The organism is Shewanella sp. BC20 (assembly GCF_003129585.1).
Taxonomy (GTDB): Bacteria; Pseudomonadota; Gammaproteobacteria; order Enterobacterales; family Shewanellaceae; genus Shewanella; species Shewanella seohaensis.
In genome coordinates this window covers 57,672-288,357 of record NZ_NHRI01000004.1, presented here as the reverse complement: position 1 = coordinate 288,357, position 230,686 = coordinate 57,672, and the positions used below count along the sequence as shown (strand labels likewise).

Here is a 230,686-nt window from a genome sequence, read left to right as displayed (position 1 = left end):
CTTTGGCGATGTATACGCCAAAATCGCTGGTTTACCCGCCGATGTCCGTGCACAAATTGAAGCGGATATCGCCGCCGTTTATGCTGAGCGCCCAGCGCTGGCGATGGTGGATTCTGACAAAGGCATCACCAACTTACACGTACCAAGCGACATCATTATCGATGCTTCTATGCCAGCTGCCATTCGTTCATCAGGCCAAATGTGGGGCCCTGATGGCAAGTTGCACGACACTAAAGCGCTGATCCCAGACCGTTGCTACGCGGGTGTGTATCAAGAAACTATCGCTTTCTGTAAAGAACACGGTGCCTTCGATCCAAGCACTATGGGTAGCGTGCCAAACGTTGGTCTGATGGCGCAAAAAGCCGAAGAATACGGTAGCCATGATAAAACCTTCGAAATCCCAGCCGATGGCGTAGTTAACGTGATTGATGCCAGTGGCAAAGTGGTAATGAGCCACAACGTCGAAGCGGGCGATATTTGGAGAATGTGCCAAGTTAAAGATGCGCCAATTCGCGACTGGGTGAAATTAGCCGTACGCCGTGCACGCTTAAGCAATACTCCAGCAGTATTCTGGTTAGATGCGAATCGTGCCCACGATGCACAGCTGATCGCTAAAGTGAAGCAATATCTGCCTGAGCATGATACTGACGGTTTAGAAATCAGCATCATGTCACCAGAAGAAGCGACTCGTTTCTCATTAGTACGTATTAAAGAAGGTAAAGATACTATTTCTGTTACCGGTAACGTACTGCGTGACTACCTGACTGACCTGTTCCCAATCCTCGAACTGGGTACCAGTGCTAAGATGCTGTCTATCGTGCCATTAATGAATGGTGGCGGCCTGTTCGAAACGGGTGCGGGCGGTAGTGCGCCTAAACACGTACAACAGGTTGAAAAAGAAGGTCACTTACGTTGGGACTCTCTGGGCGAATTCCTAGCTTTAGCGGCTTCTTTAGAGCATTTGAGCCAAACAGTGGGTAACCCTAAGGCGCAAGTATTGGCGGATACTTTAGATCAAGCCATCGGTCAGTTCTTAGATAGCAACAAGTCGCCATCAAGACGCGTTGGTGAGTTGGATAACCGTGGTAGCCATTTCTATCTGGCGATGTACTGGGCACAAGCGTTAGCCGCTCAAACCAAAGACGAGCAGTTACAAGCTCACTTTATTCCATTAGCGCACGCTTTAAGCGCCAATGAGCAAGTGATTGTTGCTGAGCTAAACAACGCGCAAGGTGCACCAGTGGATTTAGGCGGTTACTATCGTTTAGACGCCGCAAAAGCTGAAAAAGCCATGCGCCCAAGCGAGACACTGAACAAGCTATTAATTGCTTAACGATTTATCGTTAACTTAGCATTCATACTGAAAAGGCCTGCATTGCAGGCCTTTTTTATCACACTCAATCTTCGAGAATGCTAACAATCGCCCAATAAAAAGGCAGGGATAAATCCCTGCCTTTTAGATCATTGGCCTCACCAAACGTTATTTTGTTGGTGAAATGGCTGAAGCGTGCATTCCTTTTGGACCCTGTTCTACTTCGAATTGAACTGGTTGGCCTGCTTTTAGAGTTCTATAGCCTTCCATTTCAATGGTAGAATAGTGTGCAAAAACGTCCTCGCCACCTTGATCAGGGCAAATAAACCCGAATCCTTTGGCGTTGTTGAACCATTTAACAGTTCCGCTTGCCATACTTCCACTTCCTTCTGTTGTCTACTTACCAGTAAGATAGTAAAACCTGTATAGACGGGATTATTTCACCGTCTGAGCTACAGAATGTAAGGAGTAAAAGCGGAAGTCAAGCTAAAATTAACAAAGAGGTAACAACTAATTAATTTGAAGATAGCAATTGGAAGAGGCCAACACGAGAGGCTAGTATTAAAAAATGGGTAAGACAGGAAACATAGAACACGTTGAAGAGCGTGTGGAATCTGAGTTAATGCCACCTTCGATGTATAAGGTGATCCTCAATAATGACGATTACACTCCAATGGATTTTGTGATTGAAGTGCTACAAATCTTCTTTCGCAAGAATGAGCAGGAAGCCACAGATATCATGTTGACTATACATCACCAGGGAAAGGGTATCTGCGGGATTTTCCCCTACGGCATTGCAGAAACTAAGGTGATACAAGTAAATCAATTTGCAAGACAAAACCAACATCCGTTACTGTGTTCGTTAGAGAAGGCTTAACAGCGCTTACTCTGTTGTCAGTTGTTAATTTTGGGGGTGCTTATGCTGAACAAAGATCTGGAAGTCACCTTAAATCTGGCGTTTCAGCAAGCCAGAGAGGCTCGTCACGAGTATATGACGGTTGAACATCTGTTATTGGCTCTGATAGACAACCCTGCGGCTCAAGAAGCGCTAATCGCCTGTGGAGCGAATTTAGATAAACTCAGAGATGAAGTAGCAAGCTTTATCCAACAAACCACCCCAATCATTGCGGATATGGACGATGATAAAGAAACCCAGCCGACGCTCGGGTTTCAGCGGGTGCTGCAACGCGCCGTTTTCCATGTGCAGTCCTCGGGCCGCAATGAAGTCACAGGTGCCAATGTGCTGGTGGCGATTTTTAGTGAGCAGGAATCCCAAGCCGTGTATCTGCTGCGTCGCAGCGACATTAGCCGTTTAGATGTGGTGAACTATATTTCCCATGGTTTTTCAAAAAATGAGGACAACGACGCCCATCAAGATCAAGAACGTATCGAAGATCAAACCGAAGCGGGTGAAGAGCGCAGCATGTTGTCGCAGTTTGCGAGCAATCTAAACCAGCTTGCAAAACAAGGGATTATTGATCCACTCATTGGCCGTGATCAAGAAATAGAACGGGCAATTCAAACCCTATGCCGTCGCCGTAAAAATAATCCGCTGTTAGTGGGTGAGGCGGGCGTGGGTAAAACCGCGATTGCCGAAGGCTTGGCCTATCGTATCGTTAATAATCAAGTGCCAGAGGTGATGTCGCAGGCGACGGTTTATTCCCTCGACTTAGGCTCCTTGCTTGCTGGCACTAAATACCGTGGCGATTTTGAAAAACGTTTCAAGAGTCTGCTTAAAGAACTTAGCGCCGATAAACACGCTATTTTATTTATCGATGAAATTCACACCATCATTGGTGCGGGCGCCGCATCGGGTGGGGTGATGGATGCGTCGAACCTGCTTAAGCCATTATTATCGAGCGGTAATTTGCGTTGCATGGGCTCGACCACCTTCCAAGAATATCAAAGCATTTTTGAGAAGGACCGCGCATTGGCGCGTCGTTTCCAAAAGGTTGATATCAATGAGCCTTCAGTAGCCGAAACCACGAAAATTCTGATGGGGCTCAAGGCCAAGTACGAAGAGTACCATGGCGTGCGTTATACCCAAGCGGCGATTAACAGCGCGGCTGAGCTATCGGCAAAACACATTAATGACCGGCATTTACCCGATAAAGCCATCGATGTGATCGATGAGGCGGGTGCGCGCATGGCCATGTTGCCACAGAGCAAACGTAAGAAAACCATCGGTCAGGCCGAGATTGAAACTATAGTGGCAAAAATTGCTCGGATCCCAGAAAAGTCTGTGTCTGCCACCGACAAAGACTTACTGCGTAATCTTGAGCGCAATCTCAAGATGGTGGTTTTTGGTCAAGACAAGGCGATTGAATCCTTAAGCTCGGCGATTCGTTTATCTCGCAGTGGGTTAGGCACGGATAAAAAGCCTGTGGGTAGCTTCTTATTTGCGGGCCCAACTGGGGTTGGTAAGACAGAAGTCACCAATCAGTTAGCCAGTTGCCTTGGCATGAAACTGGTGCGCTTTGATATGTCTGAGTACATGGAAAGCCATACGGTTTCTCGCTTAATTGGTGCGCCTCCAGGTTATGTGGGCTACGACCAAGGTGGTTTACTGACCGATGCTGTGATTAAGAACCCTCATTGCGTGGTGCTGCTCGATGAAATTGAGAAGGCTCACCCTGATGTGTATAACCTATTGCTGCAAGTCATGGATCACGGCACCTTGACCGATAACAACGGTCGCAAGGCGGACTTTAGGCATGTCACCTTAGTGATGACGACAAACGCAGGTGTTCAGGAAACGATCCGTAAGTCCATTGGTTTTACTCAGCAGGATCATACCCAAGATGCCCTGTCGGAAATCAACCGGGTCTTTTCACCAGAGTTTCGTAACCGCTTAGATTCCATCATTTGGTTCAACCATTTAGACATGACCATCATTGCCAAAGTGGTGGATAAATTCTTGGTGGAATTGCAGGCACAACTGGATGCGAAACATGTGGTGCTGGAAGTCAGCGATGAAGCCAGAACTTTGCTCGCCGAGAAAGGCTACGATAAGAGCATGGGCGCGCGGCCAATGGCCCGTGTGGTGACTGAGCTGATTAAACGTCCGTTAGCGGATGAGATCCTCTTTGGTGAGCTTGAGCATGGCGGTATTGCCCATGTCGATGCGAAGGAAGGGGAAATCGTCATTCATACCGAACGGCATGAGAAGAGTACCAGCAAAGCGTAAATGCTTTGAAACCCAATAAAAATGGCTGCAATTGCAGCCATTTTTCTGATCTTTCGCCAACAAAAAAACCCGGCCTCGCCGGGTTTTTCAACTAAGGGGGAATATTAGCGTGCGCGGAAGACAATACGACCTTTGGTCAGATCATAAGGAGTCAACTGAACGGTAACTTTGTCACCAGTCAGAATGCGGATGTAGTTTTTGCGCATTTTGCCAGAAATGTGGGCTATCACCACATGACCATTTTCAAGCTCTACGCGGAACATTGTGTTTGGCAAGGTTTCAAGGATAGTGCCTTGCATTTCAATGTTGTCTTCTTTCGCCATTAATTAGTTATCCCATTAGCCTTCGAATATAAAAAACGGGCGTATCATGCCGCAAATTCACCTTGCTGTAAAGGGGAAGTGCCTAGCAAACTTGGGAATACTCCCAGCCTTGGGGGGTTAAAATCTGATAAGGGCGGTATAAGCGCTTGTAGGACATTTTTCGATTTGCATCAATTTGATACCCGAGATAAAGAAATTCTTTATCCTGTAATTTTGCTAAGCGGCACTGGAGTAAAATGAGCAGTGAGCCAAGAGAGCGACGTTCTTCATCGGGGTCAAAATAACTGTAAATAGCCGACAAACTATTGGGGAGCGTATCTGTCACTGCTACGGCTAAAAGTCGATTACCATCATAGACTTCGATAAAGGTTGGCGGTAGCCAATGGCAAAATAAGAACTGCTCATACTGCGACTTACTCGGGGGAAACATGGGGCCATCGAAGTGGCGCTCACGAATGTATTTTTCATACAGGGCGTATTGAGCCTCGGTATGTTCAGAGGTAATACGCCAGGTTAAATCGCGGTTATGGGCTAAAGTGCGTTTTTGCCGTTTAGAAGGCATGAATTCATTAATCGGCAGACGAATCGGCTGACAGGCACTGCAACGAGGACAGCGTGGTTTATAAATGGCACTGCCACTGCGGCGAAAACCTATGGCTAATAGACGATCAAATAAAATGGGGTCGAGGGTTTCCTCTTGGATCACCAACAGTTGTTCCTGCTGTCCGTCAAGATAACTGCAGGGGAAGATTTGGCTGATCCCAATGGCGATGGGCGTGTTACTCGCGTTAGAGTTCAAGTATGACCTCACTCGGTATCCAAGCCGCTGGGTTGACGGGCTTATCCCTAAACTGAGTTAATAGTTGAATAAAATCAGCGCGTTTCACTGGTTTGGCGCCTAGGCTCTCAAGGTGGGGATTCATCACCTGTGCGTCAATCAATTTAAAATTTATTGTGATGAGATGCTGTTGTAGCACCGCCATGGCCGCCTTTGACGCGTTGGTTTCGCGGTGGAACATGGATTCCCCACAAAAGACTTGACCGATGGCAAGGCCATAAAGGCCGCCAATTAAACGCTCGCCGTGCCAGACTTCGACGGAATGGGCATGGCCATTATGGTGTAACTCGCGGTAAGCCATTTGAATTTCATGGGTTATCCAGGTGCCGGCTTGTTTACGCCGAGGTTGAGCACAGCCCGCCATCACATCGGTAAAGGCATGGTTGATGGTGAATCGCCAGGGCTGTTTTTTTAAATATTTGCGTAAACTGGTGCTGATATTCACTTGGCCAGGAATAAAAATGGCGCGGGGGTCAGGTGACCACCATAAGATGGGATCGTCGGCGTTAAACCAAGGAAAAATGCCGTGATAATAGGCGGTCAATAAACGTTCAGGGCGAAGATCGCCGCCTATCGCCAATAAGCCGTTTGGATCGGTTAGGGCGAGTTCGGGTGAAGGAAAAGCTTCAAATTCGTGATTCAGAAAAGACAGTGAGTTCACAATTGCGTATGATTCAGTAATAGACCCTTATATTAAGTTAGCGGAAATTCGGATATGTGGAAACCTACACTAGCGAGCTTTATGTTTATTTGTGCTTTAGTGATTTCTCCCGTGCAAGCAGGCTACGATCGTAATCAGGCTGTGCCGGTCGAAAAAGTCCTCTATGGCGATATCAACTCGGTACGCAATATCACCGAAACCCAATTGATTGAAGACCGAAACCAAGGTTGGAAAACCTTTGGCGGCGCTGTAGCGGGCGGGGTGATTGGCCATCAATTTGGTGGCGGCTCAGGCCAAGATATCGCAACGGTATTGGGGGCCTTGATTGGCGCTGGTGTAGGCAATCGTTATGGCAGTGGCACCACGGTGCAATCACTTAAGCTAGTGGAGCTGATGATCACTCAGGAAGATGGCACGCAAGTCATGGTGATCCAAGATTATGATCCCGGCATGGTGTTCAATGCGGGGGATAGGGTACGTGTGGTGTACCTGCAAGGTGGGGTTCGCGTTGATTTAGCCATGTGATACAGTACGAACTTAAGCGTAACTGCCTATAATCAATAAAAAAGTGTAAACGGTGATGGAATGACACGGACAGAACTAACCCAATATTTAGCCGATTTTTTGCGCGTATCGGCCTTTAAAGATTACGCCCCGAATGGGTTACAGGTTGAAGGTAAAGCAGATATCCGCACCATAGTGACAGGTGTGACGGCGTGCCAAGCGTTAATCGATGAAGCGATTCGTCTCAAAGCCGATGCGATTTTGGTTCACCATGGCTTTTTCTGGAAGAGTGAACCAGAGGTGATCACTGGCATGAAGCAGCGCCGGATCAAAGCTTTACTCGCCCATGATATCAACCTGTTTGGCTATCACTTGCCCTTAGATGCTCATCCTATGCTGGGCAACAATGCTACGCTCGGCCGCAAACTTGGGATCCTCGATGCTGAAGCGGTTGAGGATGTTGCGCAGGGGCTCGTATGGCGTGGCAAACTGGATTTACCCGTGAGTGCCAGTGAATTTGCCGCGACCTTAGGTGAGGTGCTCGGTAGAACGCCACTGCATATTGGTGAAAGTTCGGATGAAATCCAGCACTTAGCTTGGTGTACCGGTGGCGCTCAGGATTATATTGATATTGCCGCAAGCCTTGGGGTCGATGCGTTTATCAGTGGCGAAGTGTCCGAGCGGACGTTCCACAGTGCGGTGGAGCAGGGTATCCACTATTATGCTGCGGGTCACCATGCGACCGAGCGTTTTGGCATTGAGGCGCTTGGGCGTCATCTCGCCCGCGAATTTAATTTAGTGCACCATTTTGTGGATATCGCTAACCCAGTCTAATGGCGTTGCCTTATCGACATAGAGTAAATGAAAGGCGAGCTATGCTCGCCTTTGTTTTATGTAAATTACCCCTAATTTTAAATCAGCTTAAGTTTAAATAAGCCCTAGGGTCGATAGAATAAAAATGCCCAAGGTGCATGTGAGCAATGAGCAAACTGTGGTGAGGGCGATAATATTGGCGGCTAGGGTGGCATTTCCCCCCATAGCTCGCGCCATCACATAACTTGCCGCCGCCGTGGGCGCGGCGCTCATCAAAAACACTAAGGCCAGTTCCACACCGCGATAGCCAAGTATCAAGGCTCCTAGGGTGATGAAGAGTGGCGCAAAGATCAGTTTTAAGGCGGTCGAGAACCAAGTGGAATACTTTTCATGTCTAAGCGAGCCAATATCCAGTGAGCCGCCAGTGCACAGCAGTGCTAAGGGGAGCGTCATATTGGCAAAGTATTGTCCGGCATCGAGAACCATTTTAGGAACCGGGATCGCCAGCAGATAAAACAGCATGCCGAGCATAATGGCAATGATCAGCGGGTTTTTGGTGATGGTTTTAATGATCACCGCAAAGGCGCGGCGGCTCGATTCCTCTCCCCGTGGGCTTAAACAAATTACGGCTTGAATATTGTAGAGCAGCGTCATGGACGCCACATAAACGGCCGCTAAGGCAACGCCTGATTCGCCGTAGGCATTAGAGACATAGGCTAAGCCGATAATGGCGGTATTGGCTCTAAATCCCCCTTGAATGATGACGCCTTGATCCTTTGGCTCGGGGAAAAATCGTTTCGTCACGTAGGTCGAGAGAATAAAAAACAGTAAGTTGGCTAATAAGCCATAACCGATTAACGGCGCACTGTCGGCAAGATCGTGATGCGAGCTAATGATGCTGAGAAACAACAGCGCGGGCAGGGTGACATTAAAAACCAGCTTAGAGGCGATATCAATAAAGTGCTCATCAATCACTTGGGTGCGTTTAAGCATGACGCCTAAGGCTAACATTAAACAGATGGGACCGGTTATTGAAGCAGAAAACAACAACTGCTCAATGATATTGCCCATAACTTCTCCTCGAAAATTCCATAGTGTGTTGCCGCGACACAGTGCGGCTTAGCTATTACAACAGCTATTACAACAGCTATTACAACAGCGATTCCAACACCGATTACAGCTCAGCCATGACAGCTTAGTGATTGCGGCCTAGCAATTAACGCTTAGCCACAGGCGCGATAGTGTCCCACTGTAAGACGCTTGTCGAGAGCGCATTCGGCTACGCTCGCTGAAAAAGCGTAAAGGGATGTTTTTACCAACAAATAAGGCCGCATTTAATGCGGCCTTATGTCGGTTTAGAAGTAGCTTGACTCGTGTTTACTTCACACGCATGCCAGGCTGTGCGCCTTCATGGGGTTCTAGAATCCATAAATCGCTGCCACCAGGGCCTGCTGCCAGTACCATGCCTTCTGACATGCCAAAACGCATCTTACGTGGCGCAAGGTTGGCGACCATCACTGTCAGCTTACCTTCGAGATCCTCTGGTGAGTAGGCCGATTTAATGCCTGCAAATACCTGACGGGTTTCGCCGCCGATATCCAATTGCAGTTTTAACAGTTTGTCGGCTTCGGCCACATGCTCGGCTTTGACGATACGCGCAATACGCAGATCGATTTTAGCGAAATCTTCAAAGTTGATGGTGTCGCTAATTGGATCGGTCGCCAGTGTGCCCTTAGGTGCTTCTGGCTCGCTCGTGGCTTGCAGGTTTTCTTTAGAGTCTGCCACCATGGCGTTAACCTTGTCTAATTCAACACGTTGCATCATGGCTTTGAACGGTGCAATTTCGTGTCCCGCCATATCTTGGCCCAAGCTATCCCAAGTTAACGTCTGTTGGAAGAAGGCTTCAACATCCAACGCTAAACGTGGCAACACAGGTTTTAAGTAAGTGACCAGAATGCGGAACAGGTTCAGGGCGTTCGAGCACACTTGGTGCGCGGCTTCCTGTTGATCGTCTTGCTTCACTAACTGCCAAGGCGCTGCGTCGGCGACAAAACCGTTGGCGATATCGGCCAATGCCATGATTTCGCGCATCGCTTTACCGTATTCGCGGGTTTCATAGAACTCGGCGATTTGTTCTTGCTTAGCTAAAAACGCATCCGTTAGCGTAGTGTCGGCAATCCTGGCCAGCTTGCCATCGAAACGCTTAGTGATAAAGCCCGCGGTACGAGACGCAAGATTAACCAGCTTACCCACTAAGTCTGAGTTTACGCGTTGTACGAAGTCTTCTAAATTCAGGTCGAGATCGTCGATACGGCTGCTTAGCTTGGCGGCGTAGTAGTAGCGTAAGTACTCAGGATCTAAGTGGTCTAAATAGGTGCGCGCCTTAATAAAGGTGCCCTTAGATTTAGACATTTTAGCGCCGTTCACTGTCACATAACCGTGGGCGTAGACGCTGTTAGGTTGACGGTAGCCCGAGCCATGGAGCATGGCTGGCCAGAACAGGCTGTGGAAGTAAACGATGTCTTTACCGATAAAGTGGTAAACTTCTGCCTTTGAATCCTTGGCCCAAAATTCGTCAAAGCTCAGCTCTGGGCGTTTGTCACAGAGGTTTTTGAATGAGCCCATGTAGCCGATAGGCGCATCTAACCATACGTAGAAGTATTTGCCCGGAGCATCTGGGATCTCAAAACCAAAGTAAGGCGCATCGCGGGTGATGTCCCATTGCTGCAGACCCTGTTCGAACCATTCATCGAGTTTGTTGGCCATTTCGGTTTGCAGTGCACCCGAGCGAGTCCACTCTTTGAGCATGTCTTCGAAGGCGGGTAAATCGAAGAAGAAGTGTTCAGTGTCCTTCATCACTGGCGTCGCGCCAGAGACGGCCGACTTAGGATTAATCAGCTCAGTTGGGCTGTAAGTTGCGCCGCAGGCATCGCAGTTGTCGCCGTATTGATCCGGTGATTTACACTTAGGGCAGGTGCCTTTTACGAAGCGGTCTGGCAGGAACATCGACTTTTCAGGGTCAAATAATTGCGAAATGCTCTTGCTCTTGATATAGCCGTTGGCACGCAGTTTTAAGTAAATATCGCTCGCCAGCACGCGGTTTTCTTCACTGTGGGTGCTGTGATAATTATCGAAGGCGATATTAAAATCGGCGAAATCCTGCTGATGCTCTTTATTGACTTGCGCGATCATTTCTTCTGGCGCCATGCCTAATTGCTGCGCCTTGAGCATAATCGGTGTGCCGTGGGCGTCATCGGCACAAATATAGTGGCACTCATGTCCACGAAGCTTTTGATAACGCGACCAGATATCCGTCTGGATGTATTCCAGCATGTGACCTAAATGAATCGGTCCGTTCGCGTAGGGAAGTGCGCTGGTCACGAGAATTTTACGTTGTGAAGTTGCCATCTTGTCTCAAATATCGTGGTGGGCCAAAAATAATGGTAGAGATACTAACCGATTACAGGATGATTTTCATCAAAACCTGAGTCGATTGGGTTAAATCTGCGCTAATGTTTTTGTCATTATCTGGTACACTTGGGCAAATTTATTGGTGGGGGTAATTCTTTTGTCTTCAACTCAAACTGATTATCGTTTAAGTGACGATCTTCTCGGGCCCGTTCTGGCCATTCTCGATGCATATATCGACCCGTATTTAGCGAAGGGGTTAGTGAGCGCAGGATGCGTGAATAAATTGGCGATTGAAGGTAAGCGTTTGCAGCTTGGCTTAGTCTATCCATACCCTTGCATGACTCAATATCGTGATACTGTCATGGCCATCACCAACAAACTCGCGGTGCTGGATGCCATCGACGAAGTTGAGTGTGAAATCGATTTCCAACCAAAAGTGTATTCGGCGATAGCCTCTATTGCACCGATTGCCAATGTAAAGCAAGTGATTGCTGTCGCGTCCGGCAAAGGCGGTGTGGGTAAATCGACCACGGCGGTTAACCTTGCCTTAGCGCTGGCTGCAGAAGGTGCCCAGGTCGGTATTTTAGATGCCGATATTTATGGTCCTTCCGTCCCATTAATGCTCGGGATCCCCAACTTCAGACCCGTTTCCCTCGATGGTAAACACATGAGCGCCGCCAGTGCCCATGGCATTGCCGCCCAATCGATTGGTTTTATGTTAAGTGGCGATGAAGCCGCAGTATGGCGTGGTCCTATGGCGGCGGGCGCGCTTGCGCAGCTGCTCAATGAAACCCAGTGGCCTGAACTCGATTATCTGGTGGTCGACATGCCGCCGGGGACTGGCGACATTCAATTGACCCTGTCGCAAAAAGTGCCTGTCAGTGGCGCTGTGATCGTGACTACCCCGCAGGACATCGCACTGGCCGATGCCAAGAAAGGCATCACCATGTTCCAGAAGGTGAATATTCCTGTCCTTGGGATTGTTGAGAATATGAGTTTCCATTTATGCCCCGAGTGTGGTCATAAAGAACACCCATTTGGTACGCACGGTGGCAGTAAAATGGCCGAGCGTTATCAAGTTCCATTGTTAGGCGCCTTACCGCTGCACATCAATATCCGTGAAGCCATGGATGTGGGGGCGCCATCGGTTGTGGCCGAGCCTGACAGTGAAGTGGCGGCACTTTATCGGGAAATTGCCCGTAAAGTGGGCGCCGAATTGGCTCTCAAACAGAGCCAAAAAACAGTTTCTATTAGCGTATCAGATGACGAGTAAGGTTTAAGGGTATGAATTCTCAGCAGTGTGTCATTATTGCAATTGCTGGCGCGTCAGCATCGGGCAAGAGTTTAATTGCCAAGACGATTTTTGACGAACTTCGCCGCGATTTAGGCACAGATCAGATTGGGGTAATTAACGAAGACGCGTACTACCGCGATCAGAGTCATTTATCCATGGATGAGCGTGTGTTAACAAACTACGACCATCCCAAAGCGTTAGACCATCAGCTGCTATGCACGCACTTGCAGTTGCTAAAGTCTGGCGAAGCTGTTGATATTCCTTGCTATAGCTATACCGAACATACGCGTATGGCCGAAACCGTAAAAATGACGCCGAAAAAAGTGATCATTTTAGAAGGCATCCTGCTGTTAACAGACCCTAAATTGCGTGAATTGATGGATGCGAGCGTGTTTATGGATACGCCGCTGGATATTTGCTTCCTGCGCCGTTTAACCCGCGACGTGGCCGAGCGTGGCCGTACAATGGAATCGGTGATTTCACAGTACAAGAAGACAGTGCGTCCTATGTTCCTGCAATTTATTGAACCTTCAAAACAATACGCTGATATTATCGTGCCTCGCGGCGGTAAAAACCGTATCGCGACCGATATTTTGAAGACTCGTATTCAACATCTACTGGCAAAATAACGACTAAAACTCAGGGAGTACAAGGCAAGATGCGCTTAACCGATATCGAAATTGAACAGGCCCTTGATAACGGCTCGATTGTGATTGAACCTCGCCCAAGCAACGATGCGATTTCTGGTGTGAGTGTCGATGTGCGATTAGGGGGGCAATTTCGCGTCTTTAAAGATCATACCGCGCCTTTTATCGACCTGAGTGGTCCGAGTATTGAAGTGCAGGCGGCGCTTGATCGGGTGATGAGCGAAATCATCGAAATCCCTGACGGCGAAGCCTTCTTCCTGCATCCCGGTGAATTGGCGCTCGCCGTGACCTATGAGAGCGTGACGCTGCCCGCCGATATCGTCGGTTGGCTCGATGGCCGCTCTTCACTGGCGCGTTTAGGCCTGATGGTGCATGTCACTGCGCACCGGATTGATCCGGGTTGGCAGGGTAAAATCGTGCTCGAGTTTTATAACAGTGGTAAGTTGCCTTTAGCGCTGCGTCCACGGATGACCATTGGCGCGTTAAACTTTGAACGGTTAAGTGGCCCTGTGGCGCGTCCTTATAACAAGCGCAAAAACGCGAAATATAAAGATCAGCAAGATGCGGTCGCCAGCCGTATCAGTCAGGACTAATACCCTTGATTTGGGTTAATGGGGTATCACAGGCAAGCATTGATCCCATGGACAGAGGGCTTGCCTATGGTGATGGCCTATTTGCCACGATGCGAACTGACGCACATGGCATTTTGTTTTTTGAGCAGCACCAAGCCCGTCTAACGGCGGGCGCTGCGCGGCTAGGGTTCGATTGGCAAATGAGTCAAGCCCTAAGCCAACAGCTCGATACTCTCGCCAAGCAATACCCACAGCACTGTATTAAATTGATGCTCACACGGGGCGTGGGTGGCCGCGGCTATGCGCCGCCGGAGCAGGTTCACGTCACTGAAGTCGTCTCAGTTCATCCTATTCCTGCCCAATATGCCTTGTGGCAGCAACAGGGCATTCGCCTTGCGACGTCAGCGATCCAATTAGGTCATCAACCCTTATTGGCGGGCATAAAGCACCTTAATCGCCTCGAGCAAGTGTTGATCAAATCCCAGCCCTTACCACAGGGGTTTGATGATTGGTTGGTGCTGGATTGCATTGGGCAGGTGATAGAGTCTTCGATGGCGAATATCTTTTTTGTCAAAGGCAATCAAGTGATTACCCCGTCGTTGGAACGCTGCGGCGTCGCGGGTGTGATGCGCGAGCAAGTTATGTTAGCCTTACTTGCACAGCAGATGAATATCGATTGTTTGCCGTTTGGCGCCGAGCGTTTAGTGGAGTTTGACTCGGCATTTATCACTAACAGCGTCTTAGGCGTAGTGGATGTGCTGGCGATTGACTCGGACACTTTTACTCCTTCTCCTTTGACAGCAGATCTTAGACAAACACTTTCACTCTCACTATGAAAAAAATCATTCTGATCGCAAGTTCTACTTTGTTGACCTTGCTGACCTTAGCTTGTTTGGTTGGTTATTGGGGCTATCGAACGATTATTGATTACAGTCAAATCCCCTTAGTCCTAACCGAAGCCAAAGAATTAACCATTGCCCGTGGCACCAGTGTGCACCAGTTGGCCCAGCAGTTAGAAACCGATGGTGTTATCCAAGACAAATGGAAACTCAAATGGTTACTGAGATTGCGCCCAGAGCTGGCGAAGATCCGTACCGGTCTTTATGAGATGTCTCCTTCGCAGTCGATTGCCGACTTACTCAACGATTTAGTGAATGGCAAGGTGAAAACCTTCAGCCTGACCTTAGTCGAAGGCAAAACCATTGCCGAGTGGGAACAACAACTCGCGAGTGCGCCGTACTTACAGTTGTCTCCTGAAGTCTTTAGTGCGGTATTGATGGAGCAGGGCGACGATTCGGCGTTGCCCGAGGGTAAATTCTTCCCCGATACTTACCATTACACCGCCGATAGCGATGCTAAGACGCTGCTCACCCAAAGTTATAAGATGATGGAGCAGGAGCTTGCCAAAGCATGGGCGGAGCGTGTGCCCGGTTTACCACTCAAATCGCCCTACCAGATGCTGATCTTGGCCTCGATTGTTGAGAAAGAAACTGGCCAAGCCTTCGAGCGCGATCAAATCGCCGGCGTCTTTATCAATCGACTCAACTTGGGGATGAAGCTGCAAACCGATCCGACGGTCATTTATGGCATGGGTGACAGATTTAAAGGCAATATCACCCGTAAAGATCTCGTCGAAGAGACCCCTTTTAACACTTACCGGATTTTCGGTTTACCGCCAACGCCGATTGCAGCGCCGAGTAAGGCCTCATTGCAGGCGGTGTCTAAGCCTGCCAAGGTCAGTTATTTGTATTTTGTGTCGCGCAACGATGGCACCCATGTGTTTTCGACCACCTTGGAAGAGCATAACCGCGCCGTCGATATTTATCAGAGAAAGAAAAAATGACCCAAGCATCCGCCAAATTCATCGTTGTTGAAGGACTGGAAGGCGCAGGCAAATCGAGTGCGATTGCCCTTATTCGCGATTTTATTGAAAAGCATACTGGCCTCGCACCTGTTTGCACCCGTGAGCCAGGCGGTACGCCGCTGGCCGAGCGTATTCGTGACTTAGTGAAAATTGCCGACCCAAGCGATCCTCTGTGTGATGAGTCCGAATGTTTATTGATCTACGCCGCTAGAGCTCAGCTCGTCGCCAATGTGATCAAACCTGCGCTGGCAGAAGGCAAGTGGGTGTTAGGGGATAGGCATAATTTGTCGTCCTTAGCTTACCAAGGTGGTGGACGCGGCTTAATGCCCTTAGTCGAAGCCGTGAGTAACGCGACGCTCAAAGACTTTAAACCCGATTTAACCCTCTATCTTGACCTTGACCCTAAGCTTGGATTGCAGCGCGCAGCAAAGCGGGGCGAGCTTGATAGAATCGAGCAACAAGCCATCGACTTTTTTGAACGGGCGCGCGCAACTTACCTCAGGCTTGCCAGCGAAGATGAGCAGATTGTCGTCATCGATGCCAGCCAAACCATGGCTGAAGTGCATAAAGATATTCTGGCCGTGTTACAGGCGATGGCATGGTAACGCAAAGCGGATTTGATGTATTAACCCTGCCTTGGCTCGATGCGCCAATACAGGCGTTTTTAACCCAGTTACAAACTCAAAAAGTCCCCCACGCGCAACTCGTGGGTATCGATTCCGCCTATGGCGGTGAACTCTTGAGTGTGTTTATGGCGCGCGCCGCCATGTGTGCACAACCCACTCCCACTGGCGGATGCGGTTTTTGTAAGTCCTGCCAGTTATTTGATGCGGGTAATCACCCCGATTTTTATCAAATTGAGGCCGATGGTCACCAAATTAAAGTCGACCAAATCCGTGAGCTGTGTACTCGCCTGAGTGCAACTGCCCAGCAGAGCGGTCGGCGTGTCGCCATCATTCACCACAGCGAGCGCCTGAACTCAGCTTCCGCCAATGCCTTACTCAAGACGCTCGAAGAACCGGGCAAAGACACTTTACTGCTATTACATTCCGATACGCCCGCGCGTTTAATGGCAACGATCAGCAGTCGCTGCCAACGGCTTCCCTTTGTGGCGCCGTCTAAGATGTTGATCAAAAACTGGTTAATTCAGCACTGTCAGATCCAAGAGGATGTAACTTGGTGTTTAAGTGTGGTTGGCGGCCCATTAAAGTTGGCCGAAAGTTTGCTAACAGATGGGACACAACCGAGTCGCTATCAAACTTTGTTAGGTTTTCGCAAAGATTGGGCGCAAAGTTTGTCGTCAGGCCATCTGTGTGCTAGTTTGTTAACGATAAGTGAACAACAAATCATTGATGCTCTTAAGGTTTTATACTTACTCCTGAGACAAATTTTACTGAAGTACGGCGACCAAGATGCGTTTGTGCAAGCGCAAATAGGGAACTTGGCGGCGAAAATCATGGGAATGTGTCATAGCTTAAGTGCAATGCCGAGTGTCAATTATTTAGGCTTGTGTCAAAGTTATGTCTTAGAATATAGAGAAATAACAAATAAGTAACATGCCATGGTCGATCTTGTCGTAAATTTTGATACCTTACATCAGCTTTACCGCGCCTATATGCCGTTTATCAAACCGGCAGGGCTGTTTGTCGCCACCGGAGAAACCCATTACCTCGGTGAGACGTTAACCATTGCCTATCGCTTACCCGGCGCGACCACCTCTAACGAGTTCCGTGGCGTGGTTGTGTGGATTAATCCGCTGGGCGCATCGGGCGGTCGTCCCGTGGGGATTGGGATTAAAATCGTTTCTGATCCCGACAGCCATAAACATCATATCGAAAAACTGTTATCCCGAGAGCTCGCTTCGGGCGACTTAACTTGCACTATGTAATTTCTATTGTGCTTAGCTAGGGCCTACACCGAGTATTTAACCTGAACTCGGGGTAGCGAGTGTCGAAAATCTAAATTTAACAATCCATGCAAGCTGCGTAATCTTTTGTTTTTAAAGGTTTAAAATCTTTTTAACTGAGTGCACAGATTTTTGCGCATATCAAGGCGCTCTGTCGTACGCCATAGCGTGCTATGGTTAGACAGAGCAACGCAGAGAGGCCCGAAAAGATGCCTATTCAGCGACTCTACTTATCCCGAGCTCAGGTTATTTAGTGCTGAGTGAGCCTTAGCGGAATTTGACCTCGATCCCATCGCTGAGTATCCTTGTGCTCCTTTTTTGTTTCTCTGTGTGGAAATTGCTGTGCTTATCGATTCACATTGCCATCTCGATCGCCTGAAAGCGGCGCCCGATCAACAAACCTTAGAACTCATTCTCGCTAACGCTAAGGCGCGCGGTGTCGACTATATGCTCTGTGTCAATGTGCGCCAGCAGGGATTCGAGTCGATGCGTGACAAGGTTGCTGCTTTCGAGCAAGTGTTTTTGTCTTCGGGCGTGCATCCGCTGGATGTGAAAGACGGCCTCGATGTTGAGCAAATTCGCCGTTTTGCGATGGATCCGAAAGTGGTGGCTATTGGTGAAACCGGCTTAGATTATTTTTATGCCGATGAAACTAAAGCTCTGCAACAACAGTGTTTTGAGCAACAAATAGCCTTGGCGGTTGAAGTCAATAAGCCGCTGATTGTGCATACCCGTGATGCCCGTGAAGACACCATCAACATGCTCAAAGCGGGGCAGGCGGACAAAGTCGGTGGCGTGTTGCATTGCTTTACGGAAAACTGGGAAATGGCCAAGGCGGCGATTGACTTAGGTTTTTATATTTCCGTTTCAGGCATTGTGACCTTTAAAAATGCTGGTGAGTTAAGAACCGTGATCCGCAAAGTGCCTAAAGATCGTTTATTGGTGGAAACCGATTCGCCTTATCTTGCGCCTATTCCACACCGTGGACAGGAGAATCAACCTGCCTATGTGCGTGATGTGGCCGAGTTTGTGGCAGAACTGCGCGCAGAGCGTTACGAAGAGCTTGCCGAGTACACCAGTGAGAACTTCTTTAATTTGTTTAAGGATGCGGCCCGTTTAATCGGCCGATAAGACGTGTAGCATTTGCTTGAGTCCGCAAAGACTAAGCCTTTACTTACACTTTGTGAGTAAAGTGCTAGTCGGTGAAGTTTGCCCCATAAATAAAAGCTGAACTCGATTAGGCGTAAGCCCATAAAAAAAGGCCCAAAACGATTCCAACTGTTTGGGCCTAGGGGAATGGCTCGTTGAAGAGCCGTGCGCTACAGATGAAAGCGCCATGCAGTGCGCTTTACAATAGACTCAGTGTAGTTGAGTTTAGTGTGAGTGACACTTTCTCTATCCCCTTTTTTAGGTTATTTCTCGCTAAAAAATGATCGATTTATAACCATTATGCCTGTGGTGGCAGCAATAACACTTTATCTTTTACTAAGTCTCTGGGCAGGCTGTTTTTTAATTTATTGCCTAAATGTTTAGCCATGCCTAAGGGCGCGCCGCCATAACAGACAATCACTTCACCTTGAGCCTTGCCTGCCGTATCGAGGGGAATATCTCGTCCCATCAAATACTCTTTCGCCTGCTCATCGCTAACCTCGACCACTTTAGCGCCGTTTGCCGTCCCTGCGGTAAGTGCTTTTCCCGCAAGCGCAATAATGGCTTCATGACGGACTTTAAAGCCATGTTTGCTGTGGTCGGCAAGCTTAACCCCAATCCGCTGAAAGCGCATTTTGCCAATAAAGTCTCTAAATTCATGGGGAAAGAGCCAAAATTCATCGTCGCGCACCATAATGAGATCATCGGGCAGTTCGATACCCAGATCATCGGCAAAATAGGCTTGAATGGCTTTGGCTTGTTTGGCACTCGCCTCCGTAAAGGGGAAATTCTTTTGCAATTTAGGCTCAGGTTGTAAGCGTGGTACCGAGCGGGTTTTAGTCAACTTAGCGACAAAAAAGCCTTCACTGTCGTAAATTTGCGGCCAAACGTGCAAAAAGCCTTCTGGCGTAGTGGCTTTTTCGGCGCCATCAAACAGTTGGCTTAAGGATTCAAATTGCACTGCATCGCCATAGGTTTGCTGTAAATATTCGCACACGCCTTGGTTTTCGTGCCGATTAAGGGTGCAAGTGGAATACACCAAACTGCCACCCGGTTTTAACGCCAAAAAGGCGGATTCGATTAATGCTTTTTGGGTTTCGCTAATTTCGATCACCTCATCGAGGGACCAAGATTTTAACGCGTCCGCATCTTTACGGACTGTGCCTTCACCGCCGCAGGGGGCGTCAATCAACACCGCATCAAAACTTTCATACAGATACTCGCCAAATACCCGTCCATCGAAGTGGGTCAGGGCGCAGTGACTGGCGCCCATGCGCAGCACATTGGCATGGAGCACTTTGACGCGGCTAGCGGAATATTCATTGGCGACTAATAAGCCTTGATTATTCATTAACGCTGCCATTTGCGTGGTTTTAGAGCCGGGCGCCGAAGCTAAATCTAATACACATTGCCAATCCGCATTTGGGGTAAATAGCGCAGTGGGGGGCAACATGGAGCTGGCTTCTTGGATATAGAACAATCCCTGAATATGCTCTAGGGCGTTGCCGAGCTGCTCTTCTTCATCGTAGCTTATCCAGAAACCATCCTCACACCAGGGAATAGGCTCAAAGGTCCATCCCTTAGGCTGCATTAATTGCTTAAAGTCTTCACTGCTGATCTTTAAGGTGTTGACGCGAATCGAGCGGCGTAGTGGTCTTGAACAGGCCGCGATAAAGTCATCCATTGAGAGATGGGCGGGCAGTTCTTGGGCAATAGTATTGATAAAATTTTGATTTAATTGAACCATAACGGGATTAGGCTGTGTATCAACTGCGGCAAGTATATCATAATCCCTTACTGGGCTGGGATTTTCTCCCTTGGCTTTTGCCATCAAAAACCGGTTATCGCAGCAACATAAACATAAAGCATGGATAAAAATAAGGAAGCGGCAGAGTGCTAAATCGGGTGTGGTTAGTGTTTTTCCTCACATCGCTGCTGGCGATGTCGGTACAGCTTTTTAATGGGCATATCGAGGTGCTTGCCAACGCGGTAGAGGCCTTGTTTGCCAGCGCTAAACTCGCTGCTGAAATCGCCTTAGGCTTAGTGGGCGTTTTGTCCCTGTGGATGGGATTAATGCGAATTGGTGAAAAGGCAGGCGTTGTTGGGGCGATTGCCTTTGTGTTTGAACCGCTGCTGCGCCGCTTGATGCCCGAAGTGCCCAAGGGACACCCCGCATTTGGCAGTATGACGATGAACTTAACTGCCAACGTGTTTGGGCTAGATAATGCAGCAACGCCATTGGGGCTTAAGGCAATGCAGGATTTGCAGAGTCTTAATCCGGTCAAAAGCGTCGCGACCAATGCGCAAATTCTATTTTTAGTGCTCAATACCTCCTCGGTGACCTTAGTTCCTGTCACTGTGTTTTTGTACCGTGCCCAGCAGGGCGCCGCCGCACCTGCGGACATTTTTTTACCCATTCTGCTCGCCACATCAGCCTCAACCTTAGCGGGGCTTCTGATCGTCGCTGTTGTGCAGCGGCTTTCACTGCTCAATGCCGTGGTGCTCGGATATGGCGCAGTGCTGCTGTCGGCATTAGTCGCCAGTGGTTTTTATTTGATGACCTTAACCGCAGACTCCATTGGCACAGTGTCGACCGCCTTGGGCAACGGGGTATTGCTACTGTTAGTCTTCAGTTTTGTGCTGGTGGCGGGCGTGAGAAAAGTGGCGATTTATGATGAGTTTATCGAAGGCGCTAAGGCGGGGTTTAACCAATCGATTCAACTGATCCCGTATCTTCTAGCCATGCTGCTGGCGATTGGCCTACTCAGGGCATCGGGCGCCTTGGATTACCTGCTGCAACTAATTGCCAGTGGCGTGAGTCTTTTGGGGTTTGATACCCGTTTTGTCGATGCAATGCCAACCGCATTAATGAAGCCTTTTAGCGGCTCGGGCGCGCGGGCTATGATGCTCGAAACCATGGCGCACCATGGTGTGGACTCCTTTGCGGGGCGCTTGGCAGCGATTTTCCAAGGGAGCACTGAAACGACTTTTTATGTGCTGGCAGTTTACTTTGGCTCCGTTGGGATCCGTCACGGGCGCCATGCGCTTGCCTGTGGTTTAACGGCCGATTTTGCAGGGATCTGCGCCGCGATTGCGGTTTGTTATTGGTTTTATGGCTAAGGATGTGGTGGCGAAAGGCGCAATGATAGCGATGCAAACAGTCGCTTTAGCAGGTAAAAATCAGGCGCATTAGAGTTTATCAAATGCGCCTGATTTTTAAATGACACTAAGCTTGCGGGACTGATTATCACGCAAACACACGGATTATAACTTAATCAGTGCACCATTACTTGCAATCTTGAATTCTATATTTTCTTTGAAATCAACCACCTTTGCAGGAAGATTTCCCCCACTATCAATCACCAACTCCATTAATGTGGAAGAAATATAATAATTAAGATCTTCTTTCTTAAAAAAGGTTTTAGCGACTAACTTGGGCTCGCCTGAATCATGCCGGATTACCGCCAAATGAGAAGCTGAATGGCGCTTAAACCCGGGAGGAATATAGATACTTCCTTGCTCACAATACTCTTGGATTAATTTTGAGTACTTTCCTTTCATGACTCACCTAAAGTTAAAACAGTTCCTTCACTAATGTTCCGTAATACAGGCCCTGAATGAGGGCCTTAGCAAAATGGATTTGCTACTGGGCTGGAGCCCATTCCTGCCATTCGTTCTGGGCCTTGTGTTGCAACTTAATCACAGCGCCTTGGTTTAAGCGATTACCTGCTTGCGTCGTTTCCTTGGTGGCGACATTAATGCCGCCCGCCAATAGGGTTTCGAGCGAGCCGGCTTCAATTTGCGCACCAGAGAAAATCCCCACATCGACTTTGATACCTGAAGCGTCCCAGAACTGACTGCTCTGATTCACTAAGTGACTGTACTGCGGCTCAATATGTGCTTGCATTAGCACGCTGTTGCCTTGAGTCGACAGGCTGTAACCATCGATTTGGCCGACTTTTATGCCACGGAAGAAGATAGGCGTGCCGACTTTCATCGAGCCAAGGTTGCTATCTTCTAAGGTAAACTTAAGCGCATCTTCGGCCACGTTGGCATAGCTGCTTTCAACTAATTTGGCCTGGAATTGACTCGCCTTTTGGTTGCTCTTACCCGGTAACACACCAATATAAGGCCCAGTGATTAAGGTTTCTGGTGCTTTGATCCCCGCTAATGAGATTTGCGCATCAACCATATGGTACTCAGTATCACTGCGGCTGAAGTGTTCGGCATAGTCGCCATAGAGATAGGCGGTGGCCGTGAGGGTGGTTAAGTCGGCATTGAGCTTAACTTGTGTCACTTCACCCACCTGATGACCTTGATAACGAATTGCAGCCTTGGCAGCCAATTTCGCTGAGGCGGGTAAGGTGAGTTTGATGGCTTGAGCCTGCGCTAAGGCGAGCTGTTTGCTTTCGTACAGTTTAAGTGTTGAATTAGGCTCAGTCGTTGAACTATCTAACAAACCTAAGCTGATGCTGCCCTTTAACGCGCCCTGGAGTGGCGCGACGGCGACATCAATACCCGCAAGACTGGCATTGACATCCACGGCACTGTTGCGCCAAAACACTTTAGGTTTTTGCACTAAGGGTTGGAACTGCTTATCGATTGCGATTTTAATCGCAAAGTCTTCGGTTTTACTCTGCCAGTTGACCGACTCCACACTGCCGATTTGCATTTTTTTATAGTAAATCGGTGAGCCTTGGCTGACATCGGCGCCATCGACACTGGTGAGGGTAAAGTACAGACGTTGCTGTCGAGCAAAAAACTGTTTCGCTTCATCCATTGAGCTAAAGAGTGACAGGCGAGTATTCGCCGCAAGCGGTGTGTCGCTGGTTCCTGGGATAAGACTCACGGCCCCTTTGGTGAGGGTCGCCATATCGCGGGTTTTCACCGATACCCCATCGAGTGAGGCATCGATACTCAGCGCCGACTCGGGGATAAAATAGCTGTCACTGCGAACTAAGCTGGCAAACTCAGGCTGCAGCTCGAGTTGATATTCAACGGCCGACAGATCTTTGGTTAATTTCACCGCCAGCACCTGACCGATAGGCAGTTGCTTATAACGCACTTCAGCACCTGCGGTGAGGCCCATGTTTTCAGTTGAGGTGATAGTGAGCTGACGTTTTTTGGCCTTCAATAGATCGGGCGCCGTTTCTTGCAGGGCAAAACTGCTTGGCAGCGCCGTATTGGCATTGGTGCCGGGTAAGAAGTTAATCACGCTTCCCGTGAGTAAACGCTCGGGGTTTTTGATCCCAGAGAGCGAAATATCCGCGCCTTCAAGCCAAAACAGTCCGTCACTGGTTAACAGGTTGGCGTATTCAGGCTCAAATTTGGCTACCGCAGTCACGCCGGTTGCCGTGAGTTGTTTGCTCTGCAGAGTACCAATGGTGATACCGCGGTACACAATGCGAGTGCCTTTATCAATCGCGTTGCCATCGTTCATGGTCAGGCTCACTTCAATTCCACCAAGGGCGCTGGTTTCGGAATCGTAGAGGGCAAAACTGTCACCATTTTGTGCCGCTGGCGCTTTATCATCAGAGCTGAAACTCACGCCGCCCGCCAGAATGGAAGCCAAGCTCTCAGTGTTGACTTTAATACCCGCTAAACTGGCGTCGACTTTCACGCCCGAAACGTTCCAAAAGTGAGAGTTTTTCTTCACTAAACGCGCATATTGCTCTTGGATAAAGGCGCTGATAATGACTCTGGCGTTGCCGTCTAAACGATAGCTGACCACGCTGCCGACGGGGATCTGACGAAAGAACACTGGCGAACCCACGTCTAACGAGCCGAGTTTATCGGCTGTCAGTTCAATCATTACCCCTTCTGAGCCCACCTGCATCGGTGGTGGTTGACGCTCAGCTTCAAAGAAGGTGGCGGCATTGCCTTTACCGGGTTGAATCGCGATATAGTTACCCGAAAACAGCGCATCTAAGCCTTCAACACCCGTAATGCTGGCTTTTGGGGTGACTAACCAAAAGAGGGTTTCTTTATTTAAGAATGGCTTAGCGCGATAGTCCATCATGACTTTGACGTTTACGCCCTTAAGATCTTCATCGATACCAATGTCTTTTACTTTACCGACAGTAAGACCTTGGTATTTGACTAAGGTTTTGCCCACATCGATCCCCGTGGCACTGGGGAAGTGGATCTGAATTTCAATGCCCGATTCTTTGATGCTCTTAATGCCCAGCCATGCGCCGAGTGCGAGCGCCACTATCGGGAGCAGCCAAATCGGCGAAAAGAGTTTTTTCTTCACAACTTTTGGCGATTCAATTTGTGTCATCTTGAGGTTCCAATCGATCCCAGAGTAAACGAGTGTCTAAAACTTTTGCGGCAAGTTGAGTCAGTAAAATCACCAATGCAAACGCCGTGGCCGCAGGTGCAGGCTTTGCATCGAGTAATTGCCCCATATTGACGAGGGCAACCGTTAAGGAGATCACAAACAAATCGAGCATTGACCAGCGGCCAATCCACTCAATCACATGAAATCCCACCATGAGTTTCTTTTTCGAAATTGGCAGATTAAAACTGATGGCACAGAGGTAAGTAGCCAAACCGATAATTTTCACCCAAGGCACTAAAATACTGGCAATAAACACAATAATGGCGATGGGCAACATATCCGAATGCACTAAATGGATAATCCCCGAAAAAATCGTATCGTGGCGCACTTGCCCCTGATTGGTGAGCATTGTAATGGGGTAGAGGTTGGCGGGAACCAACAAAATGGCGGCGGTGATCAGCAGCGCCCAACTTTTTTGTAAGCTGCTGTGATCACGGACATGGAGCTCGGCCTCGCAGCGGCTGCAGTGGCTATTGTCACTGCTATTAAGCTGCCGGCACACCCTGCACAGGCACAGGCCTAAGTCTTTTCCCTGTTGCTGCATCTTAGTGTCGCTCCTGCATGAGAAGACTCCACATATGCTCAATATCGTATTCACGCTGCAAAAACAGGGTGACTAAAAAAAGCATGGTGAAGCAGAAGGTGCCCATACCGAAGTAAATATCCGAGAAATCAGATAACTGAAATGATGACACCAAAAAGCTAATCACATAAATCTCCAGCATGGTGAGCTGGGACAGCAGCCCTTGCAGCTTTAACAACTGTTTGAGGCTGCGACGCCAAAATGGACTGCCCAGTCCCCATTTGACGATCAAAATCTGGCTGAGGATCGACAGGATCAATAACCCCGGGCCAATCACGGCGGCGGCGAGCACGGCTAATCCCACGACCCAATAACCTTGGTCGAACACCGCAAAGGCGCCCTGAAACACTGTAGTCGTGCGAATGCTACCCAAAAAATGGATTTCGAGTACCGGGAAAAAATTGGCGGGAAAATAGAACACCAGCGCGGTAATACACAGCGCTAACATGCCGTTTACCGAGCAGTATGGTGTGTCATAAAGTGCGGTGCTGCAGCGCGGGCATAACGCCCTAACACCCGTAGGTAAGGCGCGCTTTCGAACGGCTAAGTCGCAGGAACGACAGAGGATTACAGAGTTTTCTGCTGTATTTTCATGCATATAAAAATATTAAATTAGCCCCAAAGCCATTGAGAGAGCAAATAATCCGCAATAAAACCATATTACAGGGTGAGATAGCACATTGCTTGACCCATCTCGACAACGAAAAGCGTACTCATAATACCAGAATAATCAGAACACTTGCATCACTAGTTCACTTTATGTCATCCTGATTACTGTATATAAAAACAGTGCGAGGGCAGTCATGGCAGTTATTACACAGTTTGTCGTGGTAAGAGAAGGGGTGGAGAAGATGACATTTACATCGAAAAAGGAGGCTGACGCCTACGATAAGATGCTCGACATCGCCGATAACCTCATTCCATTTATTCAAAAAGCGCAGCTCGGAATTGATGAAACCGTGAGCGAACAGCTCGCATTCTATTTTGCTAACAATAAAGATGAGCTGACAAACTTGCTTAAAGGCGTGGTTCAAGTTAATAGTACGCCATCAAAACAAAATGCAGCGAAAAAAGCGCCTAAGAAGGACGACGCTGCCGAATAATTTTTTAGGAAGTCTATGAAACCGCAATTTTATGAGTCACTGAATCGTCAAGCGCTGGCCTTACTCGAGGGCGAGGATGATTTAGTGGCTGCCATGGCTAACTTTTCTGCTTTGCTAAACGATAACCTAACCGAACTGAACTGGGTGGGTTTTTACGTGATGCGTGGCGAACAGCTGGTGTTGGGTCCTTTCCAAGGTAAAGTGGCCTGTACCCGTATTCCAATGGGTAAGGGCGTGTGCGGTACCGCCGCGCAAACCAATCAGACGCAGCGCGTCGCCGATGTACATCAATTTGATGGTCATATCGCCTGCGATTCAGCCAGTAATTCTGAAATTGTTATCCCAGTGCGCGCCGATGGTAAGGTTGTGGCCGTGCTGGATATCGATAGTCCTATTTTTGACCGCTTCGATGAAGAAGACCAAAAGGGCTTGGAATTATTGGTAAAAAGCTTCGAAAACTGCCTATTTGCTTAATTTGCGTACAATAACGCATAATTCATAGTCGCAATCGGTGGCGTGCGCCTTATAATAGCGGATGCACTGATAAGGCTTATTTTGAGCACTGCCGAAATAAGCCTGATAGGTTCAGCCGTGAAAAATTGTTAACTTATATTTTTTAACTTTAGTTAACTCGGCGAGAATGCTAATTTGTACTTTGGCTCATATGTGAGCTTAACCAAGATAAACGACTCGTAAGAAGCTGATTTTTATCACCTCGGATTCGATGTCCCTTTTTAACTGTGGAAGTAATGATGGAATCAACAGATAAGTTGACCGACACCAACGCAATTTTGGCGTATTTGTATGAAACATTTCCTTTGTGCTTTATTGCTGAAGGTGAAACTAAGCCATTAAAAATCGGATTGTTTCAAGATTTGGCTGAAAGGTTGGCTGATGATTCTAAAGTCAGTAAAACTCAACTGCGAGTTGCCTTAAGACGCTACACCAGCAGCTGGCGCTACCTGAAATCGGTAAAAGCCGGTGCACAGCGTGTGGATCTTGATGGTCAGCCATGTGGTGAGTTAGAGCAAGAGCATATCGATCATGCTCAAGCGATGTTGAAAGAAAGCCAAGATAAAGCAAAAGCTAAGCGTGCAGCTCAAGCGCCAAAAGCGGCGCCTGCGGGTAAAGCCCCTGCGAAGAAAGCCCCTAAGAAAGTTGCCGTGCCAGCACGTAAGACTGAGCGCCCAGCAAAAGTAGCACCTAAGGCAGAGCCTGCTGTTAACTTAGTTCAAGCGCAATTGACCGATTTAGCGAAGAAGCAACGTGTCAATGTTAAGTTAGGGATGACGCCAGTAGCCGGCGTGATCACCGACATTAACAAAGAGGACATTCATGTTCAGCTAGATAGCGGCTTAACGGTAAAAGTGAAAGCGGAACATATCCTGCTGTAATCATTTAATCAAACGGAGTAACTTGTTGATGCGAAAACTCACTTTGGCTACATCCATTGCCACTGTTTTTGTCGGATTCTCGGCTTGGGCTGTCCCCCCTACGATTCAAGTCAGCGAGTTACCCACTCTCAAGCAGGAAGCGCAGCATAAAGTGGCGAGTAAGCGAGTGACGGATTTATACACTCGTTCCCACTATCATAGATTTGCATTAGATGATGCGTTTTCTGCTCAGATTTTTGACCGCTACCTGCAGCAACTCGACTACCGTCGTAATGTGCTGACGCAAGCCGATGTCGATAGCTTCAAACCTTACGTTAATCAGTTTGACGATATGCTGAGCACGGGTGAACTCGAGCCTGCTTATAAGATGTTTGATTTGGTTCAGAAACGTCGCTACGAAGGTTTTGTATACGCACTCTCTCTGCTCGACAAAGAGATGGACTTTACCGTTCCGGGTGATGCCTACGAATACGATAGAGAAGATGTTGCTTGGCCAAAAGATCAAGCCGAGATCAACGAATTATGGCGTCAACGTGTTAAATACGATGCGCTGAATCTGAAACTCACAGGCAAGAAATGGCCTGAAATCGTTGATATTCTGCAAAAACGCTATAACAACGCCATCAAGCGTCTGACCCAGACCAATAGCGAAGATGTGTTCCAAGCGGTGATGAATGCGTTCTCCCGTAGCATCGAGCCACATACTAGCTATTTATCGCCCCGTAATGCTGAGCGTTTCCAAATGGAAATGAACTTAAGCCTCGAGGGGATTGGTGCGCAGTTACAGCTCGAAGACGATTACACTGTTATCAAGAGCTTGATTGCAGGCGGCCCTGCGGCCAGCAGTGAAAAACTGTCGCCTGAAGATAAGATCGTCGGCGTCGGCCAAGAAGGCGGTGAGATTGTTGATGTGATCGGCTGGCGATTAGACGATGTGGTCGATCTGATCAAAGGGCCTAAGGGCAGTAAAGTCGTATTACAGATTTTACCTAAGAAGGGCGGCTCTAACGCGAAGCCGTTTAATTTGACCTTAGTGCGCGACAAAATCCGTTTAGAAGACCGTGCCGCGACCTCAAAGATCATCGAGCCGAAAGACGGTGAATACGCCAACCGTAAAGTGGGTGTGATTCAAATTCCTGGTTTCTATATGAACCTATCCCAGGACGTCGAAAAAGAATTGGTGAAGTTAAACGAAGCCAAGGTTGAAGGCGTCGTCATCGACTTACGTGGTAATGGCGGCGGTGCGTTGACCGAAGCCGTGTTACTGACGGGACTCTTTATCGATATGGGCCCTGTGGTGCAAGTACGTGACGCCGATGGTCGAGTGTCTGCCCACCGAGATAACGATGGCAAGACGACCTATGCTGGTCCGTTAACCATTATGGTTGACCGTTACAGTGCATCAGCTTCGGAAATTTTTGCCGCTGCGTTGCAAGATTACGACCGTGCACTGATTGTTGGTGAGTCAAGCTTTGGTAAAGGCACGGTGCAGCAGCATAAGAGCCTTGGTCGAATCTACGATATGTACGAGAAGCCGATTGGTCACGTGCAGTACACGATTCAGAAGTTCTACCGTATCAACGGTGGCAGCACTCAGCTCAAAGGCGTAACCCCGAACATTGCTTACCCAAGTGCGTTAGAGCCGGGTGAATACGGTGAAGCGGAAGAGAAGAATGCTTTACCTTGGGATAAAGTGCCAATGGCGCAATACGGCACCCTAAACGACATCACCCCTGAGTTGGTGGCGAGTTTAGATAAAAAGCACCTTGCCCGTATTCAGAACAATGTTGAGTTTAACTATATCAATCAAGATATTGCCGACTTTAAAAAGCATCATAAAGAGAAAACTGTCTCCTTAGTTGAAAGTGAGCGCATTGCCTCGCGTGAAGCCGATGAGAAGAAAGTACTCGATAGAACCAACGAGCGTCGTGTTGCCCATGGTTTAGCCGCGGTTAAATCGATGGAAGACATTAAAGACAAAGACGACATTGAAGCACCGGATGCCTTCTTAGACGAAACGGCCTATATCACCTTCGATATGGCGGATGCAAAAAAGCTGGCTAACGCTGGCACTAAATAGGCGATTATTGCGCCTGTTTACCGTATCTTAAAACGCGCTTATGGCGCGTTTTTCTTATTTAGAACAGTGTTAAAGGGAACGACATGACACAAGCACAAGCAAAATACCTTAAAGATTATCAAGCTCCCCAGTTCACGATCGAAACCATTGATTTAGATTTTAATCTCGATGGTAAAAACACCTTGGTTAAAGCCGTTAGCAAAGTCAAACGCACTTCTTCCCACATCAATCCCTTAGTGCTCGATGGTGAAAGTTTGACCTTAGTGAGTGTGACCATTGATGGACAAGCGACGACGTATCACGCGAGTGAAGGGCAGTTGTCCATCGAGACATCGCTGAATGAATTTGAGTTGACCATCATCACCCAACTCGATCCCGAGGCTAACTCAAGCCTCGAAGGGCTCTATATGTCCGACGGCGCCTACTGTACTCAGTGCGAAGCCGAAGGCTTTAGACGCATCACGTATTTTCTCGACCGTCCCGATGTGTTAGCCAAATACACAGTGCGAATCGAAGCCGATAAACTGGCGTTTCCGTTCCTGCTCAGCAATGGTAACTTGATTGAGAAAGGCGAGCTCGATGGTGGCCGTCATTACGTGCGCTGGCAAGATCCTTTCCCAAAACCCGCCTATCTGTTTGCCTTAGTCGCTGGTGATTTCGATCTGCTGCAGGATGAGTTTATCACCCGCAGTCATCGCAAAGTGGTACTGCAGGTGTTTGTCGATAAAGGTAATTTACACAAAGCGCACCATGCGATGGCGTCCCTGAAAAAGTCTATGGCCTGGGATGAATCTCGTTTTGACTTAGAATACGACTTAGATATCTACATGATAGTCGCGGTTGACTTCTTCAATATGGGGGCGATGGAAAACAAAGGCTTAAACATCTTCAACACCAAGTATGTGTTGGCAGATACTTTGACCGCAACCGACGAGGATTACCACGGCATTGAATCTGTGGTCGGCCATGAGTACTTCCATAACTGGACTGGTAACCGCGTGACTTGCCGTGACTGGTTCCAATTAAGCCTCAAGGAAGGCTTGACAGTGTTTCGCGATCAGGAGTTTAGTTCGGATTTAGGCTCTCGTGCTGTTAACCGAATTCACGCGATTAAAGTCATCAAAAACCAGCAGTTTGCTGAAGACTCAGGCCCAATGGCGCATCCGATCCGCCCCGAGTCTGTGATTGAGATGAATAATTTTTATACTGTTACTGTGTATAACAAGGGCGCCGAAGTTATTCGCATGATGCACACCCTGTTGGGTGAAGCCCATTTCCAAGCGGGGATGAAGTTATACTTCAAACGCCACGATGGCCAAGCCGTGACTTGCGATGATTTTGTCGCGGCGATGGAAGATGCCAGTGGTATCGATTTAACGCAATTCCGTCTCTGGTATAGCCAAGCGGGCACGCCAATTGTCACCGCAAGCGACAGTTTTGATGCCGAGACTGGAACTTACCAGTTAACCCTCAAACAAACGTTAGCTGGTTGTGCTTCACCCTTGCATATTCCCTTTAGCTTAGAGCTGTTAGATGAGAAAGGGCAGTCACTGGTAAATCAAGTGCTTGATTTTACTCAAGCAGAGCAAGTATTTACATTTGAAGGTATGCGCCATAAACCCGTGGCATCCTTACTACAGGATTTCTCTGCACCGGTTAAATTGCATTATCCCTTTGAAATCGATCAGCTTGTGCATTTGATGCGCTTTGCCTCGAGTGAAGTGGCACGTTGGGAGGCGTCGGTGGCGCTCGTGAGCCAAGCGATTTGGCAAAATGTGGCGCATTTACAGCAACATCACACCATGACCTTAGATGAGAGAGTGAAGGACAGCTTTAAAGGCGCCTTACTCGATGAGCAGTTAGATCAGGCGCTGATGGCGGAAATGTTAGCCATCCCATCGGCCTCAGCGTTGATTGAGCAAACCGACACGGTCGATTTAGATGCCTTAGCCTTAGCCCGTGAATTTGTGCTCACAGAGCTTGCCGCCTATTGTGAAGATGAATTAACGGCGCTGTATCGCTCATTGGTAAACCGTGATTGCACAAAAGCGCGGGCGCTGAAAAACCAATGTCTTAACTGGTTGAGCCGAGTCAGTAGCGAGGCCGAAAGCTTTGTGGTTGAGCAGTTTGATAAGGCAGCCAATATGACTGACTCACTCGGCGCATTAAGTGCGGCGAATGTCGGCTCATTACCTTGCCGCGAACATTTGATGGCAATGTTTGAAGCCCGCTGGCGCGATACGCCGCTGGTGATGGACAAATGGTTCATGCTGCAGGCGACCCATGATGTGGAAGGGGTGATTGATAGTTTGCGTCAATTACAACAACACGCGAACTTTAGCATGAGCAATCCTAACCGCGTGCGTTCACTGATTGGCAGTTTCGCGGCAGGGAATATCTACCAATTCCACCGCGCCGATGGCAAAGGTTACGAGTTTTTAACTGAATGTCTTATCAGCTTAAATAAACTCAACCCGCAGGTTGCGGCGCGTATGGTGACGCCACTCATCCAATTTAGTAAGTTTGATGAGGCGCGCCAAGTCAAGATCAAGGCTTGTTTAACGCGATTGTTGGCGCTGCCTGAACTGTCGAAAGATTTATTCGAGAAAGTATCTAAGGCATTAGCACAGTAGCTATGAAGAGGGCAGCATTATGCTGCCCTCATTCTTCCAAGCAGTAATGAGCAGTTAGGGCTAAATTGAAGGCTAGGCGCCCTAGTTATACTATTTAACGAGTTAAGTTAAATCTAAGGTATGACGCTTTATACTATTGAATATGATGGCCTTTTGATGAGGGTATTAGCGTGTTACATTGCCCCTGTGAGGCCGATAATTCAAGGCAATAGCTCTGTTTCTACGACATGCTGTTTGTTGGTCCAACAGCTGTAATTGGCCCGTCGTAAATAGCCACTACCAGTTTTATGCCGATTATTTGAGTTTTAATATGGAATTGTATTTTAAGCTAAATCTAAGTTATCGAGAGTTTTTACCTTACTATCAAGGCATTGCCGATAAGGTTGAAGTGCGTGAGCGTCAGGGGCGGATCCTGTGGATTAATGGCCGACATTTTAGGCGTTTTTTAACCGATAACGGTATTCATGGACAGTTCAAACTGGTGCTCGATGATAAAGGGCAATTTGTGTCGCTAGAGCAGTTAGCCTAATAAATTGTTGATTTTTACTTAGAGTAATTACTTTAAACGGTCGACTAATTACAATCACGGAAATATGATATTTTCTTTGTGATTATGCTAATGAAATATAAAGTTTTTTGCATGGTTCTTCCCACGATTTTCAATCTTCTGCTTTTCTAATTTAAATCCCATCCCTGTAGTAGATGACATAAATGTGTCTACGTGCTTAATTCTTTAGAAAATTTTCTCTAACTGTGCCTTGCTCATGGGGATTAATTGCTGTAACAATGATGTTACCTGTGAGCTAACAAGATGTTGGTTGTAATTCCAAGAACAAAGAATCCAGCAGGGTACGGAGAGCTAAAATGAAAATTGTTAAAAAAAGTTTTAACAAGTCGGCGCTTGCTTTGGGGGTGGCGTCGGCATTGAGTTTATTGATGGTGTCGAATGTTAATGCGGTTGCGTTCGATTGGGGGGAGATACAAGGGACTTTTGACTCGACTTGGACTGCTGGTGCCAGTTGGCGTGTAGGGGAGCGCGATTGGGATGGACAAATTGGTAAGGTAAACCAGCCACAGTTTGATTGGTCAAACTACACAGCGTTTGACAGTACCAAAACTAAATATACTTCTGCTGAGATTTGGGCACAACCTGGTTCTTATTCTAGCAACAACGATTTGAGTAATTTACTTTATTCTCAAGGTGATACTACATCCGAAATCGTTAAAGGATTACACGAGTTATCCCTTAAATATGAGAACTATGGTCTATTCGTTCGTGGTATGTATTTTTACGATCGTAAGCTAAACGATGGTAACTACGACTTCAATGACCCGTTAACAGGGAAAGAATACGATCCTTGCCGCGACAGTAAAGCGTCTGAAGTGCAATGTAAGGACATCCGTCTGCTGGATGCCTTCGTCTACGCGAATTTTGATTTAAACGATGGTGCTAACCCGCTTTCTATCCGTGTGGGTAACCAAGTGGTTTCTTGGGGTGAAAGTACGCTGATCGCCCACGGTATTGGTGAAATCAACCCTGTCGATTTGAATATCTTGAACGCGCCAGGCGCGGAACTCAAAGAAGCCTTCCGTCCTCAGGGTATGGTGTGGGCCTCATTGGGGATCACCGAAAACCTATCGGTAGAAGGTTTCTATCAATATGATTGGGAACCCGTGTGGATCCCAACCCCAGGCTCGATTTTTGCGACTAACGATTTCGCCGGTTACGGTGGTTATAACCAGAACGCGCAATTAGGCTTTAACGCCAACCCAGACATCAATTTAGACTTCTTGATGCAGGAATATCAGAAACTGGCTGGGATGGTCGCCAGTGGCCAACCTACTACGGATCGGTTGGCTGCTATGGCCTTAGCTTATCCAACGAAAGTGACGTTAGTGCAAGATGAGCAAGCCCCAAGTAACGGTGGCCAATATGGTATCAAGCTGGGTTATTACGCCCCTGAGTTAGGCGATACCGAGTTTGGTTTCTACTTTATGAACTACCACAGCCGTCGTCCGCTGATCAGTGGTACCGCCGCAGATTTTAGCACTGGCGCACTGTTGTCAGATCTTGCAGTACTCGGTCAAAATGCGGGTGATATTAACCGCGAATTGCTGCTCAGCTTAAAGAGCTTCTCTAAGGCGCAAATTGTTTACCCTGAAGACATTAAACTTTATGGTTTCAGTTTTAACACCTCATTGGGCGATACCTCAGTCGGCGCTGAAATCGCTCACCGTCAAGATGAACCGCTGCAAATCGATGACGTTGAGCTGCTATTTGCGGGTATGCCACAACAGTTAGCCAATGCAGGTCGTGCTTCTCAATTCGACGGCATTTCTCAAATTGATGGCGTACAACCTGGCGAAACCGTTGACGGTTTTATTCGCCTAGATACCACTCAAGCGCAAGTCACCTTCACGCATTTATTCGGTCCGACCTTGGGATTGGATAACTTGACGATGTTGGCTGAAGTCGGTGGGGTATGGATCCACGATATGCCAGGTTTTGATGAACTACGTCTTAATGGCCCAGGTACCGCACGTTCTGGCGGTAATCCCGATATGCCAGGCATCATCCAAGCCGTGCACAATGGTCCAGAAACTAACCCATTCCCAACAGATTTCGCGTGGGGATACCGTCTGGTGGCGAAAGCAGAGTTTAACAACTTGTTTGCGGGCGTGAACATGTCACCACGGTTGATTTTCTCACACGATGTTGACGGTATTACGCCAGATCCAATGTTCCTCTTTACCGAAGGACGTAAGTCAGTGGCCTTAGGTCTGAATTTTGAATACCAAAACCGTTGGGGTGCGGACTTATCCTACAACAACTTCTTTGGCGGAGTGGGAACAACCAACGCGATGTCAGATCGTGATTATATTTCTTTCAATATCAAGTATTCGATCTAAAGGACTATAACAATGAAGAAACTGTCGATATTGGCAAGCGCTGTCGTAATGGCGCTTGTAGCACCAGCAGCGATGGCAAAAGTCTCCGAAGCAGAAGCAGCCAAGCTGGGTAACGAATTGACGCCATTAGGCGCAGAAAAGGCTGGCAATGCTGATGGCTCTATTCCGGCTTGGGATGGCGGTATTACTAAGCCTGTCGCAGGTTATACTAAGGGGATGCATCACCCTGATCCTTTCCCAGAGGATAAAATTGAATTTACCATTACCAATGCTAACAAAGCCCAATACAAGGATTTTTTGACTCCTGGTCAAATGAAATTGTTCGAGCTTTACCCAGATACTTACAAGATGAATGTGTATAAAACGCGCCGCAGCGCGTCAGTACCGCAATTTGTCTATGATGCGACCAAAGCCAACGCCACTCGCGCTGAACTGGTTGCACAGGGTAACGGTATTTCGGGCGCATCGATTGGTATTCCATTCCCGATCCCTGCCAATGGTTTAGAAGCGATTTGGAACCATATTCTGCGCTTCCGTGGTGTGGATGTGGAAACTTCACGTAGCCAAGCGGCACCAACGGCCGATGGCAGCTACACCTTAGTGGAAACCGCTGAGGAAATTCGCTTCGAATATTCCCGCCCTGAAATCACCCTTGATCAATTAAAGGCCAGCAACACGCTGTTCTACTTTAAGCAAGTGGTGACTCAGCCCGCTCGTTTAGCAGGTACGGCACTGTTAGTGAAAGAAACCATGGACCAAGAGGCGCTGCCGCGCCAAGCATGGACTTATAACACGGGTCAACGCCGCGTGCGTAAGGCACCCAACGTTGCGTTTGATACACCGGGTACCGTATCCGATGGTCTGCGCACAACAGATGATTTCGACATGTTTAACGGCTCTCCCGTGCGCTATAACTGGGAGCTTGTGGGCAAGAAAGAAATCTATATTCCTTACAACGACTACAAATTGCACTCAGACAAGTTGAAATATGATCAGATTTTAAAACCCGGTCATATTAATCCTGAGTATGTCCGCTGGGAAAAACACCGCGTATGGGAAGTAAAGGCGACACTGAAAGACGGTATGCGCCACATCTACAAAACCCGTGTGATGTATCTTGACGAAGATTCATGGCAAGTGTCGATTGCTGATCTGTATGACAACCGTGATGAACTCTACCGTGTGGCGGTTGCCCACGGCTTGAACTACTACGAAGTCCCAACACAGTGGGATACCTTAGAAGTGTTCCACGATCTGCAGTCCCGTCGTTATTTGGCCATGGGGTTAGACAACCAAAGTGGAATGTATAACTTCGATGCCAAACTGAGTGAAGCGAACTTCACGCCTGATGCACTGCGTCGTGAAGGTATTCGTTAATCAGCCACGGTATAAGGGGCGCTAAGCGCCCCTCATTAGTTTAAGGAAGTTTGTATGTCGTTTCGCATCCTTCAATGCGCCGCTGCAATCAGTGTTGGTTGTTTCTTTTCTTCCCCTTCATTTTCAGCCGTGTCTGAGACTTTCTCGCAAATTCAGCCCTTAGCGGCATCTTCTCTCGTGTTAGATATTGCCCATGCGGGACAGCGTTTAGTTGCCGTGGGTGAGCGTGGCCATGTGCTCGTGCTGAAAGACACTTGGCAACAAGTGCCGACACCGACCTCGGCGCAGCTGACAAAAGTGTTCTTTTTAAATGAAAAACTCGGCTGGGCTGTCGGGCACGATGCTACTATTTTGCACACTCAAGATGGCGGCCAGACATGGTCGTTGCAAATGCAGTCAACTGAAATTGAAAAACCCTTCCTCGATGTGCTGTTTCTCAATGAGCAGGACGGAATGGCCATTGGGGCTTATGGATTGTTTTATCGAACCCATGATGGTGGCAAGACTTGGGCAGAAGAATTCCACGAAGAGTTGCTGGCCGAAGAAGACGTGTCCTATTTGGCTGAGTTAAAGAATAGCGACCAAGCCGCTTATCTGACCGAACGCGCCTCGTTACTGCCACATTTTAACCGGATGATCGTGCTCAATGATGGTCGTTTGTTACTGGTAGGGGAATTGGGGCTTGTGGCTGTGTCGGCCGATAAGGGCCAAACCTTTACCCGTACTGGGTTTGATTACGACGGCTCTATGTTCAATGCCATTCAATTGCAGGATGCTGTCTACGTGATGGGATTGAGGGGACACGTATTTAAGGCAGATTTGAGCCTTGGCCAATGGGACGAGATTGAAATACCCGTGCAGTCATCCATCAATGGCGCCTTGGTGAACTCAGATACTAGCTTGTATCTTGTGGGGAATGCTGGCGTCGTTATTCAGCTAAATCAGGATGATAGTGCGAGTATTGTCACGCGTCGCCAGGGGGAAAACTTAGTTTCGATTGCCAAAGATAACCAAGGGAATGTGTGGTTATCGGGTAGCCAAGGGCTACTCACTCTAAAGCCATAAATGATAAAACAACAATAACAGGGCCGATAAGATGTTAGAAAAACTGGTCAACGGATTTGAGTCATTTTTATTCCGCAACCGTGCTTGGGTGGTGAGCATTTTTATTTTGCTGACGGTTTTTTTGGGATACCAAGCGAGCCAATTAAAAATGGATGCGGCATTCATTAAAAATATTCCGCTTAATCATAGCTATATGCAAACTTACCTCAAACACCAAAAAGATTTTGGTGGGGCGAATAGCATTATGGTGGCGGTGGAAGATACCAGCGGCAATATTTTTAACCCTAACTTTTTCGACACCCTTAAAAACGTTCACGATCAGTTGTTTTTTATTCCCGGTGTTGACCGCTCACAGGTGAAATCCTTATTTTCACCTTCGACCCGTTTTACCGAAGTCGTGGAAGATGGTTTTGCGGGCGGCCCTGTGATCCCCGCCGATTTCACGACCACCGAAGCGGGTTTGAATACGGTGCGCGATAACATTGAAAAAGCAGGCATTGTGGGGCGTTTGATTGCCAACGATTACAGTGCCGCTATGGTGTCGGCTCAGTTGATGGACTTTGATCCACAAACGGGTAAGCCCTTAGATACCATCGCCTTTGCCGCTCAGCTGGAGAAGGAACTTCGCGGTAAGTATGAAACCGATAAGGTGAAAATCCATATTATCGGTTTTGCTAAGATGGCGGGAGATGTGGCCGATGGCGCCAAAGGCGTATTACTGTTCTTCGTGATTGCCATTTTGATTACGGCAGTAATGGTTTATCTGTTTTCCAAGTCACTTATCCTGACCTTATTGCCTTTAGTCTGTAGCTTAACGGCGGTGATCTGGCAGCTGGGTTTACTGACGGTTATCGGTTTTGGCTTAGATCCTATGTCAATTCTGGTGCCATTCCTCGTCTTTGCTATCGGGGTGAGTCACGGAGTGCAGATGATCAACGCGGTCAGACGCCGCGTGATGGACGGACAAACCACTAAGGCGGCTTCGGCTTCTGCGTTTCGCAGTTTATTGGTGCCTGGTGGGGTGGCGCTGCTCTCTGATACGGTCGGTTTTATCACACTGTTATCCATTGATATCGGTATCATCCGTGAGCTGGCCATTTCGGCATCCCTCGGTGTGGGCGTGATTATTTTCACTAACCTTATCCTTCTGCCTTTAGTGATTTCTTTCACTGAACTCAAGGTTGCACCTCAGGGCGCGCCGACTTCGGATGAAGTGCGAGCCGAGGCGATTTGGCGCTACCTTGCCAAATTTGCCACGCCGAAATACGCGGTGGTAGTAATTGCGGCGACAATTGCCTTGTATTTTGCCGGTCTGCAACAGGCTAATCAGATGAAAATTGGCGATCTGCAAGGCGGCGCGCCGGCTTTACACCAAGATTCACGCTACAACTTGGACACCTTCTTTATTACGGATCACTTTTCTATCACCACCGACGTGATGACTGTGATTGTGGAAGCGAGCCCAGAAGCCTGTACTTACCACGATATGTTAACGCAAATTGATGAGTTTGAATGGTTAGTGCGTAATACCCCAGGTGTAGAATCGACAGTTAGCTTGGCCTCGGTGGCGAAAAAAGTGAATGCGGGCTTTAACGAAGGCAACCCAAGATGGGAAGTACTGCCCCGTACGACCGCCAGTTTAGTGCAGGCGATTGGTCAGATCCCAACGACATCGGGCTTGTTAAATGGTGATTGCTCAGTGATGCCTGTGTATCTATTTATGCAGGATCATAAGGCGGAAACCATTGAAACGGTTGTCGCTAAGGTGAAAGCGGTCGCGGCCAAAATGGACAATGACAAGCTGCAATTTAAGCTGGCGTCTGGTCCTGTTGGGGTGATGGCGGCGACCAACGAAGCGGTAGCTGAAGCCCAATTACCTATGATGATTTATGTGTATGGCGCGGTATTTGTGCTTTGTCTTATCAGCTTTAAGTCATTAAAAGCGACAGTCGCGGTGATTATCCCGCTCTATGTGGTCTCCACGTTGGCGCAGGCGCTGATGACTCAACTCAATATTGGCTTAGCAGTCAGTACCTTACCCGTTATTGCCCTCGGTGTAGGTATCGGTGTTGATTACGGTATTTATATCCTGTCGACCATGTCATCTAAGTTGTCGAATGGGATGCCAGTACAACAAGCATACTATGAAGCGTTAGTCGAGCGGGGCAGTGCGGTGATATTCACGGGCCTGACGTTGGCGATTGGGGTGAGCACTTGGTTTTTCTCGGCGCTTAAGTTCCAAATGGACATGGGGATCCTGCTCACCTTCATGTTTGTGGTAAATATGTTGGGCGCCATAATTATCCTGCCAGCACTGGCAGCGGTATTCTGGCGGCAGGCTAAGTAGTTACAAACAATGGGGAGTTTTTGACTCCCCATTGTCTTTGAATATAAACGCTGTTTTTTTGATTTTTTGCTCACCTGTTATCACATCTTTACGCTCTGGCTGGATTTACAGAGGATGTACCACTAAAATTTTCCTCGAAATACAGAGGATTTAGTAATAAACTTCGCGCGACGATCTGGATCACACTAATTTTCTGAGATCGTTAAGCCGAAGCATCCAAATAATGAAAAAAAGCGCTGCCATAGACGCTTAAGGAAACAGCAACATGGCCTTGAAAGATGCAATGCCTTCAGTACTACTTGAAAATGTAGTCAGTTTAATTCACGCTAAAGTCCCTAATTCACAAGCCAAGCAAGTTGAACAGTTCGCGACCTGCCTTTATGCCCACATGTCGAAAGACGACCTCAATGCGCGTAACGACAGCGACCTGTATGGTGCGGTTCTCAGTTTATGGAATGCACTAAACAAAACCCCGAAAGGGGAGACTCACCTCAGAGTATTCAATCCAAGTCAGTCAAAACACGGCTGGCAATCAACTCATTCGATCATTGAAGTTATCCAACCTGACATGCCATTCCTGGTAGATTCAGTTGGTATGGCATTGAATCGTATGGGTATTACGGCTCACATGATGTTACACACTCCGCTGGCGATTGAGCGTTCAGCCCAGGATGTAACTAAAGTCACTTACCTGAATCAAAGCCCTGACAGCACTGAACACGTTGCCGTTTTCCTGATTGAAATCGACCGTCAAAGCAGCAGTGTGGATATCAAAGCCCTTGAGCGCGAAATCCAATCTGTGCTGGGTGATGTGGCTGCATCAGTCAACGACTGGAGCGCGATGTCAGCTAAGCTGAGTGAGACCATTAAAGATTTACCTAAGCGTCCTTTCCCCGGTGAGAAGCAAGAGTTAGAAGAAGCGATTAACTTCCTAACTTATCTTAATAATCATCACTTTACCTTACTGGGTTACCGTCAATACGATTTAAAACGCGTTGAAGGCGACGTCGAGCTAGTGCCAAATATGGCCTCTAGTTTAGGTTTAATGAATAAGCACCATAAGACTCAGCCAGAGCAAGGTTTGTTATTATCAAGCTTCTCTGACAGTGCCCGTAAAGAAGCCTTAGACCACAGTTTACTGATCCTGACCAAGAGCAGCGCCAAGAGCCGCGTGCACCGTCCTGCCTATGTGGACTATATCGGTATCAAACGCTTCGACAAGAAAGGCAATGTGGTCGGTGAAGATAGATTCATCGGTTTGTACGCCTCAAATGTATATAACCGCAGCCCACGTGAGATCCCGCTGCTGAACGAAAAAGTCCAGCGCGTATTAGACCGTTCAGGTTTAACGCCACGTTCTCACGACTATAAAGCCCTGCTGAACATTCTCGAAAACCTGCCGCGCGATGAGCTAATCCAAGCCAATGTGGATGATTTAGCACACACGGCGCACGGTGTGCTCGAGATGCAAGACAGGGACAAACTGAAACTCTTTGTTCGCAAAGATGGTTTCGGTCGTTTCTTATCCTGTTTAGTGTACGTTTCAAAAGATCGTTACAACACTAAACTTCGCCAAGATACCCAACGTATTCTGGCTCAGCATTTTAACAGCAAAGAAGATGTAGAGTTTACGACGTATTTCTCCGAGTCAACCCTGGCCCGTACTCACTACATTGTCAAAGTTGATAACAATAATATGGATGTAGATGTGGCTGCCATTGAAAACAATTTAATTGAAGCGGCACGCTCGTGGGAAGATAAGTTAAATACCGCGCTAAACACTGCCTTAGGTGAAGAAGCCGGTACTCATCTGATGAAGCGTTACGCTAACGCCTTCGAACAGAGCTATAAAGAAGACGTATTACCAAGTTCAGCGGTTGTTGATATGCAACAGCTCGAAGCCTTGGATGACGATCACAAGTTAGGCATGTTGTTCTATCAACCGCAGGAAGCTGCGTTGAACGACAACAAAGTGCGTTTAAAACTGTTCCATAAAGATGAGCCAATCCATCTTTCTGACGTACTGCCGATGTTGGAAAACTTTGGTCTGCGCGTGATCAACGAGCGCCCCTATGAAGTGACGACCTCAGACGGTTCTACCTTCTGGATCCTAGACTTCTTAATGACGGTTAAAGTCACTAATACCGACAATATCGCCGACAGCCAAGACAGATTCCAAACTGCACTTTCTCAAGTGTGGCAAAAGAAATTAGAAGATGACGGGTTTAACCGCATCATTCTGGCGTCAGGTTTAACTGGCCGTGAAGTGTCAGTACTGCGTGCTTACGCTAAGTACATGCGTCAAATCGATGCGACATTCAGCCAAGCTTACATCGAAGAAACCTTCGGCCGTTACCCACAAATCGCTGATTTGTTGGTGAAAATGTTTATCCGTAAGTTCAATCCAAAACTGAAGACCCGTACTCTGGGCAAGTTTATGGAGCAGATCAACCTACGTTTAGACGAAGTATCGAGCCTAGATGATGACCGTATTATCCGTCGTTACCTCGATCTGATTAACGCCACGTTGCGTACTAACTTCTACCAACTGGATGCCAAAGGCGAATCTAAGAGTTATATCTCGTTTAAATTCATGCCTTCGTTAATTCCTGAAATGCCGCGTCCGCTGCCGAAATTCGAAATTTTCGTTTATTCGCCACGGGTTGAAGGTGTGCATTTACGTTACGGTAAAGTGGCTCGTGGTGGTCTGCGTTGGTCTGACCGTCGTGAAGACTTCCGTACCGAAGTGCTTGGCTTAGTAAAAGCACAACAAGTGAAGAACACCGTAATTGTACCTGTGGGTGCGAAAGGTGGTTTCGTTTGTAAACAACTGCCTACTGAAGGTGGCCGCGAAGCCTTCTTCACCGAAGGTCAAGAATGTTACCGCATCTTTATCCGTGCACTGCTCGATATCACAGATAACATCGTTAACGGTGAAATCGTTCACCCGGTAGATGTAGTCCGTCACGATGAAGATGATCCATATTTAGTGGTCGCGGCAGACAAAGGGACTGCCACCTTCTCTGACATCGCTAACGCGATTTCTCAAGAATACAACTTCTGGTTAGGCGATGCGTTCGCATCGGGTGGTAGTAACGGTTACGACCATAAGAAAATGGGTATCACGGCCAGAGGTGGTTGGGAATCGGTTAAACGTCACTTCCGCGAAGTGGGTATCGATTGTCAAACCACAGACTTTACCTGTTTAGGTATTGGTGACATGGCGGGTGACGTATTCGGTAACGGTATGTTGTTGTCTAAGCACACAAAACTTGTGGCTGCATTCAACCACATGCATATCTTTATCGACCCGAATCCAGATACAGCTGCCAGCTATGAAGAACGTGCCCGTTTATTCGCGCTGCCACGTTCAACCTGGGAAGACTACAACAGCAAGCTGATTTCTAAGGGCGGCGGTATCTTCCTGCGTTCATCTAAGTCCATTCCATTGTCTGCTGAAATGAAGCAAATGCTGGAAACGGAAAAGACGTCGATGACTCCGACTGAGCTGATGAAAGAACTGCTGAAAATGCCAGTGGATCTGATTTGGAACGGTGGTATCGGTACTTATGTTAAGTCATCACGCGAAACCCATGCAGAAGTGGGCGACCGCGCTAACGATGCACTGCGTGTCAATGGTCGCGAACTGCGCGCCAAGATCGTGGGCGAGGGTGGTAACTTAGGTTGTACTCAGTTAGGTCGTATCGAATACGCGGCTAACGGCGGTCGTATCAACACTGACTTCGTGGATAACGTGGGTGGTGTGGACTGTTCTGACAACGAAGTTAACATCAAAATTCTATTAAACGCGTTAGTGGCTGAGGGTGAACTGACACTCAAGCAACGTAACCGTTTACTGGAAGAGATGACTGAAGAAGTCGGCCAAATCGTACTGCAGGATTGTAAAGATCAAACCCGTACGATTTCGGTCACCCAAGTCCGTGGTGCTGAGCAGTTAAAAGAGCAAATTCGCTTTATCCAGTATCTGGAAAAAGAAGGCAAGTTAGACCGCGCCTTAGAATTCTTACCATCGGAAGAAGAGCTGGCAGAACGTTTAGCCAATGGCCGCGCTTTAACGCGTCCTGAACTATCGGTACTGGTGGCGTACGCTAAGATGGTACTGAAAGAGCAGTTACTGACTCAAGAAATCACCGAAGACACACTGCTGAGCCAACTGTTGATTGCTTACTTCCCGAAACAACTTCAGGAACTGTATAGCCACAGAATGGTGACGCACCCACTGCGCGGTGAAATCATTGCCACGTCACTGGCCAACGAATTGGTCAACGACATGGGTCTGAACTTTGTTCAACGTATGCAAGATGAGACTGGTGCCTCAGTTGCCGACGCGGCAATTTGTTACACTATGGCTCGCGAAGTGTTTGGTTTAGCTGAATTAACTAAAGCGATCACTGACTTAAACGGTATTGTTCCTGCTGTGGTTCAGGGCGAAATGCTGCATCAATTACGTCGCAACATGCGCCGTGCTTGCCGCTGGTTCCTGCGTCACCGCAACCGTACTTGGAGCATCGAGCAAACTGTAGCCTTCTTCAAACCTGTATTTGAACAAATCAAAGCGAATGTTCATTCTTACTTGGTAGAAGAAGAAGCGGCGGGTATCCAAGCTGAGATCAACGCTCTTATGAAAGAGAACGTGCCTCAGAATGTGGCGACCGTCGTGGCTAACATGAGTACACTGTTCTCGGCTCTGGATATTGCGCAAATTGCCCAAGCCGAAGAGAAAACAGTTGAGCTCGTTGCCGAGACATATTTCAAACTCGGTGCCCGCGTTGAGCTGCACTGGTTCCTAGAGCAGATCAGTGCACAGCCTGTGGCAAACCATTGGCAAGCACTGGCTCGTGCAGCCTTTAGGGAAGAGTTGGATTGGCAACAACGTGCGTTGACGTCAGTGGTCTTAAGAACATGCAGTGCAACCTGTGACGCTCAAAGCGTTATTTCTCAGTGGATTGATACCAATCAAGCCCTACTGGAAAGATGGTTCCATATGCTCGCTGACTTCAAAACGTCGCAAAGCCATGAGTTTGCTAAGTTCTCTGTCGCCCTGCGTGAACTGAACCTTCTGATCCTTCATTGCGAAGGCCATAAGTAAACTTTTATAACAATCAGAAGCCCTGGCGATCGCCGGGGCTTTTTTTAGGTCGAGGAAAATACATGTTTTATAAAATCGCACAGAAAGTCATGTTTCAGATGGATCCTGAGCGAGCGCATAATTTAGCCATTGGCAGCCTGAAAATGACAGGTAATAGTCCATTGAATGCGTTTTATGCCCAGAATATTGCGCCAGCGCCCGTCAGCTTTATGGGACTGACTTTTCCAAACCCTGTCGGCCTTGCCGCAGGTATGGATAAAGATGGCGAATCGATAGATGCCTTTCATGCGATGGGATTTGGTCATGTGGAAGTGGGTACAGTGACCCCAAGACCACAACCCGGTAATGATTTACCCCGTTTATTTAGATTAAAACCCGCAAAGGCAATCATCAATCGCATGGGTTTTAATAACAAAGGTGTCGATAATCTGGTCAAAAATTTGATCGCAAAGAAAACCGATATCATGGTTGGGGTCAATATTGGTAAAAATAAAGACACTCCAGTAGAGCAGGGTAAAGACGATTATTTGATCTGCATGGACAAAGTTTATCCCTATGCAGCCTATATTGCTGTGAATATTTCATCACCGAATACACCCGGATTACGATCGCTACAATATGGCGATCTATTAGACGAATTATTAAGCGCATTAAAAACTAAGCAACTTGAGTTGGCCGAGAAACATAAAAAATATGTGCCAATTGCCCTTAAAATTGCGCCTGATTTAACCACGGAAGAAATCGAAAATATTGCTCAATCCTTGATTAAAAACAAGTTTGATGGCGCGATTGCGACTAACACTACCTTAACCCGTGACGGTGTGAGTGGCCTTGCGAATGCCAATGAAAGCGGTGGGTTAAGTGGTAAACCATTGACTGAGCTTTCAACTAAAGTGATCAAACAATTAGCTACTTGTTTAAATGGTCAGATCCCGATTATTGGAGTAGGTGGTATTAATAGCGCCGAAGATGCCTTAGCAAAATTTGATGCGGGCGCGACTATGGTGCAAATTTACTCAGGTTTTATTTACCAAGGTCCAAAGTTAATTAAAGAAATTGTTGAAGCTTACCGTTTAAAATAATGATCTTTAGATCTCAATAGGGATCTAAACTACGATCATTTATCTTAACTGCGATCTAAAACGATCAATAGATCGCAGTTAAGATCTTTAAATAGATCCACTAAGTAATTGTTAACTAATTTGTATTTTATTATTTTTATTTTGATATTGAATAAAATATCTACTATGATGTGCGAGTGTTCAAATAGTAGGTAAACGTTATGTTATTATTGCCACAAAAGGATTGGCACTGGAAATATAACGATTCGTACGGTGTATTAGGCGTTTCGTTAGGTTCCGAGATAGAATTTCTGACGGCTTATAAAGCAAAATCATTAATTCCTGATGCCTTATCAAGCATGGAGTTTAATATTGCGCACGCCAAATTCTATATGAGCTTACTCGATAAGTTGCCGAAAACCTTATCCCTTACCGATGCCGCCATAGTGCAAATCGCCTTAAATGCGACAGCCGCGCATTTTATGCTGACACCGCAAATGCCTAAATCATGGTTTTTTGATTGCAGCGATGTATGCGTATTTAGCGATGTGGGTAAAGTCTTTGAGCTTAAATGCCAAAAACAACGGGCTTTAGTCTTAGTCATCGAAAACACCCTACAATCCGCGTTGGTGATGTTATTATCGCCAGAATGTGTGTTATCAGGCGCTAAAACTATGACGCAATTTGAAACTATTAAGGTGATGCACAATCGCTTGCACCCATTAAGGGTACAGCGCCATGTCGTCGCCGCCTAAATGACGGTCTAGCCAAATCTTGGCCGTCATTATTTATTTCGAGCTATTGCCAATATAGTCCGCTGGAATTTTCTTTTGTTTGCTTAATTGCATCAATAGTCGTTGCTTATTACAACCTACAACGCACGTTTCAATACTCATCAATTCAATTTCAATACTCATCAATTCAATTTCAATACTCATCAATTCAATTTCAATACTCATCAATTCAATTTCAATACTTTCAATGTGACGTATTTTTCACTCTAGTTTTATATGTCTCTCTACTTTATTTTTCGTATAAAACTGGCGTCGCTTAGGTCAATTATCCGCATTATATTTATCGTGTAGCTTCCATTGGGCTGTTAAAGAATAAAGAAGTGAGTGTGACGACAACCGTATCGGCGGCTCTGTTTGATGTGCGCACCGAATATTTGTATGGATTAGCGGAGTCGACGGCTAAGGAGAGTCGCAACGCGTCGGTATGGAGCACCTCTGATGCAGTCGATGATTTACGTAGGGTGACCGAAAAACAGGCGTTTGCGCAGCTTATTCCTGAAATTGAAAAAACATGGGCAGGAGTGATTGCCAAATATTCGAATTCATCAATGAAGGCGGCGAACTAAACTTTGACTGGTTTTTTGATAAACAAATGCCGCGCTTAATCGTTTAGGTTTGAACGTTAAGCGCGGCATGACAGTGTTAAATCGGTAAGTCGATTATCAGCATGAGTGGATTAACACTCAACAATGTTTACAGCAAGGCCACCTTTGGCGGTTTCTTTGTATTTACTGCGCATATCTTTACCTGTATCCATCATGGTTTTAATCACTTTATCCAGTGATACCTTGTGGTTACCGTCGCCGCGCAGCGCCATGCGTGATGCGTTAATCGCCTTGATTGCACCCATCGCATTACGTTCAATACAAGGAACTTGTACTAGGCCGCCTACTGGGTCGCAGGTCAAGCCTAGGTTATGTTCCATGCCAATTTCGGCCGCGTTTTCAACATGTTCGACTGTGCCGCCCATGATTTCGGTCAATGCGCCGGCCGCCATTGAGCAGGCTACGCCAACTTCGCCCTGACAGCCGACTTCTGCGCCCGAAATCGAGGCATTTTTCTTGTATAAAATACCAATCGCAGCAGCGGTTAACAGGTAACGGGCGCAAACATCGATATCGACTTCTTGCACGAAGGTATCGTAGTAACACAGCACGGCAGGGATAATACCCGCGGCGCCGTTTGTCGGTGCGGTGACAACGCGATCGCCGGCTGCATTTTGCTCGTTCACCGAGAGGGCGAATAAATCGACCCAATCCATTGCAGTTAACGGATCGACGTTGTTACGGCCTTCGGCTTTGAGACGGCGATAGAGTGCAGGTGCGCGGCGACGCAGCTTTAAACCGCCAGGCAGAATACCTTCCTTCTGATAACCCCGTTCAATACAGGTTTTCATGGTTTGCCAGATATTCCACAGTTTTGCTTTGACTTCTTCTTCGCTGGCGAGGCTAAGCTCGTTGGCCATCATTAGGGAAGATATGCTCAGGCCATGCTCAGTACATAAATCCAGTAATTGGGCGCTGCTATTAAAATCGTAAGGTGCAGATTCAATTTGTGATGCTGGTGAGGCATTGCGTTGATGGATTTCATCTTCGTCTAAGATAAATCCACCGCCGACAGAGTAGTAAGTGCGCTCAAAAATACATTCGCCTTTGCTGTAGGCATACAGTGTCATGGCGTTGGCATGGGCGGGGAGCGTTTTGCGTCTATGGTAGGTAATGCCGTCTTCACGGGTAAACTTGACTACTTTGCCGCAGCTGAGGGTGAGGGTCTCGTTTTTCGACACTTGCTCAAGAATGCCATCGATGCTGTCTGTGTCGACGGTTTCTGGATCTTCACCCATTAAACCTAAAATAACGGCTTTCCCCGTGCCGTGCCCTTTACCCGTTTGACCGAGGGAACCAAAGAGTTCGGCTCTTAATTCATCCACTTGGGCAATCTGACCAGAATCAGCAAGGTGCTGCATAAAAATTTTGCCCGCTTTCATTGGGCCAACAGTGTGTGAACTCGAAGGGCCAATGCCGATCTTGAACATATCGAATACGCTAATCATGGTTGAAGTCCTGTTGTGTCTCGATTTTTATTTTAGTCTGTGCGTGGAAGATCTTTGCAGTTACCGCGCCAATACGCTGGTTTTTATGTCGTAAACTCTGGCAAACTGCAGGCATCAACCACACAAAATGTGCTTGTGTGATACGTTTAAGGTCAGTATCCCACAGTTTAGTATCAAGATTCACATTAGTTTTTTTGATTAGAAAGACTTCGGATAAGCTGAGCTTAATTAGCTTATGGTGAATGTCGAATTTATCGGCAACATAATTGCTTTGTGGCAAAGTCTGACGGCGAATGGCTCGCTTTTCGGGGATTTTTGTGAACCCAGTGGTCAGTATCGCTATGGTTATTTTTTGAGTATGAATAAGAATTTTTAGGGAGAAATATGAGTTATCTAATGTTGGATCTGCTGTCTTTAGACGTTAGCGAAGCTGAAGCCGAGATGCTGCGCCATCCGCAGGTGGGTGGTTTGATCCTGTTTTCCCGCAATTTTTCCAGCCGTGAGCAGTTAATTGCCTTAGTGCAACAGATCCGCCAAATTCGTCCCGAGATTTTGATTGCCGTTGACCATGAGGGCGGGCGAGTACAGCGTTTCCGTGAAGGATTTACCCTGATCCCGGCCATGGGGGATATTTTACCCGCGGCTAAGGGCGATATGGTTCTCGCTAAACGTTGGGCCTGCGAATTAGGCTTTTTAATGGCCATCGAATTACTCGCCTGTGACATCGACTTAAGTTTTGCACCTGTGCTCGATCTTAACGGCATTAGCCAAGTGATCGGTAAACGTAGTTTTAGTGCAAAGCCCGAGGAAGTGATTGCATTAGCGCAGAGTTTTATTGAGGGTATGGCCGAGGCGGGCATGGGCGCTGTGGGTAAACATTTCCCCGGTCATGGTAGCGTGGCGGCGGACTCCCATATTGCGCAACCTATCGATGAGCGTGAAGCTGAGGCGATTTTTAATCAAGATATTTTGCCGTTTAAAGATTTGATTGCTATGGGTAAATTATCGGGCATTATGCCAGCCCATGTCATTTACCCTAAGGTTGACCCTAATCCTGCGGGCTTTTCAAGCTACTGGTTAAAACAGATCCTACGCAAAGAGCTGGGCTTTAACGGGGTAATTTTCTCCGACGATCTGGGGATGAAGGGCGCTTCCTTTGCAGGGGATTATTTAGGTCGCGCTCAAGCTGCCTTGGATGCGGGTTGCGATATGATTTTGGTCTGTAACGATAATCCGGGCGTTATGTCACTGTTAAATGGCTTTGTATGGCCCGCCTCGGCGCCACAACATCCGGCGAGTTTACTCAAACCCAATGCGGCGCAGACAGCTATCGCACTAGAAAATGCTAGCCGTTGGGAAAATGCCAAGCAGCTGGCTGAGCAAATCCAGCTCGCACAACAGGCAAAAGTTTGATGTAGCGCAAGGTTCTGCAATGAATATTTGCTAGGGTTAGTAGCATGCGCCGTGTTTGGCAGATTGTTAAAAGGTCTCAATATGATTTTTTATCTTCATGGATTCGATGCAACTAGCCCTGGTAATCACGAAAAAATGCGTCAGTTGCAGTTTATTGACCCAGATGTGCGGCTTATCAGCTACAGCACTTTGCATCCCAAGCATGATATGCAGCATTTATTGAAAGAAGTCGCCAAGCAAATGCAGTATTGCGACGATCCCGCACCGTTAATGGTCGGGGTCGGCTTAGGGGCATATTGGGCTGAGCGAATTGGTTTTTTAAACGGATTAAAGTCAGTGTTAATCAATCCCAATCTTCATCCCGAAGAGACGATGCAAGGGAAAATTGACCGCCCGGAAGAGTATGCCGATATCGCCAATAAGTGTGTCTCTGAATTCAGGTTGAAGAATACCCACAGAGCCATGTGTATTTTGTCTCGTGTGGATGAAGTGCTCGACAGTGAGGCTACTGCCGAGGCGCTTAAGCCTTATTACACCATCGAATGGGATGAGACGCAGGCCCATAAATTCCCGCAGTTAGCCGCCCATTTACCTAAGATAAAAGCCTTTAAGTTGAGTTAAATCGTTATTCGCTTATCTTTTCGTTAAAGAGGCTTATCGCGGAATATTCTGGCGATAAGCGCTTTGCCTCTGTTCATGTTTTCCCCTTCAAGAAGCATCCTATTTTCAAGCTGTTGGTGTTTGGTTACCTTGTATGAGTGAAGCCAGACTCAGATGAAGTTATGCTGTTATTTAGAATGCTCAACGGTATATGTGTCTGGTTTAGCTGGTTATTTCAGCAAAAAGCATTAAATACACTCTATTTGTATGGCTTTATCTATCATTTTGTTGAAATTAATCATGAATTGTGTAAAGTAGCCCCTCTTAATAGTTTGTTACAAAATGCTACAAACTTTTATGCCAATTTGTCCATTCATGGATAACCTTTTGCGTATGTCGCCCGACACAGCTAACAGCGGTCTCGTTAGCTGTTTTTTTATACTTGCTTTTTTACTCTTAAATCCATTACTTAGCAAAACTCTCCCTTATCGCAGCTGAAAACTCGGCTATGCTTAGGCTGGAATCGTTTTTACGTGAGCGACGCAAAGACGCATGATAATAGCCGCATGATAACAACCGCATGCTAATAACAAGGCTCACCTTACAGGGGAGGCGCAATGAAACGGGTGCTTATTCAATTAACGGGAAAAGTGCAGGGCGTGGGCTGCAGACATGCGACCCTAACAAAGGCTCGCACGCTTGGTGTCACAGGTTATGTGACTAACTGCGCCGATGGCAGTGTTGAAATTCTTGCCCAGGGCAATGATCCTGCGGTGGATAGTCTTATCGCCTGGTGTGAGGTTGGAGTACCTTGTACCGATGGACTGAGGGTGACGGTGAATGAAGACCAAGGTGATGATATTTATTTGGATTTCTCGATAGTACGCTAATTTTTTTTACGCTTTTCGGCGTCACCTGAATGGCTGTTCACCCCTTAGGCAATAAAAAAGCGGTATGCATTGCATGACCGCTTTTTATTCGATTAGGGCTAATAGGTTTTAAGCGTTAGGTTGCGCCATCTTACGGATTTGGATCACCATGCCCATTTCGGGATGATCGAGATAATGGATCTCATCACTTTTCACTCGACGATTTTGCTCCAACGGAATAGACATTAAATAAGGCGTCATCACTTTTGCGGGGGCTGCGGCAGTACTTGTTGCTGTGTTCATGCTCGCTTCATCGGCTGCCACAGGCATTAATTTGCGGCCTTCTTTACGCAAATTGAGCGCGGTTTCGATATACAGATAATGGCTAAGATAAATATTGAGCGTGCCATCGAGTTGCCACACGGGAGAGGGCAGTAGTGGCGCAGATGTTTCAGTCATCATTCCAGTCGTGCCGTTAGCACCTTGCATAGCGCTTGCCATAGCTTGCTGCACAATTTGACGACCATCGAAGTGATAACTGGCGGAATAATCTTTACCCGCAAACAGGCGAATGGGCACTGAGCCACTCTTCCCCATCATAGGTTGTTGCCATGTCATATGCAGTAAGCTGCGGTTACCACGTTCTCTCGATAGGCTGTTGATGATGCTTGCAAATTGGCCTTGGCTGCTGGCGAGTAATACTGGGCCACTGCCTTGAGACGCATAGGCTTGGCTACCACTGCCGATTTCCGATGGGATCACACTCGGGTAGCGATAGCTGGTCACCGCATTTGAGCTTGTAGTGCTTGGGCCTGAAATGGCTAAAGTACCGCCGTTACTCATCTCGGGAGTGGCGTCCGTATTCGTACCTGTGCTGGTGTTTTCAGCGCAATGGCTATTAGCATCGGCGTCATACACTAAGGTGCAGGGCGCGGATTCATTGCTCATGGAGAGCACAGCTTGACCCACAACCGGTGAGATCAGATCGATAGCGCGGTTGGTTTTAGTCTCAATTGGCGCCATCGGCCATTGTTCAGTCGACTGACTTTGGCGTTCAAAAATATAGACTTCGACCTCGAACCAAGCTTCAGCACGGGCAAGTGAACTGTGTGAAAGTGCAATAAGTGTAGCGATAGAGACCGCGAGTTGACGTAACACTATTTATCTCCAAGACGATGTTGCGATAGTTGTTCGAGCAAGAGTTTGACCAAAGCGAGCCTATCTTTTGCCGTTTCGGCATTGAGGATGAACTTTAACTTATTCGGCCCATCCATTCGATAGATTTGTGGCTGACTTTGCAGTAATCCGATGATAAAGCCGGGATCAATCACATGATCATCACTAAATTCGATGCTGCCGCCCTTGGCATGTACCTCAATTTTAGTCGCGCCCAGCCGAGTTGCCTGATGTTTATATAACGTCATTTCCATCAGGTTTTTGGTGGCCTCGGGCAGCAGACCGAAGCGGTCGATAAGCTCAACCTTGAGTTCATCTAAGGCTTCTTCACTGTCACAACTGGCGATGCGCTTATAGAGTGACAGACGAATATTCACATCACCGACATAGTCTTCCGGCAATAGCGCAGGAATTCTTAGCTCCATCTCGCATTGCTGATTGAGCATTTGCGCCAGCGATGGCTCTTTCCCCTGTTTGAGCGCCTTGACCGCCGACTCCAACATTTCCATGTAGAGACTAAAGCCGATTTTAGAAATATGACCGCTCTGCTCATCGCCCAATAGCTCACCCGCGCCGCGGATTTCTAAGTCTTGGGTAGCGAGCATAAAGCCAGCGCCTAAATCCTCGAGGGCGTCGATGGCTTCGAGGCGTTTGCGGGCATCACTGGTCATGCGTTTAGGATGCGGCGTCATCAAATACGCATAGGCTTGATGGTGAGAGCGTCCGACGCGGCCACGCAGTTGGTGCAACTGGGCTAAGCCGAAGGTGTCGGCACGTTCGATAATAATCGTATTCGCACTCGGGACGTCGATACCGGTTTCTATAATAGTGGTACAGACTAACACGTTGAATCTTTGGTGATAAAAGTCCGACATCACCCGCTCAAGATCCCGCTCACGCATTTGACCATGGGCCACCACCACCCGCGCTTCGGGTAGCAGGGTACTAATATCTTGGGCGCATTTCTCAATGGTTTCGACATTGTTGTGCAAATAATACACTTGGCCACCACGGAGAATTTCACGCAGTATGGCCTCACGCACGGTGGCGGGATCGGATTCGCGCACAAAGGTCTTCACCGCCAAGCGTTTAGCGGGAGGAGTCGCAATAATTGATAAGTCGCGCATCCCCGACATCGCCATGTTTAAGGTGCGGGGGATCGGAGTGGCTGTGAGGGTCAAAATATCCACGTTGGCGCGCAGCGCCTTGATTTTCTCTTTTTGTCTTACGCCGAATCTGTGTTCTTCATCGATGATAAGCAGGCCTAAGTTTTCAAACTTTGCCTCGGATTGCAGCAGCTTATGGGTGCCAATGACGATATCAACTTTGCCTTCTTCGAGCAGCTTCAGCACTTGGGTCTGCTCTTTGGCGGTTCTAAAGCGTGACATCACCTCAATCACCACGGGCCAGTCGGCAAATCTGTCTTTAAAGTTTTCGTAGTGCTGCTGGGCGAGTAGCGTGGTAGGCACCAGCACCACCACCTGTTTACCCGCATTCACCGCCACAAAGGCGGCGCGCATCGCGACTTCAGTCTTACCAAAGCCCACGTCACCGCAGACGAGGCGGTCCATGGCGACGGGGGATTGCATATCGGCAAGTACGGAATGAATCGCGCTTTCCTGATCGACGGTTTCTTCAAAGGGGAAACCTTGGGCAAATTGCGCATACTCTTCATCGTTGATGTCGCAGCTCTCACCTGGGCGTGCTTGACGGCGAGCGTAGACATCGAGCAGCTCGGCAGCCACATCGCGGATTTTCTCAATCGCTTTGTTCTTTGCCTTAGCCCAAGTGTCGTTACCGAGTTTATTGAGGTGAGCCTCACCATCGGCGCCGACGCTGTAGCGGCTGATCATGTGCAGGTTGGACACGGGCACATAGAGTTTATCGCCGCCCGAGTATTCCAGCTGTAGGTATTCGGCCACTAATCCGCCGGTATCTAAGGTGACTAAGCCTTGATACAGCGCCACCCCGTGCTCTAAGTGGACAATCGGCTGACCGACTTTGAGCTCGGCTAAGTTTTTGATCAGGGTATCGTTGCTGATCTGGCGTTGTTTTTCGCGGCGGCGCTGCTGGGAGATGCGATGACCAAAGAGTTCGGTTTCGCAGATGATGCTGACAGCGGTTTGCTTTCCTAGCCCGAGTAAACAACCACGGGAGAGGGGAGATACAATCAAGCCAAGTTTGGCATCACTTTGAATAAATTCATCGAAATGGCCGAATAACGCCGGTTTTAGCTGGATTTTACCTAAGAGTTCGAGCAAGGCTTCGCGGCGGCCTTCCGATTCGGCACTAAACAACATACGCGGCGCATGCTCGGCGTAATCTTGCAGCGCAATCAGTGGCTGCTTTAACTTGTGATTAGCGCTTACCTCGGGCAACACATTGGTATCAATCTGTACTGCGCCAGCGACTGCATCGGGTTGCGGCGCAATAAACTGATAACGAGGCAGCGGCTTAAAGGCGGCAAATAATTCTTCTATCAGTAAATACAGCTCTTTGGGTGCCAACAGTGGCCGCAATGGGTCGACCCGTCTGTCTTCATAACGGGTTTCCACCTCTTGCAAATGTGCGCGGGCGGACTTTTCGATATCGCCTAGGGTGACTAACTGAGTGTCCTTCGGCAGGTAATCGAACAGTGTCGCGACCTCATCGAAAAACAGGGGCAGATAGTTCTCAATGCCAGCGGGCATCAAATTGCGGCTCACCAGTTGATAAACTGATTCAGGCTCTTTGACTATGACCTCAAAGCGGCGGCGATAACGTTGCCTAAAACCTTCAATGGCGCTGCTGTCGGTAGGGAATTCCTTAGCAGGTAATAGGCGCACCGCATCGACTGGAGTGGATGAGCGCTGGGTTTCAGGATCGAAATGGCGAATGGTCTCGACTTCATCATCGAACAGTTCGATACGCAGCGGCATATTCACGCCGGTGGGGAAGATATCGAGAATCGAGCCACGAATAGCAAACTCACCATGTTCGTAAACCTGTTCGACCAAGTGATAACCCGTGTCGGTTAACTGTTGGCGCACATCATGGAGCTGATATTTATCGCCTTTTTTAAGCACAAACACATTGGAGCTTAAATAGGATTTTGGCGGTAAGCGCATCATCAGCGTTGTCACCGGCACAATCACTACGCTGTGCTCAGCATGGGTGATTTGCGACAGGGTCTCTAAACGTTGGGAAATCAAATCCTGATGGGGCGAAAAACTGTCGTAGGGCAGGGTTTCACGGTCAGGGAACAGTCGCACCTTAATAGCGCTTTTAGCCAACAAGTAGTTGAGCTCTAACTCGATACTCAATGCCGTCGGCGTATCACTGGTCACAATCAGTGTTGTGCCCTTGTGTTGGCGAACTAGGCTGGCGAGGGTAACAGCTTGACCAACCCCGGCGAGACACGACAGGGTTTGCATTTGAGTTCCATTTTTGACAACGGGCGGTGTTAGGGCTGAAATTTGTGTCATTGGCGTGGGATAAACTGATTCATTCACAATAAGTTGCGTTCATTGTAGTGACTTGGGCGCTAGGGTGCCAGCAAAAACGCTAGCCTTTATTGACGCTCGTCACGGGCAAGTTTACGCAGTTTAAGTTGTTTTTGTTGCACATTGAGGCTCGCTTTGACCAGTTGCTCGACATCTGCATCCAGTATTTGACTAAACTCGAGGTCAACGAGATAGGGCAATGCGGCGTTGGGGCTCTGTACTTGCGCATCGGATTGGCCTTCCTGCGAAACTAAGCAGGCCGTGACCTTGGCAAAACATAAAATGGCGACCAATTCTTCGTGGATAAATAAGGTCACCTTATATTGGCGGCCAAGGGGGAGGGCCTCATTGCTCATTAGGCGAATGCCGCTGCCACCGAACTGACAACCGCTAAATTTATCGCCCTCTTGCACTTCTTTTTCGAGCACATGCTGCAGGACTAAATCGACCTTGCGGGATTGGAGCTTGAGAAAGTCCACCACCACCTTGGCTTCGTTGTCTAAATGCCGCAGTTGCAGCAGGCAACTGGCCTCGAGTGCTTTGACTTCGCTCAGCAGCTGGATCCCTAGGGATTGCATTGATCTTAAAGCCATTTCACTGGGTAGTGGCTGGTTTTCGTCCCAGAGGCTTAAGTAAGCGGTGAAGGGATGAGGCACACTAAAATACGGATTGGTGTCAGTGAACAAGGCTTGCCTCTTTATTTATAGGACCTAAACCCCTATTATCGTGCCCATCTTTATGATTTAGCAAGTTCAGCACACAGGACGCAGCCCTCTTTCAATGGATCTTCGATTTCCTCTCTACGTTGGTTACCGTTATTGGCGGGCCAGAAAAGCAAACGCCTTTGCTTCTTTTATCACCTTATTTGCCGTTTCGGGCATTTTTTTAGGGGTAGCGGCCTTAATCGTGGTCAGTTCGGTGATGAATGGCCTCGAAGGGCAATTAAAGCAGCGCATTTTGGGCGCCGTACCGCAATTGACTGTGGTGACTGAGGCGCCCCTGAGCGATTGGACCATTCCAGCGGACAAACTCAAAACCTTACCGGGCGTGCAGGGCGTGACGCCTAGCGTGTCGACTCAAGCCATGGTGCAATCGGCGGCGAATATCCGCGCCGTGCAAGTCTTTGGGGTGTTTCCTGAGCTTGCCGAAAAATTCTCTATGGTGGCGCAGCATACTTATTCTGGCGCATTCAACGAGTTAACCAGTGGCCAATATAAGGTCATTTTAGGCAGCGAGCTTGCCCGCCAATTAAAGGTGAACCCGGGTGATACTGTGCGTCTGTTAAGTGGCGATGGTGTGGTGTATTCGCCGCTCGGCCCAGTCCCTAGCCAACGCAAGTTTTTAGTGTCCGCCGTGTTTGAGATGGGCTCACAGGTGGATGCGGGCGTTGCCTATATTCATTACCAAGATGCCAAACGTTTAATGCGTCAACCGAGCTATGAAATCAATCAGTTAAGACTGTATTTGAGCGATCCTTTTATGGCACCCGCATTGGCTAAGGACGTAAAGCGGGTTCTGACTCAGCAGGGTATTGAGGCGACGACCAGTGACTGGCGCGACACCTATGGTCATCTGTTTAGTGCCGTGAAGATGGAAAAAAACATGATGTCGCTAATGCTGAGCCTCATTGTGGCCGTAGCGGCGTTTAATATAGTGTCAGCGCTGGTGATGATGGTGGTGGATAAAACCACCGACGTGGCGGTACTCAAAACCCAAGGCTTACGTACCTCGGCGGTGATGGGCATTTTTGTGGTGCAAGGTTTATTGAATGCGGTATTAGGTTTAGTGCTGGGGCTGGTGGTCGGTATTCTGCTCACCCTTAATTTGAATGGCATTATGGCGACCCTAGGGATTTCCATTTTAGGCACAGGGCAAGTGTTGCCGGTTAAATTAGAACTGGGGCAATTGTCGATGATTATTGTCGGCACCTTAGTCGTGACCTTAGTGGCGACCCTTTACCCCGCATTGCGAGCGGCGCGGGTGCAACCTGCCACGGCGCTGCGTTACGAATAGCTGCGATGTAACAAATTACAACGTCGCTCCCATGATGAGAGACGTGTTTGGACATGGGGTTTATCCATGTCATTTAGAATCAATAGCGAGAATCTCAATGCAAGACGTGTTACTGCAAGTGCAGGCGGTGAGTAAGAGTTATCACGATGGCGATGTGACCACTCAGGTGTTGTCTGAGGTGGATTTACAGGTATTTAAGGGCGAGCAACTGGCAATTGTCGGTACCTCTGGCTCGGGCAAGAGTACGCTGCTGCATATTATGGGCACCTTAGATCAACCCTCTGCCGGCAAAGTATTGTTAGCGGGTGAGGATTTATATCAGGTGAGCAGTGCCCGTCAGGCGCAGATCCGCAACCAAGATTTAGGTTTTATCTATCAGTTTCATCACCTTTTGCCTGAATTTAGTGCGCTGGAAAACGTGGCTATGCCAGCGTTTATTCAAGGCAGAGACCGCGCTCAGGCTCAGGCCGATGCTAAAGTGTTGCTCGAGAGAGTTGGGCTTGGGCACAGAATGAGCCATATTCCCGCCGAGCTTTCGGGTGGCGAGCGTCAACGGGTGGCCATTGCCCGGGCGCTGATCAATAAACCCAAACTCGTACTAGCCGATGAACCGACGGGAAACCTCGATGCCAAGAGCGGCGAGGCGGTCTATGAGCTGATCCGCGAATTAGCCAATCAACTCGGAACGGCGTTTGTGGTGGTGACTCACGATCCTAAATTAGCAGCGCGGATGGACAGACAACTCACCATGAAGAATGGTTATCTGCAAGCAGTTGCGGAACATGCCCAATGAAAGGACCATTAGCCCTCTCCATTGGCTGGCGTTTTTATCGTGCGCGCCAATCCAATAGTTTTATTAGTTTTATCTCCTTTGCATCGACCGCGGGCATCGCGTTAGGGGTTGCAGTACTGATTGTGGTGCTCTCAGCCATGAATGGCTTTGAGCGTGAGTTAGAGCAGCGTCTGTTAGGTGTGATTTCCCAAGCCGATGTGGTTGGCGTGAATGAGCCGATTGCCGACTGGCGCGCGGTTGAGCAAACCGCCATGCAGATTGAAGGCATTACGGCGGCTGCACCTTTTATTAGGATGCAAGGATTAGTGCAAAAGCCCGGTGGTTTTCAGGGGCTTGCCGTTGTAGGAATCGACCCTGAGCAAGAGGCAAAAGTCTCGACCCTCTCGCAATTTATGTCGAAAGAGACTTGGCAAGGCTTGAGCGAGGATGACAATCACATCGTCCTTGGCGAGAGTCTGCTGAAAAAGTTAGGCCTCGAGGTCGGCGATACCCTCGCTTTGTATGTGCAAGATCTTGACCCTGAACATGTCGGCAGTTTACGGGCAGCCAAGAGCCATCGTTTTGTGGTGTCGGGTGTGTACCGTTTAGGCGGCGAGCTTGAGTTAACCACGGCGTATATTCCGATGCGCTATGCGGCGAATATCCTAAATTTACATCAAGGTGTCACTGGGGTGCGGATCAGTGTGGCGCAGGTGTTTGATGCGCCAGCGAAAATTCGTGAGTTGGGTTATGCCTTAAACCAGTCCGTTTATATCAGTGATTGGACGCGTACCCAAGGGCATTTATACCAAGATATTCAATTGGTTCGCACCATTATGTATCTCGTTTTGGTGTTAGTGATTGGTGTGGCCTGTTTCAATATTGTCTCAACGCTAGTGATGGCGGTACGGGATAAAGCCAGTGAAATCGCCATTCTGATGACCATGGGGTTAAGCCGTCTCTCAGTGATGGGGATTTTTATGGTGCAAGGCGCGTTAAATGGTCTTGTAGGTTGTGCCCTTGGCGGTGTGATAGGGATTGCGACCGCGGTGAATCTCAGTGGTATTGCCCGTGGTATTGAGCAACTGCTCGGAATTCAACTCCTGTCGGCCGATGTGTATTTTGTGGATTTCCTGCCGTCAGAGCTACATATGACGGATGCTGGTTTAGTGATTGCCACGGCGTTTGTGATGAGTCTTATCGCAACCCTGTATCCCGCGTGGAAGGCGAGCCAGATTGGCCCTGCGCAAGCATTGGCGGGTAGATAGAAAGTCTTTGAGCTGACATTAGCTAAAGCGGAATAGCGAAAACAGAATAACGAAAGCAGCAAACAAAAAGGCCAGTGAATTCACTGGCCTTTTTAATATGCGTTACGCTTGGAAGGGCGTGATTAACGCTTTAAACCTTCGTTCAGCAAAGGACGCATGGTTTTCACTAATTCTGTGGTCACTTTTGGCGAACCCGCAACGATGTTGCCAGAGATCAGGTAGTTATGACCGCCAGTGAAATCGGTGACTGTGCCACCCGCTTCGCGACAGATTAAGTCGCCAGCGGCGATATCCCATGGCTTTAAACCGATTTCGAAGAAACCGTCTAAACGGCCTGCAGCCACATAGGCTAAGTCTAATGCGGCAGAACCTGCGCGGCGTAAGTCAGAACACTGACCGAATACTTCGCCAAAGATTGCCATGTAGCTTTCGGTGTGTTGACGGGCTTTGAATGGGAAACCTGTACCGATAATGGTTGGAGCCAGTTCAGTCACGTTGGTTACGCGGATACGGAAATCGTTTAATTTGGCGCCTTTACCACGGATAGCGGTAAATAATTCTTCACGAACAGGATCGTACACAACGGCAACTTCAGTTTTGCCTTTGTGTTGCAGTGCGATAGAAACTGCGAAGTGGGGAATGCCTCTAACGAAGTTGTTAGTGCCATCCAGAGGATCGACTATCCATACATAGTCTTTGTTTTCGCCACGGTTTTCGCCTTTTTCTTCACCCACGATTGTGTGATCAGGGTAAGATTTGCGAATTTGATAGGTAATGGCGGCTTCTGCTTCCTTATCTACACTGGTAACAAAATCGTTGACACCTTTAGCACTGACTTCAACTCGGTCAAGTTCAGTGTAGGCGCGCATAATAGTTTGGCCGGCCGCGCGGGCAGCGCGAACAGCAATCGTCAGCATCGGATGCATTGCAATCCCCTGGATGTTAAAGAACGTTAAAAATAGCGGGCGGCATTATACTCGATTTGAATGTTATATCAAATACCGATTTTCATATAAGCATTCACGCACGCCTGTGATAGTATTCGCTCCCTGTGTTTTGTGAATTAAATTAAGTCGTTTCATGCTAAGTAATATTCGTGTGATTTTAGTGGGGACATCGCACCCCGGCAATATTGGCTCGACCGCCAGAGCGATGAAGACCATGGGGTTATCGACCCTGTATCTTGCCGAACCAAGATGTGAAGTGGATGGTCAATCCATCGCCTTGGCGGCTGGTGCATCTGACATCTTAAAGCATTTGGTGAAAGTGGATTCCTTAGAAGAGGCCATCGCCGATTGCAGTTTAGTGATTGCCACCAGTGCTCGCAGTCGTACCTTAGATTGGCCAATGCTCGAACCCCGTGAAGCGGGGCAAAAGCTGGTCACTGAGGGCTTATCAGGACCTGTCGCCATTGTCTTTGGCCGTGAAAACCATGGTTTGACCAATGAAGAATTACAGCAATGTACTTATCATGTGGCTATTCCTGCTAACCCTGAATACAGCTCATTGAATTTAGCGCAAGCAGTGCAGATCATTTGTTATGAGACGCGTGTGGCACACTTAGCGCAAACAGAGGCGCCTCAAGTGGAGGAAGAGTATCCGCTTTCTGCCGATCTCGAGCGTTTCTTTGTGCACTTAGAAAGCACCTTATCATCGACAGGTTTTATTATTAAAAACCACCCCGGCCAAGTGATGACTAAGTTACGTCGTCTGTTCAGCCGTGCACGTATCGAAAGCCAAGAGATGAATATTCTTCGAGGCATTCTAACCTCGATAGATAAAGTGGTGGGTAACAAACAAAAATAGCCAAAGCACATTTGGCATATAACGCTAATCGCGAAGGATTGAAGCATGGGTGTGATAGCTAGGCTAAAAGAAGACATTGAATCTATATATCACCGTGATCCCGCGGCGCGCAGCGCCTTTGAGATCTTGGTCAACTATCCTGGCATGCACGCCATTTGGCTGCATAGGATAAGCCATAAGTTATGGAAGCGTGATTGGCGCTTAATGGCCCGTTGTTTATCGACTTTTTCGCGCTGGCTGACGGGAGTGGAGATCCATCCGGGGGCCACCATTGGCGATCGTTTCTTTATCGACCATGGTATGGGCGTGGTGATCGGTGAAACCGCCGAGATTGGCGATGATTGTACTTTGTATCACGGCGTAACCCTCGGCGGCACCACTTGGCAGGCGGGTAAACGCCATCCAACGCTCGGCAATAACGTGGTTGTGGGCGCAGGGGCTAAGATTTTAGGTCCTATCACTATGCATGATGGGGCGCGTGTCGGCTCTAACTCTGTGGTGGTGAAAGATGTGCCTAAGGATACGACTGTGGTCGGGATCCCTGGGCGCGTAGTGGCCACACCTTCGCCACAATCGAAAGAGAAGTCTGAGCGTCGCAGCGCCATGGCCAAGAAATATGGCTTCGACGCGTATGCTGTGTCTCCCGATAATCCGGACCCTGTCGCGAACGCTATCGGTCAAATGCTGGACCATATGCATTTAATGGATTCAAAAGTGCAGGAATTGTGTCAAGCCATTCAGCGTTTAGGTGGCGATGTATGTACTGAAAGATTGCCAGAGCTGAATGTGGGTGAGTTTAACGACGCCGAAAAAGCCGCCGCAGATAAGCGCCAGAGTGCGCTCGATGAGTTTGACCCCAGCATTTAACTGAGGCGTGTGGCGCAGTGGCGTGTAGATATTAATTCACACGCTTTGCCACCGATGATTGCAGTTCAATTTCCACTGTGGTTGCGCGGTTTTTAAGCAGAGTGGGCCTAGGTGGCGAGCTTTCGTTCCAAGAGAGTGCGTTAGATCCCGATATGGGGGCGATTAGGACGATTAATTGCCCCTTTAGCATTGAATCTTAGGGCAGAAAAAGGTTAAATACCCCACCAAGATGAAAGGGTATTGGTTCACTGCACGCTTATATACTTGAGTGTTTTACTAGGTTTTATACTTGACTGAAATACTCGGGTATGTTGAAATAACCCCATACCTGTTTGGGAGCTATGGTAGTTATGAAACTTACATCTAAAGGTCGTTATGCAGTAACCGCAATGCTCGATGTGGCCATCCACTCGGCTTCGGGACCGGTTCCCTTAGCGGATATCTCTGAAAGGCAAGGGATTTCGCTTTCCTATCTGGAACAACTCTTCGCAAAGTTACGTAAACATGGCCTAGTGGCCAGTGTCCGTGGTCCTGGTGGTGGTTATCGCTTAGGCCTCGAAGCTAATGATATTTCTGTTGGCATGGTTGTCCATGCCGTGGACGAGTCTGTCGACGCGACTCGTTGTCAAGGATTAGGCAATTGCCAGAGTGGAACTCGCTGCTTAACGCACTCGCTCTGGGGCGATTTAAGCAAACAAATTTCAGATTTTTTAGATGGTATCAGTCTTGCTGGCTTAATGCAGAAACGAGATGTGCAGTTTATCTCGCTTAAGCAAGACACTATGCAAAAGGAGCAAAGAGTCAGCTTATAGGCTTTTTGTTATACGATAAAAATTATTTTTGTACGTTGTATGTAGCCTCGGCAGAGACTGCTAAGTACGGAGTGTGTTATGAAGCTTCCTATCTATTTAGATTATGCCGCCACCACGCCAGTTGATCCGCGAGTCGCGGAAAAAATGTTCCAATACATGACGATGGATGGCATCTTCGGTAACCCAGCATCACGTTCTCACCGTTATGGCTGGCAAGCGGAAGAAGCGGTGGATGTGGCTCGCAGCCAAGTGGCTGATCTGATCAATGCCGATCACCGTGAAATCGTGTTTACCTCAGGTGCAACCGAATCAAACAACCTGGCGATCAAAGGCGTAGCGCATTTCTACAATAAGAAAGGCAAGCACATCATCACCAGCAAGACTGAACATAAAGCAGTACTCGATACCTGCCGTCAGCTTGAACGTGAAGGCTTTGAAGTCACTTACTTAGAGCCAGATGCCAACGGCATCATTCCGATGGAACGTTTAGAAGCGGCGATGCGCGACGACACCATTCTTGTCAGCATCATGCATGTGAATAACGAAATAGGTGTGATCCATGATGTGGATGCCATCGGCGAGTTATGCCGCTCAAAAGGCATTATCTTCCATATGGATGCTGCACAAAGCGCGGGCAAATTACCTATCGATGTACAAACGACTAAGGTCGATCTGATCTCTATCTCTGGCCACAAAATGTATGGTCCAAAAGGGATTGGTGCTCTGTACGTTCGCCGTAAGCCGCGTATTCGCTTAGAAGCGCAAATGCACGGCGGTGGTCATGAGCGTGGTATGCGCAGTGGTACTCTGGCGACTCACCAAATCGTCGGTTTAGGTGAAGCGGCGGCGATTGCAAAAGCCGAAATGGCAACGGACAACGCCCGTATCGCTAAGCTGCGTGACAAGTTATGGAATGGCATCAAGCACATCGAAGAGACGTATGTAAACGGCGACATGACTCACCGTGTGAGTGGTAGCTTGAACGTCAGCTTCAACTATGTTGAAGGTGAGTCGCTGATGATGGCATTAAAAGATTTAGCGGTTTCATCGGGTTCTGCCTGTACGTCAGCCAGTCTCGAGCCAAGCTACGTGTTACGTGCGCTCGGTTTAAATGATGAAATGGCGCATAGCTCAATTCGTTTCTCAATCGGTCGTTTTACCACCGAAGAAGAAATCGACCACGCTATCGAAACTATTACACAATCTATTGATAAATTAAGAGAAATGTCTCCATTGTGGGAGATGTTCAAAGATGGCATCGACCTGAATCAGGTGCAGTGGGCACATCATTAATTCGACCATTTACAATAGATAATTTTGGAGCAGTACCATGGCTTACAGTGAAAAAGTGATAGATCATTATGAGAACCCACGTAACGTTGGTTCTTTCGACAAGAACGATCCTTCGGTCGTGACCGGTATGGTGGGAGCACCTGCCTGTGGTGACGTGATGAAGTTACAGCTGAAAATCGGCGCAGACGGCATCATCGAAGACGCTAAGTTCAAAACCTACGGTTGTGGCAGCGCGATTGCGTCTAGCTCACTGGTAACCGAGTGGGTAAAAGGCAAGACTATCGAGCAAGCGGCGGCCATCAAAAACACCGATATCGCTGAAGAATTAGCCTTGCCACCAGTGAAAATCCACTGTTCCATTTTGGCAGAAGATGCCATTAAAGCGGCGATCGACGAGTACAAATCGAAACAAGCTAAGTAACATCTGGAGTTAAGATGGCGATTACAATGACCCCAGCGGCAACTGAGCGTGTCAGATCTTTCTTAGCAAATCGAGGCAAGGGCATCGGCCTGCGCCTCGGCTTAAAGACCTCTGGCTGTTCCGGTATGGCTTATGTGCTTGAGTTTGTTGATGCGCTGAATGATGACGATGAAGTGTATGATATTGATGGTGTAAAAATCATTATCGATGCGAAAAGCTTCATCTATCTACAGGGCATTGAGTTGGATTTTGTTAAAGAAGGCCTGAACGAAGGTTTCCAATTTAACAATCCTAACGCAAAAGGTGAGTGCGGTTGCGGTGAGAGTTTCACTGTTTAATTGCTGAATTGACGCATGAATTATTTCGAGCTGTTTAAGTTTTCCCCTGCCTTCGATATTGACACCGCTGTGCTTGCAGAACGCTACCGCGAACTGCAACGGGCGGTGCATCCCGATAAGTTTGCCAACGATACCGAGCAACAACGCTTATTGTCGGTGCAACGCACTGCGCAAGTGAATGACGGATATCAAACCCTAAAAGATCCTATCCGCCGTGCCGAGCATATGCTGTCGCTACGTGGTATCGATTTAAGCCACGAAACCACTACAGTGAAAGACACTGCATTTTTGATGCAGCAGATGGAATGGCGCGAGGCGTTAGAAGACATACGCGATAGCGCCGATCCTCAAGAAAGCATTAATGAGTTATACGATTCTTTCGCGGCCTACCGGACAAAGCTGACGAAATTGCTTACCGCACAGCTAAGCAGTGACAGCGAAGAAGATGCCTTGTTGGCGGCAGATCAAGTACGCAAGCTTAAATTTATGGCAAAATTACACGACGAGCTGACGCGTATCGAAGACGCGCTGCTCGATTAATTTTCCCTATTGCAGTTATTTAGCCGATTCAGACGGGTCTGAGTCGGCGCTACTAAGTTGGATACATATGGCCCTTTTGCAGATTGCAGAGCCCGGACAAAGCGCCGCGCCGCACCAACATAGACTTGCCGTTGGCATCGATTTAGGTACCACTAATTCCCTCGTGGCCGCGGTTCGCAGCGGCGTAACGGCGACCTTACCCGATGAAAATGGCCAGCATTCTTTACCTTCTATCGTCCGTTATACCCAAGATGGCATTGAAGTGGGTCAAGTCGCGGCGTTAAGTTCTGCGCAGGATCCTAAAAACACTATCGTATCGGTCAAACGCTTTATGGGCCGCAGCCTCACGGATATTCAATCTGGTGAGCAAGCTTTCCCATACCAGTTTGAAGCCAGTGAAAACGGTTTACCGCTGTTTGTTACGCCTCAAGGGCAAGTGAATCCGGTGCAAGTGTCAGCGGAGATTTTACGTCCTCTGGTTGAACGCGCCGAGAAAACCCTTGGTGGTGAGTTACAGGGTGTTGTGATCACAGTGCCGGCGTATTTCGATGATGCGCAGCGTCAAGGGACTAAAGATGCCGCGTCTTTGCTCGGTGTTAAAGTATTGCGCCTGCTAAACGAGCCTACCGCAGCGGCAATCGCCTACGGGTTAGATTCTAAGCAAGAAGGTGTGATCGCGATTTACGATCTCGGCGGCGGTACCTTTGATATCTCTATTCTGCGTTTAAATCGCGGCGTTTTTGAAGTGCTGGCCACGGGCGGCGATTCGGCGCTGGGCGGCGATGACTTTGACCATTTGTTGCAGGCGCATATGCAGCAAGTGTGGCAATTGACGAACCTTGATCCGCAGCTAAGCCGTCAGTTATTGATTGAAGCGCGCCGTGTGAAAGAAGCCTTAACCGATGCGAGTGACGTCGAAGCGAGCCTGAGACTTGCCGATGGCACTGTGCTCAAGCAAGTCGTGACCAAAGCTGAGTTTGATAACTTAATCAGCGTATTAGTGAAGAAAACCATCGCCAGCTGTCGTCGCACCCTACGTGATGCGGGCGTAACGGCTGATGAAGTGTTAGAAACCGTGATGGTGGGTGGTTCAACCCGCGTGCCATTAGTGCGTGAACAGGTTGAAGCCTTTTTCGGTAAGGCGCCATTAACCTCTATCGACCCAGATCGTGTCGTTGCGATTGGCGCGGCGATTCAGGCCGATATTCTGGTCGGTAACAAACCCGAGTCTGAATTATTACTGCTCGATGTGATCCCTTTGTCATTAGGGATTGAGACCATGGGCGGTTTAGTGGAGAAAGTGGTTTCTCGTAACACCACGATTCCAGTGGCCCGCGCCCAAGAGTTTACCACCTTTAAGGATGGTCAAACGGCGATGGCCTTCCATGTGGTGCAGGGCGAGCGTGAGTTAGTCGATGATTGTCGCTCACTCGCACGCTTTACGCTTAAAGGTATTCCCCCGTTAGCGGCGGGCGCTGCCCATATTCGTGTGACCTTCCAAGTCGATGCCGATGGGTTGCTTAGCGTTACCGCGATGGAGAAATCCACTGGCGTGCAATCGAGCATTCAGGTCAAGCCTTCGTTTGGTTTATCGGATACCGAAATCGCGACTATGCTCAAGGACTCGATGAAGCATGCGAAGGAAGACATTAGTCGTCGTATGCTGGCCGAGCAGCAAGTGGAGGCTGCAAGGGTACTTGAGTCGTTAAATGCGGCGCTTGCAAAAGATGGCGACCTGCTGACAAGCGATGAGCGTCAGCAGATTGATTCGGTCATGGCGCAGCTTGCCGAAATTGCCCGTGGTGATGATGCCGATGCGATTAAGCAAGCGATTGAAGTCCTCGATGAACATACTCAGGATTTCGCCGCGAAGCGTATGGACAATTCTATTCGAGTGGCCTTTAAGGGTCAGTCAATTGACAACATATAGGTGATGTGATGCCCCAGTTAGTCTTTCTTCCCCATGCTGAGTTATGTCCCGATGGCGCAGTGTTGGAAGCCAAAGTAGGTGAAACGATTCTCGATGTGGCGCTGCGTAACGGCATCAATATTGAGCATGCCTGTGAAAAATCCTGTGCCTGCACCACATGCCATTGCATCGTGCGTGAAGGTTTTGATGAGTTAGAGCCAAGCGATGAGCTTGAAGATGATATGCTCGATAAGGCATGGGGACTTGAGCCTGAGAGCCGCTTGTCTTGCCAAGCCAAAGTTGTCGATAGCGATCTGGTGATTGAAATTCCGAAGTACACTGTGAATATGGTGAGCGAAGGTTAATCAACCCGATGCGATGATATCGTCAAAAACCAGTCCATGTGACTGGTTTTTGGCTTCTGGCGCCCAGCATTTGCGCAAGCAATAATTGCCATGATTGATTTATCCTAATCCGAGCGTATGATGCGCTCAAAATGAAATGGTTGTCGGAGACCAAAATGAGAATCGCGATCCTATCGCAAGGGCCTGAGCTATATTCCACAAAGCGACTCGTTGAGGCTGCGACATTACGTGGTCACGAAGTCAAAGTGATCAATCCGCTCGAATGCTATATGAACATCAATATGCGTCAGTCGAGCATCCATATTGGTGGGGAAGAATTGCCGCCTTTTGATGCGGTGATCCCGCGTATTGGTGCATCTATTACTTTTTATGGCTCAGCTGTGCTGCGCCAGTTTGAGATGATGGGCGTGTATGCGCTCAATGATTCCGTCGGCATTTCGCGCTCCCGCGATAAGTTACGTTCGATGCAGTTGATGTCACGCCGTGGTATCGGCTTGCCGATCACCGGCTTTGCCAATAAGCCGAGCGATATTCCAGATCTTATCGACATGGTGGGCGGCGCGCCGTTAGTGATCAAGTTGCTTGAGGGCACGCAGGGCATTGGGGTGGTATTAGCCGAAACTCGCAAAGCGGCTGAGAGCGTGATTGAAGCTTTTATGGGATTGAAAGCCAACATCATGGTGCAGGAATACATTAAAGAAGCCAATGGCGCCGACATTCGCTGCTTTGTACTGGGCGATAAAGTGATTGCGGCGATGAAACGCCAAGCCATGCCTGGGGAATTTCGTTCAAACCTACACCGTGGCGGCACCGCAAGTTTAGTTAAACTGACCCCCGAAGAGCGTTCAGTCGCAATTCGTGCAGCCAAAACCATGGGCCTCAATGTGGCGGGTGTCGATTTACTGCGTTCAAATCATGGCCCTGTGGTGATGGAAGTGAACTCCTCGCCAGGTCTTGAAGGGATTGAAGGCGCCACCGCAAAAGATGTTGCTGGTGCCATTATCGAGTTTGTTGAAAAGAACGCCCTCAAGGCAAAAAAGCCCACTCAAGCGTAGAGTTAACGCGTTCTTAAGCTACACTCAGGAGAGCAAGGTTTAGCTGCAGATGGCACAAGGGGGAGCGGATGTCGTTAAAGTGGATTGACTCATTAGATATCGCCTTAGAATTGCTGGAGAAGCATTCTGAGGTTGACCCCCACAAGCTGCATTTTACTCAGTTATATGAGTGGGTATTAGCCCTCGATGATTTTGATGACGATCCTAAGCATTGTAATGAGCGGATATTAGAAGCCATTCAGCAATGCTGGATTGAAGAGAAATAACCATCGCCCTGATGGGGCATCTTGTCCCGCAAAAAGCGCACTTACGTGACAATTGTCACGTTTAGTGATCTCTTAAAGGGGATTTTTGTAGGAGTTTGATCGGCATCAAATTCATTTTAAGTGAATGACGTACCTTGTTATGTATCAGTTAAGTGGTTAAGCGCTTAATGTTATTCTGGCTACGCAAGGATGTTCACATGAAACTTTTGTTTGCTTTGTTATTCACACTGTTACCCGCCTTGGCATGGGCTCATCCTGGTCATGGTGGTGTTGGTATCTTCCATCATTTGCTCGATTTAGCCCCTGCCATTATTTTGGTCGCCTTGATTGCGTGGGCGAGCATTTGGGCAAAAAATAAAAAATAACCCCTGAGTCTTTGGTAAATATGCCAATTTAGTTGTGTTGTTATCCTTTCGCCAGTCCAGTCGAATGACAGGTCTGGCGTTTTTGTGTGATCAATCTGGTTACAAATCCAGCCAATGTGCGCAATATCTCAGACTTATTTGCTTTAAAGATAGGATTTGTTTTTTAAATTTCGTATAATCCGCGCGAATTTTTCAAACTTGCTGACAAAGGAAGCTTGTTATGGCGATCGAACGCACATTTTCTATCATTAAGCCTGATGCAGTTGCTAAAAACCACATCGGTGCAATCTACAACCGTTTTGAAACTGCTGGTCTGAAGATCGTTGCAGCTAAAATGTTACACCTGACTAAAGAACAAGCTGAAGGTTTCTATGCTGAGCATAGCGAGCGTGGCTTCTTCGGTGCTCTGGTTGCTTTCATGACTTCTGGCCCAATCATGGTTCAAGTATTAGAAGGCGAAAACGCTGTTTTAGCTCACCGCGAAATTTTAGGTGCAACTAACCCAGCTCAAGCGGCTCCAGGTACTATTCGTGCTGATTTCGCTCAAAGCATCGACGAAAACGCAGCTCACGGTTCTGATTCTTTAGAATCAGCAGCACGTGAAATTGCTTACTTCTTCAGTGCTGAAGAACTGTGTCCACGTACTCGTTAATCTGAGTGCGAGACCGAAGAAGGGAGCCTAAGGGCTCCTTTTTTATTGCCGGCATTTTGCTAACTACGGCAAAGACAAAGAGTTTAATGCTAGTAGCCCTAGTAACAGGTTATTTTTATTCAGTTTTTAAAAAATTTTAAAAACCTTACTTGAAATCCGCTTTCCTATCCTTATATCTATTGCAGGATCGCTCGATGAGGATCCCAATCGATTCTGTGCCGCTAGGACAGAAGTTAATTTAGGCGAGATAAATGCGTTTTCAATTGAAAAACGTTCGCCACTTTCCCATATTGCTTAAGACAAGGATATGAATATGCGTACTTATGATTTAACTCCTCTTTACCGTAGTGCTATTGGTTTTGATCGTTTAGCCCAGATGGCAGAACATGCTGCCGCGAATAATGGCAACTCAGGTTATCCTCCATATAACATTGAACTCCTTGGCGAAAATCGTTATCGCATTACTATGGCCGTGGCCGGGTTCTCGATGGAAGAGCTTGAGATCAGTAGTGAAGGTGAGAAATTACTGGTTAAAGGCAATAAAGCCGAGAGCCAAACCGAGCGTAAATACCTATACCAAGGTATTGCCGAGCGCGGGTTTGAACGTACCTTCCAACTGGCGGATTATGTGACCGTATTGGGTGCCAGTTTAGAGAATGGTTTATTGAACATTGATTTAGTGCGTGAAATCCCTGAAGCATTAAAACCACGCAAGATCGAAATCACCACTTCGCGCCTATTAGATGGTCAATCCTAATCCTGAATCGCACGGATAAAGAAGGGGAGCTTAATGCTCCCCTTCTTGTTATTGCACCAATTAAAATCCCATGTGGTCTATGTCAAAGCCTTGCGATGGCAAGCTCACATAGGGTTAATGGGGATATCAGCACTATGCTCTCATCGCTTTCTCGCCGCGGGCCAGACCCACAACGCCCGAGCGTGACACTTCAACTACCTTGGTCACTTCACCCATGGAGTGAATAAAGGCATCGAGTTTCTCGGTCGTGCCCACCAATTGAATGGTGTAGAGATTGGCGGTGACATCGACAATTTGCCCACGGAAGATATCGGCGGTGCGCTTAATTTCTTCCCGTAATTCTCCTTGGGCGCGGACTTTAACCAGTGCCAACTCCCGCTCGATATAAGCCGATTCGGTGACATTCGACACCTTAAGCACATCGACTAACTTATGCAGCTGTTTCTCGATTTGCTCTAGTACTTTCTCGTCGGCCACCACGGTAATGTTTAGGCGCGATAAGGTGTTATCATCAGTTGGTGCCACAGTTAAACTTTCGATGTTGTAACCGCGCTGGGAAAACAGGCCGACAACACGGGATAGGGCGCCGGATTGGTTTTCGAGTAATACAGATATAATTCGACGCATTAGCATTTCTCCGTTTTGCTTAACCACATTTCATTCATCGCGCCGCCGCGGATAAGCATGGGATACACGTGCTCAGTCTCATCCACCATAATGTCGATAAATACCAGTCTGTCTTTCATGGTAAGGGCTTCGGCCATCTTAGACTCAAGCTCAGCAGGATCGCTAATCGTCATGCCAACATGGCCATAGGCTTCGGCAATTTTGGCAAAGTTGGGGACCGAATCCATATAGGAATGGGAATGGCGACCCGAGTAGATCATATCCTGCCACTGTTTCACCATGCCAAGGAAACGGTTGTTTAAGTTGATAATTTTAACCGGCGTATCGTATTGCAGGGCGGTTGAAAGCTCTTGAATATTCATCTGAATCGAACCATCGCCCGTGACGCACACAACGGTTTCGTCCGGCATTGCCATTTTGACTCCCATAGCAGCGGGTAAGCCAAAGCCCATGGTGCCAAGGCCACCGGAGTTAATCCAATGACGAGGTTTATCAAAGGGATAATAGAGCGCGGCAAACATTTGATGCTGGCCTACATCCGAGGCGACATAGGCCTCACCATTAGTGAGTTTGTAAAGGGTTTCAATTACTTGCTGTGGTTTTATCCGGTTGCTTTCCTTATCGTATGCCAAGCAGTTGCGGTTACGCCACACAGTGATTTCTTGCCACCATTGATTAATTGCCTCGCTATCGTTGCTCTCCTTCGACTCCTCGAGCAGGGCTAGCATGCTGTCTAATACGATATCGGCAGAGCCAACGATGGGGATATCCACTCGTACGGTTTTTGAAATCGATGAAGGGTCGATATCAATATGTAAGATGGTGGCATTAGGGCAGTATTTTTCGATGTTGTTGGTGGTTCTATCATCGAAACGCACACCAATCCCGAAGATAAGATCGCAGTTATGCATGGTCATGTTGGCTTCATAACGACCGTGCATCCCCAGCATTCCTAAGCTGTTTTTATGGGTGCCAGGGAAGGCGCCAAGCCCCATCAAGGTGCTGACAACGGGGATATTTAACTTTTCCGCTAGGGCTAAGATCTGCTTTTCACTGCTTGAGATAATGGCGCCGCCACCCACATAAAGCACAGGTTTTTTCGCGGCGAGCAATGCCTGCAATCCACGGCGAATTTGACCCTTATGGCCCGATGTCGTTGGATTATAGGAGCGCATTTTAATGCTCTCGGGGTAAATATAGTCGTGCAGTAATGCTGGATTGAGGCAATTCTTTGGCAAGTCGACAACCACGGGGCCGGGGCGACCTGTGGAAGCAATATAAAATGCTTTTTTAATGATCTCAGGAATTTGAGTGGGATCTTGTACTAAAAAGCTGTGTTTGACGACTGGGCGTGAAATCCCAATCATGTCGCATTCTTGGAACGCATCGTTACCGATTAAATTGCTCGGCACTTGGCCAGATAACACCACTAATGGAATTGAATCCATATAGGCGGTGGCGATGCCGGTAATGGCATTGGTGGCACCTGGGCCTGAGGTCACGAGTACCACGCCCACTTTACCCGTGGCGCGGGCATAACCATCGGCCATATGCACGGCGGCTTGTTCGTGACGAACCAGAATATGTTCAATACCGGGGATAAGGTGCAGGGCGTCGTAGATATCTAACACTGAGCCGCCAGGATAACCAAATATGTGCTTTACACCTTCATCGATAAGGGATCGCACAATCATGCTGGCGCCGGATAACTTCTCCATGTGAAACTCCTATTGCATAGTACCGTTACGGTAAACAGTATCTTGTTACAGCGACGGTAATCGCTCTAAAAATAAGCCTGAAGGGTAATTCAGACTCCGATTGCTGAGCTTGAAATCATCGATTTCAAGCGCTCATCCCTTTGGATGCAGCAGCTGTTGCAATGAACAGAATTTCATCATATTCAAAAAAGAACACATTTCAAGGCTTTTATGTAAAAAATAACCAACTTGAAACAATTTCATGTTTAGGCGCGATAAACCCTCATGAAACGGGAGTTTTTGTGTGGGGTCATTTTATTTAATTACTTTAATTAGAATGGGTTAGCTGATTTGCAATGAAAAACGGCACCCAAGGTACTATATATTACCTAAGTGCCGTTTATTTAGAGAACGCTTAATTTGTTACAAATCAACTACAAAAGTGATGTAAACCATAATTGCTTGGTTTAGGTGGCATGAAGATGCCATCACTCCTTCGGCTTAGCTTGATGAGTCGAACGGTTAAATTGACAGAATCCTACCAACAATACCGCCGTCAGCATTAATGCCGAGAAGGGCACTGCGGTGCCATTATAAAACAGCGCGAGTAATGGCCCGGCTAAGGCGCCGCAGCCAAATCGTAAGGTGCCAATCACCGCGGTGGCCGTGCCCGTTTCCTGCTTAAATTTCATCAGAACAATGGCATCGGCGTTGACCGACATGATACCAAGACTGCCCATAAGTGGGATAAGCATCAACACGGTGAAGTGATAACTGAGCCCCAGTAAATTCACCCCCAGTAAACCGACCGCCGCCAACGCACCGAAAAAGGTCGATACGTGCAGCATTCTTAACGAGCCATAGCGGCCCACAATTCGGGTATTGATAATATTTGCCAGCATCAGCGCGCCCACATTGGTACTAAAGAGTAGGGCAAATAAGGATTTATCTAAGGAAAAAACCTCCATATAGACAAAGGGCGATGCGGTTAAATAACAGAAAAACGCAAAGGAGGTGAGTACACCGCTGGCAATATTTAATTTAACGCCGGGACGTGAAAACACCGTCGCATAAGCCCCTAAAAAGGATTTTTGACTCCGGCTACTCTGATCTTTATCGCTGGGCATTCTCAGCAGCGTAATGACCAACAACAGCAACAACATGGCATAGGCCGATTGGATAAAGAAGATCAAATGCCATTCACCAAGCTCAAGGATAAGGCTACCGATGCTTGGGGCTAATAATGGCGCTAACATCATGATTAAACTGACATAAGACATGCCTTTAGCCGTGTTTTCACCATAGACTTCTTTGATATACCCAGGGACAACCACAGTGGCCGCGGCGCCGATAAAGGCTTGTAAAAAGCGCAGGCCCAAAAACACTTCAATCTGTTCGGCTAAGCCGAGCAATAGGCTGACTAACATAAAGCCTGAGAGGCCCATTATTACCAAAGGGCGACGGCCAATACGGTCGGCAAGGGGGCCAAAACACAGCATGCCGAGGGCATAGCCTCCTAGGTAAACACTCAAGGATTGTTGGACTAGGGTGATCTCGGTATGAAAACTCTGGGCAAGTGTTGCCATAGCGGGCAAATACATGTCGATCGCGAGCGGCGTGATCGCGACAATGGCGGCGAGCATAGGGATCAGCAGAGCCAAGTGGGGAATGCTGCTCGGTTTAGTCGGATAGCTTGACGGTTGTGGGTCCACAGTTACCTCGGGTGGCGAAAGAAGGCGATATTAAGTGTTATGTCACTCGAAAACCGAAATTGTAGGGTTACAATTTTGCCTAATGGCGACTCATTTTGCCTCAATTACCATAGCGTAATTTCGCCATGAACATTGGAGGAGTATAGGGAAGAAATGAGTGGCCGGCGAAGAGTCTCTCAACCGTCATAGGCACAGTTGATTTAAGTCCTCGGCTTTGTATCGAGTCTAAGGATATTAAGGCATAACATAGTAAAACGCTCAGGCAAATAAGCCAATCTCGATGACGATATCTTTACACTTAAATTGTAACCAAAATGGATTTTATGTCCTTGTATTGCATTGATGTACTCATACACGCCTTAGCGTCATTCATTCGACTGAGATTGTCACTCCAGTGTCATCTGTATGTCATCTAACCGTCTTGAATGCGGATTAGTTTAATGGGCTTTAGCTTAACCCTACGACTAATAACAACACATTCAGGAATGATGCAATGAACACAAAACGACTGCCGCTGGCCGGTGCGATATTGGCAAGTTTACTCCTTGGTGCCTGTAATGGTGATGACGGTACCAATGGTGAGCAGGGGGAGAACGGCTTAAATTCATTAGTTAACGTGACTGCACTCGCTATTGGTGATGCAAACTGTCCCGCTGGTGGTCAGCGCATCGATACAGGGCTTGATACAAATCGTAATGGCCAGTTGGAAGAGACTGAAATCGATGCGGCGCAAACCCAATTTATTTGCCAACCCCAATCTACGGGAGTGTCGGCGGAGCTGATCGGCCGTCATCAAACGGGCACTTATGGCCTGAGCGCTGCTGAAATTGTTGAATACCACAGTGCTTCTCAGCGAATTTTTGTGGTTAATGCGAAAAGCGGTAAGGTCGACATTATCGACGCTAACTTGCTCAGCAACGCGGCTAAGGCAACTGCGCCATTAGCCTTGAATAATCTTGATAAGCTAGCAGAGCTGGATGTCGCCAAAGATGTAGGCTTAAGTTTTATGGGCAGCGTTAACAGTATCAGTATTTCTGGTAACTTGTTAGCGGCGGCCATTGAGCGCGGCGATGCAGCCGGCAATAAGACTCAAGCCAATGGCTATGTGGCTTTCTACCAACTCAATGGCAATGAGACACCGCAGTATCTTAGCGCGGTTGAAGTCGGTGCATTACCGGATAACGTCGTCTTTAGTCATGATGGCAAAACGGTACTCGTTGCGAATGAAGGTGAACCAAATCAAGATTATAGTATCGACCCTGAAGGCAGTGTGGCCATTATCGCCATTACGGATGGTAAACCCGCAGCAACGGCGACGCTAGTGACATTCACCGAGTTTAATCAGGGCAATGCTCGCTATAATGAAATCACCAAGGACATTAAAATTAATGGCCCTATGGCCACTGTCGCGCAGGACTTAGAGCCTGAGTATATCAGTGTCAGCCCCGATAACAGCCGTGCCTTTGTGAGCCTGCAGGAGAACAATGCCATCGCGGTGATTGATATCGCCAATGCGAAAGTAGCGAAGATTTTACCCTTAGGGCTGAAGGATTATGGTCTTGATGTGAATAAAATTGATGCAAGTGACAAGGACGATATGGTCAACCTTCAGACCTATGCGGGTGTGTATGGCATGTATCAACCCGATACTGTAGCGAGTTACCGTTGGAATAATACTGACTTTATTGTCACCGCTAACGAAGGGGATTCCCGCGATTATGCTGGGTTTTCGGAGGAAGCCCGCGCCGGTGACTTAACCTTAGATCCTAATCATCCACAATTTGCCGCCGCAAAAGATAAGACCCAATTAGCCCGTTTGAAAGTGACTAAGAGTATGGGTGATGACGATAACGACGGCGATTACGACAAAATCGTGAGCTTCGGCGCGCGCTCCTTCTCAATCTGGACGGCCGATGGTCAACAGGTGTTTGACAGTGGTAGCGATTTTGAGCGGATCACCGCAGCCTTGTTAGGCAATAACTTCAACAATAACAATGAAGAAAACAAAGGCGATAGTCGCAGTGACGATAAAGGCCCTGAGCCAGAAGCCTTAGCTTTAGGCAAAATTGGTCAAAAACTCTATGCCTTTATCGGGCTTGAACGTACCTCTGGCTTTATGATTTACGACGTGACGAATCCCTTCGACGTGGATTTTGTGGATTATGTGGTAAACCGTGATTTTGAGGCAGATTTCAGCATAGATACGGACACAGGCGAAGTGAAAGGCGATGCCAGTTTAGCGGGAGATTTAGGGCCAGAAGGCATGAAGTTTGTGAGTGCCGAGAAGAGTCCTAATGGTCAGCCTCTGTTGATCATTGGTAATGAAGTCAGTGGCACAACCAGCGTGTACCAAATCAAGGTGCGATAGCCATAGCTTGTGTTCAAGGTGCCATAACGTTAAATTTCAACACCAGAAATGCTTGTGATTAAGCAAGCTTAAAACGCCAGAGCATCACTCTGGCGTTTCTTTTTGGCCGCTTTCTAACGCGAAAATGAACTGCTATACGACCGAATAGGCGTGTTGCTTGAGTGCGTTAAAGGTGGATTCGATGCAGTCGAGCGCAAGCTGGAATTGGGTATCGTTTTCGGCGCCACCTAAACTTAATCGGATAAAGTTGTCATGGCAGTTAAAGTCATCCCCATTACGGATCAGCACGCCTTTTGCCGCTAAAGCGGTCACCAGATGATGGGCTTTAATGTCTTCGGGTAACTGGATCCAGCCATTTAAACCCCGCCAGCGTTGAGTTAACTCCAGCTTGTCACCCAATGCCATGCATTGCTGCTGACGCTCGCGAATAATCGCATCGCGATTGGCCGTGATGTGCCCACGTTTGATTAGCTGACAGGCCAGCTCCACATTGAGCGGCGAAACCATCCAACATTGGCTATGAATGGCGAGGCGCAATGGCGCGATAAGCGGCTCGGGCACTAAAATAAAACCTTGCCTTAAGCCCCCTGAAAACTGCTTAGACAGGCTTGAAATGTAAATGACCCTCGGCACATTCAGCGTCTGAGCTAACTGCCACAGCGGAGGATGCCACTCTTCAGGGAGACAATAATTCACATCATCTTCAATGATATAAAACTGGTACTGCTCCGCGAGTGCTAACAGTTTTTCTCTCTGTTGCTCACTGTATTGAATGCAGGTGGGGTTTTGATTGTTGAGGGTTAAATATACCAGTTTAGGTTGATGGATTTGTACTAAGGCCTCGAATCTTGCGAGATCGACTCCGTCAGAGGTTAATGGCACGCCAATGCTATTGATACCCAATTGTTTAGCGCAAATACGCACTCCGGGATAGCTGTACTGCTCGTGCAGGAGTACCTCGCCCTTGGCCAGGAAGGCATTAAGGCAGGCAAAAATGGCCTGTTGCCCACCATGGGTAAAGATCAATTGCTCTGGGCGCTGCTCAATGCCGCGTTGCGCAAGCCAGTGGTGAAATATCTGTTGATGCTGATCTAAGGGGCTGGCGCGATAGCCAAGGAGTTGACTCAGTTTCGCCGGATCCTTAGCCAGTTGGCTTAGGCAATCACTCAGCGTACTTATTTGATCCGTCAGCGGCTGCTGACAAGTCGCCATATTGAGCTGCAAATGATTAAGCTCTGGCACGGGAGAGGCGTTGACATAAGTACCATCACCGATACGCGCTTCCACATAACCGCGTTGCTCCGCTAGAGCATAGGCCCGAGTGACTGTGCCTATGGTCACCCCAAGTGCATCGGCTAAACGCCGCTGTGGCGGGAGTTTTGTGCCATGGGGAAGGGCTTTTAGCAAAATGCCTTGCTCGATCGCACTGACCAGACGTTGATATTTAGGACCTGTAAATGCCGCTAGATCTGGCGTCCAAATTGTACCCATGACAATAAATCCATTGATCTCCATTATGCTATCTATATTATTAATTGTCTTGTTTGTTGTCAAATATTGTATGCGTACAATTTAAGGTTTTTATGGATATTCAACTTGTCAATGATCCACAACTCTGGACATTAATGGCCTCAGCAGCACTCTTTTGTGCAACCATGACCATGACTCCCGGGCCGAATAATATTTTACTCGCCAGCTCAGGTGCCCATTTCGGGGTGATGCGCACCATTCCACATATCGCGGGGATCCGCCTTGGCTCGACTTCTTTGCATCTGTCGGTATTACTCGGTCTGGGTGCTTTGTTCGAGACGTTTCCGATGTTGCACCAAGCGTTGAAATACGCGGCATTGCTGTATTTACTGCATCTTGCCTATCGATTAGTGACCTCTCCCGTAAAGGCGGCGCATTTGGATGAAGGGCGTCAACCGATGAGTTTGATGGAGGCGGCGCTGTTTCAGTGGATCAATCCCAAATCCTGGATGTCGACCATTACCCTTTGCAGCGCATTTACCTTAGGGGGCGATGGCTTTTGGCTCAGTGCGGTATTGGGCGTGCTGGTGTTTAACTTGGTGGGATTTCCCGCATCCTTTACTTGGGTGTTTGTCGGCGCGGCTATCAGTAAAAAGCTCAATACGGATAAACGTCGACGCCATTTTAACTGGTTTATGGGCAGTTTATTGTTGGTGTCCTTACCTATGATCCTGCGATAAAGTGACCTAATTGCGCTAAAACCTTAAATATTCTGGGATACTGACTCGCGTAAGGATTGGCTTTATGTCATAACCAACATAATATTGGTGGCTTTTTTAGGTAACGGCCTTTTGGGGATCCCAATGAGGCTTAGTTATACTTAGCCACCGCAAGTTAGTTCTTAACTTGGGAGTGAGTATATGGAGGTTACTGCGTGAAGTTTCCCAGTTTAGTATCGTTAATGCCCGGTTTGGCGCAGATGCTGCAGTATGAGAAGCAATGGCTCAGGGATGATGTGAGGGCGGGATTATCCGTGGCGGCGGTTGCTTTACCTGTCGCTATTGCTTACGCCCAATTGACCGGGGTCAATGCCGCTGTCGGTTTATACTCCTGTGTGCTGCCCATGTTGGTGTATGCACTGTTTGGCACTTCTAGACAATTAATTGTTGGCCCCGATGCCGCCACCTGCGCTGTTATTGCCGCCGTGGTGACGCCGCTTGCCGCTGGCGACAGCATGAAACACTGGCAACTGGTGATGACCATGACGGCGATGACCGGCTTTTGGTGTTTAATCGCCAGCCGTTTTCGCCTTGGGGTATTAGCCGACTTTCTCTCCAAACCTATTCTGATGGGGCTGCTCAATGGTGTGGCTATCACCATTATTGTCGGTCAATTCTCGAAAATTTTTGGTTTCACCTTCGATGAACGTTATCTGATTGAGCGCTTATCGGGCGCACCTTCCTATTTAACTAAAACCCACTGGCCCACCTTGCTGATGGGTGTGGTGACCTTAGCGACCTATGCGTTGGTAAAACGTTATCGTCCACAGTGGCCAGCTTCAATGTGTGCGATGGCGATGGCGGCATTTTTAGTCTGGGCCTTTAACTTAACCAGCTTAGACATCAATGTGGTGGGTGAGGTGAGCGCGGGCTTGCCATCATTCCAAGCACCAGCGTTCGATATCGGTATTGCCCGTGAACTGGTGGTGCCCGCACTCAACTTAGCCATGGTGAGCTTTGTGAGCATGATGCTGACGGCGCGCAGTTTTGCGGCGAAAAATGGCTACGATATCGATGCGGATAAAGAGTTTCGCGCCCTAGGGATCGCGAACATCGCCTCTGCGTTATCCCAAGGCTTTGCGGTCAGCGGCGCCGATTCACGCACCGCGGTGAACGATGCAAACGGCGGCAAGAGCCAGTTGGTGTCCATCATCGCGGCGGTTTTGATTGCATTAGTCGCGCTATTTTTTACCGCACCGCTCAAATACATCCCCAGTTCAGCACTCGGCGTGGTATTGGTGATTGCTTCGATTTCATTGATTGATTTAAAGGCGCTGTGGAACCTGCGCGTAAGAGACCGCTCCGCCTTTTTACTCGCCTGTACGACCTTGTTTTCGGTGCTCTTTATTGGGGTTATTCCTGGTATTACTTTGGCGGTATTACTGGGTCTATTCCAGTTTTTAGCGACCGTTATGCGTCCAACCGACCAAGTGCTCGGGCTTGACCAAAAAGGGGTGATCCGCAGTGTGGATGATTCGGGTAAGGCCAAATCTGTGCCCGGCGTGTTTATTTATCGTTTCAACTCGCCGTTAACCTACTTCAACGCCACTTACTTTAAGCGCCGCTTACTGGAGAAGTTTATCCGTGAGCCTGAGCCCGTTGATTGCATCATCATCGATGCTGTCCCGTGTTTTACTCACTTAGATTTGAGTGTGATGGCCATGCTTGCGGATTTACACCAATTATTGAAGAAGCGCGGCATACGCTTAGTGTTAGCAGGGCGTAAGCGGCAGATGCTCGGCTGGTTTGAACAGGCGGGAATGCAGTCTGGCGAGGGTGGCATTTTGATCCGACCCGATTTATATCTGGCGCTAAAAATGAACCAAAGCTACAAACAAGCGTTAGCCGAAGGCCAGGCGCCGGTGATCAAAAAAGCGCCCGAGGATGATGTGTTACTGCATAGCCATTTGTAGTGAATCATGTGTAATGGCTGATATTGAACGCTCGGTTATATTCTGAAAATATCGATAACGAAAAAGCGCGGCGTAGTCCGCGCTTTTTTATCTCAACTTAGCGTTGGCACTTCAAAGCTAAGCGTTATAAGGATAATGCTTAGTCTTTTTGCAATTTATCGAGGGGAATAAAACCGTAGTAGGCGTAGTAGCCGACGGGGCCTAACAATAGGCTGAGTAAACACCAGAACCATTTCGCATTGGTGCTTAGCTTGGCTTGACTCTTAAAGACTCTACGCGCAAACAGGCAATGGAGTAGAAACAAGCCTAAGAGCATTGCAATGATGTTAATATCCGTATTTTCCAAGTAGCTGATCCCTGTCATTCATCCTGATGATTTAGCATAAAATGTTAAAAACGATTAAGTTAGTTTACCTAAGCGCTACGTACTTTACGCGAACATTTTACCGATTGCTATTGGGTATATCAAAAATAAACGTTAATTCTTATTTACTTATAGACGTCCCTAACAAGTAAACTGGCGGATTGTCAGCTTGCCAGATCACATATTTTTCCATTGCTTGCAGAAATATTTCACTGCTGGTGAGCGTAGTTAACCAGTTCATCAGGCGTGGAAACGCCACACTCAGATCCCGTTTAGCATCCACCGCCGTAAATTGGCGAATAAAAGGCACAATCGCAAAATCTGCAAGGCTTAACGCTGGGCCGATTAGATAGGGATGTTGCTCAAGCTGTGCTTCGAGTCGTTCGAGAAAAGTGCTGGCCTTGGCGAAATAATCCGTCTGAGTGAATTTAGGATAACGGTCAGCATATTTGTACTTATCCAGCCAAGGTTTAAATTCAACATCATTCTGTGTAATAAGCTCAGCAATTAAGCTTTGCGCTGACGCCGTCTGTCCGAGTAATTGCCGCGCCGCTGGCGAGTCGGTCTTGGTCAATGCCCAGCGCATAATCTCCAAGCTCTCGGCAATCACCTCACCAGTGGGCAGCTGCAATACTGGCACTGTTCCCTTGGGAGATATGGCTAACATCGGTGCAGGTTTTGCTTTAAGGGTGATTTCCCGAACTTCGACCTTGCATTGGCCGAGCAATAGGCCAAGGCGAGCGCGCATGGCATAAGGACAACGGCGAAAACTGTAGAGTATGGGTAAAGGCATCGTCTTGTTCCTTAAAACAATCATAAAAGCGATTTCGCCACAGCATGGGTAAAAGTTGGCAATACTAGTGACTTTAAAACAGAAATACTGCGTTTATTACCGATTTTTCCACCGTTTGCCTTGTAAATAAACAATGACCTTGGTTTTTGTCAGTGTTTATCTGACTGTGACTCAGGTAGAATTTCGGCCGATTTTTGCGACCCAGCCTGGGCTTAGGCTGGTTATTAGTTAATGCACTGGAAATTAAGTTCCAGCCAGCAGTTGAGGGTGTTATGTCTAACGTTGTTGTTTGTGCTTTATATAAGTTTGTTTCATTACCGCATTTTGAGTCGCTGCGTGAGCCACTCCTGTCCATGATGGAACAGGCCGAGATTAAAGGCACATTACTGCTGGCAAATGAAGGGATTAATGGCACTGTGGCCGGCTCTCAAGCCGCTATCGATGCACTGCTGGCTTGGCTGAATAACCAAAATGGCCTTGAAAATATCGTTTACAAGTTATCCTTTGACGATGAAATGCCTTTCTACCGCACTAAAGTGAAGCTGAAAAAAGAAATCGTTACCATGGGCGTTGAAGGTATCGATCCGCTTAAAGTGGTCGGCACCTATGTAAAACCGCAGGACTGGAACGCGCTGATTTCCGATCCAGAAGTCATCGTAGTCGATACTCGTAACGACTACGAAGTGCAGATTGGCACCTTTAAAAATGCCATTAATCCAGTGACCGAAACCTTCAGAGAGTTCCCTGAGTATGTAAAGCAGAATCTCGATCCTGCCAAGCATAAGAAAGTCGCGATGTTCTGTACTGGCGGTATTCGCTGCGAAAAATCGACCGCTTATCTAAAAGAGCAAGGCTTTGAAGAGGTCTATCACCTCGAAGGTGGCATCCTTAAGTACCTCGAAGAAGTGAAACAGGAAGAAAGTCTTTGGGAAGGCGAATGTTTCGTCTTCGATAACCGCGTGGCCGTTGACCATGACTTGAAGAAAGGCCAATACGATCAATGTAATGCTTGTCGTATGCCGATCACTGAAGCCGAAAAATTAAGTCCAGCCTATGTGCAAGGCGTTAGCTGCCCACATTGTATCGATAAGATTTCAGACGAGCAGCGTAAGCGTTTCGTTGAACGTGAGCGCCAAGTAAACTTAGCGAAATCACGTAACGAAGCACACATTGGTAGTGATGTGAATCAAGTGATTGAAGCTCGTCGTCAAAAGAAAGAAGCTCTGCGCCAGCAATCGGCTGAAAAGAACAAGGCTAAGCAATAAAGTGTTAGCTGAGCTCTTGAGCGCGTTCGTGCTCAACGAATGACCATTATGGCCCGACATGTTCGGGCCATTTTTTTACTAAATGTCTTAGTAACAGTGTTAGCATTTTTAACCCTATGATAAATTTGCCTAAATAAAATCGTGTCTCGGCAAAGAACCGCAATGCCAGACATCTTGCTGCAGGGACAGGGCATGAGTATTTGGAAAGAGTTATACGACATTTTTGATAAAGAGCGCAGCCGCTGGCAGCAATCGTCGGCGGGCAAGCAGGCCATCAGCTTCGAGTTAAAGGCTAATTTGGGTTTCCTCGCCGATGCTTTGAGCAGCGGTTTGCCACAACAGTCTATAATTCAGGGGCTTGAGTGCACACTCTTTGAGGCCAAAATCAAAGAGGGCCTAGCGCTCACCAGCCTGAATCGCCGTAAAGTGACACTGAAATTTATCGGTGAATTTGCCGAGTTTGCTAAGTATGTGGGCAAAGAGAATGCCGAGCTGGTGGAAAATGCCTACTCAAAGATCAAATCGTTACAAAAGCTCGCGTCGGCAAAACCCGATAACAATTACGATCTTAAAATTAAATCACTGTTTCGGTTTCTAGTGTTTATTGTGGCGCACCTTGAGGAGCGGCCGCTGACTCGCCAATCAGCCAAAGGCTAATGCTTTTCACGCAGGATTGAGTAGAGTGTTGAGCACAACAAAAGATATTGCCAATCCAAAGTGCGATAGCTAGCAGGAGCGTTTCAAGGATGAATATGAATAATACGAAGTGGCGAGAATGTTTGAGTATCTTGGCGGCGCATCGGGTATATCTGCAACTACGCCTCGTGGGTGATGCTGATTTCCCTATGGATTATGAAGCCGCCCATCGAGTGATCAGCCAAATTGATACTCGAGATTTTGTGTTTGTCCGTAAGACCATCTCTTATAAAGATATTGCGGCGCTGCGGGTTGTGAAGGATGCATTTCCCGCCGCCGAGACGCAAAGCTCAAACCAAGCAAGCGGGTCTTTATTTATTGCAGAACTTGATGAGCTAAGACGTAAGCTGATGCAACTGGGGCAAGTGCCGCTGACAGAGGATGACGAGTCTATACTGATCACTGCTTATTAATGGCGCGAATCGGCGCAGGCTAAAACAGTTGAGTTAGCAGTGATGTCAATTCGTGAGGAGCTGTGCGTTATCTGGGAGAGCGACTGGCAGGCAAGGGGCACTGCCAGTGATCGTACCTAAGCGGGCGGTAAAGCGGTTATCAGTTAAAGCTGAACGGTAAAAATCGCGTCTTTACCTGCGGTGACGCTACCTTGGGCCTTATCTAAGTATTTCACATCTTCCATATTAGCCAGCACAACGGGAGTGAGTAGGCTATCTACTTGATCTTTTAGGTAATCAATATCGAAAGACAGAATAGGATCGCCCACTTTGACCTCTTGGCCTTCCTCCGCCAAACGGCTAAAACCTCGCCCCCTTAGCTCAACGGTTCCTACGCCAAAGTGCACGAAAAGCTCTAATCCCTGTGGCGATTCGATACTAAAAGCATGATTCGTCTCAAAAATCTTACCTATGGTGCCGTCGATTGGGGCGACAATCGTGTCTCCCTTTGGCGCAATGGCGATACCATCACCGACAATTTTCTCTGCAAACACCACATCGGGGACCTTTTCAATGGCCACAATTTCCCCGTTCACTGGGGCGTAAACCATAATGCCGCCAGCCAGTTGTGGTTGTCCCGATACCAATCGCCTTATTCGGCTTAAAAATCCCATTATCCTGTGCCCCTTCGCTTGTTTTTGTTGTTATCTTTTTAGTCTGTAAAGCAGCATAACCAATAAAATGTATTATTTATAGTTTGTTATACACTGCTGTAGTTCTGAAATTCTATTCTGTTGCATGGCGGTGTGCGCTAACGCAGAAAATTTCGCCAATTGACCTTGGCAAACGGCGGCTTTCACCTCCAATAATGCACTTAAGTTCACGCTGAGTTCATCGAGTCCCATGCCGATAAGGAGGGGGACCATCTGTGGCGAGCTGGCAAGTTCGCCACAGAGTGACACTTTGACCCCGGCGGCTTTGGCTTGCTCGACGGTCATCTTGATGAGCCCTAAAATTGCCGGTGACAGGGAAGGATAATCTCGTGTCAATTGCGGATTCGTGCGATCCGCCGCCATGGCATATTGGGTTAAGTCATTGGTGCCTATGCTCACAAAATCTAACCTTGGCAGCATGGAGGCAAGATTCATCACTGCGGCGGGGGTTTCGACCACTATGCCGTAACTGAGTTCACCGAAGCCTTTTTCTTCCTCTTCGAGGGCATCTTGGCATTCGGCGATGAGGGCAAAAATCTGATCGAGCTCCTCGACCTGATTCACCATAGGAAACATGAGTCGAATGGGACCACGGTTGGCCGCCCGTAAAATCGCCCTAAGCTGTGTCTTAAACAGCTCTGGATGCGCCAAGGTATATCTAACCCCGCGTAGGCCCAGGGCGGGATTGTCTTCAACCTCCTGACAGAGGCAGGGCAGCTCCTTATCGGCACCAATATCTAAGGTTCTGATCGTAAAGGTCTTACCGCCTAACGCATGCAAGGCTTCGCAGTACAGATTGTATTGAGCCTTTTCATCCGGCAGTGTGCTGGTGTGCATCAGCATAAACTCGGTGCGAAATAGACCAATACCATCGGCACCCACATCGCCAACATGGGTGATATCGTTCAAGTTGCCGACGTTGGCCATCAGACCCACGAGATGACCATCTTGGGTCTTGGCGGGGACATCACGGTATGCTTGCAGGGCGGCGCGTCTAGCTTGCTCATGGTGCAATGTAACGGTTAAGCGTGCCTGCTGCTCGGGCGCAGGATTAACAAAAAGCTCGCCACTTAGGGCATCAAGCACCAATGGCGTGCCATTGGGAATAAACTCGGCATCGAACTGGCAGCTCAGAATAGCGGGGATCCCCGCCGCGCGGGCCAAAATCGCCGTATGACTGGTTAAACCGCCGGTTTTAAGCACTATGCCGCTGATCTGCTCTTTGGGTAACAATGCAAATTCGGCGGGAGTGAGATCTTGCGCTAAAAGGATCGTCGGCTCCGTTAGCTGCGCTAAGCCTTGATCTAAGCGGCCGTTGATGGCGGTAACTAATCGCTGGCCAAGACAGCGCACATCTTGGGCACGATTAGCAAGATAAGGATCCTCTAAGGATTCAAGCTCGTTGGCCTGATGGGCGAAAACCCGCTCAACCGCAACACTGGCAGATAACTGCAGGGTGCGGATTGCTTCCTTCACTTGGTCGATAAGCTCTTCGTCCTCTAGCAGTAACAAATCGGCTTCAATTAACTGATAGTTTTCGCTTTGTGGGTCGAGCTTAGTTTGACTATGGCTGAGTTGTTGCTGCAGCGCCTGTAGGGCTTTGGCAAATTTACTCTGTTGCTGCGGGATCCGAGAAAGGGGAACGGGACGATAATCGAGGTGGTGTTCGGCGTGGGTAAGGTGGAGTGCCTGTCCGAAGGCAATCCCCGATGACACTATGATCCCCGTAATCGACATATTCGTTCCTATTAAGCTGGCTAAGTTGCCGTTTAACTTAAGGTGATGAGCAGTTCCGAGACTTTCTCGACCGCTTCCTGCGCCTGCTCACCCTCGGCAAACACCCGCACGGTTACCCCATGATACAGGCCTAATGTTTGCAATTTGAATAAGCTTTTGGCGCTGGCTTGCTTGCCATTGCATTCAACTAACACATCACAGTTGAAGGTTTTCGCTTCTTTCACTAACAAGGCGGCAGGGCGGGTATGAATACCATGTTTTGCGGTGATAGTGACAGATTTTTCGTACATAGTGGGTTAACTCTTTATCAATATTATGGCGCTTCGTTCGACTCAATAATCTTGTATCCCGCCTTTTTTAAGGCGGCAACAGCGCTTTGGAGACAATTTTTCTTTACCAAAATATAGTCGGTATCGAAGGTGGAAAGGGCAAAAATACTGATCTGCACATCGGCTAAGGTGCCGGATATTTTCGATAAAATACCTGTCATCGAAAATCCCAGCGGGCCTAATACTTCAAGACAGCACCAATGGGTTTCTTGCTCCAAACTGTCGAGCTCAAGTTCGCTGGACACCACCACAGTTAGCCCTTCCTCGGTTCGGCCAATAAAGTAGACTTCTTCGGCAAACACTTCGCTAGGTAATTGAGCATTAGGGCTAAAGCTATGAATCGTATACTGCCGTGGGTGAACGGCTAAGGTCATGCGCATGGGCGTTCCTCAATCGGCAATAAAGGTTTAGGGTAAGGTCACATCCTAGGTTATAGCATGAATATCCCGTTAGATAGCAGGCATTCACCCCTTGAATTGGCGTATTTTAAACTAAAAGAGGACGTTCTAATACGTCCTCTTTGGTGTCAGAGTGGCTTTATCTCAATGGGGTTAAATTTTGAATTGACCTAAGGTGTGCGACATATCTTGGCTGATATCCTGCAGTGACTGTGCCGCGCGGCTATTGCCTTCGTTAGCCTTGACTGAGACTTCGGTTAATTCTGAGATATTACAGATATTACGATTGATTTCCTCTGTTACCAGCGATTGCTCCTCGGTCGCGCTGGCGAGTTGAGTGTTCATGTCGCTGATATGGGCGATAAGCTGCAAAATCGCCGCCATGGCATTACCCGCTTCACGGGCTTTGGCTTGCAATTCATCGGATTGAGTCTGCGTTTGACTATTGCTCTTCATCACAGAGTTCACGCCCATTTGAATATCCGAGATGATTTTTTGGATTTCATTAGTGGAGTCTTGGGTGCGATTAGCCAGTGCGCGCACTTCATCGGCGACCACGGCAAAACCGCGGCCATGGCTACCCGCACGGGCGGCTTCGATAGCGGCATTGAGGGCTAACAGGTTCGTTTGCTCGGCAATAGAGCGAATGACATCGAGGATACTGCCAATTTGCGCCGAAGACTGCCCAAGTTTTTGGGTGATGACTTCTGATGCTCTTAACTCTTGCACCAGTTTTTCGGTATCACGCACGGTATCATCAATCACCGCTTGGCTTTGCTGGGCCTGATTTTTCACGCTGTTAGCGGCATCGGCGGCTTGCTGAGTGTTGCTTGCCATCTCATGGGTGGTCGAGAGCATCTGATTCACGGCTGTTGCTACGCTACCGGTTTCACGGTGGATATGCTCGGCGCTTTGGTTCGATTCTTCTACGGCCAACATTAACTGCTTAGCATCATTGTCGAGTGACTGTCCCAATGGTTGCAGATGGCCCACCATGTCGCCAATCTTCTGGGCAAACAGGTTAAAGGCGTGGGCAAGGTGCGCCACTTCATCTTTACCTTGGGTACTCAAACGTTGGCTTAAATCACCTTCACCTTGGGCTATGTCTTCAAGGGCGTGAATAGCATCATTTAAAGGGGAGGTAATGGAGTGATTTAATACTAAGAAGAAAGCAAAAATAGGCACAGAAATTAAAAACATGATAATCAAATAATCGATAATCACGCTATCGAGGCTGTCTTTCACATCACTCAGATAGGCACCTGTTATGACTGTCCAGCCCCATTCTGGGTAATAGCGGGCTTCGGCGAGTTTGTCTTCGATGACTTTAGAAGCTGGGTTGGCAATCGGGTATTCCAGCATGGCTTTACCCTGTTGCCGTGCTTGAGACAGCATAGTGATCAGCGGATTGGTGCCATTGGGCAGCTTAAAGTTTTGCGCCGACGTGCCAATGAGGCTTGGATTTTCGCCGTGGGCCAAGATTTGGTTGTTATCGTCGATCACAATAAAGTAGCCGACACCAGCATAGCGGGTCTGGTCAATGAGTTTTGCCGCTGCTTGTTGCGCTTGTGACTCTGTTAATTTTCCGCCGACGGCATCTTGGCGGTATACGTCAATCACACTCAGGATACTGCCAAGCTGGCCATCGATTTGCAGCCATTTTTGCTCAATAAGATTGCTGTATTGCTCTTTAATGGAAAAACTCGCAAAACAAACAGTACCAATGGCCGCCATTACTAGCATCATCATGAGTCGTTGCAAAATGGTGAATCGGCGCAAGAATGTGATCATTTCGGTTCCTTAAGGCGCAAAAGAATGGTGTCCAATATACCTTCGAATCGGTATCAAATGAATCAAACTTGAGTTTATTTCGTGTAAAGCCGTTAAGAATGTTGGAATTCTTTGATCTCGAGCAGAATATTGTTGTGCATCGTGTTCAATTGATGATTTTATCGCTAATCTGTGATTTTTAAAGCGTCAGCAAGGCGAAAATCATACTAAGTATTGAACAAATTCAATTGGTTATGTGGTTAACGAGCACCGCTGCGTGCGCAGTGTTTCTAATTAGTTGTTTTAGTTTTGATTTTTTACTCTTTTACGCGCAAGATTAATCAACTGTTAAGTTTGAGAATCGATTATGACGACAAATACTATTGTGACTTCTGATGACATTCTGTTGAAGTTATGCCACTCAGTTGCCCACGTGTTATCCAGCACCAGTGCCAGCCATGTAAGCCACGCCGGCATGGTGCAGAGCATTGCCCGTACCCGCTTAAAGCCCGATTTAGGCTGTTTTTCGATTTTTGATGGTGGCTTTTCGGGCCTCGTCGTGATCAACTTTTCTGCCCCTGCGGCCATCGAAATTTACCGCCGTTATATGCTCAATATGGGGATGCCGGAGGAAGAGCTTGCCTTTTCCCACACTTCCGATGAAGTGGGTAACGTGATGGGCGAGTTGATGAACCAAATATTGGGTGACTTTATCAATAAGATTTCTAAGGAACTGCAAACCTCCATTAGTCAAAGTCAGCCAAAAATGTTAACGATAAACAAAGAGTTGACCATTTCAATCGATGCAAACTTAGACGATGCAGTCGCCAGACGTGTGTCGTTTAAAACTGAAAATAATCATATTTTCTACCTCGAGTTTGCCATGGATAAGACCGAGTTTATCAAGCTGGATGAGTTTGAATTCGACGAAGAGTTCGATCCTGACAGCTTGCTCGAACAGCACGGTTTAGGCACGAACGGCGCTCAAGGCGCGGATACACCATCGCCTTGGAGTCGTATGGCGGACAAACCTGCGATCAGTCAGCAGCACGCCAGCATGGATGCCGATGACTTGCTCGATGAGCTAGGCATTTAGTTCGGGATTTAGCTCGGGATTTAATTCTTCCTGGCTCATAAGCACGGCATCGCATTTTCTTAGGTATGTAAAGGTTAAGTGTTTGCAGAATGTCGATACAAGTATGCTTGTATCGACATCACAAAACCTTAGTATTTCCGCCAAGATATTGATCTCTGCTAACTTGTTAGTCAGTTGTAAACCCTTCGGCTATACAAGTCATTCGAACTGTTTTAGTATCGCCACAAAATAATAATTATGGTGACCTTGCTATGGCATCGAAAGCGACCTCAATCGATATTGCTTATCGTGCTGGTGTATCCCAGTCTACGGTTTCCCGAGCCTTGAGAAATAGTCCGTTAGTCAATTTAGAAACCCGTCAGCGGATCCAAGCGATTGCCAAGGAACTCAATTACAAAGTCGATAAAAACGCCAGTAACCTGCGCACTCAAAACAGCCATACCTTAGCCCTGTTGTTGTGTGAAGATCCCACCAATGATGATTCACTCATCAACCCATTCTTTCTGTCGATGTTAGGTTCAATCACGCGGGCGACAGCGCAACAAGGTTATGATTTACTGGTGTCATTTCAGCAACTTTCCAGCGATTGGCATGCCGATTACGAAGACAGTAATAAAGCCGATGGCATTATCTTACTGGGTTACGGCGACTATATGGATTACGAGCAAAAGCTCGAAAAATTGCTGGCACAGAACACCCACTTTGTGATTTGGGGCGCGGAGCATAACAATAAATCCGTATTATCCATCGGCTGCGATAACCATCAGGGCGGTTTGATCGCCACTGAGCATTTAATTTCCCTCGGACGCAAGGATTTTGCGTTTCTCGGTGGCGCATCGAGTCATTGCCCTGAGTTTAGGGACAGATATTTAGGTCATGTCAAAGCACTGCAGTGCGCAGGGTTGACTGTGGACCCTCGCCGACAGATTTCGGCTATCAGCACCGAGGGCGCAGGTTACGATGCAGCCCTGGAGTTGCTAGATAAAGGATTGAATTTCGATGCGATTTTTGCCGCCAGTGATTTAATCGCCATCGGTGCGATTCGCGCCTTAAAAGAGAAGGGGATCTTGGTACCCGAGCAAGTCGCCGTGGTGGGATACGATGATATTCCCGTGGCAAGCTTTGCCAATCCGCCGCTAACGACGATTAAGCAAAATACCCAGTTAGCGGGTGAGATTTTAGTGGAAAGCTTACTCAAGCTTATTCGTGGTCAAGCGGTGACCCCGCAATTAATCCCAACGACCTTAGTGGTACGCAGCTCCTGCGGGATTGATCATACGCCGCTCGCTTGAGTCGCATCCAGTTTGCTTTAATCACTAAGCCGAGTGTTAACAAACACTCGGCTTTTTATTAGACACTTTTCTAAGCGTGTCAGATAGGAGCGTAAACCTTAATCGATGACAGGCTAACCTCTGGCGTACTGGCGCAAAAACTTAGGCACCTCGGCCTTAGTCTTGGCCATGATTTTCTGCATCAGGCTAAAGGGCGGTTCAGTAATCGCATACCCTTGTTTAAGATCGGCCAGCATGCGCAGCCATAAATGCCCTGTCATTTCCGCGTCCGCCAAGGCGCGGTGAAAGGTGCCATCGCTTGGTAGCTGCTTATGGCGCACTAGGGTTGCCAACTGATGATTGATAGCCTCAGGGTATAACCGCCTTGCCAGTAGTAGAGAACAGCCAAATTGTCCGGGATATTGGTGGCCTATCTGGGCAAATTCGGCATCCAGAAAACGTTGATCGAAAGCCGCATTATGGGCCACCAGATGATGTTTACCGATAAACGCGGCAAAACGTGCCATCACCTCGGCGCAGGGCGCTGCATGGGCGAGCATTTGATTGCTGATCCCGGTGTAATCTTCGATAAAACTGTTTATCCGAAAACCTGGATTCATTAATTCTGAAAAGCGCGCGGTTATTTGCCCTTGTTCAATCAACACTGCACCAATCTCAATGGCGCGCGCCCCTTGATTGGGTGAGAGCCCCGAAGTTTCAAAATCGAGTACCACAAGGGTATTCGCGGGCGAATAAGTTGGTGTTTTAGACATAGGCTCCACACTGTTCAATGTTAGTGTCTGAGAACATTCAGACGACGGCATTGTAACAAAGGGATAGTGCGATTTCGCATAGTTTTACCCATTAATCGCAAATGATTGCCCATATTGTGGCTGCTAACCTATTGTAAATTAAATGTACTCTACAAGTCATTGCCCTTTATTAGGCAACCATGGCCACAAACTGGCTGACACCATTTACGACATCGGCAAGGCCGGCTGAAACTTCAAAATGGCCCGAGGGGACATTTTGTTTCGCGAGTGCAATCATTTGCGGAGCGAGGTCGATACCAAAGACCGTTAATCTAGGTTCCTTCGCGACTAAAAAGCGACTGATATTGCCTGGCCCACAACTGATATCGAGTAGGCGACTATGTTCGGTGAGATAGTACAGGAGGCTTTCATAGGTTTGAGTGTGTGGGGCAAATTCTAGATATTTGTCCTGATACTGTTTGGCATATTTATCAAAGGTCGCCACTGTGACTTGATAGTGATCCTGTGCTTGCACCTTCAAACCTTACTTCCTTTATCAGCGACCAAAGACTTTGGTGATAATCTGTCTAGTACAATTCATTTCAGGCGAACACCGTGAGACTAGATTGGATAATCCAAATCGAAATTTATCCTTAGCCCTAACTGATAGGCGTGGTCTTGCATCAACTTAGTCATTAACGCGGTATCCGTCAGTTGCGACAAAGTGATAGGGCGAGCCTCCCATCGCGGTGCGTGACCAGCATAATTGCAATGGGTAAGGTATAAGCGGTGCTGACTTTGATGCAGGGTAAAAAAACGCATATCACAGGTGGCGGCAATGGTTAAATATGGTTCAAAATCAAGCTCGTATACTTGCATTGCATCAAATTCAGACCAAGAAATATAGCGTGTGGTTTCGTAACATATCGCTGGTAACTTGGCCTCTAGTTTAATGCTATCAAATAAATTGATGACATCTTGCATCTGGTGCAGTTTGATCATGGCTTGTTCCGTCAATCTAAATCTCCTTTATCTTTAATTTTATTACTGTTAGTCAATGAGTTAACTATTCATTGGTTATGGATTTATCGCGCCAGAGTCTATCGGCTAAACCTGAGGCTCGCTGGGTAGCTTGCTGGCTTGCGCGCTCAAAGACTTGTTGTGTGCCTAAACAGCTAAAGTGTTGTTTTGCACGGGTAATAGCGGTGTAGACCAGCTCCTTGGTGAGCAATTGCCACTGTACTAGGCTCGGATTGGGCGGAAGTACGAGGGCGACTCGATTAAATTCACTGCCCTGACTTTTATGTACCGTCATGGCGTAGCAGGTTTCATGGCTAGGCAGCCTTGCGGGGAGCACTTTAAGCAGTTTGCCATCGGCTTTGATAAAGTGGGCCATCAGGCGCTCTGGTCTGTATTCATCCTGCAAAATCAAACCAATATCACCGTTAAACAGGCCCAAGTTATAGTCGTTGCTTTGGATAATAATTGGCCGGCCAAGGTAAAACTCCTGCTGAGGATGGATAAGCTTGGCCTGAGACAGCGCTTTAGTCACGGCTTGATTGATACCTTCGACACCATAATCGCCACTGCGCATGGCGCATAGGATGCGATATTGGTTAAAGCGGGCAATGGCTTCGATGGCGCTTGGTACACTGCTTGGATCAGAAACTTGCAGCGGACGTAAATACTCGGCGTATTGCTCACAGGCTTGTGTTAGCAGGGCGTGAAGGCCGCTGTTGTTTGCAGGTTCGCTGATTTTGGCTTGGGTCTGGCTCAGATCCATACTGTGTTCTAGCCAACTAAGCTCGGCCAATCCCCGCTGCCATACGGCCAAAATCCCCGCGAGATCGGAGCGATTTACCGCACTGGCTAATAGGCCAATGCCTGCATCGCCTTTAAATCTGTGGCTGTGGGTCAACATACACAAACTGTCACCAATTTTTGGCTCGCGATGAATATAGGCACGCAGATCAAAACCTGTGAGCTTGCTCAATTGCTCGGCCTGGACTTGGCTATAACGCATTCTCCATTCAGAGTGTTGGTCTGACTCGTATTTTAGCCCCGCACAAATATCTGCGAGCACGGCGCCTGCTTCAACTGAGGCGAGTTGGTCCTGATCCCCAAGCAGTATCAAACCCGCCTGTTCGGGAAGGGCCGTGAGCAGTTTATACATCATAGGCAAATCGACCATTGAGGCTTCATCGACAATCAAGAGATCTAGCCGCAGGGGATTGCCCGGATGGTGACGAAACTGCGCCGAATTGGGGATAACACCTAGCAGACGATGTAAGGTTGATGCCTCTTCCGGCACTTGCTTAAGCGCGGCTAACAGTGCTTGGGTTTCGTGACTGTGTACTTGTTCGTTTGTCGCTTGAGCCTGTTTGAGCTCCTGCTCGAGTCTTGCTTTGGAGGCCTTTATCGATTCACTTAAACGGGCGGCGGCCTTACCCGTCGGGGCAACGAGTCTTATCTGTTTTGGTGAGTCTAATTGCTGTAACAACAGTAATTTAGTTACTGTGGTGGTTTTGCCCGTACCCGGGCCGCCAGTGATCACCGCCAGCTTTTTGCCGAGCGCCGTTGCCGTCGCCACCTTTTGCCAGTCGATATGAGGCTCAAGGGGCGGTGTTGCATGGGAAGATGCGGCGTTTGGAAATAAGTAATCTAACTGCCTGCGTAGCGGCGCATCTGAATCTTTATCGGTGTTGTTGGCGTGCTGACTCGAAGAGAGCCTCGTCAGGGCACTGGCCACCTCGGTTTCGAAATGATGATAACGCTCAAGATAGAGTCGGCCGCCATCAAAAATCAGTGGCTTATTACTGTGAGGTTCACCAACCGCTTCAAAATTTTCTAACCTTGCAATCAGCTCTGGCAGGCTCAAACGGATCTGGCAGTGATTAACCGGCTCTGCCAGCGGATTGGCTGGCACTATATGTTCGAGCACTAGGCAAGTATGTTGGGCCGAGAGCTGTTGACTTAACAGGGCGCAAAGCAGCATAAACAGCGGCTCTTGGGCATCATTGGGATGAAGCCTTGCCATCTCGAGGGCAAAATGGCGGTCGAGCGGGGTGATCAGCCGCTCCTTTTCCCAGTATTTGAGTAGCTCTGTGAGCGGCGCCTTGAGTCTGAGTGCGCCAGCTTCGACCCATGGGGTTGATGGGGCTTTAGGGTGATTGAGTTCGCTGCTGATCATGCCATTGCTCCCGTATCCAGTTGAGCATCGAACTTTTTATTTGAGTCAGTCGTTGCCTCTAGGCTGCGCTGAAACAGCGCATCTAAGGCCAAAATCAGCGCCTTGGGCGGTTTATCGTAATAAATACCAAAGCCTGGATATTGCACCGACATTCCCCGTAAAAACAAATAATAACAGCCGCCAATATGGGTATCGTAATCATAATTGGGCAAGCGCATCGCTAAATAGCGGTGCAGGGCGAGGGAGTAGAGAATATATTGTAAATCATACCTATGGTCGCTAATCGCCTGCTTCAGCGCGCTATGATGATAGGCCTGAATATTATCCCCCAGATGGTTCGACTTATAGTCGGCTATATAAAACTTTCCTTGATATTCAAAGGTTAAGTCGATAAAACCCTTAAGCATGCCCTGTAACTCGTCAAACTGCAGCTCGGTATCGTAGCCAAATTGCCCAAGGAGTTGGTTAAGCTCTGTATCCTTTAAGCGATTCAGTGGCAGGTAAAACTCCATCTCGACTAAGGTGTGCTGCGGCGCGAGCGCGGCTAAACACAGTTCGGGATTGATAAGCTGATTATCCTGCGTCATTAACGCCAGCGGAGCTTGTAATACCTCAAGGTACCAATCTTCTAATACGGGTTGCCACTCGGGGGCAATGCCGTATTGCAACATGGCCTTAGGTAGCTCTCGGGGGAGGTCGATTGGAGCTTGTGTAAAATCAATTAACTCAAGCACTAAGTGCATAAAGCTACCCGCGTTGGCGCCGCGCTCAAAGCTAAAGCGATTAAGCAGAGGTTGCGCTTGCGGATCGGCCGCCTCTTGCAACAAAGCTTCTTGCCACAAGGGGGCTGGCCATAAGGGATCGGCTGCGCTGTTTGCGGTATCTGTACCCAATACGGCGTTGACTTCATCATCGGCGCCGGTGATGGCTTTAGCGTGGGGCGCATTTTTAACTAAGCCGGAATAACTGCCGACGCGCCATGGAGTGCGATACTGACGGCTGACCTTGCGGGCACTCAAGCTGTGAGCATTAGCTTCCCCCGTTTGCAGCTTGTTAGCCTCAATGTCATCGGCCACGACCTCAATGTTGATCGCAGGCGGACTCGACTCGAGACCCGCGACCAGCGCCTTGGCGGCATTTTGCAAACGCGAAAAATCACAATCAGTGTCAGTGATCCCAAGCAGATAACCGATGGCGGTTTCATGCAGCTGGCTTTTAAGCCCTGCCTTTAACATGCGGCTATGGTTGGCGATGTACAAATAACACAGGTACACGGGGCGGGTGAGCGCCACATAGAGCAGACGCAGATCTTCGGCTAAGGTTTCCTGTTTTGCCTGTTCCCAACCCTCATCCGAGCCTTCTAAATCCCACACCAATTCCTGCGCGCCATCGGCATTGGTTCTGTGGTAGAGCATAGGCGTCGGGCGACGGCGATTATCCCGCGCGAGGCTGACAAAGGGCACGAAGCACACTGGGTATTCCAGCCCCTTACTCTTATGGATGGTGACGATTTGCACTAAGTTTTGCTCGCTTTCAAGGCGTAGCTGCTGCTCATCAGTTCCTGTGTTATCAATCAGTTGTTGCTCATACCAGTTGAGCAGGGCACTGATCCCATCAATTTCGGTCGCCTTTTGCTGCAACAGCTCGGCTAAGTGGCGAAAATCTGTGAGTCGACGTTCGCCATTGTTCGACTCAAGATGAACTTCTGCATCTTGCTCCGCTTGGTCAGTGGTTGTCGAAGCGGGAGAATGCAGCAGCCGCGCAACCATCTGGGTGGCATTGGCTAGGCTGAGCAGCGCTGGCATAATGCCGCGTTTTTGCCAGATCTGGTGTAGCTCAAAAAACTGCTCTAGCAGTCTTTGGCGCTGCTCTTCATCTTGGTTAAAGGCATGGATTTGCTCGGCGCGATAACCAAGTAGGGCGGTCGCAAGGGCGCTACGCAGGGCGCGCTCGTCCTTGGGGCTGGCCAAGGCGCGCAGAATGAGCGCCATTTCCCGCGCTTCGACGGTTTCAAATACGCTGTCGCGACTTAAAAAGACGGCGCCAATCTGGCGCTTGCTCAGCGCGGTTTTCATCACGGCCGCTTCGTTTCTATCGCGCACTAAGATGGCGATATCTTTGGCAATTAATGGCCCTTTGGGCGTGCTGCATTGACCATTGGCGGCCTGCGTCAGTAAACGGGTGATTTCGGCGGCGGTGTCTTCGGCCAAGGTTTGCCGCGCACTGGCCTTATTGAGCCCAGTTTCGCCTTCACTCAAGAGTTTTAACCGCAGCGCGGCGCTATTGGGCGCATGCTCAACGAGTTGTTTAGCCGCCGCACTGGCAGGCGTTTTAACCGGATCGAAGGGAATCGATTGGCTGATAAAAGGATCCGAATGCTGGGCAAATAAATGATTCACCCCCATAACCAGATTGCGGCTCGAGCGATAGTTAGTGTCGAGGAAATAGTGCGCCTGAGTTTGTCTGCGCGCCTCGATATAAGTGTAAATATCGGCGCCGCGGAAAGCATAAATCGCCTGTTTAGGGTCGCCAATCATCAGCAGGCTTAATTTGCTATCCGTGCGAGGCTTAGGTTCGACAGCCGGATCTTGAGTATCAATCCCCAAACGGGTTTGATAAATCCCTGAGAAAATAGCAAATTGCAGTGGATCCGTATCTTGGAATTCATCGATAAGCGCCACGGGGAAGCGGCTCGCCACTGCCTTAGGTAAAGTATCGGGATTGGCCTGCATTGCTGCGGCCAAAGTGGTGAGCAGATCATCGGGTGTCAGTACATTTTTCTGCTGCTTTTGCTTGGCAAAACGCTCGCTGATCCCTTGTTTGGCGCTATAGAGAAATGCGGGTTTTATCGCGTTAATCAATGCGGCTAACTGCTCCATATGATCAAGCAGTGGCGCCTCGCTCGCACTTGGGAGCACGCCGCCTTTATTCAGCTTAAGCTCGGATAACGACAGCGCTTCGAGCACTTTAAGTGGCGGTAAGCCGTCACTAAAGGCTAAGAAGTTGTCCAGTTGGTCGAACATTTCCGCCAATTTGGGGTAATTGTCGCTCGCCTTACCAAAACGTTGACCGTTAAGCGGCAGGCTATGAAGTAATTCTAACAGTGCGTCGCGGCCACGGGGCCAGGCGAGCTTAAAGCGCTGCACACTCTGGCTTAAGGACTCAGCCAAACGAGCAAAGGGCTGCACGGGTTGAAGCGGTTTGGCCTCACTGGCACCGAGCAAGGCTCTCAGCTGCTTGACTAATCCGTCGGGATCGCCAAATTCGCTGGCAATAATTTGGGCTAAATACTCCGGCAGCGGATAACAGGCCTCACGCCAAAAATCCCGTACCGCATGGTGCAAAAACTCACTGTCGTCCAAGGTGAAATCCGACTCGAACAACAATGATGATTCGAAGGCGAGATCGGCCAAGATCCGTTGGCAAAATCCGTGAATGGTAAAAATCGCCGCTTCGTCGAGGGATTTGAGCGCCAAATCGAAGCGTCTTAGGGCGATAGCGCGCTCGGCTTCAGGGGTCTTATCGTACAGCGCCTGCACAAAAGGATCGTTAATCTCAAGCCCTAAGAAACACTTAAAGGCCACCTGAATGCGGCGGCGAATCCTGTCCCGCAGCTCCTCGGTGGCGGCATTGGTAAAGGTCACGACCAGAATTTGTTCACAATTGAGCGGTTCGCCTAAGCCATCCCCAAGCAGTAATCTGAGATACAGGCCTGAAATGGTATAGGTTTTACCCGTGCCCGCACTGGCCTCGATTAAGCGGCTGCCGCCAAATGGTAGGGTGAGCGGATCTAACGGCAAAGCGGGTGATACCTTAGTCATCAGTCTGCTCCCTCTGTCGTGGCGGTTGGGGCTTCATTCAGGGCAAATTCCTCGAGTTGGGCGAGGGTATCCTTGTGATACAGGCTAAGCATTGGCCGATAGATGTCATCGGCGAGTTTGCCAAAATGTGCCTCGGTAAAGTCATCTGGAAAATGAAACAGCCGTTGATAATGGGGCTCTGTGCCTTCGCCAAGTTCACCTTGCTCGTCCAGCCATTCGCTTTGCGCAGCTTCGAGCCGGGCTTTGTGCGGATCTGTGCTTGTGTGTGGGTCTTCCTCTTCATCCGCCTCAGCGCTGGCATAGGCGAGGGAGGTTCTTGGCATAAAACACAGGGGATGAATTTGGCCCTGATAAAAAAGCTGTAATAAGTTGGCGAGCTGTGCATGGGCAAGCGCTGGCGTAATGGGCGCGAGGGCATGAAAATGCCCCATATCCAGCAGATAGCTAGGTTGCTGGTAGCTAGGTTGAGCCACTCCTGCGGCCATCAAACATAAATGACGTAAATACAAGGCTAAAATGTCCCGCCCATGGGCACTGCCGGGGCGGCAAGTGACCAATCCTTTAGGGCTGATATCATCGATTCGACCTTCGAGGATCACCCGCTTGGCTTTTAACTGAGTTCCAGAGTTCTGATGGGGTAACTCAAAGCTTAGCCGAATATCGGCATGGCGGGGAGCGACATCGCCGCGCATAAACAGGGTTCTACCGATCAGCGGCGCGATATCATGGCTGTATTGGCGCAGTAGCAGATCATCAAAGGGCTGCATAGGCAAGTTACCGCTGGCTTTAAGGCGTTGTAACAGTTCAGTGCTGGGCTCGTTTTGTCCTTGCTCAAGCGCATCGCCAAGGAGCTGAGCCTGTAATAAATAACGCTCTAACGCATTAAGACTAAAGGGCTCATCGTTATCATCTGCTTGAATATTAAGGTTTAAATCGACTTTCAGGGTACGATTAAAGAAATACTGCGCGGGATTGCGAAAGAAGCGAATAAAGGCCGAGATATCCACATGCTCTGCTTCGCCAAGCGGCTCAATATCTTGAACACTCTCACCAATTGCGTCATCTTCGAGCACTATCTGGGTATGGGCTTCGATAAATCGGCCATGCTGCAACTGGCTATTGCTATCGGGCGGACACCACTGCTGGCTATAACTCTGTTTTATCCCGTGGAAGGTGGGGGCTTGCGGCAGTGCTGCTTGATACAGTTTAGGGTCAAATGGTTGTAGCGGCTGATGGCTCACAATAGCTTCAAATAATGCCTGCTGAGCAGCTTCGTTACTGACATTAGCTGCTTCTGCTGCAAGGGATTCAGGCAGATAACATAACTGGCAATATTCTATTAGCTCGGAAACCAGCATAGATGGAATACGCTCTGAGTTATCCCGCTCGCTACGGCCAATATAACTGATGTAAAGCTGCTCCCGAGCCGAGAGTAACGCCTCTAAAAACAGGTATCTATCATCTAATCTGCGGGAACGATCGCCTTTGCGCGCACCAAAATGCGCCATTAAATCAAAGCCCACTGGATGTTGCACTCTAGGATAGACACCATCATTCATCCCCAGTAGGCAAACGACCTTGAAGGGAATCGAGCGCATCGGCATTAAGGTACAAAAATTCACGCTGCCCGCGAGGTATCGTTGGCCGACACGTGACTCGGTTAAGCGTTGATTAAACCAGAGCGCCAGCACTTCGATGCTTAAATCTAAGTCGTTGGCTTGTGCCCCCATATCGGCTGGGCTGGCGGCAAGCAGCTCTTGCTCTAAGGCGGCAATCGCATCGCGAATTTCCTGCAGCTGCTCTCGTTCGTCCTCATCGGGGGCGTAAAAGGCGTTTAACAGCTCGGTGAGTTCGAGTAACCGCAGTGAGGGCGCTTGCGCCTTGGCTAATACTTGGGTGGTCTCATCGAGGACTTCAATAAAATTCAACAGTTTGCCAAGGGCCTGTGCCGATTGGCCCTCTACCCCAGCCACGGTTAAATAGTGCATTCCCTGCGGGGATGATTGATAGAGCGGCGCATCGTCCCTTAAGGCGTAACCTAAGATTAAGCGTTTTATGCCAAAGGCCCAGGAGTTTTGCTCGAAGGCGGGCACGCCCTGTTTAAGGCGGCTCTGTTCATCGCGGCCCCAACGCACGCCGGCTTCATCTAACCAGCGGCGAATGAGTGGCAGCTCGTCTTCTTCGAGCTGAAAACGTCGCAAAATGGCTGGGACTTCGAGAATGCTTAAAATATCCGTCAGTCCGAAACGACTCTGATTAATATTGAGTAAATTCAAAAAGCTATTTATGAGTGGCGATTCCTGCGCCGCGCCGCGGTCGGCAATGGCGTAGGGGATATATTCTAGTCCCTGTTTGGCCGCAAACACCGCATCGATATAGGGGGCGTAGGCGGCGACATCCGGCATCATTACCACTATGTCTTTGGGGGTGAGTTGGTTGTCGCTATCCAGCAGGTCGAGTAAATGATCGTGCAGGGTTTCGACTTCCCTAAGCGGGCTGTGGCAACTCTTGATTAGAATCGAATCATCGTCGGCTGTTAATACCCGGCGATTCGCGACCTCTTGATATAGCTCAGCATCCGGCCCGAGTACGCGATCGAGTGTCTGCATTTCTAAAATATCGTACTGCACCCCGGCCAGCATGCTGGCGCGAGCGTGGGGATCGTTAGGATCGCCGCAGGGCTCGCAGTACACATCGTCGCCAAAGTCACAGTGCTCTGGAGGCAGTTCGAGCAGCATATCGAGTAATTCGCGGCCCATCTTGCCATTGTTGGCTAGTAGGGGATTGCCGACTTCGAGTTTATCTTCCCATTGCTCAGCTAATTGGCGTTTTCCGGCATATTGCAATGCCATACGCGCCCGATGGCGTGGGTCGATAATGTCGCCCCAATAATGCTGACAGGGGCTCAGGCTTAAGATAATCACGTCGATGCGGCTCGCGAGCTGGTGGAGCACATCGATGGTTTGAGGCGCCATAGAGGAGATCCCAAACACAAATAAACGCTGCGGCAATTTTGCGAGGGAATTGGCGCTATCCCCCAATGCAGCAATCAAATCCTGATGCAGATTGGCCCTGTGGTAGTGGCTTTGACGCAGCTCATCGCGATTATAGGCAATCAGCGCGCGCCAGAGGATGGGTTGCCAACTTTGCTCCTCATTCAATTTGAGCGATTCGAGCGGTTCATTGGCTTCCCACGCGGCAATCCAGTCGGGGCGGTAAACCAAATATTGGTCGAAGATATCGGCGATACGACCGCAAAGCTGGTAAAGCTTAATATCATCGGCGCTTACGGCACCATGTTGATGGTTGCTATGGATGTCAGCCGCGCTCGATTCCAGATTATCTATGGTATGACCCAAATAATGGCGCAGTGGCCCAAAAGAAGGTTCATCCAGTAGCCGTGGCAGTAGTTGCATTAGCTTCCAGGTCATAGCCGCCTTAGTGAAGGCGTTTTCCTTGGGGACATTGGGGAGTAAATCGTGGCACAGTTGCCAAATAAAGCTGGAAGGTAGCGGGAACTCCAGCGCGGCGGCAATACCATTTTGTTTTGCAATTTCAAGGCGTAACCAAGTCGACATCCCAGGGCTTTGTACCAAAATATGCTCACTTTGCAATAACCCCGCGCCGGGTAGCGGCTGGCGCAAATACGCGGCAAGATGGGCACAGAGCACTTCCATTTGATTGGATTGGATTAACTTCAGCATATTCGACTCACGATTTGGGATTGCTGTTATGCATAACAAAGTGGCTTGGCAATTCTATGTGACTGATTTATAAGATTCAACAATCTTGTCCGCCTGCGGTTTATCCCGCCTATTTTAACTGTTTACTCGGGCCAAATAGTCGCCAGTTAAGGGCTTTTGCGGCGGCATTAAAGCGCTTTAACGCCACTTGATAGTCACCGTCCGCAAGCTGTTGGTATTTCAGCGCGACATAGCTTTGGGTCAGAGTGTCAAACTCGCTGCAAAACTCTGGGGATTGCTGCTGGTGCGTGTCAATAAGCTGCTCGGCAAAGGCATTCGGGCCTAAGTGAGCGGGGCGATTGATGCCAAATTTGCTGAGGCGCTGGCAGATGCGTTGGTACTTGGCGCTGATGGGATCCTGCTCCCGTTTAAAGCGAAACAGCCCCACGCTGTAGGCGATATAGAGGCCGATAAGGCTAATACAGACACTCATAAACACCGCCACCTTGGTTTTAGTGACATCCCCTAAAATACCACTTAACACTTTGTTTTGCCGTTCCTGATTAAAACCGAGCACCCAGAGACTCCAGTAATAATCGAGGCTGGCAAAGCGCTGCCTTAACTCGTTGAGCCAAGGCATAGATTTAAAGCGCAAGCTGCTAAAGGGGCTTTCTTGCAGGTAGCTTTGCTCGGGGGAGAACTCGGCATCGAAGCCTTGTTCGATACGGTTAGGAGCGACCATGGCTGTTGGATCGAATCGTACCCAACCTTCATTTTCGAGCCAGACTTCGGCCCAAGCGTGGGCCATGTATTGATACACGCTCAGGTAATCGGCCTGTGGGTTGTATTCGCCCCCTTGATAGCCCGTGACCATACGCGCGGGTAAGCCAGTGGCGCGCGCCATAAAGATAAAGGCGGAGGCGTAATGGGCGCAAAATCCGGCTTTATTTTCAAACAGAAAATCATCGACTTGCTGCGGGCCAATGGGCGGCGGGGTGAGGGTGTAGAAAAACGGTTCGCGATTAAAATAACCCATCATGGCGAGCAGACGCTGCTTGGGCTCGGGATAGTTGGCCTTAAACTCGGCGGCGAGCGCCAGAGTTTTGGGGTTAGTGCCCTCGGGCAGTTTCAGATTTATTTGCCGCTGTTTGGCAGTTAACTTGAGATCCATTTGGGCCTTAGGCCAAGAACGGGCACTGTAGCCCATGCGCTGATCGACATTACGTAGGGAATAGAGTCGATAATCGGGTAGGTTAATGACCTTTTCATCTTGGCTATAGGCCACATCGAGCCCAAATAACCAAGGCTGGTGGCTAGGTTCCACAATCACTTGATAGTCGTATCGCTGCGGCACATGACTGCCTGTATCATCCGTCATCGCAGTCGGGAGTTGCCGCGCGGGATCGGGTCTTGAGGGCGGAAAAAACAGCGCATCCTTCTGAATTTGTTTGATACCGACATCTTGGCGCCAGGTTTGGCCGTCGTAATCTTCCAGCACCAGCGCGCGCCAATAGAGTTCGGCTTGGATGGGCCTCGCCTCGGTAAAGCTCACCCTAAAGGCCAGTGCGGAGGAGCGGGTGAGTTTGCTAATGTCGCTCACGGAAAGGGTATCCGAGAGTCCAGTTTGGGCTTCCTTCATATTCGGGACCAGCCAGAGCGGGGCAAAGCGCGGCAAGACTAAAAACAGCAGTAACGCCAGTGGCACACTCTGCAGCAATAATTTAGCGCCAATCCAAGCTGTGTGTTGCCAATTATGTTTGCTTTGATACAGGGTCACCAGTACGCAGGTATTAATGATAGTGACCCCAATTAAATGCACGGTATTGAGCATGGATTGGTGATCGATAAAGGTCAGCGCAATTAAAAAGTAGCCCACAATCACCACGGCCCGCACATCTCGGACACTGCGCATCTCAATGTATTTTAAGGCATAACCTAAAATCAGCAGGTTGACTAAAGCATTTAATAGCCCAATCTCACCCGATACCAACGCAAGGGTAATCGCGGCGCCAATAGCAAGGCTTGTGACTAAGTAGCGCGGTGGCTTTGCCACTTTACCGACATAGATGCCGACTCGCCACACGAGGCAAATGGCGCAAATCCCAAGGGTCCAAGGCGTCGTTTTATCAAATAGGGGGCTGAGTACCGCAATATTGGTGAGCAGCAGCCAAAACAGCGTTTGGCGGCTGATATTGTCACCCGTCTGCGGCCCATTGGCATGATAGCTCGTTAGCTTAGGAGGATTAGCCTTGTGATGTGTCGTAGCTTGAGTCGTCATCGCCGCGGCTCCATTGTTGCAGAACGCACACCTTGCCCATGGGGTGGAAGCGGATGCTGATGCTTAACACCTTGGTTATTCATCAATTTATTGGTTTTATCCAGCGTGCTGATATCTTGTCCGTAGAGTGCGAGCGCCCTTTGGCAGGCGATACGATGAGCATTGCCCGTATCGGGTGTAAGGATCAGATCTTCCGCCCCAACACGCTGCAACCACAGACCAAAAAATTGCTCCTGCTGACTCAAATGGTTGACTTGCCAACTGAGCTGACCTAATTGCTGTTCAAGCTGCGCGGGATCGGGGACTAAGGTTAACCATACGGGATCGCCTTGAGGCTGCTCGAACTCCTTGGTTAGCATGCCACGCCCTTGAGCCCATTGTTTCCATGCCACTTGTTTAAGGGATTCACCGAGCACATGGGGCTTAAGCCCTTTGTATTCATCGATGCCGGCGATGTATTTTCCTGCTCGTTCTAACCGTTCGTCTTCACCGGATTCGGTGGCCGCTTTTAGCTGCAAAGGGCTTTCAATCGGATGGGCGTAGACGATGTGCGCATTATCGAGATCAATATGGGACCAAGCGCGGCAAAGCCCTAAGGGATAAAAGGATTCAATCTTAAGTCGGCCAGGCGATACCAGACCACGGCTGTCATGGGCAAACGAGACCAGAGCTTGCACCTCATCCGCGCCGACCTGTTTGAGTAAGTACGCTAAATTATTGGGGTAATTTAAGCTGATATTGTGGCTGCTGTGATTTGAGGTGAGCAGGACTGGAAAGGTGATGGTTTCGCCCGCATACACCTCGGGCGCCGTGAGCGCACGAAGACGCAAACCCGCGAGATTTTTATAACTGTAAAGGATGCAGGTATTAAATAGACTGAGTAGCAAAATGCTCAGGCCAATTACAAGATTGTTTTGATAGTTAGTGCCAAACAGATACAGCAGCAGTACCAGTCCAAGCCAGACTAAACCAAAGCCACTGGGCAGAATAAAGATGCTGCGATGGCTGAGGACAAACTCTGAACTGGGCGGCATGCGCCTTGCCAACCAGCGTTGCCAGAAAGCCGTCAATACTCGTTTCATCCTGTCCTCATCATAGTGTGAGCATCCTTATCGATATGATTAGCAAGGCATTACATGATGGGATTGACGCTGGCTAGGATCCGCTCCGATAGCGCTTCTCCCTGCAATTGGCTGCTGGTGCGCAGTCGATGTTCGGCCACACTGCAAAACACCGCTTGTACATCTTCGGGGACTAAATAGTGTCTGCCCTCTAAAAATGCCCATGCTTTAGCGGCTTGCAATAGGGCTTTGGTTGCGCGGGGCGATAGGCCGACGGCATCGGTTTGATTGCGCGAGTCATGCACTAAGGCCAAGACATAATTGAGCAGTGCATCGGACGCCGCGACTTTGTCGCATTGCTCCTGCAACTGGGTTAACGCCAGCGGGGTTAAACATTGGGGTAAATTATCGAGGGTTTGCGGCGTTTGATCGCTTTTCAGCATCGCCAGCTCCGCATCATGGCTGGGATAACCGATAGAAATCCGCATCATAAAGCGGTCGAGTTGGGATTCGGGCAGCGGAAAGGTGCCCGATTGTTCCGTGGGGTTTTGTGTGGCAATCACAAAAAACGGATTGGGTAATCTGTGGGTGACGCCATCGACAGAAATTTGCTGCTCGGCCATTGCCTCGAGCAGGGCGCTCTGAGTCTTAGGGCTGGCGCGGTTAATCTCATCGGCCAGCACCATCTGTTTAAAAATAGGGCCGGGATGAAACACAAATTGCGCTTGGTGTTTATCAAAAATCGATACCCCGAGAATATCGGCGGGCAGCATATCACTGGTAAATTGAATACGTTGATAGCTAAGGCCGAGGCTTTGGGCGAGGGCATGGGACAGGCTGGTTTTGCCCATGCCGGGCAAATCTTCAATTAATAGGTGCCCACGGGCGAGAATACAGGCGAGGGCTAAGCGAATTTGCCGTGGCTTGCCTAATAATACTTGTTCAAGTTGTTGTAATAGTTGGCTTAAACCAGAATGTGCCACGGGAGACTCCTTGTGCATGGATGAGGTCATTCGCTCTACCACTATGGCGGAATATGACGCGCTTAGCCAGTCGATTTTACTGTGAAATCAATCGGCTTAGTGAGTCGTTGCTAAGTAACCTTATGTAGGTCTTACTACTTGGAGCTTTGAAGCATAGATATATAGGTGAGCAATGGCATTTGCTCAACGACGCGCAGCGAGTCCATCCGTGGATGCTCGACCGCCCCGTCCGTGGGGCGGACGGTCGTCTCGCTAATCGCCATGGCTCACTTGTTTAGCATTAGCTTAACATTTAGATTTAAAAGCTTTACACAGCATGCTTTGGGACATAAACGATTTAGGGATATTTTTACAAGCAGCTTTATAGCATTAGAAAAAGTATCTTAAATCCACATTCAGGCGAAAGATATTTTGTTCATTATTTTGTGTGTTTAAGTGCGTCTAAGATAACCTTAAAAGCAGCCGAGGATTGGAGTCGACTGGTATAGTAAAGATAATAGCCTAGGTGCGTGATACAATATGAAGGCAACACTGATATGAGTTGACCCGAGTCGATATACTTCGCAACTAAGGCTTCGGGTACATATGCATAACCATAGCCATCAACCGCCGCTTGCACGACTTGATTTATACCATTCACGACGACTTGTCCTTTTACGCGGATCCTATATTCTTGCTCATCGACGCTAAATACCCAAGGAAAGTTATCGCCATGAGTCGGGAGTTTTAGATTAATACAAGACAACGAAACTAAATCACTTGGGATCTCAGGCAGAGTATCTTGCTGTGAACATTCAGGAGAAACAACAACAGACATTTTATGCTCGTTGCTAATTGGCATTGCAATCATATCTTTTGCAATTAGCCCGCCTCGACGGACTCCTGCATCAAAGCCTCCTTTCGCAATATCCACTAAACCATAATCCGTGATTAACTCGAGGTTTATTTCTGGAAACTGTCTAAGGACGGGGGCAAGCTTAGGCCAAAGGACTTGCTGAATCGCGTATTCATCGGCTGAAATACGCACTGTTCCAGAAGGCGTATCACGTAACTCCCCTAACTGTTCTAGACCAAGGTTAATGTCTTCAATTGCTGGTGCCACTAGTGTAACTAGCCTCTCACCAGCTTCTGTCAACGTTAGGCTACGTGTGGTTCGATTAAGTAACTTGAGTTGTAGACGTTGCTCTAAATTACTCACTGTTTGACTTACTGCTGACTGCGAGGTTCCTGCAAGAGCAGCAGCACGGGTAAAACTTCCCTCTTTGACTACGTTCAAGAAAGTAACAAGGTCACTCAAATTCTCTTTCATAGATTCATAAGCTTTTCTTATAAGAATGTTCACATTATTGGCTCTAATCAAAGAGTATGTCTAGGGCTAATATATTTCTGAACAAAACAGACAACACGCGAGAGTGATTCATTATGAAACCAGTAAACTTTATGAATGCAAACATCAAAATGGCTGCAAACCTGTTTTTCCCAGAAAATTTTGATGAAAGAAACCAATACCCAGCGATTGTATTTGTCCACCCAAGTGGCGGCGTCAAAGAACAAACTGCAGGGCTTTATGCTGAAAAACTGGCACAACATGGGTTTATCACATTAGCCTATGATGCATCTTGTCAGGGAGCGAGTGAGGGTTTGCCTCGACACTTAGAGAACCCTTACCAGCGTGTTGACGATATCAGTGCTGCCATTGATTATTTGATCACTTTGGAATACGTAAACTCTGACCGTATCGGCCTTATGGGCGTATGTGCAGGTGGTGGTTATGCTACTCATGCAACGATGGTTGATCGTCGAGTAAAAGCGTTAGGGACTGTGAGTTCCGTCAACTATGGTGATATGTATCGCTTTGGTTGGGATGGCACCCAAACTCCAGATGAAGCAATGCCTTTGTTAGAGATGGCCGCAGAGCAAATGAGTGCAGAAGCCAAAGGGGCGGAGATTGGCTATTTACCAACAACACCGACCTCTATTGAAGAAGCGCCTAACAAAGACTTTGCTGAAGCGTATGAGTACTACCGCACGGAAAGAGCCATGCACTGTAATGCGCCGAGTAAAATGACGACCCGCAGTTTAGCGCAACTTGTTACTTACGATGCATTTAATAATGCTGAAATTTTACTTACGCAGCCATTATGCATTATTGCTGGTAGTGAAGCTGGCACACGCTGGTTAAGTGAACGAATAGTTGAACGAGCAGCAAGTGAGGAAAAATCTCTTCATATCGTTGATGGTGCAACGCACATCAGTATGTACGACAAGCCAAACAATGTTGCTGAAGCGATCAGCAAACTTGCGCCATTTTTCCTCGCGAATTTGTAACCCATATAAGCGCGCAGCAAGTTACTGTATGTTTGCTAAAACATTTAGCAGGTCAAAACATGAAATATCCACTCATTACAGGCGCTAGCTCAGGAATTGGGAAAGCCTTGAGCTTTCAGCATGCAGCGAAAGGCCATCATTTAATTCCCCATTAACTCCACAAGCCACTTTGAAAAGTGGCTTTTTTCGTTTAAAGAAAACACGTTCAATTCATAAGAAATTCTTATAACTGCGTTCTGATTATGGCATCTAATAAAACAAACAGTTCAAACCTATACTCATTTCACTGTCTTAGGACACGTATTCTAGTTATCAAACAAGGGCTAATAAGATGAAGAACGTAACTTTTAAAAACCGAGATTGGGATATCGCCGCAACGATTCGATTCCCTGCTAATTTTGATTCACAAAAAAGTTATCCAGCTATTATTTGTGCACACCCAATTAGTAGCTGCAAAGAACAAACGGCTGGGAATGTCTATGGTGAAGCACTAGCAAAAGCAGGCTTTATTACTCTAGCATTCGACGCTTCGACCCAAGGGCAGAGTGGCGGTCAACCTCAATACAGTGAAGATCCTGGCACACGTACTGACGACTTCCGTTGTGCAGTCGATTACCTCGTAACACTCGATTATGTTGATGCAGACCGTATCGGTGTGCTTGGTGTATGTGGTGGTGGTGCTTACGCGGCTAATGTTGCGATGACAGAAAAACGTATTAAAGCGGTTGGTACAGTTGTCGCAACTAATTACGGTCGCATGATGCGTGACGGAGACATGTCGCCTGATGCTGCTCTAAACTTGCTAGAAACGATTGGTCAATTACGTACAGCTGAAGCTCGAGGAGCAGACCCTCTTATCGTTGGCTATATTCCGTTCAACAACCAGGCAGAGCGAGCAGCGGCAGGTATTACAGACGTTGATATGGTCAATGCTATTGATTACTACCTGACACCACGTGGCCAACAGGCTGGTTCTCCAAACAAGCTGCGCTTATCGAGTACAGGGCCAGCGGTCGGTTGGGATGCTTTTCACCTTGCAGATAAACTTCTAACACAACCCCTACATGTTGTCTTGGGAAGTGTTGCTGGTGCCTTTGGCTCATACCGAGATGGCTTTGAGTTGTATACAAAAGCACGCTCAAGTGAAAAATCAATTCAAGTTGTTGATGGCGCTAGCCACTATGACCTCTATGATCAGCCAGAGGCAACCTCAAAAGCACTTGAACAACTAGTACCGTTTTATCAAAAGCACTTGATGAACTAGAGTGAATATAGAGTGAATATGAACAAAGAAGACGTCACAATTGACGTCTTCCTTGTTTTTGGAATGACTTAATTTATTCTGTAACTTCCCTCATAAACAAACTAAATTTAGCCACCCAATTTAGATCAACAACATAATGCACTTTCCGTTTACCTACAACTTGTGAAAGTTAATATTGTTTACACAAGAACCATCAAAGTCGCAGGGACAGCATCTGAGGCAATAAATTGCGCTAATTCCTTAAAAAATGGAGTATTTCAGACGAGGTAAGTCATCCCTTAGTGCTTGGGATATGTTCTGGGTGGGACTTTTGAAGTGACATAAGCAGTAATCAGTTACTGTTAAAGTGCTGGCAGCTTGCCGCAAAGTGCCGTCGTCGCTTTTCGAGATGTTCGCAATAATCGGTTAGTGCTTGCAATGTACCTACTGGGCCATGAAATAGCTTGCCAAAATCTGTAGTCAGCTTGAGCCAATTTTCATGGGGGATATTTAATTTTGTCAGTATCTTGGCGCTATTTTCACTTATGAATCCACGTTTATCGTTGCGAATAATGTGGCCTGTATCATCTACCAATTGAAGATAATCAATTAATGAAAACGCAATGCCATTGGCTTGGTTGTCGCACTCGTTACCAATAAAAGGCAGGAGATTGCTGGGTTGCTCACCTTTTAATGCGGCCCGAATACGTAGTTGAATACTGGTATGGTCGGATTGTTCTGGTGTATCAGCGAGTTGGGCTCTAATGGGACTTTCTTTTAATAAAGAGTAATCAACGTAAGCCATATAGGCTAATACTGCGGCTTCATCGAGTAGGGCTTGGGATTTAAACCGACCTTCCCAGAACCTGCCAGTGCAGTTATCTTCTTGATTTGCTTGCCTTGCTATTGGTTCGTTGAGGCAGCGCATAAACCATGAAATATCACACAAATGACTGCGATAAAGAGCGATGGAATGCTTTAATCTGTTGACCTCATAGGCTTCAACTAACTCACCTTTAGCGAATTTGTGCGTTAACTCATCGCCTTTAAACAACTTATGCCATTGCTCAGCCACTTCGCGGTCAGTCCAACGATTGGCAGTCTCGATATCGACTCGCAGCACCACATGCAGATGATTCGACATCACAGCAAAGGCTGCCACATCAATAGCAAAAACCGCTTCAAGTTCAAACAGTAGCGATTCTACCCAAGCGCGGCGATGGTCATAGTTTTTACCCGAATAGGCATCATCGCCACATAAAAATGCACGTCGTACCACGCGGCTACAGCAATGGTAATAGGAAGTATCTTCAAGACTTATCTGAGTTCTGCGAGGGCGCGGCATACAAACCTCCTTGTTCAATGCTTAACCAAAGCATAGTCGAAGGTTAACTACCGCACGATTAAAGCTGGGTGTCTAGTTTTGCTTTGGCATTGCGGATATCGGCGGTTTAGGGCATTTGGCAATCAAGATTGCAGTATCAAAGGGTGCAGAAGTGTATGCCTTTACAACCTCTCCCGATAAAGTGAAGGATATTCTCGCGTTTGGTGCAAAAGAGGCCATTGTGGTGAATGATCTGAGTAAGCTGGCAGATTACCGCGGTCAAATGGACTATTTGCTCAGCACTATTCCCTATGAATACGATGTGGCCGCTTATGCATCGGTAGTTAAACCTTATGGAACGTTCACGCAAGTGGGTATGCCCAATGGTTTCGAAGTTAACATCAACGCCCTGAGTCTTGCTTTCTCACGCGTCAATTTCAATGCTTCCCTTATTGGTGGCATTAAAGAAACTCAGGAAATGGTGGATTATTGCGCCACGCACAAAGTGTTGCCAAAAATCCAAAAGATTAAAGCAATGCAGATTAACGATGCTTGGGAGCGAGTCGTCAACAAAGAAGCCAGATATCGCTATGTGATCGATGCTTCGACCTTCTAAGTTGTACCATCGATAAGATATCGTTTAAAAAGGGCGCTCTCTATAGCGCCCTTATTGTTGGAATGGCTTCGGTGCTGTAAACGGCTATGGTGATATCAACCAATTGTTTTTAGGTAAGTAAATGTATTTTTCCCGCAGATATAAGAACCAAAATCTGAGTTTAGTTTACCGTCGTTTGGGGATACGTTTTTAGCCAGATAAACGGGCCGATGATATCAATGCCGTCATCGGCATCCGCAACCATTTTATTTCTACCTAACAAATTAACTTTTCGCTTTGCTCTGGGCGGATAAACCAAGGTTTGAATAGGAATCCTTGAACCCAATCGACATTCAGCTCGCGAGCCTGCTGGAGCTGGGCCTCGGTTTCTATGCCTTCGAGAATGCACTGTTTACCCGTGCGTTTGCCAAATTCAATCAGGGCGCTGAGCAGGGCGATACCATGGGGCGCGTCGATTAATTTAAGCCAGTAGCGGTCAAATTTGAGGTAATCCACATTCATCATCAAATCGATGGAGAGCATGGAGTGGGGCGCACCGATATCATCGAGTGCCACTTGAATATTGGCCGCTTTAAATTGATGGAACAAGCGATTCGCGAGCTCGGCATCACTCACGCAAGTGTTTTCAATGATTTCCACCGTCAATTGTGGATGCTGCGATAGCAGTTCGAGTAACTTTGGGGTATGCGCTCCATCAACTGCGTGGGGATCTACATTCACAAATAAACGCAGGTCCCGTGGGGCGTGTTTGAGCTGAAAGGCTTTTGCCTGAAACTCAACTGCCGCCAGTTGTTCGCTGGCTTCGTGTAATTGCTCAAAGATGAGATTCGGGGCGATGGCTTGACCCTGCTCGAGGTAAAAACGAGCGAGTGCTTCATAGCCATGAATGCGTTGAGTGTGGGGACAGACAAAGGGCTGGTATTCGCAACTTAAGGATAAACCGCTGAGATTGAGCATCGAAACTGGGGGTAAATGGCTAATCGCTAATTATTCGCATTTAGTGGCCAAGAGTGCAAACAAGTTTACCTCGCTTGAGTGCGTTTGCCGATTTAATACTCATACGGTTAAGCGTGAGTGTAAACGGCATTTTGATACCTCCAAAAATAATCAAGGTGGCCAACGCCACCTTGATTACTATTCGATTGCTGCTCGATTAGTATCCCATTTCCGCCATGCGGCTTAGTAATGGAACTTAAGCTCAGCCTCGTTGAATAAAGGCTGCGGCTTTTGTTTTTGCGCTTCGTAAATCAACCGATAACTTAACACGGCTTGCACATATTCACGGGTTTCGGTGAAGGGAATGGACTCGATAAAACTCATGGCATCGAGTTGACCATTCGACTCCGCTAACCAGCGACGAACCCGCGAGGGGCCAGCGTTATAGGCGGCGGTGGCTAACACGCGGTTTTGATTGAAATCATTCAACAATTGCGCGTAATAGGCACTGCCTAAGTTTAAGTTAAGCTCGGCGCTGTAGAGATCCTTTGGATCGTTGTACTTAGCCCCGTGTTTCTTCGCAGTCGCCTTAGCGGTGGCGGGCATGATCTGCATTAAACCGCGGGCACCGACACCAGAGGTTGCATAGAGGAAAAACGCACTTTCGCGGCGGCTAATAGCACGGATTTCATCAATATTGACCTTGTGCTTTTTACTGGCATGTTCGAAGCCTGATTGATGCGCCATCGGGAAGCGCAGGGGAATATCATCCCAAAGCTTGCCTTGGATACTGGCCTCCACGCCAAAGTCATACCAGCCTTGATCGTGGGCATAACGACCATAGCGGGCGCGCATCTCATTATTGCTGCGTTTTAACAGGGCAACCCATTCATAGCGGGCATCGAAGTAACGGTCGAGCGCCATCAGTTCCAATACGCGCACAAAGCCTAAGTCGTCTTCGAGTTTTTGGCTGGTCCCGTCCACCACAGGCTCTGGGCTTTGATTTAAGGACACGGGCTTATTCAATAACTGTGACGCGGCAAAACCGTAAAAGTTACGCTCATTACTGACCGCCGCTAATGCCTTAGTGGCGCTTTCGGGGGCGTGTTTCGCGTTGGTACGATACAGCCAATATTGCCAGCGCTCCTTGGCTAAGGTCTCGGGCGATAATAAATCTAAGTAGCGCGCGATATGGGTGTTGTCCTGCTCGCGGATCGCCCAACGTAAGCGGCGCTCGAACATATCATCGCTTTTCATCTCGGGCAGCAGGTTATCGGCCCAGTCTTTAAAGTTATCATCCTGCTCAATCAACACGCGGCGTACCAAGTACTTTTGCAGCTGTTGATCCTGCGCTGGGGTAAAGCGTTTTGCTTTTTGATACCGAGTATACAAATTGATGGCTTGGTCGAGATCCTTACGGGCAAGGCGTTTTAAACCAGCAGCGACGATATCGCCAACAATAGGATTTTTATCCTTAAATTTTTCGGTATGGCGCAGGCTGTTGGGATCTTTAAATACCGCCACTAAGCGTTTTGCCTCGGCGCTATGCACGGTGATTTTTTGCGACAAGTAACTCAGCAGGCTGGTTTGGCCCTCATCGAAACTCAGTAACATCCGCGCCCAAATCACATCTTGGGTGCGCTTACCGGCCTTGGTCCAGGCATTGAAGAGGGGATCGCATTCCTTGGGACGGGAATCGCCATAGACCCAAAGTGACTGCGCCGCCGTGTAGGCGGTTTGGGTTTCGCCCTTGGCGAGTTTGGCCTCATAAAAATAGCACTGTAGCCTGACATCGGTCGGCGCGTCTTGAGCGAGGCTCAAAAAGTCGTTCCAACGCTTTTGGCCGCCGGCATTTAATAAATATTTTGAACGCAGGCGCTGATACATTGGCGTGGTTTGATATTTATCTATCATGGCCTTAGCGTCGTTGCCGCGTAAATCGTTAAGCTTGCCAATGTCGATATCATGGTCGAGATAAATCGCCAGCGGATACTCGCCTAACTTAGCACGCAGGGGCTTGTAGGTGGCATAGTCTTGTTTCTTTAAGGCTTTTTCAGCCTCAAGAAAGGTCTTCTGGGTAGAAGTTAATGCGAAAGCCGCAGAGGCATTAAATGCCCCTGCGATGATAATTGCGCTGGATAACACCATCTTTGTCAATGGGTTGCACATGCAGAACTTGCCTCCGGGCATCAAGGTTACAATCGACTTTTCCCTATCGATTCAGGATTATGAGTTATTGGCTTTTAAACTGCGTGTTTATCGTTATTGTTCGAGTGCGGTGGCATCCTCAGTATGGGTCAAAAGCGTATCGCGATTTGTGTCATCATCACTGCTGTCCTGGGCATCACCCTCGTCTAAGGCTTCATTGAGCGCCTTCTCAAGTAACATCTTATCGAGTTGTTTGCTGGTATCAACACCTAGTTGCTGCATTAAATGCGCTTGACGCACTAAATTGCCTTTGCCCGATGACAATTTGTTCATGGCACTGTGATAGGTTTTTTCGGCGTTATCCAGAGCACGGCCGAGTTTTTCCATATCGTCGAGATAACCACAGAGTTTGTCGTAGATGCGACCCGCCTGTTTGGCAATGGTTTGGGCATGCTGGTTTTGATACTCGTAACGCCAGATATTATTGATTGTTCGCAGGGCAACCAAGAGGTTGGTTGGACTGACCAGCATAATATTTTGCTCAAGGGCAAAGTTCACTAGGCTTGGGTCATGCTCTAGGGCCAGCAAGAACGCGGGTTCAATCGGGATAAACATCAGCACGTAATCTAAGCTTTTTAGCCCGTGTAAACGCTGATAATCCTTTTGACTCAAGCCCTTAATATGATTGCGGATCGATAAAACATGTTCATTGATGGCCTGTTCACGCACCAGCGGATCTTCGCTATTAAAATAGCGCTCGTAACTGATGAGCGACATTTTGGCATCGATAACCACGTCTTTATTTTCAGGCAAATGCACGATCACATCCGGCTTAAAGCGTTTGCCGCTGTCGTCCTTAAGATCCTGCTGGGTGTGGTATTCGTGGCCTTCGCGCAGACCGCTTTCTTGCAGCACACGGTCTAAAATCACTTCGCCCCAGTTACCTTGCTGCTTGTTATCGCCCTTTAAGGCTTTGGTCAGGTTAATGGCATCCTGGCTCATTTTTAAGTTGAGCTCGCGCAGGTGTTCTAATTGATGTTTAAGGGCGCTGCGTTCCGACTGTTCATGGTTGTAGGATTCGCGAATTTGCTGTCTAAACCCTTCTAACTGTTGCTTTAATGGCCCGAGCACGCCTTCTAACTGATTGGCATTTTGATGCTTAAAGCTTTCGCTGCGCTCTTCGAAAATTCGATTGGCTAGGTTCTCAAACTGAGTTTGCAGGCGCACTTCGGCCATTTCTAAGGTGGCGATTTTTTCCTGCATCGCAGATTGCTGGGCATCAGCCTTGGCCTGGATGGTTTGTTGCATCGCATTGGATTTGGATAAGGCCAGTTGTAGCTCAAGTTGGCGGCGATGGCTGTCGGCAAGTTGTTGCTCTAAACTCGGCAGGCGCTCGGCCATGGCTTCGGCTTTGCCCAGTTGTTCTATCTTTTGCTCTAAACGCTGTTGGCACTGGCGCAGTTGGCTATCTTTATCGTCGACTAAAATTTGCTGCTGGGCGAGGGAGAGTTCGGCGTCTTCGTTTACCTGCCGCATTTCTTGCTCTAATTCGTCTTTAAACTGTTGCCAGCGTGAACGGGTGAGACGTTGATTGAGCAGGGCACCGATTAACAGTCCTAAAAAGGCCACGGCGAGTAGGCCGATGATCTGGGCGAGGGAAAAAGATTGAGAAAATGGCATCTTACTAGCACTCCTTTAGCTGTGGCGCCTAGGGTCGCATGCCCCTAAAAAGGCTTCAAGTGCTTTAATAAACAATCTGTTTAGGCGATGGCTCAAATGAGCAAGACTTAGTCGCCTAAGTTGAGATACTGTGAGGGATGAAATTTTTTGGCTGTTATCTGTGTCTATATCCCTACAGCTTATCAACACAGGTAAATGTACCTGAGGTTTTTGGGCAAGCGCTGAGGGTGAGTTAAGCGTCGGTAGATAACATTTATTTTTGCAGAGGTGTCCATTGGCTAATCAATCACGTTTTACACCGGGTATTTTGAAAAAAGCGCGCTGGCATATTCAAGATAATCAAGTGACACCCGAATCGGTGTTTAAGGCTCGCCGCCATATAGTCAAAGCCATGGGTCTTGGCGCGATTGGGGCTAGCATTCCGGGTTATGTGCAGGCGGGATTATTCGATCTGTTTGGCGAACAACCCAAAACCAGCTTTATCACCACGCCATTAACCTTCGAGGCCAATGCGCGCTTTGGCAAGGACGAAGTGCTAACGCCCGTCGATAAGGTCACCACCCACAATAACTTTTATGAGTTTGGTACCAGCAAACAGGATCCGTCTGATAACGCCCAGCAGTTTAAGGTCGATCCTTGGCAATTACGTATCGAAGGCGAAGTGGAGCGCCCGATGACGCTCGATTATCAAGATCTCACTAAGCTATTTCCGCTAGAAGAACGCATTTATCGGCTGCGCTGCGTCGAAGCTTGGTCCATGGTGATCCCTTGGGTGGGCTTTCCACTCGCCGCTTTATTGAAAAAAGTCGGGGTGACCAGTAAAGGTAAGTATGTTGCCTTTGAAACGGCCTTCGATCCCGAGCAAATGCCGGGACAAAAGAGCCGTTTAATGGGCGGCGGTATTCATTATCCCTATGTGGAAGGTCTAACCATTGCCGAGGCGATGAATGAGCTGACGCTGATGTCGGTCGGACTCTACGGTAAAACTTTACCGCCGCAAAACGGCGCGCCGATCCGTTTAGTGGTGCCTTGGAAATACGGTTTTAAGAGCATTAAATCCATTGTCCGCATTCGGGTGATGGACAAGCAGCCGCCCACCAGTTGGAATCAACTTGCGCCCCATGAGTATGGCTTTTATGCCAATGTGAATCCTGCAGTGGATCATCCCCGTTGGTCGCAGGCGAGCGAGCGGCGCATCGGCGAGGGTGGGTTGTTCTCGGCAAAACGCATCGATACCTTGCCCTTTAATGGCTATGGCGAATTTGTCGCTTCTTTATATGAAGGCATGGATTTAAGGCAATTTTATTAACCCATGGCGGGCGTATTCTTAGGCGCAGTCGATTGCGCCTAGCGAACAAGTGGCAATATCTGTCTAGTGAGAGAGTTGTTAGCGCCTTTAAAGGGCAAAAAGAGTAGGAGTCCTATGTTTAACATCACGGCGTTAAGAGTCACGCCAAAACAGCTGCTCTGGGTAAAGTTAGTCTTTCATTTGATTGGGCTTATACCGATTGCTTGGTTGGTTTTTACTGTGCTGTCGGGCCGTGCGGGCGGCGATCCCGTGCAGCATATTATCCACTTTACTGGCATTGGCGCGTTGAATGCGTTAGCGGCGACGCTGTTGATTTCGCCCCTTGCTAAGGGATTAAAGTTAGGCTGGTTAATGCAGACGCGCCGCTTGGTTGGCTTGTATGTGTTTGCCTATGCGACTTTGCATATTGTGGCGTTTTTTAGTTTAGATCTGCTGTTTGCCTGGGAGTTATTCTTCAGCGAGGTGGCGAAACGGCCTTATATTTTAGTCGGCGCTCTGGCCTATGTGATAGTCACCGCGCTCGCGCTGACGTCCTTTAAATCCTTGATGCGTAAAATGGGCCGCCGTTGGCAAACGCTGCACAATGGAGTCTATGTCGTGGCGATTCTGGCGCCCATTCATTTTTATTGGTCGGTAAAATCCGAAATTATCGAACCGAGTCTGTATATCCTCGGCTTTGGTTTGTTGCTCGCGTGGCGTTTACCCATTTGGCAGAAGAAGCGCAGCAGCCGTATCGCGATGGCCGCCGAGGGCAAGCGATAATCTGTAGTGTTGGCATTTATCAATGAGCAAAGAAAACGGCGTTTGCAGGGCATGCAAACGCCGTTTTTATATCAGGCGGGAAGATTAAAGGCTTAACCTAAACCTTGGGTCGCCGACTTCATTTGAATAAATTCAATCTTATAACCGTCGGGATCTTCCACAAACGCGATTTCAGTGGTGCCGCCAGCAACAGGGCCGGGCGCGCGGGTGACTTTACCACCCGCAGCGGCAATGGCTTCGCAGCGGGCATAAATGTCTTCATCACCTATGGCAATATGACCAAAGGCTGTGCCGAGATCGTATTTTTCCTTACCCCAGTTGTAGGTTAACTCGATGACGGCCTGACCCGTTGATTCTTCTCCGTAACCTACGAAGGCGAGGGAATATTTGTACTCTGGATTTTCGGAGGTGCGTAGCAGCTTCATGCCCAGCACTTGAGTGTAAAAAGCGATACTGCGTTCTAAGTTACCGACGCGAAGCATGGTGTGTAACAGTTGTGACATAGGATTATCTCGGTCAATGAATTACGTCGGCAGTATATCAAAATTTGCCAAAAATCATGCCGGAATGTTAATCGAATAAATGGATTCCCCAATCTTGATTTCGATAATTACGTGCGCTAGGGAGGAGGGGCAATGTGAGCTGTATCACTTTGTCAGCCCGAGCGGTGTGAAAAGTGCACTATTATTTAGCTCTTGCTCACAAAATAACTATCTCAATATAGGCATTTATCTCAGCCTTGATAATAATGGGGTTATACCAACTAGGAGAGTGAATATGAACACCGAACTAAAAATGGCGCTAGGTACGACAGTTGTAATTGCTTTATTTTTCAGTGCATTCTTTGTATCCATGTTCTGATATTGCCTTCAAATCCCTTCCCATGCAGAGGCGCTTAAGTCGATTGATTTAAGTGCCTTTGTGTTATTTGTCCTATAGCGTTTATCCCGTTCTTTATTTCAATCTCCTGAGCTGTCGTGCTTAGTCTTGCCTAAGCGATGGCGTAATTGCTAAACACCCGCGGTGCTGGTTTTGCCTGCGTTAAATCCTGTGATATTTAGCAACAGTTGTGCAAATAGTTTGAAAAATGATTATTTTGATATTTATATATTTTGATTTTCAAACTAAACTGACGGCAGAAGTCATCAATCACCACAGCGTGTTTGCTCTTGCTGCATGAATTTACGCTCACTCATTTATGCAAGTTAGGGAAATCGCTTAGGAAAAAATAATGAAAACAACATCTTCAACCGAGAAGCCGATGCAGCGTACCGGGCTTGGGCATTCTGTCGCGCAGTGGCAGCATTCCCATGGATTTTCTAACCAAAATACGGTGGGCGAAAAAAACACTCGCTATGTGTTGTATCTGACCGTGATTACCATGGTGGCCGAGATTGTGGCCGGAACCATTTATGGCTCTATGGCATTGCTGGCCGATGGTTGGCATATGGGCACCCACGCCGCCGCCTTTATGATCACCCTGTTTGCCTATTCCTATGCCCGTAAGCATGCCAATGATCCGGCCTTTGCCTTTGGTACAGGAAAGGTGAGTGTGCTTGGCGGTTACACCAGCGCCATCGCCTTGGGCTTAGTGGCCTTAGTGATGTTAGTTGAATCGGGTATGCGCTTGATTAACCCTGAGGATATTCACTTTAATGAAGCGATTTTTGTCGCCCTGATTGGCTTAAGCGTGAACGTATTGAGTGTGTTCCTGTTGAAAGATCATCATTCCCACGACCATGGACATTCACACGGGCATTCACACGGCCACTCGCATAGACATTCACACAGTCATTCACACGACCATGATCACGACGATGATGATCATAAAGAGCATCAAGATAATCATTGCTGCCATGGGCACGATCATCATGCTGACCATGACCATGACCATGACCATGACCATGACCATGACCATGACCATGACCATGACCATTCACACAGCCACGCACAGGGTCATTCCCATGGGCATTCACACGGGCACTCGGGCCATGATCACAACCTGAGGGCAGCCTATTTCCACGTTTTAGCCGATGCGTTAACCTCAGTGCTGGCGATTGCGGCGCTGTTATTCGGTAAATATATGGGCTTAACTTGGCTCGATCCTATTATGGGGATTGTTGGCGCGATTATTATCAGCCGCTGGTCATGGGGTCTTATCCAACAGACCAGTCCAATTCTGTTGGACGGTGGGGTAAAGGCCTCGCTACAGCGCAAAGTGCGTGAGACCATAGAGGCGGTACCGGATCATCAAGTCGCCGATCTACATATTTGGCGCGTGAGTGCCGATCACCATGCTATTATGGTGTCCATTGTGTCTCACTCACCGAAAGAAGCCAGTTATTTTAATCAGTTACTGACTAAGTTCCCTGAGTTATCTCATATTACCATTGAGCTGCATACTTGCCGTCAACGTGAGTGTGTGGCTAAGGAAGCCTAATGACAGTTGCACACCCGCATGATGCTTTATCAGCCGCGTCCGCCCATTCTACGGATCAGGCCCTGAACCATGTGATTATTGAGTTTTATGAAAAATTATCATCATGGGAGCATGCTATTGTGCGCGATAAGGGATTTAGCTTATCGCAGGTCCACACAATAGAGTTGTTGGGTGTACACGGCGCGATGCGAATGAAGGAGCTGGCCGACAAAATTGGCGTGACCACAGGCACGCTCACAGTACAAATCGATAAAATGGTCGATTCCCAGTGGGTGATGCGTCGCCCCCATGAGAGTGATAGACGCTCGATTCTGGTCGAGCTTACCGAGAAAGGTCAGGCGCTGTTCCTCGAGCATGATGCGCTGCATTTGCAATTAACGACCGATCTCACGGCTAAGATGAGTGCAGAGGAGCGAAGCTTACTGTTGAGTCTGCTGACGCGGATGAACCAAGAGTTTTAATGGCAGCGTTTACTTACCATTCAGCATTGATTAAAGCGCCCCGATGGGCGCTTTTTTTTTGGCGGGCGTGTTGACGTTTCAGGGTTATTTTTGCAGCAATTAGGCTGGCTTTTATGCAAGGCAAAGTCCGTGCAGTGTAGTTATTCTACATAAACGGACGATAACGCAGCAGAAACGCCAGCCAAATGCTGCCCGAAGGGGTCGTCTGGCAAGCCTTTGCTCTTACTTTCTGTCATAAGAGCCGCTCGTCATTTGAGTAGACTACACATCATTCCTCGTTTCGCGAGCACGTACTTGCCAGAACGAACAAAATCTAATCTCGAAACGTCAACGCGCCCGCATAACATCTCGAATATTTTCGATTCATTCTCGATTAATCATCCGTGATTACAATATCTTACCTTTTGTTACATTCTTGTTGTATTAAAGGTTGAACTGGAGGTCAATTAAGGTAATGTAGGGCAGAAATCAAGATGGAGTCAATTTAAGGGCTCTGTTCAAGGACTATGTTTAAGGGCTCTGTTTAAAAAGGAATAACATGAATCGTAAATTACTGCCTTGGTGCATCGCAGGGGTATTCACTATGAGTGGTCAACTCCACGCCGAAGAAGACAAATACCTTTGGCTTGAAGAGGTTGAAGGCGCAAAGCCAATGGAGTGGGTTAAGGCCCAAAATGCCACTTCAGCCGCTGAAATTAAAGCCTTCAAAGGCTTCGATACCTTAGTTGCCAACAGCCTCGCTATCCTCAATGACAAAGAGCGTATTCCTTACGCTACCCATATTGGCGATAAGCTGTATAACTTTTGGAAGGATGATACCCATGTGCGGGGGATTTACCGTCGCACTACGATGGAAGAATACGCCAAGGCGGATCCAAAGTGGGAAACCGTGCTCGATGTCGATGCCTTAGGCAAAACCGAAGCGGTGAACTGGGTATTCAAAGGCATTGATTGCCAGTATCCACAGAATCAGCGCTGCTTTGTGTCCTTATCCCGTGGCGGCGCCGATGCGGTCGAAGTGCGTGAATTTGATTTAACCACCAAAGACTTTGTGCCTGCGAAAGACAAACCTTTCTTCTTAAAAGAAGCGAAATCTAGCCTTAGCTGGATTAATACCGATCAGGCCTTTGTCGGTACCGATTTTGGCGATGGCCAAAGCATGACGGACTCGGGTTATCCCCGCGTGGTGAAGTTATGGCAACGTGGTACGCCGCTTGAGCAAGCGAAAACCATTTTCAGTGGCGACAAAACTTCGGTCGCGGTATCGGGTTGGGTGATGTTTGACGACAAAACCCCGTTGAGCCTAGTTACTGAGGCGCATACCTTTTACACCGCCACTCAATATGTTTACCAAGACGGCAAACTCATAAAGCTGCCACTCCCACAGGATGCCGAGATTAAAGGCTATTTCCAGGGCAAGTTGTTTATTGAGCTTAAGAGTGAGTTAGCAACCCCTGCGGCGACATTCAGCCAAGGCGCAGTGGTGTACGCTAATGTGGCGGATTTGATTGCCCAAAAAGCCGCCTTTACTGAATTTGTCAGCCCAACGCCGACCGCATCAATCGCCCAGTTAACGTTCAGTAAGAGCGCGATTTTTGTTAATTGGCTCGATAACGTGAAGAGCAAACTGGTTCGCTATGAGCAAGACGCGAAAGGCGCATGGCAAAGCACGCCGGTACCCTTTGAGGCCAACGGCGCGCTTACCGTGATGGATATGGAGCGCGACAGTGATGATTTCTTTGTCAATTACACAAGCTTCCTTGAGCCATCGAGCCTGTATACAGTCAATGCTAAGGCGCTAAAACCGCAAAAAATGAAAGGTATGCCTCAGCAATTTGCGGCGGATAAATTTACCACCGAGCAGTATTTTGCGACCTCAAAGGATGGCACCAAAGTGCCGTATTTTGTGGTGATGGCAAAAGATCTTAAGCTCGATGGCAGCAATCCAACACTGCTGTATGGTTATGGTGGTTTTGAAGTGTCACTGCGCCCAGCCTATTCTGCAACCATTGGTAAAAACTGGTTAGAGCAGGGCGGTGTGTATGTGCTGGCGAATATCCGTGGCGGCGGCGAGTATGGGCCTGCGTGGCATCAAGCGGCGCTTAAGGAAAATCGTCATAAGGCTTACGAGGACTTTGAAGCCATTGCTGAGGATCTCATCGCCCGTAAGATTACCTCAAGCAAGCACTTAGGTATTCAAGGTGGCAGTAATGGTGGTTTGCTGATGGGCGCCGCTTTTACCCGTCGTCCCGATCTCTACAATGCCGTGGTCTGCCAAGTGCCGTTACTCGACATGTACCGCTTCAATAAGTTACTCGCCGGCGCAAGTTGGATGGGGGAATACGGTAATCCCGATGTGCCAGAGGAATGGGCTTACATTAAAACCTATTCGCCATACCATAATCTGCACAAGGATAAGCATTATCCTAAAGTGTTCTTCACCACCTCAACCCGTGACGACAGGGTTCACCCAGGACACGCGCGTAAGATGGTGGCCAAGATGAAGGACATGGGCATCGATGTACTTTACTATGAAAATATCGAAGGTGGGCATGCTGGGGCTGCAGATAATAATCAAGCTGCGGAACTAAATTCAATGGCGTTTGCCTACTTATTACAGCAGTTAAAATAATCGTGACCTTTTCACGCAAAAAGTGTCGCGATTAGCACCGAGCAAGTCCCTATAGGTTGGGGAGCAAAAAACGGTCGAATTCATTCAGGTTCGGCCGTTTTTTTAATCCGCATTTTAACTTGTTAATAATATTAATAATTTTATTGAGTGAGCCAAGGTCAGTTGCTAAGATGACATTCATTTTTAGGCATAAGATTACCTTAAGAAAACTAAGTTAGCTTCGGCCCACTATTTATTTGAGAGACCATTACCAGTGCTGACGAGATTTAAAACCCTAACTGTGAATCGCTTCACCTTCCTCACCGCATTATTTTACGTTTGCGTTTTTAATATCCCTCTCTTTGAAGTCATCAAAAAAGGCATTGAAAAACAACCTGATGTGGATCCGATCTTTATCGCCACTATGCCGCTGTTTTTAACCTTTGCACTGAGTTTTGTGTTTTCACTGTTTACTGTAAAGTACCTGGTAAAACCTTTTTTCATCATTCTTACGCTGCTTTCCTCGAGCGTGTTTTTTGCCGCACTCAAATACAATGTCGTCTTCGACTACGGCATGATTGAAAACACCTTTCAAACTAACAGTGCCGAAGCGCTGATGTATGTGAACTTTGCCTCCATTCTCAACATGTTGCTCACGGGGATGTTGCCCGCCTATTTGATTTACAAAGCCGATATCCAATACAAGCCATTTTTCAAGGAATTACTACATAAAGTCTTATTTATGCTGGCGATGTTGGCAGGCCTTGGGATTATCGCCTTCTTCTATTTCCAAGATTACGCCGCCTTTGGTCGCAATAATGATGAGATCAAGCGCTATATCGTGCCGACCTATTTTATTGGTGCAGCTTCTAAATACATTAACGTGCATTATTTGCAAACGCCGATGGAATATCAGCAACTGGGCTTAGATGCAAAAAATGGGACGACCAATGCCAACGGCAAACCTAACCTGTTAGTGCTGGTGGTGGGTGAGACCGCTCGTTCGATGAACTATCAATACTATGGATATGATAGACCGACCAATGCTCACACAGAGGGGCAAGGCTTAATCGCCTTTAAAGATACCCATTCCTGCGGCACGGCCACTGCGGTCTCGCTGCCTTGCATGTTCTCACGTATGGGACGTGAGGATTACGATTCTCGCCGCGCCTATGCCCAAGACACTGCCATGGATGTACTGAATCACGGCGGGATTAAAGTGCAGTGGTTTGATAATGACTCGGGTTGTAAAGGGGTGTGCGATCAGGTTGAAAACATCACCATCGACCTTAATAGCGATCCTGAACTCTGCTCGGGCCAATATTGTTTCGACCAAGTGCTGCTCAATAAACTCGATGAAGCCTTAGCCAATGCGGAGCAGAAAGACACTGTGATTGCCCTGCATGTGATTGGCAGCCATGGGCCAACGTACTTCCTGCGTTATCCGCCAGAGCACCGCAAATTTACGCCGGATTGCCCACGCAGTGACATTCAAAACTGCAGCGCCGAAGAGCTGATGAACACCTATGACAACACGATTTTGTATACCGATTACATCATCAGTGAAGTGGTGAATAAGCTTAAACAGCAACAAGCTAAGTTTGATACTGCCATGTTCTATGTGTCGGACCACGGCGAATCTCTGGGTGAGAAAGGTATGTATCTCCATGGTGCGCCGTACAGCATCGCGCCGATTGAACAAACCAGTATTCCCATGCTGGCCTGGGTGTCGGAGGATTTCAGCCAAGACAACCATTTAAATATGGCGTGTTTGGCCAAAGAGGCCGAGAAGGGCGGCTTCTCCCACGACAATCTGTTCGACAGTCTGTTGGGATTAATGAACGTACAGACCCAAGTGTATCAACCTAAGTTAGACATTTTTGCCCGCTGCCGCGGTTAAGTTCAGCGCGCTTGTGAATAGATGAAGGAGGATGGCGACATCCTCCTTTGTTTTTTGCGCGCCATCATAATAATCATTGTGCCCAGTATCCAAATTGAAGTAGTTGAGTTAACTTAAATGATACAAAAACATAACAACCATTGGGTACGCGATTCATGTCTTCTTCTGCAGCAAATAAAGAGCTCGATTCGGCGGCGCAAATCCTGCGATTAGCCGTGCCACAAATGTCTGCGCTTGATATTCCCGTGACCCCCGAAAACTACACGGTTTGGTATGAGTATTTTGCCCAGTCAAACCTCGACTTAAATCGCGCCATTGATGGCTTTCTGGCAAACAAAGTGGTGTTTACCAAGGAGGTGAATACCAGTCTGTACAAGAATTTTATTCAAGAAAAATCCCCAGAAGTGATTGAGAATGTCCAAATTGAAACTCAAATATTGATCAACTCACTGATCAGTAAAATTTCTCAGTTAACCCAAGGGACAGAGGCCTTTTCAAGTACCTTGGCGGACTTTGGATTGCAATTACAATCAACCCCCGATGTCTGCACCTTGAACCAATTAGTGGGTGGGGTGATAGATGAAATGCAAAATCTCTTAATTAACAACCAGAACATGGAGCAAAGCTTAACGGCCATGGGCCAAGAGGTGCAGAATCTAAAATCCGAGATGGAGAACTTAAGTTTAGCGGCCATGACGGATCAATTGACTTCTCTGCATAACCGCCGCGCCTACGAGATTGCCATTCAAGATCATATTCACCGCGCGGAGGAGCAGCAAACCCGTTGCAGCCTGTTACTCATCGATATTGACCGCTTTAAATTGTTTAACGACACCTATGGCCATCAAGTGGGGGATAAAGTGTTAGCCTATGTTGCGCTCGCCCTTAAACAATGTGTGCGGGGGGATGACTTTGTCGCCCGCTATGGCGGCGAGGAGTTTGTGGTGGTGTTGCCCAATACCCATTTCCACGATGCGCTCCAAGTGGCCGAAACCTTAAGGGAGCGTATCTCAGAGCGGCGTTTAGCCATAGGCAAAGATAAAAAACTCTCACTGGGCGCGATTACTGTGTCTATCGGCCTAGCCTCGTTGCAAAAAGGGGATGATGCCGAAACCTTATTTAGCCGAGCGGATAAAGCCTTATATGAAGCCAAATCCGATGGCCGTAACTGCGTGCGCGGCTAGCAAATTGGGCAAGATAGTTTAGTGAGATGGCTTGGCAAACAGTTTCGTGAGAAGGCTTACTTATCGAGATAGTTTGGCTAGGTTTTTCACCTGACAGGTCGCTCGAATGTAAACCTATAAGGTTGTTTATACGTGCGTGAGCTTAGGTGCAATATGAGGTGCAATAAACCTATGAGCCGAGGTGCAAGTCTGTGCCATGTTGACTATTCGGCTCAGGCACTTTCGCTCTAAGGCACTTTCGCTAATGACCCTGTATCAATCAATGAATAAAAATTAATCTCACCTCTTATCAATTAGTTATCAGGATCCTCCCGCAGCATTTGCATTTTGTTACCTATGTTGCCTAAATGGGCAATTGCTTTACATCGCATACCATCCATATAATAAGTAATGCTTACTATATGGATAGCTTATGAAATCATCATCAAATACCCTAGGCGCACTCTTAAGTGATATTACCCGCATGATGCGCCGCGTATTCCAAGAAACCTACAGGCCCACGGCAGACTGCTCACTGACACTGTCTCAAGCGAGAGCCTTATTGCATATCGCGCGTAATGAAGGTCTTAAACAGATTGAACTGGCGGATCGCCTCGAGATTAAACCTATCACGGCCGCGAGATTAATTGATGTGCTGTGTGATGCGGCGCTGGTTGAACGTAGACCCGATACCAAGGATAGACGCGCCTTTCAGTTATTTTTGACGGAGGCGGCTGCGCCCCATTTGGCCGAAATTGAACGCGCCGTGACCATAGTGTACGCCCAAGCCTTTAAAGGATTCGATGAAGCCGAGTCACAAACGGTGATCCGCTTGTTGTCGCAAATTCATAAAAATTTTTCAGCCTAATCAAAGCTGATCATCCATCCCTGTGATAGAACGTGAGTGAAGTTGGAGTTGTTGTAATGAGTGACGCAAACCCTCAAGCCCCTCAAGGTAATATGCGTAAAAAACGTAGCGTGTTACTGATTGTGGTTCCCCTGTTATCTGTTTTGGCCATAGGTGCGGTTTATCTGCATGGCGGCCGCTACATGGAAACCGATAACGCCTATGTGAAGGCGGATAAAGTCCCCGTGAGTGCTCAAGTGGCCGGGAATGTAGATAGCTTGTATGTGGTGGAAAACCAACGGGTTGAGAAGGGGCAAGTGTTGTTTCGCCTCGACGATGCCATGTTTAAGGTGATGGTCGATAAGGCAAGCGCCAAACTGGCGCAGGTCAAAACCGATTTAGCGGTACTCAAGGCGAGTTACCATGAGAAGCAAGCCGAAATTACCCTAGCTGAAACCAAGTTAACCTTTGCCGAGAAAGAGCAAAAGCGGCAGGAGAATTTAATCGGTAAACACTTTGTGTCCGAATCTCAGCTTGAGGATGCAAGACAAAATACTGATATTGCGCGGCAGAATATTCAGACCTTGCAAAAAGATTTACACCGCATTGCCGAAAGCTTAGGCGGCAGCCCCGATTTTCCGATTGAACAACATCCTAGCTATTTAGAAGCTTTAGCCCAATTAAATGAAGCCAAGCTTGATTTAAGTCGCGTGGAGATTAAAGCCCCAGTATCTGGCGTCGTTAGCCAACTGCCTAAGTTAGGACAATATGTGAATGTTGGCGCCATCGCCCTCGCGCTGGTGGCCGATCATGCCCTCTGGATTGAGGCAAACTTCACCGAAACCGATTTAACCCACGTCAAACCCGGACAAAAGGTCAATATCCATATCGATACCTTTCCCGACAATCGCTGGCAAGGTACGGTCGAGAGTTTAAGTCCGGCAACGGGCGCTGAGTTCTCGCTAATCCCCGCGCAAAATGCCACGGGCAACTGGGTGAAAATCGCCCAGCGCGTTCCGGTGCGAATTGCCATTGATACTGTGTTGCCCGAGGCGCCGCTGCGTGCCGGATTAAGCGCCGTGGTGGATATCGATACTGAATATCAACGCCAGTTGTTGGGTTTTAGTCTGTGAGTCAGCAAGTGATAGCAGGCCAAGACCATGCCCCAACAAAGGGCGTGAATTCGAGCGACGCTTTGCAGGCCGATACTAAACCTAAGTCTGAGCAACATCTTGGGTTTATCACGCTTTCGGTGATGCTGGCGACCATTATGCAGGCGCTGGATACTACGATTGCCAACGTGGCCTTGCCCCATATGCAGGGCAGCATGGGGGCGACTCAGGATCAGATCTCTTGGGTGTTGACCTCCTATATTGTGGCCGCGGCGATTTTTATGCCGCTGACGGGGTTTTTAACCGCAAGACTTGGGCGTAAACGGGTATTTATGTGGGCCGTGGTGGGCTTTACGATTGCCTCTATGCTCTGCGGCGCTGCGCAAAACCTCGAGCAAATTGTGTTATTTCGCTTATTGCAAGGGGTGTTTGGTGCCAGCTTAGTGCCTTTATCTCAATCGGTATTACTCGACAGTTACCCGCCAGAGCGCCATGGTTCGGCCATGGCCCTTTGGGGAGTGGGTGTGATGGTCGGGCCGATTTTGGGACCATCCCTCGGTGGTTGGTTAACTGAGTATTACAACTGGCGCTGGGTGTTCTATATCAACCTGCCTTTTGGACTATTGGCCTGGTTTGGTCTTGCCGCCTATGTGAAAGAAACGCCGCTGGACCATAGCCGTAAGTTCGATTTACTCGGTTTTGCCATGTTGAGTCTGGCCATTGGCGCCTTGCAAATGTTGCTCGATAGGGGAGAATCCCTCGATTGGTTTTCTAGTCGCGAAATTGTTATCGAAGCCATTATTGCTGGCATGGCGTTTTATCTGTTTGTGGCCCATATCTTTACCCATAAACATCCCTTTATTGAACCCGGGCTGTTTAAGGACAGAAACTTCAGTGTGGGGCTTATCTTCATCTTTATCATTGGGATTATTCTGCTGGCGACCATGGCCTTACTGCCGCCGTTTATGCAGAACCTGTTAGGTTATCCTGTGATTGATGTGGGTTACTTGCTGGCGCCAAGGGGCGTTGGCACTATGATCGCCATGATGACTGTTGGCAAACTCGCCGGCAAAGTGGATGTGCGCTACCAAATCTTCTTAGGTTTGATGCTCACTATTTTGTCTCTATGGGAGATGACGGGTTTTAACACCAATATTACTGGCTGGGACATAGTGCGCACTGGGATTATCCAGGGCCTTGGCTTAGGGTTCATCTTTGTACCGCTCTCGACCATTACCTTTGCAACCTTAGCGGCGAAATACCGTAATGAGGGGACTGCACTCTTTAGCCTGATGCGAAATATCGGCAGCAGCATAGGGATCTCCGTGGTGATCACCTATCTTGCCCAGCACACACAGATGAACCATGCGGTGTTTGCCGATTACATTCATCCCTTTAGTTTTGCGCTGCAACATGCTGTTGATGTTCATGCGGTAGATTTATCGACGACACAGGGCATGGCATTACTCAATGCCGAAGTGAATCGTCAGGCGGCCACCTTGGCCTATTTGCAGGACTTTAGGTTAATGATGTGGGTGACGTTATCCGCCGTGCCCTTAGTGTTTCTGCTTAAAGGCGTGCATAAAAAATCAAAACATTAAGATGAGCAGTAAATCGGGGTTTAGTGGCATCAGCTAAGCGCTAACTGCATGATAAATAAAAACGCTGCATCTTTTGAGTGCGGCGTTTTTTATTGTGTCCAGCGAACCGAAGCTTGCTTTGCGCTATTGACTGCTATTGGCGTTGGGCGCCTTAAGATCCATATGCATTTTGATCAAATGCTCCTCCATATCGAAGGTGACCTTAAAGCCTAAGCTCTTGGCAAGGCTTGCCATATTACGGTTTTCAAACATGGTAAAGCCTGTCAGCACTGGAGTGTCGTTGGCTTGATAGTATTTAATCAATTTTTCGAGCAGCAATTTACCTAGTCCAATACCTTGATGATCGCCTCGCACCGCCATGGCAAATTCGGCTTCGGTATTGTCGGGATCGATGGAGGCCCTGACTGCACCTAAGGTAATGTCATCACCGTCCGGCCCCTTGGCTGTGGCGATAAACGCCATTTCGCGGGCGTAGTCGATTTGGGTCAGTACCGCCATTTCCTCGTGGGTCATCTTAGATCGCACGCCAAAGTAGCGTTTGTATCTATCTTCATCGGAGAGGGAATTATCAAAGGCTAAATGCTTGGGCTCATCCTCGGGCAGGATGGGGCGCAGCATGACTTTAAGGCCATTTTTAAGCTCGGCAAATTCCTCTAACTCCTTGGGATAAGGCATGATGGCAAGGCGCGAGGTGTTATCGGTATTGGCATCGTGTAGACGGATATTCACATCGAGCAGGGTGATGTTTTCCCCCGCCGCCAACACAGGGTTAAGATCTAACGATGCTATTTCTGGGCAGTCGATGATGATGTGGGATATTTGCGTTAGCATCACGCATAGGGCGTTCATATCCAGCCCCAGCGGTAAATGCCTGTCCTTTAACTTATGGGTCTTTAAGGCTTGGATCACCATGTAGCGAGCCAGCGCCATATTGAGTGGCGGCAAGGCGACTGCAGCATCTTGAGTCGGATCCCACTCCGAGCCACCTTCACCTAAACAGATGGCAGGACCGAAGACGGGATCGCTTATCACGGCGACCCGAATTTCCTGCGCGCCCGCGGTCAATGCCATCTTCTGCACTATCATGCCCTCGATAATCGCGTCGGGATTGGCCTGATGCACCCGCTGGGTAATTGCATTGGCGGCATGGCGAATATCTTCTGCCGAGGTGAGGTTAAGCATGACGCCGTGGACATCGGATTTATGCAAAATATTCGGTGATTGCACCTTGAGCGCGAGGGGATAACCCGCCTCATTAGCTATAGCAACGGCTTCATCGGCATCTTTGACAAACCAAGTGTCGATAGTATTGAGGCCATAGGCGCGCAAAATCGGGCTGGCTTCGTGGGTTTCGAGCACCGCTTTGCCCTTGGCCTGCGCCGCTTGCAGCAGTTTTCGCGCCGTTTGGCTATCGGTTGGAATATTGTCGGGGATAGATTGCGGCACTTCCTGCAGCAGTTTTTGGTTACGGCGATATTCAACCATGTGCATAAAGGCACCGACCGCACCTTCGGGGGTGCGATAGGTAGAGATGCCGCCCTTGGTAAAGCGTTTGCGGGCCTGATAGGCCGAGTCTTCACCGCTCCAGTTAGTGAGGATATTTAAGCGGTTTTTCTTCGGATGCGCGTGGATCACTTTAATTAAGGCATCGGCAATCTCGACACTTTCGCCAAGGGCGGACGGCGAATGCAGCACTAAGATGGCGTCTAATTCTTCACAATCCATCAAGATATTCAGTGCGCTGGCGTAACGGCTGGCGTTGGCATCGCCGATAATATCGACGGGATTTTGTTTCGACCAAGTATTGGGCAGCACGGCATCGAGTTTGGCTATGGTGTCTTGGGATAATTCCGCCAGTTTACCACCGCGTAGGATCAGTTCATCGACGGCTAATACCGCAGGACCGCCACCATTACTGATAATGCCTAATCGTTCGCCCTGAAGTGGATTTGAGTGGGCGAGGCTTTCTACCGCGGCAAAAAGTTCAATCAAATCATTCACCCGCAGCATACCCGCGCGCCTAAAGGCAGCTTCGTACACGGCATCGTTGCCGCCAATTCCACCCGTATGTAATTTGGCGGCACGCATGCCTTCGGCGCTGCGGCCAGATTTAATCACTAAGATGGGCTTATTGCGGGAAGCGGCGCGGGCTGCGGAGAGGAAATGGCGTTTTTCATTGACCGAATCGATATACAACATGATGGCGCTGGTACGGCTATCGCGGCCGAGGAAATCGAGTAACTCATCGAAGTTAATATCGGTGGCATCCCCAAGGGAGATAAAGGATGAGAAACCAATGCCTTTGTTGTTCGCCCAATCCAGCACTGTGGTACAAATGGCGGCAGATTGCGATACAAAGGCAATTTTACCGGGCAGGGCGCTGGCATGGGCCAAACTGGCATTGAGCCCTAGCGGCGGCAACAACATCCCCAAACTATTGGGGCCAAGAATGCGCATGCCATAACGTTTAGCATGTTGCATGGCTAAGTCGAGTAGGCTGACACCTTCTTCATTGACTTCCTGTGCCATGCCGGAAGCCATAATAATCGCGACTTTACAGCCGAATTGGGCTAGGGTTTCGACGATGGCGGGCACGCGGCTGGCGCGGGTACAGATGACCGCTAAATCGGGCTTTATCGGCAAGGCTTCAATATTGGGATAGGCGAGCACCCCCATTACCGCGCGGTATTTTGGCGTCACGGGCATGATGGGGCCTGAAAATCCGCTCGAGAGCAGGTTTTTCATCAGCACATTACCGGCACGTTTCTCGCTATTGGAGGCGCCAATAATGGCTACGGATGTGGGTTTAAATAAGGAGTGTAATGTACGTTGACTCATAAATGATCCCATCCCAGTCGAAGACATCGCCAGTGTAACCTAGCCTGTGGTGGCTGCACAGCTAAGTTTATGTATCCACTAGACAAGTCTCGACATTAATCAGTCATTCGCCTGACTGCAGACCGAATGCCTGTATAGCGTATCCATTTTGCGCATGCCGTTCTGATTTTAGTGAAAAAAGTCGATTAGTTGTTTGAAAACCCCTGAATATGAAACTACTTTTTAATCACAGATCAATAATTGCGAAGTCTCTATGACATACAAGGATGGCATTGTTGCAGTGTTTGCTGCAGTAATAGGATATTTCATCGGCAGCCTAGTCAGTTTTATGCTGAGTACCTTAGTTGCCGTGACCATTATGCTCGCTTGGCAGTTTTATCGACAATCTTCAGTGTCTCAACCCATCTCCCATGCCTATGCCACATCTAGTACTCGCGCCGATTGGCAAGACCAACTGACGCTGTATCAAGAAGTGTCTGTGTCATTAAAAACCTGTGAGCAGAGTATCGACGATGTACTGTCGGTGCAGTCGGATGCGGTCGAGCTATTGGGCGGCGCCTTCGATGGGCTAGGTAAGTTAATGCACGAGCAAAGCGAGTTTATTTCAGCCTTGGTGCATAGCACTGATGATGAAGAGATTTTCCATTCAGAGCAGATGAAGCTATTTGCCAATAACACCTCGACCACGCTGGAGCGATTTATTCAATCGACGATAGAGATGTCAGCTTCTAATATCGATTTGCTCGAGAAAGTGAATGTGATTTATGAAGCCATGCCGCAGGCGATGAAGGCCTTGAAGGACATCGACCAAATCTCTTCGCAAACCAATTTACTGGCATTGAACGCGGCAATTGAGGCCGCCCGCGCGGGGGATGCGGGTAGGGGCTTTGCCGTGGTGGCCGATGAGGTGCGCGCCCTCTCTAATCGCAGCGCTGGTTTTAGTGAAAGTATTCAAAAACAGCTACATACAATTCAAGTACAAATTGAACAGTTAACCCATCAAGTGAGTAAAGTCGCCGCTCAGGATATGTCTTACATTATCGAGGCGAAAAAAGATCTCGATACGGCGCTAGAACAAATCATTGTAAAAGCTGAAAAAGACGCTGTGGTCATTGACCGCATCGACGCCTCCGCCCACGAATTAGAGAGTGCCATCGCCGATACGATTCGTGGCTTACAATTTAGCGATATCACCTCGCAAAGTTTGATTTATACCAATCAGAGTTTGCAGCACTTGCGTGAATCCTTAAATCGGGTCACGGCAATGTCGCCTGAAGAATTCGATGAGCAGTGTGATGGTCTAGTTTCGCAGATCAGTGGTCGGCGTACCAACACCCATAATCCAGTATCCGCAAGTCAAATCAGTTGTGGTGAGATTGAGCTTTTCTAAACAGGGAAGATTGTGATGGCTAATATTTTTTATATCTCTTTGCCAGAACGTTTTGATTTTTATCATCATAAAAAATTCACTAGCGATTATCAAAAGGCCTTTCTTGAAGAGGACATTAAGCACTTAGTGCTGGATTTTAGCCGCGTGCTTTACATTGATAGCTCGGCACTGGGGATGATGGTACTGCTGCATCGTAAGGCGCTTGAGCGTCAGATCAGCACGGCGATTCGGGGACTGCATGGGCAAGCGGAAGAAATTATAACGATTGCCAATATGGGACGTTTGTATCTTGTTGAACGGGATGTGTAAGTGCCTAAAAGCCAACGTTATATTCTGGTCATTGATGATGACTTAGTCACAAACCAAATTATTACGGCGTTTATTCATAGTAAAGGTTGGGGGGTGATTACTTGCTGCAATCTGGAAGAAGCAAACGAAGAAATTAATCAGCAAAATATCGAACTTATTTTATTAGACTATTATTTGCCCGATGGTACCGCCCTGACTTTATTAGAAAGACTGCGATACCGAGAATCGCCCGTGCCTGTAATCGTTATCAGCGCGGATAACGAATATCAAAAAATAATATCCTGCTTTCGTTTAGGGGCCTTAGATTTTATTATTAAACCGATTAACCTAGAACTGTTCTGGCATAAAGTTGAAGGGTTATTAGCACATTTTTCCTTAGAGAAACAAGTTAAGCAACAACGCTCAATATTAGAAAAAATGCTGTATCAAAAGGCCCGCGAAGAACAAATGGCAAGGCATTTATTTGAGCATCTTGTCAATATTCGCAATGTCAGTTTTGATTTCGTTAAATCTTTTACTCAAGCAAGTGCTAATTTTAGCGGCGATATTATTCTTAATACCGTTGGTCCCAACGGAAACTTCTTCTTAATTATTGCAGATTCTACCGGCCATGGATTAAGTGCGGCTATGCCGATTTTGCGGGTGGCCAATACCTTCAGGGCCATGGTGGCGAAAGGCTTTAATCTCGTCAGTTTGATTTATGAACTTAATGCCAACGTGTATGAAGACAGTCCCGGCGATCGTTTTGTGGCAGCCGTCGTTTTAGAGATAGATTTCTTTAAAAATCAAATCAATCTATGGAATGGCGGCATGCCGGACGCATTGCTTTATCAAGATGAATTTGACAGCGATTCGGCTTATGCCGAGCATGAGCATATACAGAAATACCGCTCTAAAAATATGGCTCTAGGCATTTTGTCGCCCAGTGCGTTTATCGCGAATATTGCCTCGTTTCCCATTCCGCGGACGGGGCGGATCTGTTTACTCAGTGACGGATTAATTGAGCAACAGAGTAAAGGCGGCACATTTTTTGGCATGGACAGCGTGATTTCGTTGCTGAGTTTTTATGGTCGCGATTTAACTGAATACCTAAGAACAAAGCTCAAAACCATTTTTGAACACGAGATCACCGATGATATTGCGGTGTGTGTACTCGATTTCGAGTTATTACATAACTGGTATCGAGAACGAGAACATAAATCGAGTCAAATTTGTATGAAAGGCGAGTTTACTTGGGCCATTAAAATGATGGGCGCCATGTTATTAAATGCCGACTATTTAAATTCACTGAATCAGTTTTTGAATATTTTTGGGTTTTCTACTACGTTTAGTCAGAGGGTATTTACTGTTGTTTCTGAGTTAGTTACTAACGCAGTTGACCATGGTGTACTCAAGTTAGACTCTCGTCTTAAAAATGATCCTGAACGTTTTGAGTTATACCACAGCATACGTGAAAGCAGCATCGACAAGCTTAAGGCTGAAGATTGGGTCAAGGTTGAGCTGGAATGGCATGCACAACTCAGTGAACTCAGGATCACTGTATCTGACAGTGGTGATGGGTATGTGCCGAAGCAGCAGGAGGAAATCGCAGATTGGTTTCAAATTTCGGGTCGTGGTCTTTTATTGGTTAAATCCCTCTCTAAGAGCTATGAGTTAGTGGCTCCAGGAAATAAAACTAAAGTCATAATGGAATGGTAAATGAGCAAAAAAATATTAATTGTTGATGACTCGGCCGCGATCAGACAGATGGTTGAGGCGACGTTAAAGTCGGCAAATTATCAAGTCGTGCTCGCAAAAGATGGTCGTGAAGCCCTAGATTTATGTGGCGGACAACGATTCGATTTTATTTTGACGGATCAAAATATGCCCCGTATGGACGGTTTGACGCTGATTAAATCCCTCAGAGCCATGTCGGCGTTTATGCGTACGCCCATCGTCATGCTGACCACCGAAGCCGGTGAAGACATGAAGGCGCAAGGTCGAGCCGCAGGCGCTACGGGATGGATGGTCAAGCCCTTTGACCCGCAGAAGCTATTAGCTATCACAGCCAAAGTGCTGGGCTAACCTAGGTCGGGGTGTGCTATGTCCATTAATATGGCAGAGTTCCATCAGGTTTTTTTTGAAGAAAGCCACGAACATCTTGAAAATATGGAGCAATTGCTCCTTGCATTAGATTTAGACGCCCCCGATCCCGAAGAATTAAATACCATTTTCCGTGCTGCCCATTCGATTAAAGGGGGCAGTGGCATCTTTGGTTTTACTGCGCTCACCAGCGTGACCCACGTAATGGAAAATTTGCTCGATAAAACCCGAAAGGGCACGTTTGAGCTTTCCTCTTCTGTCATTGATCTTTTGCTTCGTACCGTCGATACCCTTTCACATATTTTAAACCTCTATCGGGAAGAGGAACCCATAGATTGGCAGCAGGTGGAATTTGCCAAAAACCAGCTGGTGGCGGCCTTAAATGGTGAACCCTTTTCCACTCAAACAGCTAATGTGGTAAGTGCTGCTAATGCCAATCATCAGAGCGAAGATAAACCCTTACCAGCAGCGGTTACGGCAAGTGTAGCGACTCAATCCGTAGACGATAGCTTCGGTTTTTTTGAGGATGAAGTGGAGCTAGGGTTAGTCGATGAAACGGAACATTTCGGCTTTTTTGAGGAGGCCTATACCGCAAAGGAAATCCGCGCCGAGGATATTCATGCATCTACTGCAACTGAGCAGAGTTCGAGACCGCAGGAACTGACGGCTGCTGATCTGGCTGCCAATCACGTTGCTGCTGTTAGCGACGATGCGCTAGATGATGAATTAGGCTACGGCTTTTTTGAATCATTAACGCCCGAAACATTCGCCACTGAAATTGATGCCTTAACGTCAGCATCGGTAAAAGAGAAGTCCATCACCAATCAGGCGTCTGCGCCACGAGCAGAAGCGGACACTGCAAAGTCGCAGTCGACTCGAACCAAAAAGCCCGCACAAGAAGTCAGTAAACAGCCCGCTAAATCGGCAGCTAAAGCCGAGGCAATGCCGCAATCTTCTACTTCAACCATAGGCTCGGCATCTAGCAGCAGTAGTCAACCCGCAGCGAAAAAGGCCAGTGCCGCCAGCCAAGATGCCACGTTGAGGGTAGAAACCTCCAAGATAGATACTCTAGTTAATCTTGCGGGTGAATTGGTGATCACCCAATCCATGCTTACCCTTATCGGTAATGAGCTGGGCGGCGAATTAGGTGAGCGGCTAAAAACCGCGCTCAATGAGCTAGAACGCAATACCAGGGAGATGCAGGAAGCTGTCATGTCGGTGCGCATGTTACCCGTGTCGTTCGTGTTTAACCGTTTTCATCGACTGGTGCGGGATTTATCGGATCAGCTTGGCAAAAATGTCAGTCTGGTGATAGAGGGTGGCAACACTGAAATTGATAAGGGGATGATTGAAAAGTTAGTCGATCCGCTCACCCACCTCGTTCGTAACAGTCTTGACCATGGTATTGAAAAACCAGAAAAAAGACTTGCAGCAGGCAAAAGTGAAGCCGGTGTTTTGTCCCTTAAAGCCAGTCAGCGCGGCGGCAGTATAGTGATCGCCGTGCACGATGATGGCGGCGGTTTAAACCGCGAGCGCATTTTACAAAAGGCTCGGGAAAATGGCATGGCACTGCCCGAGAACATGACGGACAAACAAGTGTGGCAATTGATCTTTGCCGCAGGGTTCTCTACGGCGGCTGAGGTTACCGATGTCTCGGGGCGCGGCGTGGGTATGGATGTGGTACGCAAGAATATTGAGGCCTTAGGTGGTCGGATTGATATTGATTCCGTTGCGGGTCAGGGCGCGACCTTCGAAATCCAACTTCCCCTTACCTTAGCCATTGTCGATGGCATGAGTGTCAGCGTAGGCAATCAAATTTATATCTTACCTTTAGTACACATTATCGAATCGATACAACCGCAAACTGAGCAGCTTAAATTTTTGGCCAAAGAGCGGTTACTCAAGGTGCGGGAAGAATATTTACCCCTGCTAAACCTCTATCAATTAATGGAAATCGAACCCCAAGCTAAGACGCCTGAAGCCGGCATAGTGGTCTTGCTAGAAAGCAATAATAAACGCTTTGGTCTGTGTGTCGATGCTCTCGTCGGGCAGCAACAAGTGGTGATCAAGAGCCTTGAAAAGCACTATCGGCGGATCCCCGGTGTATCGGGAGCGACCATTATGGGCGATGGCAGCGTGGCCTTGATCCTCGATGTTGAATCACTTGCACTGCATATCAAAAATTAACTAAGGATGTCGCAATGGATAACCGCACGAACACGGTGAGTAAGCAGGAGTACAGCGTCCACGATGAGGTCGAGTTTTTAAGTTTTGTGCTGGGTGAAGAGCATTATGCGCTCGACATTATGTCGGTGAAGGAGATCCGTGGGTATGAACCCGTCACCAAAATCGCCAATGCGCCGAGTTTTATCAAAGGCGTACTGAATCTTAGGGGCGATATCGTACCGATTGTCGATTTAAGGATGAAGTTTGCCGTGGGCAGTGCGACCTACAACGAGTTCACCATCGTCATTATGTTGAATGTGTTTGACCGTATCGTCGGGATTGTCGTCGATGCGGTGTCGGATGTGATTAAACTCGCCGCCGAAGAAATTCTACCCGCCCCCGAATTTGGGGTGGCCTTCGATAGCCGTTACCTCAAGGGGTTGGCAACGGTAGAAGACAAGATGATCATTTTGGTAAATATACAGGCTCTGATCAGCAGTGATGAGCTGGGTCTAATTGATGCAAATAGTCTGTCTGATCAGGAGTAATCATAATGGGTATTTTCAATGTGTTTGGAAATGAAGAGGCGCGCCAGCAAAAGGAAGAAGAGCTGCAACGCTATTTCCAATTATTAGATAACAGCGGCAACAGCTTTATGATCGCCGACAGCAACCGCAATATTATCTACGCCAATAAAGCGGTATTGAATATGTTATCCGAGGCTGAGGCGGACATTCGCAAAGAGCTGCCGCAGTTCTCTGTAGCCAAGGTGGTGGGCAGTAATATCGATATTTTCCATAAAAATCCGGCCCATCAACGCAATATGCTCGAGCGTCTTACCCAATCCCATACGGCGCAAATCACCATTGGAAAGCGGACTTTTAAGTTGATCCTGACGCCCATTATCACCCGTGAAAATAAACACTTAGGTACGGGGGTTGAGTGGATTGATAGAACGGAGAGCATTGAGTCCGAGCGGGCGACGCAGCGCATTTTAGAGGCGCTGAATAATACCAGTACCAATGTGATGATCGCCGATGCCAACCGCACCATTATCTATATGAACCGCTCGGTGGAGTCGATGCTGCGCCAATCTGAGAGTGAGATCAGGCAAGCGCTGCCGCATTTCTCCGTCGATAAAATTCTTGGCAGCTCTATGGATATTTTCCATAAGAATCCAGCCCATCAAGCGAGTCTGTTAGATAAGCTCGATCGTAAATATGAATCGCAGATCAAAGTGGCCAGTTGTCACTTCCGCTTAACCGCCAGCCCGATTATTTCCAAAACGGGCGAGCGGTTAGGTTCAGTTGTCGAATGGCTCGACCGCACGGTCGAAGTGCAAATCGAGCAGGAAATCTCGCGCATCGTCAATGCGGCTGCGGCGGGAGATTTCTCCCAACGTGCTGAGACGCAAGGTAAGCAGGGCTTCTTCTTGATGCTGGCGAACAGCCTCAATGCCTTGATTGAGACCTCGGATCGCGGTCTACAGGATGTGGCGCGGGTGTTGATGGCGCTCGCCGAAGGCGATTTAACCACGCGTATCTATAACGATTACGAAGGCACCTTTAATGATTTGAAAAACTATTCAAATCAAACTGCTGAAAAGCTCTCTTACATGATAAGAGACATTCAAAAGGCTGCCGATACCATTAATACCGCCTCTTCCGAAATCGCTCAGGGCAATGCTGATTTGTCGAGCCGCACCGAGGAGCAAGCATCGAGTCTTGAACAAACCTCGGCGAGTATGGAAGAACTGACGGGCACAGTGAAGCTAAATGCCGACAACGCCAGCCAGGCCAATGCGCTTGCCTCTAAGGCCGCCGATGTTGCCGTCGATGGGGGCGAACTTATCCAGCAAGTGGTGCAAACCATGGCATCGATTAACGAATCGGCACGTAAGATTGCCGATATTATCGGTGTTATTGATGGCATAGCCTTCCAAACCAATATCTTAGCGCTAAATGCGGCGGTCGAGGCGGCCAGAGCCGGCGAGCAAGGTCGTGGATTTGCGGTGGTGGCCTCAGAGGTGAGAAGTTTGGCTCAACGTTCGGCCAACGCAGCTAAGGACATTAAAGCCTTGATCTCCGACTCTGTGACCAAAATCGAAAGCGGTAACAGCTTAGTCGGCAAATCCGGCGACACCATGAAAGAAATCGTCATCGCTATTAAGCGGGTGAACGACATCATGGCCGAAATTGCCTCAGCCTCGAATGAGCAAGCGATCGGTATCGATGAGATCAGTAAAGCCGTAGTGCAAATGGATGAAATGACGCAGCAAAACGCGGCCTTAGTGGAAGAAGCCGCCGCCGCAGCCGAAAGCATGCAATCACAGGCGCAGCAGTTAGCGGACAGTGTGGCCAACTTTACCGTGGACGAAGACACCACAGCTGCGCCAAAACCCGTGGCGAGCCATAAGAAGTTAGCGGTTAAACCGCCATCGACTGTGACTCGCATGCCCGTTAAACCTAAGGCGATGGCGCCAAAGGTCAATAAAGCCGACCAAGATGAATGGGAAGATTTTTGATTGAGCGAACATCAACCTCTAGGGAAAGAGTTTGTTTTTACGGCGGCGCACTTTAATACGGTGAAAACTCGGCTGTACCAATTTGCCGGCATTAAGTTAGCCGACAGTAAAGACGCCATGGTGTACAGCCGTTTAGTCCGGCGGATAAGGGCGCTCAAGTTAGCGGGATTTACTGCGTATTTTGAGTATTTGCAGGCACACGAGAGTGAACATCAGGAGTTTATTAATGCACTGACCACTAATCAGACGGCGTTCTTTCGCGAGCCCCATCATTTTGAGATCTTAAAACAATATTTACAGGCACATCCGCATACCAAAAGGATCTGGTGTGCGGCCAGTAGCACGGGGGAAGAGCCTTACTCCATTGCTATGGTGGTGGCCGAGCATTTTGGCCGCTTCAACACGCCCATCGAAATCATTGCTTCGGATATCGACAGCGGCGTACTGAAAAAGGCGCAGCTGGGTATTTATCCTATCGAGCGTATCGAGGCGGTAAGTGCCGAGCGCAAGAAGGCGTTTTTTCAGCGGGGGCGCGGAGCACAACAAGGCAATGTGCGCGTGGTGCCAGAGCTCAAACAGATGCTGCAGTTTACTCGGCTCAACTTAGTCGATGAGTTTTGGTCAATCAAGACGCCAATCGATGTGATTTTTTGTCGAAACGTGATGATTTATTTCGATAAAACTACGCAGGAAAGCATTCTTAAACACATGATGCTTTCCCTTGCCGATGATGGACTCTACATCGCAGGCCATTCGGAGAACTTTAATATGTTCCCCCAGATCATTAAGCCAGTAGGCCAGACAACCTACAAGGCGGTAAAGGGAGCTTGATGAGTGCCAAAGCCGAATATTGAATACCCCGTTATCGAGCCGAATCGCTATTATGACCATCATTTTGGCTGTGATGCGGTCAAAATTCTGCCGGGGGAGTTTTTTGCCACCCGCGACCAAACCATGATAGTTACAGTGCTAGGCTCATGTGTGTCCGTTTGCCTCTCCGATCCCGATTTAAAAATTGGTGGAATGAATCATTTTTTATTACCGAGTGATAATGGCAACAGTTCGGGGATCTTAACCGATTCAGCCCGTTATGGTGTGTACGCCATGGAGTTGCTGATCAACGAGTTGCTCAAACTCGGTGCGCGGCGCCGTGCCTTGGTCGCGAAAGTGTTCGGGGGCGGAAATATGCTCAATGGGATCACCGCCCATAATATCGGTGAGCGCAATGCGGAGTTTGTACTCGAATATTTGCAGATGGAACAAATCCCCATTTTGGCCGCAGATTTACTCGATTATTATCCTCGAAAAGTGTATTTTTTTCCGGCGACAGGTTTAGTAAAAGTTAGAAAAATCAGAACAATGCATAATAGCACCATTATGGACAGGGAAAGTGAGTATCGCCTAAGGATCAGGAATTTGCCGAGTGGCGGAGATGTGGAACTCTTTGGTGACTAAGACATGACGATAAAAGTACTTGTGGTTGATGATTCGGCATTGATCCGTAACTTATTGGGCAAGATGATCGAAGCCGATAGCGAACTTTCCCTAGTTGGCATGGCCGCCGATGCCTATATGGCCAAGGATATGGTGAATCAGCATCGCCCCGATGTGATCACTTTAGATATTGAAATGCCTAAAGTGGATGGCTTGACCTTTTTAGACCGCTTAATGAAGGCTAGACCCACGGCGGTGGTGATGATTTCATCGTTAACCGAAGAAGGCGCGGACGCTACATTTAACGCGCTCGCCCTCGGGGCGGTGGATTTTATCCCTAAGCCGAAATTAGATTCGCCCCAGGATTTTAATGAATACCAAGATGTAATTTTGGAGAAAATTAAATCGGCCGCCCACGCTAAACTGAAAACCCAACGAGCGGCACCTGCCGTCGTGGTGCAACCTAGCCATAAGCCCGCGCTGAGCAGCAGAGTAATCAACACGCAATTGGTGGCAATTGGCGCCTCCACTGGCGGTACCGAAGCCATTTTGTCGCTGTTACAGCAGTTTCCGGCGGTAATGCCACCGATTGTGATCACTCAACATATGCCACCGGGCTTTACTCGTACTTTTGCGGAGCGGCTAAATAAACTCACCCGTTTGAATGTCAAACAGGCCGAAGATGGCGAACGTTTGCTGCCCTGTTATGTGTATATTGCGCCGGGGGATCAGCACCTAGAAGTGATTAAGGTCGGCGGCAGTTTTAAGACCCGCTTGACCCAGGGCGACAAGGTGAGTGGTCATAGACCATCAGTCGATGTGCTATTTAACTCGGTTGCCGAGTGCGCGGGGGCCAATACCACTGCGGTGATCCTAACTGGCATGGGCAAAGATGGCGCCGATGGGATGGCGTTAATCGATGAACAGGGCGGTAAAACCTTTGCGCAGGGAGAGCAGAGCTGTGTGGTGTTCGGCATGCCAAGGGAAGCGATCAAACGCGGCGTTATCCATCATGTCGTCGAACTGCCGCAACTGGCGGATAAGATGCTCAATTATTTAGCCTCGCTTAAGCGAGACTAAAAGCACTGACAACGTATGTTGAGTGCAGGCTTAGCGCGTCGATGCACTTTGTTCCTATCAATCGCAAACAATGGCAAATCCAGCGCTACCTTGTCATTCCACACAACAATCTTATTTGTGCGCATTCGTGTAGTTACTCATGCAACGCAACGGTCACTCTTTAAAGCCCTAACATAACGAGATTATCGCCAGAACATATGATCAGAGCATATCGCGTGAGTCGGGCTTATTTTAAGGTGGTGATTAAACGGTTACGTCCCGTACGTTTTGCCTCATACAGATTTTTATCCGCCAGCAATAAACAGTCTTGAAACTCGCTGCATTCGGTCGAGAAGGCTAACCCTCCGCTTAAGGTGACTTTAAATTCGGCGCCTTCTTCGACAAACACAATATGGCTAAAGCTCTCGCGAATAGCATTAAGCTTGGCTATGGCTAAGGGCGCGGGTAGATCGGGCAAGACCAGCATAAATTCTTCGCCGCCGTAACGGCCCATAAAATCGACGGGGCGCAGGGATTGCTGCAACAGATGGGCAAAGGCCAACAGCACTTTGTCGCCGCCAGAATGCCCATAGGTATCATTCACTTGCTTAAAGTGATCTAAGTCCAGCATAGCAATGCACACCGAGGAGTTGATACGTTTGGCGAGGTTAAAACAGCGGCGGGCAGCAACGAGGATCTGGGTGTGATTAAGCAGTCCGGTTAAGCTATCGCGGCTGGCGGAGCTTCGAATATCATGGCCACGCTGGGCGCGGGAAATCACTTGCGTCACAAACAAACTTGGCGCGGTTTGTTTTGAGATTAAATCGTCGGAACCCGCCTGAATGATGCTGACTTTGTTTTGCATAGTGTCGTCGGAGCTGAGCACTAGGATAGGGCTTGAGCTGTATTTATCTAATTGGCGGATCATTTTCGCCAGCTCTAAACCATTCACATCGGGCATATACAAATCGAAAATAAACAGATCTGGCTCAAATTGTTCTAGGGTTGGCAGCACTTGCTCGGGTTTGGTCATGCCTTTCACCATCAGCCCATGACTGCGAAGCAGACTGGAAAAATAATCGACCATGGATTGCTGATCGTCCACCAGCAAAATTTTAAGCGGCTGTTTTTCTGACATTTTGAGCCACTGGTGGATCTTGCGTACCAGTAGGGTGGTTTCGGCGGGTTTAACAAAATACTCGCTGACATTGGCACGGATCGCCAGTAATCGCATCTCAAAATCACCGCGGGAAGAGAGAACAAATACACGGGTATTGTGCTTCTCAAACTCGGTCGCCGCGGTAAATAAGGCTTCTTCGGTATAATCGGGCAAGATGAGATCTAATAAAATCAAATCGAAGGGCGAGGTATTTTGAATTTCGAGGAAGTCGGTGAAATTTAAAAAGTGCTGCACATTAAAACCAAATTCATGCAGCTGCTTCGTTATCATCGCCCCGACATTATTGTCATCCTCAATAATTGCTATTCGATACTCGTGCCGTGCTTTAGTCGGTTTATAGGGACTGTGCTGCATTTGCGCTTCGACCACGGGGGCTGCTGGCTCACCACGGAGGTTATTTTGCAGCAGCTGGTGGAAGAGGGTATCTAAGCTTTTGATCACATTCAGCGCTGGTGCGGGCGAATCGAGTAAATTTTTTAACAGCAGTTCAAGCTTATCGACAATCTCTTTGGTGTCGGTCAAGCCAAAAGTTTCGCAGGAGCCTTTTAAGTTATGGACTTCACGGTAGACCGCCGACAGCATATGGCTCTGCCAGTTTTTCCGTAGCGAGATCCACAGGGTGATAATTTGTTTCTTCTTATCGGGTAGTGCATGTAAGTACTGACGTTTTAGTTGTTCTAAGGATTCTTCAAGACTCATAGGCTATCACCACCATCAGAATTTATAGGATAAGCTGGTGCACTGCTGGCGCGTATGCAATACCTCATAAGTATTAGTCGGCACAATTAGTGGGATTTTCTGCTTATTCGATACCCTAAGAGTGTAAACCAAGGTTGGGAAAATGCGGTGCTTGAGCTGTGATTTCACTCGATATTTATGTTGCGAGAGACCGATATGATACATTTCAGTCAAATGTAGCACTGGCTAAATCTTGCAAGATAAAAACACATGCCTACAAGTGTTCTATAACGGCCATGGGCATTAACAAAACCGTACAGGAGTACAGACAGAGTGAAGGGACGCGTAAAAGATAAGTGGGCTTATCCCGTGGTTTTTCGAACGTTAATCTTGTGGATGAGCGCTCTGAGTATCGGCTTATCTTGCTCAACGGCATGGGCGTTGGTGAAACAAGACTCTGAGGCTATCTGTATTCTTATCCAAAGTGAGATGCAAGATTGGCATCCCACTACGCCGCGCTACCAAGAGCTTAAAGCAAGATTTGACGAGCATTGCCAGCAGCCCGTCGCCAACGGTGTTAAATCCACGCTAAGGCCGCCTGCAACACCCACTACGGTTCGCCACGACGCGCCTAAACAGAAACCCAATAGAATACCTGCCGTGGTAACAGCGAAACCTACGTCTGCGCCAAGCACAATGTCTCCCATCTCTTCAATGTTCGAGTCGCTGTCGATTATTTTGGTCATTCCAATTCTTTTGCTGCTGTTTGCGATAGCGACCTTGTTATTTCGTCCGTCACTTAGGCAATACAGAGCTGAAAGATTAGGTCAACAGGGGGAAAAGCGAGTCGCTAAGTTACTGAAACAGGGACTCAAAGATGAGGACTTCCGACTTTACCGCAATTTAATTTTACCTATGGATGAGATAACTGAAGGTACGCCTGCTTTGACAGAGGTGGATTTAGTTTTACTGACCCATTTCGGCGTGTTCGTCCTTGAAGTTAAAAATTACTCCGGCTGGATATTTGGCGGCGAGAAGCAAGCCCAGTGGACGCAAAAAATCTTTACCAAACAAACCCGCTTTAAAAATCCTCTCCATCAGAACTATAAACATTGTTTGGCGGTTGCCCATTGCTTAGGGTTAGTCGAAGGGCTCCATTCGGTCGTAGTGTTTAGCGATGAGGCTAGCTTTAAAACGCCGTTGCCTAAAAATGTGGTGAATGAGTCGGGACTTTTGAGTTTAATCGCTCAATATAAAGGGCAAATAACGGAAACCTCTAACAGCACAAATCTGGCATTCACTCTCGCCGCAGAACGGCTGGATATCGCTCAGCAGCAGTCGGACTCTGATGCTAAATCCTTGCACTTAATGCAGTTTAAGCATCGCCGCGTTGAGCCAACCATTTCAAGCTGAGGGGACAGTTAATATTCTCGCGCAGGTGATAACGAATGGGATTCTTGCGCTATCTTTAAGAACATCATTGGCCTATAAGCAACTGGAAGGATAAGGATATGCCCAATAACACAGGTACAGTGAGGTTACATCGGGTGCTACGCGCGCCCGCGGCGTTAGTCTACAAGGCGTTTACCGATAAAGCGGCCCTAGAGCGTTGGTTACCACCTTACGGCTTTGTGGGAACGATTCATGAGTTTGAATTAGCTGTTGGGTCAGGGTATTCCATGAGCTTTACCCAATTTGCGACCGGACACAGTCACTCCTTTAAGGTGGTCTATACCGAGCTTATCCCCAACACACTTATCCGTCATACCGACCAGTTTGATGATGAACATTTGCCTGGGGTGATGCAGGTGACTATCAAGTTAACCGAGGTGTCCTGTGGTACTAATTTGCAGATCACTCAGGAGGGCATTCCAGCCGTGATACCAGAGGAGATGTGTTACTTAGGTTGGCAGGAATCATTAACGCAACTTGCGGCTTTGGTGGAAGCGAAGACGGAGTAAGGCCGTCAGTCACTGGGTGCTATAAAGGGTGATATGCGAGTGGGATATAAAAAGACGCTTATCTCGAGTAGAGTGAAGCGTCTTTTCTTTGAGGTCTTTTGAAGTCCTTTAGCAAAAGGGCGTTTATCAAAAGCGCTTTTACAAAAGCCGATGGCGATTAAGCACTGGCAAGGTTTGCCAGATACTCATCAAAGGTCCCTTGGAAGTTCACCAATTTTCTATCCCGAATATCGATAATGCGGGTCGCTAACGAGGACACAAATTCGCGGTCGTGGCTGACGAAAATCAATGTGCCTTCAAAATCTTTGAGGGCATTATTTAAGGATTCAATCGCTTCCATATCCATATGGTTAGTCGGTTCGTCCATAATGATGACGTTGATATCTTGCATCATTAACTTGCCGAAAATTAAACGGTTTTTTTCGCCGCCTGAGCAGTTTTTCGCTTTTTTGTTGGCATCGTCTTCGGTAAACAGCAAACGACCTAACATGGCTCGTACCATCAAATCGTTGTGTTTTGGCTGACGCCATTGGTCCATCCATTCAATAATAGTCAAATCATTATCGAAGTCGCTGGTGCTGTCCTGTGGGCAGTAACCAATGGAAGCGTTTTCGGACCACTTAATCACGCCTTGATTATGGATTAACTCATTGACTAAACAGCGTAATAAAGTTGTTTTACCTACGCCGTTCTCGCCGATAATCGCAAGCTTTGCACCGGCTTCGAGAATTAAATCGCCGCCTTCGAATAACAATTCGCCGTCAAAACCGTGGGCGAGGTTCTCAAGCACCAATGCCTGACGGTGCATCTTTTTGCCCGGCGCGAAGCGAATCGATGGCGCGATACGGCTGGAGGATTTGACCTCATCCAGCTTAATTTTGTCCATGCGCTTGGCGCGTGAGCTGGCCAGTTTTGCCTTAGAAGCGTTAGCCCCGAAGCGGTTAACGAAGTCCTGTAATTCTTCAATCTCGGCGCTCTTCTTGGCGTTGCTCGACAGCAGTTGTTCGCGCTGCAGAGCCGATTGTTCAAGGAAGTATTCGTAGTTGCCGGGATAAATCCGCAGTTCACCGTAATCGATATCCGCCATATGGGTACAGACAGCATTCAAGAAGTGTCTGTCGTGGGAAATGATGATCATGGTGCATTTGCGCTTATTCAGCTCAGTTTCGAGCCAACTGATGGTGTGAATATCCAAGTTGTTGGTGGGCTCGTCGAGCAGCAGAATATCGGGGTTCGCAAACAGGGCTTGGGCTAATAGTACGCGCAGTTTCCAACCGGGTGCGACTTGTGACATAGGGCCATAGTGGAAGGATTCTTCAATCCCGGCTTCAATCAGAATTTCGCCCGCGCGGCTCTCGGCGCTGTAGCCGTCCATTTCGGCGAATTCACTCTCGAGATCGCCCACACGCATGCCGTCTTCTTCGGTCATATCGGGTTTGGCATAAATCGCGTCACGCTCTTGCTTGATTTTCCACAGCTGGGTATCGCCCATGATCACCGCATCGATAACTGTGTATTGCTCGAAGGCGAATTGATCTTGGCTTAGGGTGCCGACCTTTAACCCCGGCGTGATAGACACGTTGCCTGAGGTTGGGGCAAGAGCGCCACTTAAGATCTTCATAAACGTCGATTTGCCGCAGCCGTTTGCGCCAATCAAACCATAACGGTTGCCGTTGCCAAATTTTGCCGAGATATTTTCAAATAATGGCTCTGGGCCGAATTGCATGGTGATATTTGCGGTAGAGATCAAGGGTATATCCTAGGAAAAAGTCGTTAATAACGGCTTAAAAAGCTGACAACCGCAAAGGATTGCAATATCGAGCTAGTTATTGGCCACATATTTGGGCGCGGAGTATAGCGATTTCAGGCTCAAGATGCGAGTTTCAAGCTAAAAGGTTGAAGGCAAAAACAAACCGAGCCACTCGGACTCGGTTATCATTCGTCTAACCAGAAGATGCCGATTTCAGTTGGCGAAATACTCAGTTAAGCGATAACTCCTCGACAATACTGCGCCAAGGAAGCCATTTAAAAGATTGATTATTATTGGGTAAATGATTGTGTCCATCCTGTACCACTAGCATTCCCTGTTGCCAAGCTCCCGTGCCGACGCTTAAGTGAGTCACGGCCAAGCCATCGGTCTCGCTACTCGCATCGATACTGGTTTCGCGGCCATTTTCCATGCCGTTAAGGTTGACTCCAATACGGAATTTGCCTAATTGGGCGTAGGGCGGCTGCGCCTGATACAGCAAGTAGCTGTTATCGCCTTGGCTGGACACCACCAGCAGATCCTGCTTTTTACCCTGTATAGTCGCCCCTTGATAGAGTGAAATCCCTTCGACATCGGGAACTAAATCGCCCTCGGCTTTAATGATAAGTTCGCCTTGAGTGCCGCCATTGGCCTTGGCATTAAAGCGCCAAATGCCTTGGTCTTCTTCACCGATAAACAGCGCGTGCTGAGCTTCATCGACCACACAGCCTTCGACTTGGCTTGGGGTATGGATATCACGCACTAGCTTGATGCTTGGGCCATTTACCTGCCAATCGACGCGGTATTGGGCGATGCGACCGGACTTTTCATTGGCGAACACATACAGGGTATCGGCATCTTGGTAAAGGCACATGCCATAAATATCCACCATATTGGTGGCTTGATTGGGATACTCGCTTAACTTGCCCTGAGCATCGATTTCATAGAAGGCGAGGCTGTCGTTATCCCTTAAGGTGGCCACGGCGATATCGCGATTTTTACCGCCCAGCAACACTTGCTGGCGCAGATCGACGTTATTGATGCGCCCCGACGGCAGGGCTTGAACCTGCTCGCCACGCATATTAAAGCTCAATAGCCCCCAACGTTTGTTGGTGCCAAGCACTAGGCTTTTTTCCGGTTCACTTGGATGCACCCAAATCGCTGGATCGTCCATGGTATCACCGGGTCTATCGGATGGGGCGCTTTCAACCCAAGCAGGGATTTCGATGATGTTATCGCTGGGCTTGCTACTCGCTTTAGTCAGGGCTGCAGGCAAGACTGCTTGGGTAAATAAATACTGATCGGTTTTATCATCATAGAGGGCAAACTGGATTTCCCTGTTGGTGCCAGTTCCGTTTAGATAACCACTGAACCCTTGTACCTTCCCTAAGTTGTAGTTTGCAATCGGCTGTTGCTCTAAGGTCAGGGTACCTTTTTTATCGCTTAACAATAACTTGCCATCGATGACTTGCATGCCCGCGATATCATTATTGAGGGCGGCGAGAACCAACTTCGCGCTATTGTCGGCAAAGGGGCTTGCATCAAATTGCCAAACACCGGCTTCGGGCTCACTCACCAACAGTTTGTCGCCATCGATGGCGCAGCTAGTGCTGTTGACGGGGATTGCCTGACTGCGCAGCTTTTTGGGCATAAAGTGCCCGGCATCACCTAACAGCCATTGCTCGCTATAACCGTCTTCGCCGCCAAACCACGCATAGATATTGCCGTCCTGCGACCTTGGCTGAATGCAGATCCAATTGATTTCAAACGATGCCATCTGCAGCAGTGGCAATACGTTGGTCGCGACTTTGCCTTCTATCTGTTTGATCATGATAGGGCGGATGCGATCGGCGCGGCGATCGAGCGTTAAGGCATAGGGATCGCTAAAGGCTAACAGTTCAAACTCGCCTTTGACTAAGGTTTTGGCGGCGGGTAGCGACGTTTTATCCGCGCTTGGCATGCTTTGCAGCATCAAACCAGTTTTTTCGCTGACCCAAAGCCAATCGACGGCAGGGATTATTGCATTGTTATCGTTGGTAAACAACAAGGCTTGGGCCTGGCTGCCCTTGTGGGCCGGGGCTGTGATCGGTTGAGCTAAGGCACTCAAGGGCGCACTGATAAGGCCTGCTAAGCTAATGGCTATGGCACTAATTTTAGTAAATGTTGTTGTCATATCTTTGTTCTTTTTAATAGGTGATTAATAGTTGGTGTACTGCACGCCTAACTGGAAAGTGCGGCCATAGGCTTCGTATTGGGCGTTGTAGCTGCTGTCACCCGTGTAGCTGTAGTAGGGCTCGTCGGTCAGATTCACCCCTTTGAAATACAAGGTTAAATTGCTGGTTAGATGGGCCTTAGCGACAAAATCCCACTGCAAGTGATTGTCTTGATAGAGATCGTAGCGCTCATCACTGAGCTCAGTGACTTCCTGTAAATATTCGGATTTATAGGCCGCCGATAACCAGACACTGGCGTAGCTATTTTCATACCCAAGGGACAAGTTTGCTGTGAGATCCGATTGGCTTGGCATCGGAATATCACGGCTCAGTAATTGGCCATCCTCCAGCCAACTGATCTTGGCGCTGGAATCCGTGTAGGTGAGGTTAGAGTTGAGCACCAGCGCATTAAAGGGCTCGGGTAAAAAGTTAAACTCTTGCACATAGCTCAGTTCCACGCCGTAGATGTCGGCACTGTCGCCATTAACAAAGGTGACGGCGCTATGGGCGTCGATATAATCGCCACGGCCAGCTAAATCTGCCTGATAGATAAAGTTGTCGATATCTTTATAAAACAGCCCCGCCGAAATTAAGCCGATATTGCCAAAATAGTGCTCGAGGCTTAAGTCAAAGTTCATCGATTCGAGCGACTTAAGTTGTGGATTGCCAAAGGTTAAATCGATATCGCCATCATCCTCTTCGAGCAAATATCCCGGCGCTAATTGGCCGAATGTTGGGCGGACTAAGGTGTTGGTCCAGGCGGCGCGCAGCACGGTATTGTCGCTATAGCGGTAAGTAAGGTGCAGTGCGGGCAGCCAATGATCCTCATCGCGGGAGTGGTTGATATCGATAAACTCGCCCTTGGCGCCATCGTAGCCGTAGCCGCTGGAATCCCATTGATTTTGCTCGAAACGCAGCCCCGTTAAGATACGTAGTTTATCGATATCGATGTGGCCCATTAGGTAGGCGGCGTTGATATCTTCGCTGATATCAAAATCGTTAATGGTGGACTCGATATCATCGCGATTGCTGTCGGCATCTAGGCTGTCGATAAGCTGCCACAGCGGCGCAGCATTGATCCCGCTGCCAAAGCGGCCGAGGTCATAGTCAAGCTCATTGCCCGCATATTGACTCAATAGCAAATCTTCATCGCTCACGCCTTGATCGCCTAAGTCGCTGTAGATCCAAATATCTTCGCGATTGGATTTATCGCGGCGGCTTAGCTTGACCCCAGTTTTTAGCTCGACACTGTAATCCGCAATAGTTAACTGGCGGGTAAGATCCAGTTGGCCACTGTTGATGGTGTCTTCGGCCTTGGAGGCGGCGATTTCTATCTCATCTAACTCAAAGTTCGCGTTTTGAAAGTAATCTTCGGGGGCGATAATCTGTGGCTGTTTGGTATTGTTAAAACCCGTGTTATCAATCTTGGCGACAAAGTCGGCGCCGGCAATATCCCGCGGTTTGTCGGCGCTGGCGGTGCTGTGGCTTGCTTGATAGTCAAAGGTCCAGCGTTCGAAGCGGGTTTGACCGCCCAGCACAAAGGAGGTGATGTTTTGATTCTCGGTGCGTGATTTTAGTGAGCGGGTGGTTTTGCCTTGGCTGAGGACATTTTCTTGCTGCGGCGATTTCCACTTGGTTTTAGCGCTGTTACGGGTTTCGGTATCATCAAACTCACTGTAAAGGGTGCGTAGATACAGATCGGTATCATCGCTCGGGCGATAATCGAAGTTCACCCCTATGCCTAAACGCTCACGATTGATTTCATAATCCCGCGCATCGATGGATTCGAGCGCCGCATCCTCAAAGCCGTTATCCCCGGCAAATTCCCATTTACCACCGGTTTCGACGTTATCTGAGCCAAAGTCACGGTTATACCAGCTGGCACCTATGGCTACCCCTAGCTTGTCGGCAAAGATATCGCTGTAGCTGGCGGCGAGTTTGGGATTGGTATTGTCGGTTAAGGTATCTTGGCTCGCCTCGGCGTTGAGGTTGAGATAAGTATCATCGCGATCGAAGGCCGACAGACTTTTAACCTCAATCGCGCCGCCCAGTGCATCGGCATCCATATCCGGTGTTAAGGTTTTACTCACTTCTACCGATTGCAATAGATCCGATGGCACTACATCGAGGGCAACCGCACGGCGATCGCTTTCGGGTGAGGGTAAGCGCGTGCCGTTCATCGACACTGAGTTATAGTCAGGCGCCATACCGCGCACGCGCACAAAGCGACCTTCGCCCTGGTCCCGCTCGATAGACAGCCCTGGCACCCGCTGCAGCGATTCACTGATATTGCTGTCGGGGAAATTCCCCAGCACATCGGCGCTGACTACGCTCAGCACGTTATCGGCGCCGCGTTGGCGGTTCATGGATTTACTTAATGCGCCTTGTTGGCCGACCACGCGGATATGCTCGACATCTTGGCTATTTAAGTTGATGTCTTGCAGTGTGGTTTGTTTATCGCGAATGCTGATCCTATGCTCGGTTGGCATCGCCCCTAGGTAGTTGACCACTAAGGTGTAATCGCCATCCTGCACACCGACAAAAAAGAAACGGCCATCACGGCCTGCCTGCTGGCTAAGGTTGAGCTCTTTTAAGGTGACGGTTGCACCTGCAAGGGGCTGTTGGCTGCTGTTATCGCGAATTTGCCCCTCAAGTTTGCCTATGGCGAGAGCATTGTGACTCAGGCCTGCGAGCACCAGGGCTAAGCTTAAGACTGAGAGACGCGACGTGAGACGTTTGTGCACCCTAGCGACAGGATGCGATTGTTGTGGCAGGAGAGAACCTAATTGTCGAGCGATTGGAGATTGCATCTTGAGTTCCGTTTCAGTTGTTTCAGTTGAGTGTTATTGCAAGCCTTGTGGGAAGGCCTCTTCGTCATGGCGGCCAAGTTAGGGGAGCAAAATGTCAGATTTGTGACGGCATCGTTGAGCAGTACGGTTTGGCCCGCTTTTACCCACTGAAATGGCGATTTTGAGCTAAGGCTGAGCCAAAATGACGCTTACAGAATCTGCGCCGTATAAGAAGAGGGTTGCTGTTATGAGGCGCTCGCATGATTGGATTATTCATCCCGTAAAAAGTGAAAATAACCCAGTTTTAGAATGGGTTAGAAAGTGTTTATTTAGATTTTGGCTCGTTATTTTAGGTTGGGACGCGATGCTTTTTGAGCTGCGAATACGGCGTAGATTGAGTTCACAGGGACTCAAATTAAGCGAAGATGGCACTTTTCTCGACTCAGCAGAAAACTGCCTGAGCTAATTTGCCGCAGTCGCAGTGCGTATTGTGAGCTGGGAAGGTTATTTTTAGCTTTAAATTTAATTGCTTAGATTTGAATCATGTATTTTCTATCGTAAAGTCGCGACAAGTGACGTCACCGAGTTGTCACAAAAGCCCGCTAACTTGCGTCCCCATAGTATCAAGGCTTAATTTTCCCTTTAGGGCTTTATTAAACAAGGTGTGTATTTTGGAAACTCCTGCAAAATCATTACGACTCGCCAGCGTCTATGGCGTGAGTCTGCTGATCATCTTTATGGTGCCTTTACTGCTTTGGCAGAGCACTACGGCCAAAACCGTAACGGCGGTGGATTGGTTTGATGTGGTTACCGAGGGCGCCTTATTTGTGCTCGGCATGTGCTGGCTGATGGTGATGGTCTCGGTGCGCCCCTCGGGTAGAGTGACAAATCTGTTGATTGCGGGCCTCTCAAGCTATTGTTTGGGTTGTTATTTGGATTTACTGGACGAGATTTTTATTGTCAAAACCATTCCTGTATATAACTGGTTTGAAAAGATGCCCACGCCTGTCGGGCTGCTGGTGTTGACCTACGGTTTATGGTTATGGCGCGATGAGCAAACCGTCGTGAATCGCCAGCTACAAACTCGGGAGCAGTTTCACCGCGAACATCAGTTAACCGACGGCTTGACCCTGCTCAATGATGCCAAGGCATTCGAACAGCATCTCATTAGACAAATATCGCAAAATCAATCATTTGGTCTGATTATGCTTGATGTCGATAATTTTCATCAATACAACGAATCAAACGGCGTTGAAGAGGGCGATAGGCTGTTGTCCCAGTTAGCATTGTGGTTAAGCGCGAACCTAAGAAGTCCGGATTTAGTCTGCCGTTATGCTGGCGATCGCTTTATCATTCTGATGTGCGGCGCCATTCCGCCATTAGTGAGTGTGATGGCAGAGCAGATACAGCAAGGGGTGAGGGAGTTGGGCTGCTCTGTTTCAGTGGTTTGGACGCTACCCTCTCCTAAAGCATTGGATAGGCAGGACAAGCAGAATAGTCCAAAGGCTGAGGCTGCAACGCTGTTGCAATTATTGAATCAAAAAATATCACAGCAAAAAGTGTATCGCGCCTCAGCGGCACCTTTCACTCAGCCGTTTCATTCGCGCAGCACCTCGACTGAAAGCGGGCTTAACTGATGCGCGCGCTCGCCACATGGCAGGATAAATGTATCGATAGCCAATTGCTGGTGGCAAGTTTAGTAATGTTGTTTAAGCAGCGTGAACTGGATACTGATAAGTTACTGCGCGGGACGGGGATTTTTATCGCGGATATTCGTAAACCCGATCACCTTATTAGCCCCAAGCAATTATCACGACTGCTGGATAATGCGCTCTCCCTGTGGCCAAGTGGCGATTTAAGTTTTTTATTGGGTCAACGTTGGTTGCCATCCCAAAGCGGCGCGCTGACGGCGGCCATGTTTTGCGCGCAGGATTTACAGGCATTAAGCCGCGTTTGGCATAAGTATCATTGGCTCACTCAGCCCTGGCTGCAAACTTGGTGCTGTCAAGGCGAGCATGAGTGGCATTATCTCGTGAGTCTTGACTTAGGTATGCAGCGCCATCGGCAATTTTTGATTGAGCTGAGTCTGTCGTCGCTCACCGCTGCCTGTAAGCAGCTGCTTGGGCAAGCTTGGCGTGGCAGTCTGTGTTTTCCCTACCGCGCGCCGGATAATTTGGCCCATTACTATAAATACTTTGGTACCGACTTAAGTTTCGATGCGCCCCTTTGCCGGATTTCAATGACTAAAGCCCAGTTGCGTCTACCCTCATTATTTGCGCGCCAGAGCGCGGCCTATGCCGTATCAACTGGGGAAGAGAGGGATGACAATCTCATTCATCTTAGCGCTAGTCATTCTGCGGGTGACTCACTAACCTTAGTATCTCAAGCCACAGCGTCGCAAACTATCGTAACTCAAGCCACAGCGTCGCAACCTATCGTGTCTCGTCAGAATAGGCTGGATCAGGCGCCAAACATAATGTCAGCGCCAGATATCGCTCCAGCGCCGAATATGACCCTCGCGGCTCGCCAAGCGTTGTTAGCGCACGAGTTTCGCCTTGGGTTGGCGGGTGGGATCCGCCTTAAACTGATGCGCAGCACTCTTTCCTTGCCAGAGATGGCACAATCGCTGGAGATGAGCCCCGCAACCTTGAAACGCCGCCTGACGGAGATGGGCTTAAGTTACGGGCAACTTGTCGACGAAACGCGTTTGATCCGGGCGCTGTATTTTTTAGCCGAACCCGAGCAAGATGCGCACACGATTGCCAATTCTCTATCCTTTAGTGATGCCAGTAATTTCAGGCGTTCCTTTAAACGTTGGACAGGTCAATTGCCTGCGTATTTCCGCTTTTGGTTAGCCTAGCTCCAATTAGCTTAGATCCCATTAGCCAAGGCCCCAATTAGCTTAAACAACAGCCCCCGCGATTTCCCTCCAGACTGATGATAAATAAACCACTCACATCCATTTCTGAATGACTATTCGTTGATTTGCATATTTGTTAGAAAATTTCCGAGGGTTATAGTTTTATTTATGCAAATTCGCGAATAAATACTCAAAATGAATTTTGTGTCTGTGTCATTGTTTATGTGAGTGTTTATGTGAGTATTAAAGCGCCTTGCCTCGTTGAGGGGCTGGACTGTAAATGCTGTTTTGTTTCACTTAGAATAACTGTCCTCGACCTTTCACTTGCCGTTTTAAGGGATCGCGTGCTAATCCATCAGCAATACCATCGTCATGGCCCCGATTATCGCTTTGGGGAGCAAATGACTTTTCTCGATGTGAAGCAAACATTTGGTTTTAGCCATGTACGTGTGGGACGTTGGGTCACGCGCGAGGAGTCATTAATTGCTGCGAATTTGGTATTTGATTCGCTGGCAGATCTTGCCTTTATCCTCAATTTACCGCCGTTGACCTTAGGGCTAAGGCAAACCTTAAGCCTTGCCTTTGGCCATGGTGGGCAAAAGGGTGTGCAGGCACACTATGCGCCAGGGGCGCGAGAATTGGCATTAGCGAAAAATGCGGGAGCAGGAGCGCTGGCCCATGAGTTTTGGCATGCGTTTGACCACTATGTTGCCCCTAAGGCGTTTTCGCGCGCCACGGGGCGTTTTAAGTGCGCCAGCGATCTCTGGCTTGCGGATCAGCCGCTCATTGAGCATCCGCTAAATCAGCGTTTAGCCGAAATTTTTCGAGTGACATTACTCTCCGAGGACAATTTAGAGCCGAGTGATTATGTCCGCCGCGCAATAGCTTTAGATAAGCGTTATGGCGCGCAGTATTTTGCTAAGCCGACGGAAATGATGGCGAGGGCCTTTGAGGCCTGTATCGAATCCTATCAAGGGATCCAAAATCCCTATTTAGTCTCTGGCACGCGCTATTCAGCGCTGGCAAAGGAAGGGGCCTACCCCGATGAGCCACATAGACAACGTATCTTCAATGCCTTGATTGCCTACTTTGAGCCATTAGGCATGGCGTTAGGGAAAACCGGATAAATCTGATGCGCTAGTCCGTGAGTTGCTGCTGGCAATAGGCGAGCTGGTAGCGAATGGCATCGAGGGTCTGCGAGGCGGCATAATCCATCAGATACCAAGGGCTGATTTGGCTTTCGGGCTGATGATTAAAAAACAGTGACTCGCATGCTTTAAGCTTCGATTTTTCAGCAAATTGTTGCCAAATCGCACTGGGTGTAAGGGCGAGTTTGGCAAACTGTTCACGTAGTTGTTGCTTTGTTTGCTCACTTACGTTTGGCGTAAGTGTGGATTGCCTGAGTAAATCCAGTTGGCTGAAGGGATCTTCAAATCGTTCGTTTCGGTCAGTGTGGTGAGTTGGTTTACTCTCTGCGCCATTAGTCTCACAGGCCTTAGGCATGCTCTCCCACGGTGTTAAGGTAAATTCCGGCCAATCGATACGCTCGCATAGCAGCGTTTGGGCGATTCTTCTCTCCCCGAGCCAGTTGTGTACCATACAAGGCAAATGAATGTTGTCTGGCAGGTCCATACTGCGCTGTAAGCTCGGCAACAGCGACATCCGCTGAACTTGTACCTTTTTGGCTAATGACATCATTAACACGACTGTGGTTAGGCCCGATGAAGGCCAGCAGCCGAGGGAAGGGGTGAGATCGGTTGCGACTTGGGTCAGAGCCTTTGCCAGTTGCACGCCTTGGGGATGACCTTGCACTTCGAAGGCATACTGAGATTCGGCAAAGCCACCATTGGCAATATTGACCACTTGGCCATGGGAAGATACATCTTCGGGGCATTGGGTGCCATTAAAGATAAAGGTGAGTCCTTTGTTTGCGGGTTGCCAGTCGCCCGAAGCGTTACCGATAATGGTGGCCTGCTCAAGCTTGAGCTGCTCGGCTAATGTGCTTAACGAAATCCTGGGTTGTGGCTCAGCCAATTGACGGTGCATATGCGTATGTGATTGAGGCGCATCGGCTAAGGGCTGTGGATAGGACATACTCGCAAGGACTCTGTAAAACAAAGAGGCTAATTGTACTGGAACTTCCCCGCTGACTAAAGGGCTATTCCCTATCGATGCTCGGTAGATTCATGAATAAAATTTCACAATAACAGTACGTTAGACTGTTTTATCAAGGTTTGATGGGGAGCTTAGCGTATAAATACACACTTGCAACCTGATGCCATCGAACGCCTTTTTGAACTCATTATTTAGCGTTTTTAGTGAGTTAACTAAATGGCTCACTGAATGATTTAGTTGCTATTGGCTGGTGTGCTAAGACGCGCTTTTTCAATCACGCTAATGGTTCTTTCGATAAATCTCCTTAAAGCCTTTGGCGGTAGAAAAGGGGATTTACCCTCCTGATTAAAGCGTGCAATAAGGGGCGCGACCTGTGGATGTTGAATGATGTCCTCCACACTTTTGCCCGCATCTAGCTGTGTCTCAATCAAGTGTACCCAATCGTTGGTGTTTTGCTGAAAGCTGCGAAGTGATGCTTTATTACTTGGCTTACCATGTCCCGGCACGATAAGGCTGTCTTCATCGCCGAGGCGTAAAATGTGGTTGATTGCCGCATTAAAGCCGCGTATGCCACCGGCATAAAATGTGGGGTGCTAGCTGTTATCGACAATATCGCCGACAAATAGGCTGTTGCTTTGCGGATGAAAATAGATCCTGTCGGCGGCAGAATGGGATGAAACTTGGATGGTCACTATCTCTGCCAAGAATGGCTGCGCTGAGGCTAGGCTTTGTGTTGGCGCTAAGCTGGCACCTTGTTGGATAAAATATTGATTACCGCCGGTATGATCGGCGTGTTCATGGGTATTCAAGATAAACTTAACGGGTTTGCCATAGAGGGATTGAACGGTACGACTTAAGGCATCTAAGTGTTCATCCCCTGGCATAGGGTCGATAAGCACTAAGCCCTCGCTCGTTGATAGCACACCGATATTGGTTCCGTAGTCCACACCCTTCAATAGCTGTAGTTGATCAGAGACTTTTTCAACACTGATGGTATCGGCGTTGGCTGCAAAACAGCATGTAACAAAGACGAGGGGAGCTAATGCTTTAAACATGTAGGCAAGCCTATGATTAAGTGTGAGTGTTGAAATCTATACGCATCAAATCTATTCGCATCAAATCGATACGCATTATTAGCGTCAGTCAGCTGTCTCGCCAACTCTCACATCTGCTTAATTTGTGACAAATCTTATAAACCTATCGTATTATCAATATGTCGTATTGATAACAATTCGTATTAACCTTACACTATCGGGATTCTAAAAGAGGTAGGAACAGTCCCCCATGGCGAAAATAAGTAATCGCTTCTGGTTTATGTTACACGGTTGGGTATCTTTGCCCATCTGGATTTTATTCAGTTTTATCTGCTTAACGGGCACGGTTGCCGTACTCAGTCATGAACTGACTTGGCTGACCAACCCCGCTGCCCGTGCGCTCAATCCAGAAGAGCTGCCCGCGAAACCCGTCGATGAATTAATGCTGGTGGTCGAAAAGGCCTATCCGAATGCGCAGGTGATGGGTGCTATGACCTTTGAGCCTTACTTAGTCAATGCGATTACCTTTACCGATGCTGATAAACCTTATGCTATCGCCTATGTGAATCAATATACGGGACAAATTCAGCAGATAAACGAAGGTCTAACCTTTATTGGCTTTATGCGTTCTTTGCATGGTTGGCTGTTGTTTCCTTGGCAAAGCGGTTACAGCGTCGGCTATTACCTTGTTTGTTCTATGGCACTCATGATGCTTGCTTCATTGATTACTGGGTTAATCGTTTATAAGCGTTTTTGGCGCAGCTTTTTTGCACCCAAACTTAGACTTACCCAAGGGAAGAAAACTTTACTCTCTGATTTGCATAAATTATCCGGCGTCTGGTCGATTTGGTTTATTGCAATTATGAGCCTGACAGGGCTGTGGTATTTAGTCCAAGCTATCTTCTGGCATGCGGATATTGATATCGAGCCCCATGCGCCTATGATTGCCGCCGAGCAAGTGCCGCTGATGCAAGCGGGTGATCCACAAGCGCCAAGCGCCAATGTTTCTTTTACTGAGGCCTTAAGTTTAGCGAAGCAGCGCTTTCCCGATTTTCAGCCAAGTTATGTGATGCTGCCTGAGCATCAACGGGATATGTATCATTTGAGTGGTAGTGGCGATCATATTTTCTACGATCAATATTCCTACAACCTCAGTATCAATCCGTGGACGGGTGAGATTGCTAGCGCGACCTCGCCAGACACCATGACAGGTATGCAAACCTTAATGCATATTGCCGATCCGCTGCATTACGGCACCTTAGGCGGGATTTGGACTAAATTGATTTGGTTCTTCTTTGGGCTAGTGCTTTCGGGCATGTCGATCACCGGTTTTATGATGTGGGGATTACGCCATGTCCGTGCCTTTAAACAGGCCGAAACCAAAGACTTAGCCGCAGATATGTTAGGGGAGGCACGCTAATGGCATCATCGGTATTTTGGTTAAAACATAAATACAAGCTCAGTGGTTTGATTTTGATCTTACCCTTAGTGTTTCTCTATCAGTCGCTTAACCCGAGTTTTCCCCCCGCGTGGCCGAGTCAGCAATTAGGTGAATTTAAAATCGCGCCAATGCCGTTAGATTTAAAGGCACCTTATAAGCACCACGATGAGTACGTAAAAGATTTTATGTTGATCTTTGAACAGGGCAATGTGGCCCATATTCGCCAAGGTTATGCCAATATCGGCCCAGAGGCTCTGCCTTTAGAAGCCCTACAAAAAGGCGAAAATGGAGTGTTGCATGGCAGCAAACATGGCCAGCATGTGCATGCGATTACTGGCGCTAAGTTAGCGGCAACGGACAGCTTGTGGGTGTCGATTCAAAATTGGCAGGGTGAATGGTTGGTTAGCCAATGGCCCGTACCCGAGGCGGTGTTAGTTCAGTAATACCGCTAGTAAATTGTTTGCAGTAAAAAGGCCCTCAGGTGCAAACTGTGCCTGAGGGTTATTTTTTATCGGATAGGCTGACTGCAAAGGATTGGATATGGAATTTACGAATGCAGAACTTGCGCTAATCACTGCCGCGAAACAAAAAGTGCAAATGGCGCAGCGGGTGCGAGTTGGGGTGATTATTTTACTTATCTTAGGCACGCTTACGCTGCTGGCAGGATTTTGGAGTCACCGGTACGCGATTTATATTGCCTTTGCGCTGGTGGTCTTTGCGGTCGCGCTACCTCAGTTTGGCCAAGGGCCCAAATATGAAGAATTGCTCGCCCTATTGCAGCAAAAAGCCGCTCAGCAAAACGATTAATCTGCGCCACAGTACTAATCAAACTACTAATCACAGTGCTTAGAACGGTGCTAAAACAGCGCTAATAACAAAAGGGCTTTCAGCAAGATTGAAAGCCCTTGTTACTACTTGTTCATTCCGTTAGTTAAAGTGCTTAACAACAGCCATATGGCGCCCTTATTCTTCGGGATAGACCTTTTCCTTAAACTCGCAAAGGTCCTCAATTATGCAACTCCCACAGCGCGGTTTGCGAGCCAGACAGGTATAGCGGCCATGCAGAATAAACCAGTGGTGTACATCGACTTTAAATTCGGCGGGAACAACCTTTAACATGCGCTCCTCGACTTCGACCACGTTTTTACCGGGGGCAAATTTAGTGCGGTTTGCCATGCGAAAGATATGGGTGTCGACGGCGATGGTCGGCCAGCCAAAGGCGGTATTAAGCACCACGTTGGCGGTTTTACGACCGACACCAGGAAGCGACTCTAGCGCCTCTCTGTCCTCCGGAACTTCGCCATTGTATTTTTCAATCAAGATCTCACAGGCTTTAATCACATTAATGGCCTTGTTGTTATACAAGCCAATCGTCTTGATATATTCCTTTAATCCATCCACGCCTAAGGCATAAATACTGTGGGCGGTATTGGCGACTGGAAACAGTTTATCGGTCGCCTTATTCACGCTCACATCGGTTGCCTGCGCCGATAAAGTCACCGCCACCAGTAATTCAAAGGGACTGGAGAAATTCAGCTCGGTTTCGGGTTTGGGATTGTTTTCGCGAAGGCGGGTGAGGATTTGGATGCGTTTTTCTTGATTCATAGTGATCCTTGTAAGTAGTGGGTTTAACGCTAAACCCACTACTTAAGCTGTTATCTCAATAAGGGCTTAACTCACTTTGGTGATCCGTGCCCGAGTTACACTTGGTTGTACAGCCGCTTTGGGTTGACGCTCTTTAAGCTTTTTATCGATAACGTTTTTCAGGGCGATAAGTAGGCCCATCACAATAAAGGCGCCGGGTGGTAACATCGCCAGCAGGAAGGGGGTATCGACTTGCCATACCTGAATCGTTAAGGCTTTAGCCCATGGGCCGAGCAGTTGGTCGGCGCCATCAAAAAGGGTGCCTTGGCCGAGAATTTCGCGCGTTGCGCCAAGAACCGCTAAGACTAAGGTAAAACCAAGCCCCATCATCAGTCCATCGAAGGCGGCGCTAAAGGCATTATTACGGGAGGCAAACGCTTCGGCGCGGCCAATGATAATGCAGTTGGTCACAATCAGCGGCAAGAAGATCCCTAAGGACAAATACAGGCCATAGGCGTAGGCGTTGATCAGTAGTTGCACCGCCGTCACCAGCGCGGCAATGATCATCACAAACACGGGGATACGGATTTCCTTAGGCACATAGTCACGTACCAACGAGACTAAAATGTTTGAGCCTATCAGCACCAACATAGTGGCGACCCCAAGCCCGAGGGCGTTGGTGAGGGTGGCCGTTACGGCTAACAGGGGACACAAACCCAGTAATTGCACTAAGCCTGGGTTGTTTTTCCACAGTCCTTGCCAGGCAATTTCGCGATAATTAGTCATGGTTGGCCTCACAATTCAGAGGTTGGCTGAAAATCTCTGCTTGATGCTGAGTAAAGTACCATACGGCGCGCTTAACCGCTTTCACATAGGCGCGTGGTGTGATTGTAGCGCCAGTAAATTGGTCGAAATCACCGCCGTCTTTTTGCACTTGCCATTGCTTATCATCTTCTGATTTAAGCACTTTACCGACGAATTGCGTCACCCAGTCGGATTTACGTAAATCGATTTTATCCCCAAGGCCTGGGGTTTCTTGGTGGGCGAGTGTGCGCACGCCTAACACTTCACCTTGGATATTGATGCCCACAATCAGCTTAATATTGCCGTTGTAACCATCGGGGGCGATGGCTTCTAGGGCGATAGCAACGGGTTTACCGGCAGCGGTAGCGATATAGGCGGGCATGGCATCTTCGGTGCCGAGCGCCTCTTTATCCTGCAACAGAGTGCATTGCGCGGTCAGCTCATTGTCATGGAGGTCATCAGGGATCAGTTGATGCAACACGCGCATCAATTCCTGCTGCTCTTGCTGCTTAATTTTGTCTAAGGTCTGTTGATTGACCACTGCGACTAAGCCCGTGCAGAGCAAGGCAAACAGGGCAAGTAACAGACCATTTTTAATCATTGGATTATTCACTTTTATTCCTCAAGAATCTTTGTTCAAGCATGCTTGATTCTTTTGCCACAGGCCTAGGGCGCTGAATGGCCATAGGTGCGCGGACGCACATAGTAGTCAATAAATGGCGCGCACAGGTTTGCGAGCAGCACGGCAAAGGCGAAGGCATCGGGGTAGCCACCTTGGGTACGAATGACATAGACCAAGACGCCAATTAATGCGCCGAAAATCAAACGGCCGCGCGGACTGGTCGCCGCGGTGACAGGATCGGTCGCAATAAAGAAGGCGGCGAGCATGGTCGCGCCCGAGAATAAATGGAACAGTGGACTTGCCTGGGTATCGGGCGAGAGTAAAAAGCCAATGCTCGATGCCACAAATAATCCCGCCAATACGCCGGTGCTGATATGCCAACGGATGGCTTTTAATTTAAGTAGCACTAAACCGCCAGCCAAATAGGCTAAATTGACCCAAAACCAACCTACGCCAGTGCCGCCATCGAATATGCTTTTAGCCATACTTTCGGTGGTAGTGAGCCCTAAGGACAGATCGGTTTTGAGGGTATCGAGCGGAGTCGCCATACTGATCCCATCGATACCAAGGCGGAATTGCTCCATGCCACCATGGGCGCCGACATTGAAGATCAATTGCAAACTATCGATCACACTTGGGGTATTGAGCGCAACCGTACTTGGCGCAATCCAACTGGTCATCTGTACAGGGAAGGATACCAGCAGTAACACATAGGCGGCCATCGCGGGGTTGAACAGGTTATGGCCTAGGCCACCGTAGAGGTGTTTGACGATAACAATCGCAAACACTGTGCCCATAACGATCATCCACCAAGGTGCCAGCGGCGGGATCGCAACCCCGATTAAGATCGCCGTCAGCATAGCGCTGTTATCGCTTAAGCTCGCTTTGATGCTGCGGTTACGCAGTTTCATTACCGAAGCTTCACAGCTTAGGGCGACAATAATCGCCAGTAACACTTGAATAAGTGTGCCCCAGCCGAAAAAGGCGCATTGCACCACAAGGCCGGGTAACAAGCATAAAATGACCCTTTGCATAACCGTTGAAGTATGCAAATTACGGGTAACATGGGGTGATGAGGCTATTTTAAACGCCATTGTGATCCCTTTTATCTAATCTTGAGTCACTGATTTTTAAGCTAATCATTTTTAAAGCACTGAGGTTAAAACCCGCAGTGCTATTCATTTGCGTCGCTGATCGCATTCGCTTCTCTGGCCGCTTTTTTGGCTTTCGCACGGGCAACGGCAGCAGCGACCTTGGCTTTCTTCTCATCTTCGGGACTGAGTGGCGCGCTTGGTTCTGCGACTGAGCTTGATTTATTGCCTGATTCAGAGTCTGGTTCAGAACCTGACTCAATGTCTGATTCCGGCTTAGCAACTGCGACTAACTCGGGCTGAACTTCGGTAACCTCAGTCGACTCAGCCTGCTGCGCGGCGGCTTTTTTGGCTTTCGCGCGGGCAACGGCCGCAGCGATCTTGGCTTTCTTCTCATCTTCGGGACTGACTGGCGCACTTGGAATAGAGCCTGACTCTGATTCTGGCTTAGCATCTGCGACTAACTCGAGCTGAACTTCGGTAACCTCAGTCAATTCAGCCTGCTGTGCGGCGGCTTTTTTGGCTTTTGCGCGAGCAACGGCGGCAGCGACCTTGGCTTTTTTCTCATCTTCGGGACTCAGTGGTGCGTTTGGTTCAGCGACTGAACTTGATTCATTGCCAAATTCAGAGCTTGAAGCTGGCTGAGCGTCTGCAGCTAGCTTGGGCTGCTCGTCAACAACATCAGTTGATTCAGTTTGCTGTGCGGCGGCTTTTTTGGCTTTTGCACGGGCAACGGCTGCAGCGACCTTGGCTTTTTTGTCATCCACTTCTGCGTTAGCAGTCGTTTCTGTTGCTGGCTTATCTGTGTTGTCTGTCGCAACGTCAGTGTCGTCAATAGCATCCGAGTCAGCCTTCAACGCCGCTTTTTTCGCTTTGGCGCGAGCGATGGCTGCGGCGACTTTATCTTTTTGCGATAACGTCTCAGCCTGCTCAGTTGGCTCGCTTTGCTCAGAAGATACCGTTTGTTCAGAAGAGACTGCTTGCTTAGAGGATTCTGCATCATCCGCACTTTGAGCTGCAGCGGCAGCTTTCTTGGCTTTAGCGCGGGCAATCGCGGCGGCTACGGCTGCTTTCCCCTTAGGCGCCTCAGTGCTGTTTGCATCAGCATTCACGACTTCGGCTGGCGCGTTATCGGCTGTGGTTTCTGCCGCAGCGGCCTTTTTGGCCGCGATCCGCGCCATGGCTTCGGCAACGGCATTTTTATCCGTTGAGCTCATGGTCGCTTGACGACGCGCAGCGGCTTCCTTAGCCTTGGCTTCGCGGGCGAGTTTTTCTTCTTCGAGGCGTTGAATACGCGCCTCGAAGCGCAGTTTGGCGCGCTCGGCTTGATGTTTCTCATCGGCGGCTTGTTTTAGTGCCGATTTAGCGATGCGGTAGTATTCCACCAGTGGAATATCACTGGGGCACACGTAACTGCAGCAACCGCATTCGATGCAATCTTTAAGGTTGTAGCTGGCCGCCTTGTCATATTCTTCGGCTTTTGCATGCCAAAACAGCTGTTGTGGTAGCAAGAGTGCTGGGCAGGCGTTGGCACATTCGCCGCAGCGGATACAGGCCTTTTCCTCTGGAGTAGTTCCAATCTCTTGACTGCTTGGCACCAAAATACAGTTTGTGCCCTTTAAAATTGGCACTTGGATGGTGGGTAACGCATGGCCCATCATAGGACCGCCAATAATCACTTTTTGATCGGCTTCGGCGTTAAATTCAGTATATTTGAGCACATGTTCAACGGGCGTGCCTATGGGTAACCAATAGTTGCCGGGCTTACCGACATTTTGGCCGGTAACGGTAACCACTCGTTCAATCAACGGTTTACCTTGGGTCACCGCTTGGTGAATCGCAAACGCGGTTCCCACGTTATGCACGACAATCCCAAGCTTAGCCGGGATGGAGCCTGAGGGCACTTCACGCCCCGTGATGATCTGAATAAGCTGCTTTTCACCGCCAGAAGGATACTTGGTTGGTATCGCCGTCACCCGCGTGCTGCCCGCAGGGAGCGTGGATCGACTCACCGCCTGTTGCATGGCTTTGATGGCTTCGGGCTTGTTGTCTTCGATAGCAATCACAATACGCTTGGGCGCGAGGAGACGATGGATAATCCCAATACCCGCTAGAATGTCTTGGCTGTATTCGCGCATTAAGCGATCGTCGGCGCTGATATAAGGCTCACATTCCACGCCGTTGATAATCACTAATTCGATTTCACTGACGGGATTCAGCTTGATATGGCTTGGGAAGGCGGCGCCGCCCATACCGGCAATGCCTGCACCATGGATTTTGGCAATCATCTCTTGATTGCTAAGCTCAATTGAGCCTGGCGTTAACTCGCACCAGCGGTCTTCACCATCGGCGGCAATCACGCAGGTATTCACCGGCAAGGCCGAGGCGTGGTTACTGGCTCTTGGCTCAATGGCGACGACAGTGCCAGAGGTTGGCGCATGTACTGGCAAATGCCAAATCGAGGTGCCTTGAGTTAATGGCGCGCCTTTTAATACTTTGTCACCCACTTTGACTGCAAGGGTGCAGTTTTCGCCCACCTGTGGCACAGGTACAAGGTATTCCTGCGCTAAGGGCAGTTGGCAAATCGGTGTGGTGTTGGAGAGGAATTTGACTTCAGGCGGATGAATGCCACCGGGTGAGCGCCAAAGGGTTCCTTTATCTAATTGATCTAATAAAGTCAGCACCGCTTATCCTCTCTTTTCTTCGTGCGGGGTCTCTTGGATAAGAGTCACTGGAATGGCATTTAAGCGCCAGTTCCAGTTTTTCAGATTTTGGCCCACAGGGATCATATCGATACAGTCAACGGGGCAGGGCTCGACACACAGATCGCAACCTGTGCAGTCTGCCGTGAGCACGGTATGCATGAGTTTGCCAGCGCCAATAATGGCGTCGACAGGACAGGCCTGAATACATTTAGTGCAGCCAATACATTCATCTTCGCGAATGTAGGCGACTTTTTTGACTTGGGATTGGGCCTCGGCATTGAGCGGCTCTGGTTCTACACCCATTAAGCTGGCGAGCTTTTCCATGGTCGCAGTGCCGCCAGGCGGGCACTTGTTGACTTTATCGCCATTGGCAATCGCTTCAGCATAGGGGCGGCAGCCGGGATAACCACATTGACCGCATTGGGTTTGTGGCAGAATCGCTTCGAGTTCATCGACGATGGGATTACCTTCAACCTTAAATTTTAAGGCGGCAAATCCGAGTAATACCCCAAAGAACAATGCCAATAGGGTTAATAAAATAACGGCAATTAACATGGTGGACATCTATTTAACCAATCCTGTGAATCCCATAAAGGCCAAGGACATCAGCCCTGCGGTGATCATGGCAATCGCGCCGCCTTTGAAAGGCATAGGCACGTCGGCCGCAGCTAAACGTTCACGCATCGCGGAAAACAGAATTAACACTAAGGAAAAACCCACCGCTGCACCAAAACCATAGATAGCAGATTGAATAAAATCGTGTTTTTCGTTCACGTTTAACAGGGCAACCCCGAGTACGGCGCAGTTAGTGGTGATGAGCGGCAGATAGATACCGAGTGCGCGGTGTAAAGCCGCACTGGTTTTTTGCACTACCATCTCAGTAAATTGCACCACCACGGCAATCACCAGAATAAAGCTCATGGTACGCAGGTAACCTAAGTCAAAGGGCAATAACAGATATTGGTTGACGAGGTAACTGAGAATCGACGCTAAGGTCAACACAAAGGTCGTGGCCATAGACATGCCGATAGCGGACTCCAACTTGCTGGAGACCCCCATAAATGGACATAAACCTAAGAATTTCACTAAAACGAAATTGTTAACCAGCACTGTGCTGATCAACAACAGGAGATATTCACTCATCTGAATACTTGTCTAAACGGATCTTGGCCGTATTATCGACTTTTCCGTTTGCATAAACAACATATAGAATGCAGGGTTAACTATCTTTACTGTAAATTTGCGCGCTCCGTTAACCCTGCGCTGGCTTAAATTTGGTCAGTTAAGGTAATGGCTTGCGGTTGGGCAATATAATAGCCCTGCAGCCCATCGACGAGGAGTTTTTCTAGGGTCAGTTTTTCCTCCTGACGTTCGACACTGGTGGCGATAACACGAATGCCGATGCGTCTTGCCACATCCACCATCATCCGCACGAAGAACTTATTATTGCTGTCTTCATCGATTGATGAGGTGTAGCTGCCATCGAGCTTAATGTAGTCTGGGCGCACTTCGCTGAAGAATTTGAAGGAAGTAAAGCTCATCCCAAATCGCTCGATTGAGACCCGCGAACCGACACTGTGAACCTCACGGACGAACTTATAGCTGGCACCTAAATTGGCTTGCATACCGGACTCGTTGATCTCAAACACTAGACGTGAGGCGATATATCTGTGCTTGCCGAGAACATCTCGCAACCAGCCAACAAACAGTTCTTGATGGGCCGAAAAAGCGCTGATATTGATGCCAAAGTTACCGCTAATGGTCGGATTTTCTTTAAGCATTCTTAATGTGCTGATCACCACGAGTTTATCTAACTCGGTGCTCATACCGTGGCGCTCGGCCATGGCGATAACTGTGGTGGTGGGTAAAAACTTGCCTTCGCTGTTGTAAAAGCGTGCCAGTAACTCGCGGTAAACCTCGACATCATTGCGGCAAGGTTGAATGGGTTGTTGAAAAAATTTTAGCGCTTGGCGGCTAATTAAGTCGTTGATTGCCACTTTCCAACGATCGTCGCCAAACTGCTCGTCACCATTGAGTTTCTCTTGAATATGGAAACTGTTGGGGCCTAAGGTTTGGGCTATGCTCACGGCAGTGTCCGCCAAGGAGAGCAGGTTAACGGGATCTGTACCCTGTTGGTAAGGCACTAAACCAATGTGCGCCACGGATTCGGCTCTCGTCATCTGCTGGTATTCATCGAGGAATACTTTAAGTTGTTCTAAAAATTTAGGGCCGTCTTTTAACACTAAATCGGGTAAAAAGATCGCAAAATCGGCGCTGGAGACGCGGTAGCTTTCAGAATCGGGATATTTTGAACAGGCCTTACGAATGCAATTGGCGACGCTGGCTAAATAATCGTCACCGGCGGAGCGACCTTGTAATTGGTTCACATGGGAAAGCTCAGTCGCTTTAACCATGGCCAGCAGCCCAAGTTGCGGCACGCTGCGGTTACTAATGTTCTCCAACTTAGTGGTAAAACGCGGACGACTGCCAAATCCCGTGATCGGATCCTGATAAGCCACCTTATGCAGTTTCTGGTTTTCTTGGGTGAGGGTATCCATTTGCGATTTGAGCTGCAGCCGGCAGTCTTCGAGTGCCAATCTGACTGGTGTCATTTCACCATTGAGTTTGGAGGACTCAATGGCGGAAAAATTCATATCTGGAATGTGGGAAATATACTCAGCCGCATAACGGATAGCCGATCTTAACTTGTTGTTAAGCAATACAAACACAACCAAGAGTATTAGGTAGGTGAGTATCAATACTAAGCCGAGTTGCTGAGTGCTGCCGATAGCTGTCTCAATCGCTTGGTCGGCACTGAGTTTTACCTGCAAACGACCCGCGGCCAGTTTTTGTGTATGAGCTAAATCTAAGGCAAATAATCCAGAGAGTGGATGAGAACCCTGGGAATTGAGCTCACCTTGGGTGTAATTGAGCTGTCCATCGGTATCATCAATATATTGAAAAAACTGCAGTGGGTAATGGGCTGAAATAGTTTGATAGAGCTCGGCACCATTGCCTTGCCACTGGGAAAAATTACCCAAGTATTGTTTGAAGTTACTGAGCTCTTGTTGTTGCTGGACCTGGAGCTGGTTATTTTCGTTTTGATAAATCCAACCAAACAGCCCTAAAAAAATCAGCAATAAAAAGATGGGATATGATTTAGACATCGCCATAAAAATCCGCTCTCAAAGTGTCTCAGTATTACGGACAGAATATTAAATGAATGCTCAGTCAATATCCCTATCTGCGTGATGATACTCAAAATTTTGGTTAACAAGCAGATCACAGTGTAACTGTATTTGAGGCAAAACAGAAATGAAAAGCGATTAGTTTAACGGATCCATAAAGGAGGGGGTTTTGTGTATTGCGATAAGAAAGTGGCTCCCCTGACTGGACTTGAACCAGTGACATACGGATTAACAGTCCGCCGTTCTACCGACTGAACTACAGGGGAGTAGAGGGTGCGATATTGCTATCGACTTGAGATATCATCTTTTAAAATGGCTCCCCTGACTGGACTTGAACCAGTGACATACGGATTAACAGTCCGCCGTTCTACCGACTGAACTACAGGGGAGTAGATGATGCGATATTGCTATCGACTTTTACTTGTCTTGCGTTAGTGGCTCCCCTGACTGGACTTGAACCAGTGACATACGGATTAACAGTCCGCCGTTCTACCGACTGAACTACAGGGGAATCGTTTAACGCAACAGCTTGGTAATTAAGTGGCTCCCCTGACTGGACTTGAACCAGTGACATACGGATTAACAGTCCGCCGTTCTACCGACTGAACTACAGGGGAATCGTTAGTTACCTAACTGCGCCTCACTTTTATCGAGATTGAAATTTGGCTCCCCTGACTGGACTTGAACCAGTGACATACGGATTAACAGTCCGCCGTTCTACCGACTGAACTACAGGGGAATCGTTTCTCTCGTCTCGATGACTCGTTGAGAACGGAGCGCATAGTAAAACGCTCTGTGGGATGAGTCAACTCGAGTTACTAAAAAAAGTGTAATTATGCTGTTAAGTGCTCATCTAATGTGCATCGTGGTGCCAAAATCAGCATTTTGATGAAGAAATAACTTATGTTTTCGTAAGATAGCGTGTATTCATCTTAAAAACACTTGGGATTTTTCAGGGAGACAAAAAGCGCAAATAGACCTAGCTGGTTAAATTCTCAGCATTATTCTGGCGGGAGACCCATTTGATATTTCAAAAACCTCAGGCTTAAATAGATAAAGTGTATTTGAGTGGCAACGAATCGATGCTTTTGTGGTCAAAACCTTTACGCAGTCATGCTGCCACTCGCTTGGTAAGTCTTAACCTGATGCTTTAATTACTGAGCTCACAATATAAGATACTAATAATGAGGTGCTGACTACTTATAAAGTGCACATTATGCGGTAGGTATATTAGGCAGCACTGTAGCTTCCACTGGTTATCCCTAAAGCGACAGCGGGAAGCCCATCTCAGCCGAGTGGCAAAACACTTATCGAGAGGTGAAAACAATGGCAATGAGTCGATTAGAACAAGCAGAAGCGTTACTCGAGCAGCCCTTAACCTTAGATGTACTGCGTCAGTACCGTGAGTTGTCCATGCATTTAGATGATCCTGATTTTCAAAAAATCCAAGATTTAGCCGAAATCCTCTTTGTGGTTGCCTCTACGGACGAAGCGCTTTTTGCGGCCGCGCTTGCGGAAGACTTAATTTAAGTGCTAATCAAGTTATCCCTCGGTCATGAATATTCACTTTCTACTATTTTCTGCGAACAGATAGCCCCAATTCTACTGACTGATACTGATAAAGCGGAAAACGCTGTCATTTTATGCTGTAAAACACCAATAGAGGCGTAACAGCAGGAGATCAATCAGATTTTGTGAATGTTGTCAGTTGTAACAAGTAGTAACATTTATCAAATGTAATAAAATTACCAAACCCGACGAGCGCGCGAGCTAAGGGGGGAATAGTCCTCAATCCCGCATGGTTTCTCACTAATTTCGACTTATCAACAAATTCTGTGGATAACCCTGTGAGTTGCGGCTTGAAACAGGCGGCAAAGCCTTGCTGCACGTGCGATGGACTTAAATTGCACTATTTTGGCGATAAAAATTTAATAATATATTTATCAAATAGATATGAATTGCAAGCCTTATCTTTTTTGGTCTTGTTTGAGGTTGCAATTTTGTAAGCAAGTGAAAGTCGACTCTTGTGTATTAATTTGGCATTTCCCCTGTATTTTTGGGCGTTTTATCGCCAATTTGAGCATTAAAAGCTCGTGGTCAAAAAGTTTCATTTTCTGTCCATCAAACTGTCATTCAGATGGTTTAGGGCTTAATGCTCCCTTTGACTTCTAAAGGAGAACTGCTGGAGCTTAAAGGATGAGTTGATTAGAATGGGGCGACTAACCACAAGGATATGTTCGCGTGTCAGAATCTGTTTTTCAGCTTGAATCTCAATTTGCCCCCGCAGGGGATCAGCCCACGGCCATTGCCAAGTTGGTCGATGGCTTAGAATCGGGCCTAGCTTGCCAAACCCTATTGGGGGTAACGGGCTCGGGCAAGACATTCACTATCGCCAATGTGATCGCCCAACTGGGGCGCCCAACCATTATTATGGCGCCAAACAAGACGCTGGCGGCGCAGCTTTATGGCGAGATGAAAGAGTTTTTCCCCAATAATGCGGTGGAATACTTTGTCTCCTATTACGATTATTACCAGCCAGAAGCCTATGTGCCCGCATCGAACACCTTTATTGAAAAGGATGCGTCGGTTAACGCCCATATCGAGCAAATGCGACTCTCGGCGACTAAAGCCTTGTTGGAGCGTAAGGATGTCGTCTTGATTGCCTCTGTATCGGCAATTTACGGTCTGGGCGATCCCGATTCCTACATGAAGATGCTTTTGCATCTACGCCAGGGCGATACCATGGGGCAGCGGGATATTCTTAAGCGCTTGAGTGAGTTGCAATATACTCGCAACGATCTCGAGTTGCAGCGCGGTACTTTCCGCGCCCGTGGTGAAGTTATCGATATTTTCCCCGCCGATTCTGACCGCTACGGGATTCGAGTCGAACTCTTTGACGATGAAATTGAACGCTTAAGCGAGTTTGACCCGTTAACGGGGCAAATTGTTAAACGTATCGCGCGCACCACTGTTTATCCGAAAACCCACTATGTGACGCCGCGGGAAAAAATTCTCGAAGCGACCGAGTCAATTAAACAAGAGCTGCGCGAGCGTAAGCAGTATCTGCTCGACAACAATAAGTTGATTGAAGCCCAGCGGATCCATGAGCGGGTGCAATACGATATTGAGATGATGGTCGAGCTGGGCTATTGCTCCGGTATTGAAAACTACTCCCGCTATTTGTCGGGTCGTGCACCGGGTGAAGGTCCGCCAACTTTGCTCGATTATTTACCCGCCGATGGTTTGTTGATTATCGACGAGTCCCACGTCACTGTGCCACAAATTGGCGCTATGTATAAGGGTGACCGCTCCCGTAAAACCACGCTTGTGGAATATGGCTTCCGTTTACCCTCGGCGCTGGATAACCGGCCGCTGAAGTTTGAAGAGTTTGAGCAATTGATGCCGCAGACCATTTATGTGTCGGCAACACCAAACCCTTACGAACTGGAAAAGAGTGGTGGTGAGATTGTTGAGCAAGTTGTTCGGCCAACGGGTTTGCTCGATCCCGAGTTAGAAGTGCGCCCGGTTAGCATTCAAGTGGATGATTTACTCTCCGAGGTCGCCAAACGCGTCGCCGTCAACGAGCGGGTGCTTGTCACCACTCTAACCAAGCGCATGTCGGAGGATTTAACCGAATACCTCGATGAGCACGGCGTCAAAGTCCGTTATTTGCATTCGGATATCGATACCGTAGAGCGGGTGGAGATCATTCGCGATCTGCGCCTCGGTAAGTTTGATGTGCTGGTCGGTATCAACTTGCTGCGTGAAGGTTTAGACATGCCCGAAGTTTCCTTAGTCTGTATTCTCGATGCGGATAAGGAAGGCTTTTTACGTTCGGAACGTTCGCTTATTCAGACCATAGGTCGCGCCGCGCGTAACGTCAATGGTAAGGTTATCCTCTATGCGGATAGGATCACCCAGTCGATGGCCAAGGCGATGGGTGAAACCGAGCGTCGCCGCGAGAAACAACACGCCTACAACCTTGAGCATGGCATAGTGCCAAAAGGCGTGGTCAAGCGCATTACCGATGTGATGGATATCGACGATGGCAGAGACACTGAAAAGGGCTATAGCCCATCGTCACTGGGTAAAGTGGCGGAGCCTAAAACCAAACGTTATCAAGCCGATGCGGCGCAGCTCAGCCATGATATCGACAAGTTAGAGAAGCAAATGCATGAACATGCGCGTAACTTGGAGTTTGAACAGGCTGCGGCCTTGCGCGATGAGGTGAAACGGCTACGGGAGTTGTTGATCACAGCCTAACAAAATCTAAGTATTAGCTGAGGTAGACTCAGGACTTTGATGCTAATTAAACTGATCCCAAGCTTCTCTACTTAATAAAAAAGCCGCCAACATAACAAGTTGAGGCGGCTTTTTTGTATGGATTAATCAAACTTTGGGGTATTAGCGCTGCGTTTCCTTGGCGAATCTGCTTCGTTGGTACACAAACACCATAAGCGCGCAGACTAAGCCGCAGATCAGGCCGACTAAATGCGCCTCGGTGGCCACGCGAGCACCAATCATTGCGGTCACATCATCACTGGCGCCATAGAACTGTTCATGGCCGACTTTAACTATCACCCCGATCAGCAACAAATAACCCGAGCGCATTTTACGGCGTATATCCTGCACAGCACCAAACGTAAAAAGGCCGTGTAACATGCCGCTCAGCCCGACATAGCCTAAGAGTTGCGGATAACCCAGATAAAGGCCAATGCCTTCAAACAGACAAAGTAGGATAAACAGCGCGGTTAATCCGTTAAGTCGATAATGAAAGTGGTGCAAAAACAACACTACCCATAATCCCGCTAGGTTCATCAGCAGGTGCCAATGATTGGTATGCAGCAGATTGCCTGTGATCAGACGCCACCACTGGCCGTCACCGATGGCGCTGCGGCGATAGGCGAGCAGGTTATCTATGCTCGGGGTAAAAAGCCCCGCAACATACAAGAGCGCGCAGAGCAGACTGACGATAAGCGCCAGCCAATAGGGGCCGAGTTTTTTTAACGTCACCAGTCTCACGCCTGCGGTTTACCGGTTTCAGTTGTCTTGTCGAGTGAGGCCATCACCTCTGCTTTATTTTGCAGGTAATCCTCTAAGCCTCGTTTGCGAAGATGGCAGGCTGGGCAAGCACCGCAACCATCGCCGACAATGCCGTTATAACAGGTTAGGGTATGGTGGCGAACTAAATCGAGCTGCTGGTATTTATCGGCCAGCGCCCAAGTTTGGGCTTTGTTGAGCCACATTAATGGGGTGATGATTTCAAACTTTTTATCCATGCCTTGCACCAGTGCCGATTCCATCGCGCGCACAAAGTCGTGGCGACAGTCGGGATAACCGGAAAAATCGGTTTCGCAGACACCGGTGATAATCGCCTCCGCCCCTAATTGGTAAGCGTAGATCCCCGCCAAAGTCAAAAACAGGATATTACGACCGGGCACAAAGGTATTGGGCAAGCCATTTTCCATTAATTCGTGGGACACGGGGATCGCATCTCGGGTAAGGGCAGAAATCGCTAACTCATTGAGTAAGCTCACATCCATCACTTTATGGCTAGTGATCTTTAAGCGCTTGGCGAGGGATTTAGCAACTTCAATTTCTTCACGGTGACGCTGACCATAATCGAAGGTGATCCCGTGGACTTCATCAAACTGAGTTAAGGCTTGAATAAGACAAGTCGTTGAGTCTTGTCCGCCACTGAAAACCACTACCACCTTTGAAACTGATGCTGCTGACATAGGATCCACTTAAATTGACACATAAAATAGGGCGTAAGTGTAACTCAGGCGCTAGGGCTTGCAAACTCTTTGCTGGCGCGTGGCGACGGGGATGCGGCACTTGGTATCACAATGGCTGAGGCGGTAAAAACTTGCAGCTGCAGCTAAAATCCTCTATAAATGCCGCCCCAGAAAAACGGAACGCTAGCATGAATTACCCAGTCAACGAAGTCTTTGAAACCATTCAAGGTGAAGGTGTCTTTACCGGAGTGCCCGCCATTTTTGTGCGTTTACAGGGTTGCCCTGTGGGATGTGCTTGGTGTGATACCAAACAGACTTGGGATCTGCTTGAGGAAAATAAGGTGTCACCCGAACAAGTGATCACCGTCGATGGCTCCGTGGGGCGCTGGGCTAATCATACGGCGCAGAGTCTTATTGAGGCGTTCAACGTTAAGGGTTACACGGCGCGCCATGTGGTGATCACAGGTGGTGAGCCTTGTACGTACGATCTGAATGAACTAACTCACGCGCTTCATGCTGCCGGTTTTGCTACTCAAATCGAGACCAGTGGCACCTTTGAGGTGAAGTGCGATGCTGATACTTGGGTAACTGTCTCGCCCAAGATCAATATGAAAGGTGGCTATAAGGTGTTAGCGCAGGCCTTGATCCGCGCCAACGAGATTAAGCACCCGATAGCGACCGAAAATCATATTGACGAACTCGATGAGTTACTCAAAGGGATTGATGTGTCAGCGAAAACAATTTGTCTGCAACCGATCAGCCAAAAACCAAGGGCGACGGAATTAGCCATGAAGGTGTGTATTGCCCGCAACTGGCGTTTATCGATTCAGACCCATAAGTACTTGAATATCGATTAATCGCCACTTAGCGCTATGCACTTTTCTTTAACGCTCCGAATGGGGCGTTTTTTATCAGCAAAATTTATGGATTAAAGACAATCGTTTTAACTAAGCGATAAAAATAACTTTGAATAAGCTGAAGTGCTAGAAAGAAAACTTGGGGAATAAAGCGGTATAAAGAGTGATATGAGAAAGAAGTGGTGGAGGGAGAAGGATTCGAACCTTCGAAGGCGGAGCCGTCAGATTTACAGTCTGATCCCTTTGGCCACTCGGGAACCCCTCCACATATTTTCTTCAACTTTTTGTCTGACTCATCGAGTCTGATTTAAAAGTTATCTTAAATCTTGGCCGGATTTAAGGGTAAAGCAAGTTTACAGCGAACTAACGATTTTCGAACCATACAAGATAAAAGTGGTGGAGGGAGAAGGATTCGAACCTTCGAAGGCGGAGCCGTCAGATTTACAGTCTGATCCCTTTGGCCACTCGGGAACCCCTCCACGAGTATCTTTTATAGCATCGCTAATTGTTAGTGCAAATGGTGGAGGGAGAAGGATTCGAACCTTCGAAGGCGGAGCCGTCAGATTTACAGTCTGATCCCTTTGGCCACTCGGGAACCCCTCCTCAATTGCGGCCGCCATAGTAGTCAGAAACGTTTGGCATGTAAAGTCTAAATATGAAAATTTTCCTAAAGTTCTGGTTCAACTGGTCGATTAACTAACAACGAGTTGTTTTAATGATGTTTTTTTATGCAGATCGATGTTCCTTTAATCAACGAAGCCCAAATTGGCTCCCGCTTAAATGCGGCAATCGAACACAACAGGCGAGGTGAGTTCGCCCTGTTGCTGTCGCTATTGTCTGCAGACGCGAGGGACATGGCGCAGTTTCAATGGAAAAAAGAGCTCGATAATGCTGAAAAATTACAACGCCAGTTTGAGTTACCCCCAAAGCAAGCGCTTGTGGCGGATTTATCGACGGATAACAAGGTTACCGACAATAGTGCTGTTTTTGCCGAGCAAGGGGCGAGGGCGTTTCAACTGCAACAGGCATTGCGCCCAGAGGCATTAGTGATCCGCGGTGGTGAGCCTATCGCGATGGCCGAAGCCTTAAGCAATTGCGATCTCACCACACGTCTGCGCCAACGTGGCCAGTTGCCATCCCCGAAAATGGACGTCATGCATTTTGCCGATCAACTGGCGATTCAACGTAACTTAGTGCCGTTATTGGCCAGCGCCTAACGAGTATGTCGTCTTGCTTTCTAATCGCTATCGGGCTATTAAGCAAGATGCTGTCTTTAAAAGCACAGGTTGGGATTAAAGGAACTTGTTGGCCAAATAGCCGTCAACTGTGTCGATGCACAATAATAAGCGTGAGCTAAAGCTGAGTCTCTGCCGCCACTGTTACCTATAATAAGGCGTTAATGATGCTGGTTTAAGTTGATGCATCACCCTTAGAGCGATTAGAGAGGAAAAACAGATGAAAGGTATCATTGCAGGACAAGCGGCTACCGTAAACGACACTTGCACCGATTGCGGCAGTTTTGTGGATATTGGCGCTGTGATTGACGAGCAGGATACAGTGCTGGAGTTATCCTTCGCGGGTGCAGAGGCTGAGGTCGAAGCGACTAAGATGTTGGAGCGGGCTCAAGCGCGTTTTAGCCAAACCCAAGGGAATATTGTGCAGGGTGAAGCGGGTGTTACCCTCAAGCTGGTCTTCGATGTGAGTGTCGAGAAAATGATTTTCCAATTAGAGAATGGCCTATGATGCAAGCGACTGTGAGCACCGTTAGCGTTATTTTGTAATAAAGTGTGGCCGATGTTGCTGTTTTAAATGTAGATAGTGTAATCTGCATCAACAAAAATAAAGATAAATAGGCTCTATTAACACGCTTCTTTAGTGTGTTAGTCGCAGCAGTACCGTTTTACCCAACACGAAGTTTTGTAGGGATCAGAGTGAAGCGACGTCAGCATCAGCATTTATTAGAGTCTTTAGTGCATTCCACGGCTAAACAGCAGGGTGATTTTACTAAGACCGCGGAGTTAGCCACTGAGCTACTTTGCCAAAATTTAGCCGTTTCTCTGGTGTCGGTATGGATTTTTTCCGCCGATCAATCGAGTCAATCCCTGGTAGCGCAATTTGGCGCTATGGCCCTACAAGACACTTACCGTCCTTCGCAGTTGCAGACGCTGCCACGCTATTTAGATGAACTCAAAAATCATCGCCATATCGATGCGAGTAATACGCTTATCGATCCGCGCTTGACAGAGTTAGTCGATAACTATTTTATCCCTCGGCAAATTTTATCTAGTCTCGAGATTGGCATTCGCATTAATGGCCATCTCGAAGGCGTGCTTTGCCTTGAGCGAGCGCAACTGACTCACCATTGGCACGACAGCGAAATTCACCTTGCCTGCCAAATGGCCGATCAACTGGCCCTCACGCTGGCCACCAAACATACCTATGACAAAGAAGAGCGCTTAAGCCTGTTTCGCTGTGCCACAGAGCAGTCTCGTCAAATGAGCATGCTGATTAACCTGCACACCGAAAAAGTGGAATACGTTAACCAAGCCCACGAGGAGATCACCGGCTTAGCGCGTGAAAAAAGCATAGGCACCAATTTACGCGAGTTAAGTTTCTTTAAGCAGCACAGTGAATTAGCCGAGCAGACCTTGGCTAAAATTTTCAGAGGCGAGCAGGCCAAAGGCGAAGTGCAATTTAATCGAGCCGATGGCAGTCGCTACTGGCTCAAGTATGTGGTCAGCCAATTTATCACCGATCGCGGCAATCATTACGCCTTAGTCTCCGGCGAAGAAAGCACAGATGAGCACAACTATAAGGCGGAGCTTGAGCGTTTAGCTTGGCGTTGTAGCCTCACTGGGCTGAATAATCGCAGTCACTTCAATCGCGTATTGGAGCGCACCACCAATGGATTGTTGCTGTTGGTCGATTTAGTCGCCTTTAAGCGTTTCAACGATACCTATGGCCACGAAAATGGCGACAGCTTGCTGATTGAAATTGGCCGGCGCTTAAAACATTTCTCTGAAATTAATAAGGCGACGGAAATTGCCCGCGTCGGTAGCGACGAGTTTGCCGTGTTGCTCACCGATGATAACGCGGTTTACGATCTGGATTATTTCAGTACCCGCCTATATCAGCATTTAGCCATGCCGATTTTAATTGGTCGTGAGCAAATCGAACCTAAACCTGCACTAGCGGTTGTCGATATCGCCTCGGTGGCCAATCTGTTCGCGCCGCTGACCTGCGCCGATATTGCGGTGCAATACGCGAAGAAGAAAAAGGGCACCGCTATTCAAGTGTTTAACAGCACCTTGCTCAGCGCCTTTAAGGAAGATGCGCAAATCGAGCGTGATTTGCATAGCGCGATTCGCGGCCGTCAATTTGAACTTTATTATCAGCCCTTACGGGATCTGGAGCAGAAAACCTATATCGGTGCCGAAGCGTTGATCCGTTGGCATCACCCGAAAAAGGGTGTGCTGTATCCCGGCGCCTTTATCGATATTGCCGAGCAATCTGGGATGATCAACGCCATTGGCAGTTGGGTACTCGAGGCCGCGTGCCGACAATTAAATATTTGGCAGCACCATAATGCCGATTTAAGCATGCATGTTAACGTGTCGGCGCGGCAGTTTTTTAGCGGAAACCTGTATGAGCAAGTCTGGCAACTGCTGACGCGCTATCGTTTAAAGCCTAAAACCCTGATCCTTGAGATCACCGAGACGGAATTGATGGGCGACATTCGCCATGCCACGCTCTTATGTCAGGAATTGGCAGAGCTGGGTGTGGGACTGGCTATCGATGACTTTGGTACGGGTTACAGCTCGATGCGCTATCTTAAACAATTCCCGATCAGTAAGTTAAAAATCGACCGCTCCTTTATCTCCGATCTCACCATTAGCCGCGAAAGCCAAGAAATTGTCTCGGCCATTATTGCGATGGCGAGTGCGCTCAATATTTCCTTGACCGCAGAAGGGGTTGAAACCGCCGAGCAGGAAGCATTTTTGGCCAAGAGTTTTTGCCATCAGGCGCAGGGGTATTTATACAGTCCTGCGTTGAGAGAGCCCGAATTTGCGCAATTCTTATTGGCGGCAAAAGAACCTAATCTTGTGACGCATTAACCAGTTAGATTAGTCGTACAGGTGATATAAAAACAAAAGGCAATCAATAGATTGCCTTTTGTTTTATCTGTGGACTTGGTTAACCCTTCATGCAGCACTGCTTAAACTTTTTACCGCTGTGGCAGACGCAAGGATCATTACGCCCCGGTAATTTGGCATGCATTTGATGGCCTTTAGTGTAAAACCAACGACCTTGCTCGAAGATAAACTCAGAGCGCTCGTAAATGGCATCAATCTCGCCACTCATTTTATACCAGGCCTTAAAGGTCACGATGCCGAGCTGACTGCCATCGGGCTGGGTAGTGTCATTGGCGGATAACACATCGAGCCCTAACCATTGGGGATGTGGACCTTGTTGGAGCTGTTCAAGGGTTAAGCCATCGAGGTAAGCTGCATGGTGTGTTTTGATAATGTAATCAAAATTTTTCAACACAAAGGCGCAATAGCGAGAGCGCATTAATTGCTCAGGGCACGTCGCCAGTTGTGCTCCTGAACCGAGCCCTAGATGCAGTATTTGACAGCAATCTTGATAGATTTTTGGGCTGCCGCAAGGGCAGGTTTTGTCGTGTGTCATAATGGTAATGCTTTAAAGTATAATAGATTACTGCTTTTTCTTTTGGCTGTCCGGTAACGGTGGGAATTGGCGACCATAGTAAAGATTGGGTACAGGTTTGGCATTCAAATAGAAACTGGGTTCGGCACGGTTATTCATATCCAGTGTGACGTTCCAGCGCTGCTGAGAGTCTTTTTGGGTGCCAATCACAAATTTGCCAGCAAATTCACTCACTGGTTCGCCGGTTTCTTCAGCGGGGTAAAAACGCACTAAATAGTAGCCAGTGTCGAACGCGCTGTTGCCCGAAAGCTTACGGTTGAGCACCCGGAAATCGATATCGATACGGGCCTTTTTATTGCGGATTTTATCGAAAAAACGTTGGTAAATAGCAACGATACTGTCGCGGCCATAATAGATTTCTTTACTTTGGCTTTCAGAGAGATAGCTTGCATCTTTCGCATAAATCTCTGCGGTGACTTCGGGGGCAAGCTCAGTAAATGCTTTAGTGAACAGCGGATAATTAGCATTGATCAGCTGATCGGTTGTCATGGTTGTTTTGGCTTTTGCGGGAGTTGCAAAACTTGGAAGCGACAATAGGCATATCAGGGCTAGCAGCAAAAATCTCATTACATTATTCTAATCAAGCATTCATGGCGCCACTATAATGGAGGTGCCCGCTGAACTAAAGGGTTGAATGTTTACAAAGTGTGTTTCTGTTCTAAAAGTGCACACTGAGCGTTAAGAGTGGAGGAGCTTGCCATGCTAGATGATGAATCAGCACTGTTTTTTGAAGAAATGGCGGGGGTTGTGCCACTTAAGGGTGATGTGAAAGCGGTGAATTTGCAGCCTAAGGCACTAACGGAGGAGCAACTTCAGCGCCGTGATGCGTTGCAACGCGAGGCTTATTTAGCCTGTATGCCCTTGGATTTGAGTTTGATCCCGATAATAGCGCCCGATGATATTGCCAGTTTTAAGCGCGAAGGGGTGCAAGGGGCAGTGTTTAAGCGCTTAAGGCTAGGGCAGTACAGCATTAAGATGGAATTAGATGTACATGCCTACCGTTTAAGTCAGGCCCGTGATGCGTTGCTCAATTATCTGTTAGCGGCGCAGGCCCATGGGGAACGCTGCGTCATGCTTATCCATGGTAAGGGTCATAACAGTAAACCCGTGGCAGGCCTGTTGAAATCTGCCGTCTGCCATTGGTTGTCTCAACTTGATATGGTGCTGGCCTATCATTCGGCGAAAACCGAGCAGGGCGGCACGGGCGCCTTGTATGTGATGCTCACTAAATCCGAACAGCTTAAGATTGAGAACAAAGAGGCAAATCGTAAGGGAATGGGTTGGCGTTAATAGGTTTGTGAACGCATTGATTTTATCTGATTGATACTCGCGTTCGTTATTAATGCCGAAGCTTAAAAAGAAAATGCCCAACATCGTTGGGCATTTTTATCGGTTACATTTTCACACCTAAGAGCCTAGGTGTTACTTACGTTAGAGGCTTCATTCCGTCTTGGTTTTAATTACCAACCACATTGACGATTCGCCGCCGTGTTTTGCTCATCGAGCCAAGTTTTAAGCGGCGCAAAATAATCGAGTACGGCTTTGGCATCCATTCCCTCAGTACCTGTCACTTCTTTTAAAGCAACTGGCCAAGGTTGGCTTGCACCCAGCTCTAACATTTTATTGAGTTTTTCCCCTGCGGCTTGATTGCCATAAATACTGCATCTGTGTACAGGTCCTTTATCGCCGGCGGTATCACACAGTGCCTTATGGAACTGGAATTGCAGAATATGCGCGAGGAAGTAGCGCGTATAAGGCACGTTACCGGGCACATGATATTTGGCACCTGGATCAAAATCGGCTTCGCTGCGATCCGTTGGCGCCTTAACGCCTTGGTATTTCTCTCTTAATTCCCACCAGGCTTGGTTATACTGCGCAGGAGTGATTTCACCGCTAAAGACTTTCCAGCGCCACTGGTCAATCATCAAACCAAAGGGCAGGAAGGCGATTTTATCTAAAGCTTGTTTCAGCAGTAAGCCAATATCCTTGGAAGCATCGGGCACGTCTTCGAGCAAACCAATCTGTTTTAGATAGCTTGGGGTAATAGATAGCGCGATCGTGTCACCAATGGCCTCATGGAAACCATCATTGGCACTGTTTTTAAACAGGAAAGGCTGCTGTTTATAGGCACGTTGATAGAAGTTGTGTCCAAGCTCGTGGTGAATAACGGTGAAGTCTTCAGCGGTTTTCTGGATACACATCTTGATGCGAATATCGTCGAGGTTATCCAAATCCCACGCCGATGCATGACAAACGACATCACGATCCTTGGGTTGCAAGAATAAAGATCGACTCCAGAAACTATCTGGCAGCGGCGCAAAGCCTAATGAGGTGAAAAAGCTTTCGGCCTGTTTAACCATCTTGTGTTCATCATAGCCTTTCTGCTCGAGCAACTCCGTCACATCATAGCCAGGATCGGCATCGTCAGGGGCGACGAGATCGTACACATTACCCCATTGTTGCGCCCACATATTTCCCAGTAAGTGGGCGGGAATAGGGCCGGTTTTCGGCGCGATGGCGTCACCGTATTCGTTATTCAGCTCGCCGCGAACATAACAATGCAGGGACTCGTATAGAGGCTTAACTTGACCCCATAAACGGTCTAATTCCTGTGAAAATTCATCGGGTTTCATATCGTATTGGCTGCGCCATAACTCAGAGAGGTTAGCGTAACCTAGATCTTTTGCACCTTCGTTGGCGAGTTCAACTTCACGTTGAAATAGTGGGCGCATCGGTTTTGCAATTTCACGCCAGCCTTTCCATGCCTCAAGCAGTTTGGCTGGGTCACGCGATTCCGCCATCAGGCTCGACAGCTCAGGCTGGGTCATACATTTGCCATCGGCGAAACAGTATTTGCCTTTACCATAGAGTCCATTGAGCTCGGAGCTGATTTGTGCCAGCTCAGCATTTTTGGCGGGATCAAGCGGCGCAGGTAACACGAGTGCGCTGCGCAAAATGTTCAGTTTGCGCGCATTGGCTGGATCGAGTTCCACATTGGCGTATTTGGCGGCTTCGGTGGCGAATTTGACCGACGCAGCACTGACTTTTTCACCGACTGCGGCCGAGAGTGCAGCTGTATCTTCGGTGATGAAGTTACTGTAAATCCATTCGGCGCGATTCGCTTCGATAGAGAGCTGCGCCATGTGGGCTTCTGCATCTTGAATAAAGGCGATGGCCTGAGCTTTATCGGGCGCGGCCTGAGCTACAGCCGGTGCTGCTGCAGTGGTCTCGGCCTTGCTTTGGGCATCATTACAGGCGGTTACGCCTAAGGTTAGCGCTATGGTGAGCGCAAGAGTGGTGGGACGATTCAATAGAATAGCCATGTATTGCAGTCCTTTGTTGTTTTTGTGTTAAGCATTCTACCTAAGCACAGTGTTTTTTGCACAGGACTTGATGACTTTTCATGGTTTTTTTGCAACGGATGTGAGTGGCCTGTTAATCGATGTCAGCAAGGCGCAGCTTATTTGGCCATTTTTCGTTTGACAACTACCATACCAATGTTTAATTTAAACGAGTGTTTTAAATTAATTCAAGGTCACGGAATGGCAAGTCGATCCGATACAAAAACTAGAATACTTGATGCCGCAGAGAAGCTATTTGCCGAAAGGGGGTTTTCTGAGACGTCATTGCGACTTATCACGAGCAAGGCGGAGGTTAACTTAGCCTCGGTGAACTATCACTTTGGCTCTAAAAAAGAGTTAATCCGCGCCGTGTTAGCCCGCTATTTAGACGTATTTATGCCCGCCGCATCGACGGCCATAAAACGTTTACATACTGCGCCAACACAGGCTTCGTTAGAGGAGATTTTCTCTGCGTTAGTCGATCCATTATTGGATTTGAACGAGCTGCGCACCGAAGGCACGACAATTTTCCTACAATTGCTGGGTCGCGGTTACATTGAAAGCCAAGGGCACTTGCGTTGGTTTATCACCACCCATTATGGGCAGCATTTAGACACCTTTGTAAAAGCTGTTTCGGCCAGTGCACCGCATATTCCTCCTGCTGAAATGTTTTGGCGCTTACACTTTACCCTAGGCACGATTGTTTTCACCATGGCGTCAGCCGATGCGCTCAATGATATTGCCGCGGCCGAATTTGGTGAGCATAACGACATCGAAGCCGTGATCCGTAAAGTGATCCCCTACATGGCTGCGGGCGTATCAGTCCCCGTGGCTTCTTAATAAAAGGTCTTGATTATGTTGACGATTATAATTATTGCCCTGATTGCGATTATTGCGCTGTTTGCAGTAAAAAGCCTTCGGATGCAATTTATCACCCAGCCTGTGTTCCACTTCTTTAAAAAAGTATTGCCGCCATTATCCGATACCGAGCGCGAAGCGATGGAAGCGGGTGATGTGTGGTGGGAAGGCGAGTTATTCCGTGGTAACCCAAACTGGAATACCCTGCACAGCTACGGTAAACCAACCCTGACGGCTGAAGAGAAAGAATTTATCGATAATCAGGTTATGACCGCCCTGAAGATGATCGATGATTTCGACATTGTGCATAATCGTAAGGATTTGCCACCAGAGCTGTGGGACTACTTTAAAAAAGAAGGCTTCTTTGCACTGATCATCCCGAAAAAGTTTGGTGGTCGTGCGTTTTCTGCCTACGCCAACTCGACGATTGTGAGTAAATTAGCCAGCCGCAGTGTGAGTGCCGCGGTCACTGTGATGGTGCCAAACTCATTAGGCCCAGGTGAGCTTTTGACTCATTATGGTACCAAAGAGCAAAAGGAGCGCTGGTTACCTGCATTAGCCAAGGGTGATGAGATCCCATGTTTTGCATTAACTGGTCCTGAAGCCGGTAGTGATGCGGGCGCTATCCCCGATGTGGGTATTGTTTGCCGTGGTGAGTTTAACGGCGAAGAAGTTTTAGGCCTTAAATTAACCTGGGACAAGCGTTATATCACCCTCGCACCAGTGGCAACCGTATTAGGTTTAGCCTTCCAGATGCGCGACCCTGATGGTTTGCTTGGCGATAAAAAGAATTTAGGTATTACCTGCGCTTTGATCCCAACCGATCATCCTGGTGTGATCATTGGCCGTCGTCATAATCCGCTAAACATGGCATTTATGAACGGGACCACTAAGGGCGAAGAAGTCTTTATTCCGCTGGATTGGATCATCGGTGGTCCTGAGTTTGCGGGCAGAGGCTGGCGTATGCTGGTTGAATGTTTATCGGCGGGTCGCGGTATTTCTCTGCCTGCATTGGCTACGGCCTCTGGCCATATGGCGACCAAAACCACAACGGCTTACAGCTATGTGCGTCATCAATTTGGTATGGCGATTGGCAACTTTGAAGGTGTGCAAGAAGCGCTGGCGCGCATTATCGCCAATACCTATCAATTGGAAGCGGCGCGCCGTTTAACCACTACGGGGATTGATCTTAAAGTTAAACCCTCAGTGGTGACGGCAATTGCTAAATTCCACATGACTGAACTTGGCCGTGCGGTGATGAACGATGCGATGGATATTCAGTCGGGTAAGGGCATCCAATTAGGACCTAAAAACTACTTAGGCCACCCTTATATGTCGAATCCGATTTCGATTACCGTTGAAGGGGCGAACATTTTGACGCGTTCCTTGATGATCTTTGGTCAAGGTGCGACTCGTTGCCATCCATATGTGTTGGCCGAAATGGAAGCCGCGGCGATGGAAAACGAGCATGATGCGCTTGAGCGTTTCGACTCGCTGTTAATGGGCCATATGGGTTACGCCACTCGCAACGCGTTCAGTGCCTTATTCAACGCCTTGACTGCCAGCCGTTTCGGCAGTGCGCCAGTAAGCGGCGAAACCAAGCAATATTACAAAGACATGTCGCGCATTTCATCGGCATTAGCCTTGATGACAGATATTTCAATGCTGATCATGGGCGGCGATTTGAAGCGTAAGGAAATGTTGTCGGCACGTATGGGGGATGTGTTAAGCCAGCTGTACTTAGGCTCAGCCACCTTAAAACTGTTTGAAGACAATGGCCGTCAACAGGATGATTTACCTGCGGTGCGTTATGTGATGGCAAATCGCTTGCACTTAGCGGCTAAAGCGCTTGAAGAAGTGATCCGTAACTTCCCGAACCGCCCATTTGCATGGTTGCTACGCGCGCTGATTTTCCCCATCGGCAACCATTTCAATGCGCCTAGCGATAAAATGGCGACTGAATTGGTCTCTGGCATGTTAAAACCAAGTCCTGCCCGTGAACGCATTACTTTCCTATGCCCTGAGTTTGAAGGCGATGTCGGTGGTATTGCTGAGGTTGAACAGGCCTTCGTGGCGCAATATGCCTGTAAAGAGATTTACAAGAAGCTCAAGAAAGCACAACGCGCCGGTGAGTTACCTGCCAAAGTGCCTAACTTAGTGTTATTTGCTAAAGCGCTGGAGCAGGGCACTGTGACTCAAGATGAGCATCAAAAGCTGTTACATGCCGATAAGCTGCGCTTAGCGGCCATCAATGTGAATGATTTTGAAGCCCTTTAATCGGGTCTGCTAGCACGATTGAAATGACAAGATATAAAAAAACCACCTCAATTGAGGTGGTTTTTGTTTTTAAGCTTAATGACAGTTAGCCTTACTTTGTACGTCTAGCTAACGCCAATCAGCAAAAATTATGCAACGATCAACACTTTACAAGTGTTAGTGCCGCCGATAGTTTCCATCGCATCGCCCTTGGTCATTAATACCAAGTCGCCACTCTGTAGATAACCCGCCGTTGTTAATGATTCCAACGCTTTTTGCGCTAACTCATCGGCAGGATAAATGGTTGAGTCGAAGTAAATCGGTAACACACCACGGTACAGTGCCATCTTCGCCAGCGTTGTCTCATGGCGTGATAAACCAAGGATGGGTAAAGATGAACTGATACGTGACATCAGTTTAGGTGTTGCGCCAGACTCAGTTAAAGCAATAATTGCTTTCACGCCTTCTAAGTGGTTAGCAGCATACATAGTCGATAGTGCAATCGTTTCTTCAACTGAAGTAAAACGTGCATCTAATCTGTGCTTAGACACTTTCACGCTTGGGTGTGATTCGGCACCGATACACACATTCGCCATCGCCTTAACGGTTTCTTCTGGGAAGTCACCTGCAGCAGTTTCGGCAGACAACATCACAGCGTCTGTACCATCGAGCACGGCGTTGGCAACGTCCATGACTTCTGCGCGAGTTGGCATTGGGCTCGAAATCATTGACTCCATCATTTGAGTCGCAGTGATCACGATTTTATTCAGTTGACGAGAGCGCGCGATAAGCTTCTTCTGCACTGCAACCAGTGCCGCATCACCAATCTCAACCCCTAAGTCACCACGGGCAACCATGACTACGTCAGAGGCTAAAATCACATCATCCATCGCTTCTTCGCTAGCAACGGCTTCAGCACGTTCTACTTTTGCGACGATCAGTGCATTGCTGCCAGCTTGTTGCGCTAAAGAACGGGCATATTCCAGATCGGCGCCGCTACGTGGGAAAGACACAGCTAAGTAATCCACTTGGATCATGGCCGCAGTCAGAATGTCTGCCTTGTCTTTTTCAGTCAGTGCCGCTGCAGATAGACCACCACCTTGTTTGTTGATCCCTTTATTGTTCGATAGAGGGCCTGCAACGGTAACAGTCGTGTGCACTTTACGACCTTCAACGCGCTCAACACGCAGTTGAACACGGCCGTCGTCGAGCATCAGGATATCGCCAACATTCACATCGTCTGGCAATTGCTTGTAGTCGATACCAACTTGATTCTCATCGCCTTCGCCTTTACCTAACTCGGCATCCAGAATGTAGGCTTGACCTAAGTTCAGTTGAACTTTCTTGTTGTCTTTAAAGGTAGATACACGGATCTTAGGACCTTGTAAGTCACCTAAAATAGCAACATGGACACCTAATTCTTTTGCAATTTCGCGAGCTTGAGTCGCGCGTTTGAGATGATCTTCGGGGGAGCCGTGGGAGAAGTTAAGACGAACAACGTTTGCACCTGCCGCGATAATACGGCGTAAGTTATCGTCACGGTCAGTGGCGGGGCCCAGAGTGGTGACGATTTTGGTTCTGCGGAACATAAGATACTCCGTTAAAGTTAAAAAATCTTGGGGCTATATTACCATGCAATTCCAAATTATGTAGTAAAGTTACAATCAAATTGATCTAAAGTTATGTTTCAAATTTGTGAGGTATCGCTGAAATTTGCTTTAAAAAAGGCTAGACGGACGATTTGCACTAGCCTTTTTTAAGATAGGAAGTGAATTACAGTATCGGATCTTTATTGATACGAGACTCTTTCAACACTTCTTTCACACGTTTTAAATTGTCACGGAAACGCGGGCCGCGGCGTAGGGTAAAGCCAGTCGCCAATACATCTATAGTCACCAATTGCGCTAAACGCGAGGCCATTGGTAAATACATATCGGTATCTTCAGGCACTTCCATCGTCACGGGCAGTGTACATTCCATAGATAACGGTGAGTTACGAGCTGTAATACCAATCACAGCTGCGCCGTTTTCTCTCGCTAAACGCGCTATTTCAATCAATGATTTAGTGCGACCTGTATGGGAAATCAGCACCACAACGTCGCCTTCATTGCTGTTAATACAGCTCATGCGCTGCATCAGAACATCGTCAAAACAGATGACAGGCACATTAAAACGGAAAAATTTATTCTGGGCATCATGGGCAACGGAGGCCGAAGCGCCTAAGCCAAAGAAGGAAATAGTTTTGGCTTGAGTCAGAATATCCACGGCTTTGTTGATGGCAGTGACGTCTAAGCTTTGACGTGCTGTATCTAAGGAAGCCATTGATGATTCGAAAATTTTTGTGGTGTAAGACTCTGGAGAGTCATCTTCTTCCACATGGCGGCTCACATAAGGCGTACCGTTTGCGAGACTTTGCGCCAGATGTAACTTAAAATCAGGAAAGCCTTTAGTATCTAAGCGGCGACAGAAACGGTTCACAGTAGGTTCACTCACATCTGCCATCTTAGCCAGAGTGGCAATACTGGAGTGAATAGCTGTTTGCGGAGAGGCTAAGATCACCTCTGCAACCTTGCGTTCTGACTTACTAAAATGGGTGAGGCTTTTTTGAACCTTTTCTAGGGTATTCATACGCGTACGTCCGCTAAATTGAGAATGTAATTTTATTTATTTTTGTTTAGTGCTGCTGATCTGTTTCAGGATCTCACTAATCGACACTGCTTAAGTAAGTTTTAAGTACATTTTTGAAATAAGAATTTACTATCATCAGTAATTTAAGCACAAAAAGCATATCAGATTTATGCCCTAGGTGCCTAGTTAGCAAGAATGTTAATATTGATAAAAATAGATGCATTTAACAAATTCTGTTGTTATATTACAACAAAAGTGTGGATTTCTTCATTGGCTTGAAGGGACACGACATACAAAGGAGAGCGTAACGCAATGGGCAAAACAACATCAGGCGCCAAAGCTTGTGACTTCGTACTCTTTGGTACTAAAGGCGACTTGGCACGACGCAAGTTGTTACCTTCTTTATACCAGCTAGATAAAGCTGAACTTCTGGATAAAAACACCAAAGTCATTGGGGTTGCCAAAGATGAGTTCAGTCAGGATGAATTTAGAGAACTCGTCATCCTTGCGTTAAAAACCTTCGTAAAAGAAGCCCTCTGCGAAGAGACTGTCCAACGCTTCTTGTCCCGCTGCCATTATGTCGGCACGAATTTCACCGAATCAGCAGGCTACAGCGCCTTCCATGAATTGCTCAAACCTGAAGAGCGCGTCATGGTCAGTTATTTTGCTACCCCTCCTGCGATTTTTGGCGATATCTGCCGCTGTTTACACGAACAAAACCTTATCCATAGCGATTCTCGCGTGGTACTCGAAAAGCCCATTGGCTCTGACCTTGCTTCTTCCCGCGTGATTAACGATCAAGTTTCTGCCTACTTTAAAGAAAACCAAGTTTATCGTATCGACCATTACTTAGGTAAAGAGACGGTCCAAAACCTGATTGCGCTGCGTTTCGCTAACTCGTTATTCGCGTCTAAATGGGACAACCGGACCATTGACCATGTGCAGATCACCGTTGCTGAAGAAGTGGGTATCGAAGGCCGTTGGGGTTACTTCGATAAAGCCGGTCAGATGCGCGATATGATCCAAAACCACTTACTGCAAGTGTTGACACTGGTTGCCATGGATCCTCCGGTTAACTTAGATGCCGACAGTATTCGCGATGAAAAAGTGAAGGTACTGAAGTCGCTGCGCCCAATCAATGCTGACAATGTGTATGAGAACACTGTCCGTGGTCAGTACAGTGCAGGCTTCCTAAAAGGCAGTCCAGTGCCAGGCTATTTAGAGGAAGAGGGCGCTAACCTTCAGTCCCACACCGAAACCTTTGTGGCGCTGCGTGTCGATATCGACAACTGGCGTTGGGCTGGCGTGCCATTTTATCTGCGTAGCGGTAAACGCATGCCGTTCAAGAGCTCTGAAATTGTGGTGTATTTTAAAAACCCACCCCACAACTTGTATCGCTCAAGCTACCGTAACTTGCCACCTAACAAGTTAACCATCCGTCTGCAACCACATGAAGGGGTTGAGATCCAGATGATGAACAAGGTGCCGGGGCTAGAGCAGAAGCAACGTTTACAAACCACTAAACTCGACTTGAGTTTCTCGGATACCTTTAAAAATGAGCGTATCGCCGATGCTTACGAGCGTCTGTTGCTCGAAGCCATGCTCGGTAACCAAGCACTGTTCGTTCGCCGTGACGAAGTAGAGCAGGCTTGGACTTGGGTGGATGGCATCATCCAATCATGGGAACAAAGTAACGAGAAACCGAAACCTTATCCTGCGGGCACTTGGGGACCTGTGGCGTCGGTCGCGCTGATCACCAAAGACGGCCGTTCGTGGGACGAATAGGGGGCTTCGATGATTAAAGAAACCGTATTTAAATCCTTTGATACACCCGCAGCGCTCGAGCAACAGTTGGCGAATAAGATCGCCAGTCAGTTGCAAGAGGCTGTGGATGCCCGAGGTAAGGCAAGCTTAGTCGTCTCCGGCGGCTCAACACCGCTGAAACTGTTTGAGCTCCTCAGCATGAAATCCATCGATTGGAGTGATGTTTATGTCACGCTCGCCGATGAGCGCTGGGTAGATGTGGAAGACAGTGCATCGAATGAGCGGTTAGTGCGTGAACATTTACTGCAAAACCGCGCGGCCAATGCCAAGTTCCGTGGATTAAAGAACATGTTTTCCACTGCCGAAGCGGGCGCCGATATGACCGCCGAGTCGCTGTCTAATTTTCCGCGTCCCTTCGATGTAGTGGTGCTCGGTATGGGCAATGATGGTCACACTTGCTCATGGTTCCCTTGCAGCACCGAGTTAAATGATGCCTTGAGCACTCAAGCCCTGTGTGTGGCAACCAATCCCACCACGGCGCCCCATGGCCGGATCACATTATCTAAGAATGCGATCCTCAATAGCAGACAGATTTATCTGCATTTGGTCGGGGAACAGAAATTATCCGTATATCGTCAAGCCTTAGAAAATGATGATGTTAATGCTATGCCCATCAGAGCCGTATTAGCGCAGCGTAAAACGCCCGTTGACGTGTTCTGGAGCGCTTAAGGAGTCACTCTCATGCACTCAGTCGTTCAATCTGTTACCGACAGAATTATTGCCCGTAGCAAAGCATCTCGTGAAGCGTATTTAGCCGCGTTAAATGATGCTCGTAACCATGGCGTACACCGTAGCTCCTTAAGCTGCGGTAACTTAGCCCACGGTTTTGCTGCTTGTAGTCCAGATGACAAAAATTCATTGCGTCAACTGACCAAAGCCAACATCGGGATTATTACTGCATTCAACGACATGTTGTCTGCACACCAACCCTATGAAACCTATCCTGAACTGCTGAAAAAAGCCTGTCAGGAAGTGGGCAGTGTTGCACAGGTCGCCGGTGGTGTACCTGCGATGTGTGACGGTGTGACTCAAGGTCAACCCGGGATGGAACTGAGCTTACTGAGTCGTGAAGTGATTGCCATGGCGACGGCGGTGGGCTTATCCCACAACATGTTTGATGGTGCCTTATTACTGGGTATTTGCGACAAAATCGTGCCGGGTTTATTGATTGGCGCCTTAAGTTTTGGCCATTTGCCTATGCTGTTTGTGCCTGCTGGCCCAATGAAGTCAGGGATCCCTAACAAGGAAAAAGCCCGTATTCGCCAGCAATTTGCTCAAGGCAAAGTCGATAGAGCGCAGTTGCTTGAGGCCGAAGCGCAGTCTTACCACAGCGCAGGCACTTGTACCTTCTACGGTACGGCTAACTCGAACCAGCTGATGCTTGAAGTGATGGGCCTGCAATTACCGGGTTCGTCATTTGTAAATCCTGACGACCCACTGCGTGAAGCGCTGAATAAAATGGCGGCCAAGCAGGTGTGCCGCTTAACTGAACTGGGTACTCAATACAGCCCAATCGGTGAAGTGGTTAACGAGAAATCCGTGGTGAACGGCATAGTGGCGTTACTTGCTACGGGTGGTTCAACTAACTTGACCATGCACATTGTGGCGGCGGCGCGTGCGGCTGGCATTATCGTGAACTGGGATGATTTTTCTGAATTATCTGACGCGGTTCCTTTGCTGGCCCGTGTTTATCCAAACGGTCATGCGGATATTAACCACTTCCACGCCGCAGGCGGTATGGCTTTCCTTATCAAGGAATTACTTGATGCGGGCCTACTGCACGAGGATGTCAACACAGTTGCCGGTTTTGGTCTACGTCGTTACACCCAAGAGCCCAAATTACTCGATGGCGAGCTGCGCTGGGTCGATGGTCCAACCGTCAGCTTAGATACTGAAGTATTAACGTCTGTCGCTACGCCTTTCCAAAACAACGGTGGCTTAAAACTGCTTAAGGGCAACTTGGGCCGTGCTGTGATTAAAGTGTCAGCCGTGCAAGAAAAGCACCGTGTAGTTGAAGCGCCTGCTGTGGTGATTGACGATCAAAATAAACTCGATGCGCTGTTTAAATCCGGTGCATTAGACCGAGATTGTGTGGTGGTCGTAAAAGGCCAAGGACCGAAAGCGAACGGTATGCCAGAGCTGCACAAGTTAACGCCGCTGTTAGGCTCTCTGCAGGACAAAGGCTTTAAAGTGGCACTTATGACCGACGGTCGTATGTCGGGCGCATCGGGCAAAGTACCAGCAGCGATTCACTTAACGCCAGAGGCTATCGATGGCGGGCTCATTGCCAAAGTGCAAGATGGCGATCTTATTCGTGTCGACGCGCTGACCGGTGAGCTGAGCTTATTGGTCTCCGATGCCGAACTTGCGGCGAGAACCGCTGAAGAAATTGATTTACGCCACTCACGCTATGGAATGGGCCGTGAGTTGTTTGGGGCTCTGCGTTCAAATTTAAGCAGTCCAGAAACCGGTGCGCGCAGTACCAGCGCCATTGACGAACTTTATTAATACAAAGGAAGAATACCGCAATGCTTGAGAATAACTGGTCATTACAACCACAAGATATTTTTAAACGCAGCCCTATTGTTCCTGTTATGGTCATTAACAAGATTGAACATGCGGTGCCGTTGGCTAAAGCTTTAGTCGCTGGCGGGATCAGCGTTTTGGAAGTGACATTACGTACTCCATGCGCCCTCGACGCTATCACTAAGATCGCCCAAGAAGTGCCTGAGGCACTTGTTGGCGCGGGTACCATTTTAAATGAAGCCCAGCTCGATCAAGCGATTGCTGCCGGTGCACAATTTATTATCACCCCAGGAGCGACGGTTGAGCTGCTTAAAGCCGGTATGCAAGGCCCTGTGCCTTTGATCCCTGGCGTTGCCAGCATCTCCGAAGTGATGACGGGCATGGCGCTCGGTTACACTCACTTTAAATTCTTCCCAGCGGAAGCCTCGGGCGGTGTGGATGCGCTAAAAGCATTCTCTGGCCCATTAGCGGATATCCGTTTCTGCCCAACGGGTGGTATTACGCCAAGCAGCTATAAAGATTATTTAGCGCTGAAAAATGTAGATTGTATCGGCGGCAGCTGGATTGCCCCAACGGATGCAATGGAGCAGGGCGATTGGGCGCGTATCACTCAATTGTGTAAAGATGCGATTGGCGGACTCTAAGCCGTTTACTTGCGGAACGCACTGAGAATAAAAAACCACCTTGCGGTGGTTTTTTATTGCCTGTTCAGTATTACATCTCTTTGCTGAGTTCCACGTTCGAGCCAGCCTTGGGGCTAAACAACTGCTGGTACAGTCGTCCGGCAAATTCATCCGTCATGCCAGAAATATAATCCGCCAACACCCTGTGGCTGTTTTGGCCTTGCAGCTCACTGGTGCGCCAACGTTCTTGTGTATTGAGTGGTAATAACCGCTCAGGATCCGAGGCGAACGCCTCAAAGAGCCCCATTACAATTTGTTGGCCCTTGTATTCCAGCATTTGGATCTCAGGTTTATGGATAACGTATTTAAACACTAACTGCTTTAGCACATTGAGCGCATCAGCAAATTCGGGTTCGAGGCTGGCATTAAACCGCAGCAACGGTTCCTCGAAAGCCGGATCGTCGTTGATGATTATGGCGGTGACAAAGCCATTTACTAAGGTGCCGATGGCATCCTTTCGCAGATGATGTTCATGGGAGAAGAGCTTAGTGCCGATATCGGCAAGCTCCTGGCGGATCCAAGGATCGCCACTGTGCTTAAGTGTCGGCGCCACATCCTGTTGCCATTGCGAGGCGGTGACTATGCCCATGACAATGGCATCTTCAAGATCGTGCACCGCGTAGGCGATGTCGTCCGCCAGTTCCATAATCGAGCAATCGAAGGATTTAAACTGAGTGCGTAGATGCGGGTAGTTTGGCTGCAGGCTCGGCTGAACGGAGGTAAAGCGCGCTCTATCGGCAACGGATAACGGTTCCAGTACCCAATCGAAAATGTCGCTATCATCGTCGAATATGCCTTTAACAGGCGGCCATTGTGATGGTTTAAGCTGTCTGTGATTGGTGATTTCAGGATGCGAACCTGCCACAAACAGCAGTGATTGCGGCGCGGGATATTTTAAAATGCCGAGCATAGTACGGCGGCACAGATTCATCCCAAAATCTAAGGTGTAGGGTTCAAGTTTCGAGAGGATGCGAAACGTCTGGCCATTGCCTTCAAAGCCGCCGTGGTGGCGCATCATATAGTTGAGTGCGACTTCACCGCCATGGCCAAAGGGCGGATGGCCAATATCATGGGCAAGACAGAGGGATTCGAGTAGGCTCATCGAGCCTAATAAGGGCTTATGCTCGGGATACTTACGGCTGAGCTGCGCCGCGATGCCCGTGCCGATTTGTGACACTTCGAGTGAATGGGTTAAGCGCGTACGATAAAAGTCATTCATGCCCACCCCAAGCACTTGGGTTTTGGCCTGCAGGCGGCGAAAGGCGGCGGAGTGGAGGATCCTTGCTCTGTCCCTTTGGAAAGGGCTTCGATGATCATTACGTCTTTGTTTATCTTCGCCATGGCGGCGTTCTTGCCAAACACTTGAGCTCATATGCATTCCTAGAGAGAGTGATACATCATAACATCTTGTTAATTTCATCTAAATTCAAGGTGAAACTTGGCACAAAGCAATCCATAAAATATTTCACCGCCGGATCGGGATTGGCCGCCAGCATGGCTTCGAGTCGTTTACGCGCGGTATTAAATTCGGTGTTGCCGGCGCGGTTTTCCTCTAGACATTTAAGGTAAGCGCACAGGGTATCGGCGGATTTGACTATGGCTTTGTAAATTGGATCGGCGTAATCGCTAATAAACAGGCTGCGATAATCCTCTTTAAATTCATCGGGTACCATATCGAGCATGCGTTGCTCGGCAATGGCCTCAATCTTCTTATACTCGGCTTCGATTTCTTTATTAAAGTACTTTACCGGAGTCGGTAAGTCGCCAGTTAAGATCTCACTAGCATCATGGAAAATCGCTAAACTGGTCGCCTGATGGGCATTGAGCGTGGTGCCAAATTTCTTATTACTGATAATCACGAGGGCATGGGCGACCATGGCAACTTGCAGTGAATGCTCTTGAACATTTTCGGTGCGCACGTTGTACATTAATGGCCAGCGCTGGATAAGTTTCATTCGGGCGAGGTGGGCAAATAAATGACTCATAATGCTCCTTTATATGAATGCCGGACCGCACAACACTCAACTCGAGATATATCGGCGAGAAGCGTGGCTTAAAAAATACGGCTTAAAAAGTACGGATTAAAAAAGTACGGCGATGAAGCTTTAGCCTAACACAGGCAAGATAGATAAGTGAGTGGAATGATTGAAGAGTTTTTACGCACTGTAAAAATAAAGCGACCCTGAGGATCGCTTTAGCCGAGGTTAACTTAACGGTCTTTTTGGCGGTGAGACTAAAACATTATTGCTTGTAGGTCTCGAGGAAATTGCCAAACTCTGTCAATGCTTTAGTCAAATCTTCCTTATAGGGTAAAAACACCACTCTTAAGTGATCCGGCTCTGGCCAGTTAAAGGCGCTGCCGTGCACGAGGAGGATTTTTTTATCCCTGAGCAAATCGAGTACTAAGCGTTCATCATCCCTGAGATTGAACTTCTTCATGTCCAATTTGGGGAAGGCGTACAGTGCCCCCTTGGGCTTTTTCACGCTCACACCGGGAATTTGGTTCAATAACTCATAGCAGGTATCGCGCTGCACGGTTAAGCGGCCGCTAGGCAAAATCAGCTCATTAATGCTTTGGTAACCGCCGAGCGCGGTTTGAATCGCGTGTTGATTCGGCACGTTGGCACACAGGCGCATCGAGGAGAGCATCTCTAAACCTTCGATATAACTTTTGGCTGCCTTAAGATTGCCAGACAACATCATCCAACCGACCCGAAAGCCCGCTGCGCGATAGGCTTTTGAAAGACCATTAAAGGTCACGGTTAAGATATCGTCAGAAAGGCTCGCGGCCGGAATATGTTTGGCCTTGTCGTATAAAATCTTATCGTAGATTTCATCGGCAAACAGGATCAGGTTGTGCTCGCGGCAGAGCTCGATAACTTGCAGCAGTAATTCTTTGCTGTAAACAGCGCCCGTTGGGTTGTTTGGGTTAATCAGCACAATACCACGGGTACGAGACGAAATTTTGCTCTTAATATCATCAAGATCCGGAAACCAATCCGCCTCTTCATCACAGCGGTAATGTACCGCTTTACCGCCGGCTAAATTTGCCGCCGCGGTCCATAGCGGATAGTCGGGCGAGGGGATCAGCACTTCATCATCGGTGTTTAATAAGCCCTGCATGGCCATCATAATCAGCTCTGACACACCATTACCGATATAGACATCTTCGATATCGACGCCTTTAATGCCCTGCGCTTGATAATGCTGCACAATCGCCTTGCGGGCAGAGAATAATCCTTTCGACTCACAGTAGCCTTGGGCGCTGGGAAGATTGAGGATCACATCGCGCACAATTTCTTCCGGCGCTTCAAAACCGAAGGGGGCGGGGTTACCAATGTTGAGTTTGAGGATGCGGTGTCCCTCGTCTTCTAAACGTCTGGCTTCCTTGTGCACTGGGCCGCGGATGTCGTAGCAAACAGTATCCAACTTGTTGGACTTGATGATAGGGCGCATTTACACCTCGAAACATGCAGTTAATTTAGGCTTAAGTTTGTGCACCATAACGAAATTATTTGGCTTAAGGAAGGGGGCTTGAGCACAAATAACAAGTTTTTTTCATCAAACTCGCCAGTTAAATATGCTTTAACCAAGCTTTAAATAAATTAAAACAAGTTTTAAATGCTGAGTATTTGCAAAATATCAAGCTAATACACTATTGGTTTTGATGGGGTCAGCCTTTGCGACTATCAAGTGGCTTGCTTGAGCTTGTGCTCGCTTTTTTTGAAACTGAAAATCCATTCAGCGGTTAAATGTTAATAAAATTGTTAATCAGTTTTTGCTTAACCGCTGATTTACTAGTGGTGATTTTAGTTAATGCGGTTTTATCGGGTGTTCAGCGATTTTTTGATATTTAGGCAGATTAACTGAATGCTTATTAAGCATTTAAGGTCAAATAAAGATTTCGTTGTGCGGGTTTAAAGTTATTTAAAATCATGCACATATATCAATGCTTATTTCAGTATTAAAAATTATTTATGGTTAGCATAAATTTATGGTTGACTCGATATTCGATGCGCTTTATTTTCTGCGCGATGTTTTTGGCAAGGCACCTAAGATAACAAGCTTTTAGCAGGTTTTATCAGCGGAGTTAGTCATCATGAAGCAGCAATATTGGCGTCCGTTATCGAGGTGATTTCAGGCGCTGTTCTAAAAACTTTTGCCTTTAGGCAACTTATTTAGAGGACCTAAGTGCATGTCTGAACCGACAGCGTTAAGTCTTATTCCACCTCTGGTGGTATTGGTGTTGGCCATTTGGTTACGCCGCCCCATTCTTTCTCTGATCATTGGTGCGGTAACTGGTTTTCTGTTACTCGATCCGTCGCAAGTCTTAAATAATTTCGCCAGCACTTCATTAAAAGTCATGGCCGATGAAACCATCGGTTGGTTGATTTTAGTGTGTGGTTGTTTTGGTGCGTTAATTGCCCTGTTAGTGCGTACTGGTGGTGCACTGGCGTTTGGTCGAAACGCACTGAAATTTGCTAAAGGCCCTAAATCCTCTCTGTTTATGACCTTTATTCTCGGGATTGTGATTTTTATCGATGACTATTTGAACGCGTTAACCGTGGGTGAAACCATGAAGCGTGTGACCGATAAGTTTAAAGTGTCCCGTGAAATGCTGGCCTATGTGGTTGACTCTACCGCAGCACCAGTGTGCGTGCTCGTGCCATTATCCACCTGGGCAGTATTCTTTGGTGGCTTGCTGGTCGATAACGGTGTGGCGGCTGAAGGTCAGGGCATTAGCGTATATATGCAGGCGATCCCCTACATGCTTTACGCTTGGTTAGCCGTAGCCATGGTGTTACTGGTGGTGTTAGGTGTTGTGCCTGCCATTGGTCCGATGAAAAAAGCCCAGCTGCGCGCCGCCCAAGGTGAACCTGCTGAGGCGCAAGTCGATTTAGACCAGGTACAAACCTCTGATGAATACGCGATTGCTGCGATTGAAGAAGAGTTTAAGCATGCCGACAATCAGGGCAAGCTGCACAACTTCTTAGTGCCTATTCTGCTACTGGTTGCCTTTACCGTTTATTTTGATATCGACGTGTGGAAGGGCTTGTTAGCGACATTAGTTATCACGCTGCCTTACTATGCAGTGCAACGTTTAATGCCACTGTCAGAAATGATGGATCAGATGATCGATGGTTTTAAGAGCATGTTGCCCGCCATTGGTACCGTGATCGCCGCATTCGTGTTTAAGGATGTGTGTGATGCGCTGCTGCTGCCACAATATGTGATTGAATCACTGAGCCCATTCATGACGCCTAAGATGTTGCCTGCGGTAGTATTCCTCTCTATGGCTATCCTTGCCTTTGCGACGGGTTCAAGCTGGGGTATTTTTGCGGTGACCATTCCAATTGTGATGCCATTGGCGCAATCGGTTGGTGCGGATATTCCACTGGTGATTGGTGCGCTGTTGTCGGCATCATCATTTGGTAGCCAAGCGTGTTTCTACTCAGATTCGACCGTATTGGCCGCACAAGGCTCTGGTTGTAACTTAGTGAGCCATGCGGTGACTCAGTTACCCTATGCGTTAATTGCCGCTGTGATTGCGTTCTTTGGCTTTATCTTGATTGCCTAAGCTGCGATGCAGTAAATATAAAAAACCAGCTACGGCTGGTTTTTTTATTGCCAACGTTTATTGCCAATGTTTATTGCTAACGTTTATTGCTCGCGTTGACTGGCTCGGTCCACTAAAGAACTCTTCGCTGTTTACCTCGATACCTAATTTCATGTGATAACAGTTCGCTGCAAACCGTTAGAAGCATCAAATTCGAGGCAATAAAAAAGCCAGTGCAGGCACTGGCTTTTTTATCTGGGAGTAGGAAGGGCGATTATACGCGCTTCTTGAATTCGCCAGTACGAGTGTCGATTTCAATCTTGTCGCCAACTTTAACGAAGTCAGCCACGCTGATTGTACCGCCGCCAGTGATAGTTGCTGGCTTCATTACTTTACCTGATGTATCGCCACGAGCTGATGGCTCAGTGTAGATCACTTCACGTACGATAGTGGTTGGCATTTCAACAGAAATTGCTTTGCCTTCGTAGAAAGTCACTTGGCAAGTTTCTTCCATACCGTCAACGATGTAAGCCGCTGCATCACCTAAGTTCTCAGCTTCTACGTCGTATTGGTTGTATTCTGCGTCCATGAACACGTACATAGGATCAGCAAAGTAAGAATAAGTACAATCCAGACGATCTAGGATAATATCGTCAATCTTATCTTCACCTTTGAAAGTGGTTTCGGTGCCTGAGTTAAGCAGTAAGTTTTTCAGTTTTAACTTAACGATAGCAGCGTTACGGCCAGAGCGAGTTGTTTCTGTTTTCTGTACAACCCATGGGCTGCCTTCAAACATGATCACGTTACCTGGACGGACTTCATGAGCAGTTTTCATTACACAATTTCCTATATGTCGATTTTCTATTTCAGCGCAGCATCTTAGCTTTTTTTCACGAATTGGACTAGCCGAGTTGCAAGATCTGCAGCATTTATTGCGTCAATTGGCCATTCTTTAGCATGTTGCAAGAGTGGCAAACTGACAGGATTTAGGTTTTGCCAGTGAGTTTTCACGGCAGATTGCTCGCCTTGGTTAAATGCAACATTCAATTTAGACCAAGTGTCGGCAATATCAGGGGGCAGATTATCGCAGTAAAGTTGGATAAAAGCTTCTAATTTTATTAGATGATAATCATCTTCTTGCGGATAAATATGCCAAATGAAGGGTTTAGCGGCCCATTGCGCCCTCAAGAAGCTGTCTTCACCGCGGACAATATTAAAGTCGCAGCTCCACAGCAGGCGATCGAACCCTTGTTGGTCTGTCATCGGCAAGATATGCAGGGTCAAATGACCTAGCTTAATTTGCTGTCCGGGGCTGAGCGCCTCAACCTTGCAGGGTAATAAGTGTTGTAAGCTGTTTAAGCTGCGTCCCTTGGGAATAAGCGCATGGATTTTGGCATCGCTTGTTGCACTGGCTTGCCAAAGCTCACACAAGGCCAGCAGAGAATCAGTTTCATAACTAAAGACGCTGTAGACAGTATCTTGCGCTTGAATATCCTTAAGACCAAGGCGCTCAAATAATTGCAATTTATTTGCGCTATCCTGTTGCCATGCATCGCGTTCGGCAAATAACTCCCGTTCACAGATCAGTCCACCCGTCTTTGGGGTAAAACCCGGGAAAAAGAAATACTTTTTGATGCCACTTGCCTGCATCGAGGGTAACCCATGGCAGCCATCGACCCAGTATTCGGCGCTTAAATATTCTAAATTCAGCCATACAGGCACAGCTTGCGGTGTGGTGCTGTGCAGCGTGATGAGTTGTTGTTTGACCTCGTCAGGCAGTTCGCAGGCAAAGGCTTCAATTAACACGGCGCCGGGCACAAATGCCACGGGCAGGGGCGTTGTCCAATGATTGATGGTGACGCCATTAAAGACCTGGCTGCTTTGGTTTGGGTCAAGGCTCGGTAAAATATGCGAGAAGCTGTTTAAGTCATCGACCCAGAGTGTAATGGGGAGCTGATATTCACTGACCAGCTGTTTGGCTAAGCGCCAAGTGACGCCGATATCGCCGTAATTATCGACGACGCAGCAAAAGATGTCCCAGTGGGGGGCGGTGGTTGCCATTGAGTGTATCGCTTTCAATAATCGGGAGAGCACACATAAAAAAAGCGGCGTTTCGGCCGCTTTTTTTACGGAACTGAGCTTAGTCTTCGAACTCGGCTAAGCACATTTCTTCGTAGATTTGTTTAACCCAAGCATCCACACGCTCTTCAGTCAGCTCTGGTTGACGGTCTTCGTCAATCCCTAAACCAATGAAGTGGTCATCATCGACTAAGCCTTTTGACGCTTCGAAGTTATAACCAGCCGTTGGCCAGTGACCGATGATGATACCGCCACGAGCTTGAACGATATCGCCCACCATGCCCATGGCATCGAGGAAGTATTCTGCGTAGTCTTCTTGGTCACCACAACCGAAGATAGCAACCAGTTTGTCTGTAAAATCAATTTGTTCTAATTCAGGGAAAAAGTCATCCCAGTCGCACTGTGCTTCACCGTAATACCAGGTTGGGATGCCGAACAGCAGCAGGTCGTATTCTGCGATCTGTTCTTTGGTGCTCTTGGCGATATCTTTCACCTCAACCATTTTCTTACCCAGTTTCTTCTGGATCATCTTGGCGACAGCTTCGGTGTTGCCTGTGTCGCTACCGAAAAAAAGACCTACAGTTGCCATTGTCTATCCTTTATGTCTAGTTCACTTATACGTTAATCTTGCTGCTATCGATTGCTCAGCATTCTATTTTTTGCTGAAGAATTAATTCGATTAACTGGCTTCGGCTGATGTTACTGGCCAATGCCTGCTCATTCAAGGCGTCATATAAATCTTGTGACACCTTTAACTCTATTCGCTTTAATCCTTTGGCTTTATCCCGCTGGATCTGGTTGCGCTTATTGACCTTAAGTTGCTGGCTACGGGACAAAGGATTGCTACGTGGGCGGCCCCGGCGCTTTTCATTGGCAAAAAGGTCAATGGTAGTTCTATCTGTTGCTTCTTTTGCCATGTTCTTATTGTTTAACCGACGCCTGAACCTTCCCAGGACATCTGGATAATACCTTTTGCAATAAACCCGGCGCAGCCGAGAAATAACACTAACCACACAATAAATCGACCAAATTTCGGCACATTACCTTGTTTAAGCACATCGTGGATGGCCATGCCGATAAAGAAAAATATCGCGGCAAAAAACAGGTTCAGGCCGATGGTTTCAATTTGTTCCATGTACTGAGATAACATACTTTCTTAGTCCTCTAGAGTCTTCTAAGGCTAAAAGAGGCGCGAATATATCACATCAGCAAGGTGTCGGCTATATGATTTAGGTCGAGAATCATTGTCATTTACACTGAGTGTTTGTCAATAAATTCAGACACAATTCGATTAAAAACAGCCGGTTTTTGGGCATGTAGCCAATGGCCGCAACCTTCTAATGTTTTGGCCTGCGCCGCGGGAAATTGACGCATGATCTCATCGCGGTGCTCGGCGGTCACATAATTGGACTCGCCACCACGGATAAAAAGGCTCGGTTCGTTATAGACTTGCTGCAATTTGTGGTTTTCATTAGGCCAACCAATGATGTTGGGATAGCAGCTTTTTAAGCCAGTAAGGTTCATCTTCCAACGAAAGCCGGTGTCGGTGCGCTGGAGGTTTTTGAGTAAAAACTGCGCGGTCGGTTCATCGATGCCACCCGCTAATAAATGCGATAACGCAAAGCGGCGGTCGGTGTGGCCTTCAAGTGGCAAACTTTCAAGTGCCGCAAATACCACATCATGGCGCGGCTGATAAGCTACTGGGGCAATATCTGCGGCCACCAGGCTTATGATGCGCTCAGGATAGGCAAGGGCGGTTGCCATGGCGATTTTACCGCCCATGGAATGGCCAACAATGTGTACACGCTCAAGCTCAAGTTCATCTAACAACGCCACCATGGCCTTGGCTAAGCTTGGGTAATCCATCTCCTGCCAATGTTCACTCAAACCATGATTAGGCACATCAACGCGGATAACCTGATGATTTGCTTCGAGGACTTGTCCTAGCCCCTTAAGATTATCTAAATTGCCAAAGAGTCCGTGGATAAGGAGGACTGCTTCTCCTTGACCTGTGGATGCAAAATTCATGGAATCGCCTGTGCTGTGGTACATAAAGTGCTGCGGATTGTGCCCCTAATGGGTTAAGTTTGACAAGTCTTGAGGCGATTTTGAGGCACAGTGTACCGAACTTGCTGGCTTTTTCAGCGATTAACACGCTTGTGCTAATTTGATGTGCGATTTCACGCATTTTTAGATTAATGATGCTTTATCAGATTGATAGAGATAGATACACTGGGGCAACGATCGCACAGATCCTTTGCGAGGATCGCCTGTGGTGCACTTTTTCGGTTAAGCCTATCGAATAACAAAGGATAATAAGGTTATGAAATACATCGAAGTGGATGAAGAGCTCTATCGTCATATTGCCAGCAAAACGGAACGTATTGGTGAGAGCGCCTCTGACATTCTCCGTCGATTACTCGGCCTGTCCGTCGATGCGGTTGAACAGGCGCAGCCACAGGCCATTAGCCAACCGAGTTTAGAGGCAACGACGTCTGAGCCACAGATTGCGCCTCAGGTCGAAACCTTAGTCTCTGCGGCCGATTTCAATCAATTGGTGGATGAGCATAAGTTAGAACAGCAAAAAGGCGCCGTGGGTCGTTTCTTATTCTTGCTTGAGAGTTTATATCAACAGAGCCAAGCGCAATTCTCACAAATTTTGCAGATCCAAGGTCGCGATCGACTCTATTTTGCGCGTTCACGGGAAGAGTTACTCAAGGCCAGTGCTACCGCCAACCCCAAGGAAATCGGTAATACCGGATTTTGGGTCACGACCAACAATAACACCGCCAAAAAACGGGCGATTTTAGTCGAAGCCTTAATGCAATTTGGCTGCGATGCCCAAATCGCCAACGGCATTGCCGAACGCGTATAACGCCTTTATCGACGCCGCAATGATGCGGCGTTTCCATTTAATTAACCGATTTTCCAGTAGGAGAGGATCAGGTGGCAATACATCAACGGGCAGGACAAACTGCGAGTCAGACGGATCTGGTGAATATTCCAAAGCTGATGAGCCATTATTACAGCATCAAACCTAATGTTGATGCTGCAGAGCAACGTGTGACGTTCGGGACCTCGGGTCACCGCGGAACTGCGTTTCAAGCAAGTTTTAATCAAGACCATATTTGGGCGATTACCCAGGCCGTGGTGGATTATCGCCAATCGGTGAATATCGACGGCCCGCTATTCTTAGGTATCGATACCCACGCCTTATCTTATGCGGCTTACGTGTCGGCGATTGAAGTGTTAGCGGCAAATAAGGTGACTGTGCATATTCAGCAAAATGATGGCTTTACCCCCACGCCTGTGGTGTCCCATGCCATTATCTGCGCCAATCGTGAAGCGGCGCTGAGTGGTGCCGCCTTAAGCGATGGTTTGATTATTACGCCATCTCACAATCCACCGCAGGATGGTGGCATCAAGTACAATCCTCCCCATGGCGGCCCAGCCGAAGGTAATATCACAGCGTGGATTGAGTCCCGCGCCAACGATTACCTGCGCGCAGGGTTAAAGGGCGTTAATAAGCTGGCTTATGCAGATGCATTGGCTTCGGGTTATGTGCATGCCATCGATCTGATCACGCCCTATGTCGCGGATTTAGAAAATGTGGTCGATATGCACGCTATCGCCAAGGCTAAGCTTAAATTGGGCGTTGACCCATTAGGCGGCTCGGGTATTCATTATTGGGCGCCGATTGCCAAGCACTATGGCATCAATATCACCTTAGTTAACGATAAAGTCGACCCAAGCTTTAGCTTTATGTCGCTCGATAAAGACGGCAAGATCCGTATGGATTGTTCTTCGCCCTATGCGATGGCCGGCTTACTGGCCCACAAAGAATCCTTCGATTTATGTGTCGGCAACGATCCTGACTACGACAGACACGGAATCGTGTGTCCGGGCACCGGACTGATGGACCCCAACCATTATTTAGCGGTAGCCATTGATTATTTGCTGACCCACAGACCTGAATGGAGCGAGCAGCTAGCCATCGGCAAGACGCTGGTATCGAGCGCGCTTATCGATAAAATCTGCGCCTTCCATGGCAAAAAATTACTCGAAGTCCCGGTAGGCTTTAAGTGGTTCGTCGATGGATTAGCCGAGGCAACCATTGCATTTGGTGGTGAGGAGAGTGCGGGCGCCGCCTTCCTGCGCCGTGATGGCACGACTTGGTGTACCGACAAAGACGGTTTTATTCTGGTATTGCTTGCGGCCGAAATGCTTGCGGTTACTGGCAAGACGCCGGGGCAACGCCATCAAGAATTAGTGGCGCAGTTCGGTCAAAGCTTCTACAAGCGTATCGACAGTCCGATTAGCCTTGAGAACAAAGCCAAATTTGCCAAGCTTAATGCAGAGACCTTAAACGCCACTATGCTGGCGGGTGAGAAGATCGATGCCGTATTAACCCATGCCCCAGGTAACAATGCCTCAATTGGTGGCATCAAAGTGACGACGGCCAATGGTTGGTTCGCGGCGCGGCCGTCGGGCACTGAGGCGTTATTTAAGATTTACGGTGAGAGCTTTATCAGTGAGCAGCATCTTGCCGATATCATTAAAGACGCACAGGCCTTGATTGATAAGGCGCTAAGCGCCTGATTTAGCGTTTACGCATTCTCTTTACAGATAAAAACGCACTCATGGAAATCCTATGGGTGCGTTTTTATTTGCAGCGATGAGAAGCAAAAGCTGCTCACTCGGATGCTAAATGGTGATGATCAGTACTCGAGATGGCAACTCGGTAAGTTATTCTTATCGATATAGTTTTGATGATATTCCTCAGCGACATGGAATTGCTGTAAAGGCACGATTTCAGTCACTATGTGGCGTAATCCCCAGCGGCCCGAGCGGGCAAAGGCCAGTTTGGAGGCTTCGGCCGCGGCTTTTTGCTCACGGTCGTGGAAGAAAATGGTACTGCGGTACTGAGTGCCGATATCGCCGCCCTGCATATTGAGCGTGGTCGGGTTGTGGTTCTTCCAAAACACATCCAATAACTCGTCGTAGCTGACAATCGCAGGGTCAAACTCCACTTGCACGACTTCGGCATGACCTGTCTTGCCTTTTTTGACTTCCTCATAGGTAGTCGCTTCGTTATTGCCACCCATATAGCCGCAGGTCGCGTTGGTCACGCCGTTGACTTGTCTAAAGAAATACTCCACGCCCCAAAAACAGCCGGCACCGAAAGTTGCAAACGCCATGATAAATCCTGATAGAAGTCTAGATGGCTAAGGATTGTGATAAAACTCATGCCTAAAAGCAAGTGTGTCGACAAAATTAATCCTATGTCGACCAAATGTGGCTAAGATGCTGTTGTTTTGCCGTGAAATGCGCTTGTTTGACCAGAATGACAGAGTAACGGCCCAAAAACTTGTGTTAGTATGGATGCGCTTTTTAAGGCGGGTAGCGATAAGTGCCATGAAACAGGCAGTTATTACCATCACACACGCCTTTAACACGCTATTATAAGGAGAATTCTGTGTTACAAGCTCTGTTAGATTCGAAGGATTTTCTCGCGCTGACCCTCGCCAATCCTGAAACCCTCGGGGGTGAGTTTAGTTTCACCTTAGGGGAACATACTCGAGTCGAAGTGTGGGACACCGGCGTCATCGTTTTTGAGCCAGTACAAGCCCAAGGTAAGGATGTCATTCTCTCCTGCGGTGTCCACGGTAATGAAACCGCCCCCATCGAACTCTGCAATACCTTAATCAAACAGCTTCTCCAACAAAAAATCATCGCCAAACAACGCACGCTCTTTCTTATTGGTAACCCTTTAGCGATTAATAATGGGACTCGCATTATCGACGAGAACATGAATCGTCTGTTTAGTGGCGAGCATTCAAACCCACCGGGATTAGTCAATCCTGAGCGGGTGCGGGCAAAAAAATTAGAAGCCTATGTCGACCGCTTCTTTAAGGGCACAGCAGGGCGCCAACGTATTCACTACGATTTACACACGGCGATGCGTGCGTCAAAACACGAAAAGTTTGCGATTTATCCCTATCGTCCCGGCCGTGCTTACAGCGCCGAGCAAATCATGTTTTTAGCTGCCAGTGGCGTCGATACTGTGTTATTTCACCATGAGCCGACGACCACCTTTAGTTATTTTTCCTCCGAGCAGTATGGCGCCGATGCCTTTACCATTGAATTAGGTAAGGTATATCCCATGGGGCAAAACGATATGACGCGTTTTATTGCCGCCCAAGAGATGTTTATGCGCCTTATCACAGACAAACCCTTAGCGCTTGAGCCATTCTCGGCGAATAAGGTGAATTTGTATCAAGTGTGTCGGGTGATTAACAAACATTTTGATGATTTTGAATTTACCTTCGCGACCGATGTCGAAAACTTCCGATCGTTCCCGAAAGGCTTTGTATTGGCCCGAGAGGGTGGACAGGAAATTAAAGTCGAACAGGAATTTGAAGCGATTGTTTTCCCTAATGCTAAGGTGCCCATCGGCAATCGCACTGTGATATGCCTGATCCCTTCAGTCTCGCCAGATGTTCGCTAGTTTTGTAAAGCATTATATACATGCCCACAGGGGATTAGTTGTCGTTTGAACTGTGCCAACGGTTGATAGGTAGTTTACGTTAACGTAATGTTCATCCGGCATATTCGTATAAATTAGGCGTTGTGGATTTTCCATGGCGTAACGAGATAACAAGAGCACAATATGAGCAAAGCAACACTCAACACTGATACAGTGCACCGTGTCGGCTTCTTGGATAAGGCATCGCTTCACATTCCTATCCTTCGAATTCTACAAGCAGACGGCACTACCTATGAAACCGCGGTTTTGCCTGTAATAGATGAAGCCTTAGCCACCAAAATTTACGATACTTGCGTATTCACGCGGGTACTCGACGAACGTATGTTAGGCGCACAGCGTCAGGGACGGATCAGCTTCTATATGACCTGTACGGGTGAAGAAGCGGCGATCGTCGGCAGTGTCGCGGCGCTTGATCAAGAAGACGTGATCCTCGCGCAATATCGTGAACATGCGGCGCTACGCTACCGTGGTTTTACGACTGAACAGTTTATGAACCAAATGTTCAGCAATGAGAAGGACTTAGGTAAAGGTCGCCAAATGCCAATCCACTACGGCTGCGCGGCGTTAAACTACCAAACCATTTCATCGCCACTGGCCACGCAAATCCCGCAAGCGACAGGTGTCGGTTATAGCCTGAAAATGCAGGGCAAACGTAATGTCGCCGTCTGTTATTTTGGTGAAGGCGCTGCGTCTGAAGGTGACTTCCACGCCGGCTTGAATATGGCGGCGGTGTTAAAATGCCCGGTGATTTTCTTCTGCCGTAACAATGGTTATGCGATTTCCACCCCAACTGAAGAGCAGTTTGCCGGTAACGGTATCGCTAGCCGCGGTGTGGGTTACGGTATGCACACCATTCGCGTCGATGGCAATGATATGTTGGCTGTTTTGGCTGCAACTCAACAAGCGCGCGCCTATGCGATTGAGCACAATGCCCCCGTGTTAATTGAAGCAATGACTTATCGTCTGGGCGCCCACTCATCTTCTGACGATCCTTCTGGCTATCGCTCCAAAGAAGAAGAGGCGAAGTGGCAGCAACACGATCCAGTCAAACGCTTCAAGTTATGGTTGATCAACAAAGGCTGGTTGGCCGAGGCCGATGATGCCCAGCGTTACGAAAAGTACCGTGAAGAAGTGTTAGCCGCCGTTAAAGTCGCTGAAAAATTACCTATCCCTATGCTGGATGAGATCATTGAAGATGTGTACGACAAGCCAACACCAGCGCTGAAAAAGCAGCTGAGTGAACTTAAAGAACACATCAAGAAATATCCGCAATCCTATCCCAAAAGTGCAGGGAGGCTATAAGCCGTGGCAGAAATGAATATGTTACAGGCCGTCAATGAGGCCTTGTCTATCGCCATGCAATCTGACGAGCGCATGGTGGTATTTGGTGAAGACGTTGGCCACTTTGGCGGTGTGTTTCGCGCAACCTCAGGTTTACAGGAAAAGTTTGGTCGCAGCCGCTGCTTTAACACGCCGCTGACTGAACAAGGCATTGCGGGTTTTGCCAACGGTTTAGCCTCTAATGGTATGACCGCCGTAGCCGAAATCCAGTTCGCCGATTACATCTTTCCAGCGTTCGATCAAATAGTGAACGAGTCTGCTAAATTCCGTTACCGCAGTGGTAATGAATTTAACGTGGGAAGCCTAGTGTTCCGTACACCTTATGGTGGCGGTATTGCGGGCGGCCATTATCATTCACAATCGCCAGAAGCTTATTTTACCCAAACCCCAGGCTTAAAAGTGGTTGTGCCACGTAATCCAGAGCAGGCCAAGGGCTTATTATTAGCCTCTATTCGCGATAAAAACCCTGTGGTGTTCTTTGAGCCAAAGCGTTTATACCGTGCTTCAGTGGGTGAAGTCCCTGCGGGCGATTATGAAATCGAGCTGGGTAAAGCCGAAGTGGTGCGTGAAGGGAAAGACATCACCTTAGTGGCCTGGGGCGCACAGATGGAAATCATCGAAAAAGCGGCCGACATGGCGGCAAAAGAGGGGATTTCCTGCGAAATTATCGACCTACGTACACTCGCGCCTTGGGATGTAGATACCGTTGCTGATTCTGTGAAGAAGACAGGCCGCTTACTGATCAACCACGAAGCGCCATTGACGGGTGGTTTTGCCGGTGAAATCGCCGCGACGATTCAGCAAGAGTGTTTCTTGTATTTAGAATCACCCATCAGCCGTGTATGTGGTCTAGATACCCCATATCCACTGGTCCACGAAAAAGAATATATGCCCGATGCGCTCAAAACCTTTGAAGCCATTAAGGCATCGGTGAACTTCTAGGAGTCCGGTATGATTAAAGATTTTATTTTGCCGGACATTGGTGAAGGCGTTGTCGAGTGCGAACTCGTCGAGTGGTTGGTGCAAGAGGGCGATACGATTGCTGAAGATCAGCCCATCGCCGATGTGATGACTGACAAAGCCTTAGTGCAAATTCCAGCGCCTTTTGCGGGAGTCGTGACCAAGCTGTATTACGCCAAAGGCGATATCGCTAAGGTGCATGCACCGCTTTATGCCGTGCAGATTGAGTCCGACGAAGCTGCACCTGTTGCTGCATCTCAGCCTGAAGCACACACCGCGACGCAAGCACCTGCAAGCCAATCCAGCGCGGCGGGTACGAGCGTAGAAGAATTTCTGCTGCCCGATATTGGCGAAGGCATTGTTGAGTGTGAACTGGTCGAATGGCTAGTCCAAGAAGGCGATACTGTGGTTGAAGACCAACCCATCGCCGATGTGATGACAGATAAAGCCCTAGTGCAAATCCCTGCTATCAAAGCGGGCAAAATTGTCAAATTGCACTACCGTAAGGGCCAGTTAGCGAAAGTACATGCACCACTATTTGCGATTGAGGTCGAAGGTGGAGTTAGTGCGCCAGTCAGACATGCACAGGAAGCAAGCGCAACCGCTGCGAATACCGCAGCACCAGTCGCTTGCGCGGCGGTGTCCTCGGAGCCTGCTCGCCAAGGTAAAGCCTTAGCCAGTCCAGCCGTTCGCCGTATGGCACGTGCCTTAGATATCGATTTAAGTCGCGTACCCGGTAGTGGTAAACATGGCCGTGTGTATAAGGAAGACATTACTCGCTTCCAAGCACAGGGCGGCGCAGTGCCTGCCGTTGCGCCAGTGGCAGCTGCCCCAACTGTGGCTCAATCGACCGTTTCTACCGCAGTGGCAAGCGCTGCACGGGGTGACATTGTTGAGCCTATCCGTGGCGTGAAAGCCGTGATGGCGAAAATGATGGTGGAATCGGTATCCACCATTCCACACTTCACCTATTGCGAAGAGTTTGATTTGACAGACTTAGTCGCACTGCGTGAAAGCATGAAGGCCAAGTATTCCTCCGACGAAGTTAAGCTAACCATGATGCCATTCTTTATGAAGGCCATGTCGTTAGCCTTAACGCAGTTCCCTGTGCTAAACAGCCAAGTGAATGCCGATTGTACGGAAATCACCTACAAAGCGCGTCATAACATCGGTATGGCGGTCGACTCTAAGGTGGGATTACTGGTACCAAACGTCAAGGATGTACAAGATAAGAGCATCCTTGAGGTTGCGGCCGAGATCACCCGCTTAACCAATGCTGCGCGCAGCGGCCGTGTGGCGCCGGCGGATCTTAAAGAAGGCACCATTTCGATTTCGAATATTGGCGCCTTAGGTGGCACAGTCGCAACGCCTATTATCAATAAGCCGGAAGTCGCGATTGTCGCATTAGGTAAGTTACAAACCTTGCCGCGCTTTAATGCGAAAGGTGAAGTCGAAGCGCGTCAGATCATGCAAGTGAGTTGGTCTGGGGATCACCGCGTTATTGATGGCGGCACCATTGCTCGTTTCTGCAACCTTTGGAAACAATACCTTGAGCAGCCACAGGATATGCTATTAGCCATGCGCTAATCGGCTGTCAGCTAATACTTACAGCCAATCTAGCAAAAAAGGACGCAATTTAGCGTCCTTTTTTATTCGCAGGCCATAAATGGGTTAATCTTTTGATCCCAATTACGTATAATTCGCGAACGTTGTTATCCTGATGGATTTGTTATGAGCCCCAGCCCATTTGCCCCAACAATCGAAACTATTGATTATCCGTTTCCGCCTAAGCCAATTCCTCTGTCCGATGCCGAAAAGGCGGACTACAAGGCTCGTATCAAGCAGCTGCTGATTGAAAAAGATGCGGTATTGGTTGCCCATTATTATACCGACCCTGAAATTCAAGCGCTGGCCGAAGAAACCGGCGGTTGTGTTTCCGACTCACTCGAAATGGCGCGCTTTGGCCGCGATCATCCCGCCAAGACGTTAATCGTCGCCGGGGTGAAATTTATGGGTGAAACAGCCAAAATCTTAAGCCCAGAAAAAACCATTCTGATGCCGACCTTGGAGGCTACCTGTTCATTGGACTTAGGTTGCCCCATCGATAAATTCAGCGCCTTCTGTGATGCGCATCCTGATCATACCGTGGTCGTTTATGCCAACACTTCGGCGGCGGTAAAAGCCCGTGCCGATTGGGTGGTCACCTCAAGTATTGCCCTTGAAATCGTTGAGCACTTAGACAGCGAAGGTAAAAAAATCATTTGGGGTCCAGACCGTCATTTAGGCAGCTATATTGCCAAACAAACGGGCGCCGAGATGTTGATGTGGCAGGGCGACTGTATTGTTCATGATGAGTTTAAGGCCAATGCGCTGCGTGATTTAAAGCGTGTATACCCCGATGCGGCGATTCTAGTACACCCAGAGTCACCCGCGAGTGTGGTGGCGATGGCGGATGCTGTCGGCTCCACCAGCCAGTTGATCAAAGCTGCACAAACCATGGCCAACGAGCGTTTTATTGTGGCGACCGATCGCGGTATTTTCTATAAAATGCAACAAGCGGCGCCGGGTAAAACACTGATTGAAGCGCCTACTGGCGGTAATGGTGCCACCTGTAAGAGCTGTGCCCACTGTCCATGGATGGCAATGAACGGCTTAAAGGCTATTGAAGCGTCTTTAAGTGACAGCGACAAAACGACTCACGAAATCTTTGTCGATGAAGATTTACGCGTGAAAGCCTTAATCCCGCTGACCCGCATGCTCGATTTCGCTAAGACACTGAATATGAAAGTGAAAGGCAACGCTTAATCAAGCGTCCATAGCATTCACGAAAAATGAAATCCCTGCCACTTGGCGGGGATTTTTGTATCGGTTCAAATTGATCAGCAGCTAAGCTGCTAAGTATGTGCTTAATAAGGTGCGCTAGCTTTTAGACGCCATTCTTCATAGATGCATATATGCTTCAATTTAAAGAAATACACGCTCTTTTACTTACTGGATCGGTGTTGTTGGCCTAAATTTGATATAGCAAAGCGTAGGAGAGTTCACTTACTGCGCTGTGTTCATGCAATTTTGTATAAGATAACCATGGAGAAGGGTATGAAAAACATCGTGTTACTGCTTGCATCAATGTCTGCTGCCAGTGCATTTGCAGACGTGAGTGTGCCTATGAATCTTGTCAACGAAAAGGGCGTGGGTGAAAGTGTCGGTCAAGTGACCATTTCTGAGTCGCAGTATGGAGTGGTATTTACGCCATCACTCAAAGGCTTAATGCCGGGATTACATGGTTTCCATCTACATGAGAACGGCAGCTGTGATCCAAAGGAAAAGGACGGAAAAATTGTCCCTGCTGGCGCGGCAGGTGGCCACTATGATCCTGCTGCCACGAAAGCCCACGGCACGCCATGGGGAGAAGGGCATTTAGGCGATCTGCCACCATTGTTTGTCGATGCAGACGGTGCAGCTAGTCAGGCCGTGCTGGCACCGCGCTTAAAAATGGGTGATCTTAAAGGCCATGCGATCATGATCCATGCCGGTGGCGACAACCATTCCGATCACCCTGCGCCTTTAGGTGGCGGCGGTGCGCGTGTAGCCTGCGGTATTATCAATTAATGTATCGCCACATTCAGTTGTTAGCGGCGAAATACTCGCATTGGTAACGACAGTGGATTAATGAGCCGTGAAATCGGTATAAAAAAAGCCCCGCAAGAGCGGGGCTTTTGATAAAGAAGAATGATTACTTCGCGTTCATCAGCGCAACCGCGTTGTCCAACATACGGTTACTGAAGCCCCATTCGTTATCGTACCATGCCATCACTTTGACTAAACGGCCGTTAACGCGGGTTTGAGTCGCATCGAAGTTAGATGAAAACGCATTGTGGTTAAAGTCGATAGACACCAGTGGCTCTTTGTTAACCGCTAACACTTCGCTCAGAGGCGCAACAGCAGCGGCACGTTCGATGATGGCGTTAACTTCTTCAACAGTGGTATCACGTGCAGCAATGAAAGATAAATCCACTAAAGACACGTTAACAGTCGGTACACGTACTGCTAAACCATCAAATTTACCTTGTAATTCAGGTACAACTAAACCTACTGCCGCGGCAGCGCCAGTTTTAGTTGGGATCATTGACAGTGCTGCAGCGCGGGCACGGCGTAAATCTGTGTGGTATACGTCAGATAAACGTTGATCGTTGGTGTAAGCATGAATGGTGGTCATCAGACCTGATTCAATACCAATTTCGTCATTTAACGGCTTAGCGAAAGGTGCTAAACAGTTAGTGGTACATGAAGCATTGGAGATAACTGTCATATCCGCGGTCAACACATTGTTGTTCACACCGTAAACGACGGTTGCATCAACGTTTTTACCTGGTGCAGAAATAATGACTTTCTTCGCGCCCGCCGCTAAATGTGGCTGTACAGATTCTTTAGAAGTGAAGATACCAGTACATTCGAACACGACGTCAACTTGTAAGTCGCCCCAAGGTAATTTACCTGGATCGCGTTCTTGGAAGGTGAGGATCTTGTCGCCGTTGACATAAATTGCTTCAGCATCATGCTCAACTTTGGCATTGAAACGACCATGTACAGAATCGTATTTTGTCAGGTGAGCGTTGATTGAAGCGTCGCCTAAATCGTTGATGGCAACAATTTTGATTGGGTAAGCTTTTTCGCTTTCATACAGGGCGCGTAATACGTTTCTACCGATACGGCCATAACCATTTATTGCTACACGGATAGTCATCTCATATCCCTCTGGTGATTATAAAATTCAACTGGTAGTAAAATTACCAAACTGACAGCTATCGTCAAGTGAATTCGGCAATTTTGCCGGGATTCGGTTAACAAATTAGGTGTTTTTTTTACATTGCTCGCGAAAACACCATTTTCAGCGCTGTATTTGGGTAAAAAATTACAAGGTGGCAAACATTTTGCCGACGTACTTCAAAACGCAAGTTAAGGCGAATTTGGCTTCTCTGGCTCGACAGTTGCTGCTGGCGGTGTTCCCTCCGTCTGGGGCGGAGCAAGCCAGAGCGCAACCGGACTGGTCGAATAGAGGCCATCTTCTAACGCGTCGATTAAGTTCTGGGCGTATTGATCTAATTTGGCCGCTAGCGTCTTGTCGCCACCGATTAAGGCTAGCATCTTATCTTCAGAATACTTCTGCTGCGTAAGTAGTAAATTCGCTTTGGTCAGCATATATGTTTTTTCAAACGCTTGGGTTTGACGATAGGCTGAGGCGAGCCCAAGCAACCAGTTGGGATCAAAGTCGGCATATTGAATTTCTGCAAACACTTTAAGATAGAGTTGTTGCGCTTTGATGGCATTTCGATTGCTGTAATAGGTGGCGATTTGAGCTAAGAGAAAAGGCTCTGTGACTTCACCAGCATTTTCTTGCGCTAATAGTCGGTTTAAGGCATCGGTGTCGCCAAAACGTGTCCATTGATAGTAAGACATAAAAGGATCTTGGCGTTCGCGGGTTTCTTCCTGTAGACGGCTGAGGTTTTCTGTACTTAGGCGAAAGGCTCTTGCTCGGTCAGCTGTGCGATTCGTATGGATGATATGTTGCACCCCTGAGGCCAATTCAATACAACGGCTGTAATCTTCAAGGTAAGTTAACTGTTGGTAAAGTTGCTTACCCGTAGGATTTTTGTTGTCTAATAGGTCGAATCGGCTCTGGATCAGCAGGGTTTTCTCGGTTAAACACCATCCATCCTTATGCAAATCGGCACAAATTTCAGGATTATTTTTACAAATCGTTTCGATATTTCGGCCATTATCACAACCGAAAAGGCTTATCGCGAGGGTAAATGATGTAATTATTACTAGATTTTGTCTCAAAATACGCTCCAAAATGCAATTTTCTCTAATAAAATTACAGATTTACAGAAAATATCTTACTGGCAAGCTGGGTCAGTTTTCATTACAATGGCGCCGACCAAAACACAGGGTTTTCCCTAAAACCTCCATAAGATTATTGGTCTTTTCGTCATGTTACTCAAACCTTTCAATATATTTTATTGAAAAGTGAGATAAAGGATCTGTAAATGAGCGCTGATAAACACCTACAAAGTTGGCAAGAACGTTTTGAAATGGCAGAGGCAATGCAACCTTTGCTGGGCAAGTTGTACCGTAACCAAGGCGTCGAAGTTGTGGTTTATGGTAAGCCATTACTCAATGCTTCTACTATTGAGATTATTAAAGCGCACCGTTTAGTTCGTCGTCATGTCGGCGAGAAATTACGTTTACGCGAGAGTTTCCCGTTTGTTCAAGCCTTAAGCAGACTCGCTGTTAAACAATGTAAAGTGGATATTGGTAAGCTTGCCGTTAAATACTGGGCTGAACATACCGATACCAACGAAATTGAAAGCTATATGGCACGTGAATTAGCGGCAGCGATTGATCATGCTGATGATATCGCCCCGCGTGATGTAGTGTTGTATGGTTTTGGTCGTATTGGCCGCTTATTAGCGCGCTTACTGATCGAACGTACTGGCCGCAGCAACAAGTTAAGACTGCGCGCTATCGTGTTACGTGGTGGTAAGAAGGGCGATTTAGAAAAACGCGCAAGCTTACTGCGTCGTGACTCTGTTCATGGTCCATTTAACGGTTCAGTTGAAGTGGATGAAGAGAACAACGCTATCATCGCTAACGGCACTTATATCCAAGTTATTTACGCAAACTCGCCAGATGAAGTGGATTACACCAAATACGGTATTACAGATGCCTTAGTGGTAGACAACACGGGTATTTGGAAAGATGAAGCTGGCCTAGGTTTACACTTGAAGAGCCCTGGTGCGAGCAAAGTGTTACTGACTGCACCTGCAAAAGGCGCCATCAAGAACATCGTTTACGGCGTGAATGAAGGCGACATCACTGCAGAAGATATCATTGTGTCTGCGGCGAGCTGTACCACTAACGCCATCACACCAGTACTGAAAGCGGTAAACGACAAGTACGGTATCGAGAATGGTCACGTTGAGACTATTCACTCATACACGAACGATCAAAACCTGATCGACAACTACCACAGTGCTGACCGTCGTGGTCGCAGTGCACCATTAAACATGGTGATCACTGAAACGGGCGCGGCTAAAGCCGTAGCTAAAGCTCTGCCAGTATTAGCGGGTAAACTGACGGGTAACGCGATTCGCGTGCCAACACCAAACGTATCTATGGCGATCATCAGCATGAACCTCAATGCTGAGACCAACAAAGACGAATTGAACGAATACTTGAAAGACACGGCGCTGCAATCACCATTGCAGAATCAAATCGATTACACAGACTCAACTGAAATCGTATCAAGCGATTTAGTGGGTTCTCGCTATGCGGGTGTGGTTGATTCACAAGCGACTATCGCCGAAGGTAAACGTGCCATTCTGTACGTATGGTATGACAACGAATTTGGTTACAGCTGCCAAGTAGTCGGTGTGATGCAGACGATGTTAGGCCTGACGACTCTGTCTCTGCCGGCATAATCGCTACGCACATAAAAACGTCCAAGAAAAAGCGTCCAGTAGGGCGCTTTTTTTATGGCATTGACCCGTCCTAAATAGCGTTGATAAGGCTGGGTAACATCACTTCAACTCTTGTTGTTGCAAAGAAAATCATCAAATTGATTATTCCATCGGCAAGTTTTTATCTCTGTGGCTGAATATTGGGCAAACAGTGCTTCTAAGCACAATATTTCAAATTTGTTGATTGACTCTGAAGGTTAAATCGGTAGAATGCCAATCCGCAGTCAGGGGAAAGCGTAGCAACGTAACTCCTAAGCTTAATGACTCATTAAGCTGTGACATCGATGCGACATTAGCTCAGTTGGTAGAGCGATACCTTGCCAAGGTATAGGTCATCGGTTCGAACCCGATATGTCGCTCCAACTCTTTACGAGTTTGGAAATCTGGCGCGATGGCAGAATGGCTATGCTGCGGATTGCAAATCCGTCGATCTCGGTTCGACTCCGGGTCGCGCCTCCATAGATTAAGGTATTAATGACACGATTCCCGTCGTTAATATAAAGAGTTTGCCCGAGTGGTGGAATCGGTAGACACAAGGGATTTAAAATCCCTCGCTGGTAACAGCGTGCCAGTTCAAGTCTGGCCTCGGGTACCATAACATAGAGAAGGCCTAACAGATGTTAGGCCTTTTTTATTACCGAAAATCCCGTTATAACACCTACAAATTAATCCTTAAACAAATAGTGATCAGCCTCTTAAAAATCACAATTATCAAAAATTTCAGCTTCAAGACAATTGATCTCTCATTTAGTTGTTATTTATTTTAATCAATCCATAATACGCAAACTATTTCCTTAAGATGCGGCAATAGGCGCTATTCCCCCTCTTAAGACAGTGGTATAAATAAGCCGAATTTCCCCTACACGTGAACATTTAGGATAAGTAGTCATGATTTTCTCTCAGGTAGTACTCGCACCCGCTGATCCCATCCTTGGTTTAACCGATACCTTCAAGGCCGATCCACGCCAAGATAAAGTGAACCTCGGTGTTGGCATTTATAAGGATGAAGCAGGGCAGACTCCAGTATTACAGTCAGTGAAGAAAGCAGAAGCCCTATTGCTTGAGCAAGAGAAGACCAAGAACTATTTAGGTATTGAAGGGGTTCAAACCTATAACCGCGTGGTACAAGAGCTATTATTTGGCGAGGGCAGTACGCTTGTGACGTCAGGCCGTGCCGCGACCGCTCAGGCGCCAGGTGGTACTGGTGCACTGCGTATTGCCGCCGAGTTTCTACTGCGCAACACGCCATCGCGCACTGTGTGGGTCAGTAACCCAACTTGGGCGAACCATCAGAATATTTTTGAAACTGCAGGTTTAACGGTTAAAGAATACGGTTACTACAATGCCAGTGCCCACGATATCGATTTCGATGGCATGATGACAGATCTCGCCAATGCACAGGCGGGTGACATTGTTTTGCTGCACGGCTGCTGCCATAACCCAACGGGTATTGATTTGACCTTAGCCCAATGGGAATTGGTTGCTAACCTGTGTGCAGACAAACAGTTAGTGCCATTGTTTGACTTTGCTTATCAAGGTTTTGGTGCTGGGATTGAAGAAGATGCCGCAGGCCTACGTTTAGTGGCTGCAAAAGTACCTGAGTTGTTAGTGGCTAACTCTTTCTCTAAAAACTTTGGTCTTTATAACGAGCGTATCGGCGCTGTGACTGTAGTGGCACAAAATGCCGATGAAGCGGTGCGTGCCTTCAGCCAAGTGAAACGTACTATTCGCGCCAATTACTCAAACCCACCAGCACACGGTGCGTTAATTGTTAGCACCATTTTAAGCGATGTGGCATTAAAAGCACTTTGGGTACAAGAGTTGACCGAAATGCGTGAGCGTATCGCTGAGATGCGTACCCTGTTCGTCCAAAGCTTAAAGGATGAAGGTGTGACCCAGGACTTTAGCTTTATTTCCCGTCAAAACGGTATGTTTAGCTTCTCTGGCTTAAACAAAGCGCAGGTTGCACGCTTGAAAGACGAGTTTGGTATTTATATCGTAGGTTCTGGCCGTATTAGTGTTGCCGGTATGACCAAAACCAATATGCCTGTGATCTGTAAAGCGATTGCCCAAGTTCTTTAATTTAGCTCTTTAATTTAGTTCTGTAATTTAGCCCTCTAATATAAGAAGAGGGCTCACTAAAAAGGACAGCCTAGGCTGTCCTTTTTGTATTTTGAGCTGTCCTTTAGCATTTTGAATCTGTTGGATGCTAAAGGATGCGGTTAGTCTGTCGTTATGACGCCAAGGTTTCTAGCGGTAAATCCGACTTAATTCTCAATACTGCACTGAGCGCATCACGCAGTCCTGCCTGATCGTGTAATTGTGGATTGTGGCGATTTCTTAACGGGAAGTAATTCATTAAAGTGCCAAGGCGCACTTGTTCTGAGTGACGTAGCACTTTAGTGATCACAGGCTTGCCAATCACTTGATGGCACCAAGCTATCCGCTGCTCAATACTAAACTGGCCGGCTGGTGAAGTTTCTTCATTCAGATTATCGATAAAAACCACGGGCGCAGTGGTCATCACTAAGGCTTTAGCAAAGCAGGGCAGTAACAGCGGTGGCATAATACTGGTCAGGAAGCTTCCTGGGCCTAGGATAATCAGATCCGCACGGCTGATGGCCTCACAGGCTTCGGCAGTTGCATCAACCTGTGGTTCAAGACATAAGGCAATGGGCGCCTCATTCATCTTATCGACATTAACCTCACCAAAGACCTTACAACCAGAGGCCTGCAATGCCACTAAATGGGTTGGTTGCTCTGACATAGGGATGATATTGGTTTCAATCTTAAGCATATGACGAATAAGATTGACGGCCTCGAGGGGCCTAACGCAAAGCTTGTCGAGGGCAAGCAACATCAAATTACCCAGATTGTGGCCGCTTAGTTCGGTTTCGCCCTGAAAGCGGTACTCAAATAATTGCGAGCTCACCGAAGGGCGATGGGCAAGTTGAGACAGACAATTACGCAGATCGCCCCAGGCAATACAGTCCTGTTCGGCCCGTAATCTGCCCGTAGAGCCACCATTATCTGTGGTTGCAACAATGCCAGTGAGACGATTGCCCAGAAAATCCAGCGATGAGAGTACACGACCCAAGCCGTGACCACCGCCAATGGCGACCACGTGTCTGTATTGATTTAAGATTTGATGCTGCATGAGGGTTCCTTCCTGAATACCCAAAAAATCCTGTCCTGTTGTTAAGCGGTGCTGCGAAGCCTCGTTTGGGTTCGGTTACCAATACCTGCGTTAACGGAACCTTAGTATAAAAGCTCAGTCAAAAGCATGCACTAAATATTCACGCTCAAATTGTGCCAATGTGTATGAGTTAAGCGTGGGATCGCATTTTCAGCACAGATACGCTTTGACTGCGCTTGGCATGGGCGGTTTTGCCGCCAGATTTCGTGAATTTCAAGATATGACATATAATCTGGCGCTTATTTTGCCACTCGTGACTCAATATCAAAGGTGACTTATTGAAAACAGGTAGAATTGGTTCGTTTACACTCGCGTTAGCCCTAGTGATCTTAGCTATTTTTTCGCTGAGAGTCTGGCTCATTCCTACTATTGATGAGCCTGAATCTATCGTTAACCAACTGGAAAACTCCGTTGATCCCGTTACTCAAGTGCCTGACTTTTCTGCCATCAATGATGTGGCGGAAAAAAAGCGTGCCTTTTTTGATTTTCTCAGGCCGATCATTCAACAGCAAAACGCCATTATTGCCACCGAGCGTGACTTTATCACCGACATGTTGGCCTTAGTGGAGAACGACAGCACTCTGTCGGATAAACAGTTAGCACAGCTCAATCAGTTATTTGATAAATATCAATATGCTGCCCGTAATGTGGATGCAAAATCCCTGAACAGTTTACTCAAACGGGTCGATATTATTCCCGAATCTATGGTGCTTATTCAGGCGGCCAATGAATCGGGGTGGGGTAGTTCGCGTTTTGCCCGTGAAGGCTTTAACTTTTTCGGTGAATGGTGTTTTAGCAATGGTTGCGGCATAGTGCCATCCTCTCGAGGTTCGGGCAAAACCCATGAAGTGAAAGTGTTTCCCTCGGTGGACGCTTCAGTGTCTTCCTATATGCGCAATTTGAACTCGAATACGGCATACACGCTGTTTCGCTCAATACGGGCCGATTTACGCTCTCAGGAAGCCGAATTAAGTGCCGACCAACTGATCTATGGACTAGTGAATTATTCTGAAAGGCAAGAAGCTTATATCGACGAGTTACTCGATATGTTACGTCATAATGAAAAATATTTGGTGAAGGCGGATGTATAAAAAATGGTGGTTAGTAGGGCTTTGCTTGTGTGCGACAAGCCTGCAGGCAGAAACGATTTCCCTCGAATATAAAGGCTTTTATGACAGATTGAAGCAAGTCAATAAGGGGAATTATCAGTTAGTCGAAATCGCCTTTAGTGTGCCTATGCTGCCTAATTGTCAGATCCAGAGTGGAAGCATTTCGAGTGAATTAAATTCAACGCCACTGACTTATACTGCGGCGCAGCGGTTGTTTATTCCCTTTGATGACGCGCTTAAAGATCAACGCGCATTAGTGAATCTGGAGTTTGAGGGCAAGGCTGAGGGCTGTGGTATTGCGATGCAAGTCAGAGCTAAGCAGACTTTAGTAACATACGACAAGGCGCGACTAGCGCAAATCGCCAGCGAAATGGATGCTTTACTCGGGGCTATGCAGGGCTTCCCGATGCGCTATTTTAAGGAGCCAATCGCGGGATTAAACTTTGAATTTGCTCAAGACCAAGCCGTTAGTGTGACGCTTGATGGACGTGAGCAACAGGTGAACAGCAGCTTTAAGTTGAGTGTTGAGCAGCTTAACAGTTTGACGTCGTTGCAATTTAGCCAAACGCCGACCGTGTTGAGCCCTTGGGTTAAGTAACGATAGATTTAAGCTATAAAAAAGCCCACTCTCGTGGGCTTTTTTATGCGCTGCGTTTAGGCTTCGTAAACGTTGACGATATTGATGCGTTTTGCCGCATCTAAATCGATATGGCCGCTGTTGGCGATATCCAAAAAGTCAAATGCGGGTAAATCGGCTTCGGCCACATCACCCTTCATCGGCGCGTTGGGATCACGTTTCAAGGACACAAAGTCAAACTGCTCACGGTCAACACCCTGTGAAGGGGCGGTGTTTTGCATGGCGGTGAAAATGGTTTCAATACGGCCTGGGTAGAGTCTATCCCACTGATTGAGCATGTCTTTCACTGCTTGACGCTTGAGGTTTTCCTGCGAGCCACAAAGATTACAGGGAATGATGGGGAATTTTTTCAATTCTGCATATTCTTCTAAATCTTTTTCGCGGCAATAGGCGAGTGGACGAATAACCACGTTAGCGCCGTCGTCTGAGAGCAACTTAGGTGGCATGGCTTTCATCTTGCCGCCGTAGAACATGTTGA

General features: G+C 48.1%; 193 protein-coding genes and 11 tRNA genes (2 of these 204 only partly in view). 118 read left to right on the top strand and 86 right to left on the bottom strand.

Features of this window, described 5'->3' with window-relative positions:
- Positions 1 to 1,333, top strand: partial view of an NADP-dependent isocitrate dehydrogenase gene (locus tag CBX96_RS07000; RefSeq protein ID WP_109286179.1) — the 3' portion only. It extends 893 nt beyond the left edge of the window; 1,333 of the gene's 2,226 nt are visible here — the last part of the coding sequence; the start codon falls outside the window, past its left edge; it ends in the stop codon at positions 1,331 to 1,333.
- Positions 1,334 to 1,480: 147 nt separating this feature from the next.
- On the opposite strand, the gene cspD is transcribed toward CBX96_RS07000, so the two are convergent.
- Complete coding sequence (gene cspD / locus CBX96_RS06995) at positions 1,481 to 1,687, bottom strand: cold shock domain-containing protein CspD (RefSeq protein ID WP_011072576.1); 207 nt, start codon at positions 1,685 to 1,687, stop codon at positions 1,481 to 1,483.
- A 193-nt stretch (positions 1,688 to 1,880) separates the two neighbouring features.
- Here cspD and clpS point away from each other — a divergent pair, with 193 nt between their 5' ends.
- A complete protein-coding gene (gene clpS / locus CBX96_RS06990) occupies positions 1,881 to 2,189 on the top strand; it encodes an ATP-dependent Clp protease adapter ClpS (RefSeq protein WP_011622425.1) in 309 nt (102 codons plus the stop codon).
- Between the two features lie 42 nt (positions 2,190 to 2,231).
- Positions 2,232 to 4,499, top strand: coding sequence for an ATP-dependent Clp protease ATP-binding subunit ClpA (gene clpA, locus CBX96_RS06985; protein WP_109286178.1), 2,268 nt, complete (start codon positions 2,232 to 2,234; stop codon positions 4,497 to 4,499).
- A gap of 104 nt (positions 4,500 to 4,603) precedes the next feature.
- Here clpA and infA read toward each other — a convergent pair whose 3' ends face one another.
- The 3 genes from infA to aat form a co-directional block, all read right to left on the bottom strand.
- Positions 4,604 to 4,822 (bottom strand): translation initiation factor IF-1, encoded by a 219-nt coding sequence (gene infA, locus CBX96_RS06980; protein ID WP_006081934.1) that lies wholly within the window; start codon positions 4,820 to 4,822, stop codon positions 4,604 to 4,606.
- An 82-nt stretch (positions 4,823 to 4,904) separates the two neighbouring features.
- Positions 4,905 to 5,621, bottom strand: a complete 717-nt coding sequence (locus CBX96_RS06975) for an arginyltransferase (protein ID WP_086903586.1) — start codon at positions 5,619 to 5,621, stop codon at positions 4,905 to 4,907.
- Complete coding sequence (gene aat, locus CBX96_RS06970) at positions 5,611 to 6,321, bottom strand: leucyl/phenylalanyl-tRNA--protein transferase (RefSeq protein ID WP_109286177.1); 711 nt, start codon at positions 6,319 to 6,321, stop codon at positions 5,611 to 5,613. The genes CBX96_RS06975 and aat overlap by 11 nt, the downstream gene beginning before the upstream one ends.
- A 54-nt stretch (positions 6,322 to 6,375) precedes the next feature.
- On the opposite strand from aat, the gene CBX96_RS06965 reads away from it, so the two are divergent.
- Positions 6,376 to 6,846 (top strand): glycine zipper 2TM domain-containing protein, encoded by a 471-nt coding sequence (locus tag CBX96_RS06965; RefSeq protein WP_109286176.1) that lies wholly within the window; start codon positions 6,376 to 6,378, stop codon positions 6,844 to 6,846.
- A 60-nt stretch (positions 6,847 to 6,906) separates the two neighbouring features.
- Complete coding sequence (locus CBX96_RS06960) at positions 6,907 to 7,659, top strand: Nif3-like dinuclear metal center hexameric protein (protein ID WP_109286175.1); 753 nt, start codon at positions 6,907 to 6,909, stop codon at positions 7,657 to 7,659.
- Between the two features lie 93 nt (positions 7,660 to 7,752).
- Here the strand turns inward: CBX96_RS06960 and CBX96_RS06955 are convergent, their stop codons facing one another.
- The gene (locus CBX96_RS06955) at positions 7,753 to 8,709 is read right to left on the bottom strand and encodes an AEC family transporter (RefSeq protein ID WP_109286174.1); all 957 of its coding nucleotides are present in this window, start codon (positions 8,707 to 8,709) and stop codon (positions 7,753 to 7,755) included.
- A 306-nt stretch (positions 8,710 to 9,015) separates the two neighbouring features.
- Positions 9,016 to 11,046 (bottom strand): methionine--tRNA ligase, encoded by a 2,031-nt coding sequence (gene metG, locus CBX96_RS06950; protein ID WP_109286173.1) that lies wholly within the window; start codon positions 11,044 to 11,046, stop codon positions 9,016 to 9,018.
- 160 nt (positions 11,047 to 11,206) lie between these two features.
- On the opposite strand from metG, the gene apbC reads away from it, so the two are divergent.
- The 9 genes from apbC to CBX96_RS06905 all read left to right on the top strand — a co-directional run bounded on the left by apbC (position 11,207) and on the right by CBX96_RS06905 (position 18,463).
- On the top strand, positions 11,207 to 12,322 hold the full coding sequence (gene apbC / locus CBX96_RS06945) for an iron-sulfur cluster carrier protein ApbC (RefSeq protein ID WP_089067979.1): 1,116 nt from the start codon (positions 11,207 to 11,209) through the stop codon (positions 12,320 to 12,322).
- 11 nt (positions 12,323 to 12,333) lie between these two features.
- Positions 12,334 to 12,972, top strand: a complete 639-nt coding sequence (gene udk / locus CBX96_RS06940) for a uridine kinase (RefSeq protein WP_011072566.1) — start codon at positions 12,334 to 12,336, stop codon at positions 12,970 to 12,972.
- Positions 12,973 to 13,001: 29 nt separating this feature from the next.
- On the top strand, positions 13,002 to 13,583 hold the full coding sequence (dcd, locus tag CBX96_RS06935) for a dCTP deaminase (RefSeq protein ID WP_109286172.1): 582 nt from the start codon (positions 13,002 to 13,004) through the stop codon (positions 13,581 to 13,583).
- Between the two features lie 5 nt (positions 13,584 to 13,588).
- Positions 13,589 to 14,398, top strand: a complete 810-nt coding sequence (pabC, locus tag CBX96_RS06930) for an aminodeoxychorismate lyase (protein ID WP_109286171.1) — start codon at positions 13,589 to 13,591, stop codon at positions 14,396 to 14,398.
- Positions 14,395 to 15,405, top strand: a complete 1,011-nt coding sequence (gene mltG, locus CBX96_RS06925; protein WP_109286170.1) for an endolytic transglycosylase MltG — start codon at positions 14,395 to 14,397, stop codon at positions 15,403 to 15,405. Before pabC ends, mltG begins: the two co-directional genes overlap by 4 nt.
- Positions 15,402 to 16,031, top strand: a complete 630-nt coding sequence (gene tmk / locus CBX96_RS06920; RefSeq protein ID WP_109286169.1) for a dTMP kinase — start codon at positions 15,402 to 15,404, stop codon at positions 16,029 to 16,031. The genes mltG and tmk overlap by 4 nt, the downstream gene beginning before the upstream one ends.
- Positions 16,025 to 16,981, top strand: coding sequence for a DNA polymerase III subunit delta' (gene holB, locus CBX96_RS06915; RefSeq protein ID WP_109286168.1), 957 nt, complete (start codon positions 16,025 to 16,027; stop codon positions 16,979 to 16,981). Before tmk ends, holB begins: the two co-directional genes overlap by 7 nt.
- Positions 16,982 to 16,987: 6 nt before the next feature.
- On the top strand, positions 16,988 to 17,314 hold the full coding sequence (locus tag CBX96_RS06910; protein WP_011622439.1) for a PilZ domain-containing protein: 327 nt from the start codon (positions 16,988 to 16,990) through the stop codon (positions 17,312 to 17,314).
- Between the two features lie 360 nt (positions 17,315 to 17,674).
- Positions 17,675 to 18,463, top strand: coding sequence for a TatD family hydrolase (locus tag CBX96_RS06905; protein WP_041408755.1), 789 nt, complete (start codon positions 17,675 to 17,677; stop codon positions 18,461 to 18,463).
- Positions 18,464 to 18,779: 316 nt separating this feature from the next.
- On the opposite strand, the gene rsmF is transcribed toward CBX96_RS06905, so the two are convergent.
- Positions 18,780 to 20,228: a 16S rRNA (cytosine(1407)-C(5))-methyltransferase RsmF gene (gene rsmF / locus CBX96_RS06900; RefSeq protein WP_109286192.1), complete on the bottom strand. Its 1,449-nt coding sequence runs from the start codon at positions 20,226 to 20,228 to the stop codon at positions 18,780 to 18,782.
- A gap of 146 nt (positions 20,229 to 20,374) precedes the next feature.
- Between rsmF and CBX96_RS06895 the strand changes: the two genes are divergently transcribed.
- Positions 20,375 to 21,601: a nucleoside recognition domain-containing protein gene (locus CBX96_RS06895; protein ID WP_109286167.1), complete on the top strand. Its 1,227-nt coding sequence runs from the start codon at positions 20,375 to 20,377 to the stop codon at positions 21,599 to 21,601.
- A gap of 144 nt (positions 21,602 to 21,745) precedes the next feature.
- Here the strand turns inward: CBX96_RS06895 and CBX96_RS06890 are convergent, their stop codons facing one another.
- The 4 genes from CBX96_RS06890 to CBX96_RS06875 all read right to left on the bottom strand — a co-directional run bounded on the left by CBX96_RS06890 (position 21,746) and on the right by CBX96_RS06875 (position 26,002).
- Positions 21,746 to 22,042: a hypothetical protein gene (locus CBX96_RS06890; RefSeq protein ID WP_109286166.1), complete on the bottom strand. Its 297-nt coding sequence runs from the start codon at positions 22,040 to 22,042 to the stop codon at positions 21,746 to 21,748.
- 82 nt (positions 22,043 to 22,124) lie between these two features.
- The gene (locus tag CBX96_RS06885) at positions 22,125 to 24,761 is read right to left on the bottom strand and encodes a PqiB family protein (protein ID WP_109286165.1); all 2,637 of its coding nucleotides are present in this window, start codon (positions 24,759 to 24,761) and stop codon (positions 22,125 to 22,127) included.
- Positions 24,748 to 25,365: a paraquat-inducible protein A gene (locus CBX96_RS06880; RefSeq protein WP_011622444.1), complete on the bottom strand. Its 618-nt coding sequence runs from the start codon at positions 25,363 to 25,365 to the stop codon at positions 24,748 to 24,750. The genes CBX96_RS06885 and CBX96_RS06880 overlap by 14 nt, the downstream gene beginning before the upstream one ends.
- A 1-nt stretch (position 25,366) precedes the next feature.
- The gene (locus CBX96_RS06875) at positions 25,367 to 26,002 is read right to left on the bottom strand and encodes a paraquat-inducible protein A (RefSeq protein ID WP_086903596.1); all 636 of its coding nucleotides are present in this window, start codon (positions 26,000 to 26,002) and stop codon (positions 25,367 to 25,369) included.
- A 205-nt stretch (positions 26,003 to 26,207) separates the two neighbouring features.
- Here CBX96_RS06875 and CBX96_RS06870 point away from each other — a divergent pair, with 205 nt between their 5' ends.
- The 14 genes from CBX96_RS06870 to CBX96_RS06805 all read left to right on the top strand — a co-directional run bounded on the left by CBX96_RS06870 (position 26,208) and on the right by CBX96_RS06805 (position 47,844).
- Positions 26,208 to 26,507 (top strand): YebG family protein, encoded by a 300-nt coding sequence (locus CBX96_RS06870; RefSeq protein WP_089067972.1) that lies wholly within the window; start codon positions 26,208 to 26,210, stop codon positions 26,505 to 26,507.
- Between the two features lie 15 nt (positions 26,508 to 26,522).
- A complete protein-coding gene (locus tag CBX96_RS06865) occupies positions 26,523 to 26,981 on the top strand; it encodes a GAF domain-containing protein (protein WP_011625985.1) in 459 nt (152 codons plus the stop codon).
- Between the two features lie 278 nt (positions 26,982 to 27,259).
- Positions 27,260 to 27,901: an RNA chaperone ProQ gene (gene proQ / locus CBX96_RS06860; RefSeq protein ID WP_109286164.1), complete on the top strand. Its 642-nt coding sequence runs from the start codon at positions 27,260 to 27,262 to the stop codon at positions 27,899 to 27,901.
- Between the two features lie 28 nt (positions 27,902 to 27,929).
- Positions 27,930 to 29,981, top strand: a complete 2,052-nt coding sequence (prc, locus tag CBX96_RS06855; RefSeq protein ID WP_181382152.1) for a carboxy terminal-processing peptidase — start codon at positions 27,930 to 27,932, stop codon at positions 29,979 to 29,981.
- Positions 29,982 to 30,064: 83 nt separating this feature from the next.
- Positions 30,065 to 32,614: an aminopeptidase N gene (pepN, locus tag CBX96_RS06850; RefSeq protein ID WP_109286162.1), complete on the top strand. Its 2,550-nt coding sequence runs from the start codon at positions 30,065 to 30,067 to the stop codon at positions 32,612 to 32,614.
- 310 nt (positions 32,615 to 32,924) lie between these two features.
- The gene (locus CBX96_RS06845) at positions 32,925 to 33,143 is read left to right on the top strand and encodes a DUF2835 domain-containing protein (RefSeq protein WP_011622451.1); all 219 of its coding nucleotides are present in this window, start codon (positions 32,925 to 32,927) and stop codon (positions 33,141 to 33,143) included.
- 335 nt (positions 33,144 to 33,478) lie between these two features.
- Positions 33,479 to 35,524, top strand: a complete 2,046-nt coding sequence (locus CBX96_RS06840) for a DUF1302 domain-containing protein (protein ID WP_109286161.1) — start codon at positions 33,479 to 33,481, stop codon at positions 35,522 to 35,524.
- A gap of 12 nt (positions 35,525 to 35,536) precedes the next feature.
- Positions 35,537 to 36,901: a DUF1329 domain-containing protein gene (locus tag CBX96_RS06835; RefSeq protein WP_109286160.1), complete on the top strand. Its 1,365-nt coding sequence runs from the start codon at positions 35,537 to 35,539 to the stop codon at positions 36,899 to 36,901.
- Positions 36,902 to 36,955: 54 nt separating this feature from the next.
- On the top strand, positions 36,956 to 37,966 hold the full coding sequence (locus tag CBX96_RS06830; RefSeq protein WP_109286159.1) for a YCF48-related protein: 1,011 nt from the start codon (positions 36,956 to 36,958) through the stop codon (positions 37,964 to 37,966).
- Positions 37,967 to 37,997: 31 nt separating this feature from the next.
- On the top strand, positions 37,998 to 40,313 hold the full coding sequence (locus CBX96_RS06825) for an RND family transporter (protein WP_109286158.1): 2,316 nt from the start codon (positions 37,998 to 38,000) through the stop codon (positions 40,311 to 40,313).
- Between the two features lie 265 nt (positions 40,314 to 40,578).
- On the top strand, positions 40,579 to 45,423 hold the full coding sequence (locus tag CBX96_RS06820) for an NAD-glutamate dehydrogenase (RefSeq protein ID WP_109286157.1): 4,845 nt from the start codon (positions 40,579 to 40,581) through the stop codon (positions 45,421 to 45,423).
- A gap of 62 nt (positions 45,424 to 45,485) precedes the next feature.
- Positions 45,486 to 46,505 (top strand): quinone-dependent dihydroorotate dehydrogenase, encoded by a 1,020-nt coding sequence (gene pyrD / locus CBX96_RS06815; RefSeq protein ID WP_011622457.1) that lies wholly within the window; start codon positions 45,486 to 45,488, stop codon positions 46,503 to 46,505.
- A 200-nt stretch (positions 46,506 to 46,705) separates the two neighbouring features.
- Entirely contained in the window at positions 46,706 to 47,239 is a 534-nt protein-coding gene (locus CBX96_RS06810; protein ID WP_011622458.1) for a cell division protein ZapC, read from the top strand.
- Between the two features lie 365 nt (positions 47,240 to 47,604).
- Positions 47,605 to 47,844 (top strand): hypothetical protein, encoded by a 240-nt coding sequence (locus tag CBX96_RS06805; protein WP_258294210.1) that lies wholly within the window; start codon positions 47,605 to 47,607, stop codon positions 47,842 to 47,844.
- Positions 47,845 to 47,954: 110 nt separating this feature from the next.
- On the opposite strand, the gene CBX96_RS06800 is transcribed toward CBX96_RS06805, so the two are convergent.
- Positions 47,955 to 49,331, bottom strand: a complete 1,377-nt coding sequence (locus tag CBX96_RS06800; RefSeq protein WP_011717230.1) for an L-serine ammonia-lyase — start codon at positions 49,329 to 49,331, stop codon at positions 47,955 to 47,957.
- Positions 49,332 to 49,715: 384 nt separating this feature from the next.
- Between CBX96_RS06800 and nagZ the strand changes: the two genes are divergently transcribed.
- The 3 genes from nagZ to CBX96_RS06780 all read left to right on the top strand — a co-directional run bounded on the left by nagZ (position 49,716) and on the right by CBX96_RS06780 (position 52,234).
- Positions 49,716 to 50,744 (top strand): beta-N-acetylhexosaminidase, encoded by a 1,029-nt coding sequence (nagZ, locus tag CBX96_RS06790; RefSeq protein WP_109286156.1) that lies wholly within the window; start codon positions 49,716 to 49,718, stop codon positions 50,742 to 50,744.
- Positions 50,745 to 50,825: 81 nt separating this feature from the next.
- Complete coding sequence (gene ycfP, locus CBX96_RS06785; protein WP_109286191.1) at positions 50,826 to 51,365, top strand: alpha/beta hydrolase YcfP; 540 nt, start codon at positions 50,826 to 50,828, stop codon at positions 51,363 to 51,365.
- 596 nt (positions 51,366 to 51,961) lie between these two features.
- The gene (locus CBX96_RS06780) at positions 51,962 to 52,234 is read left to right on the top strand and encodes an acylphosphatase (protein ID WP_109286155.1); all 273 of its coding nucleotides are present in this window, start codon (positions 51,962 to 51,964) and stop codon (positions 52,232 to 52,234) included.
- Between the two features lie 108 nt (positions 52,235 to 52,342).
- Here CBX96_RS06780 and CBX96_RS06775 read toward each other — a convergent pair whose 3' ends face one another.
- The 3 genes from CBX96_RS06775 to CBX96_RS06765 all read right to left on the bottom strand — a co-directional run bounded on the left by CBX96_RS06775 (position 52,343) and on the right by CBX96_RS06765 (position 57,557).
- The gene (locus CBX96_RS06775; protein WP_109286154.1) at positions 52,343 to 53,371 is read right to left on the bottom strand and encodes a peptidoglycan binding protein CsiV; all 1,029 of its coding nucleotides are present in this window, start codon (positions 53,369 to 53,371) and stop codon (positions 52,343 to 52,345) included.
- A complete protein-coding gene (gene mfd, locus CBX96_RS06770) occupies positions 53,371 to 56,853 on the bottom strand; it encodes a transcription-repair coupling factor (RefSeq protein WP_109286153.1) in 3,483 nt (1,160 codons plus the stop codon). Before mfd ends, CBX96_RS06775 begins: the two co-directional genes overlap by 1 nt.
- Positions 56,854 to 56,939: 86 nt before the next feature.
- The gene (locus CBX96_RS06765) at positions 56,940 to 57,557 is read right to left on the bottom strand and encodes a hypothetical protein (RefSeq protein WP_109286152.1); all 618 of its coding nucleotides are present in this window, start codon (positions 57,555 to 57,557) and stop codon (positions 56,940 to 56,942) included.
- A gap of 94 nt (positions 57,558 to 57,651) precedes the next feature.
- Here CBX96_RS06765 and CBX96_RS06760 point away from each other — a divergent pair, with 94 nt between their 5' ends.
- The 3 genes from CBX96_RS06760 (at position 57,652) to lolE (ending at position 60,924) form a co-directional block, all read left to right on the top strand.
- On the top strand, positions 57,652 to 58,884 hold the full coding sequence (locus tag CBX96_RS06760; protein WP_109286151.1) for a lipoprotein-releasing ABC transporter permease subunit: 1,233 nt from the start codon (positions 57,652 to 57,654) through the stop codon (positions 58,882 to 58,884).
- A gap of 97 nt (positions 58,885 to 58,981) precedes the next feature.
- Entirely contained in the window at positions 58,982 to 59,677 is a 696-nt protein-coding gene (gene lolD, locus CBX96_RS06755; protein ID WP_109286150.1) for a lipoprotein-releasing ABC transporter ATP-binding protein LolD, read from the top strand.
- Positions 59,674 to 60,924 (top strand): lipoprotein-releasing ABC transporter permease subunit LolE, encoded by a 1,251-nt coding sequence (gene lolE, locus CBX96_RS06750; RefSeq protein ID WP_109286149.1) that lies wholly within the window; start codon positions 59,674 to 59,676, stop codon positions 60,922 to 60,924. The genes lolD and lolE overlap by 4 nt, the downstream gene beginning before the upstream one ends.
- A 122-nt stretch (positions 60,925 to 61,046) precedes the next feature.
- Here lolE and suhB read toward each other — a convergent pair whose 3' ends face one another.
- The gene (suhB, locus tag CBX96_RS06745; protein ID WP_011622509.1) at positions 61,047 to 61,850 is read right to left on the bottom strand and encodes an inositol-1-monophosphatase; all 804 of its coding nucleotides are present in this window, start codon (positions 61,848 to 61,850) and stop codon (positions 61,047 to 61,049) included.
- 154 nt (positions 61,851 to 62,004) lie between these two features.
- Here suhB and trmJ point away from each other — a divergent pair, with 154 nt between their 5' ends.
- From trmJ to CBX96_RS06675, 14 genes are all read left to right on the top strand, one after another.
- On the top strand, positions 62,005 to 62,730 hold the full coding sequence (gene trmJ / locus CBX96_RS06740; RefSeq protein ID WP_109286148.1) for a tRNA (cytosine(32)/uridine(32)-2'-O)-methyltransferase TrmJ: 726 nt from the start codon (positions 62,005 to 62,007) through the stop codon (positions 62,728 to 62,730).
- 45 nt (positions 62,731 to 62,775) lie between these two features.
- A complete protein-coding gene (cysE, locus tag CBX96_RS06735; protein ID WP_011626050.1) occupies positions 62,776 to 63,597 on the top strand; it encodes a serine O-acetyltransferase in 822 nt (273 codons plus the stop codon).
- A gap of 350 nt (positions 63,598 to 63,947) precedes the next feature.
- Positions 63,948 to 64,409: a Fe-S cluster assembly transcriptional regulator IscR gene (iscR, locus tag CBX96_RS06730; protein WP_006081858.1), complete on the top strand. Its 462-nt coding sequence runs from the start codon at positions 63,948 to 63,950 to the stop codon at positions 64,407 to 64,409.
- A gap of 78 nt (positions 64,410 to 64,487) precedes the next feature.
- On the top strand, positions 64,488 to 65,702 hold the full coding sequence (locus tag CBX96_RS06725; protein ID WP_086903271.1) for an IscS subfamily cysteine desulfurase: 1,215 nt from the start codon (positions 64,488 to 64,490) through the stop codon (positions 65,700 to 65,702).
- Positions 65,703 to 65,739: 37 nt separating this feature from the next.
- Positions 65,740 to 66,123 (top strand): Fe-S cluster assembly scaffold IscU, encoded by a 384-nt coding sequence (iscU, locus tag CBX96_RS06720; RefSeq protein WP_011072277.1) that lies wholly within the window; start codon positions 65,740 to 65,742, stop codon positions 66,121 to 66,123.
- Positions 66,124 to 66,137: 14 nt separating this feature from the next.
- Positions 66,138 to 66,461: an iron-sulfur cluster assembly protein IscA gene (gene iscA / locus CBX96_RS06715; RefSeq protein WP_011072278.1), complete on the top strand. Its 324-nt coding sequence runs from the start codon at positions 66,138 to 66,140 to the stop codon at positions 66,459 to 66,461.
- A gap of 15 nt (positions 66,462 to 66,476) precedes the next feature.
- Positions 66,477 to 67,001, top strand: a complete 525-nt coding sequence (hscB, locus tag CBX96_RS06710; protein ID WP_109286147.1) for a co-chaperone HscB — start codon at positions 66,477 to 66,479, stop codon at positions 66,999 to 67,001.
- A 67-nt stretch (positions 67,002 to 67,068) separates the two neighbouring features.
- Positions 67,069 to 68,931, top strand: a complete 1,863-nt coding sequence (hscA, locus tag CBX96_RS06705; protein ID WP_109286146.1) for a Fe-S protein assembly chaperone HscA — start codon at positions 67,069 to 67,071, stop codon at positions 68,929 to 68,931.
- An 8-nt stretch (positions 68,932 to 68,939) separates the two neighbouring features.
- Positions 68,940 to 69,275 carry an ISC system 2Fe-2S type ferredoxin gene (gene fdx / locus CBX96_RS06700; RefSeq protein ID WP_011622515.1) on the top strand — a complete coding sequence of 112 codons (336 nt, stop codon included), beginning with the start codon at positions 68,940 to 68,942 and terminating at the stop codon, positions 69,273 to 69,275.
- A gap of 155 nt (positions 69,276 to 69,430) precedes the next feature.
- Positions 69,431 to 70,330 carry a 30S ribosomal protein S6--L-glutamate ligase gene (rimK, locus tag CBX96_RS06695; protein WP_011622516.1) on the top strand — a complete coding sequence of 300 codons (900 nt, stop codon included), beginning with the start codon at positions 69,431 to 69,433 and terminating at the stop codon, positions 70,328 to 70,330.
- A 68-nt stretch (positions 70,331 to 70,398) separates the two neighbouring features.
- Positions 70,399 to 70,596, top strand: coding sequence for a Fe-S cluster assembly protein IscX (gene iscX / locus CBX96_RS06690; protein WP_011622517.1), 198 nt, complete (start codon positions 70,399 to 70,401; stop codon positions 70,594 to 70,596).
- A 197-nt stretch (positions 70,597 to 70,793) separates the two neighbouring features.
- The gene (locus CBX96_RS06685; RefSeq protein ID WP_041408760.1) at positions 70,794 to 70,961 is read left to right on the top strand and encodes a hypothetical protein; all 168 of its coding nucleotides are present in this window, start codon (positions 70,794 to 70,796) and stop codon (positions 70,959 to 70,961) included.
- Positions 70,962 to 71,181: 220 nt separating this feature from the next.
- Positions 71,182 to 71,613 carry a nucleoside-diphosphate kinase gene (gene ndk, locus CBX96_RS06680; protein WP_011622518.1) on the top strand — a complete coding sequence of 144 codons (432 nt, stop codon included), beginning with the start codon at positions 71,182 to 71,184 and terminating at the stop codon, positions 71,611 to 71,613.
- Between the two features lie 313 nt (positions 71,614 to 71,926).
- Positions 71,927 to 72,370 (top strand): Hsp20 family protein, encoded by a 444-nt coding sequence (locus tag CBX96_RS06675; RefSeq protein WP_011622519.1) that lies wholly within the window; start codon positions 71,927 to 71,929, stop codon positions 72,368 to 72,370.
- A gap of 132 nt (positions 72,371 to 72,502) precedes the next feature.
- On the opposite strand, the gene ilvN is transcribed toward CBX96_RS06675, so the two are convergent.
- The 3 genes from ilvN to CBX96_RS06660 all read right to left on the bottom strand — a co-directional run bounded on the left by ilvN (position 72,503) and on the right by CBX96_RS06660 (position 76,406).
- Positions 72,503 to 72,997, bottom strand: coding sequence for an acetolactate synthase small subunit (gene ilvN / locus CBX96_RS06670; RefSeq protein WP_011622520.1), 495 nt, complete (start codon positions 72,995 to 72,997; stop codon positions 72,503 to 72,505).
- Positions 72,997 to 74,715, bottom strand: a complete 1,719-nt coding sequence (locus tag CBX96_RS06665; RefSeq protein ID WP_109286145.1) for an acetolactate synthase 3 large subunit — start codon at positions 74,713 to 74,715, stop codon at positions 72,997 to 72,999. Before CBX96_RS06665 ends, ilvN begins: the two co-directional genes overlap by 1 nt.
- Positions 74,716 to 75,182: 467 nt before the next feature.
- Positions 75,183 to 76,406: a multidrug effflux MFS transporter gene (locus CBX96_RS06660; protein ID WP_109286144.1), complete on the bottom strand. Its 1,224-nt coding sequence runs from the start codon at positions 76,404 to 76,406 to the stop codon at positions 75,183 to 75,185.
- 493 nt (positions 76,407 to 76,899) lie between these two features.
- Here CBX96_RS06660 and CBX96_RS06655 point away from each other — a divergent pair, with 493 nt between their 5' ends.
- Entirely contained in the window at positions 76,900 to 78,774 is a 1,875-nt protein-coding gene (locus CBX96_RS06655; RefSeq protein WP_109286143.1) for a choice-of-anchor I family protein, read from the top strand.
- A 132-nt stretch (positions 78,775 to 78,906) separates the two neighbouring features.
- Here CBX96_RS06655 and CBX96_RS06650 read toward each other — a convergent pair whose 3' ends face one another.
- Positions 78,907 to 80,265, bottom strand: coding sequence for a PLP-dependent aminotransferase family protein (locus tag CBX96_RS06650; RefSeq protein WP_109286190.1), 1,359 nt, complete (start codon positions 80,263 to 80,265; stop codon positions 78,907 to 78,909).
- 92 nt (positions 80,266 to 80,357) lie between these two features.
- Between CBX96_RS06650 and CBX96_RS06645 the strand changes: the two genes are divergently transcribed.
- On the top strand, positions 80,358 to 80,984 hold the full coding sequence (locus CBX96_RS06645; protein ID WP_109286142.1) for a LysE family translocator: 627 nt from the start codon (positions 80,358 to 80,360) through the stop codon (positions 80,982 to 80,984).
- Between the two features lie 194 nt (positions 80,985 to 81,178).
- Positions 81,179 to 82,936: a SulP family inorganic anion transporter gene (locus tag CBX96_RS06640; RefSeq protein WP_086903276.1), complete on the top strand. Its 1,758-nt coding sequence runs from the start codon at positions 81,179 to 81,181 to the stop codon at positions 82,934 to 82,936.
- 139 nt (positions 82,937 to 83,075) lie between these two features.
- On the opposite strand, the gene CBX96_RS06635 is transcribed toward CBX96_RS06640, so the two are convergent.
- Together CBX96_RS06635 and CBX96_RS06630 are read right to left on the bottom strand one after the other, a co-directional pair.
- The gene (locus CBX96_RS06635; protein ID WP_109286141.1) at positions 83,076 to 83,300 is read right to left on the bottom strand and encodes a hypothetical protein; all 225 of its coding nucleotides are present in this window, start codon (positions 83,298 to 83,300) and stop codon (positions 83,076 to 83,078) included.
- 121 nt (positions 83,301 to 83,421) lie between these two features.
- Entirely contained in the window at positions 83,422 to 84,093 is a 672-nt protein-coding gene (locus CBX96_RS06630; RefSeq protein WP_109286140.1) for a glutathione S-transferase, read from the bottom strand.
- Positions 84,094 to 84,365: 272 nt separating this feature from the next.
- Here CBX96_RS06630 and CBX96_RS06625 point away from each other — a divergent pair, with 272 nt between their 5' ends.
- From CBX96_RS06625 to CBX96_RS06615, 3 genes are all read left to right on the top strand, one after another.
- On the top strand, positions 84,366 to 85,358 hold the full coding sequence (locus tag CBX96_RS06625; RefSeq protein ID WP_109286189.1) for a rhodanese-related sulfurtransferase: 993 nt from the start codon (positions 84,366 to 84,368) through the stop codon (positions 85,356 to 85,358).
- 192 nt (positions 85,359 to 85,550) lie between these two features.
- Positions 85,551 to 86,015, top strand: a complete 465-nt coding sequence (locus CBX96_RS06620) for a hypothetical protein (RefSeq protein WP_086903296.1) — start codon at positions 85,551 to 85,553, stop codon at positions 86,013 to 86,015.
- A 95-nt stretch (positions 86,016 to 86,110) separates the two neighbouring features.
- Complete coding sequence (locus CBX96_RS06615; RefSeq protein WP_258294196.1) at positions 86,111 to 86,467, top strand: hypothetical protein; 357 nt, start codon at positions 86,111 to 86,113, stop codon at positions 86,465 to 86,467.
- 143 nt (positions 86,468 to 86,610) lie between these two features.
- On the opposite strand, the gene crr is transcribed toward CBX96_RS06615, so the two are convergent.
- The 5 genes from crr to CBX96_RS06590 all read right to left on the bottom strand — a co-directional run bounded on the left by crr (position 86,611) and on the right by CBX96_RS06590 (position 91,414).
- Positions 86,611 to 87,120: a PTS glucose transporter subunit IIA gene (crr, locus tag CBX96_RS06610; protein WP_011622534.1), complete on the bottom strand. Its 510-nt coding sequence runs from the start codon at positions 87,118 to 87,120 to the stop codon at positions 86,611 to 86,613.
- A 72-nt stretch (positions 87,121 to 87,192) separates the two neighbouring features.
- A complete protein-coding gene (gene ptsP, locus CBX96_RS06605) occupies positions 87,193 to 88,896 on the bottom strand; it encodes a phosphoenolpyruvate--protein phosphotransferase (RefSeq protein ID WP_109286138.1) in 1,704 nt (567 codons plus the stop codon).
- Between the two features lie 32 nt (positions 88,897 to 88,928).
- Positions 88,929 to 89,186 carry an HPr family phosphocarrier protein gene (locus tag CBX96_RS06600; RefSeq protein ID WP_011622536.1) on the bottom strand — a complete coding sequence of 86 codons (258 nt, stop codon included), beginning with the start codon at positions 89,184 to 89,186 and terminating at the stop codon, positions 88,929 to 88,931.
- 23 nt (positions 89,187 to 89,209) lie between these two features.
- Complete coding sequence (locus tag CBX96_RS06595; RefSeq protein WP_086903282.1) at positions 89,210 to 89,605, bottom strand: ACT domain-containing protein; 396 nt, start codon at positions 89,603 to 89,605, stop codon at positions 89,210 to 89,212.
- Between the two features lie 171 nt (positions 89,606 to 89,776).
- Positions 89,777 to 91,414 carry a methyl-accepting chemotaxis protein gene (locus tag CBX96_RS06590; protein ID WP_086903283.1) on the bottom strand — a complete coding sequence of 546 codons (1,638 nt, stop codon included), beginning with the start codon at positions 91,412 to 91,414 and terminating at the stop codon, positions 89,777 to 89,779.
- A gap of 346 nt (positions 91,415 to 91,760) precedes the next feature.
- Here CBX96_RS06590 and CBX96_RS06585 point away from each other — a divergent pair, with 346 nt between their 5' ends.
- Together CBX96_RS06585 and CBX96_RS06580 are read left to right on the top strand one after the other, a co-directional pair.
- Positions 91,761 to 92,489, top strand: a complete 729-nt coding sequence (locus CBX96_RS06585) for a DUF3334 family protein (protein ID WP_109286137.1) — start codon at positions 91,761 to 91,763, stop codon at positions 92,487 to 92,489.
- 251 nt (positions 92,490 to 92,740) lie between these two features.
- A complete protein-coding gene (locus CBX96_RS06580) occupies positions 92,741 to 93,781 on the top strand; it encodes a LacI family DNA-binding transcriptional regulator (RefSeq protein WP_086903285.1) in 1,041 nt (346 codons plus the stop codon).
- Between the two features lie 113 nt (positions 93,782 to 93,894).
- Here CBX96_RS06580 and CBX96_RS06575 read toward each other — a convergent pair whose 3' ends face one another.
- The 9 genes from CBX96_RS06575 to CBX96_RS06535 all read right to left on the bottom strand — a co-directional run bounded on the left by CBX96_RS06575 (position 93,895) and on the right by CBX96_RS06535 (position 109,528).
- Positions 93,895 to 94,533 (bottom strand): PolC-type DNA polymerase III, encoded by a 639-nt coding sequence (locus CBX96_RS06575; protein WP_109286136.1) that lies wholly within the window; start codon positions 94,531 to 94,533, stop codon positions 93,895 to 93,897.
- A 169-nt stretch (positions 94,534 to 94,702) separates the two neighbouring features.
- A complete protein-coding gene (locus tag CBX96_RS06570) occupies positions 94,703 to 95,047 on the bottom strand; it encodes a trans-aconitate 2-methyltransferase (protein ID WP_258294231.1) in 345 nt (114 codons plus the stop codon).
- An 86-nt stretch (positions 95,048 to 95,133) separates the two neighbouring features.
- Positions 95,134 to 95,514 (bottom strand): hypothetical protein, encoded by a 381-nt coding sequence (locus CBX96_RS06565; RefSeq protein ID WP_181382155.1) that lies wholly within the window; start codon positions 95,512 to 95,514, stop codon positions 95,134 to 95,136.
- Positions 95,515 to 95,578: 64 nt separating this feature from the next.
- Positions 95,579 to 97,702: an exodeoxyribonuclease V subunit alpha gene (gene recD / locus CBX96_RS06560; RefSeq protein WP_109286133.1), complete on the bottom strand. Its 2,124-nt coding sequence runs from the start codon at positions 97,700 to 97,702 to the stop codon at positions 95,579 to 95,581.
- Entirely contained in the window at positions 97,699 to 101,523 is a 3,825-nt protein-coding gene (gene recB, locus CBX96_RS06555) for an exodeoxyribonuclease V subunit beta (RefSeq protein ID WP_109286132.1), read from the bottom strand. The genes recD and recB overlap by 4 nt, the downstream gene beginning before the upstream one ends.
- The gene (recC, locus tag CBX96_RS06550; protein WP_109286131.1) at positions 101,523 to 105,227 is read right to left on the bottom strand and encodes an exodeoxyribonuclease V subunit gamma; all 3,705 of its coding nucleotides are present in this window, start codon (positions 105,225 to 105,227) and stop codon (positions 101,523 to 101,525) included. The genes recB and recC overlap by 1 nt, the downstream gene beginning before the upstream one ends.
- A gap of 109 nt (positions 105,228 to 105,336) precedes the next feature.
- Entirely contained in the window at positions 105,337 to 107,484 is a 2,148-nt protein-coding gene (locus tag CBX96_RS06545; protein ID WP_109286130.1) for a DUF3488 and transglutaminase-like domain-containing protein, read from the bottom strand.
- Positions 107,481 to 108,566 (bottom strand): DUF58 domain-containing protein, encoded by a 1,086-nt coding sequence (locus tag CBX96_RS06540; protein ID WP_109286129.1) that lies wholly within the window; start codon positions 108,564 to 108,566, stop codon positions 107,481 to 107,483. Before CBX96_RS06540 ends, CBX96_RS06545 begins: the two co-directional genes overlap by 4 nt.
- A gap of 50 nt (positions 108,567 to 108,616) precedes the next feature.
- Positions 108,617 to 109,528 carry a MoxR family ATPase gene (locus tag CBX96_RS06535; protein ID WP_011626077.1) on the bottom strand — a complete coding sequence of 304 codons (912 nt, stop codon included), beginning with the start codon at positions 109,526 to 109,528 and terminating at the stop codon, positions 108,617 to 108,619.
- Between the two features lie 146 nt (positions 109,529 to 109,674).
- Between CBX96_RS06535 and CBX96_RS21660 the strand changes: the two genes are divergently transcribed.
- Positions 109,675 to 109,806, top strand: a complete 132-nt coding sequence (locus CBX96_RS21660) for a hypothetical protein (protein ID WP_258294194.1) — start codon at positions 109,675 to 109,677, stop codon at positions 109,804 to 109,806.
- 140 nt (positions 109,807 to 109,946) lie between these two features.
- Here CBX96_RS21660 and CBX96_RS06530 read toward each other — a convergent pair whose 3' ends face one another.
- On the bottom strand, positions 109,947 to 110,870 hold the full coding sequence (locus tag CBX96_RS06530) for a LysR family transcriptional regulator (protein WP_258294193.1): 924 nt from the start codon (positions 110,868 to 110,870) through the stop codon (positions 109,947 to 109,949).
- 80 nt (positions 110,871 to 110,950) lie between these two features.
- Here CBX96_RS06530 and CBX96_RS06525 point away from each other — a divergent pair, with 80 nt between their 5' ends.
- Positions 110,951 to 111,856: an alpha/beta hydrolase gene (locus tag CBX96_RS06525; protein ID WP_109286128.1), complete on the top strand. Its 906-nt coding sequence runs from the start codon at positions 110,951 to 110,953 to the stop codon at positions 111,854 to 111,856.
- 331 nt (positions 111,857 to 112,187) lie between these two features.
- A complete protein-coding gene (locus CBX96_RS06515) occupies positions 112,188 to 113,120 on the top strand; it encodes an alpha/beta hydrolase (protein WP_109286127.1) in 933 nt (310 codons plus the stop codon).
- 331 nt (positions 113,121 to 113,451) lie between these two features.
- On the opposite strand, the gene CBX96_RS06510 is transcribed toward CBX96_RS06515, so the two are convergent.
- Positions 113,452 to 114,444, bottom strand: coding sequence for a transposase (locus tag CBX96_RS06510; RefSeq protein ID WP_109286126.1), 993 nt, complete (start codon positions 114,442 to 114,444; stop codon positions 113,452 to 113,454).
- Positions 114,445 to 114,559: 115 nt separating this feature from the next.
- Here CBX96_RS06510 and CBX96_RS06505 point away from each other — a divergent pair, with 115 nt between their 5' ends.
- Positions 114,560 to 115,039, top strand: a complete 480-nt coding sequence (locus tag CBX96_RS06505; protein ID WP_219930414.1) for a zinc-binding dehydrogenase — start codon at positions 114,560 to 114,562, stop codon at positions 115,037 to 115,039.
- A gap of 255 nt (positions 115,040 to 115,294) precedes the next feature.
- Here CBX96_RS06505 and CBX96_RS06500 read toward each other — a convergent pair whose 3' ends face one another.
- The 3 genes from CBX96_RS06500 to rmuC all read right to left on the bottom strand — a co-directional run bounded on the left by CBX96_RS06500 (position 115,295) and on the right by rmuC (position 119,803).
- Complete coding sequence (locus CBX96_RS06500) at positions 115,295 to 115,996, bottom strand: EAL domain-containing protein (protein WP_109286124.1); 702 nt, start codon at positions 115,994 to 115,996, stop codon at positions 115,295 to 115,297.
- A gap of 222 nt (positions 115,997 to 116,218) precedes the next feature.
- The gene (locus CBX96_RS06490; RefSeq protein ID WP_089067709.1) at positions 116,219 to 118,144 is read right to left on the bottom strand and encodes a transglycosylase SLT domain-containing protein; all 1,926 of its coding nucleotides are present in this window, start codon (positions 118,142 to 118,144) and stop codon (positions 116,219 to 116,221) included.
- A 93-nt stretch (positions 118,145 to 118,237) separates the two neighbouring features.
- On the bottom strand, positions 118,238 to 119,803 hold the full coding sequence (gene rmuC / locus CBX96_RS06485; protein ID WP_011622873.1) for a DNA recombination protein RmuC: 1,566 nt from the start codon (positions 119,801 to 119,803) through the stop codon (positions 118,238 to 118,240).
- A 274-nt stretch (positions 119,804 to 120,077) separates the two neighbouring features.
- On the opposite strand from rmuC, the gene msrP reads away from it, so the two are divergent.
- Together msrP and msrQ are read left to right on the top strand one after the other, a co-directional pair.
- Positions 120,078 to 121,112, top strand: a complete 1,035-nt coding sequence (gene msrP / locus CBX96_RS06480) for a protein-methionine-sulfoxide reductase catalytic subunit MsrP (protein ID WP_086904694.1) — start codon at positions 120,078 to 120,080, stop codon at positions 121,110 to 121,112.
- 114 nt (positions 121,113 to 121,226) lie between these two features.
- Positions 121,227 to 121,874, top strand: coding sequence for a protein-methionine-sulfoxide reductase heme-binding subunit MsrQ (gene msrQ / locus CBX96_RS06475; RefSeq protein WP_109286122.1), 648 nt, complete (start codon positions 121,227 to 121,229; stop codon positions 121,872 to 121,874).
- A 92-nt stretch (positions 121,875 to 121,966) separates the two neighbouring features.
- On the opposite strand, the gene gloA is transcribed toward msrQ, so the two are convergent.
- The gene (gene gloA / locus CBX96_RS06470) at positions 121,967 to 122,377 is read right to left on the bottom strand and encodes a lactoylglutathione lyase (RefSeq protein ID WP_109286121.1); all 411 of its coding nucleotides are present in this window, start codon (positions 122,375 to 122,377) and stop codon (positions 121,967 to 121,969) included.
- A gap of 728 nt (positions 122,378 to 123,105) precedes the next feature.
- Between gloA and dmeF the strand changes: the two genes are divergently transcribed.
- The 8 genes from dmeF to CBX96_RS06425 all read left to right on the top strand — a co-directional run bounded on the left by dmeF (position 123,106) and on the right by CBX96_RS06425 (position 134,009).
- Positions 123,106 to 124,314: a CDF family Co(II)/Ni(II) efflux transporter DmeF gene (dmeF, locus tag CBX96_RS06465; RefSeq protein ID WP_109286120.1), complete on the top strand. Its 1,209-nt coding sequence runs from the start codon at positions 123,106 to 123,108 to the stop codon at positions 124,312 to 124,314.
- Positions 124,314 to 124,775 (top strand): MarR family winged helix-turn-helix transcriptional regulator, encoded by a 462-nt coding sequence (locus CBX96_RS06460; RefSeq protein ID WP_109286119.1) that lies wholly within the window; start codon positions 124,314 to 124,316, stop codon positions 124,773 to 124,775. Before dmeF ends, CBX96_RS06460 begins: the two co-directional genes overlap by 1 nt.
- Positions 124,776 to 125,313: 538 nt before the next feature.
- Complete coding sequence (locus CBX96_RS06450; protein ID WP_109286118.1) at positions 125,314 to 127,407, top strand: prolyl oligopeptidase family protein; 2,094 nt, start codon at positions 125,314 to 125,316, stop codon at positions 127,405 to 127,407.
- A gap of 253 nt (positions 127,408 to 127,660) precedes the next feature.
- Positions 127,661 to 129,286 carry a phosphoethanolamine transferase gene (locus tag CBX96_RS06445; protein WP_109286117.1) on the top strand — a complete coding sequence of 542 codons (1,626 nt, stop codon included), beginning with the start codon at positions 127,661 to 127,663 and terminating at the stop codon, positions 129,284 to 129,286.
- A 155-nt stretch (positions 129,287 to 129,441) separates the two neighbouring features.
- The gene (locus tag CBX96_RS06440; protein ID WP_109286116.1) at positions 129,442 to 130,470 is read left to right on the top strand and encodes a GGDEF domain-containing protein; all 1,029 of its coding nucleotides are present in this window, start codon (positions 129,442 to 129,444) and stop codon (positions 130,468 to 130,470) included.
- 412 nt (positions 130,471 to 130,882) lie between these two features.
- Entirely contained in the window at positions 130,883 to 131,317 is a 435-nt protein-coding gene (locus CBX96_RS06435; RefSeq protein WP_109286115.1) for a MarR family winged helix-turn-helix transcriptional regulator, read from the top strand.
- 56 nt (positions 131,318 to 131,373) lie between these two features.
- On the top strand, positions 131,374 to 132,429 hold the full coding sequence (locus tag CBX96_RS06430) for an HlyD family secretion protein (protein ID WP_109286114.1): 1,056 nt from the start codon (positions 131,374 to 131,376) through the stop codon (positions 132,427 to 132,429).
- The gene (locus CBX96_RS06425) at positions 132,426 to 134,009 is read left to right on the top strand and encodes a DHA2 family efflux MFS transporter permease subunit (RefSeq protein ID WP_109286113.1); all 1,584 of its coding nucleotides are present in this window, start codon (positions 132,426 to 132,428) and stop codon (positions 134,007 to 134,009) included. Before CBX96_RS06430 ends, CBX96_RS06425 begins: the two co-directional genes overlap by 4 nt.
- A 123-nt stretch (positions 134,010 to 134,132) precedes the next feature.
- On the opposite strand, the gene CBX96_RS06420 is transcribed toward CBX96_RS06425, so the two are convergent.
- Positions 134,133 to 136,847, bottom strand: a complete 2,715-nt coding sequence (locus CBX96_RS06420) for an acetate--CoA ligase family protein (RefSeq protein ID WP_109286112.1) — start codon at positions 136,845 to 136,847, stop codon at positions 134,133 to 134,135.
- A 253-nt stretch (positions 136,848 to 137,100) separates the two neighbouring features.
- Here CBX96_RS06420 and CBX96_RS21725 point away from each other — a divergent pair, with 253 nt between their 5' ends.
- The 10 genes from CBX96_RS21725 to CBX96_RS06370 are packed head-to-tail and all read left to right on the top strand — an operon-like array spanning position 137,101 to position 147,832.
- Complete coding sequence (locus CBX96_RS21725; protein ID WP_109286111.1) at positions 137,101 to 138,237, top strand: methyl-accepting chemotaxis protein; 1,137 nt, start codon at positions 137,101 to 137,103, stop codon at positions 138,235 to 138,237.
- A gap of 15 nt (positions 138,238 to 138,252) precedes the next feature.
- Positions 138,253 to 138,546 carry an STAS domain-containing protein gene (locus tag CBX96_RS06410; protein ID WP_086904268.1) on the top strand — a complete coding sequence of 98 codons (294 nt, stop codon included), beginning with the start codon at positions 138,253 to 138,255 and terminating at the stop codon, positions 138,544 to 138,546.
- Positions 138,547 to 140,244, top strand: coding sequence for a fused response regulator/phosphatase (locus tag CBX96_RS06405; protein ID WP_109286110.1), 1,698 nt, complete (start codon positions 138,547 to 138,549; stop codon positions 140,242 to 140,244).
- Positions 140,245 to 140,610: a response regulator gene (locus tag CBX96_RS06400; RefSeq protein ID WP_086904266.1), complete on the top strand. Its 366-nt coding sequence runs from the start codon at positions 140,245 to 140,247 to the stop codon at positions 140,608 to 140,610. It abuts the gene before it with no gap.
- Between the two features lie 18 nt (positions 140,611 to 140,628).
- Entirely contained in the window at positions 140,629 to 142,815 is a 2,187-nt protein-coding gene (locus tag CBX96_RS06395; RefSeq protein WP_109286109.1) for a chemotaxis protein CheA, read from the top strand.
- A 14-nt stretch (positions 142,816 to 142,829) separates the two neighbouring features.
- On the top strand, positions 142,830 to 143,342 hold the full coding sequence (locus tag CBX96_RS06390) for a chemotaxis protein CheW (RefSeq protein WP_011622855.1): 513 nt from the start codon (positions 142,830 to 142,832) through the stop codon (positions 143,340 to 143,342).
- Positions 143,343 to 143,347: 5 nt separating this feature from the next.
- Entirely contained in the window at positions 143,348 to 145,318 is a 1,971-nt protein-coding gene (locus tag CBX96_RS06385) for a methyl-accepting chemotaxis protein (protein ID WP_011626099.1), read from the top strand.
- On the top strand, positions 145,319 to 146,149 hold the full coding sequence (locus tag CBX96_RS06380; protein WP_086904263.1) for a CheR family methyltransferase: 831 nt from the start codon (positions 145,319 to 145,321) through the stop codon (positions 146,147 to 146,149).
- 3 nt (positions 146,150 to 146,152) lie between these two features.
- Positions 146,153 to 146,773, top strand: a complete 621-nt coding sequence (gene cheD, locus CBX96_RS06375; protein ID WP_086904262.1) for a chemoreceptor glutamine deamidase CheD — start codon at positions 146,153 to 146,155, stop codon at positions 146,771 to 146,773.
- 3 nt (positions 146,774 to 146,776) lie between these two features.
- On the top strand, positions 146,777 to 147,832 hold the full coding sequence (locus CBX96_RS06370; protein WP_109286108.1) for a chemotaxis response regulator protein-glutamate methylesterase: 1,056 nt from the start codon (positions 146,777 to 146,779) through the stop codon (positions 147,830 to 147,832).
- Positions 147,833 to 148,058: 226 nt separating this feature from the next.
- Here CBX96_RS06370 and CBX96_RS06365 read toward each other — a convergent pair whose 3' ends face one another.
- Positions 148,059 to 149,690 carry a diguanylate cyclase gene (locus CBX96_RS06365; protein ID WP_086904260.1) on the bottom strand — a complete coding sequence of 544 codons (1,632 nt, stop codon included), beginning with the start codon at positions 149,688 to 149,690 and terminating at the stop codon, positions 148,059 to 148,061.
- A 312-nt stretch (positions 149,691 to 150,002) separates the two neighbouring features.
- Between CBX96_RS06365 and CBX96_RS06360 the strand changes: the two genes are divergently transcribed.
- Together CBX96_RS06360 and CBX96_RS06355 are read left to right on the top strand one after the other, a co-directional pair.
- Positions 150,003 to 151,082, top strand: a complete 1,080-nt coding sequence (locus CBX96_RS06360; RefSeq protein WP_109286107.1) for a nuclease-related domain-containing protein — start codon at positions 150,003 to 150,005, stop codon at positions 151,080 to 151,082.
- Between the two features lie 98 nt (positions 151,083 to 151,180).
- Positions 151,181 to 151,630, top strand: a complete 450-nt coding sequence (locus CBX96_RS06355; protein WP_109286106.1) for an SRPBCC family protein — start codon at positions 151,181 to 151,183, stop codon at positions 151,628 to 151,630.
- A 157-nt stretch (positions 151,631 to 151,787) separates the two neighbouring features.
- On the opposite strand, the gene CBX96_RS06350 is transcribed toward CBX96_RS06355, so the two are convergent.
- The 3 genes from CBX96_RS06350 to CBX96_RS06340 all read right to left on the bottom strand — a co-directional run bounded on the left by CBX96_RS06350 (position 151,788) and on the right by CBX96_RS06340 (position 158,400).
- A complete protein-coding gene (locus CBX96_RS06350) occupies positions 151,788 to 153,380 on the bottom strand; it encodes an ABC-F family ATPase (protein ID WP_011622847.1) in 1,593 nt (530 codons plus the stop codon).
- Positions 153,381 to 153,609: 229 nt separating this feature from the next.
- A complete protein-coding gene (locus CBX96_RS06345) occupies positions 153,610 to 155,550 on the bottom strand; it encodes a phytase (protein WP_109286105.1) in 1,941 nt (646 codons plus the stop codon).
- A 24-nt stretch (positions 155,551 to 155,574) separates the two neighbouring features.
- The gene (locus CBX96_RS06340) at positions 155,575 to 158,400 is read right to left on the bottom strand and encodes a TonB-dependent receptor (RefSeq protein WP_109286104.1); all 2,826 of its coding nucleotides are present in this window, start codon (positions 158,398 to 158,400) and stop codon (positions 155,575 to 155,577) included.
- 650 nt (positions 158,401 to 159,050) lie between these two features.
- Here CBX96_RS06340 and CBX96_RS06330 point away from each other — a divergent pair.
- The 3 genes from CBX96_RS06330 to CBX96_RS06320 all read left to right on the top strand — a co-directional run bounded on the left by CBX96_RS06330 (position 159,051) and on the right by CBX96_RS06320 (position 162,366).
- A complete protein-coding gene (locus CBX96_RS06330; RefSeq protein ID WP_011626108.1) occupies positions 159,051 to 160,016 on the top strand; it encodes a sensor domain-containing diguanylate cyclase in 966 nt (321 codons plus the stop codon).
- Positions 160,016 to 161,239 (top strand): AraC family transcriptional regulator, encoded by a 1,224-nt coding sequence (locus CBX96_RS06325; RefSeq protein ID WP_011626109.1) that lies wholly within the window; start codon positions 160,016 to 160,018, stop codon positions 161,237 to 161,239. Before CBX96_RS06330 ends, CBX96_RS06325 begins: the two co-directional genes overlap by 1 nt.
- 344 nt (positions 161,240 to 161,583) lie before the next feature.
- Positions 161,584 to 162,366, top strand: a complete 783-nt coding sequence (locus CBX96_RS06320) for a CLCA_X family protein (RefSeq protein WP_011626110.1) — start codon at positions 161,584 to 161,586, stop codon at positions 162,364 to 162,366.
- Between the two features lie 10 nt (positions 162,367 to 162,376).
- Here CBX96_RS06320 and CBX96_RS06315 read toward each other — a convergent pair whose 3' ends face one another.
- Both CBX96_RS06315 and CBX96_RS21650 read right to left on the bottom strand, forming a co-directional pair.
- On the bottom strand, positions 162,377 to 163,333 hold the full coding sequence (locus CBX96_RS06315) for a hypothetical protein (RefSeq protein WP_011626111.1): 957 nt from the start codon (positions 163,331 to 163,333) through the stop codon (positions 162,377 to 162,379).
- Positions 163,334 to 163,947: 614 nt separating this feature from the next.
- Positions 163,948 to 164,409: an MBL fold metallo-hydrolase gene (locus tag CBX96_RS21650; protein WP_258294184.1), complete on the bottom strand. Its 462-nt coding sequence runs from the start codon at positions 164,407 to 164,409 to the stop codon at positions 163,948 to 163,950.
- A 229-nt stretch (positions 164,410 to 164,638) separates the two neighbouring features.
- Here CBX96_RS21650 and CBX96_RS06305 point away from each other — a divergent pair, with 229 nt between their 5' ends.
- The 3 genes from CBX96_RS06305 to CBX96_RS06295 all read left to right on the top strand — a co-directional run bounded on the left by CBX96_RS06305 (position 164,639) and on the right by CBX96_RS06295 (position 166,636).
- Positions 164,639 to 165,808: a PepSY domain-containing protein gene (locus CBX96_RS06305; RefSeq protein ID WP_109286102.1), complete on the top strand. Its 1,170-nt coding sequence runs from the start codon at positions 164,639 to 164,641 to the stop codon at positions 165,806 to 165,808.
- Positions 165,808 to 166,272, top strand: a complete 465-nt coding sequence (locus CBX96_RS06300) for a hypothetical protein (RefSeq protein WP_109286101.1) — start codon at positions 165,808 to 165,810, stop codon at positions 166,270 to 166,272. The genes CBX96_RS06305 and CBX96_RS06300 overlap by 1 nt, the downstream gene beginning before the upstream one ends.
- Before the next feature lie 97 nt (positions 166,273 to 166,369).
- Positions 166,370 to 166,636: a hypothetical protein gene (locus CBX96_RS06295; protein WP_109286100.1), complete on the top strand. Its 267-nt coding sequence runs from the start codon at positions 166,370 to 166,372 to the stop codon at positions 166,634 to 166,636.
- Between the two features lie 156 nt (positions 166,637 to 166,792).
- Here the strand turns inward: CBX96_RS06295 and nth are convergent, their stop codons facing one another.
- From nth to CBX96_RS06230, 13 genes are all read right to left on the bottom strand, one after another.
- Positions 166,793 to 167,434, bottom strand: a complete 642-nt coding sequence (nth, locus tag CBX96_RS06290) for an endonuclease III (RefSeq protein ID WP_011626118.1) — start codon at positions 167,432 to 167,434, stop codon at positions 166,793 to 166,795.
- A gap of 66 nt (positions 167,435 to 167,500) precedes the next feature.
- Positions 167,501 to 168,199 carry an electron transport complex subunit E gene (locus CBX96_RS06285; RefSeq protein ID WP_109286099.1) on the bottom strand — a complete coding sequence of 233 codons (699 nt, stop codon included), beginning with the start codon at positions 168,197 to 168,199 and terminating at the stop codon, positions 167,501 to 167,503.
- Entirely contained in the window at positions 168,192 to 168,830 is a 639-nt protein-coding gene (gene rsxG / locus CBX96_RS06280) for an electron transport complex subunit RsxG (protein WP_109286098.1), read from the bottom strand. The genes CBX96_RS06285 and rsxG overlap by 8 nt, the downstream gene beginning before the upstream one ends.
- A gap of 53 nt (positions 168,831 to 168,883) precedes the next feature.
- Entirely contained in the window at positions 168,884 to 169,933 is a 1,050-nt protein-coding gene (gene rsxD / locus CBX96_RS06275; protein WP_109286097.1) for an electron transport complex subunit RsxD, read from the bottom strand.
- 80 nt (positions 169,934 to 170,013) lie between these two features.
- On the bottom strand, positions 170,014 to 172,614 hold the full coding sequence (gene rsxC, locus CBX96_RS06270) for an electron transport complex subunit RsxC (protein WP_109286096.1): 2,601 nt from the start codon (positions 172,612 to 172,614) through the stop codon (positions 170,014 to 170,016).
- Between the two features lie 3 nt (positions 172,615 to 172,617).
- Positions 172,618 to 173,199 carry an electron transport complex subunit RsxB gene (rsxB, locus tag CBX96_RS06265; protein WP_011626120.1) on the bottom strand — a complete coding sequence of 194 codons (582 nt, stop codon included), beginning with the start codon at positions 173,197 to 173,199 and terminating at the stop codon, positions 172,618 to 172,620.
- Entirely contained in the window at positions 173,200 to 173,778 is a 579-nt protein-coding gene (gene rsxA / locus CBX96_RS06260) for an electron transport complex subunit RsxA (protein WP_011622827.1), read from the bottom strand.
- Between the two features lie 125 nt (positions 173,779 to 173,903).
- On the bottom strand, positions 173,904 to 175,808 hold the full coding sequence (locus CBX96_RS06255; protein WP_109286095.1) for a GGDEF domain-containing protein: 1,905 nt from the start codon (positions 175,806 to 175,808) through the stop codon (positions 173,904 to 173,906).
- 205 nt (positions 175,809 to 176,013) lie between these two features.
- Positions 176,014 to 176,089: transfer RNA gene (locus tag CBX96_RS06250), tRNA-Asn, on the bottom strand.
- A gap of 47 nt (positions 176,090 to 176,136) precedes the next feature.
- Positions 176,137 to 176,212, bottom strand: a tRNA-Asn gene (locus CBX96_RS06245).
- A 46-nt stretch (positions 176,213 to 176,258) separates the two neighbouring features.
- Positions 176,259 to 176,334: transfer RNA gene (locus CBX96_RS06240), tRNA-Asn, on the bottom strand.
- Between the two features lie 30 nt (positions 176,335 to 176,364).
- A tRNA-Asn gene (locus CBX96_RS06235) sits at positions 176,365 to 176,440 on the bottom strand.
- Positions 176,441 to 176,486: 46 nt separating this feature from the next.
- Positions 176,487 to 176,562 (bottom strand) — tRNA-Asn (locus CBX96_RS06230).
- 587 nt (positions 176,563 to 177,149) lie between these two features.
- On the opposite strand from CBX96_RS06230, the gene CBX96_RS06225 reads away from it, so the two are divergent.
- Together CBX96_RS06225 and uvrB are read left to right on the top strand one after the other, a co-directional pair.
- Entirely contained in the window at positions 177,150 to 177,353 is a 204-nt protein-coding gene (locus tag CBX96_RS06225; RefSeq protein WP_011622825.1) for a hypothetical protein, read from the top strand.
- 711 nt (positions 177,354 to 178,064) lie between these two features.
- Positions 178,065 to 180,086: an excinuclease ABC subunit UvrB gene (uvrB, locus tag CBX96_RS06220; RefSeq protein ID WP_109286094.1), complete on the top strand. Its 2,022-nt coding sequence runs from the start codon at positions 178,065 to 178,067 to the stop codon at positions 180,084 to 180,086.
- 141 nt (positions 180,087 to 180,227) lie between these two features.
- Here uvrB and rrtA read toward each other — a convergent pair whose 3' ends face one another.
- Positions 180,228 to 180,845, bottom strand: a complete 618-nt coding sequence (gene rrtA, locus CBX96_RS06215) for a rhombosortase (protein ID WP_109286093.1) — start codon at positions 180,843 to 180,845, stop codon at positions 180,228 to 180,230.
- A complete protein-coding gene (gene queC, locus CBX96_RS06210) occupies positions 180,842 to 181,561 on the bottom strand; it encodes a 7-cyano-7-deazaguanine synthase QueC (RefSeq protein ID WP_109286092.1) in 720 nt (239 codons plus the stop codon). The genes rrtA and queC overlap by 4 nt, the downstream gene beginning before the upstream one ends.
- Positions 181,562 to 181,749: 188 nt before the next feature.
- Here queC and queE point away from each other — a divergent pair, with 188 nt between their 5' ends.
- Positions 181,750 to 182,418, top strand: a complete 669-nt coding sequence (gene queE / locus CBX96_RS06205; RefSeq protein ID WP_109286091.1) for a 7-carboxy-7-deazaguanine synthase QueE — start codon at positions 181,750 to 181,752, stop codon at positions 182,416 to 182,418.
- A gap of 180 nt (positions 182,419 to 182,598) precedes the next feature.
- On the opposite strand, the gene CBX96_RS06200 is transcribed toward queE, so the two are convergent.
- The 3 genes from CBX96_RS06200 to CBX96_RS06190 all read right to left on the bottom strand — a co-directional run bounded on the left by CBX96_RS06200 (position 182,599) and on the right by CBX96_RS06190 (position 183,021).
- Positions 182,599 to 182,683: transfer RNA gene (locus tag CBX96_RS06200), tRNA-Tyr, on the bottom strand.
- 129 nt (positions 182,684 to 182,812) lie between these two features.
- A tRNA-Tyr gene (locus CBX96_RS06195) sits at positions 182,813 to 182,897 on the bottom strand.
- A 39-nt stretch (positions 182,898 to 182,936) separates the two neighbouring features.
- A tRNA-Tyr gene (locus tag CBX96_RS06190) sits at positions 182,937 to 183,021 on the bottom strand.
- A gap of 125 nt (positions 183,022 to 183,146) precedes the next feature.
- Here CBX96_RS06190 and CBX96_RS06185 point away from each other — a divergent pair.
- From CBX96_RS06185 to CBX96_RS06175, 3 genes are all read left to right on the top strand, one after another.
- The gene (locus CBX96_RS06185; protein ID WP_109286090.1) at positions 183,147 to 183,635 is read left to right on the top strand and encodes a VC2046/SO_2500 family protein; all 489 of its coding nucleotides are present in this window, start codon (positions 183,147 to 183,149) and stop codon (positions 183,633 to 183,635) included.
- Between the two features lie 238 nt (positions 183,636 to 183,873).
- Positions 183,874 to 184,161 carry a DUF406 family protein gene (locus tag CBX96_RS06180; RefSeq protein WP_109286089.1) on the top strand — a complete coding sequence of 96 codons (288 nt, stop codon included), beginning with the start codon at positions 183,874 to 183,876 and terminating at the stop codon, positions 184,159 to 184,161.
- Between the two features lie 188 nt (positions 184,162 to 184,349).
- Complete coding sequence (locus tag CBX96_RS06175; RefSeq protein ID WP_109286088.1) at positions 184,350 to 186,533, top strand: bifunctional diguanylate cyclase/phosphodiesterase; 2,184 nt, start codon at positions 184,350 to 184,352, stop codon at positions 186,531 to 186,533.
- 79 nt (positions 186,534 to 186,612) lie between these two features.
- Here the strand turns inward: CBX96_RS06175 and CBX96_RS06170 are convergent, their stop codons facing one another.
- Complete coding sequence (locus CBX96_RS06170) at positions 186,613 to 187,107, bottom strand: YchJ family protein (RefSeq protein ID WP_109286087.1); 495 nt, start codon at positions 187,105 to 187,107, stop codon at positions 186,613 to 186,615.
- Between the two features lie 27 nt (positions 187,108 to 187,134).
- Positions 187,135 to 187,713, bottom strand: a complete 579-nt coding sequence (locus CBX96_RS06165; protein WP_011717111.1) for a hypothetical protein — start codon at positions 187,711 to 187,713, stop codon at positions 187,135 to 187,137.
- A 132-nt stretch (positions 187,714 to 187,845) separates the two neighbouring features.
- Between CBX96_RS06165 and smrA the strand changes: the two genes are divergently transcribed.
- A complete protein-coding gene (gene smrA, locus CBX96_RS06160) occupies positions 187,846 to 188,436 on the top strand; it encodes a DNA endonuclease SmrA (RefSeq protein WP_089067744.1) in 591 nt (196 codons plus the stop codon).
- Positions 188,437 to 188,606: 170 nt separating this feature from the next.
- Here smrA and CBX96_RS06155 read toward each other — a convergent pair whose 3' ends face one another.
- Positions 188,607 to 190,469 carry a M2 family metallopeptidase gene (locus CBX96_RS06155; RefSeq protein ID WP_109286086.1) on the bottom strand — a complete coding sequence of 621 codons (1,863 nt, stop codon included), beginning with the start codon at positions 190,467 to 190,469 and terminating at the stop codon, positions 188,607 to 188,609.
- Between the two features lie 219 nt (positions 190,470 to 190,688).
- Here CBX96_RS06155 and CBX96_RS06150 point away from each other — a divergent pair, with 219 nt between their 5' ends.
- Both CBX96_RS06150 and CBX96_RS06145 read left to right on the top strand, forming a co-directional pair.
- On the top strand, positions 190,689 to 191,327 hold the full coding sequence (locus tag CBX96_RS06150) for a TetR/AcrR family transcriptional regulator (RefSeq protein WP_011622813.1): 639 nt from the start codon (positions 190,689 to 190,691) through the stop codon (positions 191,325 to 191,327).
- 15 nt (positions 191,328 to 191,342) lie between these two features.
- On the top strand, positions 191,343 to 193,622 hold the full coding sequence (locus CBX96_RS06145) for an acyl-CoA dehydrogenase (protein ID WP_109286085.1): 2,280 nt from the start codon (positions 191,343 to 191,345) through the stop codon (positions 193,620 to 193,622).
- A gap of 128 nt (positions 193,623 to 193,750) precedes the next feature.
- On the opposite strand, the gene pyk is transcribed toward CBX96_RS06145, so the two are convergent.
- Positions 193,751 to 195,190 carry a pyruvate kinase gene (pyk, locus tag CBX96_RS06140; protein WP_088212341.1) on the bottom strand — a complete coding sequence of 480 codons (1,440 nt, stop codon included), beginning with the start codon at positions 195,188 to 195,190 and terminating at the stop codon, positions 193,751 to 193,753.
- Positions 195,191 to 195,374: 184 nt separating this feature from the next.
- Complete coding sequence (locus CBX96_RS06135) at positions 195,375 to 196,229, bottom strand: MurR/RpiR family transcriptional regulator (RefSeq protein WP_011622810.1); 855 nt, start codon at positions 196,227 to 196,229, stop codon at positions 195,375 to 195,377.
- Positions 196,230 to 196,541: 312 nt separating this feature from the next.
- Between CBX96_RS06135 and zwf the strand changes: the two genes are divergently transcribed.
- From zwf to CBX96_RS06115, 4 genes are read left to right on the top strand one after another with little or no spacing between them, the layout of a single operon-like run.
- Entirely contained in the window at positions 196,542 to 198,014 is a 1,473-nt protein-coding gene (gene zwf / locus CBX96_RS06130; protein ID WP_011717106.1) for a glucose-6-phosphate dehydrogenase, read from the top strand.
- A 9-nt stretch (positions 198,015 to 198,023) separates the two neighbouring features.
- Positions 198,024 to 198,722, top strand: coding sequence for a 6-phosphogluconolactonase (pgl, locus tag CBX96_RS06125; protein ID WP_109286084.1), 699 nt, complete (start codon positions 198,024 to 198,026; stop codon positions 198,720 to 198,722).
- A gap of 12 nt (positions 198,723 to 198,734) precedes the next feature.
- A complete protein-coding gene (edd, locus tag CBX96_RS06120; RefSeq protein WP_109286083.1) occupies positions 198,735 to 200,561 on the top strand; it encodes a phosphogluconate dehydratase in 1,827 nt (608 codons plus the stop codon).
- A 20-nt stretch (positions 200,562 to 200,581) separates the two neighbouring features.
- Positions 200,582 to 201,223 carry a bifunctional 4-hydroxy-2-oxoglutarate aldolase/2-dehydro-3-deoxy-phosphogluconate aldolase gene (locus tag CBX96_RS06115; RefSeq protein WP_011717104.1) on the top strand — a complete coding sequence of 214 codons (642 nt, stop codon included), beginning with the start codon at positions 200,582 to 200,584 and terminating at the stop codon, positions 201,221 to 201,223.
- 70 nt (positions 201,224 to 201,293) lie between these two features.
- Here CBX96_RS06115 and CBX96_RS06110 read toward each other — a convergent pair whose 3' ends face one another.
- From CBX96_RS06110 to CBX96_RS06100, 3 genes are all read right to left on the bottom strand, one after another.
- Positions 201,294 to 202,634 carry an anti-phage deoxyguanosine triphosphatase gene (locus CBX96_RS06110; RefSeq protein ID WP_109286082.1) on the bottom strand — a complete coding sequence of 447 codons (1,341 nt, stop codon included), beginning with the start codon at positions 202,632 to 202,634 and terminating at the stop codon, positions 201,294 to 201,296.
- A 25-nt stretch (positions 202,635 to 202,659) separates the two neighbouring features.
- The gene (gene yfbR / locus CBX96_RS06105; RefSeq protein WP_109286081.1) at positions 202,660 to 203,247 is read right to left on the bottom strand and encodes a 5'-deoxynucleotidase; all 588 of its coding nucleotides are present in this window, start codon (positions 203,245 to 203,247) and stop codon (positions 202,660 to 202,662) included.
- Between the two features lie 256 nt (positions 203,248 to 203,503).
- Complete coding sequence (locus CBX96_RS06100; RefSeq protein ID WP_109286080.1) at positions 203,504 to 204,718, bottom strand: pyridoxal phosphate-dependent aminotransferase; 1,215 nt, start codon at positions 204,716 to 204,718, stop codon at positions 203,504 to 203,506.
- A 739-nt stretch (positions 204,719 to 205,457) separates the two neighbouring features.
- Between CBX96_RS06100 and CBX96_RS06095 the strand changes: the two genes are divergently transcribed.
- Entirely contained in the window at positions 205,458 to 206,840 is a 1,383-nt protein-coding gene (locus tag CBX96_RS06095) for a Na+/H+ antiporter NhaC family protein (RefSeq protein WP_011717101.1), read from the top strand.
- A 253-nt stretch (positions 206,841 to 207,093) separates the two neighbouring features.
- Here the strand turns inward: CBX96_RS06095 and efp are convergent, their stop codons facing one another.
- The 6 genes from efp to CBX96_RS06065 form a co-directional block, all read right to left on the bottom strand.
- The gene (gene efp / locus CBX96_RS06090) at positions 207,094 to 207,654 is read right to left on the bottom strand and encodes an elongation factor P (protein WP_011622801.1); all 561 of its coding nucleotides are present in this window, start codon (positions 207,652 to 207,654) and stop codon (positions 207,094 to 207,096) included.
- A 44-nt stretch (positions 207,655 to 207,698) separates the two neighbouring features.
- Complete coding sequence (gene earP / locus CBX96_RS06085) at positions 207,699 to 208,880, bottom strand: elongation factor P maturation arginine rhamnosyltransferase EarP (RefSeq protein WP_109286079.1); 1,182 nt, start codon at positions 208,878 to 208,880, stop codon at positions 207,699 to 207,701.
- 79 nt (positions 208,881 to 208,959) lie between these two features.
- Positions 208,960 to 209,487, bottom strand: coding sequence for a flavodoxin FldA (gene fldA / locus CBX96_RS06080; protein WP_011622799.1), 528 nt, complete (start codon positions 209,485 to 209,487; stop codon positions 208,960 to 208,962).
- 55 nt (positions 209,488 to 209,542) lie between these two features.
- Positions 209,543 to 209,815 carry a LexA regulated protein gene (ybfE, locus tag CBX96_RS06075; protein ID WP_011622798.1) on the bottom strand — a complete coding sequence of 91 codons (273 nt, stop codon included), beginning with the start codon at positions 209,813 to 209,815 and terminating at the stop codon, positions 209,543 to 209,545.
- A gap of 11 nt (positions 209,816 to 209,826) precedes the next feature.
- On the bottom strand, positions 209,827 to 210,048 hold the full coding sequence (locus CBX96_RS06070; RefSeq protein ID WP_039976885.1) for a DUF2788 domain-containing protein: 222 nt from the start codon (positions 210,046 to 210,048) through the stop codon (positions 209,827 to 209,829).
- 101 nt (positions 210,049 to 210,149) lie between these two features.
- Positions 210,150 to 210,926 carry an alpha/beta fold hydrolase gene (locus CBX96_RS06065; RefSeq protein WP_109286078.1) on the bottom strand — a complete coding sequence of 259 codons (777 nt, stop codon included), beginning with the start codon at positions 210,924 to 210,926 and terminating at the stop codon, positions 210,150 to 210,152.
- Positions 210,927 to 211,221: 295 nt separating this feature from the next.
- On the opposite strand from CBX96_RS06065, the gene seqA reads away from it, so the two are divergent.
- Together seqA and pgm are read left to right on the top strand one after the other, a co-directional pair.
- Positions 211,222 to 211,773, top strand: coding sequence for a replication initiation negative regulator SeqA (seqA, locus tag CBX96_RS06060; RefSeq protein WP_109286077.1), 552 nt, complete (start codon positions 211,222 to 211,224; stop codon positions 211,771 to 211,773).
- A 71-nt stretch (positions 211,774 to 211,844) separates the two neighbouring features.
- On the top strand, positions 211,845 to 213,497 hold the full coding sequence (gene pgm, locus CBX96_RS06055; protein WP_109286076.1) for a phosphoglucomutase (alpha-D-glucose-1,6-bisphosphate-dependent): 1,653 nt from the start codon (positions 211,845 to 211,847) through the stop codon (positions 213,495 to 213,497).
- 119 nt (positions 213,498 to 213,616) lie between these two features.
- Here the strand turns inward: pgm and msrA are convergent, their stop codons facing one another.
- Positions 213,617 to 214,096: a peptide-methionine (S)-S-oxide reductase MsrA gene (gene msrA, locus CBX96_RS06050; RefSeq protein WP_109286075.1), complete on the bottom strand. Its 480-nt coding sequence runs from the start codon at positions 214,094 to 214,096 to the stop codon at positions 213,617 to 213,619.
- Positions 214,097 to 214,374: 278 nt separating this feature from the next.
- Here msrA and astE point away from each other — a divergent pair, with 278 nt between their 5' ends.
- The 6 genes from astE to sodC all read left to right on the top strand — a co-directional run bounded on the left by astE (position 214,375) and on the right by sodC (position 221,355).
- Positions 214,375 to 215,406 (top strand): succinylglutamate desuccinylase, encoded by a 1,032-nt coding sequence (gene astE / locus CBX96_RS06045; RefSeq protein ID WP_109286074.1) that lies wholly within the window; start codon positions 214,375 to 214,377, stop codon positions 215,404 to 215,406.
- 162 nt (positions 215,407 to 215,568) lie between these two features.
- Positions 215,569 to 216,747 (top strand): thiamine pyrophosphate-dependent dehydrogenase E1 component subunit alpha, encoded by a 1,179-nt coding sequence (locus CBX96_RS06040; protein WP_011717094.1) that lies wholly within the window; start codon positions 215,569 to 215,571, stop codon positions 216,745 to 216,747.
- A 3-nt stretch (positions 216,748 to 216,750) separates the two neighbouring features.
- Positions 216,751 to 217,728, top strand: coding sequence for an alpha-ketoacid dehydrogenase subunit beta (locus CBX96_RS06035; RefSeq protein WP_011622791.1), 978 nt, complete (start codon positions 216,751 to 216,753; stop codon positions 217,726 to 217,728).
- A 9-nt stretch (positions 217,729 to 217,737) separates the two neighbouring features.
- The gene (locus CBX96_RS06030; protein ID WP_109286073.1) at positions 217,738 to 219,333 is read left to right on the top strand and encodes a dihydrolipoyllysine-residue acetyltransferase; all 1,596 of its coding nucleotides are present in this window, start codon (positions 217,738 to 217,740) and stop codon (positions 219,331 to 219,333) included.
- A gap of 144 nt (positions 219,334 to 219,477) precedes the next feature.
- A complete protein-coding gene (gene nadA, locus CBX96_RS06025) occupies positions 219,478 to 220,551 on the top strand; it encodes a quinolinate synthase NadA (protein ID WP_011622789.1) in 1,074 nt (357 codons plus the stop codon).
- A gap of 291 nt (positions 220,552 to 220,842) precedes the next feature.
- The gene (gene sodC / locus CBX96_RS06020) at positions 220,843 to 221,355 is read left to right on the top strand and encodes a superoxide dismutase family protein (RefSeq protein ID WP_011622788.1); all 513 of its coding nucleotides are present in this window, start codon (positions 220,843 to 220,845) and stop codon (positions 221,353 to 221,355) included.
- A 124-nt stretch (positions 221,356 to 221,479) separates the two neighbouring features.
- Here the strand turns inward: sodC and gap are convergent, their stop codons facing one another.
- Both gap and CBX96_RS06010 read right to left on the bottom strand, forming a co-directional pair.
- Positions 221,480 to 222,490: a type I glyceraldehyde-3-phosphate dehydrogenase gene (gap, locus tag CBX96_RS06015; RefSeq protein ID WP_011622787.1), complete on the bottom strand. Its 1,011-nt coding sequence runs from the start codon at positions 222,488 to 222,490 to the stop codon at positions 221,480 to 221,482.
- 212 nt (positions 222,491 to 222,702) lie between these two features.
- Complete coding sequence (locus CBX96_RS06010) at positions 222,703 to 223,587, bottom strand: DUF2989 domain-containing protein (RefSeq protein WP_109286072.1); 885 nt, start codon at positions 223,585 to 223,587, stop codon at positions 222,703 to 222,705.
- 206 nt (positions 223,588 to 223,793) lie between these two features.
- Here CBX96_RS06010 and CBX96_RS06005 point away from each other — a divergent pair, with 206 nt between their 5' ends.
- From CBX96_RS06005 to CBX96_RS05985, 5 genes are all read left to right on the top strand, one after another.
- Entirely contained in the window at positions 223,794 to 225,227 is a 1,434-nt protein-coding gene (locus tag CBX96_RS06005) for a glyceraldehyde-3-phosphate dehydrogenase (RefSeq protein WP_011622785.1), read from the top strand.
- Between the two features lie 325 nt (positions 225,228 to 225,552).
- Positions 225,553 to 225,628 (top strand) — tRNA-Gly (locus tag CBX96_RS06000).
- A 23-nt stretch (positions 225,629 to 225,651) separates the two neighbouring features.
- Positions 225,652 to 225,725, top strand: a tRNA-Cys gene (locus tag CBX96_RS05995).
- A gap of 49 nt (positions 225,726 to 225,774) precedes the next feature.
- Positions 225,775 to 225,861 (top strand) — tRNA-Leu (locus CBX96_RS05990).
- A 293-nt stretch (positions 225,862 to 226,154) separates the two neighbouring features.
- On the top strand, positions 226,155 to 227,348 hold the full coding sequence (locus tag CBX96_RS05985) for an amino acid aminotransferase (RefSeq protein WP_109286071.1): 1,194 nt from the start codon (positions 226,155 to 226,157) through the stop codon (positions 227,346 to 227,348).
- A 151-nt stretch (positions 227,349 to 227,499) separates the two neighbouring features.
- On the opposite strand, the gene CBX96_RS05980 is transcribed toward CBX96_RS05985, so the two are convergent.
- The gene (locus CBX96_RS05980; protein ID WP_109286070.1) at positions 227,500 to 228,423 is read right to left on the bottom strand and encodes a YvcK family protein; all 924 of its coding nucleotides are present in this window, start codon (positions 228,421 to 228,423) and stop codon (positions 227,500 to 227,502) included.
- 317 nt (positions 228,424 to 228,740) lie between these two features.
- Between CBX96_RS05980 and CBX96_RS05975 the strand changes: the two genes are divergently transcribed.
- The gene (locus CBX96_RS05975) at positions 228,741 to 229,553 is read left to right on the top strand and encodes a glucosaminidase domain-containing protein (protein ID WP_089067761.1); all 813 of its coding nucleotides are present in this window, start codon (positions 228,741 to 228,743) and stop codon (positions 229,551 to 229,553) included.
- Positions 229,546 to 230,169 (top strand): DUF2987 domain-containing protein, encoded by a 624-nt coding sequence (locus CBX96_RS05970; RefSeq protein WP_109286069.1) that lies wholly within the window; start codon positions 229,546 to 229,548, stop codon positions 230,167 to 230,169. The genes CBX96_RS05975 and CBX96_RS05970 overlap by 8 nt, the downstream gene beginning before the upstream one ends.
- Positions 230,170 to 230,225: 56 nt before the next feature.
- On the opposite strand, the gene ttcA is transcribed toward CBX96_RS05970, so the two are convergent.
- Positions 230,226 to 230,686: the end of a tRNA 2-thiocytidine(32) synthetase TtcA gene (gene ttcA, locus CBX96_RS05965; protein ID WP_011622780.1), read on the bottom strand. Its footprint extends 508 nt past the window's final position; 461 of the gene's 969 nt are visible here — the last part of the coding sequence; its start codon lies beyond the right edge, outside the window; it ends in the stop codon at positions 230,226 to 230,228.

Excerpts from the sequence above, each read along its gene's own strand:
- cspD (WP_011072576.1), bottom strand. The coding sequence starts at position 1,687 with ATGGCAAGCGGAACTGTTAAATGGTTCAACAACGCCAAAGGATTCGGG.
- clpS (WP_011622425.1), top strand. The coding sequence starts at position 1,881 with ATGGGTAAGACAGGAAACATAGAACACGTTGAAGAGCGTGTGGAATCT.
- clpA (WP_109286178.1), top strand. The coding sequence starts at position 2,232 with ATGCTGAACAAAGATCTGGAAGTCACCTTAAATCTGGCGTTTCAGCAA.
- infA (WP_006081934.1), bottom strand. The coding sequence starts at position 4,822 with ATGGCGAAAGAAGACAACATTGAAATGCAAGGCACTATCCTTGAAACC.
- CBX96_RS06965 (WP_109286176.1), top strand. The coding sequence starts at position 6,376 with ATGTGGAAACCTACACTAGCGAGCTTTATGTTTATTTGTGCTTTAGTG.
- CBX96_RS06960 (WP_109286175.1), top strand. The coding sequence starts at position 6,907 with ATGACACGGACAGAACTAACCCAATATTTAGCCGATTTTTTGCGCGTA.
- CBX96_RS06955 (WP_109286174.1), bottom strand. The coding sequence starts at position 8,709 with ATGGGCAATATCATTGAGCAGTTGTTGTTTTCTGCTTCAATAACCGGT.
- metG (WP_109286173.1), bottom strand. The coding sequence starts at position 11,046 with ATGGCAACTTCACAACGTAAAATTCTCGTGACCAGCGCACTTCCCTAC.
- udk (WP_011072566.1), top strand. The coding sequence starts at position 12,334 with ATGAATTCTCAGCAGTGTGTCATTATTGCAATTGCTGGCGCGTCAGCA.
- dcd (WP_109286172.1), top strand. The coding sequence starts at position 13,002 with ATGCGCTTAACCGATATCGAAATTGAACAGGCCCTTGATAACGGCTCG.
- mltG (WP_109286170.1), top strand. The coding sequence starts at position 14,395 with ATGAAAAAAATCATTCTGATCGCAAGTTCTACTTTGTTGACCTTGCTG.
- tmk (WP_109286169.1), top strand. The coding sequence starts at position 15,402 with ATGACCCAAGCATCCGCCAAATTCATCGTTGTTGAAGGACTGGAAGGC.
- holB (WP_109286168.1), top strand. The coding sequence starts at position 16,025 with ATGGTAACGCAAAGCGGATTTGATGTATTAACCCTGCCTTGGCTCGAT.
- CBX96_RS06910 (WP_011622439.1), top strand. The coding sequence starts at position 16,988 with ATGGTCGATCTTGTCGTAAATTTTGATACCTTACATCAGCTTTACCGC.
- rsmF (WP_109286192.1), bottom strand. The coding sequence starts at position 20,228 with ATGGTTCAATTAAATCAAAATTTTATCAATACTATTGCCCAAGAACTG.
- CBX96_RS06890 (WP_109286166.1), bottom strand. The coding sequence starts at position 22,042 with ATGAAAGGAAAGTACTCAAAATTAATCCAAGAGTATTGTGAGCAAGGA.
- CBX96_RS06885 (WP_109286165.1), bottom strand. The coding sequence starts at position 24,761 with ATGACACAAATTGAATCGCCAAAAGTTGTGAAGAAAAAACTCTTTTCG.
- CBX96_RS06880 (WP_011622444.1), bottom strand. The coding sequence starts at position 25,365 with ATGCAGCAACAGGGAAAAGACTTAGGCCTGTGCCTGTGCAGGGTGTGC.
- CBX96_RS06875 (WP_086903596.1), bottom strand. The coding sequence starts at position 26,002 with ATGCATGAAAATACAGCAGAAAACTCTGTAATCCTCTGTCGTTCCTGC.
- CBX96_RS06870 (WP_089067972.1), top strand. The coding sequence starts at position 26,208 with ATGGCAGTTATTACACAGTTTGTCGTGGTAAGAGAAGGGGTGGAGAAG.
- CBX96_RS06865 (WP_011625985.1), top strand. The coding sequence starts at position 26,523 with ATGAAACCGCAATTTTATGAGTCACTGAATCGTCAAGCGCTGGCCTTA.
- proQ (WP_109286164.1), top strand. The coding sequence starts at position 27,260 with ATGGAATCAACAGATAAGTTGACCGACACCAACGCAATTTTGGCGTAT.
- prc (WP_181382152.1), top strand. The coding sequence starts at position 27,930 with ATGCGAAAACTCACTTTGGCTACATCCATTGCCACTGTTTTTGTCGGA.
- pepN (WP_109286162.1), top strand. The coding sequence starts at position 30,065 with ATGACACAAGCACAAGCAAAATACCTTAAAGATTATCAAGCTCCCCAG.
- CBX96_RS06845 (WP_011622451.1), top strand. The coding sequence starts at position 32,925 with ATGGAATTGTATTTTAAGCTAAATCTAAGTTATCGAGAGTTTTTACCT.
- CBX96_RS06840 (WP_109286161.1), top strand. The coding sequence starts at position 33,479 with ATGAAAATTGTTAAAAAAAGTTTTAACAAGTCGGCGCTTGCTTTGGGG.
- CBX96_RS06835 (WP_109286160.1), top strand. The coding sequence starts at position 35,537 with ATGAAGAAACTGTCGATATTGGCAAGCGCTGTCGTAATGGCGCTTGTA.
- CBX96_RS06830 (WP_109286159.1), top strand. The coding sequence starts at position 36,956 with ATGTCGTTTCGCATCCTTCAATGCGCCGCTGCAATCAGTGTTGGTTGT.
- CBX96_RS06825 (WP_109286158.1), top strand. The coding sequence starts at position 37,998 with ATGTTAGAAAAACTGGTCAACGGATTTGAGTCATTTTTATTCCGCAAC.
- CBX96_RS06820 (WP_109286157.1), top strand. The coding sequence starts at position 40,579 with ATGGCCTTGAAAGATGCAATGCCTTCAGTACTACTTGAAAATGTAGTC.
- pyrD (WP_011622457.1), top strand. The coding sequence starts at position 45,486 with ATGTTTTATAAAATCGCACAGAAAGTCATGTTTCAGATGGATCCTGAG.
- CBX96_RS06810 (WP_011622458.1), top strand. The coding sequence starts at position 46,706 with ATGTTATTATTGCCACAAAAGGATTGGCACTGGAAATATAACGATTCG.
- CBX96_RS06800 (WP_011717230.1), bottom strand. The coding sequence starts at position 49,331 with ATGATTAGCGTATTCGATATGTTCAAGATCGGCATTGGCCCTTCGAGT.
- nagZ (WP_109286156.1), top strand. The coding sequence starts at position 49,716 with ATGAGTTATCTAATGTTGGATCTGCTGTCTTTAGACGTTAGCGAAGCT.
- ycfP (WP_109286191.1), top strand. The coding sequence starts at position 50,826 with ATGATTTTTTATCTTCATGGATTCGATGCAACTAGCCCTGGTAATCAC.
- CBX96_RS06780 (WP_109286155.1), top strand. The coding sequence starts at position 51,962 with ATGAAACGGGTGCTTATTCAATTAACGGGAAAAGTGCAGGGCGTGGGC.
- mfd (WP_109286153.1), bottom strand. The coding sequence starts at position 56,853 with ATGACACAAATTTCAGCCCTAACACCGCCCGTTGTCAAAAATGGAACT.
- CBX96_RS06760 (WP_109286151.1), top strand. The coding sequence starts at position 57,652 with ATGGATCTTCGATTTCCTCTCTACGTTGGTTACCGTTATTGGCGGGCC.
- lolD (WP_109286150.1), top strand. The coding sequence starts at position 58,982 with ATGCAAGACGTGTTACTGCAAGTGCAGGCGGTGAGTAAGAGTTATCAC.
- lolE (WP_109286149.1), top strand. The coding sequence starts at position 59,674 with ATGAAAGGACCATTAGCCCTCTCCATTGGCTGGCGTTTTTATCGTGCG.
- suhB (WP_011622509.1), bottom strand. The coding sequence starts at position 61,850 with ATGCATCCGATGCTGACGATTGCTGTTCGCGCTGCCCGCGCGGCCGGC.
- trmJ (WP_109286148.1), top strand. The coding sequence starts at position 62,005 with ATGCTAAGTAATATTCGTGTGATTTTAGTGGGGACATCGCACCCCGGC.
- cysE (WP_011626050.1), top strand. The coding sequence starts at position 62,776 with ATGGGTGTGATAGCTAGGCTAAAAGAAGACATTGAATCTATATATCAC.
- iscR (WP_006081858.1), top strand. The coding sequence starts at position 63,948 with ATGAAACTTACATCTAAAGGTCGTTATGCAGTAACCGCAATGCTCGAT.
- CBX96_RS06725 (WP_086903271.1), top strand. The coding sequence starts at position 64,488 with ATGAAGCTTCCTATCTATTTAGATTATGCCGCCACCACGCCAGTTGAT.
- iscU (WP_011072277.1), top strand. The coding sequence starts at position 65,740 with ATGGCTTACAGTGAAAAAGTGATAGATCATTATGAGAACCCACGTAAC.
- iscA (WP_011072278.1), top strand. The coding sequence starts at position 66,138 with ATGGCGATTACAATGACCCCAGCGGCAACTGAGCGTGTCAGATCTTTC.
- hscB (WP_109286147.1), top strand. The coding sequence starts at position 66,477 with ATGAATTATTTCGAGCTGTTTAAGTTTTCCCCTGCCTTCGATATTGAC.
- hscA (WP_109286146.1), top strand. The coding sequence starts at position 67,069 with ATGGCCCTTTTGCAGATTGCAGAGCCCGGACAAAGCGCCGCGCCGCAC.
- fdx (WP_011622515.1), top strand. The coding sequence starts at position 68,940 with ATGCCCCAGTTAGTCTTTCTTCCCCATGCTGAGTTATGTCCCGATGGC.
- rimK (WP_011622516.1), top strand. The coding sequence starts at position 69,431 with ATGAGAATCGCGATCCTATCGCAAGGGCCTGAGCTATATTCCACAAAG.
- iscX (WP_011622517.1), top strand. The coding sequence starts at position 70,399 with ATGTCGTTAAAGTGGATTGACTCATTAGATATCGCCTTAGAATTGCTG.
- CBX96_RS06685 (WP_041408760.1), top strand. The coding sequence starts at position 70,794 with ATGAAACTTTTGTTTGCTTTGTTATTCACACTGTTACCCGCCTTGGCA.
- ndk (WP_011622518.1), top strand. The coding sequence starts at position 71,182 with ATGGCGATCGAACGCACATTTTCTATCATTAAGCCTGATGCAGTTGCT.
- CBX96_RS06675 (WP_011622519.1), top strand. The coding sequence starts at position 71,927 with ATGCGTACTTATGATTTAACTCCTCTTTACCGTAGTGCTATTGGTTTT.
- ilvN (WP_011622520.1), bottom strand. The coding sequence starts at position 72,997 with ATGCGTCGAATTATATCTGTATTACTCGAAAACCAATCCGGCGCCCTA.
- CBX96_RS06665 (WP_109286145.1), bottom strand. The coding sequence starts at position 74,715 with ATGGAGAAGTTATCCGGCGCCAGCATGATTGTGCGATCCCTTATCGAT.
- CBX96_RS06655 (WP_109286143.1), top strand. The coding sequence starts at position 76,900 with ATGAACACAAAACGACTGCCGCTGGCCGGTGCGATATTGGCAAGTTTA.
- CBX96_RS06650 (WP_109286190.1), bottom strand. The coding sequence starts at position 80,265 with ATGGGTACAATTTGGACGCCAGATCTAGCGGCATTTACAGGTCCTAAA.
- CBX96_RS06645 (WP_109286142.1), top strand. The coding sequence starts at position 80,358 with ATGGATATTCAACTTGTCAATGATCCACAACTCTGGACATTAATGGCC.
- CBX96_RS06635 (WP_109286141.1), bottom strand. The coding sequence starts at position 83,300 with ATGACAGGGATCAGCTACTTGGAAAATACGGATATTAACATCATTGCA.
- CBX96_RS06630 (WP_109286140.1), bottom strand. The coding sequence starts at position 84,093 with ATGCCTTTACCCATACTCTACAGTTTTCGCCGTTGTCCTTATGCCATG.
- CBX96_RS06625 (WP_109286189.1), top strand. The coding sequence starts at position 84,366 with ATGTCTAACGTTGTTGTTTGTGCTTTATATAAGTTTGTTTCATTACCG.
- CBX96_RS06620 (WP_086903296.1), top strand. The coding sequence starts at position 85,551 with ATGAGTATTTGGAAAGAGTTATACGACATTTTTGATAAAGAGCGCAGC.
- CBX96_RS06615 (WP_258294196.1), top strand. The coding sequence starts at position 86,111 with ATGAATAATACGAAGTGGCGAGAATGTTTGAGTATCTTGGCGGCGCAT.
- crr (WP_011622534.1), bottom strand. The coding sequence starts at position 87,120 with ATGGGATTTTTAAGCCGAATAAGGCGATTGGTATCGGGACAACCACAA.
- ptsP (WP_109286138.1), bottom strand. The coding sequence starts at position 88,896 with ATGTCGATTACGGGGATCATAGTGTCATCGGGGATTGCCTTCGGACAG.
- CBX96_RS06600 (WP_011622536.1), bottom strand. The coding sequence starts at position 89,186 with ATGTACGAAAAATCTGTCACTATCACCGCAAAACATGGTATTCATACC.
- CBX96_RS06595 (WP_086903282.1), bottom strand. The coding sequence starts at position 89,605 with ATGCGCATGACCTTAGCCGTTCACCCACGGCAGTATACGATTCATAGC.
- CBX96_RS06590 (WP_086903283.1), bottom strand. The coding sequence starts at position 91,414 with ATGATCACATTCTTGCGCCGATTCACCATTTTGCAACGACTCATGATG.
- CBX96_RS06585 (WP_109286137.1), top strand. The coding sequence starts at position 91,761 with ATGACGACAAATACTATTGTGACTTCTGATGACATTCTGTTGAAGTTA.
- CBX96_RS06580 (WP_086903285.1), top strand. The coding sequence starts at position 92,741 with ATGGCATCGAAAGCGACCTCAATCGATATTGCTTATCGTGCTGGTGTA.
- CBX96_RS06575 (WP_109286136.1), bottom strand. The coding sequence starts at position 94,533 with ATGTCTAAAACACCAACTTATTCGCCCGCGAATACCCTTGTGGTACTC.
- CBX96_RS06565 (WP_181382155.1), bottom strand. The coding sequence starts at position 95,514 with ATGATCAAACTGCACCAGATGCAAGATGTCATCAATTTATTTGATAGC.
- recD (WP_109286133.1), bottom strand. The coding sequence starts at position 97,702 with ATGATCAGCAGCGAACTCAATCACCCTAAAGCCCCATCAACCCCATGG.
- recB (WP_109286132.1), bottom strand. The coding sequence starts at position 101,523 with ATGACTAAGGTATCACCCGCTTTGCCGTTAGATCCGCTCACCCTACCA.
- recC (WP_109286131.1), bottom strand. The coding sequence starts at position 105,227 with ATGCTGAAGTTAATCCAATCCAATCAAATGGAAGTGCTCTGTGCCCAT.
- CBX96_RS06545 (WP_109286130.1), bottom strand. The coding sequence starts at position 107,484 with ATGACGACTCAAGCTACGACACATCACAAGGCTAATCCTCCTAAGCTA.
- CBX96_RS06540 (WP_109286129.1), bottom strand. The coding sequence starts at position 108,566 with ATGAAACGAGTATTGACGGCTTTCTGGCAACGCTGGTTGGCAAGGCGC.
- CBX96_RS06525 (WP_109286128.1), top strand. The coding sequence starts at position 110,951 with ATGAAACCAGTAAACTTTATGAATGCAAACATCAAAATGGCTGCAAAC.
- CBX96_RS06515 (WP_109286127.1), top strand. The coding sequence starts at position 112,188 with ATGAAGAACGTAACTTTTAAAAACCGAGATTGGGATATCGCCGCAACG.
- CBX96_RS06510 (WP_109286126.1), bottom strand. The coding sequence starts at position 114,444 with ATGCCGCGCCCTCGCAGAACTCAGATAAGTCTTGAAGATACTTCCTAT.
- CBX96_RS06500 (WP_109286124.1), bottom strand. The coding sequence starts at position 115,996 with ATGCTCAATCTCAGCGGTTTATCCTTAAGTTGCGAATACCAGCCCTTT.
- CBX96_RS06490 (WP_089067709.1), bottom strand. The coding sequence starts at position 118,144 with ATGTGCAACCCATTGACAAAGATGGTGTTATCCAGCGCAATTATCATC.
- rmuC (WP_011622873.1), bottom strand. The coding sequence starts at position 119,803 with ATGCCATTTTCTCAATCTTTTTCCCTCGCCCAGATCATCGGCCTACTC.
- msrQ (WP_109286122.1), top strand. The coding sequence starts at position 121,227 with ATGTTTAACATCACGGCGTTAAGAGTCACGCCAAAACAGCTGCTCTGG.
- gloA (WP_109286121.1), bottom strand. The coding sequence starts at position 122,377 with ATGTCACAACTGTTACACACCATGCTTCGCGTCGGTAACTTAGAACGC.
- dmeF (WP_109286120.1), top strand. The coding sequence starts at position 123,106 with ATGAAAACAACATCTTCAACCGAGAAGCCGATGCAGCGTACCGGGCTT.
- CBX96_RS06460 (WP_109286119.1), top strand. The coding sequence starts at position 124,314 with ATGACAGTTGCACACCCGCATGATGCTTTATCAGCCGCGTCCGCCCAT.
- CBX96_RS06450 (WP_109286118.1), top strand. The coding sequence starts at position 125,314 with ATGAATCGTAAATTACTGCCTTGGTGCATCGCAGGGGTATTCACTATG.
- CBX96_RS06440 (WP_109286116.1), top strand. The coding sequence starts at position 129,442 with ATGTCTTCTTCTGCAGCAAATAAAGAGCTCGATTCGGCGGCGCAAATC.
- CBX96_RS06435 (WP_109286115.1), top strand. The coding sequence starts at position 130,883 with ATGAAATCATCATCAAATACCCTAGGCGCACTCTTAAGTGATATTACC.
- CBX96_RS06430 (WP_109286114.1), top strand. The coding sequence starts at position 131,374 with ATGAGTGACGCAAACCCTCAAGCCCCTCAAGGTAATATGCGTAAAAAA.
- CBX96_RS06420 (WP_109286112.1), bottom strand. The coding sequence starts at position 136,847 with ATGAGTCAACGTACATTACACTCCTTATTTAAACCCACATCCGTAGCC.
- CBX96_RS21725 (WP_109286111.1), top strand. The coding sequence starts at position 137,101 with ATGACATACAAGGATGGCATTGTTGCAGTGTTTGCTGCAGTAATAGGA.
- CBX96_RS06410 (WP_086904268.1), top strand. The coding sequence starts at position 138,253 with ATGGCTAATATTTTTTATATCTCTTTGCCAGAACGTTTTGATTTTTAT.
- CBX96_RS06400 (WP_086904266.1), top strand. The coding sequence starts at position 140,245 with ATGAGCAAAAAAATATTAATTGTTGATGACTCGGCCGCGATCAGACAG.
- CBX96_RS06395 (WP_109286109.1), top strand. The coding sequence starts at position 140,629 with ATGTCCATTAATATGGCAGAGTTCCATCAGGTTTTTTTTGAAGAAAGC.
- CBX96_RS06390 (WP_011622855.1), top strand. The coding sequence starts at position 142,830 with ATGGATAACCGCACGAACACGGTGAGTAAGCAGGAGTACAGCGTCCAC.
- CBX96_RS06385 (WP_011626099.1), top strand. The coding sequence starts at position 143,348 with ATGGGTATTTTCAATGTGTTTGGAAATGAAGAGGCGCGCCAGCAAAAG.
- CBX96_RS06370 (WP_109286108.1), top strand. The coding sequence starts at position 146,777 with ATGACGATAAAAGTACTTGTGGTTGATGATTCGGCATTGATCCGTAAC.
- CBX96_RS06365 (WP_086904260.1), bottom strand. The coding sequence starts at position 149,690 with ATGAGTCTTGAAGAATCCTTAGAACAACTAAAACGTCAGTACTTACAT.
- CBX96_RS06355 (WP_109286106.1), top strand. The coding sequence starts at position 151,181 with ATGCCCAATAACACAGGTACAGTGAGGTTACATCGGGTGCTACGCGCG.
- CBX96_RS06345 (WP_109286105.1), bottom strand. The coding sequence starts at position 155,550 with ATGACAACAACATTTACTAAAATTAGTGCCATAGCCATTAGCTTAGCA.
- CBX96_RS06340 (WP_109286104.1), bottom strand. The coding sequence starts at position 158,400 with ATGCAATCTCCAATCGCTCGACAATTAGGTTCTCTCCTGCCACAACAA.
- CBX96_RS06325 (WP_011626109.1), top strand. The coding sequence starts at position 160,016 with ATGCGCGCGCTCGCCACATGGCAGGATAAATGTATCGATAGCCAATTG.
- CBX96_RS06315 (WP_011626111.1), bottom strand. The coding sequence starts at position 163,333 with ATGTCCTATCCACAGCCCTTAGCCGATGCGCCTCAATCACATACGCAT.
- CBX96_RS21650 (WP_258294184.1), bottom strand. The coding sequence starts at position 164,409 with ATGTTTAAAGCATTAGCTCCCCTCGTCTTTGTTACATGCTGTTTTGCA.
- CBX96_RS06305 (WP_109286102.1), top strand. The coding sequence starts at position 164,639 with ATGGCGAAAATAAGTAATCGCTTCTGGTTTATGTTACACGGTTGGGTA.
- CBX96_RS06300 (WP_109286101.1), top strand. The coding sequence starts at position 165,808 with ATGGCATCATCGGTATTTTGGTTAAAACATAAATACAAGCTCAGTGGT.
- CBX96_RS06295 (WP_109286100.1), top strand. The coding sequence starts at position 166,370 with ATGGAATTTACGAATGCAGAACTTGCGCTAATCACTGCCGCGAAACAA.
- nth (WP_011626118.1), bottom strand. The coding sequence starts at position 167,434 with ATGAATCAAGAAAAACGCATCCAAATCCTCACCCGCCTTCGCGAAAAC.
- CBX96_RS06285 (WP_109286099.1), bottom strand. The coding sequence starts at position 168,199 with ATGACTAATTATCGCGAAATTGCCTGGCAAGGACTGTGGAAAAACAAC.
- rsxD (WP_109286097.1), bottom strand. The coding sequence starts at position 169,933 with ATGGCGTTTAAAATAGCCTCATCACCCCATGTTACCCGTAATTTGCAT.
- rsxB (WP_011626120.1), bottom strand. The coding sequence starts at position 173,199 with ATGTCCACCATGTTAATTGCCGTTATTTTATTAACCCTATTGGCATTG.
- rsxA (WP_011622827.1), bottom strand. The coding sequence starts at position 173,778 with ATGAGTGAATATCTCCTGTTGTTGATCAGCACAGTGCTGGTTAACAAT.
- CBX96_RS06255 (WP_109286095.1), bottom strand. The coding sequence starts at position 175,808 with ATGGCGATGTCTAAATCATATCCCATCTTTTTATTGCTGATTTTTTTA.
- CBX96_RS06225 (WP_011622825.1), top strand. The coding sequence starts at position 177,150 with ATGGCAATGAGTCGATTAGAACAAGCAGAAGCGTTACTCGAGCAGCCC.
- queC (WP_109286092.1), bottom strand. The coding sequence starts at position 181,561 with ATGTCAGCAGCATCAGTTTCAAAGGTGGTAGTGGTTTTCAGTGGCGGA.
- queE (WP_109286091.1), top strand. The coding sequence starts at position 181,750 with ATGAATTACCCAGTCAACGAAGTCTTTGAAACCATTCAAGGTGAAGGT.
- CBX96_RS06185 (WP_109286090.1), top strand. The coding sequence starts at position 183,147 with ATGCAGATCGATGTTCCTTTAATCAACGAAGCCCAAATTGGCTCCCGC.
- CBX96_RS06180 (WP_109286089.1), top strand. The coding sequence starts at position 183,874 with ATGAAAGGTATCATTGCAGGACAAGCGGCTACCGTAAACGACACTTGC.
- CBX96_RS06170 (WP_109286087.1), bottom strand. The coding sequence starts at position 187,107 with ATGACACACGACAAAACCTGCCCTTGCGGCAGCCCAAAAATCTATCAA.
- CBX96_RS06165 (WP_011717111.1), bottom strand. The coding sequence starts at position 187,713 with ATGAGATTTTTGCTGCTAGCCCTGATATGCCTATTGTCGCTTCCAAGT.
- smrA (WP_089067744.1), top strand. The coding sequence starts at position 187,846 with ATGCTAGATGATGAATCAGCACTGTTTTTTGAAGAAATGGCGGGGGTT.
- CBX96_RS06155 (WP_109286086.1), bottom strand. The coding sequence starts at position 190,469 with ATGGCTATTCTATTGAATCGTCCCACCACTCTTGCGCTCACCATAGCG.
- CBX96_RS06150 (WP_011622813.1), top strand. The coding sequence starts at position 190,689 with ATGGCAAGTCGATCCGATACAAAAACTAGAATACTTGATGCCGCAGAG.
- CBX96_RS06145 (WP_109286085.1), top strand. The coding sequence starts at position 191,343 with ATGTTGACGATTATAATTATTGCCCTGATTGCGATTATTGCGCTGTTT.
- pyk (WP_088212341.1), bottom strand. The coding sequence starts at position 195,190 with ATGTTCCGCAGAACCAAAATCGTCACCACTCTGGGCCCCGCCACTGAC.
- CBX96_RS06135 (WP_011622810.1), bottom strand. The coding sequence starts at position 196,229 with ATGAATACCCTAGAAAAGGTTCAAAAAAGCCTCACCCATTTTAGTAAG.
- zwf (WP_011717106.1), top strand. The coding sequence starts at position 196,542 with ATGGGCAAAACAACATCAGGCGCCAAAGCTTGTGACTTCGTACTCTTT.
- pgl (WP_109286084.1), top strand. The coding sequence starts at position 198,024 with ATGATTAAAGAAACCGTATTTAAATCCTTTGATACACCCGCAGCGCTC.
- edd (WP_109286083.1), top strand. The coding sequence starts at position 198,735 with ATGCACTCAGTCGTTCAATCTGTTACCGACAGAATTATTGCCCGTAGC.
- CBX96_RS06115 (WP_011717104.1), top strand. The coding sequence starts at position 200,582 with ATGCTTGAGAATAACTGGTCATTACAACCACAAGATATTTTTAAACGC.
- CBX96_RS06110 (WP_109286082.1), bottom strand. The coding sequence starts at position 202,634 with ATGAGCTCAAGTGTTTGGCAAGAACGCCGCCATGGCGAAGATAAACAA.
- yfbR (WP_109286081.1), bottom strand. The coding sequence starts at position 203,247 with ATGAGTCATTTATTTGCCCACCTCGCCCGAATGAAACTTATCCAGCGC.
- CBX96_RS06100 (WP_109286080.1), bottom strand. The coding sequence starts at position 204,718 with ATGCGCCCTATCATCAAGTCCAACAAGTTGGATACTGTTTGCTACGAC.
- CBX96_RS06095 (WP_011717101.1), top strand. The coding sequence starts at position 205,458 with ATGTCTGAACCGACAGCGTTAAGTCTTATTCCACCTCTGGTGGTATTG.
- efp (WP_011622801.1), bottom strand. The coding sequence starts at position 207,654 with ATGAAAACTGCTCATGAAGTCCGTCCAGGTAACGTGATCATGTTTGAA.
- earP (WP_109286079.1), bottom strand. The coding sequence starts at position 208,880 with ATGGCAACCACCGCCCCCCACTGGGACATCTTTTGCTGCGTCGTCGAT.
- fldA (WP_011622799.1), bottom strand. The coding sequence starts at position 209,487 with ATGGCAACTGTAGGTCTTTTTTTCGGTAGCGACACAGGCAACACCGAA.
- ybfE (WP_011622798.1), bottom strand. The coding sequence starts at position 209,815 with ATGGCAAAAGAAGCAACAGATAGAACTACCATTGACCTTTTTGCCAAT.
- CBX96_RS06070 (WP_039976885.1), bottom strand. The coding sequence starts at position 210,048 with ATGTTATCTCAGTACATGGAACAAATTGAAACCATCGGCCTGAACCTG.
- CBX96_RS06065 (WP_109286078.1), bottom strand. The coding sequence starts at position 210,926 with ATGAATTTTGCATCCACAGGTCAAGGAGAAGCAGTCCTCCTTATCCAC.
- seqA (WP_109286077.1), top strand. The coding sequence starts at position 211,222 with ATGAAATACATCGAAGTGGATGAAGAGCTCTATCGTCATATTGCCAGC.
- msrA (WP_109286075.1), bottom strand. The coding sequence starts at position 214,096 with ATGGCGTTTGCAACTTTCGGTGCCGGCTGTTTTTGGGGCGTGGAGTAT.
- CBX96_RS06040 (WP_011717094.1), top strand. The coding sequence starts at position 215,569 with ATGAGCAAAGCAACACTCAACACTGATACAGTGCACCGTGTCGGCTTC.
- CBX96_RS06030 (WP_109286073.1), top strand. The coding sequence starts at position 217,738 with ATGATTAAAGATTTTATTTTGCCGGACATTGGTGAAGGCGTTGTCGAG.
- nadA (WP_011622789.1), top strand. The coding sequence starts at position 219,478 with ATGAGCCCCAGCCCATTTGCCCCAACAATCGAAACTATTGATTATCCG.
- sodC (WP_011622788.1), top strand. The coding sequence starts at position 220,843 with ATGAAAAACATCGTGTTACTGCTTGCATCAATGTCTGCTGCCAGTGCA.
- gap (WP_011622787.1), bottom strand. The coding sequence starts at position 222,490 with ATGACTATCCGTGTAGCAATAAATGGTTATGGCCGTATCGGTAGAAAC.
- CBX96_RS06005 (WP_011622785.1), top strand. The coding sequence starts at position 223,794 with ATGAGCGCTGATAAACACCTACAAAGTTGGCAAGAACGTTTTGAAATG.
- CBX96_RS05985 (WP_109286071.1), top strand. The coding sequence starts at position 226,155 with ATGATTTTCTCTCAGGTAGTACTCGCACCCGCTGATCCCATCCTTGGT.
- CBX96_RS05980 (WP_109286070.1), bottom strand. The coding sequence starts at position 228,423 with ATGCAGCATCAAATCTTAAATCAATACAGACACGTGGTCGCCATTGGC.
- CBX96_RS05970 (WP_109286069.1), top strand. The coding sequence starts at position 229,546 with ATGTATAAAAAATGGTGGTTAGTAGGGCTTTGCTTGTGTGCGACAAGC.